Annotated in this window: 211 protein-coding genes, 1 tRNA gene and 1 pseudogene (1 of these 213 cut by a window edge); 106 read left to right on the forward strand and 107 right to left on the reverse strand. The window is 65.0% G+C overall.

Annotated features, from left to right (window positions below):
• A pseudogene (locus tag IQ24_RS11655) lies at positions 1-283 on the reverse strand (transposase); the annotation flags it as partial.
• A 20-nt stretch (positions 284-303) separates the two neighbouring features.
• Here IQ24_RS11655 and IQ24_RS11660 point away from each other — a divergent pair.
• The 3 genes from IQ24_RS11660 to IQ24_RS11670 all read left to right on the forward strand — a co-directional run bounded on the left by IQ24_RS11660 (position 304) and on the right by IQ24_RS11670 (position 2005).
• Positions 304-651: a DUF6634 family protein gene (locus IQ24_RS11660; RefSeq protein WP_338419477.1), complete on the forward strand. Its 348-nt coding sequence runs from the start codon at positions 304-306 to the stop codon at positions 649-651.
• A gap of 312 nt (positions 652-963) precedes the next feature.
• The gene (locus IQ24_RS11665) at positions 964-1179 is read left to right on the forward strand and encodes a hypothetical protein (protein ID WP_145398143.1); all 216 of its coding nucleotides are present in this window, start codon (positions 964-966) and stop codon (positions 1177-1179) included.
• 52 nt (positions 1180-1231) lie between these two features.
• Positions 1232-2005 carry a nucleotidyltransferase domain-containing protein gene (locus IQ24_RS11670; protein ID WP_145398144.1) on the forward strand — a complete coding sequence of 258 codons (774 nt, stop codon included), beginning with the start codon at positions 1232-1234 and terminating at the stop codon, positions 2003-2005.
• 17 nt (positions 2006-2022) lie between these two features.
• Here IQ24_RS11670 and IQ24_RS11675 read toward each other — a convergent pair whose 3' ends face one another.
• From IQ24_RS11675 to IQ24_RS11695, 5 genes are all read right to left on the reverse strand, one after another.
• On the reverse strand, positions 2023-3279 hold the full coding sequence (locus tag IQ24_RS11675) for an Hsp70 family protein (RefSeq protein ID WP_145398145.1): 1257 nt from the start codon (positions 3277-3279) through the stop codon (positions 2023-2025).
• A gap of 91 nt (positions 3280-3370) precedes the next feature.
• Positions 3371-4315 (reverse strand): mechanosensitive ion channel family protein, encoded by a 945-nt coding sequence (locus IQ24_RS11680; RefSeq protein WP_145398146.1) that lies wholly within the window; start codon positions 4313-4315, stop codon positions 3371-3373.
• 73 nt (positions 4316-4388) lie between these two features.
• Positions 4389-5156, reverse strand: a complete 768-nt coding sequence (locus tag IQ24_RS11685; protein WP_145398147.1) for a glycosyltransferase family 2 protein — start codon at positions 5154-5156, stop codon at positions 4389-4391.
• Positions 5153-6724, reverse strand: a complete 1572-nt coding sequence (locus IQ24_RS11690) for an ArnT family glycosyltransferase (protein ID WP_145398148.1) — start codon at positions 6722-6724, stop codon at positions 5153-5155. Before IQ24_RS11690 ends, IQ24_RS11685 begins: the two co-directional genes overlap by 4 nt.
• Positions 6721-7002: a lipid-A-disaccharide synthase N-terminal domain-containing protein gene (locus IQ24_RS11695; protein ID WP_145398149.1), complete on the reverse strand. Its 282-nt coding sequence runs from the start codon at positions 7000-7002 to the stop codon at positions 6721-6723. The genes IQ24_RS11690 and IQ24_RS11695 overlap by 4 nt, the downstream gene beginning before the upstream one ends.
• An 89-nt stretch (positions 7003-7091) precedes the next feature.
• Here IQ24_RS11695 and IQ24_RS11700 point away from each other — a divergent pair, with 89 nt between their 5' ends.
• The 8 genes from IQ24_RS11700 (at position 7092) to IQ24_RS11735 (ending at position 18793) form a co-directional block, all read left to right on the forward strand.
• Positions 7092-7751, forward strand: coding sequence for a response regulator (locus IQ24_RS11700; RefSeq protein ID WP_145398150.1), 660 nt, complete (start codon positions 7092-7094; stop codon positions 7749-7751).
• Positions 7751-9085 (forward strand): sensor histidine kinase, encoded by a 1335-nt coding sequence (locus IQ24_RS11705; protein ID WP_145398151.1) that lies wholly within the window; start codon positions 7751-7753, stop codon positions 9083-9085. The genes IQ24_RS11700 and IQ24_RS11705 overlap by 1 nt, the downstream gene beginning before the upstream one ends.
• Before the next feature lie 46 nt (positions 9086-9131).
• Positions 9132-10295 (forward strand): SLC13 family permease, encoded by a 1164-nt coding sequence (locus IQ24_RS11710; RefSeq protein ID WP_145398152.1) that lies wholly within the window; start codon positions 9132-9134, stop codon positions 10293-10295.
• 8 nt (positions 10296-10303) lie between these two features.
• On the forward strand, positions 10304-10798 hold the full coding sequence (locus IQ24_RS11715; RefSeq protein WP_145398153.1) for a hypothetical protein: 495 nt from the start codon (positions 10304-10306) through the stop codon (positions 10796-10798).
• 109 nt (positions 10799-10907) lie between these two features.
• Positions 10908-12068 (forward strand): glycerate kinase family protein, encoded by a 1161-nt coding sequence (locus IQ24_RS11720; protein WP_145398154.1) that lies wholly within the window; start codon positions 10908-10910, stop codon positions 12066-12068.
• Positions 12069-12521: 453 nt separating this feature from the next.
• Positions 12522-15845, forward strand: coding sequence for a M10 family metallopeptidase C-terminal domain-containing protein (locus tag IQ24_RS20505; protein WP_145398155.1), 3324 nt, complete (start codon positions 12522-12524; stop codon positions 15843-15845).
• 66 nt (positions 15846-15911) lie between these two features.
• The gene (locus IQ24_RS11730; protein WP_145398156.1) at positions 15912-16310 is read left to right on the forward strand and encodes a hypothetical protein; all 399 of its coding nucleotides are present in this window, start codon (positions 15912-15914) and stop codon (positions 16308-16310) included.
• Between the two features lie 194 nt (positions 16311-16504).
• Complete coding sequence (locus IQ24_RS11735; protein ID WP_145398157.1) at positions 16505-18793, forward strand: arginine/lysine/ornithine decarboxylase; 2289 nt, start codon at positions 16505-16507, stop codon at positions 18791-18793.
• Positions 18794-18854: 61 nt separating this feature from the next.
• Here the strand turns inward: IQ24_RS11735 and IQ24_RS11740 are convergent, their stop codons facing one another.
• Positions 18855-19556: an anti-sigma factor family protein gene (locus IQ24_RS11740; RefSeq protein WP_145398158.1), complete on the reverse strand. Its 702-nt coding sequence runs from the start codon at positions 19554-19556 to the stop codon at positions 18855-18857.
• Between the two features lie 52 nt (positions 19557-19608).
• The gene (locus tag IQ24_RS11745; RefSeq protein ID WP_145398159.1) at positions 19609-20106 is read right to left on the reverse strand and encodes an RNA polymerase sigma factor; all 498 of its coding nucleotides are present in this window, start codon (positions 20104-20106) and stop codon (positions 19609-19611) included.
• Positions 20107-20203: 97 nt separating this feature from the next.
• On the opposite strand from IQ24_RS11745, the gene IQ24_RS11750 reads away from it, so the two are divergent.
• Positions 20204-21442: a S8 family serine peptidase gene (locus IQ24_RS11750; RefSeq protein ID WP_145398160.1), complete on the forward strand. Its 1239-nt coding sequence runs from the start codon at positions 20204-20206 to the stop codon at positions 21440-21442.
• A 12-nt stretch (positions 21443-21454) separates the two neighbouring features.
• On the opposite strand, the gene copM is transcribed toward IQ24_RS11750, so the two are convergent.
• Positions 21455-21865, reverse strand: a complete 411-nt coding sequence (copM, locus tag IQ24_RS11755) for a CopM family metallochaperone (protein ID WP_145398161.1) — start codon at positions 21863-21865, stop codon at positions 21455-21457.
• 259 nt (positions 21866-22124) lie between these two features.
• On the opposite strand from copM, the gene IQ24_RS11760 reads away from it, so the two are divergent.
• Together IQ24_RS11760 and cueR are read left to right on the forward strand one after the other, a co-directional pair.
• Positions 22125-24809 (forward strand): heavy metal translocating P-type ATPase, encoded by a 2685-nt coding sequence (locus IQ24_RS11760; protein ID WP_242008116.1) that lies wholly within the window; start codon positions 22125-22127, stop codon positions 24807-24809.
• Positions 24810-24869: 60 nt separating this feature from the next.
• Positions 24870-25319 carry a Cu(I)-responsive transcriptional regulator gene (cueR, locus tag IQ24_RS11765; protein ID WP_145398162.1) on the forward strand — a complete coding sequence of 150 codons (450 nt, stop codon included), beginning with the start codon at positions 24870-24872 and terminating at the stop codon, positions 25317-25319.
• Here cueR and eutC read toward each other — a convergent pair.
• The 5 genes from eutC to IQ24_RS11790 all read right to left on the reverse strand — a co-directional run bounded on the left by eutC (position 25316) and on the right by IQ24_RS11790 (position 34987).
• Positions 25316-26095 (reverse strand): ethanolamine ammonia-lyase subunit EutC, encoded by a 780-nt coding sequence (gene eutC, locus IQ24_RS11770; protein ID WP_145398163.1) that lies wholly within the window; start codon positions 26093-26095, stop codon positions 25316-25318. The genes cueR and eutC overlap by 4 nt on opposite strands.
• The gene (locus IQ24_RS11775; RefSeq protein ID WP_145398164.1) at positions 26092-27477 is read right to left on the reverse strand and encodes an ethanolamine ammonia-lyase subunit EutB; all 1386 of its coding nucleotides are present in this window, start codon (positions 27475-27477) and stop codon (positions 26092-26094) included. Before IQ24_RS11775 ends, eutC begins: the two co-directional genes overlap by 4 nt.
• 102 nt (positions 27478-27579) lie before the next feature.
• Positions 27580-32082: a translocation/assembly module TamB domain-containing protein gene (locus IQ24_RS11780; protein ID WP_145398165.1), complete on the reverse strand. Its 4503-nt coding sequence runs from the start codon at positions 32080-32082 to the stop codon at positions 27580-27582.
• Positions 32082-33974, reverse strand: a complete 1893-nt coding sequence (locus tag IQ24_RS11785) for an autotransporter assembly complex protein TamA (protein WP_145398166.1) — start codon at positions 33972-33974, stop codon at positions 32082-32084. Before IQ24_RS11785 ends, IQ24_RS11780 begins: the two co-directional genes overlap by 1 nt.
• 89 nt (positions 33975-34063) lie before the next feature.
• The gene (locus tag IQ24_RS11790) at positions 34064-34987 is read right to left on the reverse strand and encodes a glucokinase (protein WP_145398167.1); all 924 of its coding nucleotides are present in this window, start codon (positions 34985-34987) and stop codon (positions 34064-34066) included.
• Positions 34988-35143: 156 nt separating this feature from the next.
• Here IQ24_RS11790 and IQ24_RS11795 point away from each other — a divergent pair, with 156 nt between their 5' ends.
• From IQ24_RS11795 to IQ24_RS11805, 3 genes are all read left to right on the forward strand, one after another.
• Positions 35144-35593, forward strand: a complete 450-nt coding sequence (locus tag IQ24_RS11795; protein ID WP_145398168.1) for a hypothetical protein — start codon at positions 35144-35146, stop codon at positions 35591-35593.
• Positions 35594-35657: 64 nt separating this feature from the next.
• Positions 35658-37049, forward strand: coding sequence for an adenosylhomocysteinase (gene ahcY, locus IQ24_RS11800; protein ID WP_145398169.1), 1392 nt, complete (start codon positions 35658-35660; stop codon positions 37047-37049).
• 82 nt (positions 37050-37131) lie between these two features.
• On the forward strand, positions 37132-37473 hold the full coding sequence (locus IQ24_RS11805; RefSeq protein ID WP_145398170.1) for a DUF2853 family protein: 342 nt from the start codon (positions 37132-37134) through the stop codon (positions 37471-37473).
• A 63-nt stretch (positions 37474-37536) separates the two neighbouring features.
• Here IQ24_RS11805 and IQ24_RS11810 read toward each other — a convergent pair whose 3' ends face one another.
• Positions 37537-38157 carry an enoyl-CoA hydratase/isomerase family protein gene (locus tag IQ24_RS11810; RefSeq protein WP_145398171.1) on the reverse strand — a complete coding sequence of 207 codons (621 nt, stop codon included), beginning with the start codon at positions 38155-38157 and terminating at the stop codon, positions 37537-37539.
• A gap of 84 nt (positions 38158-38241) precedes the next feature.
• Between IQ24_RS11810 and IQ24_RS11815 the strand changes: the two genes are divergently transcribed.
• From IQ24_RS11815 to IQ24_RS11825, 3 genes are all read left to right on the forward strand, one after another.
• The gene (locus IQ24_RS11815; RefSeq protein WP_145398172.1) at positions 38242-39765 is read left to right on the forward strand and encodes a DUF2125 domain-containing protein; all 1524 of its coding nucleotides are present in this window, start codon (positions 38242-38244) and stop codon (positions 39763-39765) included.
• 78 nt (positions 39766-39843) lie between these two features.
• Positions 39844-41196 (forward strand): TldD/PmbA family protein, encoded by a 1353-nt coding sequence (locus IQ24_RS11820; RefSeq protein ID WP_145398173.1) that lies wholly within the window; start codon positions 39844-39846, stop codon positions 41194-41196.
• The gene (locus tag IQ24_RS11825; RefSeq protein WP_145398174.1) at positions 41183-41968 is read left to right on the forward strand and encodes a 3'(2'),5'-bisphosphate nucleotidase CysQ; all 786 of its coding nucleotides are present in this window, start codon (positions 41183-41185) and stop codon (positions 41966-41968) included. Before IQ24_RS11820 ends, IQ24_RS11825 begins: the two co-directional genes overlap by 14 nt.
• Here IQ24_RS11825 and IQ24_RS11830 read toward each other — a convergent pair.
• From IQ24_RS11830 to IQ24_RS11845, 4 genes are read right to left on the reverse strand one after another with little or no spacing between them, the layout of a single operon-like run.
• Complete coding sequence (locus tag IQ24_RS11830) at positions 41965-42606, reverse strand: PqiC family protein (protein ID WP_145398175.1); 642 nt, start codon at positions 42604-42606, stop codon at positions 41965-41967. The genes IQ24_RS11825 and IQ24_RS11830 overlap by 4 nt on opposite strands.
• 1 nt (position 42607) lies before the next feature.
• Entirely contained in the window at positions 42608-44674 is a 2067-nt protein-coding gene (locus tag IQ24_RS11835) for a PqiB family protein (RefSeq protein ID WP_145398176.1), read from the reverse strand.
• Positions 44671-45357, reverse strand: a complete 687-nt coding sequence (locus IQ24_RS11840; protein WP_242008118.1) for a paraquat-inducible protein A — start codon at positions 45355-45357, stop codon at positions 44671-44673. Before IQ24_RS11840 ends, IQ24_RS11835 begins: the two co-directional genes overlap by 4 nt.
• Positions 45354-46040 carry a paraquat-inducible protein A gene (locus tag IQ24_RS11845; protein WP_242008120.1) on the reverse strand — a complete coding sequence of 229 codons (687 nt, stop codon included), beginning with the start codon at positions 46038-46040 and terminating at the stop codon, positions 45354-45356. The genes IQ24_RS11840 and IQ24_RS11845 overlap by 4 nt, the downstream gene beginning before the upstream one ends.
• A gap of 83 nt (positions 46041-46123) precedes the next feature.
• Between IQ24_RS11845 and IQ24_RS11850 the strand changes: the two genes are divergently transcribed.
• The 6 genes from IQ24_RS11850 to IQ24_RS11875 all read left to right on the forward strand — a co-directional run bounded on the left by IQ24_RS11850 (position 46124) and on the right by IQ24_RS11875 (position 53623).
• Positions 46124-47716, forward strand: coding sequence for a GMC family oxidoreductase (locus IQ24_RS11850; protein ID WP_145398177.1), 1593 nt, complete (start codon positions 46124-46126; stop codon positions 47714-47716).
• Positions 47717-47785: 69 nt separating this feature from the next.
• Positions 47786-48583, forward strand: a complete 798-nt coding sequence (locus IQ24_RS11855; protein WP_145398178.1) for a flagellar motor protein MotB — start codon at positions 47786-47788, stop codon at positions 48581-48583.
• An 81-nt stretch (positions 48584-48664) separates the two neighbouring features.
• Entirely contained in the window at positions 48665-50008 is a 1344-nt protein-coding gene (locus IQ24_RS11860; RefSeq protein ID WP_145398179.1) for a flagellar hook protein FlgE, read from the forward strand.
• A gap of 47 nt (positions 50009-50055) precedes the next feature.
• Positions 50056-51507: a flagellar hook-associated protein FlgK gene (flgK, locus tag IQ24_RS11865; RefSeq protein ID WP_145398180.1), complete on the forward strand. Its 1452-nt coding sequence runs from the start codon at positions 50056-50058 to the stop codon at positions 51505-51507.
• A complete protein-coding gene (locus IQ24_RS11870) occupies positions 51504-52523 on the forward strand; it encodes a flagellar hook protein (protein ID WP_145398181.1) in 1020 nt (339 codons plus the stop codon). The genes flgK and IQ24_RS11870 overlap by 4 nt, the downstream gene beginning before the upstream one ends.
• The gene (locus IQ24_RS11875) at positions 52520-53623 is read left to right on the forward strand and encodes a flagellar basal body P-ring protein FlgI (RefSeq protein WP_145398182.1); all 1104 of its coding nucleotides are present in this window, start codon (positions 52520-52522) and stop codon (positions 53621-53623) included. Before IQ24_RS11870 ends, IQ24_RS11875 begins: the two co-directional genes overlap by 4 nt.
• Positions 53624-53680: 57 nt before the next feature.
• Here the strand turns inward: IQ24_RS11875 and IQ24_RS11880 are convergent, their stop codons facing one another.
• Complete coding sequence (locus IQ24_RS11880; RefSeq protein ID WP_145398183.1) at positions 53681-54331, reverse strand: carbonic anhydrase; 651 nt, start codon at positions 54329-54331, stop codon at positions 53681-53683.
• A gap of 146 nt (positions 54332-54477) precedes the next feature.
• Between IQ24_RS11880 and IQ24_RS11885 the strand changes: the two genes are divergently transcribed.
• From IQ24_RS11885 to IQ24_RS11900, 4 genes are all read left to right on the forward strand, one after another.
• The gene (locus IQ24_RS11885) at positions 54478-54849 is read left to right on the forward strand and encodes a hypothetical protein (RefSeq protein WP_145398184.1); all 372 of its coding nucleotides are present in this window, start codon (positions 54478-54480) and stop codon (positions 54847-54849) included.
• 84 nt (positions 54850-54933) lie between these two features.
• A complete protein-coding gene (locus tag IQ24_RS11890) occupies positions 54934-56325 on the forward strand; it encodes a leucyl aminopeptidase family protein (protein ID WP_145398185.1) in 1392 nt (463 codons plus the stop codon).
• Complete coding sequence (locus tag IQ24_RS11895) at positions 56322-57164, forward strand: C40 family peptidase (RefSeq protein WP_145398186.1); 843 nt, start codon at positions 56322-56324, stop codon at positions 57162-57164. Before IQ24_RS11890 ends, IQ24_RS11895 begins: the two co-directional genes overlap by 4 nt.
• Before the next feature lie 111 nt (positions 57165-57275).
• The gene (locus IQ24_RS11900; RefSeq protein WP_199756554.1) at positions 57276-58472 is read left to right on the forward strand and encodes a PQQ-dependent sugar dehydrogenase; all 1197 of its coding nucleotides are present in this window, start codon (positions 57276-57278) and stop codon (positions 58470-58472) included.
• Positions 58473-58478: 6 nt separating this feature from the next.
• Here IQ24_RS11900 and IQ24_RS11905 read toward each other — a convergent pair whose 3' ends face one another.
• Together IQ24_RS11905 and mutL are read right to left on the reverse strand one after the other, a co-directional pair.
• Entirely contained in the window at positions 58479-58850 is a 372-nt protein-coding gene (locus IQ24_RS11905) for a DUF3775 domain-containing protein (protein WP_145398188.1), read from the reverse strand.
• A gap of 62 nt (positions 58851-58912) precedes the next feature.
• Positions 58913-60733, reverse strand: coding sequence for a DNA mismatch repair endonuclease MutL (mutL, locus tag IQ24_RS11910; protein ID WP_145398189.1), 1821 nt, complete (start codon positions 60731-60733; stop codon positions 58913-58915).
• 129 nt (positions 60734-60862) lie between these two features.
• Between mutL and IQ24_RS20245 the strand changes: the two genes are divergently transcribed.
• Positions 60863-61039 carry a hypothetical protein gene (locus IQ24_RS20245; protein WP_199756555.1) on the forward strand — a complete coding sequence of 59 codons (177 nt, stop codon included), beginning with the start codon at positions 60863-60865 and terminating at the stop codon, positions 61037-61039.
• 44 nt (positions 61040-61083) lie between these two features.
• On the opposite strand, the gene IQ24_RS11915 is transcribed toward IQ24_RS20245, so the two are convergent.
• The 7 genes from IQ24_RS11915 to IQ24_RS11945 all read right to left on the reverse strand — a co-directional run bounded on the left by IQ24_RS11915 (position 61084) and on the right by IQ24_RS11945 (position 69805).
• A complete protein-coding gene (locus IQ24_RS11915; RefSeq protein ID WP_145398190.1) occupies positions 61084-62403 on the reverse strand; it encodes a M16 family metallopeptidase in 1320 nt (439 codons plus the stop codon).
• Positions 62400-63836, reverse strand: a complete 1437-nt coding sequence (locus tag IQ24_RS11920; protein WP_145398191.1) for a M16 family metallopeptidase — start codon at positions 63834-63836, stop codon at positions 62400-62402. Before IQ24_RS11920 ends, IQ24_RS11915 begins: the two co-directional genes overlap by 4 nt.
• A 120-nt stretch (positions 63837-63956) precedes the next feature.
• Positions 63957-64520 carry a DUF3035 domain-containing protein gene (locus IQ24_RS11925; RefSeq protein ID WP_145398482.1) on the reverse strand — a complete coding sequence of 188 codons (564 nt, stop codon included), beginning with the start codon at positions 64518-64520 and terminating at the stop codon, positions 63957-63959.
• Between the two features lie 40 nt (positions 64521-64560).
• A complete protein-coding gene (gene lspA, locus IQ24_RS11930; RefSeq protein WP_145398192.1) occupies positions 64561-65217 on the reverse strand; it encodes a signal peptidase II in 657 nt (218 codons plus the stop codon).
• A gap of 13 nt (positions 65218-65230) precedes the next feature.
• Positions 65231-66820 (reverse strand): bifunctional phosphoribosylaminoimidazolecarboxamide formyltransferase/IMP cyclohydrolase, encoded by a 1590-nt coding sequence (gene purH / locus IQ24_RS11935; RefSeq protein WP_145398193.1) that lies wholly within the window; start codon positions 66818-66820, stop codon positions 65231-65233.
• Between the two features lie 26 nt (positions 66821-66846).
• A complete protein-coding gene (locus tag IQ24_RS11940) occupies positions 66847-68514 on the reverse strand; it encodes a heparinase II/III family protein (RefSeq protein ID WP_242008122.1) in 1668 nt (555 codons plus the stop codon).
• Between the two features lie 19 nt (positions 68515-68533).
• Positions 68534-69805: an RsmB/NOP family class I SAM-dependent RNA methyltransferase gene (locus IQ24_RS11945; protein WP_145398194.1), complete on the reverse strand. Its 1272-nt coding sequence runs from the start codon at positions 69803-69805 to the stop codon at positions 68534-68536.
• Between the two features lie 54 nt (positions 69806-69859).
• Here IQ24_RS11945 and IQ24_RS11950 point away from each other — a divergent pair, with 54 nt between their 5' ends.
• The 8 genes from IQ24_RS11950 (at position 69860) to IQ24_RS11985 (ending at position 79104) form a co-directional block, all read left to right on the forward strand.
• On the forward strand, positions 69860-70033 hold the full coding sequence (locus tag IQ24_RS11950; protein ID WP_145398195.1) for a DUF1674 domain-containing protein: 174 nt from the start codon (positions 69860-69862) through the stop codon (positions 70031-70033).
• Positions 70034-70290: 257 nt separating this feature from the next.
• Positions 70291-71388 (forward strand): efflux RND transporter periplasmic adaptor subunit, encoded by a 1098-nt coding sequence (locus IQ24_RS11955; protein WP_242008129.1) that lies wholly within the window; start codon positions 70291-70293, stop codon positions 71386-71388.
• Positions 71389-71394: 6 nt separating this feature from the next.
• Positions 71395-74505, forward strand: coding sequence for an efflux RND transporter permease subunit (locus IQ24_RS11960; RefSeq protein WP_145398197.1), 3111 nt, complete (start codon positions 71395-71397; stop codon positions 74503-74505).
• On the forward strand, positions 74502-75554 hold the full coding sequence (selD, locus tag IQ24_RS11965; protein ID WP_145398198.1) for a selenide, water dikinase SelD: 1053 nt from the start codon (positions 74502-74504) through the stop codon (positions 75552-75554). Before IQ24_RS11960 ends, selD begins: the two co-directional genes overlap by 4 nt.
• 22 nt (positions 75555-75576) lie before the next feature.
• Positions 75577-76002 carry a PaaI family thioesterase gene (locus IQ24_RS11970; RefSeq protein WP_145398199.1) on the forward strand — a complete coding sequence of 142 codons (426 nt, stop codon included), beginning with the start codon at positions 75577-75579 and terminating at the stop codon, positions 76000-76002.
• Positions 76003-76192: 190 nt separating this feature from the next.
• Entirely contained in the window at positions 76193-76846 is a 654-nt protein-coding gene (locus IQ24_RS11975) for a protein-L-isoaspartate O-methyltransferase family protein (RefSeq protein ID WP_145398200.1), read from the forward strand.
• Between the two features lie 21 nt (positions 76847-76867).
• Positions 76868-78259 (forward strand): TolC family outer membrane protein, encoded by a 1392-nt coding sequence (locus IQ24_RS11980; protein ID WP_145398201.1) that lies wholly within the window; start codon positions 76868-76870, stop codon positions 78257-78259.
• Between the two features lie 32 nt (positions 78260-78291).
• Positions 78292-79104, forward strand: a complete 813-nt coding sequence (locus IQ24_RS11985) for a hypothetical protein (protein WP_145398202.1) — start codon at positions 78292-78294, stop codon at positions 79102-79104.
• Positions 79105-79142: 38 nt separating this feature from the next.
• Here the strand turns inward: IQ24_RS11985 and IQ24_RS11990 are convergent, their stop codons facing one another.
• The 3 genes from IQ24_RS11990 to surE are packed head-to-tail and all read right to left on the reverse strand — an operon-like array spanning position 79143 to position 81808.
• Positions 79143-80321: a LysM peptidoglycan-binding domain-containing protein gene (locus tag IQ24_RS11990; RefSeq protein ID WP_145398203.1), complete on the reverse strand. Its 1179-nt coding sequence runs from the start codon at positions 80319-80321 to the stop codon at positions 79143-79145.
• A 31-nt stretch (positions 80322-80352) separates the two neighbouring features.
• Positions 80353-81003 carry a protein-L-isoaspartate(D-aspartate) O-methyltransferase gene (locus tag IQ24_RS11995; protein WP_145398204.1) on the reverse strand — a complete coding sequence of 217 codons (651 nt, stop codon included), beginning with the start codon at positions 81001-81003 and terminating at the stop codon, positions 80353-80355.
• Positions 81004-81013: 10 nt separating this feature from the next.
• Entirely contained in the window at positions 81014-81808 is a 795-nt protein-coding gene (gene surE / locus IQ24_RS12000; protein WP_145398205.1) for a 5'/3'-nucleotidase SurE, read from the reverse strand.
• Between the two features lie 135 nt (positions 81809-81943).
• On the opposite strand from surE, the gene IQ24_RS12005 reads away from it, so the two are divergent.
• Both IQ24_RS12005 and IQ24_RS12010 read left to right on the forward strand, forming a co-directional pair.
• Positions 81944-82867 carry a sulfite exporter TauE/SafE family protein gene (locus IQ24_RS12005; RefSeq protein ID WP_145398206.1) on the forward strand — a complete coding sequence of 308 codons (924 nt, stop codon included), beginning with the start codon at positions 81944-81946 and terminating at the stop codon, positions 82865-82867.
• Positions 82864-83703, forward strand: coding sequence for a TIGR02186 family protein (locus IQ24_RS12010; RefSeq protein ID WP_145398207.1), 840 nt, complete (start codon positions 82864-82866; stop codon positions 83701-83703). Before IQ24_RS12005 ends, IQ24_RS12010 begins: the two co-directional genes overlap by 4 nt.
• Here IQ24_RS12010 and IQ24_RS12015 read toward each other — a convergent pair.
• The 6 genes from IQ24_RS12015 to IQ24_RS12040 are packed head-to-tail and all read right to left on the reverse strand — an operon-like array spanning position 83700 to position 90799.
• A complete protein-coding gene (locus tag IQ24_RS12015) occupies positions 83700-84833 on the reverse strand; it encodes a GNAT family N-acetyltransferase (protein ID WP_145398208.1) in 1134 nt (377 codons plus the stop codon). The two genes, IQ24_RS12010 and IQ24_RS12015, sit on opposite strands and share 4 nt — an antisense overlap.
• A gap of 54 nt (positions 84834-84887) precedes the next feature.
• Positions 84888-85640, reverse strand: coding sequence for an SDR family oxidoreductase (locus tag IQ24_RS12020; protein ID WP_145398209.1), 753 nt, complete (start codon positions 85638-85640; stop codon positions 84888-84890).
• On the reverse strand, positions 85640-86395 hold the full coding sequence (locus tag IQ24_RS12025; protein ID WP_145398210.1) for a glycerophosphodiester phosphodiesterase family protein: 756 nt from the start codon (positions 86393-86395) through the stop codon (positions 85640-85642). The genes IQ24_RS12020 and IQ24_RS12025 overlap by 1 nt, the downstream gene beginning before the upstream one ends.
• A complete protein-coding gene (locus IQ24_RS12030; RefSeq protein WP_145398211.1) occupies positions 86395-86835 on the reverse strand; it encodes a RidA family protein in 441 nt (146 codons plus the stop codon). Before IQ24_RS12030 ends, IQ24_RS12025 begins: the two co-directional genes overlap by 1 nt.
• Positions 86836-86844: 9 nt before the next feature.
• Positions 86845-87300, reverse strand: coding sequence for a YbjN domain-containing protein (locus tag IQ24_RS12035; protein WP_145398212.1), 456 nt, complete (start codon positions 87298-87300; stop codon positions 86845-86847).
• 46 nt (positions 87301-87346) lie between these two features.
• Positions 87347-90799, reverse strand: coding sequence for a chromosome segregation SMC family protein (locus IQ24_RS12040; RefSeq protein ID WP_145398213.1), 3453 nt, complete (start codon positions 90797-90799; stop codon positions 87347-87349).
• Positions 90800-90956: 157 nt separating this feature from the next.
• On the opposite strand from IQ24_RS12040, the gene IQ24_RS12045 reads away from it, so the two are divergent.
• On the forward strand, positions 90957-91313 hold the full coding sequence (locus IQ24_RS12045) for a CidA/LrgA family protein (RefSeq protein ID WP_145398214.1): 357 nt from the start codon (positions 90957-90959) through the stop codon (positions 91311-91313).
• Positions 91306-92022, forward strand: coding sequence for an LrgB family protein (locus tag IQ24_RS12050; protein WP_145398215.1), 717 nt, complete (start codon positions 91306-91308; stop codon positions 92020-92022). The genes IQ24_RS12045 and IQ24_RS12050 overlap by 8 nt, the downstream gene beginning before the upstream one ends.
• A 62-nt stretch (positions 92023-92084) precedes the next feature.
• On the opposite strand, the gene IQ24_RS12055 is transcribed toward IQ24_RS12050, so the two are convergent.
• The gene (locus IQ24_RS12055) at positions 92085-92405 is read right to left on the reverse strand and encodes a DUF6280 family protein (RefSeq protein WP_145398216.1); all 321 of its coding nucleotides are present in this window, start codon (positions 92403-92405) and stop codon (positions 92085-92087) included.
• A gap of 340 nt (positions 92406-92745) precedes the next feature.
• On the opposite strand from IQ24_RS12055, the gene efp reads away from it, so the two are divergent.
• The 12 genes from efp (at position 92746) to ltnD (ending at position 104339) form a co-directional block, all read left to right on the forward strand.
• Positions 92746-93309, forward strand: coding sequence for an elongation factor P (gene efp / locus IQ24_RS12060; protein ID WP_145398217.1), 564 nt, complete (start codon positions 92746-92748; stop codon positions 93307-93309).
• A 98-nt stretch (positions 93310-93407) separates the two neighbouring features.
• The gene (locus IQ24_RS12065; RefSeq protein WP_206751556.1) at positions 93408-94487 is read left to right on the forward strand and encodes a hypothetical protein; all 1080 of its coding nucleotides are present in this window, start codon (positions 93408-93410) and stop codon (positions 94485-94487) included.
• 144 nt (positions 94488-94631) lie between these two features.
• Positions 94632-94937: a GNAT family N-acetyltransferase gene (locus IQ24_RS12070; RefSeq protein ID WP_145398219.1), complete on the forward strand. Its 306-nt coding sequence runs from the start codon at positions 94632-94634 to the stop codon at positions 94935-94937.
• Positions 94938-95236: 299 nt separating this feature from the next.
• Complete coding sequence (gene chvE / locus IQ24_RS12075) at positions 95237-96301, forward strand: multiple monosaccharide ABC transporter substrate-binding protein (RefSeq protein WP_145398220.1); 1065 nt, start codon at positions 95237-95239, stop codon at positions 96299-96301.
• An 82-nt stretch (positions 96302-96383) separates the two neighbouring features.
• Positions 96384-97958, forward strand: coding sequence for a multiple monosaccharide ABC transporter ATP-binding protein (mmsA, locus tag IQ24_RS12080; RefSeq protein WP_145398221.1), 1575 nt, complete (start codon positions 96384-96386; stop codon positions 97956-97958).
• Entirely contained in the window at positions 97951-99138 is a 1188-nt protein-coding gene (gene mmsB, locus IQ24_RS12085; RefSeq protein WP_145398222.1) for a multiple monosaccharide ABC transporter permease, read from the forward strand. Before mmsA ends, mmsB begins: the two co-directional genes overlap by 8 nt.
• Entirely contained in the window at positions 99138-100076 is a 939-nt protein-coding gene (locus IQ24_RS12090) for a Gfo/Idh/MocA family protein (RefSeq protein ID WP_145398223.1), read from the forward strand. Before mmsB ends, IQ24_RS12090 begins: the two co-directional genes overlap by 1 nt.
• Positions 100070-100972, forward strand: coding sequence for a 2-dehydro-3-deoxygalactonokinase (locus IQ24_RS12095; protein WP_145398224.1), 903 nt, complete (start codon positions 100070-100072; stop codon positions 100970-100972). Before IQ24_RS12090 ends, IQ24_RS12095 begins: the two co-directional genes overlap by 7 nt.
• On the forward strand, positions 100969-101571 hold the full coding sequence (locus tag IQ24_RS12100; RefSeq protein WP_145398225.1) for a 2-dehydro-3-deoxy-6-phosphogalactonate aldolase: 603 nt from the start codon (positions 100969-100971) through the stop codon (positions 101569-101571). Before IQ24_RS12095 ends, IQ24_RS12100 begins: the two co-directional genes overlap by 4 nt.
• Positions 101568-102413 carry an SMP-30/gluconolactonase/LRE family protein gene (locus IQ24_RS12105; protein WP_145398226.1) on the forward strand — a complete coding sequence of 282 codons (846 nt, stop codon included), beginning with the start codon at positions 101568-101570 and terminating at the stop codon, positions 102411-102413. The genes IQ24_RS12100 and IQ24_RS12105 overlap by 4 nt, the downstream gene beginning before the upstream one ends.
• Positions 102410-103420 carry an aldose epimerase family protein gene (locus IQ24_RS12110; protein ID WP_145398227.1) on the forward strand — a complete coding sequence of 337 codons (1011 nt, stop codon included), beginning with the start codon at positions 102410-102412 and terminating at the stop codon, positions 103418-103420. The genes IQ24_RS12105 and IQ24_RS12110 overlap by 4 nt, the downstream gene beginning before the upstream one ends.
• Positions 103421-103430: 10 nt before the next feature.
• On the forward strand, positions 103431-104339 hold the full coding sequence (gene ltnD, locus IQ24_RS12115) for an L-threonate dehydrogenase (protein WP_145398228.1): 909 nt from the start codon (positions 103431-103433) through the stop codon (positions 104337-104339).
• Positions 104340-104389: 50 nt separating this feature from the next.
• Here the strand turns inward: ltnD and IQ24_RS12120 are convergent, their stop codons facing one another.
• The 5 genes from IQ24_RS12120 to IQ24_RS12140 all read right to left on the reverse strand — a co-directional run bounded on the left by IQ24_RS12120 (position 104390) and on the right by IQ24_RS12140 (position 109504).
• Positions 104390-105232 carry an ureidoglycolate lyase gene (locus IQ24_RS12120; protein WP_145398229.1) on the reverse strand — a complete coding sequence of 281 codons (843 nt, stop codon included), beginning with the start codon at positions 105230-105232 and terminating at the stop codon, positions 104390-104392.
• A gap of 127 nt (positions 105233-105359) precedes the next feature.
• Entirely contained in the window at positions 105360-106025 is a 666-nt protein-coding gene (locus tag IQ24_RS12125; protein WP_145398230.1) for a GntR family transcriptional regulator, read from the reverse strand.
• Positions 106026-106958, reverse strand: coding sequence for a 2-hydroxyacid dehydrogenase (locus IQ24_RS12130; protein WP_145398231.1), 933 nt, complete (start codon positions 106956-106958; stop codon positions 106026-106028).
• A 5-nt stretch (positions 106959-106963) separates the two neighbouring features.
• Complete coding sequence (locus IQ24_RS12135) at positions 106964-107701, reverse strand: SDR family oxidoreductase (RefSeq protein WP_145398232.1); 738 nt, start codon at positions 107699-107701, stop codon at positions 106964-106966.
• A 21-nt stretch (positions 107702-107722) separates the two neighbouring features.
• Positions 107723-109504 (reverse strand): IlvD/Edd family dehydratase, encoded by a 1782-nt coding sequence (locus IQ24_RS12140; protein ID WP_145398233.1) that lies wholly within the window; start codon positions 109502-109504, stop codon positions 107723-107725.
• Between the two features lie 241 nt (positions 109505-109745).
• Here IQ24_RS12140 and IQ24_RS12145 point away from each other — a divergent pair, with 241 nt between their 5' ends.
• From IQ24_RS12145 to IQ24_RS12160, 4 genes are read left to right on the forward strand one after another with little or no spacing between them, the layout of a single operon-like run.
• Positions 109746-110888, forward strand: coding sequence for a fumarylacetoacetate hydrolase family protein (locus tag IQ24_RS12145; RefSeq protein ID WP_145398234.1), 1143 nt, complete (start codon positions 109746-109748; stop codon positions 110886-110888).
• 58 nt (positions 110889-110946) lie between these two features.
• Positions 110947-111924, forward strand: a complete 978-nt coding sequence (denD, locus tag IQ24_RS12150; protein WP_145398235.1) for a D-erythronate dehydrogenase — start codon at positions 110947-110949, stop codon at positions 111922-111924.
• The gene (locus IQ24_RS12155; protein WP_145398236.1) at positions 111911-112654 is read left to right on the forward strand and encodes a GntR family transcriptional regulator; all 744 of its coding nucleotides are present in this window, start codon (positions 111911-111913) and stop codon (positions 112652-112654) included. Before denD ends, IQ24_RS12155 begins: the two co-directional genes overlap by 14 nt.
• A gap of 24 nt (positions 112655-112678) precedes the next feature.
• Positions 112679-113413 carry an SDR family NAD(P)-dependent oxidoreductase gene (locus IQ24_RS12160; RefSeq protein ID WP_145398237.1) on the forward strand — a complete coding sequence of 245 codons (735 nt, stop codon included), beginning with the start codon at positions 112679-112681 and terminating at the stop codon, positions 113411-113413.
• A gap of 21 nt (positions 113414-113434) precedes the next feature.
• On the opposite strand, the gene IQ24_RS12165 is transcribed toward IQ24_RS12160, so the two are convergent.
• Complete coding sequence (locus IQ24_RS12165) at positions 113435-113644, reverse strand: TOBE domain-containing protein (RefSeq protein ID WP_145398238.1); 210 nt, start codon at positions 113642-113644, stop codon at positions 113435-113437.
• A gap of 252 nt (positions 113645-113896) precedes the next feature.
• Here IQ24_RS12165 and IQ24_RS12170 point away from each other — a divergent pair, with 252 nt between their 5' ends.
• From IQ24_RS12170 to IQ24_RS12180, 3 genes are read left to right on the forward strand one after another with little or no spacing between them, the layout of a single operon-like run.
• Positions 113897-115483: a flavin monoamine oxidase family protein gene (locus tag IQ24_RS12170; protein WP_145398239.1), complete on the forward strand. Its 1587-nt coding sequence runs from the start codon at positions 113897-113899 to the stop codon at positions 115481-115483.
• A gap of 22 nt (positions 115484-115505) precedes the next feature.
• Complete coding sequence (locus tag IQ24_RS12175; protein WP_145398240.1) at positions 115506-115901, forward strand: c-type cytochrome; 396 nt, start codon at positions 115506-115508, stop codon at positions 115899-115901.
• Between the two features lie 60 nt (positions 115902-115961).
• Positions 115962-116447, forward strand: coding sequence for a RidA family protein (locus IQ24_RS12180; protein WP_145398241.1), 486 nt, complete (start codon positions 115962-115964; stop codon positions 116445-116447).
• A gap of 75 nt (positions 116448-116522) precedes the next feature.
• On the opposite strand, the gene IQ24_RS12185 is transcribed toward IQ24_RS12180, so the two are convergent.
• The 9 genes from IQ24_RS12185 to IQ24_RS12225 all read right to left on the reverse strand — a co-directional run bounded on the left by IQ24_RS12185 (position 116523) and on the right by IQ24_RS12225 (position 126554).
• Positions 116523-116918: a YbaY family lipoprotein gene (locus IQ24_RS12185; RefSeq protein ID WP_145398242.1), complete on the reverse strand. Its 396-nt coding sequence runs from the start codon at positions 116916-116918 to the stop codon at positions 116523-116525.
• Positions 116919-117030: 112 nt separating this feature from the next.
• Entirely contained in the window at positions 117031-118452 is a 1422-nt protein-coding gene (locus IQ24_RS12190) for an amidase (protein ID WP_145398243.1), read from the reverse strand.
• Between the two features lie 72 nt (positions 118453-118524).
• Positions 118525-119496, reverse strand: coding sequence for a cation diffusion facilitator family transporter (locus IQ24_RS12195; RefSeq protein WP_145398244.1), 972 nt, complete (start codon positions 119494-119496; stop codon positions 118525-118527).
• Positions 119497-119577: 81 nt separating this feature from the next.
• Positions 119578-120456 (reverse strand): carbohydrate ABC transporter permease, encoded by an 879-nt coding sequence (locus IQ24_RS12200; protein WP_199756556.1) that lies wholly within the window; start codon positions 120454-120456, stop codon positions 119578-119580.
• Complete coding sequence (locus IQ24_RS12205) at positions 120456-121382, reverse strand: carbohydrate ABC transporter permease (protein ID WP_145398246.1); 927 nt, start codon at positions 121380-121382, stop codon at positions 120456-120458. Before IQ24_RS12205 ends, IQ24_RS12200 begins: the two co-directional genes overlap by 1 nt.
• Positions 121383-121458: 76 nt before the next feature.
• Positions 121459-122772, reverse strand: a complete 1314-nt coding sequence (locus IQ24_RS12210; RefSeq protein WP_145398247.1) for an ABC transporter substrate-binding protein — start codon at positions 122770-122772, stop codon at positions 121459-121461.
• A gap of 63 nt (positions 122773-122835) precedes the next feature.
• Positions 122836-123888 carry an ABC transporter ATP-binding protein gene (locus tag IQ24_RS12215; protein ID WP_145398248.1) on the reverse strand — a complete coding sequence of 351 codons (1053 nt, stop codon included), beginning with the start codon at positions 123886-123888 and terminating at the stop codon, positions 122836-122838.
• Positions 123889-124075: 187 nt separating this feature from the next.
• Positions 124076-124966: a sugar kinase gene (locus IQ24_RS12220; protein WP_145398249.1), complete on the reverse strand. Its 891-nt coding sequence runs from the start codon at positions 124964-124966 to the stop codon at positions 124076-124078.
• Between the two features lie 145 nt (positions 124967-125111).
• Positions 125112-126554: an aldehyde dehydrogenase family protein gene (locus IQ24_RS12225; protein WP_199756567.1), complete on the reverse strand. Its 1443-nt coding sequence runs from the start codon at positions 126552-126554 to the stop codon at positions 125112-125114.
• A 166-nt stretch (positions 126555-126720) separates the two neighbouring features.
• Here IQ24_RS12225 and IQ24_RS12230 point away from each other — a divergent pair, with 166 nt between their 5' ends.
• Entirely contained in the window at positions 126721-127377 is a 657-nt protein-coding gene (locus IQ24_RS12230; protein WP_145398251.1) for a peroxiredoxin, read from the forward strand.
• Between the two features lie 52 nt (positions 127378-127429).
• Here the strand turns inward: IQ24_RS12230 and IQ24_RS12235 are convergent, their stop codons facing one another.
• The 5 genes from IQ24_RS12235 to IQ24_RS12255 all read right to left on the reverse strand — a co-directional run bounded on the left by IQ24_RS12235 (position 127430) and on the right by IQ24_RS12255 (position 131844).
• Positions 127430-128107, reverse strand: coding sequence for a hypothetical protein (locus IQ24_RS12235; RefSeq protein ID WP_145398252.1), 678 nt, complete (start codon positions 128105-128107; stop codon positions 127430-127432).
• A 76-nt stretch (positions 128108-128183) separates the two neighbouring features.
• Positions 128184-128513, reverse strand: a complete 330-nt coding sequence (locus IQ24_RS12240) for a DMT family transporter (protein WP_199756557.1) — start codon at positions 128511-128513, stop codon at positions 128184-128186.
• 11 nt (positions 128514-128524) lie between these two features.
• Positions 128525-129085, reverse strand: coding sequence for a TetR/AcrR family transcriptional regulator (locus IQ24_RS12245; protein WP_145398254.1), 561 nt, complete (start codon positions 129083-129085; stop codon positions 128525-128527).
• A 99-nt stretch (positions 129086-129184) separates the two neighbouring features.
• The gene (gene pnp, locus IQ24_RS12250; RefSeq protein ID WP_145398255.1) at positions 129185-131332 is read right to left on the reverse strand and encodes a polyribonucleotide nucleotidyltransferase; all 2148 of its coding nucleotides are present in this window, start codon (positions 131330-131332) and stop codon (positions 129185-129187) included.
• A gap of 170 nt (positions 131333-131502) precedes the next feature.
• Entirely contained in the window at positions 131503-131844 is a 342-nt protein-coding gene (locus IQ24_RS12255) for a hypothetical protein (protein ID WP_145398256.1), read from the reverse strand.
• A gap of 393 nt (positions 131845-132237) precedes the next feature.
• Here IQ24_RS12255 and IQ24_RS12260 point away from each other — a divergent pair, with 393 nt between their 5' ends.
• Positions 132238-132810 carry a YdeI/OmpD-associated family protein gene (locus IQ24_RS12260; RefSeq protein ID WP_145398257.1) on the forward strand — a complete coding sequence of 191 codons (573 nt, stop codon included), beginning with the start codon at positions 132238-132240 and terminating at the stop codon, positions 132808-132810.
• A 56-nt stretch (positions 132811-132866) separates the two neighbouring features.
• On the opposite strand, the gene rpsO is transcribed toward IQ24_RS12260, so the two are convergent.
• The 5 genes from rpsO to IQ24_RS12285 form a co-directional block, all read right to left on the reverse strand.
• Positions 132867-133136 carry a 30S ribosomal protein S15 gene (gene rpsO / locus IQ24_RS12265; RefSeq protein WP_145398258.1) on the reverse strand — a complete coding sequence of 90 codons (270 nt, stop codon included), beginning with the start codon at positions 133134-133136 and terminating at the stop codon, positions 132867-132869.
• Positions 133137-133277: 141 nt separating this feature from the next.
• Positions 133278-134159 carry a calcium-binding protein gene (locus tag IQ24_RS12270; protein WP_242008132.1) on the reverse strand — a complete coding sequence of 294 codons (882 nt, stop codon included), beginning with the start codon at positions 134157-134159 and terminating at the stop codon, positions 133278-133280.
• Positions 134160-134241: 82 nt separating this feature from the next.
• Complete coding sequence (locus IQ24_RS12275) at positions 134242-134751, reverse strand: DUF1643 domain-containing protein (RefSeq protein WP_145398259.1); 510 nt, start codon at positions 134749-134751, stop codon at positions 134242-134244.
• A gap of 6 nt (positions 134752-134757) precedes the next feature.
• The gene (locus tag IQ24_RS12280; RefSeq protein ID WP_145398260.1) at positions 134758-135411 is read right to left on the reverse strand and encodes a YggS family pyridoxal phosphate-dependent enzyme; all 654 of its coding nucleotides are present in this window, start codon (positions 135409-135411) and stop codon (positions 134758-134760) included.
• Between the two features lie 72 nt (positions 135412-135483).
• Positions 135484-136455 (reverse strand): porin, encoded by a 972-nt coding sequence (locus IQ24_RS12285; protein ID WP_145398261.1) that lies wholly within the window; start codon positions 136453-136455, stop codon positions 135484-135486.
• Positions 136456-136753: 298 nt separating this feature from the next.
• On the opposite strand from IQ24_RS12285, the gene IQ24_RS12290 reads away from it, so the two are divergent.
• From IQ24_RS12290 to IQ24_RS20510, 13 genes are all read left to right on the forward strand, one after another.
• On the forward strand, positions 136754-137269 hold the full coding sequence (locus IQ24_RS12290) for a DUF3576 domain-containing protein (RefSeq protein ID WP_145398262.1): 516 nt from the start codon (positions 136754-136756) through the stop codon (positions 137267-137269).
• A 67-nt stretch (positions 137270-137336) separates the two neighbouring features.
• Entirely contained in the window at positions 137337-139874 is a 2538-nt protein-coding gene (gene leuS / locus IQ24_RS12295; RefSeq protein WP_145398263.1) for a leucine--tRNA ligase, read from the forward strand.
• Entirely contained in the window at positions 139861-140346 is a 486-nt protein-coding gene (lptE, locus tag IQ24_RS12300) for an LPS assembly lipoprotein LptE (RefSeq protein ID WP_145398264.1), read from the forward strand. Before leuS ends, lptE begins: the two co-directional genes overlap by 14 nt.
• Positions 140343-141371: a DNA polymerase III subunit delta gene (gene holA / locus IQ24_RS12305; RefSeq protein ID WP_145398265.1), complete on the forward strand. Its 1029-nt coding sequence runs from the start codon at positions 140343-140345 to the stop codon at positions 141369-141371. The genes lptE and holA overlap by 4 nt, the downstream gene beginning before the upstream one ends.
• A 1-nt stretch (position 141372) precedes the next feature.
• A complete protein-coding gene (locus tag IQ24_RS12310; protein WP_145398266.1) occupies positions 141373-142587 on the forward strand; it encodes a BaiN/RdsA family NAD(P)/FAD-dependent oxidoreductase in 1215 nt (404 codons plus the stop codon).
• A 50-nt stretch (positions 142588-142637) separates the two neighbouring features.
• The gene (locus IQ24_RS12315; RefSeq protein WP_145398267.1) at positions 142638-143894 is read left to right on the forward strand and encodes an MFS transporter; all 1257 of its coding nucleotides are present in this window, start codon (positions 142638-142640) and stop codon (positions 143892-143894) included.
• A gap of 252 nt (positions 143895-144146) precedes the next feature.
• Positions 144147-145640 (forward strand): glycosyltransferase family 25 protein, encoded by a 1494-nt coding sequence (locus IQ24_RS12320; RefSeq protein ID WP_145398268.1) that lies wholly within the window; start codon positions 144147-144149, stop codon positions 145638-145640.
• A 62-nt stretch (positions 145641-145702) separates the two neighbouring features.
• Complete coding sequence (locus tag IQ24_RS12325; protein ID WP_145398269.1) at positions 145703-146896, forward strand: MFS transporter; 1194 nt, start codon at positions 145703-145705, stop codon at positions 146894-146896.
• Positions 146889-147920 carry a glycosyltransferase family 4 protein gene (locus IQ24_RS12330; RefSeq protein WP_145398270.1) on the forward strand — a complete coding sequence of 344 codons (1032 nt, stop codon included), beginning with the start codon at positions 146889-146891 and terminating at the stop codon, positions 147918-147920. Before IQ24_RS12325 ends, IQ24_RS12330 begins: the two co-directional genes overlap by 8 nt.
• Positions 147917-148531, forward strand: a complete 615-nt coding sequence (locus IQ24_RS12335; protein WP_145398271.1) for a glycosyltransferase family 29 protein — start codon at positions 147917-147919, stop codon at positions 148529-148531. The genes IQ24_RS12330 and IQ24_RS12335 overlap by 4 nt, the downstream gene beginning before the upstream one ends.
• Before the next feature lie 103 nt (positions 148532-148634).
• Positions 148635-149657: an aspartate-semialdehyde dehydrogenase gene (locus IQ24_RS12340; RefSeq protein ID WP_145398272.1), complete on the forward strand. Its 1023-nt coding sequence runs from the start codon at positions 148635-148637 to the stop codon at positions 149655-149657.
• A 105-nt stretch (positions 149658-149762) separates the two neighbouring features.
• Positions 149763-151394, forward strand: coding sequence for a DUF4139 domain-containing protein (locus IQ24_RS12345; RefSeq protein WP_145398273.1), 1632 nt, complete (start codon positions 149763-149765; stop codon positions 151392-151394).
• Between the two features lie 106 nt (positions 151395-151500).
• Entirely contained in the window at positions 151501-152436 is a 936-nt protein-coding gene (locus IQ24_RS20510) for a calcium-binding protein (RefSeq protein ID WP_145398274.1), read from the forward strand.
• Between the two features lie 64 nt (positions 152437-152500).
• On the opposite strand, the gene IQ24_RS12355 is transcribed toward IQ24_RS20510, so the two are convergent.
• The 3 genes from IQ24_RS12355 to IQ24_RS12365 all read right to left on the reverse strand — a co-directional run bounded on the left by IQ24_RS12355 (position 152501) and on the right by IQ24_RS12365 (position 156252).
• A complete protein-coding gene (locus tag IQ24_RS12355; protein WP_145398275.1) occupies positions 152501-153175 on the reverse strand; it encodes a 5'-methylthioadenosine/S-adenosylhomocysteine nucleosidase in 675 nt (224 codons plus the stop codon).
• A 95-nt stretch (positions 153176-153270) separates the two neighbouring features.
• On the reverse strand, positions 153271-154842 hold the full coding sequence (locus IQ24_RS12360) for a PAS-domain containing protein (RefSeq protein WP_145398276.1): 1572 nt from the start codon (positions 154840-154842) through the stop codon (positions 153271-153273).
• A 69-nt stretch (positions 154843-154911) separates the two neighbouring features.
• On the reverse strand, positions 154912-156252 hold the full coding sequence (locus IQ24_RS12365; RefSeq protein WP_145398277.1) for an ActS/PrrB/RegB family redox-sensitive histidine kinase: 1341 nt from the start codon (positions 156250-156252) through the stop codon (positions 154912-154914).
• Positions 156253-156340: 88 nt separating this feature from the next.
• Here IQ24_RS12365 and IQ24_RS12370 point away from each other — a divergent pair, with 88 nt between their 5' ends.
• The 3 genes from IQ24_RS12370 (at position 156341) to IQ24_RS12380 (ending at position 157969) form a co-directional block, all read left to right on the forward strand.
• Positions 156341-156970: an SCO family protein gene (locus tag IQ24_RS12370; RefSeq protein ID WP_145398278.1), complete on the forward strand. Its 630-nt coding sequence runs from the start codon at positions 156341-156343 to the stop codon at positions 156968-156970.
• Positions 156971-157027: 57 nt separating this feature from the next.
• Positions 157028-157579, forward strand: a complete 552-nt coding sequence (locus IQ24_RS12375; RefSeq protein WP_145398279.1) for an ActR/PrrA/RegA family redox response regulator transcription factor — start codon at positions 157028-157030, stop codon at positions 157577-157579.
• Positions 157580-157660: 81 nt separating this feature from the next.
• Positions 157661-157969 carry an H-NS histone family protein gene (locus IQ24_RS12380; RefSeq protein WP_145398280.1) on the forward strand — a complete coding sequence of 103 codons (309 nt, stop codon included), beginning with the start codon at positions 157661-157663 and terminating at the stop codon, positions 157967-157969.
• A gap of 31 nt (positions 157970-158000) precedes the next feature.
• Here IQ24_RS12380 and IQ24_RS12385 read toward each other — a convergent pair whose 3' ends face one another.
• From IQ24_RS12385 to IQ24_RS12395, 3 genes are all read right to left on the reverse strand, one after another.
• Positions 158001-158612, reverse strand: coding sequence for an HD domain-containing protein (locus IQ24_RS12385; protein WP_145398281.1), 612 nt, complete (start codon positions 158610-158612; stop codon positions 158001-158003).
• 120 nt (positions 158613-158732) lie between these two features.
• Positions 158733-159257 carry a protein-export chaperone SecB gene (gene secB / locus IQ24_RS12390; RefSeq protein WP_145398282.1) on the reverse strand — a complete coding sequence of 175 codons (525 nt, stop codon included), beginning with the start codon at positions 159255-159257 and terminating at the stop codon, positions 158733-158735.
• Between the two features lie 50 nt (positions 159258-159307).
• Entirely contained in the window at positions 159308-159856 is a 549-nt protein-coding gene (locus tag IQ24_RS12395) for an FxsA family protein (protein ID WP_145398283.1), read from the reverse strand.
• A 110-nt stretch (positions 159857-159966) separates the two neighbouring features.
• Here IQ24_RS12395 and IQ24_RS12400 point away from each other — a divergent pair, with 110 nt between their 5' ends.
• Both IQ24_RS12400 and IQ24_RS12405 read left to right on the forward strand, forming a co-directional pair.
• Positions 159967-160623, forward strand: coding sequence for a Tim44/TimA family putative adaptor protein (locus IQ24_RS12400; RefSeq protein ID WP_145398284.1), 657 nt, complete (start codon positions 159967-159969; stop codon positions 160621-160623).
• A 3-nt stretch (positions 160624-160626) separates the two neighbouring features.
• Positions 160627-161223, forward strand: coding sequence for a Smr/MutS family protein (locus tag IQ24_RS12405; RefSeq protein ID WP_145398285.1), 597 nt, complete (start codon positions 160627-160629; stop codon positions 161221-161223).
• On the opposite strand, the gene IQ24_RS12410 is transcribed toward IQ24_RS12405, so the two are convergent.
• From IQ24_RS12410 to hslV, 5 genes are all read right to left on the reverse strand, one after another.
• Entirely contained in the window at positions 161208-162305 is a 1098-nt protein-coding gene (locus IQ24_RS12410; RefSeq protein WP_145398286.1) for an alpha/beta hydrolase, read from the reverse strand. The genes IQ24_RS12405 and IQ24_RS12410 overlap by 16 nt on opposite strands.
• A gap of 70 nt (positions 162306-162375) precedes the next feature.
• A complete protein-coding gene (locus IQ24_RS12415; RefSeq protein ID WP_145398287.1) occupies positions 162376-162552 on the reverse strand; it encodes a PLD nuclease N-terminal domain-containing protein in 177 nt (58 codons plus the stop codon).
• A 56-nt stretch (positions 162553-162608) separates the two neighbouring features.
• Positions 162609-163913 (reverse strand): ATP-dependent protease ATPase subunit HslU, encoded by a 1305-nt coding sequence (hslU, locus tag IQ24_RS12420; RefSeq protein WP_145398288.1) that lies wholly within the window; start codon positions 163911-163913, stop codon positions 162609-162611.
• Positions 163910-164986 (reverse strand): hypothetical protein, encoded by a 1077-nt coding sequence (locus IQ24_RS12425; RefSeq protein ID WP_145398289.1) that lies wholly within the window; start codon positions 164984-164986, stop codon positions 163910-163912. The genes hslU and IQ24_RS12425 overlap by 4 nt, the downstream gene beginning before the upstream one ends.
• Before the next feature lie 19 nt (positions 164987-165005).
• Positions 165006-165563, reverse strand: a complete 558-nt coding sequence (gene hslV / locus IQ24_RS12430; RefSeq protein ID WP_145398290.1) for an ATP-dependent protease subunit HslV — start codon at positions 165561-165563, stop codon at positions 165006-165008.
• Between the two features lie 86 nt (positions 165564-165649).
• Between hslV and IQ24_RS12435 the strand changes: the two genes are divergently transcribed.
• Positions 165650-166552, forward strand: a complete 903-nt coding sequence (locus IQ24_RS12435) for a hypothetical protein (RefSeq protein ID WP_145398291.1) — start codon at positions 165650-165652, stop codon at positions 166550-166552.
• Positions 166553-166591: 39 nt separating this feature from the next.
• Here IQ24_RS12435 and trxA read toward each other — a convergent pair whose 3' ends face one another.
• The 6 genes from trxA to dapB are packed head-to-tail and all read right to left on the reverse strand — an operon-like array spanning position 166592 to position 176249.
• The gene (trxA, locus tag IQ24_RS12440; RefSeq protein WP_145398292.1) at positions 166592-166912 is read right to left on the reverse strand and encodes a thioredoxin; all 321 of its coding nucleotides are present in this window, start codon (positions 166910-166912) and stop codon (positions 166592-166594) included.
• A 50-nt stretch (positions 166913-166962) separates the two neighbouring features.
• Positions 166963-170346, reverse strand: coding sequence for a double-strand break repair helicase AddA (addA, locus tag IQ24_RS12445; protein WP_145398293.1), 3384 nt, complete (start codon positions 170344-170346; stop codon positions 166963-166965).
• Complete coding sequence (gene addB, locus IQ24_RS12450; protein ID WP_145398294.1) at positions 170336-173281, reverse strand: double-strand break repair protein AddB; 2946 nt, start codon at positions 173279-173281, stop codon at positions 170336-170338. The genes addA and addB overlap by 11 nt, the downstream gene beginning before the upstream one ends.
• Positions 173274-173954: a nucleotidyltransferase family protein gene (locus IQ24_RS12455; protein ID WP_199756558.1), complete on the reverse strand. Its 681-nt coding sequence runs from the start codon at positions 173952-173954 to the stop codon at positions 173274-173276. The genes addB and IQ24_RS12455 overlap by 8 nt, the downstream gene beginning before the upstream one ends.
• Positions 173951-175369 (reverse strand): tRNA (adenosine(37)-N6)-threonylcarbamoyltransferase complex ATPase subunit type 1 TsaE, encoded by a 1419-nt coding sequence (gene tsaE / locus IQ24_RS12460; protein WP_145398296.1) that lies wholly within the window; start codon positions 175367-175369, stop codon positions 173951-173953. Before tsaE ends, IQ24_RS12455 begins: the two co-directional genes overlap by 4 nt.
• Before the next feature lie 52 nt (positions 175370-175421).
• The gene (dapB, locus tag IQ24_RS12465; protein ID WP_199756559.1) at positions 175422-176249 is read right to left on the reverse strand and encodes a 4-hydroxy-tetrahydrodipicolinate reductase; all 828 of its coding nucleotides are present in this window, start codon (positions 176247-176249) and stop codon (positions 175422-175424) included.
• Between the two features lie 57 nt (positions 176250-176306).
• On the opposite strand from dapB, the gene rbfA reads away from it, so the two are divergent.
• The 3 genes from rbfA to truB are packed head-to-tail and all read left to right on the forward strand — an operon-like array spanning position 176307 to position 178393.
• Positions 176307-176732 (forward strand): 30S ribosome-binding factor RbfA, encoded by a 426-nt coding sequence (gene rbfA / locus IQ24_RS12470; protein ID WP_145398300.1) that lies wholly within the window; start codon positions 176307-176309, stop codon positions 176730-176732.
• A complete protein-coding gene (locus tag IQ24_RS12475) occupies positions 176722-177477 on the forward strand; it encodes a phosphodiester glycosidase family protein (RefSeq protein ID WP_145398491.1) in 756 nt (251 codons plus the stop codon). Before rbfA ends, IQ24_RS12475 begins: the two co-directional genes overlap by 11 nt.
• 1 nt (position 177478) lies before the next feature.
• Positions 177479-178393, forward strand: coding sequence for a tRNA pseudouridine(55) synthase TruB (gene truB / locus IQ24_RS12480; RefSeq protein WP_145398302.1), 915 nt, complete (start codon positions 177479-177481; stop codon positions 178391-178393).
• On the opposite strand, the gene IQ24_RS12485 is transcribed toward truB, so the two are convergent.
• From IQ24_RS12485 to IQ24_RS12520, 8 genes are all read right to left on the reverse strand, one after another.
• Complete coding sequence (locus IQ24_RS12485; RefSeq protein ID WP_145398303.1) at positions 178378-179313, reverse strand: MBL fold metallo-hydrolase; 936 nt, start codon at positions 179311-179313, stop codon at positions 178378-178380. The two genes, truB and IQ24_RS12485, sit on opposite strands and share 16 nt — an antisense overlap.
• A gap of 108 nt (positions 179314-179421) precedes the next feature.
• A complete protein-coding gene (locus IQ24_RS12490) occupies positions 179422-180069 on the reverse strand; it encodes a pseudouridine synthase (protein WP_145398305.1) in 648 nt (215 codons plus the stop codon).
• On the reverse strand, positions 180066-180692 hold the full coding sequence (locus tag IQ24_RS12495) for a LysE family translocator (RefSeq protein WP_145398307.1): 627 nt from the start codon (positions 180690-180692) through the stop codon (positions 180066-180068). The genes IQ24_RS12490 and IQ24_RS12495 overlap by 4 nt, the downstream gene beginning before the upstream one ends.
• 109 nt (positions 180693-180801) lie before the next feature.
• Entirely contained in the window at positions 180802-181257 is a 456-nt protein-coding gene (locus tag IQ24_RS12500) for a GAF domain-containing protein (RefSeq protein ID WP_145398309.1), read from the reverse strand.
• Positions 181258-181299: 42 nt separating this feature from the next.
• Positions 181300-181779: an anthrone oxygenase family protein gene (locus IQ24_RS12505; protein WP_145398311.1), complete on the reverse strand. Its 480-nt coding sequence runs from the start codon at positions 181777-181779 to the stop codon at positions 181300-181302.
• 96 nt (positions 181780-181875) lie between these two features.
• Complete coding sequence (locus tag IQ24_RS12510) at positions 181876-182706, reverse strand: NAD-dependent epimerase/dehydratase family protein (protein WP_145398313.1); 831 nt, start codon at positions 182704-182706, stop codon at positions 181876-181878.
• Positions 182703-183548 carry a glycosyl transferase gene (locus IQ24_RS12515; RefSeq protein ID WP_145398315.1) on the reverse strand — a complete coding sequence of 282 codons (846 nt, stop codon included), beginning with the start codon at positions 183546-183548 and terminating at the stop codon, positions 182703-182705. Before IQ24_RS12515 ends, IQ24_RS12510 begins: the two co-directional genes overlap by 4 nt.
• Positions 183545-184762, reverse strand: a complete 1218-nt coding sequence (locus IQ24_RS12520) for an NAD-dependent epimerase/dehydratase family protein (protein ID WP_145398317.1) — start codon at positions 184760-184762, stop codon at positions 183545-183547. Before IQ24_RS12520 ends, IQ24_RS12515 begins: the two co-directional genes overlap by 4 nt.
• A gap of 149 nt (positions 184763-184911) precedes the next feature.
• On the opposite strand from IQ24_RS12520, the gene IQ24_RS12525 reads away from it, so the two are divergent.
• Positions 184912-185358, forward strand: coding sequence for an RrF2 family transcriptional regulator (locus IQ24_RS12525; RefSeq protein ID WP_145398319.1), 447 nt, complete (start codon positions 184912-184914; stop codon positions 185356-185358).
• A gap of 5 nt (positions 185359-185363) precedes the next feature.
• Here IQ24_RS12525 and IQ24_RS12530 read toward each other — a convergent pair whose 3' ends face one another.
• Positions 185364-186362 (reverse strand): FUSC family protein, encoded by a 999-nt coding sequence (locus tag IQ24_RS12530; protein WP_145398321.1) that lies wholly within the window; start codon positions 186360-186362, stop codon positions 185364-185366.
• A gap of 272 nt (positions 186363-186634) precedes the next feature.
• Between IQ24_RS12530 and IQ24_RS12535 the strand changes: the two genes are divergently transcribed.
• From IQ24_RS12535 to IQ24_RS12550, 4 genes are all read left to right on the forward strand, one after another.
• The gene (locus tag IQ24_RS12535; protein WP_145398323.1) at positions 186635-187486 is read left to right on the forward strand and encodes a shikimate dehydrogenase; all 852 of its coding nucleotides are present in this window, start codon (positions 186635-186637) and stop codon (positions 187484-187486) included.
• Complete coding sequence (gene coaE / locus IQ24_RS12540; RefSeq protein WP_145398325.1) at positions 187483-188079, forward strand: dephospho-CoA kinase; 597 nt, start codon at positions 187483-187485, stop codon at positions 188077-188079. Before IQ24_RS12535 ends, coaE begins: the two co-directional genes overlap by 4 nt.
• Positions 188072-188794 (forward strand): DNA polymerase III subunit epsilon, encoded by a 723-nt coding sequence (dnaQ, locus tag IQ24_RS12545; RefSeq protein WP_145398327.1) that lies wholly within the window; start codon positions 188072-188074, stop codon positions 188792-188794. The genes coaE and dnaQ overlap by 8 nt, the downstream gene beginning before the upstream one ends.
• Positions 188795-188867: 73 nt before the next feature.
• Positions 188868-189773 (forward strand): YihY/virulence factor BrkB family protein, encoded by a 906-nt coding sequence (locus IQ24_RS12550; protein WP_242008134.1) that lies wholly within the window; start codon positions 188868-188870, stop codon positions 189771-189773.
• A gap of 3 nt (positions 189774-189776) precedes the next feature.
• Here IQ24_RS12550 and IQ24_RS12555 read toward each other — a convergent pair whose 3' ends face one another.
• From IQ24_RS12555 to IQ24_RS12565, 3 genes are read right to left on the reverse strand one after another with little or no spacing between them, the layout of a single operon-like run.
• Entirely contained in the window at positions 189777-191564 is a 1788-nt protein-coding gene (locus IQ24_RS12555; RefSeq protein ID WP_242008136.1) for a sensor histidine kinase, read from the reverse strand.
• 6 nt (positions 191565-191570) lie between these two features.
• On the reverse strand, positions 191571-192158 hold the full coding sequence (locus tag IQ24_RS12560; RefSeq protein WP_145398329.1) for an RNA polymerase sigma factor: 588 nt from the start codon (positions 192156-192158) through the stop codon (positions 191571-191573).
• Complete coding sequence (locus IQ24_RS12565) at positions 192155-192307, reverse strand: NepR family anti-sigma factor (protein ID WP_145398331.1); 153 nt, start codon at positions 192305-192307, stop codon at positions 192155-192157. The genes IQ24_RS12560 and IQ24_RS12565 overlap by 4 nt, the downstream gene beginning before the upstream one ends.
• A gap of 92 nt (positions 192308-192399) precedes the next feature.
• Between IQ24_RS12565 and IQ24_RS12570 the strand changes: the two genes are divergently transcribed.
• The 4 genes from IQ24_RS12570 to glpK all read left to right on the forward strand — a co-directional run bounded on the left by IQ24_RS12570 (position 192400) and on the right by glpK (position 197533).
• Positions 192400-193203: a response regulator gene (locus tag IQ24_RS12570; protein WP_145398332.1), complete on the forward strand. Its 804-nt coding sequence runs from the start codon at positions 192400-192402 to the stop codon at positions 193201-193203.
• Between the two features lie 105 nt (positions 193204-193308).
• Entirely contained in the window at positions 193309-194412 is a 1104-nt protein-coding gene (locus IQ24_RS12575; protein ID WP_145398334.1) for an N-acetylglucosamine-6-phosphate deacetylase, read from the forward strand.
• 43 nt (positions 194413-194455) lie between these two features.
• On the forward strand, positions 194456-196030 hold the full coding sequence (gene glpD / locus IQ24_RS12580) for a glycerol-3-phosphate dehydrogenase (RefSeq protein WP_145398336.1): 1575 nt from the start codon (positions 194456-194458) through the stop codon (positions 196028-196030).
• Positions 196031-196045: 15 nt separating this feature from the next.
• Positions 196046-197533 carry a glycerol kinase GlpK gene (gene glpK / locus IQ24_RS12585; protein WP_145398338.1) on the forward strand — a complete coding sequence of 496 codons (1488 nt, stop codon included), beginning with the start codon at positions 196046-196048 and terminating at the stop codon, positions 197531-197533.
• Between the two features lie 9 nt (positions 197534-197542).
• Here glpK and IQ24_RS12590 read toward each other — a convergent pair whose 3' ends face one another.
• From IQ24_RS12590 to IQ24_RS12640, 12 genes are all read right to left on the reverse strand, one after another.
• The gene (locus IQ24_RS12590) at positions 197543-198508 is read right to left on the reverse strand and encodes an NAD(P)H-dependent flavin oxidoreductase (protein ID WP_145398339.1); all 966 of its coding nucleotides are present in this window, start codon (positions 198506-198508) and stop codon (positions 197543-197545) included.
• A gap of 75 nt (positions 198509-198583) precedes the next feature.
• Entirely contained in the window at positions 198584-199639 is a 1056-nt protein-coding gene (locus IQ24_RS12595; RefSeq protein WP_145398341.1) for an aldo/keto reductase, read from the reverse strand.
• Positions 199640-199657: 18 nt separating this feature from the next.
• A tRNA-Sec gene (locus tag IQ24_RS12600) sits at positions 199658-199753 on the reverse strand.
• 9 nt (positions 199754-199762) lie between these two features.
• Entirely contained in the window at positions 199763-201691 is a 1929-nt protein-coding gene (gene selB / locus IQ24_RS12605) for a selenocysteine-specific translation elongation factor (RefSeq protein WP_145398343.1), read from the reverse strand.
• A complete protein-coding gene (selA, locus tag IQ24_RS12610; RefSeq protein ID WP_145398345.1) occupies positions 201688-203028 on the reverse strand; it encodes an L-seryl-tRNA(Sec) selenium transferase in 1341 nt (446 codons plus the stop codon). The genes selB and selA overlap by 4 nt, the downstream gene beginning before the upstream one ends.
• Positions 203028-203936 carry a formate dehydrogenase accessory protein FdhE gene (gene fdhE, locus IQ24_RS12615; RefSeq protein ID WP_145398347.1) on the reverse strand — a complete coding sequence of 303 codons (909 nt, stop codon included), beginning with the start codon at positions 203934-203936 and terminating at the stop codon, positions 203028-203030. Before fdhE ends, selA begins: the two co-directional genes overlap by 1 nt.
• Positions 203937-203975: 39 nt before the next feature.
• A complete protein-coding gene (locus IQ24_RS12620; RefSeq protein ID WP_145398349.1) occupies positions 203976-204665 on the reverse strand; it encodes a formate dehydrogenase subunit gamma in 690 nt (229 codons plus the stop codon).
• Complete coding sequence (gene fdxH, locus IQ24_RS12625) at positions 204665-205660, reverse strand: formate dehydrogenase subunit beta (protein WP_145398351.1); 996 nt, start codon at positions 205658-205660, stop codon at positions 204665-204667. Before fdxH ends, IQ24_RS12620 begins: the two co-directional genes overlap by 1 nt.
• Entirely contained in the window at positions 205657-208128 is a 2472-nt protein-coding gene (gene fdnG, locus IQ24_RS12630) for a formate dehydrogenase-N subunit alpha (RefSeq protein ID WP_199756560.1), read from the reverse strand. Before fdnG ends, fdxH begins: the two co-directional genes overlap by 4 nt.
• Positions 208129-208140: 12 nt before the next feature.
• Positions 208141-208740 carry a twin-arginine translocation signal domain-containing protein gene (locus tag IQ24_RS20635; protein WP_199756561.1) on the reverse strand — a complete coding sequence of 200 codons (600 nt, stop codon included), beginning with the start codon at positions 208738-208740 and terminating at the stop codon, positions 208141-208143.
• 161 nt (positions 208741-208901) lie between these two features.
• Entirely contained in the window at positions 208902-209978 is a 1077-nt protein-coding gene (locus IQ24_RS12635; RefSeq protein ID WP_145398354.1) for an FAD-binding oxidoreductase, read from the reverse strand.
• The gene (locus IQ24_RS12640; RefSeq protein ID WP_145398356.1) at positions 209978-211216 is read right to left on the reverse strand and encodes an aromatic ring-hydroxylating oxygenase subunit alpha; all 1239 of its coding nucleotides are present in this window, start codon (positions 211214-211216) and stop codon (positions 209978-209980) included. Before IQ24_RS12640 ends, IQ24_RS12635 begins: the two co-directional genes overlap by 1 nt.
• 538 nt (positions 211217-211754) lie before the next feature.
• Here IQ24_RS12640 and IQ24_RS12645 point away from each other — a divergent pair.
• The 7 genes from IQ24_RS12645 (at position 211755) to IQ24_RS12675 (ending at position 218978) form a co-directional block, all read left to right on the forward strand.
• On the forward strand, positions 211755-212201 hold the full coding sequence (locus tag IQ24_RS12645; RefSeq protein WP_145398358.1) for a CopD family protein: 447 nt from the start codon (positions 211755-211757) through the stop codon (positions 212199-212201).
• A gap of 121 nt (positions 212202-212322) precedes the next feature.
• Positions 212323-213594, forward strand: a complete 1272-nt coding sequence (rho, locus tag IQ24_RS12650) for a transcription termination factor Rho (RefSeq protein WP_145398360.1) — start codon at positions 212323-212325, stop codon at positions 213592-213594.
• Positions 213595-213612: 18 nt separating this feature from the next.
• Positions 213613-214872: a tRNA uridine-5-carboxymethylaminomethyl(34) synthesis GTPase MnmE gene (mnmE, locus tag IQ24_RS12655; protein WP_145398361.1), complete on the forward strand. Its 1260-nt coding sequence runs from the start codon at positions 213613-213615 to the stop codon at positions 214870-214872.
• Between the two features lie 8 nt (positions 214873-214880).
• The gene (mnmG, locus tag IQ24_RS12660; protein ID WP_145398363.1) at positions 214881-216740 is read left to right on the forward strand and encodes a tRNA uridine-5-carboxymethylaminomethyl(34) synthesis enzyme MnmG; all 1860 of its coding nucleotides are present in this window, start codon (positions 214881-214883) and stop codon (positions 216738-216740) included.
• Positions 216737-217321, forward strand: a complete 585-nt coding sequence (rsmG, locus tag IQ24_RS12665; RefSeq protein ID WP_145398365.1) for a 16S rRNA (guanine(527)-N(7))-methyltransferase RsmG — start codon at positions 216737-216739, stop codon at positions 217319-217321. Before mnmG ends, rsmG begins: the two co-directional genes overlap by 4 nt.
• Complete coding sequence (locus IQ24_RS12670; RefSeq protein WP_145398367.1) at positions 217314-218090, forward strand: ParA family protein; 777 nt, start codon at positions 217314-217316, stop codon at positions 218088-218090. The genes rsmG and IQ24_RS12670 overlap by 8 nt, the downstream gene beginning before the upstream one ends.
• Before the next feature lie 12 nt (positions 218091-218102).
• A complete protein-coding gene (locus IQ24_RS12675) occupies positions 218103-218978 on the forward strand; it encodes a ParB/RepB/Spo0J family partition protein (protein WP_145398369.1) in 876 nt (291 codons plus the stop codon).
• Between the two features lie 132 nt (positions 218979-219110).
• On the opposite strand, the gene IQ24_RS12680 is transcribed toward IQ24_RS12675, so the two are convergent.
• Positions 219111-219659 (reverse strand): nucleotide exchange factor GrpE, encoded by a 549-nt coding sequence (locus tag IQ24_RS12680; RefSeq protein ID WP_199756562.1) that lies wholly within the window; start codon positions 219657-219659, stop codon positions 219111-219113.
• Between the two features lie 7 nt (positions 219660-219666).
• A complete protein-coding gene (gene hrcA / locus IQ24_RS12685) occupies positions 219667-220722 on the reverse strand; it encodes a heat-inducible transcriptional repressor HrcA (RefSeq protein WP_145398371.1) in 1056 nt (351 codons plus the stop codon).
• Between the two features lie 82 nt (positions 220723-220804).
• Between hrcA and rph the strand changes: the two genes are divergently transcribed.
• The 4 genes in view from rph to hemW are tightly spaced (each overlapping or abutting the next) and all read left to right on the forward strand, a layout consistent with a single transcriptional unit that may run on beyond the window.
• Complete coding sequence (gene rph / locus IQ24_RS12690; protein WP_145398373.1) at positions 220805-221518, forward strand: ribonuclease PH; 714 nt, start codon at positions 220805-220807, stop codon at positions 221516-221518.
• The gene (gene rdgB / locus IQ24_RS12695; protein ID WP_145398374.1) at positions 221515-222120 is read left to right on the forward strand and encodes an RdgB/HAM1 family non-canonical purine NTP pyrophosphatase; all 606 of its coding nucleotides are present in this window, start codon (positions 221515-221517) and stop codon (positions 222118-222120) included. The genes rph and rdgB overlap by 4 nt, the downstream gene beginning before the upstream one ends.
• Positions 222113-222487, forward strand: a complete 375-nt coding sequence (locus tag IQ24_RS12700) for a RidA family protein (RefSeq protein ID WP_145398376.1) — start codon at positions 222113-222115, stop codon at positions 222485-222487. Before rdgB ends, IQ24_RS12700 begins: the two co-directional genes overlap by 8 nt.
• Positions 222484-222751: the 5' end (the start) of a radical SAM family heme chaperone HemW gene (hemW, locus tag IQ24_RS12705; RefSeq protein ID WP_242008154.1), read on the forward strand. Its footprint extends 938 nt past the window's final position; the window shows 268 of its 1206 coding nt (coding positions 1-268); its start codon is at positions 222484-222486; its stop codon lies off the right edge, out of view. The genes IQ24_RS12700 and hemW overlap by 4 nt, the downstream gene beginning before the upstream one ends.

Here is a 222751-nt window from a genome sequence, read left to right on the forward strand (position 1 = left end):
ACGAACGCGTATCTCACTTTGCATCCCTGGCGAAATACGCGGTGGCCTTTTTTAGGATGTCGCGCTCCTCGGAGACCCGCGCCAGCTCCCGCTTCAGCCGCCGGATCTCGGCATCCTTCTCCGTGTCACCCGACACCGCCTTCGCGAACTTGCGCCTCCAGGCATAGAGCGAATGCGTGCTCACCCCGAGCCGCTCCGAAACCTCCTTGGCCGGGTAGCCCCGCTCCGTGATCTGCGCGACCGCATCGCGCTTGAACTCGTCAGTAAAATTGCCTGTGCCCATCATGGCCTCCTTGCCTCAAAATTAGCGAAGAAGGCGTCCACGAAACATGGGGCTATTCAAACCACCCGAAGCTCGGATCGACCGTCATGACCTCATCACGCCTGATCGCCATCGATCGCGCCGCAAAATGGGCAAGAACCGTGAGCCGCTGGTATCGACTCGGACGCCCGTTTCAAGTGGTCGAGCGCGATCTGATCGAAGCATCCAACCGATCCGGTCTCATCATTCATTCCGCCGCGTTCGATTTCGGTCCCTTCATCCCGATCAATGATCCTAAGAAACTCGACCGGCTCCTCGCAGATTATATCCGGCTCATCGGCAAGATTGGCCTAGACCAGCGCTCTCAAACAGGACGGATCGACATCTGAACAGTTGAGATTGCGTCTGAGCGCTCGACAATATCGACAGCAGTCAGCTCATGGCGCAATCTACATCCATCCATTTCGAACCGCATTTGGCGCACATATTTTCTTGCGCCAGTTGGGCATGTTCGCCGAAAGAGCTCTGGAGGGTACCGCATGGCAAAGTCGTCATTGACGGAGCGGCTCGCCCGGAAGGGACGCGTTCAGACTATCCCTCGCGTATCCTCCGGCAATCCTGAGGTGGTTGTATTGAAGGCGTCCAGTAGTTCCCCGGATGTCGTCGCCGCAACCCTCGCGCTAGTAAGGCGCGGCACTTCGATGCTCAAAGCGAAGCGCGCGGTCGAAATGGCACTGGCACTTGGCAGCGCAGTGATTGATTTGCCGATGGTCGAAGACAAGAACATCCTTTCAGACGAACTTGGAGCAGCAGGGATCGCCGACGGCTATGAAGCACTGACCTTTGAGGCCGCGCATCCAGGTCTGGCCACGCGACGATGTCGAGCGCTTCTCGGACCTGCTCGGCCGCTTTGTTGAGGGGTTGGAGGCAAGCACCCGCGCTGGCAGCGAGTGAACAGGGGCGGGTACGATGGGCGTTGACCGGCAAGGTCGGATTGGCGTGGTCGAACGCCGAGCCTTTCAGAGCAAATACCTCCCGGTGCTTGAGGATGTTCGGCTCAGTCTCAGACCCCAAACGCTTCCGTTGATCCACAGCGTCTATGTCTATGGCAGCGTTGCCGGCGGTCGTGCTGTCGTCGGGCGTTCCGATCTGGACCTCACGCTCGTTCTCAGCGGTCCGCCATCAGATCTGGACCGGAGCGCCATCGAAGGCATCAGGACGAAACTCGAGGCCGCGCATCCGATTGTCACCAAGGTCGATTTCGATATCGGCCTGTTGCAGGACGTGCTGTCCGACAAGGTCGGGCTGGCCTGGCGGTACTGGCTCAAACATCATTGCCGTTGCATTGCAGGCCAGGATCTGGCCGAGGACATCCCGCTGTTTCGCCCGTCCCGCGCGCTTGCTATGGCAGTGAATGGTGATTTTGCTGAGGTTCTCCAGCGCTACCATGACGCTCTCACGCGCCCGCAGACCGAAGCCGCCTCCCGCCGCCTCGTCAGGGAGGCGTCGCGCAAGCTGATCCGCTCCACCAATCTGCTGCGGACGGAAACAGACACAGATTGGCCGGAAACGCTTGAGGACTATCTCACTAGGTTCCAGCGCCTCTATCCCACGCAGGGAGGTGAGTTGCGGTATTTCTACGATCAGGCGCTTACGCCGGATGCATCCGCTGATAGCTTTGCCCTGCGATTGCAGCTGTTTTCCGGTTGGCTGGCCCGCGCCGCGCTGAAATGCGCCGGGTAGTTCGTCCCGCCAGCCGACTAGGCCCCCGTATCCCGCGCCGCGATCGCCAGCCCGTCCGCCACCGCCGTGAACACCTCGCTGAACGAGTGGACCGCGTGGGGAAACTGTTCCTTCATGGTCTGCGAGACCATCGACATCAGGCTGGAGCCTCCGACATAGACCACATTCTCGACGCGCGCGGCCTCCAGATTGGCAAGCTTCAGCGTCTCGCGCGCGCCCTCTGCCAGCGCGTCGGCGTGGCGGGCAAGACTGTCGGCGAGCGCCTCCGCTGACAGGGGAACGGCCAGCCCCCGCTCGATCTCGGCCAGCGAGATGGACGCCATCTCCTCGCCGCCATTGGCCGCGATCTTGCCGCGTTCGACGGCGAAGCTCAGATCGTGGCCAAGCTCATCCTCCAGCACTTTCGCGAGGCGCGCCAGCTTTTCCGGCTCATGGGCCAGCCGCGCCATCTCGGCCGCGAGCCTGCGGTTCTGCGGCGTATAGAGGAACGAAATCTTCTCCCATGTCGCCAGATCGTTGAAGATGGCATTCGGCGCGGGCGAACTGCCCGGCCCCATGGCTTTGCGCAACTCGGTTCCCTTGCCCAGATGCGGCATCACCCGGTCGATGCTGATCGAGCGGTCGAAATCCGTTCCGCCGATGCGGACACCGTGATTGGCAAGGATGGTGATCCCGTCGCGCCCCGACTGGAACAACGAAAAGTCGGACGTCCCGCCGCCCACATCGACAATGAGGCCGATTGAGCCCGGCTGCTCCAGCGCACCGCTGGCGATGGCGGCGGCCTGCGGTTCGGGCATGAACTCGACCTCGCGAAAGCCCGCCGCAAGGTAACAGGCGCGCAGATCCGCTTCGGCTGCGTCTTCGCGGGGATCGCCCGTGCCGTGAAACACCACCGGCCGCCCCGAGAGGACGCGGTCAAAGCTCACCCCCGCCTCGGCCTCGGCCCGCGCCTTCACCTCGGCCAGAAAGCGCGAGATGATGTCGACGAAGGTCACCCGCTCATTCAGGATCTGCCGGTGCTCATGCATGAGGCCGGTGCCCAGAACGCGCTTGAGCGCGCGCATGAAACGCCCCTCGACGCCGTCAAGCAGGGCCTGATTGGCAGGCTCGCCGATCAGCATCCGGCGCGCGTCATAGTCAAAGAAGAAGGTCGTCGGGATCGTGGTCTGCCCGGGCGCAAACGGGATAAGGCGCGGCCGGTCATCGCAAAGGTAGCCCGCCGCCGTGTTCGACGTGCCAAAGTCGACCCCAAGCCGAAGTGATCTTCGTGCCATGCTGATGTTCCTTCTGCGCCGCAAGGGCAGCGTCAGTAGAGGGCGGGGGGAAGGCTGTCAAGCGGGCGGCCTTCCTTGCGATGGCCAGCGATCACGCCGGTTCCCGCGCGCCCGGCACCTCTTCCACTTCCGGCTCGGGCATTGCGCCCACAGGCGGCATGGCGATGCGGATGCCACGCTCTCGCAGCGTGCGGTCGATGGCGCAGAAGACCTCGTTGCGGCAATCCGCCTCGCGGTCATGGCGGGGGACCCAGTACTTCACCCGATAGGTGATCCCCTGCGGGCTGTAGCGCAGCACGTGGATCTCGGACTTGCGATCCGCGATCAGCGAGCGGACGCCGCGCAGCGCCAGCTTCATCAGGTTGCGCGCATCAGTGACCGGGATCTCGGCCGGAAGGGTCATCTCGATCGAGTCGCGATATTCCGCACGCGGGGCGCTGAAATTGGTGATCTTCTGGCGAGAGATCTGGCTGTTGGGCAGGATCACATAGGTGCTGTCCTGCGTCACCAGCCGCGAGGTGCGCCAGCCGATCTCGACCACACGGCCACGGCCCAGGGTCTCGATCTGGATCCAGTCTGCGATGCGAAACGGCGCCTCGATGCTGAGCGCGAGGCCCGAGAAGACGTCGGCCACCACGTTGCGGATGGCAAAGCCCAGCACCGCCAGCACCAGCCCCGATCCGGTCAGAAGGCCCGACAGGTCATCGCGCAGAAACAGCGACAGGCTGACGATGGCGACCAGCGTGTAAACGACCGCGCTGATCACATCCAGCACCACCTTCGGCACCGGGCGGTGGCCCTTGTTGCGAAGCTGCAGCCGCTGCCGCAGGATCAGCATGGTCAGCCTTGCGCCCGCAAACAGCGCAAGCGAGCTTGCCACCTGCCGGATCAGGTCGACGGTCAGGACAGCCTGCAGCCGCTCTCCCATCAGCGCGTGCAGGGGCACGGCCAGTGCGGCGATCAGAAGGAAGGCCGTCAACGCCAGACTGGCCGGGATCAGCACGCGCCATCTGGTGCGGAATGCAGTGTTGGTCATGAATGCGCCTCCGACAGAGCGGCATATCATCCCTGCCGCTCTGGTATCAATGATGCGGAGGCGGGCGGCGACCTCAGCCGTGGCTTTCCTTGGTGACGGCAGCGATCTCGGGGCGCGGCTCGGCAACCTCGACCGGGCGGCCCGAGCGGCGGATCAGCCAGGCCGCGCCCAGCAGATCGGGAATGCCGACCAGCGCCCGGGCGAGGTTCGAGTATTTGGACCGACCTCCATGGCGCGCGCGATGGGTGACGGGCACGGTCTCGACCTGCCAGCCTTCGCGCAGCATCATCGCTGGCATGAACCGGTGGATGTGGTCGAAGAACGGCAGCTCCAGATAGGCGTCGCGGCGAAACGCCTTCAGCCCGCAGCCCGAGTCGCGCACGCCGTCGCGCAGCAACCAGCCGCGCAATCCGTTCGCGAAACGCGAGGCCCATTTCTTGGCCCGCGTGTCCTGCCGCCCGACGCGCTGCCCCTGCACCAGCCCCAGACGGCCGCTGACATCGGCCTCAAGCGGGGCCAGCAGAAGCGGGATCTGGTCGGGCGGGTTCTGGCCATCCCCGTCCAGCGTGGCGATCAGCGGCGCACGGGCCAGCCGGACCCCGGTGCGCACTGCCGTCGATTGCCCGCGCGATTGCAGCTGGCGGTGATGGCGCAGGCGGGGATTGCGCAGGCTCAGCGTGTGCAGCAGCCGGTCGGTCCCGTCCTGCGAGCCATCGTCGATCACGATGATCTCGTAATCCTTGCCGGTCAGGGCGGCGGCCACCTCATCGACAAGGGGGGCGATTGCGACAACCTCGTCGCGCGCGGGGATGACGACGGTGATGCTGGGTCGAGCGGTCATTGCGAGGTTCCTTCCGAAGTTGGGTCGTTGAGGTCGGCCGCCGACCAGATCCCGTAATCGCTGTTGCGAAACAGCACCGTGTCGCGCGGCGGCAGGGGCAGGTTGGCCTCGTCGGTGGGACCGACGATCAGGCCTTTGGGGTGCGATTTCGCCCAGTCGCGCACGGCCTCTGCGTCGGCCAGTTCGTCAACGGGCGCGGTCAGGCGGGCGGCGAAATTGAACTGGGCGTGATAGGGCTCGCCCGTGAAGGCGAGGCCGTCTTGCGGGTTCCGGCCCATGATCCCGGCGACGGGATGGGCGTTGTAGATCTGCGCCGTGTCGGTGGTGCCGATCAGCAGGTTCACGGCCAGCAACAGACCCAGAGACAGGATCGTCGCCGCCACCGCGCCGCTTTGGCGCAGGGCCAGCCAGCCCGTCGCCAGCAAAAGCAGGGCGAAGGCCACGAACATGCTTTTGGGCGTGACCAGCGTCGCTGCCCGGTGCAGCGGGACCAGACCCAGCACCACCGCGATGGCAAATGCGGCCAGCAGGGCCAGAAGGATCGCCGCAGGCCACAGCCGATCGCCCCGTTGCGGTGCGAGGCAGGCGGCCAGCAGCGCGAAGGCGGGAAGCTCGGGCACCAGATAATGCAGCTGTTTTCCGCTGGTCAGGCTGAAGAGAACAAAGGCCGAGGCCACCCAGATCAGGCACAGCCGCAGCCCGCGATCACCGCGCAGGCGCGGCAGATTGCGCCACAGCCCCACCGACCAGAACAGCGGGAATGCCAGCGCAGGCAGCAGCGCCAGATAGAACCACCATGGCCGCGCATGCGCGAAAGACCCTGCCAGCCGCCCCGCGCTTTGATGCCACAGGATCGCCTCGCGATATTCGGGGCCGCCCAGAATGCTGGCCGGAAGCAGCCACAGCGCAACGAACAGCAGCGCCACAGCCACGCCAAAGATCAGCCGCTTCGGCAGCGCCGACCACGGCATCGGCGTGGACGACCAGATCGGCAGCAGGATCGCGACGGGCAGAAGGTGGAACAGGATCACCGGCCCCTTGGTGATGACCCCCAGCGCGATGGCCGTGCCAAAGCCGACCCATGGCGCCAGCGAGGCCTCGGCCCGGCCCGCACGCTCCAGCGCGATCAGCCCCAGCAGGGTCGCGACGGCCAGCGGCACGTCAAACATCGTCAGGCTGGCCGACAGGGCAAAGACCACCAGCCCGACCAGCCCCAGCGCAGCCTTGCCGCCGATCTGCGGCTCCTCGGGCCACAGCCTGCGGGCCAGCACGGCAGTCAGCCAGATGGCCGCGCAGCCGAACAGCGGGCCCACCAGCCGGGCCGTGAACTCACTGACGCCGGTCAGTAGCCAGATCAGGTTGATCATCCAGAACAGCAGCGGCGGCTTGTCGCTGTAAAGCGCGAAATTCTTGGTCGGCACCAGCCAGTTGCCCGAGAGATGCATCTCCCACGCGACATCCAGATAGCGGGTCTCATCAATCGGAAACAGCGGCCTCAGCCAGAGGCCAAGAACCGCGAGGGCCAGAAAGCCGGCCATCGCAACCGCAACGGGATAACGCAGGCTCATGTGTGCTGGACCTGCTTTTCCTGCCGTCCGATCAGGGCCAGATTGCGCAGATAGATGATCAGCCCGGTCACCTGCCCGACCGCGAAAACCGGGTCATGGCGCTGGACGGCATAGATCAGAAGCGTGGCGCCTCCGGCCAGGCTCAGCCACCAGAAGGCGGTGGGAACGACGCTGCGCCGCGCCTTCTCGCTGGCGATCCATTGGACAAGAAAGCGCGAGGTGAACAGCAACTGCCCCGCAAAGCCGATGGCCAGCCATAAAGAATTAGGGATATGCATGTCTTGTCCTTGTGCCAAAGCTTCTGAGCCCGCCCGATGATTCAGACCTATCTGCCCCCAACCTTGCCGTTTGCTTACGAAGCCCCGCGATGAGACTGCTGGCCATCGAGGATGAGCCTGATCTTGCCGAGGTGATCGCGGATTACCTCGGCAGCGCCGGGCATGCCGTCGATCTGGCGCTGAACGCGGATGAGGCAGAGGCGGCGCTGGCCGCCGCCCAATACGACCTTGTTTTGCTGGATCTTCAGCTGCCCGACGGCGACGGGCTGCGCCTTCTGAAGCAGCTGCGTCAGGCGGGCGACCGCACGCCTGTGATGATCGTGACGGCCCGCGACCGCATCACCGAACGCATTGCGGGCTTTGAAGCGGGGGCCGACGACTATCTGGTCAAACCCTATGATCTGGATGAAATGCACGCCCGCATCCTGGCCATCCTGCGCCGCGCCTCGGGCGGGGCCGAGGTCGAGCGGACCTTCGGCCGCCTGACGATCTGGCCCGACCGGCGGCAGGTGCAGCTGGAGGGCAAGCCCGTGCATCTGACCCTGCGCGAATGGGCGCTGCTGGAACGCCTCAGCCGCAGGCCCGACGTCACCGTCAGCCGCGAGCAGATGGAGGAGGCGCTTTACGGCTTCAATGATGAGATCGAAAGCAACGCCATCGAGGCGCATATCAGCCGCCTGCGCAGCAAGCTGGGCCGCGGCACCATCGTGACCGAGCGCGGCTTCGGCTATCGCATGGGCAGCGCGTGATGGCCCGTCCGCTCAGCCTGTCGGGGCGGATTACGCTGTTTACCACGCTGGGGCTGGCGGCCTTTTGGCTGGCGGCGACGCTTTTGATGACGATTGTCCTCTGGTCCGAGCAGGAGGAGTTCTTCGACCAGCAACTGGCCGAGACCGCGCATGTCCTGCTGCCACTGCTGTCGCGCGCGGGGGCCGATGGGGCAGACGACTATCTCCCCGCCAAGCAACTGCCGCTGGATGAGGCGGTTCTTTATCGCCTGATCGACCGCGACGGCGGGGTGCTGCGCCAGTCCTCGCAAGTGGCCGAGGTCACCCTGCCACCGCCCTCTGCCTTGCCCGCCGAGGACTTCGCGACCGAGGGGGCCTATCGCTTCTACACCACCGGAGCGGATCAGAACGGGCGCGCCCTGCAACTGGCCGCCCCTCTGGCCGAGCGGCACGAGGCGATGCAGGAGGGGATGACCGCGCTGCTGCTGCCGATGCTGGCGCTGTTGCCGCTCAGCTGGCTGCTGGTCGGCTGGATCGCGCGGCGCTCGGTCGCGCCGATGCGCGAATTGCAGGCCGAGATCTCGGCGCGCGACGGCAGCCGCCTTGACATGATCGATGCCAGCAACTGGCCGACCGATCTGGCGCAGATCGCGGGCACGGTGAACGGCTTCATGGCCCGGCTGGGCACGGCGCTGGATGCCGAGCGCGCCTTCGCCACCAATGCCGCGCATGAGTTGCGCACACCCGTCGCCATCGCGCTGGCCCGGACGCAGCAGCTGCGCGAAAGCGCGTCGACGCCGCAGCAGATCACCCGCATCGACTCGCTTGAAACCGCGCTGCAGCGGATGAAGCGGCTGGTCGCACGGCTGTTGCAGCTGGCACGGGCGGATGCAGGGATCGGTGCCTCGTCCGAGGCGCATGATCTGGTGCCGCTGACCCGCTTTGCGCTGGACGATGTCGTGCCGCGCAAGGGGGGCCGCGAGGTCACCGTCGACCTGCCCGACCAGCCCGTCATGGGGCATATCGACCCGGACGGTTACGCCATCGTGCTGGGCAATCTGGTCGAGAATGCGTTGCAGCACAGCGAAACCGGAGGGGTCCGGGTGCGTCTGACGCCGGATGCGGTGCTGGAGGTGGAAAACGACCTTGCCACGCCCGGCCCCGTCGATCTCTCGCAGCTGACAGGCCGCTTCACCCGGCATGAGGGCGACGGCTTCGGCCTTGGCCTGCATATCTGCAATCAGATCATCGAGGGCGCAAAGGGCAGGCTGACCATCGAAACGCCGCAAGGACGACGCTTCCTGATCCGCGTTGCGCTGCCTCGGGCGGCCTCGGACACGCGCCTGAGGGAATAAACCTCTCCGACCGTCGTAAACCTGTCATTGCATTCCGGAGATTGCCATGACCGCGACGACCCTGCTTCGCCTTCCCACGCTCCAGCCGCGACCGCTGATCGTTGCCGCCATCGGCGCGATGATCCTTTACGCCGGACTGGCCGTGCCTGCGGATCTGTCGGGTCAGGCGCGGGCCTCGCTGGTGGCCGTCGCGCTGGCCATGCTGGGATGGATCGGCACGCGCCTGCCCGAATCTCTGGTCGCGCTGGCCGCCGTGCTGGGCCTTGTCCTCAGCGGCGTCCTGACCGAGCAGACCCTGTTCGAGGCGCTTGGCAGCGAGCTGATCTGGCTTCTGCTCTCGGCCTTCGTCATCGCGGCGGTCCTGAAGGACGCCCGGCTGACCGAGCGGCTGATCGCCCCGATCTTGCGCCGCCCGGTGCGGCTGGACCTGTTCTTCCTTCTGCTGACCTTCGCCATCGCGGCGACGGCTTTCGTGCTGCCCTCGACCTCGGGGCGGGCGGCGCTTCTGATGCCGATCTTCGTGGCGCTGATCCCTGCCCTGCCCGACCCGCGTCTGGTGCGGCCGCTGGCGCTGCTGTTTCCGACGGTGATCCTGCTGTCGGCGGGGGCCTCGCTGATCGGGGCCGGGGCGCATCTGCTGGCCGTCGAAAGCATCCGCGCCGCGACCGGGTTGCGCATCGGCTATCTGGATTGGGCATTGCTGGGCCTGCCCTTCGCGCTGCTGGCAAGCCTTGCGGGCTGCCTGCTGATCCTGTGGATCTTCGTCCCGGCCGGTCTGCGCAGCGTCCGCATTGTCGCGCCCGAGGCCGCCGAGATCCCCGACGATCTGCGGGCGCGCCAGCGCCGCATCGCCATCGTGTTGGCGCTGGTCGTCGGGCTGTGGCTGACGGCGGGGCTGCATGGGCTTGGCATCGCGCTGACCGCGCTGATCGGCGCGCTGGTCCTGCTGACCAAGCCCTTCACGCCCCGCAAGACCAAAGAGATGTTCCGCGCCGTCGATGTCGAGCTGCTGCTTTACATGGCCGCGACCGTGCTGCTGGCGCAGGCGATGACCCAGACCGGCGCGGATCGCTGGCTGGCGCAGGCGGCCATCGGCGTTCTGCCTGCCTCGCTGGCGCAAAGCCTGCCTGCCGTCGCGGTGCTTCTGTCGGTCATCGCGGTGGCGGCGCATCTGTTGTCACCTCACGCTCGGCCCGGGCGGCGGTGCTGATCCCGGCGGTGGCACTGCCGCTGGCGGGGCTGGGCCATGACGCGGCGCTGCTGATCCTGATCGCGGTGATGGGCACGGGATTTTGCCAGACCATGATGGCCTCAGCCAAACCTGTCGCGATCTTCGCCAATGCCGAGACCGAGACCTTTACCCAAGCCGACCTCTTCCGCCTTGCGCTGCCGTTGATGCCGGTGGTGACGACAATGCTGATCGCTTTCGCGCTGCTTGTCTGGCCGCCGCAGCTGCAAGGAATGCGCGGGGAACGTCCCAATTCAACCATGGCCGTCGCCGCCGCGACCCTGCCGACGGCCTTGCCGCCGCCCGCCGCGCATCCGCCCGCGCTGGTGGTCAGCGACCGACCCGCGCCGCGACCGAGCATGCGGAACCTTGCGCAGCAGCAGCCCGTGACGCGGCGAAAATCACCCCCCGGCACGCTGCGCCAGATCCAGCGAGACGTGAACCGCGCCCTGCGCCCGGCAGGTCTGCGAATTCGGATCAACTGACTGAATTTCAAAAATAAATTTTCTGATTTTTGTGAATTTTTCCGCAGTTTCAGGGAATAGATCACCCCCTCATTCGTAATCCTGACATGAACTTGGAAAGGATAGAGAAATGACTTTGACCGTTCTGATTGCACCCTCGGGCTTCAAGGAATCTCTTTCGGTGGACGACGTGTCGCAGGCGATTGCCGAAGGCGTTCGCAGCGCCATGCCGGACGCGACAATCCTGTCCGCGCCCATGGTCGACGGTGGCGAGGGCACGACCGCCGCGCTGATCCATGCGACCGGCGGGCAGATGCACAAGACCTCGGTCACCGGGCCGGTGGGCGATCCCGTCGCCAGCTTCTGGGGCGTGATGGGCGGCGATGGCCCCAAAACGGCGGTGATCGAGATGGCCGCAGCGGCGGGCCTGTCGCTGGTGCCGCGCGACCGCCGCGACCCCACCCTGACCACCAGCCGCGGCGTCGGAGAGCTGATCCTGCGCGCCCTTGATCACGGGGTTCAGCGCATCCTGATCGGCTGCGGCGACAGTGGCATCAATGATGGCGGCGCGGGCATGGCCCGGGCACTTGGTGCGCGTCTGCTGGACAAGCGCGGGCGCGAGCTGCCCGCAGGCGGCGGCGCGCTGGAGCATCTGGCGCGGATCGACATCAGCGGTCTCGATCCCCGGCTGGCCCGCGTCCAGATCGACGCGGCGGTGAACTGGCACAATATGCTGCTGGGGCCGAAGGGCGTGGCCCGCGTCTTTGGCCCGCAGAAGGGGGCAACACCCCGGCAGGTGCGCCAGCTTGAGCGCGGGCTTGAGACCTATGCCGCCGCCATTCTGGCCGCGACGGGGATCAATGTCGGGGCGGCGCAGGGCGCGGGTGCTTCGGGCGGTCTGGGCGCGGGGCTGATCGCCTTCGCCAATGCCACGCTGCATCCGCGCTTTGACATCATGCTGCAATATCTGGAGTTTGACCGCCTGCTGGCCCGCGCCGATCTGGTGATCACCGCCGAAGGCTCGCTGGACGGGCAAAGCCCCTATGGCAAGGTCCCCTGCGAGGTTGCCCGCCGCGCCGAAGCCCAGGGCATTCCCACCATCGCCTTGGCCGGAACCATCGGCAAGGGCGCGCGCGAGACCTTCGATCACGGGATTTCGGCCTTTGCCTCCATCGTGAAACGCCCCTGCTCGCTGGAAGAGGCGATCGCCAAGGGCGACAAGCTGCTGCGCCGCGCCGCCGAGGACGCGATGCGGATGATGCAGGTCGGCCAGCGGCTGGCGCTGCGCTGACGCCAGACTGACCGGACACGCCCAAAGACCGGGCCGCCGCATCCCCCTGCGGCGGCCCCTTTCGCGTGCAGAGGCGAAGGGTCAGAACCGGCGAGGTTGAGGAGATCGGGGCTGAGTCGCGCCGCGCGCATACCCATTTTTCCCAACCAGTCGAGCATTCCCCCACGGCATGAACTCGCGAAAGCGACCGTCCGCCTATACTTGGAAGTAGGTGAGCCAGTTTCCGCCAGAGCGCTTTCGGATCACGTTCCGAAAAACACAATCCATTGATTTATCAAAAAATAACTCGCGATCACGCGTTTGGGAAATTCGTGGACAGGTCCCGGATCGCGGCCCAGTATCATCTCAGGGTACCAGATCTTCTAGGCGAAATACGTGCTGCCGACGGTCTGTTGGCAGCATCGAGACCATGCAGTTTTAACCAACAACGGTTTTTGCAGGGAGCCCCCCAAAATGCCAACTCCAAACGATGATCAATGGTGGGTCAACGATCAGACCCCCGACAATCCATACGGCAAAAGCGAAGATTATGACGCGTTCCTGAACTACCTGGGCGCCTTGAACCGCAGCCTGACCCCGGCCATCGCGGCCGCGCCCCTGCGGATCAATGTGCAGGAGCTGAACAACCACCCGGAATACAAGGCCGCCGCCATCGGTGCCCTTCAGACCTGGGCCACGGTCACGCCGCTGCGCTTCGTCATCGTCGATGACACGCCCTTCAACCGCGCCACCGACTGGATGCAGGTTGTCAGCCCCGAGATCGGCGAAAATAGCGACGGCAGCGCCTTCTCCAGCAACCGTTATGTCAGCATCGGCCAGCGTTTCCACGACACCGAGCCGAACAAGACCGACATCGGCGGCTATGTCTTCGATTCCTTCATCCATGAGTTCGGGCATGAATTCGGCCTGAACCACCCGGGTCTTTACAACTACAGCGGCCCCGGCGGCGTGCAGATCAACTATCTGAACAACGCGACCTGGATCTATGACCGCCAGCAATACAGCGTCATGTCCTATTTCGACGGCATCGACGTGGGCGAGGACACCCGCTGGTCCGCCTCGACCCCGCTGATGGCCGATATCGAGGCCGTGATCCGCCGCTTCTTCTCGACCGTCGTCGATGGCGAGCGGGTTTATCAGACAATCAATCTGAACACCGAAAACGACACCTATGGCTTCAACGGGACGAAATACGGCTATCAGCTGACCGCCTCGGGGATGCAGCATGACATCGGCTTCGTGATCCACGACACCGGCGGCAATGACACGATCGACTTCTCCGGCTCGACCTCGGGGACGATTCTGGACCTGCGGGCCGGGTACTTCTCCAGCGTGAACGGCCATAGCAACAATGTCGCGATCTTTGCCGGCCATAACGCCGACTCGACCGAATACTATATCGAAACCGGCATCGGCAGCCGCTTCGCCGATACGCTGATCGGCAATGACGGCGACAACGTCCTGGACGGACGGGGTGGCGGCGACCACATGGCCGGGAACGGCGGCGACGACACCTATTTCGTCTATTCCGCCAAGGATATCGTGCGCGAGCTGGCGAACGGCGGCAATGACACGATCATCGTGATGACCAATGGCGTGCGTCTGGGCCGCGTCGCGAATGTCGAGAATATCATCTATGCCGGGGGCACGGCCCCTCCGGGTGGAACCACCACGCTGCCTCCGGACGACGGCAGGGTTCCGACCACCATCCTGATGGGTGACAACGGCAACAACACCATTGACGGCGGTGGCGGTGGCCAGACGATCATCGGCCTTGACGGTGACGACCTGCTGATCGGCGGGCGCGACTCGCTGGCCAGTCGGGACATCAACAACACCATCCCGATTGCCGATCTGGAGGATCAGACCGAAAGCGATGACGGCGACGACGCGCTGTTCGGCGGGCGCGGCAATGACACGCTGATGGGCGGTGCGGGCAATGACACGCTGGACGGCGGCGACGGCGATGACGTGCTGCGCGGTCAGGACGGCATCGACGTCTTCCGCGGCGGTGCAGGCACCGATACGGTCGATTACAGCATGGAAAGCCCGTTCCAGCTGCTGGTGAACCTTGAACTGAACATCGCCAGCGGCGGCACCGCCTCGGGCGACACCTTCGACAGCATCGAGAACCTGATCGGCTCGGACGACCGCATCGACCGCTTCATCGGTACGGCGGCGGCCAACCACTTCTGGGGCCGGGGCGGCGGCGACTATTTCAACGGTCGCGACGGCAATGACACGCTGGATGGCGGTGCTGATGGCGACATCATCTATGGCGAAGGCGGCAATGACGTCATCATCGGCGGCAGCGGTCAGGACTATCTGGATGGTGGCACCGGGATCGACACGGTCGTCTATTCGGGCAGCAATGCAGGCGTCAGGATCGACCTTGCGGCGGGCACCGCCCTGGGTGGTGACGGCGACGGCCCGGTCCAGATCGTGGGTCGCGGCGCGGTCATCCGCCATGACATCCTGCGCGGCTTCGAGAATGTCGTGGGCTCGACCCATGCCGATACCATCATCGGCACGGCAGTCGCGAACCTCTTGTCAGGTGGAGGCGGCAATGACGTCCTGACGGGCGGACTTGGCGCGGATACGCTGAATGGCGGCGCGGGCCGCGATACGGCGGATTACTCGACCTCGACCACGGGTGTCCGGCTGGACCTGAACGCAGCCAAATCGGCAGGCGACACCTATATCTCGATCGAGAACCTTGCCGGGTCGGGTCTGAATGACCGGATCGTCGGCGATGCCTCGGCCAACCAGCTGACGGGCTATGGCGGAGCCGACACCATTCAGGGCGGCAGCGGCGATGACACCATCTTGGGTGACTTCGACAGCCAGATCCCCCCTGTTCCGGTTCCCGGAATGGGCACGGGCTATGCCACGCTGGGCGCGGATGCGACCAACAACTCGATGGCGACGGCGTTCGATATCTCGAACAACTTCTCGCTGGCGGCGGACCCGCTGATCTTCGACTCGACCACGGTGCCGCACACGACCGTCAATGCGACGGGCAATGGCCAAGGCGGATATTACCGCGTCGAACTGGCGGCGGGCACGGTGCTGACCCTCGACATCGACGGCATCGCCGATCCGGACGTGCATGACAGCTGGCTGCGGCTCTTGGACGCCGACGGCAATGTGGTCGCCCAGAACGACGACGGCGGCGGAGACCCGGGCTCGACCACGACCCGCGATTCCAGCCTGGTGTTCGTCGTGCCTGAAACCGGCGTCTACTATATCCTGGAAGGCCAGTGGAACCCGGACCTGCCGGGCGATGGCTGGGATCCGGCGGTGCCCGTCGGCTCGACCTATCGGCTGAACGTCTCGGTCGAGGCACCGCCTCCGCCGACCCAGCCGGGTGCGGCCGGTGCCGACCGGCTTCTGGGCGATGCGGGCAGCGACCTGCTGGATGGCGGCCTTCTGGCCGACACGCTGACCGGCGGCGCGGGCGAAGACACCTTCCGCTTCTCGAGCGCTCTGGGTGCCACCAACATCGACCGCATCACCGACTTCAACGTGGCCGATGACGTGGTCCAGCTGGACAGCCGGGTCTTCATCGGGATCGGTGCAGCCGGGACCCTGGCCTTCGGCGCATTCCACCAGAGTGCGGCGGGCGTGGCGCAGGATGCCAATGACCGCATCATCTACGACACCGACAGCGGCGTCCTGTCCTATGACGCAGACGGTAATGGAGCGGGTGCCGCCGTGGCATTCGCGCGCCTCAGTGCACATCTTTCGCTTTCGGCGTCGGATTTCATTATCATCTGATGCAGCAATCGGAAGGGGGGCGGCCTCGTCCCCCTTCCTCTCGACCTCGACAGGAAGGAACATGTGATGACGCGCCTGACCGATCGCCGAGCCGTGCTGGTCGCCGTCGGAACTGCGGCAATGGCTGCAGCCAGCGGCTCGGTCACCGCCCAATCCTCTGACATCAGCGGCATCGTCGAATTTGAAAACGGCGAGGCCATTCCAAAGGGCCAGATCAGCGTCTATCTGGAGGATCCGGCCCAGCAGACCCAGGCCCGCAGCCTCAGCGCAGCCGAGGTCAAAAGCACCGGCGGCGCGAAGACGGTCGAATTCACGCTGGCGCCTGCCCCCAGCGGACGCAGTTCCGCCCCGATGCAGGTGGTGGCGCAGCTTCAGCGCGCCGATGGCTGGCTGCTGGCACGCGGCAGCGTCGATTATCAGGCGGGAACGCCCGTGCGGATCACGCTTTACACGGTCATGTATTAGCGCATCCCGCCACCCGGCATCTGAACGGCCCGGTCAACGCCGGGCCTTTCCGTTTGCAGGCGATTGCTGCGAAACTGTCGTGAATTGCGGCCATTCTCGCGATGAGTTGCCCCCGGAAGGGGCAGGCCGGTCTTGACGACCATGACCAGAGCCTAAAGAACAGGCCACCGAGGTGCCGATCAGAAGGAAGGCCGATGAAGTTCCGATTTCCCATTGTCATCATCGACGAGGATTTCCGGTCCGAGAATACCTCGGGCCTTGGCATCCGCGCCCTTGCCGAAGCCATCGAAAATGAAGGCTTCGAAGTCCTTGGCGTGACCAGCTATGGCGACCTGTCGCAATTCGCCCAGCAGCAAAGCCGCGCCTCGGCCTTCGTTCTGTCCATCGACGACGAGGAATTCGGCACCGGCCCCGATCTGGACCCGGCCGTCGTCGACCTGCGCAACTTCATCGAGGAAGTGCGCTGGAAGAACGAAGACGTCCCGATCTTCCTGCATGGCGAGACCAAGACCTCGCGCCATCTGCCCAACGACATCCTGCGCGAACTGCACGGCTTCATCCACATGTTCGAGGATACGCCGGAATTCGTCGCCAAGCACATCATCCGCGAGGCCAAGATCTATCTGGAAGGCATCCAGCCGCCCTTCTTCAAGGCGCTTCTGGATTACGCCGAGGACGGCTCTTATTCGTGGCACTGCCCCGGCCATTCGGGCGGCGTCGCCTTCCTGAAAAGCCCCATCGGCCAGATGTATCACCAGTTCTACGGTGAAAACATGCTGCGCGCCGATGTCTGCAACGCGGTCGAAGAGCTGGGCCAGCTTCTGGACCATAACGGCGCGATTGGCGCGTCCGAACGCAATGCGGCGCGCATCTTCAATGCGGACCATTGCTTCTTCGTGACGAACGGCACCTCGACCTCGAACAAGATGGTCTGGCACCACACGGTGGCGCCGGGCGATGTCGTGGTCGTGGACCGCAACTGCCACAAGTCGATCCTGCATTCGATCATCATGACCGGCGCGATCCCGGTTTTCCTGCGCCCGACCCGCAACCATTGGGGCATCATCGGCCCCATCGCGCATTCCGAATTCGAGCCCGAGGCGATCCGCGCCAAGATCCGCGCGAACCCGCTGCTGGCGGGCGTCGATGCCGACAGCGTCAAGCCGCGCGTGATGACGCTGACGCAATCGACCTATGACGGCGTGTTGTACAACACCGAGGAAATCAAAGGCATGCTCGACGGCTATGTCGAGAACCTGCATTTCGACGAAGCATGGCTGCCGCACGCGGCCTTCCACCCCTTCTACGGCACTTATCACGCGATGGGCCGCAAGCGCGGTCGTACCAAGCATTCGGTCACCTATGCCACGCAGTCGATCCACAAGCTGCTGGCGGGGATCTCTCAGGCCAGCCACGTTCTGGTGCAGGACAGCGAGGAGGTGAAGCTTGACCGCCACCTCTTCAACGAGGCGTACCTCATGCACACCTCGACCAGCCCGCAATATTCGATCATCGCCAGCTGCGACGTCGCCGCCGCGATGATGGAGCCGCCGGGCGGCACCGCGCTGGTCGAGGAATCCATCCTTGAAGCGCTGGATTTCCGCCGCGCCATGCGCAAGGTCGCCGACGATTTCGGCGAGGATGACTGGTGGTTCGCGGTCTGGGGCCCGGAAGAGCTTTCCGACGAAGGCATCGGCCGCACCAAGGACTGGGTCCTGCGCCGCACCGACAGCGAAGGCGTCCAGCGCGATGGCGAGGACAGCTGGCACGGCTTTGGCGACATGGCGCCGGGCTTCAACATGCTGGACCCGATCAAGGCCACGATCATCACCCCCGGTCTGGACATCGACGGGCGCTTTGACGACACCGGCATCCCGGCCTCGATCGTCTCGAAATACCTGACCGAGCATGGCGTCGTCGTGGAAAAGACGGGGCTCTACAGCTTCTTCATCATGTTCACCATCGGCATCACCAAGGGCCGCTGGAACACGCTGCTGGCCGCGCTTCAGCAGTTCAAGGATGACTACGACCGCAACCAACCCCTGTGGCGCGTCATGCCCGAGTTCTGCGCCAAGCACCCCCGCTATGAGCATATGGGCCTGCGCGACCTCAGCCAGCACGTCCATGCGCTTTACGCGAAATACGACGTCGCGCGGCTGTCGACCGAGATCTACCTGACCGAGCATCACCCGGCCATGACCCCCTCGGACGCCTATGCGCATATCGCGCGCCGCAAGACGCAGCGTGTCCCGATTGATGAGCTTGAGGGCCGGATCACCACCAGCCTTGTCACGCCCTATCCGCCGGGCATTCCGCTGCTGATCCCGGGCGAGACCTTCAATGGCAAGATCGTGGATTACCTGCGGTTCAACCGCGAATTCGCCCGCGAATGTCCGGGGTTCGAGACCGATATCCACGGGCTGGTGCAGGAAACCGGGCCGGACGGCGTGGTCCGCCATTACGCGGATTGCGTGGCGGACTGACGCCCGCGCAGGGATAGACATCAAAAGGCCCGGCAGATCTGCCGGGCCTTTTCAGATGCACTCAGCGCTTCAGGGCCGCAGCCTCATCCTCGGGCGACAGCGGCGCGCCCATGCCCGCCAGAGCATCGTCCAGCCCCGGAATATCGCCGCTGGCCGGAACGAAGCCCTCGGCATCCCCGGTCATGGTCGCGGCAAAGCGGTTTTCCCAGCCGTCCTGCGTCCGGCAGGCCAGCGAGACCGTGACCTGCGGCGTGCCGCGCGTTTCATATTCGCGGCAAAGCGTGCCGTCCGCATCGCGATAGGAGGCGATCACCGTCAGGTCACCGCCGCCCTCCAGCACCTGCACCTCGCCCGAGGGAAGGCTGTCCAGCGCGGCGATCTCGGCGGGCGCGATGCCGGTTTTGCGGTCCATGCCGAACCAGCCGACCGCCACCACCGCCAAGGCCACGGCGGCCGCAATGGCCTGCCACGGGCGACGGTTGAGGTTCGCGGGCGCGGGTGTCTCGATACGGGCCGGCTCGATGCGGGTCGGCTCGGCCGCAGAAGTCTGCGCCTTGCGGATCATCGCGATCAGCGGATCATCGGCGGGGGTCGCCTTGGCCGATCCCGCCGCCTCTTGCAGCAGCCGCCGCGTCTCGGAAAACCGGCGCAGCCGGGCCTGCAGGGCGGGATCGGCGTCGACCGCCTGCTGCACGGCCTGCGCCTCGTCGGCGGCAAGCTCTCCATCCGCCAGAGCCATGAGTGTTTCGTCACTGATCTGCATCGGGCTTCCTTACCGTCACGGAGAGATGATTCATATACGCGGGAGCAGCCATTTAATTCCCCGCCATGCCCAGTTTTTCCGAAAGCGCCAGACGGGCGCGGGCCAGTCGGCTCATCACCGTGCCCTTGGGAATGTCCAGCACATCGGCGGTTTCGGCGTAGCTGAGCTGTTCGATACAGACCAGATGCAGGACCTCGCGCTGTTCCTCGGGCAGATCCTGCATCGCCACCTCGACCGATTGCAGCATCAGCCGCGCCTCGATCCCGGCTGAGGGGTCTGTCGGCAGGCTTTCGGGCATCTCGAACACATCGACCTCGATCCCCGCCGTGCGCTTGCGCCTTGTCATGTCGATGAAGGCATTGCGCATGATGCGAAACAGCCATGGCTCCAGTTTCTGGGCCGGGTCATAGCTTCTGGCATTGGCAATCGCCCGCTCGACGGTGATCTGAACCAGATCGTCTGCGATATCATGCCGCCGTGACAGCGACAGGCCAAATCGGCGAAGATTGGGCAAAAGGCGAACCAGAGCATCACCGAAAGCCGGATCCATCAGATCTCTCCGCGTTGAGAAGAAAAATTAACCAATCCTTGGACTAATACTGATCCCGGGCCGTAGATGTCGAGAACGCTTGCAAAACGAGGTCGGAATGTCGCGCATTCTTTTGTTCATCATTGCCCTGTTGACCGTTCTGGCCATGGACCTGCGGACCGGACCCGATGGTCTGGGTGCCCTTTCGGCGGCCTATGCCGATGACGACGACGATGATGATGACGACGATGACGCTCCGGTCGTGCGCCGTCCGGCCCCGGCCCGAGCGCCCGCCCCGCCCCGCATCGTGCCGAATGAGCTGCTGACCCAGGGCCTGATCGAGCCCGACGTCGCCTTCCTGCAGGCGCGGGGGTTCGAGTTGTTGCAGACCCGCGTGCTGGTCGACGGGACCATGGCGCATCGGCTGCGCAAGCCCGCGTGGCTGACGATGGCTCAGGCACGCCGCGCGGTCAGGGACCGCGCCAACAAGCCCGTCGACTTCAACCACTATTACCGCCCCTCGCAACAAGCCGCCTGCACCGGCCCCGACTGCCCCGCGCGCAGCATGATCGACTGGCCGCAGGCGACGGCGGCCTGCGGCAAGCCGCCCCTGATCGGCATGGTCGACACCGGGCTGAACCCCGATCACCCGGTCTTCGCCTCTTCCAGGGTCGAGCTGCACCGCATCCAGCGCAATGCCAGCGCGTCAGAGCAGGTCCACGGCACGGCGGTCGCCTCGCTGCTGGTGGGGGACCCGCAAAGCCGCTCTCCGGGTCTGTTGCCGGGCGCGCAGCTGATCGCTGTTGACGGCTTCCACAATGCCCGGGGCGATGAGCGTATGGACGCGTTCGCGCTGATCGAGGCGCTGGACCTGCTGGCGCAGAAGGGCGTGCGGGTGGTGAACCTGTCCTTCGCGGGCCCCGCGAATGAGGCATTGGGGCAGCAGCTGAAGATGCTGGATCAGAAGGGGATCGTGCTGGTCGCGGCGGCGGGCAACTTCGGCCCCTCGGCCAAGCCCGCCTATCCCGCCGCCTATGAGCAGGTGATCGCGGTCACCGCCGTCGACCGGCGGGGCCAAATCTATCGCCGCGCGAACCGGGGCCAGTACATCGATCTGGCGGCACCCGGCGTCGATGTCTGGACGGCAGCCTCGGTCAGTGGCGCGCGCGTGCGCACCGGGACCTCCTATGCCGCGCCCTTCGTGACGGCGGCGGCAGGGCTTTTGCTGCAGCAGAACCCCGAGCTGACGCCGCAGCAGGTGAAAGAGCGGCTGCAGGCCTCAGCCCGCGATCTGGGCGAAAACGGCCGCGACCGGGTCTTCGGCCACGGCCTGCTGACGCCGCACAATCCCTGCTAGGGCCGGTGCGGCCTACTTGTCGTGCTGGGCCAGCCAGTCACGCATGGTGGCAATCTCGGTCTCCTGCGCGCTGATGATTTCCTCGGCCAGCGCGCGAACCTGCGGGTCTTTGCCGTGCTCCAGCACGATCTTGGCCATGTCGATCGCGCCCTGATGGTGCGGGATCATGCCGCGCATGAAATCGACATCCGCGTCGCCGGTATATTCGACGGCCATATCGGCATGCATGCGGTTGTTGGCCTCGATATAGGCCTTGGTCGAGGGGCTGTCGTCCGCACCCGCAGCGGGCATCGTGGACATGTCATGGCCCGACATATCATGGCCCTGCATGCCGCCCGCAGGTTCGGTCTGGCTTTGCGCAAAGGCAAGCCCGGCTGCGGCGGCCAGCGCGCCTGCGATAAAGATGGGGGTCAGCTTGTTCATCGTGAAATCTCCTTTGCCTGAGTGAGCCAATGCCGCGCCAGACCTGCCGGTGTGACGTCACAGGCGTCACCTTGGGTGCGCAGGACGGCTGCATCGGGACTTCATTGCCTTTCACCCTCTGCAACCCCATCTAAGGCTTCCAACGGTTGTAAGGTCAAGGGGGCGGAATAATCCGCACACCAACCTTGACCTTCCAATGGTTGGAACCTCTATCTGTATTGCTGACCTTGATTCGGATTTCAGAAAGAAGGAGGCAGCGATGAACGCCCCAAGCCCAATCTCCGACCCCGAAGTGACCACGATTTCCCTGCCGATCGAAGGCATGACCTGCGCCTCTTGCGTCGGGCGGGTCGAGCGTGCGTTGAAGGATGTGCCCGGCGTCACCGCCGCCTCGGTCAACCTCGCGACCGAGCGGGCCAGCGTCACCGCCCCTGCCTCGCTTGATCCGGCGCGGCTGGTCGCGGCGGTCGAGAAATCCGGCTATTCCGTGCCCAGCACCACCATCGAGCTTCCGGTGCTGGGGATGACTTGCGCCTCTTGCGTAGGTCGGGTCGAACGCGCGCTGAAGAAGGTGCCGGGCGTGACCGATGCCGCCGTGAACCTTGCGACCGAACGCGCGACCATTCACGCCACCAGCGGCGTTTCGCAAGAGGATCTGGTTCAGGCTATCCAGAAATCGGGCTATGAGGTGCCCGCCTCGGCGATCGAGTTTCAGGTCGAGGGCATGACCTGCGCCTCTTGCGTGGGGCGGGTGGAACGTGCGCTGAAGGCCGTGCCCGGCACCACCGGCGCGACCGTCAATCTGGCGACCGAGCGTGCGACCGTTCAGGGCAGCGCCGACCCCTCCGATCTGATCGCCGCCATCGCCAAGGCCGGATATTCCGCGCAGCGCATCGGCGCGCCCGTGGTCCAGACCGACCAGCCCGAGGACACGCCCGACCGCAAAGAGGCCGAGCGGCTTCAGCTGAAGCGCGACTTCACGCTGGCCGCCGTGCTGGCCCTGCCGGTTTTCCTGCTGGAGATGGGCGCGCACCTGATCCCCGGCGTGCACGGGCTGATCGAGCGGACCATCGGCATGCAGGCCAACTGGTACATCCAGTTCGCGCTGACGACGCTGGTGCTTTTCGTTCCCGGCATCCGCTTTTACGAAAAGGGCCTGCCCGCGCTGTGGCGGCTGGCACCCGACATGAACTCTCTGGTCGCGGTCGGAACGCTGGCGGCCTACGGCTATTCGATGGTCGCGACCTTCGCACCCTCGTTCCTGCCCGCGGGCACGGTCAACGTCTATTATGAGGCCGCCGCCGTCATCGTCGCCCTGATCCTGCTGGGCCGCCTTCTGGAGGCCCGCGCCAAGGGCCGCACCTCCGAGGCGATCAAGCGTCTGGTCAAGCTGCAGGCCAAGACCGCGCGGGTGCGCCGCGATGGCGCGGTTCAGGACCTGCCCATCGCCGCCGTCCTTCTGGGCGACATCATCGAGATCCGCCCGGGTGAGCGCATCCCCGTCGACGGCGAAGTGACCGAGGGCGACAGCTTCATCGACGAATCGATGATCACCGGAGAGCCGATCCCGGTCGCGAAAGCCATCGGCGCTCAGGTCGTCGGCGGCACCGTGAACCAGCAGGGCGCCTTTGCCTTCCGCGCCACGGCAGTGGGCGGCAAGACCGTCCTGTCCCAGATCATCCGCATGGTGGAAGAGGCGCAGGGCTCGAAACTGCCGATCCAGGCGCTGGTCGACAAGGTGACGATGTATTTCGTCCCGGCGGTCTTTGCCGTCGCCGCGCTGACCTTCGCGGCCTGGCTGTGGTTCGGCCCCTCGCCCGCGCTCAGCTTCGCGCTGGTCAATGCGGTTGCGGTGCTGATCATCGCCTGCCCCTGTGCCATGGGTCTGGCAACGCCCACCGCCATCATGGTCGGCACCGGACGCGGGGCCGAACTGGGCGTGCTGTTCCGCAAGGGCGAGGCGCTGCAACTGCTGAAGGACGCCCGCGTCGTGGCCGTCGACAAGACCGGCACGCTGACCGAAGGCCGTCCCGCGCTGACCGATCTCGAACTGGCCCCGGGCTTTGACCGCGCCGATGTGCTGGCCCGCGTCGCGGCGGTCGAGGCGAAATCCGAACACCCCATCGCCCGCGCCATTGTCGAGGCGGCAGCGGATGAGGGCCTGACCCTGCCCGCGATCACCGAATTCGCCTCGGTCACCGGCTTTGGCGTCAAGGCCATGGCGGGCGGTGAGCGGGTCGAGATCGGCGCCGACCGCTACATGGCCCAGCTTGGGCTGGATGTCGCGCCCTTTGCCGCCATCGCCGAACGGCTGGGAGGTGAGGGGAAATCGCCGCTTTACGCCGCCATCGGGGGCAAGCTGGCCGCGATCATCGCCGTGGCCGATCCGATCAAGGCCAGCACGCCCGGCGCGATCAAGGCGCTGCATGACCTTGGTCTGAAGGTCGCCATGATCACCGGCGACAACGCCCGCACCGCGCGCGCCATCGCCCAGCGGCTCGGCATCGATGAGGTGGTGGCCGAGGTGCTGCCCGACGGCAAGGTTGCCGCGATCCAGCGGCTGCGCGCCGAACATGGCAAGGTCGCCTTCGTGGGCGACGGCATCAACGACGCCCCGGCGCTGGCCTCGGCCGATGTCGGTCTGGCCATTGGCACCGGCACCGATGTCGCCATCGAGGCAGCGGATGTGGTGCTGATGTCGGGCAGCCTGCAGGGCGTGCCGAACGCCATCGCGCTGTCGAAGGCCACCATCGGCAACATCCGGCAGAACCTGTTCTGGGCCTTCGCCTATAACACCGCGCTGATCCCGGTCGCGGCGGGGGTTCTGTACCCGGCCTATGGTATCCTGCTGTCACCGGTCTTCGCGGCAGGCGCGATGGCGCTGTCGAGCGTCTTCGTGCTGGGCAATGCCCTGCGGCTGAAGGCCTTCAAGGCACCCGAGTAAACAGCAACAACCGCCGGTGCGGGGCCGTCCCGCACCGGCCTGATCTGAAGGAGAGGCAAGATGAACATCGGTCAGGCCGCCAAGGCCTCGGGCGTTTCGGCCAAGATGATCCGCTATTACGAACAAAGCGGGCTGATCCCTCCGGCCGACCGGCGCGCTTCGGGCTATCGCGATTATTCGGACACGGATGTCCACAACCTCAGCTTCATCCGCCGCGCCCGCGATCTGGGCTTTTCCGTGGCCGAGATCGGCGATCTGCTGGGCCTCTGGCGCGATCAGGACCGCCAGAGCGTCGAGGTGCGCAAGCTCGCGCTCTCGCATATCGAGACGCTGGAGAAAAAGATCGTGGCGCTGCAGGAAATGTCGCGCACGCTGGGCGCGCTGGTGGCCTGCTGCAACGGCGATGAGCGGCCTGATTGCCCGATCATCGACAGCCTGCAATCGGGCAGGGAGGGTGAGGATGTTGAGATCCGCGCCCGTGTCGGCGCGGTCGAGAAGCTGGCCCGCTAACCTCCCAGCAGGAAATTCGGGCGGATGGCGGGACCGGCCAGCGCCTCGGCCTCGTCCTTCAGATCGACGCCCGAAAGCCCGCGCCTGCGGGCCTCGGTCATCAGGAAGACCAGCTTATGCGCGGCCTCGGGATAGCCAAGCCCCGCAGGCCGCACGTTCGAGATGCAGTTCCTCGCCTCATCCGTCAGACCGGGGCGCGGGCCATGGGTCAGGTAAAGCCCAAGGCTGTCGGGGCTGCTGAGGCCCGGGCGCTCTCCGATCAGGACGGCCACGATCTGCGCGCTAAGCATCGCCCCGATCTCATCGCCGATGGCCACGCGGCCCTGCGTCACGATGGTCAGGGGTGCGAGTTTCCACCCCTCCAGCGCGGGCAGCAGCACCTGCAGGAACGGCAGCGCGTTCTGGGCAATCGCGGTCGCCGACAGCCCGTCGGCAATGACGATGGCCAGATCATGCCCCTTGGGCGCCCCGGCCAGCGCCTCGCGTGAGGCGTGGCCAAGCTGGCGCCCCAGATCGGGGCGTTGCAGATAGGCGGCGCGGCTTTCAGCGGCGCTTTGCAGCACCATCGCCCGCTGCCCCAGATCCGCCAGCCCCTGTTGCAGGGCACCGGTGTCCAGCGCCAGCCCGACCGCCTTGCGGGCGCGGGCATGGGCCATCTGAAACTCCAGATGCGGGACGGTGGGCTGGCTGACGCCTGCCCGGCCAAGCGCGATGCGCGCCGGGGTCAGCGCCCGCAGCGCGCCCCACGGATTCGCGGTCACCGGATCGCGCGTCATGCCACGCCCTCGATCGCGCGGCGGAAGGCGGGGGGCAGCGTCTCGCTCAGCCCACCGCCGGGGCGGGTGATGTCCTGCCGCAGCAGCCAGTCCTCGAACTCGGGCGCGGGACGCAGGCCCAGCACCTGCCGCAGATAGAGGGCGTCATGAAACGAGGTCGTCTGATAATTCAGCATCACATCATCCGAGCCGGGAATGCCCATGATGAAGGTGATCCCCGCGACGCCCAGCAGGGTCAGCAGGTTGTCCATGTCGTTCTGGTCGGCCTCGGCGTGGTTGGTATAGCAGATGTCGCATCCCATCGGCAGGCCCAGCAGCTTGCCGCAGAAGTGATCCTCCAGCCCCGCGCGGATGATCTGCTTGCCGTCGTAAAGATATTCGGGGCCGATGAAGCCCACGACCGTATTGACCAGCAGGGGCTTGACCATCCGCGCCACGGCATAGGCCCGCGCCTCCAGCGTCTGCTGGTCGATGCCGTGGTGGGCATTGGCCGACAGGGCCGAGCCCTGACCGGTTTCCAGATACATCACATTCTCACCGACCGTGCCGCGCTGAAGCGACAGCGCCGCCTCGCGCCCTTCGCGCAACAGGGCCAGATCGATGCCGAAACTGCGGTTCGCGGCCTCGGTCCCTGCGACGGATTGAAACACAAGATCGACGGGCGCGCCGCGCCGGATCAACTCGATCGCGCTGGTCACATGGGTCAGCACGCAGGATTGCGTCGGGATCTCGTAACGGCGGATGACCTCATCCAGCATCCGCAGCAGCGTGTCGACCGCAGGCAGCGAATCCGAGGCCGGGTTGATGCCGATGACCGCATCACCATTACCATACATCAGCCCGTCCAGGATCGAGGCGGCGATCCCCGCCGGGTCATCCGTCGGGTGATTGGGCTGAAGCCGGGTCGAGAGCCGCCCGGGCAGGCCGATGGTGTTGCGAAACCGCGTCTCGACCCGGACTTTGCGGGCAATCAGGATCAGGTCCTGATTGCGGCAGATCTTGCTGACGGCGGCGACCATCTCGGGCGTCAGCCCCGGCGCAAGGGCTGTCAGCGCCGCCGCATCGGCCTGATCGGACAGCAGCCAGTCGCGAAACCCGCCGACGGTCAGCGCCGCCACTGGCTGAAAGGCGCGGGCGTCATGGCTGTCGACGATCAGCCGCGTGACCTCATCAGCCTCATAGGGGATCAGGTGATCGTGTAGAAAGGTCGTCAGCGGCAGATCGGCCAGCGCCATCTGGGCGGCGGCACGCTCTTCCTCATCCAAGGCGGCGATGCCCGCCAGATGATCGCCCGAGCGTTCGGGGCTGGCCTTCGCCATCAGCTGCGCCAGATCGTCAAAGCGCCAGACCTGGCGGCCAAGCGTATGGGCAAAACTGGGCATGCGGGATTTCCTGAGCTTGGAACTTCCGGCCCAAGGTGATCGATTTTCCGCCAGCCGCAAAGGGGAAAGCTCTGCCGGGGTCAGCCCCCGGCAGAGGCGGGATCAGTAATCGCGCTCATAGAACAGGCCCAGCGTGCTGTCGCCTTCGCTGTTGACCGAGCCGCGCGCCGTCAGGTTCGTGTTGATGTCGAGGTTCAGGTTCAGCCGTGTCTTGCCGTCGCCGCCCACCTGCACGTCGGTGTAGAGATTGCGCGACAGGTACTTGCCCGCACGAACCGAGACATTGCCCTCATCATCCGTTGCCAGATCCAGATCATCGAGCCCGGTCGAGGCCCGCAGGCGTCCGACGATGCCTTCGCCGCCGCGCCCGGCCAGCGTCGCAACCGCATTGGCCAGCTGAGCGGCCTGCAGCGCGCTGATCTTGTCCAGCCCGCGCCCGAACAGAAGCTGCGAAAGCACCTCTTCCTCGGGCATGTCGGGCGAGGATTCGAACTTGATCTCGGGGTCCTGCGCCTCACCGTCGATGATGATCCGGGTGGTGATGCCATCCTGCACGGTTTCGGCCACCAGTCGGATCACCGGGATCAGGCTGCCCTGCAGCTCGATCAGGCCCTCGGTCAGGTCGAACCGCTTGCCCAGCAGATCGACGCGGCCCCGGATCAGCTCCAACTGGCCGACCGGGATCGGCTGGCGGGCGTTGCCGGTGACGCGCAGCTCTCCGCCCAGTTCGGCGTCGACGCCGCGACCACGCACGAAGACCTGATCGGGCGCGTTGATCGTCAGGTCGAAGCGCGCCGGATTGGCGGGCGGCGTAGCGGGCGGCGTGTTCATGCCGGCGGCGCGCGAATCCTCGCTGGGGAATTCCAGCAGCCCCGCCTTGGCGCGGGTCTGGCGCTGCGGCGGGCGTTCGCCCAAATGGCGGATATCGGGAATGGCCGAGGCCCCACCAAGCCCGGTCGAGGGGATGCGCAACTCGGCCTCGCGCACGTCGATGCGCCCGGCCACCAGCGGCCCCTGCACGGCCGAGCCGGTCACGGTGATGTCGCCGAAGACCTGCACCTGATAGAGGTTCGGGTCGCGCAGGATCACCCGGTTCAGGTTGACCGCCAGATCCATCGAGCGGTCGCCGGTCAGATTGACCGGCCCGTTCACGGTGATATGGCCCCCGGCCTCGACCTCGCCATTCACGTCAACCACCACGCGGCCACCGTTGAAATCGGCATTGGCGTTCAGCGTGCCGATGCTGAGGCCCAGCTTCGGCTCGGCCAGACGCCCGCCATTCAGCGACACCCGGCCCGAGAGCGATTCCAGCGCAGGCGCGCCGTTCACCCGCAGATCGAAGGTCACCGGACCGTCAACGCTGCGCGTGCGCAGGAAGGGGTTCGCGGCGGCGGCCTCGGTATTGCCCGCAACCCGCAGGTCCATGGTGGCAAAGCTATGCGCGATGCCGCCGGTCACCTGTGCCCGCGTGCCACCCGGCCCCGAGGCCGTCAGGTTCACGTCATAGTTCTGCGGCGTCTGGCGAATGGTGCCCCGCACCTCGGCAGGCCCCGGGAAGCCATCAACCAGCAGCGCCAGATCGTTCAGCCGCGCGTCAAGGTTCAGCCCCGTCGTCGGATCGCCGTCGCCGGTCAGGCGGAACTGGCCGTTCTGCGCGCGCAGACTGTTCACCGTGATGCGGTTGTCGGCCGAGAGCCGCGCGTCAACCTCGAAGGTCGAATGCCCGGCCAGCACGCCATCCGCCTGCGGATTTCCGACGGCCAAACCGTCTGCCGTGCCGCTGGCGGTGATGTGGCGCGCGCCCTGATCGTCGCGCAACTGGGCATTGGCGTTGACCGCGCCGCGGAAGCCGCGACCCAGGAACCGCAGGTCATCGGCGCGAACCGTCGCTTTCACGTCGGTCGCATTGATGCCCACCTGCCCCTCGGCCCCGACATGCAGGCGCGGGTTTTCGATCTGGGCGGTGTCGATGGCGAAGATGCCGTTACGCTCGGTCCCCTGCACAGTCAGGCGGGTTTCGCCCGCCAGCGCACCGTCGACCTGCGCCTGCCCGAAAGACAGATCCGTGCCGGTGCCCGTCACATCCAGACGCCGCGCGCCGGTGCCGTCATCGACGAAACTACCCTGTGCCTTCAGCGCGCCGCGCCAGCCCTGCCCGAAGGCCGCCAGCGACTTCAGATCGACATTGCCGGTCAGGTCGGTCTTCGACTTGCCGAGCGAGCCGCGCACATCTGCCACCGCCTGCGCATTGTCCAGCTTCAGGTCGTTGATGGTGATCTCGCCATTGCGCTCCTCGGCAGTCAGCTTCAGCAGCGTGACGCCGGTCAGCCCCGGATCGCCGTCCTGACTGCCCAGCCGCAGATCGGTGCCGCGCCCGGTCAGATCCAGCATGCGCGCGCCGCCCTGTTCCGTCGCCGTCGCCGTCGCCGTCAGCCCGCCCGAGAAGCCACGCCCCAGCACCGCCAGATCGGGGAAGGCAAAGTCCATTTTCGCATTCAGCGCGCCGGGCGCGAAGCTGCCCTGACCGCGCCCGGACAGCTGCGGGTTGACCAGCTCCAGCTTCTCGACCTCGAATTCACCGCCTCGCTGGGTGGCCTCGACCGTCAGATCGGTTTCGCCGTCCAGCGCGCCGTCGAGTTCAGGGATGCCGGTCACCAGTCCCTGCGCCTTGCCGGTCACCCGCAACTTGCGGCCATCCTGCGGCCCGGTCAGATTGGCGTCCAGACGCATGGCTCCCGCCATTTTCGGGTCCGCCACGGTCAGGCTGGGCATGTCGATGGTCGCCGTCACATCCGCGCTGGTGCTGCTGAGGAAGCCCTTGGCATCGGCGGTCAGGTTCTGCGCCTTGACCGTCAGCCCGCGCAGCTCGATCCCCGAGGTGTCGCGGCGCGCGTCCAACGCGATGCGCGATTCCCCGGCCAGAATCCGGTCGGCATGCTCTTGCCCGACCTGAATGTCCTGCCCCAGGATCTCGACATTGGCGTCGAAGGATTTGCCCAGCAGCGCATAGCTGCCGACGACATGCGCCTTGGCACCGCCGCCGACCTGACGCCCGGCCAGTTGCGACAGCCGGCCCAGATTGTCATAGGTCGAGGTGATGTCGCCCGAGAGCGTGATCCCCGAGGAGAGCCCCGAGACCGTCATATCGCCGGTCAGCCCGTATTCGGTGCCGTTGATGTTCATGCCCGTCAGCGCCAGCGCCTCGCCCGGTTTCAGGGCAAAGTTCAGGCCGCCGTTCAGGTTGTTGCCGATGGCCGTGGCCAGCCCTTCATCGGCAGGCTCGATGCCATCCATGCCGAAGGCCACCCAGCCCCGCACCTCTTCCAGCCCCTGCGCCGAGGTCAGGTTCAGCCGCCCGCGCCCGTCCAGACGCAGCTCACTGAGTTGCCCCTCATCGCGCGAGACATCGTTCAGCCGCCCGCGCAGCACCCAGCCCGAGCCGCGCGCCGCATCGAATTGCAGCGTCAGATTGCCCGAACGCACGGTCGTCGGCTTGTCGGCCCAGGGCAGCAGCACCGGCAGCGTGGTCGCGCCCGCATCCTCGCCCAGAAGCATCTTCACATCGATGCTTTGCGGCGCGCCATTGCCCGTCGTCGTGGCCGAGCCGGTCATGTTCAGCGCGTCGGTCGTCACGTTCAGCACCGGGATCAGGATGCGCCCATCCTCGCCGCGCCAGCCCTCGGCCGTCAGTTGCGAGGTGCCACCGAAGAACGCCTTGTGCTGCGGCGGCATGATCGCCGCGACATCACCGTTGACGTTCAGCCGGAACGCCGTCCCGGCCACGCCTGCGCGTTCCTCGGCGTCGATGGTGACATTGCCGCTGATGCGCGGCTGGCCATCGGTCGCCATGGTGATATCGGCGGTGTAATCGCTCAGCGGGCCATTGCCCTTGATCTCGGCCTTGACCGCCGGGCGGTCGTGCAGCTGGATCAGGTTGGCAAAGAGCCCGTTCTTGTCCTCGTCCAGCGACAGATCCAGCGCCAGCACCCGCGTCTCGTTCGAGAAGCTGGTGTCCAGCGCGAATTGGCCGCGCGGCCCGTCGACGCGGTTGATCGCCAGCTTCGCCTGTCCCTCGCCATCGGCCAGCTGCATCGAGCCGTCGATGCCGATGACCGCTTCCGCGCCGATGACCGGCTGGCCCAGCTCGACCCGGTCGACCTTGATGCGGTCGATATTGACCGAGACCGGCAGCGTCGGCAGGGCGAACTCGGTCGCCTCGGCCTTGGGCGCATCCCCGCCGCCACCCGGCAGACGGGGCAGGATGATGGTTTCGGCCGACAATTCGTTGATCTGGATGCGACGCCCCAAGAGCGCCGAGCGGTTCCACTGGATCGCGCCATTGCGCAGCGTGATCCAGGTGCCGTCGTCATCGGCGATGGTCAGCTGGGTGAAAGTGGCGCGGGACGACAGCGCGCCCTCAAACCCGGTCAGCACGACCTGACGGCCAGCACCCGACAGTTTTTCTTCCAGAAAGCGGGTGATGAAGCCCTTGTCGTCCTCGACCTCCTCGGAAATCTCGGCGGCGCTGTCCTGCGCGATGGCGCCCAGCGGCAGTTGCAGGGCGACCCAGAAGGCCAGCAGAATGCGAAGAAGAAACCGGTGCATCAGAACGCCTGCCCAAGACCTAGGTAAAGTTGCATCCCCTCGCCCGTGTCGCCGCCGACGGGACCGGCCACGTCAAAGCGCAACGGGCCGATGGGCGTCTTGTAGCGGATGCCCGCGCCCGCGCCGGCCTGCCAGCCGCTTTCGCCCTGCCAGCCACCCTCGGACCAGACGCGCCCGGCGTCGGCAAAGATCGCAAGGCCGATCTTTTCGCGGACCTGAATGCGGGTCTCGGCGGTCAGGGTGGCGATGCTCATGCCGCCGGTCTTGACCGGGCCGTCGGGGCCCTGAATGACCTCGACCCCCAGCGATTCATAGGGCTGGCCGCGAACGGTGCCGCCGCCACCCGAATAGAACAGATAGTCGCGCGGCACTTCCTGAATGTCGGGGCCAAGCACGGTGCCCAGCCGCGCGCGACCGGCCAGGGTGAAGCGGTCGTCGGTGCCGAAGCTGTAGAAAGCGCGGCCCTCGGCGGTCAGCTGCGCGCCGCTGCCGGTTTCGTCCTGCAGACCGATGAAGGGCGTCGCCGTGCCCGACAGCCAATAGCCGCGCTTGGCGTCGGTCGGCTCATCGCGCTTGTCCCAGATCACGCTGGCAGGCAGCGCGATCAGCCGGAAATTGGTCGTGCCCGCGTCATCCGTCGACTTCAGCGCGCGGTATTGCAGCCCGATATCGGCTGTCAGGCGATCGTTCGGGATATAGGTGAAGCCCAGACCGATGGTCGCGGAATCAAGGTCGTAATCTTCCTCGCGCAGACGCTCGACCTTGGTTTCCAGATAGCCGGTGGTGTCCGCGTTCAGCGTCGCGGGGCGGTCCAGACGCACGCCCATCGCATAATCCATGCCGGTGGTGCCCGAGCCGATGTCGCTGACGCTGGCGTCGACGCGCAGCCGCTCGCCCCCGCGCAACAGGTTGCGGTGCATCCAGTAGCCGGTCAGCGCCAGCCCCTCCGAGGTCGAATATTCGAAACCGCCGCCGATCCGGCGGGGCTTCTGTTCGACCACCAGCAGGTCGACATCCAGCGTATTGCCGGGGCTGACATAATCGGCCTCGGTCAAGGTGATGGCGGAAAAGACACCGCTGCGGCGCAGGCGCTTGCGGACATCCTCGATCTTTTCGGGGTCGAAGCGCTGCCCCTCGGGGAAGCCCGCGATCTTGCGCAGACGGCGCGGGTCCAGCCGGTCATAGCCGCGAATCGTCAGCTTGCCGAAGCGAAGCTGCGGGCCGGGTTGCAGCGCGATGCGGCTGTCGATGGTCGAGCTGTTGTGGTCGGCGATGATGTCCGAGGCCGCGACCTCGGCCTTGGCATAGCCCTGATCGCGCCAGCCGCTGACGCCCGCATTGGCCGCGCGCTTGATGTCGCCGGTGCGCGCCACCTCGCCCCGCCGGTATTCCGAGGGCAGGTCGCTTCCCGGCGCAACCGGCGCGATATCGGCGCGGCTGAACTTGTATTGCGGCCCGGGCTGAACCGCCACGACGACCTTGTTCACCGAATGCGGCGCGTCCAGAGGCGCGATCTGCGCCGCCTCGACCCCGTCCAGCGTGATGTTGATGACGACCGAGTAATAGCCCTGATCGTAAAGATTCCCCAGAATCCGGGCGTAATCGCCCCGCGCCGCGGCCAGAATATCCTGCCCGGTCACGCGGCCCTCATCCTGCGCGCTGACCAGAAGCGAGCCGCTGCGCAGCGACTTGGCCAGCGAGCCGTCATCGCCCTGCACGACGAAATCAAGCTGAACCGGGGAGCCCTCGTTGCCCTTGGCCCCGCCGAAAAGCCCCGAAAACGGTGACGAGGAGGAGGAAGAAGATGATCCAGAAGACTGCGCCAGAACAGCGCCAGCACCGAAACCCAAAACTACCGCGGCAGCGGTGCCTGCCTGGATCAACCTTTTCATCGACTGCCTGTCCTGCCAAGGGATTCTTTGATTTGTTGCCACCGGCTTAACAGAATTCACCCCCGATTCCAAACATCAGGGCATTTTTTTCAGCTGACTGCGGCAAGACAGCCATGAAGCGCGGCCATATCGTCACGGATGACATGGATCGGCACCGATTGCGGAATGCGGACCATCAGCGGGTCCGACAGGAAGGCGTCCAGAAAGATCTGCTGCCGATGCGCGGCCGAGCGTGCGACGCTGCCCGCCAGATAGATCCCCTCCATCGGCATGAAACGCAGCGCAAGCTCGCGGCAAAGCAGACCGAACAGCCGGGCATAGATGTCACAGGTTGCGCAGGCCTCGGCATCGGTCGCGGCGGCCTGCGTCACCTCTTCGGCGCGGATGGCGGGCTGGCCGGTCCGCGCGGCATGCAGCCGCGACAGGCCGCGACCGGCAAACAGTTCCTCGACCGAGTCAAAGCCCGGAAGCGTCGAGGCCGGAACCTCGGCCGCCAGCGCCTCGGCAATGGTCAGCGGCATGCGTGTGTGGCCCTCTTCGGCCTCAAGGCAGGCGATCCCGCCCTGCGGAAGGACCTTGACGGCGCAGACGTTGAAGCCGGTCCCGGCGTTCACCACCAGCCGCTGGCCGTTGCGCGAACGCCCCTCGGGCGCGGCCCGAACCTCGCCCAATGCCTCGCCGGAAAGGCCCGGCGTCGCATAGCCAAGCGCCACCATATCATTGATCAGCCGCGCCTGCTTGGCACCGGTCAGCACGCGCAAACCTGCCTCGGAAAATGACCAGTCACGATTGGTCAGCTTCGCCTCTCCGTTCCCGACCGGCCCCGCCACGTCGACGCAGACAGCCTCGACCGATGCGAGGTTCATTTCTTCCAAATAAAGCCGCACGACCTCATCGAAGCTGGCGTGATCGTCGCCCCGGAACCGCCGGATCGAGGCCGGGTCCAGCCCCTGATCACCCGCCAGCGCAAGGCGCGCATTGGTTCCACCGACATCCGCAAGCAAGATCGACATTCGCAATTCCCTTCAGCCCTTGCCCCGTTCTAGCCGGATGTGCCGACCCGTGCGAGGGGTCGTATCGAAACGCGCCTCGATTGAAACCACAACGGGGGTCCGCGCGTTTTCCCTGCACGACCCGCCAATAAAGGAGCATTCGCGAAGGGGACCGCCATGACGAACCGAAACCTGACCCGCCTGATACCCACCGCCACGCTGGCCGTGCTGATGACCGCCCTTTCGGCCGCGCCGACGCTGGCGAAAATCACCACGCGTGACGAGAATCTCGCCAATCCGCGCGGCTGGCCCGCCGTGGCCGGGATGGATGTGAACTCGGTTCTGGAGATGGCGAAAACCGCGCCGGTGGCCGATCAGGCCGGTCCCGCGCAGCCCTATTGCGATCAGGACGCCAAGGTTCACCAGACCCTGCAGCAGGATTTCGGCGAGGAACTGGTCTCGGGCGGGGCGAATGACACGCAGCTTTGGGGCTCGACGGTGATGGGCACGTGGACGGTCGTCCTGAAGCGCGCGGATGCGACCAGTTGCGTGATCGCCTCGGGCGTGGGCTATGCCGACGGCGCAAACCCGCGCGTCTTTTTCGTCAGCGCCGGGCTGAACGGCTAGGCTTCATTGAACGTAAACCCTTTCGATGCTAAGGCCCGCCAAACTGAACGCGGGGCTAAAGCCAATGACCGACTACATCGTCCGTGATATTTCTCTTGCCGAGTTCGGCCGCAAAGAGCTGGATATCGCCGAAACCGAAATGCCGGGCCTGATGTCCCTGCGGGCCGAATACGGCCAATCGAAGCCGCTGGCCGGTGCGCGCATCGCCGGTTCGCTGCATATGACCATCCAGACCGCTGTGCTGATCGAAACGCTGGTGGCCCTGGGCGCCGAGGTCCGCTGGGCCTCGTGCAACATCTTCTCGACCCAGGATCACGCGGCTGCGGCGATCGCCAAGGCAGGCATCCCGGTCTTTGCCATCAAGGGCGAGACGCTGCCGGAATACTGGTCCTATACCGACCAGATCTTCCAGTTCGCCGAGGGCACGGCGAACATGATCCTCGACGATGGTGGCGACGCGACCATGTACATCCTGATGGGTGCGCGCGTCGAAGCCGGTGAGACCGGGCTGATCGAGACGCCGACCAGCGAAGAGGAAGAGGCGCTGTTTGCGCAGATCAAGAAGCGTCTGGCGCAATCGCCGGGCTGGTTCACCAAGCAGCGTGAGGCGATCCAGGGCGTTTCCGAGGAAACCACCACCGGCGTCCACCGCCTTTACGATCTGCACAAGAAGGGCCTGCTGCCCTTCCCGGCGATCAACGTGAACGACAGCGTCACCAAGTCGAAATTCGACAACAAATACGGCTGCAAGGAATCGCTGGTCGACGGCATCCGCCGCGCCACCGATGTGATGATGGCGGGCAAGGTCGCCGTCGTCTGCGGCTATGGCGACGTGGGCAAGGGTTCGGCCGCCTCGCTTCAGGGCGCGGGTGCCCGCGTGAAGGTGACCGAGGTCGATCCGATCTGCGCGCTGCAGGCCGCCATGGACGGGTTCGAGGTCGTGGTGCTGGAAGATGTGGTCGGCAGTGCCGACATCTTCATCACCACCACCGGCAACAAGGACGTGATCCGCATCGAGCATATGCGCGAGATGAAGGACATGGCCATCGTCGGCAACATCGGCCATTTCGACAATGAAATTCAGGTCGCCAGCCTGAAGAACCACAAATGGACCAACATCAAGGACCAGGTGGACATGATCGAGATGCCCTCGGGCGCGCGGATCATCCTGCTGTCCGAAGGGCGCCTTCTGAACCTCGGCAACGCCACCGGCCACCCCAGCTTCGTGATGTCGGCCAGCTTCACCAACCAGACGCTGGCGCAGATCGAGCTGTGGACCAAGGGCGACGAATACCAGCCCGGCGTTTACATCCTGCCGAAAGCACTGGATGAAAAGGTCGCGCGCCTGCATCTGGACAAGATCGGCGTCAAGCTGACGAAGCTTTCGAACGAGCAGGCCGACTATATCGGCGTGACGCCCGAAGGTCCGTTCAAGTCGGATCACTACCGCTACTAAGGACGCAACGGTTTCGTTTGCACTTTCGAATCAGTCGGATAGTCTTCTCCCGGATATGCAACAGCTCTGGGAGAAGATGCCGATGAGCAAGCGTGACGATCTGATTGCGAAATATGCCGCCGATCTGAAGGACAAGATCGGCGTCGCCGTCGATATGGACCTGCTGACCAAGGTCACCATCGGCTGCGGCCCCTCGATCTACAATGCCGACAGCGAAACCGTCGCCGGTTCGGACAAGGAAGAGGTTGAGCGCGTCAAGACCAACTATCTGGTCAAGAAGCTGGGCCTCAGCAATGGCCCCGAACTGGACAGCGCCATCGCCAAGGTCATGGACCAGTACGGCAGCGCGAACCGCAACAAATACCGCGCGGTCGTCTATTACCTGCTGTGCCAGCACTTCAACAAGCAGTCGGTCTACGCCTGACCGCATTCAGGCTGCCGGGCCCCGCACATCCTGTCGCCGGGCCCGGATGCCATTCCTGCCGCGCTATTCCTGCATCGTCATCCGCTTGATCGCGGCGACATGTTCGGGGCTGGCCTCGCGGACATCTGCGGTCAGGGCCTGGGCATCCTGCATCAGCGTCTCGGCCGGGCTGATGCGGTCGATGAGGCCCCAGGCCAGCGCCTCCTCAGCCGGGATCTTCTGACCGGCCATCAGGATCATGCGCGCCCGCGACGGCCCGACCAGCGCCGAAAGCCGGGGCGGGTCGCTGGGCTGCGGCAGAAAGCCCAAGCGCATGACAGGATAGAAGAATTTCGCATCAGTCACGGCGATGCGCAGGTCGCAGGCCAGCACCATGCCCATCGCGCCCCCGGCGACCGTGCCGTTCAAAGCGGCAATCGTCAGGCAGGGCATCGTCGCCATCCGGCTCGACAATTGCTCCCACAGGGGGGATCGCGCCAGCCCGGCCCGCGCCTCATCCAGATCCGCGCCCGCCGAGAAGACCTTGCCCTCACCCGTCAGGATCATCGAGCGCACATTGCTTTCGGCAATCTTTTCAAGCGCCTCGGTCAGTTCCTCCAGCATCCGCGCGGTCAGCGAGTTCGCCTTTTCCGGGCGTGAGAGACGGCAGATCGCCTGATCCTCACGGATTTGGCTCACAATCACGATATCCTCCTTGGACTGTCCCGTCCGTTATGGCAAAAAACCGCAAGTTAAAGTTAGCGGCATGCGTTTTTGAAAGGTAAAGACATGACCCTCAGACTGACAAGCTCGGCCATCGCACTGGCAGCGATGACGATGCCGGCTTTTGCAGACGTGACGGCGGAACAGGTCTGGCAGGCTTGGGTAGAGTACTATCAGTCGACCGGCTATACCGTGACCGAAGGCAGCCGCGATCTGGCGGGCGAGACCCTGACCGTGCGCGATGTCGTGTTTGCGTTCAGCGAACCGCAGTCGGGTGAGCTGAAGTTCACCGTGCCGACCATCGAGCTGCACAACACCGGGGACGGCAAGGTCCGCACGGTCTATGCCGACACGCTGAGCGGCACCTATGTCGGCCCCGATGCCCCGGAAACCGACCCGGCCACCCCGGCTGACAAGGTCGAGGCCGATTTCAGCGCCAGCATGCCCAACAACGAGATCGTCACCTCGGGCAGTGTCGAGGCGATGACGCATGAATTCACCTACCCGACCCTCGTTCTGAATCTGGATCGCCTGAAAACCGGCGATGCCGAGATGACGAAGCCCATGGAAGTCACGCTGACGAACAGCACCGGCTCGATGGAGACCGTGGCGGGCGATCTGAAGAAATACACCTATGCGATGAAGACGGAAAAAGCCGACTTCAAAGGTGATTTCAAAGGCAATGCCGACGAATCCGTCACCTTCGACGGCTCGGTCGAGGGTCTTGAGACCACCGGCGACATCGCGGCCAAGCCCGGCATGTTCGGCACCGAAGCCGACATGAACGCTGCGCTGAAAGAAGGCATGTCCGTTCAGGGCACCCTGAAGGCGGGCGCTGCGGTGACGAACTTCGCCTCGAGCATGAAGGACGAAAACGGCGCTGCCCAGCAGATGTCGGGCAAATCGGACGGCAAGGGCTTCGAGCTGAGCTTCGGCATGTCGCAGGACGGTCTGGTCTATCAGGGCGGCTCGGACGCCGTCACCGCCGAGATCCAGGTCCCGCAATTCCCGTTCCCGCTGTCCTATGGCGTCGAAAGCGGCACCTTCGACATTCAGATCCCGGTCATGAAGTCGGACGATGCGCAGCCCTTCAAGATCGCCTATTCGCTGGTCAACCTGACCCTCTCGGATGAGATCTGGAACCTCTTCGACGCGCAGAAGGCCCTGCCGCGCGATCCCGCAACGCTGGAGCTGGACGTGACCGGCAAGGCCGACGTTCAGGCGGATCTGCTGGACCCGGCCGCGCAGAGCGCCGAAGCCTCGCCCTTCATGCCCAGCCAGGTGACGCTGAACCGTCTGGCGCTGAGCCTGCTGGGTGCGAAAGCCGAAGCCACGGGTGATCTGGCCGCGCCGGAAGGTGGCGACATCTCGACCCCGGTCGGCACGATCAAGGCTCGTTACGAGAACCTGAACGGTCTTCTGGACAATCTGGGCAAGACCGGCTTCATCCCTGCCGAACAGCTGTCCGGCGTGCGCATGATGCTGGCGATGTTCGCCAAGCCCGACGCCAGCGACCCGAACATCCAGACCACCGATCTGGAGTTCAAGGAAGGTGGCTCGATCTTTGCGAATGGACAACAGATCCAGTAAGCAGGCAAATCAGGAATGGGGGCCGGGCATTGTCCCGGCCCTTTTCCTATCGCGGCGCGATTCTTTTGGGGGAATGACATGAACGGATTTGACAAGCTGGAGGGCCTGACCCGGCAGTTGCTGGACGCAGCCCGCAAGGCCGGTGCCGATCAGGTCGACGCGATCGCGCTTGAGGCGACCGCCGTCTCGATCGACGTGCGCGCGGGCCAGCTCGAGCATGCCGAGCGCGCCGAGGGGGTCGAGATCGGCTTGCGGGTGCTGCTGGGCGGACGTCAGGCCACCGTGTCAGCCTCGGACCATTCAGAGCGCACCATTCAGGAAATCGCCGAACGTGCCGCCGCCATGGCGCGCGAAGCTCCGGTCGATGACACGCTGGGTCTGGCCGAGCCGGATGAGCTGGCGAAGTCCACCGACACCGCGGCGCTGGACCTTTACGACCACGAGACGCCCCCCACCCCCGAAGCCTTGCAGGAACTGGCCCTGCGCGCCGAGGCTGCGGCCCTGGCCGTTGACGGCATCAGCACGGTCGAAAGCGCTGGTGCCGTCCAATCGCAGCGGCGCATGTGGCTCGCCACCAGCAACGGGTTTTCCGCCGGGCTGGGCCGCACGGGGCATTCGCTCTCGACCATCGCGATCACCGGCAGCGGCACCGCGATGGAGCGCGACTGGGCCGGGGAATCCCGCGTCCATTTCAGCGACATGCCCTCACCCGAAGAGATCGGCCAACTGGCCGCAGAGCGCACCGTCAGCCGTCGCGGCGCGCGCAAGCCGCCGACCGGCACCTTCCCGATCCTTTATGATGAACGCGTGGCCTCGGGGCTGATCGGGCATCTTCTGTCGGCGGTGAATGGCGCGGCCGTTGCGCGCGGCGCAAGCTGGCTGCGCGATGCCATGGGCGAACAGGTCCTGCCTGCCGGGATCGACCTGCGCGAGGACCCGCATATTCCGCGCTTCGGCAGCTCGCGCATCTTCGATGCCGAGGGGCTGCCGACCGCCCCCCGCAGCTTCGTTCAGGACGGCGTGCTGACCAGCTGGACGCTGGACCTGTCCACCGGACGCAAGCTGGGCCTGCCCTCGACCGCGAATGCGATGCGCGGCACCAGCAGCCCGCCCAGCCCCGGCCTGACCAATGTGCTGATGACGCCCGGCACGCATACGCCTGCGGAACTGGCAGCGCAGATGGGGCGTGGCCTTCTGGTCACCTCGATGCTGGGGGCCTCGATCAACTCCACGACGGGCGATTACTCGCGCGGGGCCGCCGGGTTCTGGATCGAGAATGGAGAGATCGCCTATCCGGTCAATGAATGCACCATCGCGGGCAATCTGCGCGATATGCTGATGCGTCTGACCCCCGCCAATGACCTGATCGCATGGCGCGGCATGTCTGTGCCCAGCCTGCTGGTGGAAGGAATGACCGTTGCGGGTGACTGACCTGACCCTGCTGGAGCATGCCGCCGTCGAGGCCGGCAAGATCGCCATGCGCTATTGGCGCAAGGACCCGCAGGCCTGGGAAAAAGACGATGACGCCGGGCCGGTGACCGAGGCCGATCTGGCGGTGAACGATTATCTTGAGGACGTGTTGCGCTCGGCCCGGCCCGATTATGGCTGGCTCAGCGAGGAAAGCGTCGACGACCCGTCGCGGCTGGATGCGCGGCATTGCTTCATCATCGACCCGATTGATGGAACGCGGGCCTTCATCGCCGGGCAAGAGGGGTTCTCGCATTCCCTGGCCATTGCGACCGAGGACCGGATCACCGCAGGCGTCGTGCATCTGCCCGCCCGCGCCATGACCTACAGCGCCGAGGCCGACAGCCCCGCGCGGCTAAACGGCAAGCCCATCGCCCCGGTCGAACATGCGCTGCAAGGGGCCACCGTCCTGACCGGCAAGCCCAGCCTCGACCCGGTCTTCTGGCGCGGCCAGGTGCCGCCGGTGACGCGGGAATTCCGCCCCTCGCTGGCCTGGCGGCTGTGTCTGGTGGCCGAGGGGCGCTTCAACGCGGCGCTGTCCACGCGCGCCGCATGGGAATGGGACATCGCGGCGGGCAGCCTGATCGCCGAACGCGCCGGATGCCGCGTCACCGCCCTGGGCGGTCGCCCAATGCGCTTCAACACGCAGCGGATGATGCTGGACGGGCTGGTCATTGCCGCGCCGGGCCTGCACGGCGCGATGATCGAGGCGATGTCGCCGCCGCAACCGGCCTAGAAATTCTCCAAAGGCGGCAGCGGCTGCGAGAAGATGTCGACGACCGGCGCAGACGACGTCCGGACCGAGCTTCCCGGCCCGCCCAGCGTCGCGATTTGCCGTGCCAGCTGCGAGATTGCCTGCGACTGCACCTGCGCGACCGTGCCGGGCTTCTGATCGGGCATCGGCACCTGAATGTCGAAGCTGCGCGACTGGTTCGCGCCACCCGAGGCCTCATCGGCGACGAAATAGCGCCCGCTGAGGCGATAGATGCCGTCGGCCTGCGCCAGCGCCTTCTCAACCCGCACCTCGACCCGGCGACGCGGCGGCTCGGCCAAGGGCCAGGGCTCGGCGATCACTGTCGCGCCCGAGATGTCAGAGATCGTCCGCGCCAGCGTCAGGGTGAAGGCCCGCTGCGGGTTGTCCGCCCAAAGCTGCTTGGTGTTCGAGCGCACCGCGCCGTCGCTGGTCTGCCAGGCGACCTCTCCGGCAGCGGCATATTCGGGCAGGGACACGTCCTTCAGCTCGGCTGTGCCCAGCCGGTTCGCCACACGCTCGGCCGGGACGGGCGGGTCGATCAGGAAGCGCGCGGTCTTTTCGCCGTTCGAGCAACCGGCGATCAGGCCAAGCATGCAGGCAGAGATCAGGATTTTTCGCATCTTATCGTCCCAGAATGAAGGCTTGCGGGTTGCGTTCGATGGTGCGCGCCAGCGTGCCGAAGGCATTCGCCGCCCGGCGCGCCTCACGCAGAAGGCTGACCGCCTCGTTGTTGAAGGCCGAGCGGTCGCCATAGGCGGCAATCACCGCCTCGGCGCGTCCGGCCAGACGTTCCAGCCGTGCGGCCAGTTCCGGCATGCGCTTGGCGGCCTCGGCCACCTCATCCGACGCCGTCTTGGCCGAGGCCAGCGCCTCGTTCAGGCTGCCCGCGGCATTGCCGTCGCGCAGCTCGTTCAGAAGGCCCGAGGCCGCCTTCAGCGTATCCGACAGGTTCCGGGGCAGCTGCTCGGCATCTTCCGAACCCAGCATGGCGCGCAGATCGGCCAGAATGCCCTCGGCCTCGGTGCCGAGAGATGCGAAATCGACCTCGCCCACCTTGGCGGCGGCGGCGTCGATCTGTTCGACCATGGCGGGCACATCGGCGGCGGCAAGACGCACCGCCTCGGCAGCCGCCGAGGCCTCATCGACCATGCCGCGCAGCTGCGTCAGCACACCCGATTCCCGCAGTTCGGCGGTGGCCGATTTGACCTCGCCCACAGCGGCCTGCGTCTCTTCGATGGTCTGGCGCAGCGCGCCCGGAATGGCGCGGGTGTCCTCGTTGCTGGCGATGGCGGTGATCGAGTTCATCATGTCGGTCGCCGATTTCAGCGCCTCCTCGATGGGCAGATCGCCGACGCGCGCCAGGAAACCCTGCGCCGAGCCGGTGAAATCCGCGATATCCGACGGGCCTGCCGGGATCTGCGGATAGGGCTGGGCCGCCAGGTCCAGCGTCGCTTCAGGCTGGTCGGGCAGGTCGATCAGCTCGATCTCCAGCGAGGTGCCGAAGAAACCGGCGCTGGAAACGCGGGCCCGCAGGCCGTCGACGACCTGTTCGGCCATGAAGTCCAGAAATTGCTCATGCGTGCTGTCGCCCGACAGGCCCAGACGGCTGGGCGTCAGCGCCAGCGTGATCTGCTGGCGCACGCGGGCCGGGCCCTGCCCCTCGACCGGGTCGATCCGCGCGGCAATATCGGTCACGCGGCCCACGGTCAGGCCCATGAACTGCACATTCGCGCCCGTCGCCAGCCCCTTGACCGACCCGTCGATCATCACGATCAACCGCTCGGCCTGGCTTTCGTCCGACGACAGGTTCGCGCGGGCGGCAGTCTCATCGGGGTAAAGCTGATAGACATGGCCGCCCTCGACCGGCTCTCCGCCGCTGGTCAGGGTGGCAAACTCCGCCCCGCCCTGCAGCAGCGACGCGAGCGAGGTCACATTCAGCGACACCCCCTGCGAGCCCAGCGAGACCGAGAAGCCCGAGGTGTCCCAGAACACCGTCGATGAGGTCAGCCGCCTGTCATGGGGCGCTGGCACGAACACATCGGCCAGCACGGTTTCGTCGCTGTCGGACAGGCGCAGGTTCTGCATCCGCCCGATGGGCAGGCCACGGAACATGATCGGGGCGCCCTCGCTCATCCCGGTCGAGTTTTCGCTGGAAAGGACGATCCATGTCCCCTGCTCGCCCAGACTGGTCAGCGGCGGGCGGTCCAGCCCGGCGAACTCGACCTGCGGCTCACCCACCTTGTCGTCCCAATGCCCCTCGATGAAGGCCCCGGTCAGCACCGTATCCAGACGCGAGATCCCCTGCGCCGAGACCTGCGGCCGCACGATCCAGAATTCCGCGTCATTGTCGATATACTGCGCCACATCCTTGTCGACGCGGACATTGACGACGACGCGCGACAGATCCTCGGTGAAGCGGACGGATTCGACCTTGCCCACGGTGATTTCGCGGAACTTCAACGCCGTCTCGCCCGGCGTCACGCCGGTGGCATCGCGGAAATTGACGCTGATCAGCGTGCCCCGCCCGGCATAGGCGTTCCAGGCAACGCCCAGCGTAACGACCAGCGCCAGAATCGGCACCAGCCACACCAGCGAGATCCCCGCCTGCGCCGCCCGCGCAGCCGTCTTGCGCACGGCCGTCGCCGGTTTCGGAGTGGTGGGGCGTTCGGGAGGAGGCGTGTCGGTCATGACTGCTTTCGGTTCCTGCGGTTGTAGATGGGCAACCCGCGCCAGATCAGCCTGGGGTCGAAACTTTGGGCCGACAGCATGGTGAACGCCACGGAAAGGGCGAAGCTGACCGCTGCGGGTCCGGGATGGATCGAGGCGACGAAGCCAAGCTGCACCAGCGCCGACAGGATCGCCACGATGAACACGTCGATCATCGACCAGCGCCCGATGAACTCGACGACCTCAAGGATGTAAAGGCGGCGATGCGCGTCCTCGGGCGAGGCGGGACGCCCGGCGACCATCGCAAGCCAGGCGATGGCCAGGAATTTCGAGATCGGCACGACGATTGACGCCAGAAACACCACCGCCGCGACGCCGTAACTGCCGTAATTGGCCAGCTCGATGACGCCTTCGACAATCGTCGCCTCGCTGTTGCCACGCAAGCCGCCGAAAGTGGCGGTCTTCAGCATCGGGAACAGGTTCGCCGGGATATAGAAGATCAGCCCCGCCAGCCACCACGCCCAGACCGCCTGCAGGCAGCGCCGGTCCGGCGGCACAAGGCGGGTGCCGCAGCGCTGGCACAGGGTCTCGGTCTGCGGCCAGACGCGGCCACAGGCCCGACAGCCGATCAGGTTCGCCCGATGCGCGGTCAGCACCAGCGCATGGCCATCGTCAACGGTTGCACGGCGCTTGAATGGCTTCACGTGTACCGCCCGTCCATCATCTCGCGCCCGTCGGTGGCGACGCCGGCGTCCTCGATCGCGTCCCAGATGGTCGTGGCGCTAGTGAAGGCATTGCTGGCGGCGTTGACAAAGATCAGCCCGCAGAACGCCCAGAAGGCAGGCCCGAAGCTGACGGTCGCCAGACCGCCCACCTTGACCAGCGCAATGGCGGTGCCGATCACAAAGATCTCGGCCATGGACCAGGGGCGCAGCTGCTCGGATGAGCGGAAGGCCCAGACGGCATAGCGCCAGGGGCGCTTGCCCCGCGTCAGCGGCAGCAGCGTATAGACCAGCAGGATCGCGCGAAACGCCGGAAGCCCCACGATGGTCAGCAAAAGCGCCACCGTCAGCGGCATCAGCGGCCCGTGCGAAAACGCCATCGCGACCCCGAAAAGCGAGGTCTGGTTGCCAAACCCCATGCGCGAGATCTCGAGAAAGGGAAAGAACACCGCGCCCACCAGCAGCACCAGCGAGGCGAAGGAGAGCGCGATGATGCGGGTGAACGCGCCAAGGCGCGGCCGGGCCAGCACCGAATTGCAGCGAATGCAGCGCGCGGTCTCGCCGGGCTCAAGCTCTTCTTCGACGTGCAGGGCATCGCAGCGCGGACAGGCCACCAGCCCCGCGCCCGTCGTCATGTCGAATTCGCCCTCATGCATCATGGGCATAACGTAACCTACGCCCTGCCGCTCGCAAGAGGGCGCTTGTCCCTGCCCGCGATGCTGCCTAGCATTTGTTGCCGGGGGGACGCATGATCTATGACTTCATCATTGCCGGGGCGGGAACGGCGGGTTGCGTGCTGGCCAACCGCCTTTCGGCCAATCCGCAGCACAAGGTCCTGCTGATCGAGGCAGGCGGGCGCGACAATTACCCGTGGATTCACATCCCCATCGGCTATCTTTACTGCATCGGCAACCCCCGCACCGACTGGGGCTTTCGCACCGCAGCCGAGCCAAACCTCGATGGCCGTTCGCTGCTTTATCCGCGCGGGCGCGTGCTGGGCGGCTGTTCCTCGATCAACGGGATGCTCTATCTGCGCGGGCAGGCGGCCGATTACGACCACTGGCGCCAGCTTGGCTGCACCGGCTGGGGCTGGGAGGACGTCAAGCCGCTGTTCCTGAAGTCCGAGGATTACGCCGACGGCCCCTCCGAGGACCACGGTGCAGGCGGCGAATGGCGGGTCGAGCGGCAAAGGCTTCGCTGGGACATCCTGGACGATTTCGCCCGCGCCGCACAGGCCGCCGGCATTCCCGCCAGCGACGATTTCAACACCGGCAACAATGAAGGCGCCGGCTATTTCAAGGTGAACCAGCGCAAGGGTTGGCGGGTGTCCTCTGCCAAGGCCTTCCTGCGCCCGGCCATCAAGCGCCCGAACCTCACCGTGCTGACAGACCAGCATGTCCATCGCGTCGTGTTCGAAGGACGGCGCGCGACGGGGCTGGAGCTGCTTCAGGACGGCGCGTCGCAGATCGTGAATGGTCGCACGGTGATCCTCTCGGCAGGGGCCATCGGGACGCCGCAGATCCTGCAGCTTTCGGGGATCGGGCCTGCCGATCTGCTGCAATCCCACGGGATCAAGGTCCGGCGCGACGCCGCCGTGGGCGAGAACCTGCAGGACCACCTGCAAATCCGCTGCGCCTATCGGGTCGAGGGGGCAAAGACCCTCAATCAGATGGCCGGGACATGGTGGGGCAAGGGCCTGATCGGCGCGGATTATCTGCTGCGCCGCCGTGGCCCGATGAGCATGGCCCCCAGCCAGCTTGGCGCTTTCGCCAAATCTTCCTCCGACATCGAGACGCCGGATCTGGAGTATCACGTCCAGCCTCTCAGCCTTGATGCCTTCGGCGACGATCTGCACGATTTTCCGGCCATCACCGCCAGTGTCTGCCATCTGCGGCCCGAAAGCCGGGGCAGCGTGCAGATCACCTCGGCCGATCCGCTGGCCCATCCCCGCATCGCGCCGAACTATCTGTCGACTCCGGGCGACCGAATCGTCGCGGCCCGGGCCATTCGCCTGACCCGCCGGATCATGGCGCAAGAGCCGATGGCCCGCTATCGTCCACAGGAATTCAAGCCCGGCCCGGGCGGTGACAGCGATGAGGAACTGGCGCAGGCGGCGGGCCGGATCGCCTCGACCATCTTCCATCCCGTTGGCACCGCGCGCATGGGCGCTGATCCTCAGGCGGTCGTCGACACCCGTCTGAAAGTCAATGGATTCGAAGGACTTATGGTCGCGGATGCGTCGATCATGCCGACCATCACCTCGGGCAATACGAACAGCCCGACGATCATGATCGCCGAAAAAGCCGCCCAGCTTCTGCTGGAGGAAATGCAGCGCATTTGAGCCGTTAACTGGATTTTCAGCATCCCCGGCTTAGTCCTTTCCCAATGTAGCGGAAAGGACACGCGCTCAATGGCCGGAAATCGGGATGGCGCCCCCATCATCATCAAGCGGATCACCAAGGTGGAAGGCGGCCATCATGGCGGCGCCTGGAAGGTCGCCTATGCCGATTTCGTAACGGCAATGATGGCCTTCTTCCTGCTGATGTGGCTGCTGAACGCGACCACGGAAAAGCAGCGCAAGGGGCTGGCCGATTACTTCAACCCGACCATCACCCAAAGCCCGAATGAAGGGGCCAACGGCGTCTATGGCGGCGAGATTAGGGATGCCGACACCAACTCCGGCAAGGGCGCGGGCGCGTCAAAGGACGAATACCTGGCTCAGGCGCGTCAGGGGCAAGAGTCGGGCTTTGACGCCATGGCCCGGCATATTCAGGACCAGCTGACCGGCAGTGGCGCCGAATCGATGCAGATGACCAATATTCTGCGCCACGTCGTGACACGAATGACCGATGAAGGGTTGGTCATCGAATTGACCGATCTTCAAGACGCACCGCTGTTTGACGGCGACACCGCGCAACCCACCCCGGCGATGCGAGAGCTTGCGGGCATCCTCAGCCGCGTTCTGGGACGCGTGAAGAATGAAATCGCGATCTCGGGTCACGTCCGTGGCTACCCCGAGATGTTGGTCCATTCGCCTGTCTGGGCGCTGTCGGATGCGCGGGCGCATACCGTTCGCAATCTGCTGGAAACCGCAGGTTTCAACGAAAAACGCATTCAGCGCGTCACCGGCTATGCCGACCGGCGCAACCGCTCCAGCAATCCGATGGATCCCGGCAACAACCGTGTCGAGGTCATTCTGCTTCGATGAATTAAGACCGCGCGGATTAGCAGCATTTTAACCCGCCGCGCGCAGATTGCATGAACCTGATTCACGAAAGGTGTGAAAAGAATGTCGATCTCCTCTGCACTCAATGCCGGTGTTGCCGGACTTGCAGCCAACTCGACGCGACTTGCGAGCATTTCGGACAACATCGCGAACTCCGGCACTTATGGCTACAAGCGGGTGAATACGGATTTCGAAAGCATGGTCATCAACCAGGCACGCGGCGCGGGCGTCTATTCCGCAGGCGGTGTGCGCGCGCTGACCAGCCGCATCATCGACCAGCGGGGGGCGCTGGTGTCCTCCTCGCATCCACTGGACATCGCAATCTCGGGTCGTGGTATGCTGCCTGTCATCCCCTCGGTCGCGCTGGCATCGCTTGGCTCCGGTGACCGTCCGCTGATGATGACGACGACCGGCTCATTCCGCACCGACGCTCAGGGGGTGCTGCGCACCGAATCCGGTCTGGTGCTGATGGGCTGGCCCGCAAACGCGGATGGCTCCATCCCGATCATGCCGCGCGACACGGCCTCGGGGCTGCAGCCGGTGGTGATCAACGCCAACCAGACCTCGGCCGACCCGACGACCAGCATGAACCTCGGCATCAACCTGCCCGCAACGGACACCGCAGGTGGCGGCACGGGTGAGCCTTGGAACATGAAAGTCGAATATTTTGGCAACCTCGGCACCTCGGAATCGCTTGCGCTGACCTTTACCCCGACCATCAACGGTCCGACCGGCAGCGGCATGTCGAACACCTGGACGCTCGAAATCCGCGACTCGGCCACCATCGACGACCCAGCCACGGCCAATGACGAATCCCTTATCGGCTCCTATGAACTGGTCTTCAGTGACAGCCAGACCTCTGGCGGCACTCTGGCCTCGGTGACCACCCTCTCTGGCGGCGCCTATGATCCCGCAACCGGGATGCTGGCGCTGAACGTTGACGGTGGCCCGATGAGCGTGGCCATCGGGCGCCCGGGCGACACCAACGGCCTGACGCAGCTCAGCGACGACTTCGCGCCTACGAACATCTTCAAGAACGGCTCCCCCGTCGGCAACCTGACCGCAGTTGAGATTGACGAAAACGGCTATATCCGGGCCACCTATGACACCGGCTTTATCCGCACCATCTATCAGATCCCGCTGGTGGACGTCCCGAACCCCAACGGTCTCATCGCACTTAACAACCAGACCTATCAGGTCTCACCGAACTCCGGTGCCTTCTTCCTGTGGGACGCCGGTGATGGTCCGACCGGCGCAGTCGTAGGCTACGCACGCGAAGGCTCGGCCACCGATGTCGCAGCGGAGCTCACTAACCTTATCCAGACCCAGCGGGCCTATTCGTCGAACGCCAAGGTGATCCAGACCGTCGACGAGATGCTGCAGGAAACCACCAACATCAAGCGGTGATGACCCGCTAGCGCGAGCGTTCGATCGCAACACCAAGGAGCATTTGCATGAGCTTGTCCGCCGCAATTTCCAACGCGCTTACCGGCCTGACCGCCGCGTCCCGCGGCACCGAGGTCGTGGCATCGAACCTCGCCAACAACCTCACGCCCGGTTATGCGCGGCGTGAGGTTTCCCTATCGCCACGTACCTACGGCGGCGGGGTCCAGATCGACGGCGTCCAGCGTACCGTCACCGCAAGCCTGCTGGCCGACAACAGGCTTTCGCAAGGCCGTGTCGCCAATAGCACGGCCCTCGCGGGCTTCTATAACTCGATGGAAAAGTCGATCGGGACCGTGAACGACGGGAACTCTCTAAACTCCCTGATCGCGGGTCTGGACGCCAAACTGATCGCTGCATCTAGTCAGCCCAACAGCGAAATCCGCCTCGCCGAAGTCCTCTCAAGCGCGAAAGACTTGGCGGGCAAGATCAACGACGTCGCCCGTGACATCCAATCGGCTCGGACGAATGCCGATCACGGCATTGCAGCCGATGTGGACCACCTGAACACGACGTTGGAACAGATCGCCAAGCTCAATCGGCAGGTGGTGACAACGCTCGCGAACGGTCACGACGCCTCGTCCTTGATGGATGCGCGTCAAAAAGCCGTCGACAGTATCGCGGACATTGTCGCGATTCAGGAGGTTCCACGAGAAAACGGCCGTATCTCGCTTTTCACCAAAGGCGGCGCGGTACTGCTTGACGGCATGACCCCCAGCAAGATCGGCTTCGTAAGCAGCGGTCAGGTTTCGCCTCAGGACGCCATCTCCGACGGTACGCTTTCGACGCTCAGCATCGACGGCGAGCCTCTCTCGATCCTGCAACTCAACATGTTTGCGGGTGGCTCGATTGCTGCACAATTCGAGATCAGGGACCGACTTGCACCGGAGCTGCAAACGCAGATCGATGCGGTCGCGCGTGATCTCTATGATCGGTTTTCCGATCCTAGCGTGGATCCTTCCATTTCGCCCGGTGGCCATGGCCTGTTCACGGACAACCAGCAGACCTTTACCGGAACTTCAGAGCTTGGCCTTGCGAACCGTCTGGCGGTCGCCAATTCCGTAGATCCGGCGAACGGGGGGGAATTGTGGCGACTGCGCGCCGGAATCGACGCCGCAGCAACTGGCAACCTTGGGGACAGCAGCCTTCTGATCCGAATGTCAGAAGCGCTCAATCAGTCAAGAACTTCTTCCTCGACGGGCGTCAGTCAATCGCCTCGCACGCTCTCCGTGTTCGCTTCAGAACTGTCCTCCTTCTCCGCAACCGCGCGTCTTCGGGCGGAGTCCGCTCTGTCACAGGACAATGCCCAGTTCAGCGCGCTGAAATCGACCCTACTGTCCGAGGGCGTGGACACTGACAGAGAGATGGAAAACCTGCTTGCGCTCGAGCGCGCCTATGCAGCGAACGCAAAGGTTTTTCAGGCGGCGAATGATATGCTGGACAACATCCTGAGAATGACATGACAATTTTTTCCTCCATCGGCGACCTGTCACGCTCCTTCCAGCTTCGGCTGGCCAATGCGACGATGAAATCCCGTCTCGACGTCCTGACGCAGGAGGTCAGCAGTGGAATCAAGTCCGATATTCCGAAAGCCGTGGGCGGTGACCTGCGATATCTGCAACAGATCGAAGGCAGGTTGCAGACATTGACCGCCTACAAGCAAAGCATCAACGAAGCCTCAGCACGATTTTCGGGCATGCAGGACGCACTCGAAACAATGCAGTCGTTAACCGGCAGCCTCGGCACTTCGTTGCTTTCCGAAGCAGCGACTGGCACGGCCGATCAACTTAGAATCCGGGCTGCCTCTGGGGCTGAGAATTTCAGTTCAATGATTGGCGCGCTGAACACGGAAGTTGCCGGACAGTACCTGTTTTCAGGATCACGCATTGATACAGCGCCGATCCCCTCGGCCGCAGACATGCTTTCCAGCATCAAGGCATTGGTTCAGGGTCTTGCGACCCCAGGCGACATGATTGCAGCCATCGACGGGTGGTTTGACGCCCCTAACGGTGCCGGAGGTTTCCGCGATGTGATCTATGCTGGCAACGACGACGCGCAGCCCAAGGTCGCGCTGGCAGCAAAAAGTTTGGTTTCAAGTGATCTGACTGCGAGTTCTCAACAATTCCGCTCAGCTTTGAAAGGGATGGCGATCATGGCGGTGGCCTCCGATCCATCTTTCGGCTTTGACACCGGCGCGTTGCGCAATCTTTTCAAAAGCGCGGGCGAGCGGCTGGTGGAAGGAAATACTGAAGTGATTCTCGCACGGTCAGGCGTTGGAATGATCGAGGCGGCGATTGCGCAGGCGCAGACGCGAAATTCGGCCGAAACATCCGGGCTTCAGATTGCGCGGCTCGATCTGATTTCAGCCGACCCATACGAAACAGCATCGGCGCTCAAGGAAGCCGAGGCCGGGCTACAGAACCTCTATGCCTTGACGGCGCGGCTGTCGAAACTCACCTTGACGGATTATTTGAGATGAGGTCGCTGCTTCTGCTGCTTTTGCTCACCTTGAGTTGGGCACTTTCGGCGCAAGCCGCTCCGGTCCGTATTAAGGATCTTGCGAATGTCGATGGCGTGCGCGGCAACGATCTGGTCGGATACGGGCTGGTAGTAGGCCTGAACGGCTCGGGCGATAGCCTGCGCAATACGCCATTCACAGAGGAGATCATGGCCGGGCTGCTGGAGCGGCTGGGTGTCAATGTAACCGACGAGGCGTTCCGCCCCAAGAACGTCGCGGCGGTTATTGTGACGGCAACACTTCCGCCCTTCGCGCGATCGGGCTCTCAGATCGACGTGAACGTGGCGGCCATCGGGGACGCGAAAAGCCTACTGGGCGGCACGTTAGTTATGACTCCCCTCAATGCCGCTGACGGAGAGATTTACGCTGTCGCGCAAGGTTCTGTTTTGTCCAGCGGGGTGGCGGCGTCGGGCGATGCAGCGTCAGTAGTCCAGGGCGTTCCGACAACAGCGAACATTCCCTTGGGCGCGCGTGTCGAGCGCGAGGTGAACTTCGACTTCTCCACGATGACCCAGATGCGTCTGGCACTTCGCACGCCGGATTTCACGACCGCCGCTCGCGTTGAAGCGGCGATCAATCGCGAATTCGGCAAGAATCTGGCCACCCTTCTGGATTCGGGGACGGTATCGCTTGATGCGTCCGTTCTTGGCAACGTGAACCCGGCGCGTCTGATCGGGCGCATTGAAAACCTGATGATCGAGCCGGAAAGTGCGGCGAAAGTGGTGATCGATCACAAATCGGGCACCATCGTCATGGGCGAAGATGTGCGGATTTCTCGTGTCGCCGTCTCGCAGGGCAATCTGACCTTGCGAGTTCGGGAAACGCCGATGGTCTCTCAACCGAACCCGTTTTCACCGGGGAAAACCGTAGTCGTGCCTCGCACGCTGGCGGAAATCACTCAAGAACCCGGGATTGGCTTCGCGCAGGTTTCAGGGGAGTCTTCACTGTCGGATGTCGTCGCGGGGCTGAATGCACTGGGTGTCCGACCGCGCGATATGATCGATATTCTCAAGGCGATACATGCTGCGGGCGCGCTGCATGCCGACTTCATTGTCAACTGAGGCGCAATCGCCTTTTGGCGTCAGCATGGGCTACGAAATAGCCCATGCCACTCCAGTTCAAAGCACCTGAACGAAGGCGCCTGCAGCGCTGTCGTACTGTTCGAGCCCGCCTGCCGCGATGTCATGCATCACGCCGTGCAGGGCAAGCTCCTCGGCTTCGACCTTTTCCCGGATGAAGGGGAAGGTCATCAGGTTCTCAAGAGAGACCAGAACCGCCTGCCGCTCAAGCTCGGGGATCTGCTCTTCCAGCGGAAAGTCCACGACGCGGTCATAGCCGGGGCGCAGAATATCCATCCAGCGACCGACGAAGCTGGTCTTCTCTTCCAGTTCGGGCGCGTGACCCGAGCACATTGCGTGGCAACCCTGCACGCCACCGCAGTTCGTGTGGCCCATCACCACCAGATGCGCCACCTTCAGGGCGTTCACCGCATATTCGATGGCCGCCGAGGTGCCGTGCTGCTCTCCGTCTGGGGCGTAGGGCGGAACCAGATTGGCAATGTTGCGGTGGATGAAGAACTCACCTGATTCGGCACCGAAAATCGCCGTCGCATGCACGCGGGAATCGCAGCAGGTGATGACCATGGCGCGCGGGCGCTGCCCATCTTCGGCCAGTCGGCGGAACCAATTGCGGTTTTCTGCAAAGGTGGTTGCCTTCCAGCCATGATAGCGCTGGACGAGGTAGTGCGGTAGCGGACGAGCTAGTTTCATCGCTTCCTCTTTTTTATGTTCCCCGCCCTGATAATCCCCCTATCGCTAAAGTTCGAGGTGATTCCCGCTTCTTCTATTACCTTTTCTTGAGGTCTTGCTGCCAGTTTGCCCCTTGGTGCTGATGTGCCGGATTGAGGTGGAGACAGATGAAGATCGCAATTCTGGCGGTGGAGGAAGAGATTTTGGTCGATATGCAGCGGCTCGAACAGCTTGTGACGGAACTTGGCCAGGACACGGCGAACTACGTTCTGGGCGCCGCCTTGGAACAGTTGGCGCAGGCACTGACGAAGACCGTGACGGCCGCCGACCGGCAGGAGCTTTCGACCGTCGTCAGCCAAGCCGACCGGCTGTCGCGGCTGGCGTGGCAGGTCGGGCTGGTGTCCCTGGCGGGCGTGGCCGTCGACGTGGGCCGCTGCGCCGAGACCCGCGATCTGCCGGGACTGGCCGCGACCGCCGCGCGGCTCCGGCGGATAGGCAATCGCTCTTTGACCGAGGTTTGGGAGCCTCCTGCCGCTTAGACCACCGCAGCTGAACTCGTCCCTTGCGGCTGGTTCCCACCGCGTTACCCTTGCAGCCGATTGTGCCGATCCGAGTCTTGCACCATGCGCCCAGAATTCGCCAACCCCTCTGCCATCCCCCTGCCGCTCTGGCTGATCCGCTCTGATACCGATGGCGCGCAGATCCCGCCCGAGGCAGGAGCTTTGGCCGCGACCTGGGCCAGATCGCAGAATTTCACCGGCAAACCCGGTCAGATCTGCCTGATCCCGGATGCGACCGGCGGGCTTGCGGGAGCGCTTTACGGAATCGGCGCTACCAACGCCCCAGGCCGCGAGCGTTACGCGCTGGCCCACGCGGCGGAAAACCTTCCTGTAGGGAACTGGAAGCTGGCCAACAGCCCTGAGGGTTTCGACGTTGCGGCAGGGGCTCTCGGCTGGCTTTTCGCGCAATACCGCTTCACCCGCTACAACAGCGCCGAGCCGCCCAAGGCAAGGCTGGTCTGTCCCGATGGCGTCGACGGCGAGCGGCTGCTGGCGCTTGCGGCGGGTGAGTATCTGGCGCGCGACCTGATCAACACACCGACCTCGGACATGGGGCCGGAGGATCTGGAAAAGGCTGCGCGTGACCTTGCCGCCCGCCACGGCGCCTCCATCGAAGTCACCGTCGGGGATGACCTGCTGGACAAGAATTTCCCCATGATCCACGCGGTTGGGCGGGCGTCGGATCAGGCTCCCCGGCTGATCGACATCCGCTTTCCGGGCACCGGTCCACGCCTGACGCTGGTCGGCAAAGGGGTCTGTTTCGATACGGGTGGGCTCGATATCAAGCCACCGGCCTCGATGCTGCTGATGAAGAAGGACATGGGCGGCGCGGCCAATGTGCTGGGCCTTGCCGAGACTCTGGCGCTGCTGAAACTGACCGAAAGCATGTCGCTGCGGGTGCTGATTCCGGCGGTCGAGAACTCGATTTCGGCCAATGCGTTCCGGCCGGGCGACATTCTGACCAGCCGCAAGGGCCTGACGGTCGAGGTCAACAATACCGACGCCGAGGGCCGGTTGGTGCTGGCCGACGCGCTGGCACTGGGCGATGAGGAAGCGCCCGAGCTGATGATCTCGATGGCGACGCTAACGGGCGCGGCGCGTGTGGCGCTTGGCCCCGAGCTTCCACCCTTCTTCTGCGACGAAGACGGCATCGCCGATGCGCTTTACCGCGCGGGCCGCGACGCCGCCGATCCGGTCTGGCGCCTGCCCTTCTGGGATCCCTATGAGGCGATGATCGAGCCGGGGATCGCGGATCTGGACAATGCCCCCTCGGGCGGGTTCGCGGGCGCGATCACGGCGGCACTGTTCCTGCGCCGGTTCACCGGCAAGGCGCGGGCCTATGCGCATTTCGACATCTACGGCTGGCAACCCTCAGCCGCGCCCGGACGCAGCAAGGGCGGCACCGGGCAAGGCATGCGCGCCATCCTGAACGCTCTACCCGAGGTGCTGAAGTGACCGACCGCCGCCTGACCCCCGCCACCGACCGTATCGCATTGGAATCCCTGCGAGGCGTGGTCGAACGCCCGGCCTATACGCCCGGTCGGCCCGCCCGGTTGTCAGCTCCGCTGGCAGACCTTTGCCGCGCACCGGATGGGGCTCGCGACCGGCAGACGAATTTCGGCGCTGATCTGACCGTGCTGGAAGAGCGTAACAGCTGGGCCTTCGTTCAGGCCGTCGCCGACGGCTATTGCGGCTGGGTGCGCTCTGACGCGATCACGCAGAACCTGCCGCCCGTCACCCATCGCGTCAGCGCGCCCGCGACCCATGTCTATGCCGAGGCCGATATCAAATCGCCCGACCTCATGCTGCTGTCGATGGGCGCGCGCCTGTCGGTCGTGGCGACGCAGGGTCGGCTTGCGCGGCTGGCGCAGGGCGGCTTCGTGCCGCTGGAGCATATAAGCCAGACCCCGGAAACCGACCCCGCCGAAGTGGCCGAGCGCATGCTGGGCACGCCCTATCTTTGGGGCGGGAACAGCCGCTCGGGCATCGATTGCTCGGGTCTGGTGCAGGGCGCGCTGCTGGCCTGCGCGATCCCCTGCCCCGGCGACAGCGACATGCAGGAAAACGCCTTCCCGGTCAGCGATGCTCCGATCCGGCGCGGTGATCTGTTGTTCTGGAAAGGCCATGTCGCGATGGCGCTGGACGATCAGCGCATGATCCACGCCAACGGCAACTCCATGTCGGTGCTGATCGAGCCGATTGCGGTGGCGCGAGAGCGGATCGAGGCCGAGTATCCGGGCACCTTCCGGGGCGTGCGCCGCCCCGACCTGATCCCGACCGGGCAGTTCCCCTAGGCCCAGACCTGCGACATCATGCCCACCGCCTGACGAAGTTGTCAGCGGCGAAACCGGCCTCGGGATGTTAGCCTGACGCGGCCCGTTTTCGCAGCTTTCAAGGACATGCGCATGACCTATCTGACCCGGTTCCTCATTCTGGCGTCGCTGGCGGCCAGCCCTGCCCTGGCCGAGATGAACGACGCAGCCCCCAATGCCACCGGGCAGCAACCGGCCTTCGAAGGCCAGACCCGCGCGCCCGCGCTGACCGACGACATCACCCTGACCCAGACCACGCTGGCTGAAAAGCTGGAGCATCCTTGGGGCATGGCCCTGCTGCCCGATGGCGCCATGCTGATCACCGAGCGTCCCGGCCGCCTGCGGCTGCTCTCGGCCGAGGGCGTGCTGTCCGAGCCGCTGAAAGGCGTGCCCGAGGTCGACAATCGCCAGCAGGGCGGGCTTCTGGACGTCGCCATCGCGCCCGATTTTGTCGACACGCGCCGCGTCTGGCTGAGCTTTTCCGAACCGCGCGGCTGGCGGAAGAACAAGAATTCGACCTCGGTCGCGACAGGCATCCTGTCGGCGGATGGCAGCGGGCTTGAGGATGTGAAGGTCATCTTCCGGCAGGACCCGGCCTGGGGCTCGCTGATGCATTTCGGCTCGCGGCTGGTCTTCAGCCCCGAGGGTGCACTTTACGTCACCACAGGCGAGCGCTCCTATGATGAGCCGCGCGTGCTGGCGCAGGACGTCAACACCCATCTGGGCAAGGTCCTGCGGATCGATCCGCTGACCGGCAAGGGTGTCGAGGGCAATCCTTTCGCCGATGGCCGCTCGGGCAAGCCGGAAATCTGGTCCTACGGCCATCGCAACATTCAGGCGGCGGCGCTGAACCCCGCGACGGGTGAGCTTTGGACCGTCGAACATGGCCCTGCGGGGGGCGACGAACTGAACAAGCCCGAAGCTGGCAAGAACTACGGCTGGCCCGTCATCACCTATGGTCAGGATTACAGCGGCGGCCCGATTGGTGAGGGCAAAACCCAGCAAGAGGGGATGGAGCAGCCGGTCTATTACTGGGATCCGGTGATCGCCCCCAGCGGCATGACCTTCTATCAGGGCGAGATGTTCCCCGAGTTGCAGGGCGATGCGCTGATCGGCGGGCTGGGCGCGCAGGCCGTCGTGCGGCTGAAGCTGCAGGGCGACCGCGTCATTGGCGAGCAGCGTCTGGCCGAGGGCATCGGCCGGGTCCGTGACGTCGAGATCGCCCCGGATGGCGCGATTCTGGTGCTGATCGATGACCCCGAGGGCTCGCTGATCCGTCTGGCGCGCTAGGGGCGGTCAGACCGGGCGCTGCACCTCATCCTCGGCATCTTCGGGCGAGATGCCGAGCGCCTCCATCCCCGATTCCAGCAGATCGGCCAGACGCGGCTCGGACATGAGGTAATCCTCGGTACGCTCGCCGCGTTCGACCTTGGCGGTCTCCAGCGCTTCGGCCAGTTCCTCGGCGTCAAATGTGTCGCGCCCGATCCACATCAGCGCGACCAGCGAGGCGCGCTCATCCTCATTCATCGCGGCGATGAACTCGTGCAGTTCGGACCGGGCCCCGTGACCGGTGCGATGGCCGCTGTGCGCCCAGGCGTTGACCCCGCTGTCGACCTCGCGGGCACGGATGATCACATAGGCGATTTTATCTGGACTGATAGGCAGCATCGTCCACCTCCCCAATGGGAAAGTGTTGCGCGGCGCGCACGATCCGTCAACTGCGGCCTGAATCAGCGGCCAAACAGACGTTCGATGTCGGTCAGCTTCAGCTCGACCCAGGTCGGGCGGCCATGGTTGCACTGGCCGGATTTCGGAGTCCGCTCCATTTCGCGCAGCAGGGCGTTCATCTCGTCGGCGCTCATCCGACGCCCGGACCGGACCGAGCCGTGGCAGGCCATCGACGACAGGACCGCATCCACCCGCGCCTTCAGCCGATCGGAACTGCCCTGATCGGCCAGATCGTCCAGAATGTCGCGCAGCAGCGCCTTGGCATCCAGCCGCCCCAGCAGCGCGGGCACTTCGCGCACGGCAACCGCACCGCCGCCGAAGGCCTCGATCACCATGCCAAGGCCTGCCAGTTCGTCGGCGATGGCTAGGATGCGGTCGGCGTCGTCCTGCGACAACTCGACAATCTCGGGGATCAGCAGCGCTTGCGAGGGGATGCCGTTCGCCTCGGCCAGCGCCTTCAGACGCTCATAGACCAGCCGCTCGTGCGCGGCGTGCTGATCGACGATGACGATGCCGGTGGCGGTCTGCGCGATGATCCAGTTTTCATGGAGCTGTGCCCGCGCGGCCCCCAGTGGGGCGGCCTCGGGCGCGGGAAGGGCGTCGGGTTCAGGCTCAACCCGGGCCGAGGGCGCCTCGGCAAACCCCGGCGCCTGAAAGGCGAAGGACGCCGCAATCGCCGGGGCCGAGGGGCGATAATCGGCCTGATAGCTGCGATAGGTGGCCGCCTGCATCGGCTGCGGTTCGATCAGGGCCGCGCCAAGCGCCGCCGTCCCGACCGTCGTCGATGAGCGGTGACCCGCCCCCGCCAGCGTATGGCGCAGTGCGCTGACGACCAGCCCGCGCGCGATGCCAGGGTCGCGAAACCGGACCTCGGCCTTGGCGGGGTGGACGTTCACGTCGACCTGATGCGGGTCGCAGGTGATGAACAGCACCGCCGCCGGGTGCCGCCCCGAAGGCAGCACGTCCATATAGCCCGCCCGCAGGGCCCCGGTCAGCAGCTTGTCGCGGACCGGGCGACCGTTCACGTAAAGATGCTGGGCCACCGCCGCGCCGCGCGAATAGGTGGGCAGGGCCGCAAATCCGGTCAGCGTCAGCCCGTCCCGCTCGGCATCGATGGTCAGGGCGTTTTCGGTGAATTCCGCCCCCATGACGCGGGTCAGCCGGGTTTGCAGCGCGCCGAACAGCTCGCCCTGCTCGGCGTCGGCGCGAAACAGGATGCGCGCCTCCTCCTCATCGGTCAGGGTGAAGCCGACATAGGGCTCGGCCATGGCCAGACGGCGGATGGTCTCAGTGATGGCCTGAGTCTCGGCCCGGTCGCTGCGCAGGAATTTCAGCCGCGCGGGGGTGGCAAAGAACAGGTCGCGCAGCTCGACCACCGTGCCGCGATTGGCGGCGGCAGGCCGGACTGGGCCGAAGCGCCCGCCCGCGACCGAGATCTGCGCGCCGTCATGCCCCTCGGCCCGGCTGGTGATCGTCAGACGCCCGACCGCGCCAAGGCTGGGCAGCGCCTCGCCCCGGAAGCCGAAGCTGCGGATGTCCAGAAGATCGCTGCCGTCGATCTTCGAGGTCGCATGCCGGGCCAGCGCCATCGGCAGATCCTCGGGCGTCATGCCGCAGCCGTCATCGCTGACGCGGATCAGCCCCTTGCCGCCGCGCGCAATGGCGATCTCGATCCGGGTCGCGCCTGCGTCCAGCGCGGTTTCGACCAGTTCCTTGACGGCCGAGGCCGGACGCTCGACCACCTCGCCCGCCGCGATGCGGTTGGCGGCGGCCTCATCAAGCTGGCGAATGACCGGGCGTATGTTGGGGGCATGGGAATTCATGCCCCCAGATATAGCAGGACCGGAATTCCCCGAAAAGCATTTCATCGGCATTTGCCGCATCAGGCGGAACCATTCGCCCCGTCAAAACGATAGTTTTCCATGCAACATGAACAGCATGGGAGAAGAGCGATGACGAAAGCCTTGCCTATTCTGATGTCTGGACTGGTGCTGGCTTTGGCCTCTTGCGGCCCCAACACCGCGACGCGCGCCACGACGGGCGCAGCCACCGGCGCGGTGGTCGCAGGACCGGTCGGCGCGGTGGCGGGCGCGGCCGTTGGCGGCAGCGGCATGGTTCAGGTGAAATAGCAGGGGTTGCCAGCGACGCGGGAGACGCGCCGCTGGCAGTCCGATTATTCCGCGGGGTCCGAAGTAATGCCCTCGGGTCGACCGACCAGCACGAAGCGCAGCTTGTCCGAGCTTAGCAGCCTTGCGGCCACGCGCTTCACATCCTCGGCCGTGACGGCCTCGACCTTGGCGTTGCGGGTGTTCACATAGTCGCGCGGGAAGCCCACCAGCTGCATGCCCGCCAGAATGCCCGAGATCCGGCCATTGCCATCAAAGCGCAGCGGATATTCCCCGGTCAGATAGGTCTTGGCGTCGGTCAGTTCCTTTTCCGTCACGCCATCCTTCGCCATCCGGTCCCATTCGGCGCGGATCAGCGGGATCGCCTCGGCCACCTTGGCATTGGCGCTGGCCAACCCACCCTGCCAGGTGTTGCCGTAAGCACCGTTCGACAGCGTCGTGCCGACGCCATAGGTCAGGCCGCGCTTCTCTCGGATCTCCTCCATCAGGCGCGAGGAGAAACCGCCGCCGCCCAGAATATGATCGGCCACGAAGGCGGCGAAATAGTCCGGATCGTCGATGGGCAGGCTTTCCTGCGCGAAGGCCACGACCGTCTGCGGGCTGTCCCAGTCGATCACGGTGACACCGCCGGTCAGCGCAAGCTGCGCCTTTTCGGGCAGGGGGGCCGAGCCCTCGGCGGGCAGACCGCCCAGCACCTTGTCGATCAGCGGGCCAAGCTCTTCCGCCGTGATGTCGCCGGTGGCCGAGACGATGACGCGGTCGCGCGCCATCAGCCGGGCCTTGGCGTCCAGCAGATCGTCGCGCGTCAGCGCCGCCACCGATTCGCGCGTCCCGTTGATCGAGGTCGCATAGGGGTGATCGCCCCAGGCCTGCCGCGCCAGTTCCTTCGCGGCAATGGACTGCGGATCGGTCGCTTCCGAGCGGATGACGGCCTGCAACTGGCCGCGCACCCGCTCGATGGCGTCGGCGTCAAAGCGCGGCTCGGTCAGCGCCAGCCGCCACAGTTCTGCCGCCTCATCGCGGTTTTCGCTGAGTGCACGCGCGCTCAGCACCATGGCGTCATCGCTGGCATCGAAGCTGGCGCGCGCGCCCAGCGTCTCGACAGCTTCGGCATATTGGGTCGCGTTCATCTCGCCCGCGCCCTCTTCCAGAAGCGAGGTCATCAGGATCACCGCGCCGCGTTTGTCGGGGGCGTCCATGCTGGCGCCGCCCCGGAACATGAAGGTGAAGGCGGTGAAGGGGATCGAGTGATCCTCGACCAGCCAGGCCTTGATCCCGCCGGGCGAGGTGACCTCCTGAATGTCGGTCGCGCGCGCGGGCAGCGTGGCCAGCGCCAGAAAGACGAATGTGGCAATGGCGCGGATCATTCCGAGGCCTCCGGATTGTCGACGGGATCGGCGGTCGAAGTGGCAGGGCCGGGTGCGGAAACCGCGGCTTCGGGATCAGCGGGCGGCGCATCCGGTGGCGGCACCAGCCAGGCGGTGACCGTGGCCGGGTTCTCCAGCACCAGTTTCGCGGCGGTGCGGATATCGTCGGGCGTCACCTCGGCCAGGATCGAGGACCAGTCGTTCACATCCTCGATCCCCAGCCCGATGGCCAGCCCCTGACCATAGTCATAGGCGCGACCATGGGCCGAGTCCTGCTTGTAGACCTCGGCCGCGCGGATCTGCGTCTTCACGCGCTCAAGCTGCGCCTCATCGGGGCCGTCGCGCAGGAAATCCTGCAGCGCGGCGTCCAGCGCCTTTTCGGCATCCTCGTTCGAGATGTCGGGGGTCGGTGCCAGCGACAGGGCAAAGGTGGTCTGATCGACCGTCAGCCCGTCATACCAGGCGTCAACGAACAGCGCCTTGCCGCCCAGCACCAGCTTCTGCCCCAGAACCGAGGTCTGCGGCGATCCGCCCAGCAGCGCCGCCAGAACGGTCAGGGCGGCGGCGGATTTCTGATCGCCAGGGTTGCGTTCGGGGGCTAGCACGCTGCGGATCATCGTCGGCTGCGGCACGCGCGGGTCCTCGCGGCTCATGCGGCGGGCCGCGACCTGCTGCGGCTCTTGCGGGCGGGGCTGGCGCAGGGCGTCGTCCTTGGGGGCGACGGGGCCATAATACTGCTCGGCCAGCTTGCGGACCTCATCGGCCGAGACATCGCCCGCCACCACCAGCACCGCATTGTTCGGCGCGTAATGGCTTTGGTACCAGTCGATCGCATCCTCGCGGGTCAGCTGCTCCATCTCGGCGCGCCAGCCGATGACCGGGCGGCGATAGGGGTGGTTGTAATACTGGACCGCATTGCGTTCCTCGCCAAACAGCGCCGAGGGGTCGCTGTCGGTGCGCTGCGCGCGTTCCTCCAGCACCACCTCGCGTTCGGCCTGCCAGTCATCCTCACCGATCTTCAGATTGGCCATCCGGTCGGATTCCATGTCGAAGATCAGCGGCAGCCGGTCCGATGCGATGCGCTGGAAATAGGTGGTGAAATCATAGCTGGTGAAGGCGTTGTCCATACCGCCATTGGCGGTCACGGTCTTCGACAGCTCACCCGGCCCCAGCTTGTCGGTGCCCTTGAACATCAGGTGTTCAAGGTAATGGGCGATGCCGGATTTGCCCGGCGCCTCATCGGCCGAGCCGATCTTGTACCACAGCATCTGCACGACGACGGGCGCGCGATGGTCCTCGATGACGACGGCCTCAAGCCCGTTGTTCAGTTTGAAATGGCTGATCCCCGCGGGCATCTCGGCCAGTGCAGGAAGCCCCGAAACGGCCAGCGACAGCGCCGCGAGGCCAGGGGTACGGAAAGGGATAAATCGCATGGACAGGCTCCGCTTGCGGCTTGGCGAAGAACCTGCCCGCTTGAACGGGGCTGTGCAAGGCCGCGTCAGGTCCGGCCCGGTGAACTTCGCGCGAGCAAGCGCGGGCAGGCCCGCCGGGGATCAGTCCCCGGCCAGCACAGGTGCGGCGTTCTGCACCGGCGCGACATTGCCCTGCTCGCGGTAGCGCGGCGGCGAGGCGGGCATCTGAACACCGGTCGGACGCCAGCGCTCGGCCTCGGCCCAGCTGTCCAGCGTCATCGGCTTGTAGGCGCGGTAATAGACGTTCGTGCGCGCCAGCACCTCAAGCAGGCGACGCGAGTGGCGGCTGCGCCATTCCACATCCTCTTGCGCGGTACGCTGGCGGATGCCCGCATCGCGGCCAAGGCGCGAGGCATAGGCGATCAGCGCGCCGTCAGCCGCACCCACGCCCTGAGCCGAAAGCTGCGCGGGGTTGCCGCCAAGGGCCGCCACCGCATCGCCCATGGGCGTCGGGTCGGTGATGTTCGCCCCGCCCGGGGTGGGGGTCGGCAGCATATTCAGATCGGGCGGCATCTGCAGGGGCTTCGTCGGGACGATGGCGAATTCGTCCGGGCCACGCTTGCCCGCGCCGGGGTTCATCAGTTGCGGGTCGCTGCTGCAGGCAGCCAGCATCAGCGTCGTCAAAGTCAGCGCGATCACCCGCATCATTCGGCCTTTCTCGTCCCGGTTCGGGCCCGTTCTAGCGTCATTTCCCGGCCTCGTCACGGGTCTTGTCAACCGGCGTCGCATTGACCTCGGCCTTGGGCTTGGGCGCGGCGCGGGGTTTGCGCGGCTTGGCGGGCGCGGCCTCAGGCTTCGACTTCGCCTCGGGCGGTTGCAAAACCAGTCCGATTGCGCCCAGGAAAATGGCGATATCGGCCACGTTGAAGCTGTAGGGGTTGCGCCAGTTCGGCAGCGACATGTTCAGGAAGTCAGCGACCGCGCCATAGGCGATCCGGTCGATCACATTGCCCAGAGCGCCCCCGATCAGCAGGCCGGCGGAAACCTGCGCAAAGCGCGAGGGTCGCGTGCGCCCCAGCCAGACCCCGATCCAGACACAGACGCACAGCGCCACGACGATCAGCAGCCAGCGCGTCAGGTCGACATCGCTGGAGAAGAGGCCGAAGTTCATCCCCTGATTCCACGCCATGCGCAGGTTCAGCCAAGGGTCGATCAGGTCGATCTCGCGCACCACGTCCAGCCGCAGGACATGGACGACCACGTATTTCAGCACCTGATCCAGCAGGATGATCAACGCCGCGATCAGCCCGACATTGCGCATCACCGGCGGCCGGGGTTCGGGCGCCGGAGGCTGCTTGCGGGTGCGCGGCTTGCGCGCGGGTTTGGGCGCGTCCTCGGTCATCAGTCCTCGGCCATCAGTGGCGGAAATGCCGCTGCCCGGTAAAGACCATGGCAAGGCCCAGCCGGTCGGCGGTCTCGATCACCTCGGCGTCGCGCATCGAGCCGCCGGGCTGGATCACCGCCTTGGCTCCGGCCTCGGCCAGCGCCTCGATGCCGTCGGCGAAGGGGAAGAACGCGTCCGAGGCCACGGCCGAGCCGATGGTCAGCGCCTGCGAAAGCCCCAGAACCTCGGCCATATCCTCGGATTTGCGCTTGCCGATGCGGGTGGAATCGACGCGGCTCATCTGGCCTGCGCCGATGCCCACGGTCGCCAGATCGCGCGCATAGACGATGGCGTTCGACTTGACGTGCTTGGCGACGGTCCAGGCGAACAGCAGATCGTTCAGCTCGTCCTCGGACGGCTGGCGCTTGGTCACCACCTTCAGATCGGGGCGCAGAATGCGGCCATTGTCGCGGCCCTGCACCAGGAACCCGCCCGCCACCTGACGGAAGGAAAGGCCCGGTGCCGCCGGATCGGGCAGGCCGCCAGTGGTCAGCAGGCGCAGGTTCTTCTTGGCCGCGAAGATCTCTTTCGCCTCATCGGTCGCGTCGGGCGCGATGACGACTTCGGTGAAGATTTCGGTGATAGCATGGGCGGTTTCGCCGTCGAGCACCGTGTTCAGCGCGATAATGCCGCCAAAGGCCGAGGTCCGGTCGCAGTCGAAGGCGCGCTTGTAGGCCTCGACCGCCGAGGTGCCGCGCGCCACGCCGCAAGGGTTTGCGTGCTTGATGATGGCGACGGCCGGGCCTTCCGAGGGGTCGAATTCGGCCACCAGCTCGAAAGCGGCGTCGGTGTCGTTGATGTTGTTGTAGGACAGTTCCTTGCCCTGCCACTGGCGCGCGGTCGCGACGCCCGGACGGGCCGAGCCGTCGGTGTAGAAGGCTGCCGCCTGATGCGGGTTTTCGCCATAGCGCAGACCCTGCGCCAGCTTGCCCGCGAAGGTGCGGCGGCGCGGCGTTTCCTCGCCGATCGCATTCGCCATCCAGGTCGAGACCGCCGCGTCATAGGCCGCCGTGCGGGCATAGGCGATCTGCGCCTGACGCTGGCGGAAGGGATAGCTGATCCTGTCGTCGTTGCGATCCAGTTCGGCCAGAACAGCGGAATAATCCTCGACATCGACCACGACGGTGACAAAGGCGTGGTTCTTGGCGGCAGCCCGGATCATCGCGGGACCGCCGATGTCGATGTTCTCGATGCAGTCGTCATAGGCCGCGCCCTTGGCGACGGTTTCCTCGAACGGGTAGAGGTTCACCACCAGCAGATCGATCATGTCGATGTCATGCGTCTTGGCGGCGGCCATATGTTCCTGATTGTCGCGCAGCGCCAGCAGGCCACCATGCACGACCGGGTGCAGCGTCTTGACGCGACCGTCCATCATTTCCGGAAAACCCGTGACATCAGCCACGTCGACGACGGTCAGCCCGGCCTGACGCAGCGTGCGGGCAGTTCCACCGGTCGACAGAAGCTCGACCCCGCGGGCAGCAAGCGCTCGGGCAAATTCGACCAGCCCTGTCTTGTCGGATACAGAGATCAGCGCGCGTTTCAGCGGAATGCGGTCGTTCATCGAAAGTCCCCGGTTTTGCCTGCCTGTCACCTAGCGCCACAGCGCGCCAAGGTCCAGCCAATCTGGATCGCGCGCCCGTGCAAATGCCCGGAAAGGACGATCTGTCGCGACGGGCGCGGCTCGGGCATGGCGCGGTCCAGAAGGCAGGAGGGATCCAGCCGCAGGCTGCAAAGCCCGTCATGGCCGAACTGCCATTCCTCGCCCGAAGGCAGCGTCAGCCGCACGCCGCCTGGCACGGTCCGCGTGCGGATGTCAGGGTGCAGGTGGAAGCGGATCTCGAACCCAAGGCCCGATTGCGGGCGCATGGTCTCAAGCTGCTCCTGCGCCGCCTCATCCAGCGCGGCCAGCGAATCCTCGCCCCGCAGGGTGGTGCCGTCAGGGTCCAGCCACAATTCGCGCACATGGGTCAGGCCGTGGCTGTCCAGCCAGCCGTCATGCCCGGCCAGCAGATGCGCCTCTTCATGGGAATGGGCCTGACCGAAATCGGCGGGCAGCAGATTGCCCAGCGAATCGCAATCGCCCGCCCAGACGCGGGTCGGGCGCTCGGCCAGAATGTCGGGCTCACCCTCCAGCCGGGCGCGGTTCAGCCGGGCCGAGGAGAGGCCCGCCAGACACAGCGCCGAATGGCAGGGCGTGGCCCGGCTGGCGCGCGCCCAAAGCGGGCCGAACCCGTCGCCCGGACCGCAGTTCACGATCAGCGGCTGGCGATGCACCGTCAGCTCGAACCCCAGCGTCGAGGCATGCGCCCGGACCGAGGCCAGCCCGCCGGGCGGCGATGCCGCGTCCAAAATCAGCGTCGTGCGTCCGCGCGCCATATGCGCAAAGCCCATCGCCAGCCCCACCTGTGGCAGCGCCGGGCCATCGGCGGCCCGCAGGCAATGGTCCAGCCGGCCCGCCGCGCCGCGCCCGCCGCCATGGAAGCTGGGCAGTGCGCCATCGGCATGGCGCAGCGCCCGCAGGACCGGGGCGATCGTCGCGATCATCTGGCGTAGGTCGTCGGGCGGGGTGATCCCGGCCTGATCGGCGACCTCCTGCGTCCAGACCAGCAGCGCCATCGCCTCCAGCAGCGACTCGGGCGAGCGCATCTCGGCCAGCGTGGCCAGCCCCATGGCGTCGACTTCCTCGGCCAGAGTGATCAGCACGGGCTGCACCAGATCGGCCTGTCCCTCCAGCGACATGACCGCGATGGCAAGTCCCACAAGGGTCTCCAGCCGTGGCAGCCCATCGGGGCTCGCGAACCAGCATTCCTGCAGATGCCCGATCTGCATGGCCAGCGAGGTGAAGAACGGCGCCGAGGCCTCACGATCCAGCCCCGGCAGAATCATCCCCGCGTGAAACACCCAGCGCAGCAGGCGGCGGCCGGTGATGTCGGGGGCCCATTGCGGCGTCTCGGGTCGGGGCTGGCGGTTGCGGCGGCACCAGTCCAGCACGCGATCCTGCGCCACGGCGCGCGCACGCGGCGTCGCCACCGCCGCCAGATCGTCCAGCCAGCCGAAGCCATGCAGCTCGGCCTGAACCGAGGGCGGCGTGTCGGCGGCGAAAGGATCGCCCTGCAGCAGGGTGCCGCCCAGACGCAGGTCTCCCTCGATGATCTGATGCCCACGCCCGGCATGGCCGATCGCCTTCGGCTCGGGCCGGTGCAGGAAACGTCCTGTCTGGGTGGAGGGCTGGTCGGTCATGGGGTGATCGGACATGAAAAGCGTCTTCAAAAGCTTAGGTCGGTGACAGCGGCTTTCGCAAGCGGACGATGAAGAACCCGTCCATTCCGCCGCGATCCGGCCACAGGTCGGGACGCAGGCGCAGCGCGCCTTCGGGCGTGATCCATTCTGGCGCAATGCCGGGAAGGTCCGGCCGCTCGACCGTCAGGTCGGGGTGGCGGGACAGGGTGGCGGCCAGCTGATCCTCTCCCTCGGCCTGCAGAAGCGAGCAGGTCGCGAAGACCAGCCGCCCGCCGGGGGCCAGCAGGTCCAGCGCATGGTCGATCAGCTTCGATTGCAGCTCGATCAGCCCGGGCAGGGCCGAGCCGTCGCGGATCAGCGGCAGTTCGGGGTGACGGCGGATGGTGCCGGTCGCCGAACAGGGCGCGTCCAGCAGCACCGCATCCAGCGGCGCGGCAGGCCGCCATTCCAGCGCATCCGTCTCGATCAGGGTGGCGGCCAGTTCGCAGCGCTCAAGGTTCTGGGCCACCCGCTCAAGCCGCGCGCCCGAGATGTCGATGGCGGTCACCCGCGCGCCAGCCGCCGCCAGTTGCAGCGTCTTGCCGCCGGGGGCGGCGCAGAGATCGGCGATCTGTTCGCCCGGTTGCGGGTCCAGCACGCGCACGGCCATGGCCGCAGCCGCGTCCTGCACCCACCAGTCGCCCGCCTCGAACCCTGCAAGCGCGCTGACCTGCGTGCCTGATGGCAAGCGATGCGAGCCGGTGGGCAGCGCTTCACCCGGGGCCTCGCGATCCGGTCGCGGCGTCAGGTCCAAGGGGGCGCCAGCCTCATGCGCGGCCTCGATGGCCAGCGCGGCGGCATTGCCCCAGGCGCGGCCCACGGGCTTGCGCAGCCAGACGGGCATCTGCTGGGCGGGCAGCGCCGCCCATGCCTCACCCGCTTCCGAGGCGCGACGCAGCACGGCGTTCACCATGCCTGCCGCCGCCTGCCCCTTCTTGCCCATCTGCCGCGCCAGCGCGACGGCGGTGCTGACGACGCCATGCGGTGCCTCGCCCAAGGCGTGCATCTCGACCACGGCAAGGCGCAGAAGCCATTGGATTTCGGGGCGCGGGCGGCGGTTCACGAAGGGCGCCAGCAGCGCATCCGCGCGGTCGACGCGGCGCAGCACCTCGCGGGCCAGACGGCGCGCGCGGGCACGCCCGGCGGGCGGCAGATCTTCCAGCACGCCCTCGGCCTCATCCAGCGTCGCACCGGAGGCGACCGCCTGCAGCAGTTGCAGCGCCCCGGCCCTTGCGCCGTCGCCCCTTGGCTTCTCCGACTTGTTCAATGCATGCCCCTTGCCTAGATTACCGACAATTAGCGCCAACCGGGAGAAACCGCCATGACCGACCGCAAGGAGCTGCCGCCCGAGGCCGTTCGCGCCCTGGCCGAGGCCGAAGAGCGCCGCAAGAATGCCAAGCCCATCGTCCTGCCGGTCGAGCTGGGCGGCCGCGACGGGCCCGAACCCGTGCGCTTCGGCGATTACGAGAAAAAGGGCATCGCCGTCGATTTCTAGACTACGGCGCGCCCTCGACCTCGCTCATGAAAGCGTGAGCGGGTTTGCGCGCTTCATTTACTTGCCATTGGGTTTCACTGGCTAAAAAGTGCCGAAACAGAAACTCCAGCACGCAGGCAAGTAACGGCATGGCCTCAGCAAGGGCTCTTTTCATTTTCGTGGCAGCGGCTTTGCTGGCGTCCCATCAGGCATTCGCCCAAAGCGGCCCGCGGGGCGGAGGCGCACGTGGTGGCGGCGGTCCGACCGAGGTCGGCGTGATGACCACCGCCGAAGAAGACGTGCCATATACCGTCACCCTGCCCGGTCGTGCCATCGCGTTTCAGGAAACCAGCATCCGCCCGCAGGTCGGCGGCGAGGTGCTGGAAATCGTCTATGAGCCGGGCCATCCGGTCAAAACCGGCGACGTGCTGTTCCGCCTTGACCCCGAAACGCTGGCCGCCGCACTGGCGGCTGCGGATGCGGCGGTGGCGGGCGCGCAGGCCAGCCTGACCTCGGCCCAGAACACCGTCACGCGCTATCGGCGGCTGGAGGGTTCGGGGGTCTCATCGGTCGATCTTTCCAATGCCGAGGTGGCGCTTTTGCAGGCCGAGGCGAACCTGAAATCGGCCGAGGCCGCGCGCGATGCCGCCAAGCTGTCGCTGGACCGGACCGAGATCACCAGCCCCATCGACGGCATGTCCGACGTGGCCTCGGTCTCGGTCGGGGATATCGTCACCGCCAGCCAGTCCGAGGCCCTGACCACCGTCACCCAGCTGGACCCGATCTATGTCGACGTGTCGGAATCCAGCGCCCGGATGCTGCGCAACCGCGAGCGCATCGACTCGGGCAAGCTGGTCACCAATGGCCATGTCGAGACGCAGCTGATCCTTGAAACGGGCGAGCAATATGGCGAAACCGGGCGCATCGTCAGCCCGGGCATCACCGTCTCGCCGACGACCGGCACCGTGCCGATCCGCCTGCAGTTCCAGAACGCGCAAAGCATGATCCTGCCCGGCCAGTTCCTGCGCGTGCAGATGACGCTGGGCACGACGCGGGCCATTCTGGTGCCGCAACGTGCGACCAACCGGGCCTCGGACGGGACGCTGACGGCCTTCGTCGCGCGCGAGGGCAAGGCGCAGCAGGTCACGCTTAGCGAGGCGGGGACCTACAAGAACAGCTGGATCGTCACCCAAGGCATCCTGCCGGGCGAGGCGCTGATCCTTGACGGGTTGCAGGACCTGCGTGTGGGCACCGATGTGACCACTGTGCCCGTCACCATCGACAGTCAGGGCGTGGTGCAGAATGCCGAAGCGGTGCAGGCCCCTGCCGATGCGGCGGGCGAGACGCCCGCCCCGGCCGCGCGAACGGCGGATTGACGGGCCATGGCACAGTTCTTCATTCACCGCCCCGTCTTCGCCTGGGTGCTGGCCATCGTGACGATGCTGGTCGGGGGCTTTTCCCTGCTTTCGCTGCCGGTGTCGCAATATCCCGATATCGCGCCGACGACGGTGCGCATTTCCGCCAGCTATTCAGGCGCGACGGCCCGCGCCGTCCAGAACTCGGTCACTACACCCATCGAGGACGCGCTGACAGGGCTGGACGGGCTGTTGTATTCAGTCTCGTCTTCTTCGACGGGACGGTCGTCGATCACCCTGACCTTCGATGACAGCGTCGATCCGGTCGATGCGCTGAACGAGGTGCAATCGAAGGTCCGTTCGGTCGAAGGACGCCTGCCCGGTCCGGTGCAGAATGACGGCGTCAGCGTCAGCCGGTCGTCCTCCTCGATTCTGATGGTCGGCTCGCTGGTTTCGACCGGCAGCAAGCACAGCACCATCGAGCTGGGGAACCTGCTGGAGCAGGTCGTCGAAGGCCCGGTCAAGCGGACCGAGGGCGTGGGCGGGATCAACGTCTTCGGCTCGGGCTATGCCATGCGGATCTGGATGGATCCGATGCGGCTGGCGCAGTTCCAGCTGACGCCCACCGACATCACGCAGGCCGTCGCGGCGCAGAACAGCACCGTATCGGTGGGCAGTCTGGGCAGCCAGCCCGTCGTTCAGGGCCAGCAGTTCACCGCCAATATCACCGCGCAAAGCCAGCTGACCTCGATTGACGACTTCCTGAACATCCTGCTGAAGACCGGCGCGGACGGCGCCTCGGTCCGGCTGGGCGATGTCGCAGATGTCGAGATCGGGCAGGCCAGCTATGGCCGCGATTCGCGCTTCAACGGCATGAATTCCTCGGGCTTCGGGGTGAACCTTGCAACCGGCGCGAATGCGGTCGAAACCGCCGCCGCCGTGCGTGCGACGCTGGACGGGCTGAAGAACGCCCTGCCCGAAGGGGTCGAGATCCGCATCGCCTATGACACCGCGCCCTTCGTCGAGCTGTCGATCGAGAAGGTCTATCACACCCTGCTGGAAGCGATTGCGCTGGTCTTTCTGGTTATCCTGATCTTCCTGCAGAACTGGCGCGCCACGCTGATCCCGATCATCGCGATCCCGGTGGTGCTGCTGGGTACGTTCGGCATGCTGGCGGCGCTTGGCTATTCGGTGAACACGCTGACCATGTTCGCCATGGTGCTGGCCATCGGCCTTCTGGTCGATGACGCCATCGTCGTCGTCGAAAACGTCGAGCGTGTCATGGCCGAGGACAAGCTGGACCCCGTTGCCGCGACCGAGAAAAGCATGGGCCAGATCAGCGGCGCGCTGATCGGGATCGCACTGGTCCTGTCGGCGGTGTTCCTGCCCATGGGGTTCATGCCCGGCTCGACCGGGGTGATCTATCGGCAATTCTCGGTCACGATCATCACCGCGATGGTGCTGTCGTTGCTGGTGGCGCTGATCCTGACGCCCGCCATGTGCGCAAGCCTGCTGAAGGCCAATCACCAGCCGGTCCGTTTCGGCCCGGCACGCTGGTTCAATCGCAATTTCGACCGGGTGACGCGGGGCTATGGCGCGACGGTGCGCAGCACCCTGCGCCGTCCGTTTCTGGTCATGCTGGTGCTGGCAGGCGTCGCCTATGGCGCGTCCGATCTGTTCGGACGCATGACCACAACCTTCATCCCCTCCGAGGATCAGGGCGTGCTGCAGGCCCGCATCTCGCTGAGCGAGGGGGCGACGGCGCAGCAGACGGCCTCGGTCGTGCGCGAGATCGAGGATTATCTGCTTAACGACGAAAAGGCGGCGGTCGAGTCGGCCTTCGTCAGCATGGGCTTCGGCTTCTCGGGCACCTCGCAAAGTCAGGCGATGATGTTCATCAAGCTGCGCGACTTCGACCAGCGCAAATCGGCGGATCTGGCAGCCTCGGCCGTGGCGCAGCGGGCGAACATGAAGTTCAACAAGCACCGCGCCGGACGGATCATGTTCATGCAGCCGCCTGCGATCCCGCGTCTGGGCAACTCGGCAGGCTTCAGCATGTATCTGCTGGACCAGTCGGGCAGCGGCATCGACGCCCTGCTGGCCGCCGCCGACCAGCTTGAAACGATTGCCGAGACCGATCCGCGGCTGCAGAACGTGCAAAGCAGCGGCTCGGATGATGAGGCGGCGCTGCGCATCGACATCGACCAGCAGAAGGCCGAAAGCCTGGGGGTCAGCGTCACGGCGGTGAACTCGATGCTGTCGACGATCTTCGCGGGGACCGAGGTCAACGATTTCGCCCTTGGCGCGCAGTTGCGTCCGGTGATCGTGCAGGCCGCCGCCAAGAACCGCATGCAGCCCGAGGATGTCGACAGCTGGTACGCCCGCAACACCAATGGCGAGATGGTGCCCTTCACCTCGTTCATGTCCATGCGGTGGGAGCCGGTCGAGCCCAGCCTGTCGCGCATGGACGGCATCGACGCGGTCGAGATCACCGGTCAAGAGGCCGAGGGCTACAGCTCGGGCGTCGCCATGTCGGCGATGGAGGAGCTGGTCGCCGACCTGCCCGGCGGCTACGGCACCGCCTGGACGGGGCTGAGCTTTCAGGAACGCCAGTCGGGCAATCAGGCGCCCTATCTGTTCGCGCTGTCGGCGCTGGTCGTCTTCCTGTCGCTGGCCGCACTTTACGAAAGCTGGTCGATCCCGTTTTCGGTCATGCTGTCGGTTCCGGTCGGCATTCTGGGCGCGGTGATCGCCGCGCTGACCTTCGGGCAGGCGAATGACGTCTATTTCAAGGTGGGGATCCTGACGACCATCGGCCTTGCCGCCAAGAACGCCATCCTGATCGTCGAATTCGCCAAGGAATTGCAGGAGAAAGGCAAAAGCCTGATCGAGGCCGCGACCGAGGCCGCCGAGCTGCGGCTGCGGCCGATCCTGATGACCTCGCTGGCCTTCATCCTGGGCGTGCTGCCGCTGGCGATTGCGACCGGCGCGGGGGCGGCGGCGCAGAATTCGATCGGCGTCGGCGTCATGGGCGGAATGATCGCCGCGACCTTCCTTGGCATCTTCATGGTTCCCGCATTGTACGTTACGGTCCGCAAATTGACTGACCGTCGTCGCAAGGAGGAGACCGCGCCATGACCACGGACACAAGCGCACCACGTCTGACATCGCTGGCCCATGGCGGAGGCTGCGGCTGCAAGCTTGCGCCCTCGGTCCTGCGTGAACTCCTGGCGGATCAGCCGCTGGCGCAGGCCTTCCCGCAGCTTCTGGTCGGCACCGAGACCGGCGATGACGCCGCCGTCTGGCAGGTCGACAAGAACACCTGCGTGATCGCCACGACCGACTTTTTCATGCCGATGGTCGATGATCCGCGCGATTTCGGCCGCATCGCCGCCGCGAACGCGATCTCTGACATCTATGCCATGGGCGGCAAGCCGATCATGGCGCTGGCCATTCTGGGCATGCCCATCGACAAGATGGCCCCCGAAACCATCCGCGAGATCCTGCAGGGTGGTCGCGACATCTGTGCCAAGGCGGGAATTCCGGTGGCGGGCGGCCATTCCATCGACGCGCCCGAGCCGATCTATGGCCTGGCCGTCATCGGCATCTGTCACCCCGACCAGCTGCGCCGCAACGCCGATGCGCAGCCGGGTGACGTGCTGATCCTGACCAAGGGGCTGGGCGTCGGCGTCTATTCCGCCGCGATCAAGAAAGAGGCGCTGGACGCCGCTGGTCTGACCGAAATGGTGGCTTCGACCACCACGCTCAACAAGGTTGGCACCGATCTGGCCGCCTGGCCCGATGTTCATGCGATCACCGATGTGACGGGCTTCGGCATTCTGGGCCACGGGCTTGAAGTGGCGCGGGGCGCAGGCGTGCATCTGCACATCCGCTTTGACGATCTGCCGCTGCTGTCGCAGGCGTCGGCACTGGCACAGGCGGGGTTTGCGACCGGCGCCTCGCCCCGGAACTGGGCCGCCTATGGCGCCGAAGTCTCGTTGCCCGACAGCATGTCCGGCTGGCAACGGGCGCTGCTGACGGATCCGCAGACCTCGGGCGGGCTGCTGGTCGCCTGCAACCCCGAAGCGGTCGAGGATCTGCTGGCGATGATCCGCGAGGCGGGCTTCCCGCTGGCCTCGATCATCGGCCGGGTCGAGGCGGGCAAGCCCGGCATCACCGTCGAATGACGCATTCTCAGGGGGAACGATCATGACCGAGGATGAGCTGGTCCAGCTGGTCGCCGACAACCAACCCGCCTTCGCGCTGCATGTGGGCCTGCGGATCATCCGCGCCACCATGGACGAGGTGCTGGCCGAAATGCCGGTGACCGAGGCGCTCTCGAATCGCAATGGCGTCCTGCATGGCGGGGCGATCATGGGCTTTGCCGACAATGTCGGCGGCACGGCGGCGCAGATCAACCTGCGCCCGGGCGAGGCGACGACGACCATCGAAAGCAAGACGAACTTCCTGCGCCCCATCCGCATCGGCGATGTTGCCTATGGCCGTGCCATCGCGCTGCACAAGGGCCGCACGACGATGGTCTGGCAAACCACGATCACCCGGGGCGACGGCAAGGTGGCGGCCATCGTGACCCAGACCCAGATGGTGATGGAGTGGAAGGACCCCGCGCCGTGACCCAAGGTCTGGGGCATCCATGCCGCAGGTCGCGGGCTCAAAGCGCCGCCCACGCCGGAATGGGGTTTCCGTTCGCGGTGAGTGCTGGCAAACTGGCGCTGTCCCGGGGCGTTACGGATCGCGTGCCGTTGCCCGTGCCGCTTTTTCGTGCCAATAGGGCGCGAAGGCAACCCAGAGCAGGTTTCGCAGAATGACCGATTTCGCGCAGCGTCGCACCATGATGGTTGACACTCAGGTTCGTCCGAACGAAGTCACCTCCTATCCCGTAATCGAGGCCATGCTGAATGTCCCGCGCGAACAATTCGTGCCGGACGCGCGCCGCGACGTCGCCTATGCCGGCGAAAACATCGACCTGCGCCCGGGTCGCGTGCTGCTTGAGCCGCGCACGCTGGGTCGCATGATCGAAGTGCTGGATCTGCAGAACAGCGATCTGGTGCTGCATGTCGGCTGCGGGCTTGGATATAGCGCCGCCGTCATGGCCCGCATCGTCGAGGCCGTTGTCGCGGTCGAGGAAGACGCCGACATGGCCGCCGACGCGCAAGAGCGTCTGTCCGCGCAAGAGGTCTATAACGTCGCCGTCGTGCACGGGCCTCTGAACGAAGGCTATGCCAAGCAGGGTCCCTATGACGTGATCCTGATCGAAGGCGCGATCGAAGAACTGCCCGCTGCCCTTTCCGACCAGCTGCGCGATGGCGGCCGGATCGTCGCGCTGTTTCTGGAAGGCAACCTAGGCGTCGTCCGCATCGGTCAGAAGATCGACGGACGGGTCAACTGGCGTTTCGCCTTCAACGCCGCCGCCCCGCTGCTGCCGGGATTTGCCCGCAAAATGGGCTTTGTACTGTAACTCCAGACGGAAGGGCCGCGAATGCTTCTTGGGACACTTCAAAAACTGCGCCGCCCTCTGATCGCCGCGCTTTTTGCGACCGGGCTTGCGGTTCCGGCCAACGCAGAATCGCTGGCGGATGCGATGGTCTCGGCCTATCGGACCTCGGCGCTGCTGGATCAGAACCGCGCCGTCCTGCGCGCGGCCGACGAAGACACCGCTGCGGCCATCGCCGCGCTGCGGCCCGTGCTGCAATGGGTCGCGCAGTACTCGTACCAGAACATCGAGGGCGTCGACCTTCAGTCCAGCAGCATCGCGCTTCAGGCGCAGGTCACGCTTTATGACTGGGGCCGGAACGCCATCGCCATCGACATCGCCAAGGAATCGGTTCTGGCGACACGTCAGGCGCTGGTTGGGGTCGAGCAGGACGTGCTGCTGGGTGCCGTTCAGGCCTATCTGGACGTGCGCCGCGCCACCGAACAGGTCGAGCTGCAGCAGAACTCGGTCCGCGTGATCGGGCAGGAACAGCGCGCCGCGACCGACCGTTTCGAGGTGGGTGAGATCACCCAGACCGACGTGGCGCAGGCCGATGCAGCGCTGGCCGCCGCCCGCGCCAGCCTTGCTTCGGCCGAGGGTGACCTTGCCATCGCGCGTGAGGCCTACCGTGCCTCGACCGGCCATATGCCGAACCGGCTGGATCAGCCGCCACCCACGCCGACGCTTCCCGCCTCGCTGGAGACGGCGCGCAGCATCGGGCAGCGCACCCACCCCTCGATCCGGCAGGCGCAGCGCCAGACCGCCGCAGCCGAGCTGGGCGTTCAGGCCGCCGTGGCCGAGCGCAATCCGACGCTGACCGGCACCGCCTCGATCAGCTCGCAGCGCAGCAAGTCGCAGATTACCCTGGATTCTTCGACGACCGATGTCGGCCAGGTTCAGCTGCAGATGTCGCAGACGATCTATTCGGGCGGGCGTCTGCCCTCGGCCCATCGCAAGGCGATGGCGAATCGCGATCAGGCGCGGGCCGCGCTGGTGAACACCGCGCGTCTGGTCGATCAGGCCGTGGGTCAGGCATGGGCGCAGATCGACGTCGCGCGGGCGCTGATCCGCTCGATCGACGAACAGATCGCCGCCGCGCAGCAGGCCTATGAAGGCGTGCGCGAGGAAGCCACGCTGGGCGCCCGCACCACGCTCGATGTGCTGGACGCCGAACAGGCCCTGCTGTCGGCACGGGCGGACAAGATCTCTGCAGAGGCCAATCTGCAGTTAGCACATTATCAACTTCTGGCTGCTATGGGTTTGTTGACGGTTGAAAACCTGAAACTGGGGATCCCCACCTATGACCCATCGGCCTATTACAATGCGGTGCAGGATGCGCCGTTCACCAGTCGGCAAGGCCAAAGCCTTGACCGGGTGCTGCGCGCCATCGGCCAGTAAGACTGCCCTGACGCATAAACCGGCGGCCCGCCATGCAGAATGATGTGATGCATGCGGGCCAGACGGCCATGGTTTCGGAAAATGTGGGCGACGTTCTGGCCTCGATCCGGCGCCTGATCGCGCAGGACGGCGGCGCGGGACGCCTGATGGCCTCGCCGGACGTCGCCGCAGCCTTCCGCCATGCGGACCTGCTGAACGCCCGCGTCGCGGAAAGCGCGACACCCGATCTGCGACAGGTCGCCGCCCCGCCACCCGAAGAAATGACGGCCCCCCTGACGCTTGAGCGGGACAATCTGGTCGCGCCGGAGGCCCCCTCTCAGCCGGTGCTGCGCCTGCACCTGACCCCCAGCTTCGCTGACCTGCCCGAGCCTGAGGCAAGCCATCCGGTTGCTGCCGCCACGCAGGTCGACACGGCTCCGGCCGCCAGCCCAAAGCTCGAAGCGCCTGCGCCGGTCTGGCCCGCGGCTGCGGCTGCGGCTCTATCCACGCAAAACGCTGAACCTGCGCCAGTGGTCGTGGAAGCAGCCATGCCGCAACTCAGCCAAGCTGTCGACCCGCCCGTCACACCCATCGCAGCTGCGCTGACCGAAGACTTGGCCCCACCTGTCGGGCTCGCGTCACCGGATGCGCCGCCCCCCGAGGAAGTAGCCGACCTTCACCTCTTCGCCCCCGAAGACGAGGAACTGGCCTATAGCTCGGTGCTGCGCAGCCTGATCCGCGATGCCATCCGGCAGGAGCTGCAGGGAGAGATGGGGGGCCGCTTCAGCCGCAATCTGCGGCAGGTCATCCGGCATGAGGTCGACCTGGCCCTGCGTCAGGCACGCCGCGCACGGCCAAGCATCTGACCTGCTGGCCCCCATTCACGGGGGCCGGTCGTCAGATCTCAGTTCAGGTATTTCTCGGGATCGGTGCTTTCAAAGCCGTTGCGCACCTCGAAATGGACGACGCCCTGATTGCGGGCCTTGCCCAACGCCGCGCCCGCGCTGACCTGCTGGCCCTTGCTGACCGTCACGTCATCAAGTCCGGCATAGACCGTCATCAGGTTGCCGTCATGGCGCACCACGATGATCGGGACGCCATCGACGTCGCGGGTGATCGCCGCGACGGTGCCGGACCCGGCTGCCGAAACCGTGCTGCCCGGGGCTGCCGAAATGTCGATGCCCTCGTTCTTGCCCTTCTCATAGGTGCGCACGATCGAGCCATTGGCCGGCATCCGGAAACGCCCGTTGCCCGAGGCCGCCGTGCGGGTCTTGCCCAGATCCGGGCTCGCGGGCGTCGCGACGGGGGTTGAGGTTGGCGCGGTCTTCTCATTCGGCAGCGGCCCGGTTGCCGAGGGCGGCAGCGGGGTCGGGCTGCCTGCGCCGGGCGTGGTCGTCGCCGTGGTCGCGGTCTGCGGGCGGGCCGCACCTGCGACAGGGATCAGCAGGCGCTGGCCAACGCGCAGGCTCATGTCGCTGGGCAAGCCGTTCCACTGCGCCAGATCGCTGATCGAGACGTTGTATTTCCGCGCCACCGACCAGGCGGTCTCGCCGCTGGCGACCACATGCTGGCGCGGCTGGCTGGCAGCAGGCTGGGTCGCCCCAACCGGAGGAATGGTTTTCGAGGTGACGGCGGCTTCGGCATTCGGCTGGCGCACGCCCTGTCCGGCGAAGGGATCGGTGACCTGCCCGGTGCCGGTGACCGGGGCCGCCGTCGGCGCGCCTGCGGCGATCCGCCGGGGCAAGGCCACGACCGAGCCCGCATTCAGCGGCGAGCCCGCATCGATCGCGTTATATTGCGCCAGCTCGGCCGCGTTCAGCCCCAGACGCGCCGCGACGGTCGAGATCGTATCGCCCTGCCGCGCAATCGCGACCTGATAGCCGGGATAGGAGATCACGCCGCGCTGGTCGGGCGCGGGACGCGGTGCAGCCGCCGCTGCGGCCCCCGCGGTATCCAGCCCGCTGCGCCCGAAGCCGCGCAGGTCCGGGTCAAGGTTGCTAAGGTCCAGCTGACCATTCGGCCCGCAGGACACCAGCGCAACCGTTGCGCCTGCCGCCAGGACCCATCCTTTGAAATTCGCCATTCTGCCCGTCCTCATCCTTCGGTGGCGGGGGTCATGTCTGTCCCAACCCCTCGACCAGCGGCACGAAGCGCACCTGCCGCAACTCATCATATTCGAAGCCATGTTCTTCCCGGCGCACCCGGATCAGGGTCTGGACCGCGTCCGATTGGCCCACTGGCACGACCATGATACCGCCGATCTTCAACTGCGCCAAGAGCGGGCCGGGCGGATCCTCGGCCGCCGCTGTCACCATGATGCGATCAAAGGGGGCCTGCTCGGGCAGCCCGTGCGAGCCGTCGGCCACCAGCGTGGTGATGTTCGTCAGGTCGAAATGGCGAAACAGCGCCTCGGCCTCCGAGACCAGACGGCGGTGCCGGTCGATGGTATAGACGCGACGGCAAAGCAGCGCGAGGATCGCGGCCTGATAGCCCGATCCGGTCCCGATCTCGAGCACCTTGTCCCGCGGCCCGACCTGCAGCGCCTGCGTCATCAGCCCCACGACCGAGGGCTGGCTGATCGTCTGGCCGCAGGGAATGGGCAGGGGGGTGTCCTCATAGGCGCGGTCCTCGAAATGGCCGCGCACGAATTCACCCCGGTCGATGCGCTCCATCGCCTCCAGCACGCGCGGATCGGTCACGCCGCGCTGCCTGAGCGCGAACAGGAAGCGCATCTTGCGTTCGGCGAAATCCGGTTCGTCGGTCATGAGAGGCGCCTCATCCTTGCTGGAACGCTCCGCGCAGTTTCGTCATGCTGTCGTGGCAGGTCAGGTCAGGCCGCATCGGCGTGATCGAGACATAGCCCTTCATATTGGCGTCGACATCGCTGTCGGGCGTCGCGGGGCCGGTCTGCGGCCCGCCCAGAACCCAAAGGAAACGACGACCGTTCGGGGCGTCATAGGCCTCGACCTCGAAGCGCACATCCTGCCGCCGCCCCTGTGGGGCCACTTGCACGCCAAGGACCGAGGCCGCGTCGCAGGGCGGGAAGTTCACGTTGTAGAACAGGCGGAAATCGTCGCCATGGCCCCAGACGTCATGGGCCAGAAGCTTGCGGATCACCTCGGGCCCGTGCTTGCGCGAGCCCTCGAACGGGTCGGCCAGCTGCGCGGTGCCGATGCCCATGTATTGCGAGAGCGCAATGGCCGGAATGCCCTGCAGCGCAGCCTCCATAGCACCGCCGATGGTGCCCGAATACATGGCGTTCTCGCCCGAGTTGTTGCCCCGGTTCACGCCCGACAACACGAGATCCGGCAGCGCATCTGCCATCACATGCCCAAGCGCCGCCAGCACGCAATCGGCGGGCGAGCCTTCGGCCGCAAAACGGCGCGGGCCCAGCTCGGCGATCATGGTGGGATGGACGAAACTGATGCAATGCGCGACGCCCGATTGCTCGAAAGCGGGGGCCACGGTCCAGACCTCACCCCCGGGTCCGGCAACCTCGGTCGCGATGTCGTAAAGCGCCTCGAGACCCGGTGCGTTGATGCCATCGTCATTGGTGATCAGGATCCGCATCAGACACTCCGAATATCGCGCTTTCCGATATGCTTACCTGCGCGGAAAGGCTGCGGCAACCCGCGGCGGTGGCAGATGGTTTGACCTTGCGGCAAGTCGCAGGCAGGATCGGGTTGAAGCAGGGGCCGTGCAAACATGCAGATCTACCTTCCGATTGCCGAAGTGGTCGTCAACAGCCTGACATTGATCAGCCTTGGCGGCATCGTCGGGCTGATGTCGGGGCTGTTTGGCGTGGGCGGCGGCTTCCTGATCACGCCTTTGCTGTTCTTCATCGGCATTCCGCCTCCGATTGCGGTGGCGACCGGGGCGAACCAGGTGGTCGCCTCGTCCTTTTCGGGCGTGTTGGCGCATGTGAAGCGCAAGACGGTCGATTTCCGCATGGGATGGGTGCTGCTGGCAGGGGGGCTTGTCGGCTCATCCATCGGGGTCGGGATCTTCAACATCCTGCAGCGCATTGGTCAGGTCGATCTGGTCGTGCAGCTTTGTTACGTCGTGTTCCTGGGGCTGATCGGCGCCAGCATGCTGAAGGAGAGCCTCGGCGCGCTGCGCCGGGCGCGGCAGTCGGGGCCGGTCAAGCCGATGCGGCGCAACCAGCATGGCTGGGTGCATCGCTGGCCGATGAAGATGAAGTTCCGCGCCTCGGGCCTATATATCAGCGCCATCCCGGTGTTGCTGGTGGGGGCTGCGGTGGGGGTGCTGGGCGCGATCATGGGCGTCGGCGGCGGCTTCATCATGGTGCCCGCGATGATCTATCTGCTGGGCATGCCGACCAAGGTCGTCATCGGCACATCACTGTTCCAGATCACCTTCCTGTCCGCCTATACGACCCTGATGCATGCGGTGATGTCGAACACCGTCGACGTCATGCTGGCAGTCCTGCTGATCGTCGGCGGCGTCGTGGGCGCGCAGATCGGCACCAATCTGGGCGCGCGGCTGCGGGCCGAACAGCTGCGCATCCTGCTGGCGCTGCTGGTGCTGGCGGTCTGCGGCAAGCTGGCCTTGGACCTGTTCCTGCGGCCCGAAGATCTCTACTCGATCGCGCCGGGGATCCTGCAATGAGGGCGCGTGCGATCCTTCTGACACTGGCCCTGCTGCTGCCCTTTGGCGGCCATGCGCAGAACGCCATCCCGGGCTACCCCGAGCGGATCACCAACCCGCCGAATGTCACCGCCAAGCCCGAACCGGCCGAGACAGTCGTCGCCGGGCTTTCGCGCGAAGATGTTGAGATCACGACGAATTTCGACGGATCCGAGATCATCATCTATGGCGCGGTCAAGCGTGAGACACCGATCCCCAAAGGTTCGGCGCTGGATGTGATCGTTACTGTCGAGGGACCGCAGCAATCGGTCACCGTGCGCCACAAGGAACGCAAGCTGGGCATCTGGATCAACACCGGCCATGTCAGCATCGGGGCCGCGCCGAACTTCTATGTGGTCGCGACGACACGGCCGATGGAGACCATCCTCGACCCGGCCGAGGACCAGCGCTACCGCGTCTCGGTCCCGCTGGCGCTGCGCGCTTTCGCAGGTCCCGTGACGGTCGAGGACGCCGTTCCCTATACCGAGGCGCTCGTGCGCCTGCGCGAGGAGTCCGGGCTTTACCGGCTGGACGAGGGGGTCGTGCGGCTGGCCCAGCAGACGCTGTTTCGCGCCGATGTGCGCCTGCCCGCGAACCTGATCGAGGGCTATTACAGCACCCGCATCTTCCTGCTGCGGGACGGCAAGGTCATCGACACCTTCCGCGCACCCATCGACGTGCGCAAGGTGGGGCTGGAGCGGTGGCTCTATCGCCTCGCACTGAACCAGCCCTTCCTTTACGGCATCATGTCGCTGGCCATCGCCATGGCGGCGGGCTGGGGGGCCTCGGCGGCATTCCGGGCGTTTCGGCGGACCTAACCGCCGCGCCGGAACGGGCCCATCTCGGTCAGAATGGCGATGTCTTCGTCGACGGCGGCGCGTTCGCGCACCAGATAATCCGCGATGGCCTTGCGGAAACCCGGGTCGGCGACCCAGTGCAGCGAATGCGTCATGCTGGGCAGATAGCCGCGCGCCAGCTTGTGTTCGCCCTGCGCACCGGCCTCGACCCGTTTCAGCCCATGCGCAATCGCCCAGTCGATCGCCTGATGATAGCAGATCTCGAAATGCAGATAGGCGTGATCCTCAATGCAGCCCCAATAGCGGCCGTAAAGCGCGTCCTTGCCGATCAGGTTCAGCGCGCCCGCGATGGGGCGACCCTCGCGTTCGGCCAGCACCAGCAGGCAGTCGTCGCGCATGGTCTGATGCAGGCGCTGGAAGAAGTCGCGCGTCAGATAGGGGCGGCCCCATTTCCGGCTGCCGGTGTCCTGATAGAACTGCCAGAACGCGTCCCAATGCGCGGGTTGGATCTGGTCGCCGGTCAGGCTGACAATGGTGCCGCCGAACGCCAGCGCCCGCTCTCGCTCTTTGCGGATGGCCTTGCGCTTGCGCGATGAAAGCTGCGCCAGAAACTCGTCAAAGCTGGCATATCCGGCGTTCGGCCAATGGAACTGCTGGCTGCTGCGGGTCATGAAGCCCAAAGCGCCGCCGATTTCGGCCTCGGCCTCGGTGCAGAAGGTGACATGCGCGCCCGAGAGGCCGGAATCGGCCGCGACCTGCGCCATGGCTTCCAGCAGCGCGCCCTGCACCGCCGGATGGGCCGAAATGAGGCGCGGCCCGGTCACCGGCGTGAAGGGCACCGCGCATTGCAGCTTGGGATAATACTGTCCGCCCGCGCGCTGATAGGCCTCGGCCCAGCCATGGTCGAAGATGTATTCGCCCTGTGAATTGGTCTTGAGATAGCAGGGCGCGACGCCGACCACCTTGCCCTCGACCCGCGCGACCAGATGGCTGGGATGCCAGCCCGTGCGCTCTCCGACCGAGCCGGACTGCTCCAGCGCGGCCAGAAAACGATGCGTGGTGAACGGGTTGTCGCCCGCGCCGGTGCCGTCCCAATCCTCGGCGGGGATATCCAGAATATGGGCGTGGACGGAAATGCTAAGCTCGGTCATCTGGCTCAGATATGCCTGCGCAGCGGAAATGAAAGGGGGCGATGGCGCCCCCGATCAGCGGCCACCCGTGACGTCAAGGATCGCGCCGGTGACATAGCTGGCCGCATCGCTGCAAAGCCACAGGATCGTTTCGGCCACCTCATCGGCCGAGCCGGGCCGCAGCATCGGCACGCCCGAGGCCAGCTTGCGCGGCCGGTCGGCATCGCCGATGACGGCGTGGATCTCGGTCTCGATCAGGCCGGGGCGGATGGTGTTCACCCGGATGTTGTCGGGCGCGAGTTCCTTCGACAGCCCGTTCGTCAGCGCATCGACCGCGCCTTTCGATACCGCGTAATCGACGTATTGAAACGCCCCGCCCAACCGCGACGCCGCCGAGCCGAGCATCACCAGCGAGGCCGAGGGCTCATCCATGGGCCGCTTCATCCGCCGCGCAACCTCGCGCGCGGTGTAGAACATGCCCAGCACATTGACCTGCATCATCCGCTCAATCCGCTCAGCCGTCATGTCCGCGAGGGACAGCGTGGGCGCGGCAATGCCCGCATTCGCGACCACGGCGTCCAGCCTGCCGCCTAAGCCCCGCTCGGCCTCGTCGAAAATGCGGATCACATCGGCCTCAAGCGCGACATCGCCCTGAATGGTGACGGCCTTGCCCCCGGCAGCGCGGACCGCTTCCGCGACCTCAAGCGCCGCGTCCTCGTCATTGCGCCAGTTCACCGCGACGTCCCAGCCGCGCGCGCCCGCCATCAGCGCCGCCGCGCGGCCAATGCCCCGGGACCCGCCCGTCACCAATATGCGTCTGTTCGTCATCATGGCTTCTCCGGAAAATAGTCCTCAAAGGTGATGTTCTGGGCGATGCGGCGCGCCCGCGCCTCGGCCTCGGGCGAGCGGATGGTCCAGCAGAGCACCGGCACCTCGCGCGCGGCCAGCGCCAGAACGGCCGGATTGCCCAGATCGTCATGGTCATGCGAGATGAACTCGGCCCCCACGCTGTCGAAATCGGCGATCTGGGCCAGATGGTCGCACATCTCGTCGTCGAGCATGGGCCATTCCTCGGGCAGATAGCCGCAGGTGGTCAGCCCCGCCGTGATCTCGGGCGCAGCCTCATGGAAGGCGCCGACGGTATAGGGGTTGAAGGACATCACCGCGACAGGGCCCTGATAGCCCTGCAATTCGCGGGCCACCTTGTCCTGCAGCGTGCCGATGTTCGGCCCCAGCCGCCCGTCCTGATCCTTGATCTCGATCAGCAGGGGCACGCGGCCCGCGACCTCCTCCAGAAGCTGGCGCAGGGTCGGGATCTGCTCGTCCGAACCCAGCAGCCGAAACTCCTGCAGTCGCGACAGGTGCAGATCCGCGACAAAACCTGCGTCATCGGCCAGGCGGCTCAGGTCATAGTCGTGGAACACCACCGCCTGCCCGTCCGCCGTCGCCTGAATGTCGCATTCGATGCCATAGCCCGCGTCGATGGCCGCACGAAAGGCGGCCATGCTGTTTTCCGGCACACCGGGGCTGTGCAGCCCCCGATGTGTGATCGGCAGGCGCAGGAAATCGGGATGCAATGCCATCACTCGACCTCGAAAATGGCCTCAACCTCAACGGCGACGCCGCGCGGCAGCGCGGGGGCCGAGACTGCGGCGCGCGCATGGCGGCCCTTGTCGCCAAAGACCTGCACCATCAGGTCCGAGCAGCCGTTGATCACTTCGGGCTGGTCGGTGAATTCGGGGGTCGAGTTCACGAAGCCGGTCAGTTTCACCACGCGCTTGACCTTGTCGAGCGAGCCAAGCGCCGCCCGCGCCTGTGCCAGCAGCGCCAGACCACAGCCCCGCGCAGCCTCGGCCCCGGCTTCGGCGGCCATGTCGGCCCCCAGCCGGCCCTTGATCGGGCTGATCTGGCCCGAGACGAACAGCAGGTTTCCGCTGCGCACATAAGGCACGTAATTCGCCGCCGGAGCGGGCGCGTCAGGCAGGGTGATCCCCAGTTCGGCAAGTTTGCTTTCGATGCTCATGATGGACTCCTACCAGTTGATGAAGCTGCGAAAATCGCTGAGTACGACGCGCCAGGTGTCCAGCACGCCGTCAAAATTCTTCCGTCCGATGCCGTCTGGCCCAAGCTCGACATCCATGACGACAAAAGGGTCGCTTTCATCGTCCAGATATACCTTGCCAAACCGCGTTCCGCGATTCCAGTCGTTGACCCGCTCGGCCGAGAGCGGCTGATCCATGTCGAATCCCGCCGAGAACTGGATCGCGCCGCAGGTCGCCTTGTCGCAATCATAGAAGTAAACGGTGAAATGCGTCCCGTCGATACGGCTTTCCAGCTTCGGATCGCCCGTGCTGTCCTTGTCCGGCGTCACCGGCAGGCCGAATTCCGTCATCATCAGGCGAATGGCCTCGGGGTCGCCGACGACCTGGGCCATGGCCGGGGTCACACCCCAGAAAACCAGCGCACACAGAAGTTGTGCCAGCCGCATTCACGTCTCCGTTTACCAAGTTTTCTTGACGCTATCGGGGATCGGCTCAGGCCACCAGAGCTTCGGCGCGTTTCAGATCCACGCTGACCAGCTGGCTGACGCCCTGCTCCACCATGGTCACGCCGAACAGCCGGTCCATGCGCGCCATGGTGACGGCGTGGTGGGTGATGACCAGAAAGCGCGTCTCGGTGCGGCGGGTCATTTCGTCCATCAGGTCGCAAAAGCGCGTGACGTTCGCGTCGTCCAGCGGCGCGTCGACCTCGTCCAGCACGCAGATCGGCGCGGGATTGGCGAGGAACACGGCAAAAATCAGCGCCAGCGCCGTCAGGGTCTGCTCGCCCCCGCTGAGCAGGCTCAGCGTCGACAGCTTCTTGCCGGGCGGCTGGCACATGATTTCCAGCCCGGCCTCCAGCGGGTCGTCGGATTCGACCAGCACCAGCCGCGCCTCACCGCCACCGAAAAGATGGGTGAACAGCGTGGTGAAGTTCTGGTTCACCGTGTCGAAGGCCGCCAGCAGACGCTCGCGCCCCTCGCGGTTCAGGCTGCCGATGCCCTGACGCAGCTTGCGGATGGCCTCGGTCAGGTCCTCTTTCTCGCCGCCCAGACGGTCGCGTTCAACCTCAAGCTCTCGCTTGTCGTCATCGGCGCGCAGGTTGACCGCGCCCAGCGAGTCGCGGGCCTGACGCAACCGGCCAATCTGGTCCTCCAGCACATTGGCCGGGGTTTCGACATCCGCCCCCTCCAGCGAGGCCAGCAGGTCCTGTGGATTGGTCTGCATTTCCTCATCGATGCGGGCGCGGGCGGCCAGCTCGGCCTCGGCGGCGGCCTCGGCGCGGGCCTCGCGGGCCGCGCGGTTTTCCCGCGCGTCCGAGGCGGCGCGTTCGGCGTCACGTTCGGCTTCGGTGGCGGCGCGCAGGACGGCATCGGCCTCTGACAGCGCCAGACGCGCGCGCTCCAGCCGGTCACGCGCGATCACCTCGGCCTCGGCGATTTCGGCGCGGCGTTCGGCCAGCAGGGCGGGCTGCTCCTGCGCCTCGTTCAGGTCGTCGGCGGTCTCGTCCCGACGGGCGGCCAGCTCGCGCGCCCGGCCTCCGGCCTGTTCCAGCCGCAGCCGCCAGCCCGATTCCTCTTTCGAGATTTCCTGCAAACGGCGAGTGCGGGCATTGCCGTCGCGGCGCAACTCATCCAGCGCCGAGCGGCGGGTCATGGTGGCGATGCGCGCGGCCTCGACCCCGGTGCGGGCATATTCGACGGCATCGGCGGCAAGGCCACGGTCGGGCAGTTCGGCCAGCGCCCGCTCGGCCTCGGCCAGACGGGCACGCGCGTCACCGGCATCGGCCTGATGGCGGGACAGTTCGATCCGCGCCGATTCCGCGCGGCTTTGCGCCAGCGACAAGTCGGATTCGGCCCGCGTCACCGCACGGGCGGTCTCGGACAGGCCGCGCTCGGCCTCGCGGCGTTCGTCGCGGGCGCGCTTTTCCGCCTCGGTGGCGACGGCCAGACGCTCGCGCAGGTCCTGATGCGTGTCGGCGGCGGCTTCGGCGCGCGCCTGCGCGGCCTCGGCCTGCACCGTCACCTCGGCCAGCTGGTTGACCTTCTGCAGATGCAGCGCGGCCGAGGAGGACGCGTCGCCCGCATTCACCCGCATCCCGTCCCAGCGGAACAGATCGCCCTCGCGCGTGACCAGCCGCTGACCGGGCGCAAGACCCGGCTGCAGCGCCGCCCCCGTCGCCGCATCCGCAACCAGCCCGACCTGAGACAGGCGGCGCGCCAAAGCCTCGGGGCCGGTGACATGGGGGGCCAGCGGCTCGACGCCCGCAGGCAGCGGCTGTGCGGCACCATAGCCCGGCAGTTCCAGCCAGCCGGAGGCACCGTCTTCGGCCAGCCCCGAGCTGAGATCATCGCCCAGTGCCGCACCAAAGGCGGTTTCCAGCCCCCTCGCCACGCGCACGAGGTCAAGAATGGACTTCCCGCCCGAATCCCCACGTTCGACCAGACGGCGCAGCGCGGCCATTTCGGCATTCAGCGCCGAGACCTCGCCTTCAGCCTCGGAACGGGCGGCGCGGGCGGCGGATTCCTCGCCCTCGGTTTCGGCGCGCATATGTTCGGCGGTGGCCAGCGCCTCTTCGGCGATCTCGACCCGCTCGCGCGCCAAGTCCTGCGCTTCTTCTGCGGCGCTGCGGGCGGCTTCGGCCTCGGTCCCGGCGGCTTCGGCGCGCAGGGCGGCCTCATCAGCATCTTGTGCGGCCTTCTCGGCGCGCAACTGCATCTGGCGCAGATCGCCGGTCAGACGCTCGGCCGATTGGTGGCGGGCGGCCAGCCGGGCGGCCTCATCCGTCAGCTCACCCAGGCGTGCCTCGACCTCGCGCAGGGCCTCGGCGGCTTCTTCGGCGGCCTGCGTGGCCGCCTCGACGCGCTCGTCATGACCAAGGCCGGTCTTTTCCAGCTCGGTCCGCTCCCAGACCAGCCGGTCGATCACCTCGCCCGCGTCGCGGTTCAGCGCGCTTTCGCGGTCGATGTCGCGGTCCAGCTGGGCGATGCGGGCCAGCAGGGTCTGGATGGCCTGCGCCGCGCGGGCCTCGGCCTCGGTCAGCGCCTCGGCCTCGACGGTGGCGCGCGACAGGACGGCGGCGGCAATCTGTTCCTCTTCGCGCAGGGGCGGCAGCTTGCCCTCGGCCTCGACGCGCGCGGCCATGGCCTTGCGAGCGGCGGATTCCGCCTCGCCCGCCGTGCGGATGGCCTGGCTCAGCGCCTCGGCGGCGGCCTCGCGGGCGCCATCGGCCTCGGCCCAGCGGCGATAGAGCAACAGCCCCTCGGCCAGCCGCAGCGCCGCGCCGATTTCACGGTATTTCGCCGCAGCCCGCGCCTGACGCGCCAACGAGGCCGCCTGCGTCGACAGCTGATCCAGCGTGTCATCGACGCGCGTCAGGTTCGCCTCGGCCGCGTTCAGCTTCAGCTCGGCCTCATGCCGGCGCTGGTAGAGACCCGAGATTCCCGCCGCCTCCTCAAGAATCCGGCGGCGCGCCTTGGGCTTGGCGTTGATCAGCTCGGAAATCTGGCCCTGCCGCACCAGCGCGGGCGAATGCGCCCCGGTCGAGGCGTCCGCGAACAGCATCTGCACATCGCGCGCCCGTACCTCTTTGCCGTTGATGCGGTAAGCCGAGCCCGCATCGCGGGTGATCCGGCGGGTGATGTCCAGCGCGTCGGAATCGTTCATCCCGGCGGGGGCCAGACGGTCCGAGTTGTCGATGGTCAGCGTCACCTCGGCATGCGCCCGCGCGCCGCGCCGAGAGGTGCCCGCGAAGATCACATCCTCCATCCCCTCGCCGCGCATGGCGGTGGGGCGGTTTTCGCCCATGACCCAGCGCAGCGCCTCCAGCAGGTTCGACTTGCCGCAGCCATTCGGGCCGACCACGCCGGTCAGCCCCTCGTGGATGACCAAATCGGTCGGGTCCACGAAGCTTTTGAAGCCGTTGAGGCGCAGGCGGTCGAAACGCACTATCTTATCCACAGAATCACGGGGCCGGATCTGGTGGATTTTCCGGCACTGCGGGCCTCAGGTCAACTGTAACCGCTAAATCTGGGGCTGGACCTTTAAGATATCCACAATATTTAAGGGATGAACACAACAAGATGCTGCAATCGGTGTGCCAACCATGATACCCGCACTTGCCCTTATCCTCTGCTTCCAGCTGTTCGGCGAGATGGTGTCGCGCGGGCTGGGCCTGCCCCTGCCCGGCCCGGTGATCGGGCTGGTGGTACTGATCGTCGCGGGCATGCTGCGCCCCGGCATCATCGACTTCCTGCGCCCGGCGGCGCGTGGGCTTCTGAGCCATCTGTCGCTGTTCTTCGTGCCTGCGGGCGTCGGCATCGTCGCGCACCTGCGGCTTTTCAGCCATAACGCACTTGGCATCACGGCGGCGCTGACGCTGTCGACCATCCTTGCGATCGCGGTGGGCGCGGTGACTTTTTCGGTGGTCGCGAACCTTCTGGGGAACAAGGCCGATGACTAGTCCCGCCCAGATCTGGAGCTATCTGTCGCAAGAGCCGCTGCTGTGGCTGACGATGACGCTGATCGCCTATGCCATCGGGGATTGGTGCTTCCGCATCTCGGACCGGCAAAGCTGGGTGAACCCGGTGCTGATCGCGATGATCCTGCTGGGTCTGCTGCTGGAGGTGACCGGCACCGACTACGCCACCTATTTCGAGGGCGCGCAATTCGTCCACTTCATGCTGGGCCCGGCGACCGTCTGCCTTGGACTGCCGCTGTACGAGAACCTCGACCGGGTGCGAAAAGCGGCCGCGCCGCTGGCCGCGGCCCTGGTCGCGGGCTCGGTCACGGCCATTGTCTCGGTGCTGATGATCGCGAAATTCTTCGATCTGGGGCCGGTGATGATGGCTTCGCTGGCGCCGAAATCGACGACGGCGCCGGTGGCCATCGGCATCTCGGAAAGCCTGGGCGGAGAGCCCACGATCACCGCAGCACTGGTCATCCTGACCGGCATCTTCGGCGCGATCATCGTGACGCCGCTGCTGAACCTGCTGGGCGTGCGCGACTGGCGGGCGCGCGGCTTTTCGGTGGGCGTCGCGGCGCATGGCATCGGTACCGCCCGCGCATTCCAGGTCAATGAGACGGCGGGCGCCTTTGCCAGCATGGGTATGGGCATGAATGCCGTGCTGACCGCGATCATCGCGCCCTTGATCCTGTCGCTTTTCAGCTAACGCCAGCGCAATAAAAAAGGCCGCCCGAAACGGCGGCCTGAAAGTCCTTTGCCGTCAGCGCGTTATGCGGCGTCAGCCTCTTCTGCAGCAAGGCGACGCTCGCTTTCTTCGCGCGACAGCGCGACCGAGGTGCGCACGCCCTTGGCCACGAATTCCATCAGGCCCTTCACCACCCGCTCGTTCGGGTCGATGCCGGCGCAGGACAGCACTTCGCGCCCGTCGCGCGAACGTGCCCAGCGGGCAATCTGGTCGGGGCCGTTGCCATATTTCTTGTCATCCGCGATTGCGTCGTCCAACGCGGCCAGAACGACCGCAGCAAAAAGCTTCCGGGCCCGTTGGCCTTGTTCGAAATTGAAAGCTGAACCGTCAACGAAATCGCGCATTTTCTTTTCCTGTTATTTCCGGCGGTTGAAACCGCTTTGGGTCCATTGCAGACCATTGTCATTCGACCGTCATGGACGGCATGAGGACTTAGCCGACAGTTGCCTTGATTCGGTATGCCCTAACCCGCATGCCCGCCATGCATATAACGCAAACCCCTGCAAGATCGCCAATTAGCCAAGCATGGTGATGCTTTCATGACAGAGTTTGCGCGGGGGTGTGCCCTTGACAACGCAGAATTGTTGATCCGGTTGCCTATTAATACGCCCACAGATATAGGCTCGGAGAAACTGGCTTCAACCTTTGCCAGCAATTATCCCGATTTCCGCAAGGTAACACGCAATGCCCAAGATCAACGGCAATGAAATTCGGCCGGGCTACATTATCGAACACGATGGTGGCCTTTGGGCCGCAGTCAAGGTCAACCACGTCAAGCCCGGCAAGGGCGGCGCCTTCGCTCAGGTCGAGCTGAAGAACCTGCGCGACGGCCGCAAGCTGAACGAGCGCTTCCGGTCCGAGGACAAGGTCGAACAGGTACGGCTGGACACCAAGGATCAGCAGTTCCTCTATGAATCCGACGGCAAGCTGATCTTCATGGACAACATCACCTTCGAGCAGACCGAGCTTGACGCCGACCTGCTGGGTGACCGCCGCCCCTTCCTGCAGGACGGCATGGTCGCCACGATGGAATATTACGGCGATGAGGCGCTGTCGGTGCGTCTGCCGCAGAAGGTGATCTGCCGCATCGTCGAGACCGAACCGGTGGTGAAAGGCCAGACCGCTGCGAACAGTTTCAAGCCCGCGATCCTCGACAATGGCGTGCGCATCATGATCCCGCCTTTCATCGGCGCGGGCGAAGATATCGTCGTGAATACAGAACTGTTCGAGTATTCCGAGCGGGCGTGATTCCGCCGATCAGCATCGAATCCCTCGGCAAGCGATGGCATGCGTTCCGCATGTCAGCCTAAATTGCATTGACCTCGCGTCACCAGAGGGAGAGCTTGATGACAGGTGCAGACGGCATCTCGGGCGGCGGCCGTTCCGGCGGCCCCAGCGGTGGAGGGTCAGGCCCTCCACTGGAGCCCGAAGATATCGAGCGCATTCGACAAACCATCCGCGAATCGATTGAAGAACTGACCCGTTTCGAGGACCTGATGCGGGGGTTTCTGGCGTCTGGCATCGCACAAAACCTGTCGAATGACATCGGCGGCAAGGATGCGGACGACCGAAAGCCGCCCATCGACATATCGGACGGGCTTCCGCCCCCCAATCCTTATGCGCAGGCAGAATCCGTCCGGTCTTTTCTGGCCGGAACGAACAAGCTGCCCGACCTGCATCCGGTTGGCGTAGGCGAGGCCCTGGCCTCGGCGGCGGCGGCATTGACGGCCCAGCCCGGCTTCATTTCACGCCAGGGGATTGATGAATTGCTGCGCCGTTACGGCCCGCAGCAAGCGGCGGCCGCGCCCACGGTCGAGGTGTCGATGCCGAACCTCAGCGTCGTCGGCGGGCGTCTGGCCAGTTCGACGGTTGCTGCGAACACGATGCCGGTGCTGATTTCCGACGATCTGCGGCTGATGCTCAGCAGCGTGTCGAAATGGGTCGGGATCGAGCGGCGCGTGGGCGATGAATGGCTGCCGACCCAGGTCATGGCCATGAAGGACGGCAAGGGCGGCGTCGAAATCGACGTCGAGGGGCTTGAGCAAGAGATCGGCGCGCTGCCGCAGGATCTGCGGATCGCCCTGAACCTTGAAGCGAAGCCCGAGGTGCCCCCTCCCAGGGGGCATAAGCCCGATCAGGATTTATTGGGAATCCTGTCCGGGCCATTGCGACCTGACCCCAAAGGCAAAGCTGATTTTATTGATGCATTCGGACAGCCCTGGCTTGTCATCTCATTCGAAGAAGCTGCCAATCACGGGACAAGCGATTTTGACCTTGATCGGATCATCGACAATTTTTCGAAAAAGCTCCGCTCGGGGCTGAAACTGATCATCGACACGCGCACTCTGGCCGAGGGATATGACGAAGCCCTCCGTACGGCAGTCAGCTCAATGGGCTGGCACGAGATGCTGCGTTTCTGGATGTGATCGCGCCGGGTCCGGTCACGCGGATTTTGGCGTATTCAGCAAGAAAGCTTGGAAACATCGATTGCGGATGGGATCGATTGACCGCTCGTCGCGTTCAATTCGATGTACTGGCCTATTGATCCTATTGATAAGGACATTCGTTTGATGACCCAGGCACATATTCGCGTCCGCCATGAAGACTATGGCAATTCGGGACGTTACCTCGGCACCGTGGAAGGCCAACCCGGCGAGGCCGAGCTGACGTGGCACACAGGTCAGCCCGGCGTCATCGTGGCCGATCACACCTATGCGCCCACGAACCTTCGGGGGACCGGCGTCGGGATGGCGCTGGTGCAGCAGTTGATCGCGGACGCCCGCAAACGCGAGGTGCTGATCGTCCCGGCCTGCAGCTATGTCCGCGCCCAGTTCGACCGCCACCCCGACTGGGCGGACCTGCGCGCCGAGATCTAAGCCCCGCCATGACGCAGCGTCAGCGCCCTGCCCGGCCTTGGGGCGATGGCCCGAGGAATCTGGTGGGGCGCATTTTTTCCCGCAACTCCCGCGGTCTGCATATCAGATTTGCCATGTCAGACGGCAGAAACCGCAATTGACGTGAATATGCCGTCGAGACTAGCGTCTTCAGCAGGCGGCAATGGCGCCGGCGCAGGAATGTCGCGGCATTTCTGGGTGAGGGGGGCATCAGTCAAGATCGCAAGACGCATATCCGCTGCTTTCAAAGACTGTGGCCGGACAAAAATCAGGGAGAAATCATGTCTAAACTCAAGAATCTGGCCCTCGCGCTGACCTCTGTGGTAGCGCTATCAGTGCCAGGACTGGCTATGGCCGAAGGCATGGTCGGGATCTCGATGCCGACCAAATCCTCGGCACGCTGGATCGATGACGGCAACAACATGGTCAAGCAGTTCCAGGAAGCTGGCTATGAGACCGATCTGCAATATGCCGATGACGACATCCCGAACCAGCTGGCCCAGATCGAGAACATGATCACCAAGGGCGTGAACGTGCTGGTCATCGCTGCCATCGACGGCACCACGCTGTCGAACGCGCTGGCGAATGCCAAAGCCGCCGATATCAAGGTGATCGCCTATGACCGCCTGATCCGTGACACGCCGGACATTGACTATTACGCGACCTTCGACAACTTCAAGGTGGGCGTCGAGCAGGCGACCACGCTGGTCGACGGGCTGAAAGCCAACTTCCCCGACGTGAAACCGTGGAACGTCGAACTGTTCGGCGGCTCGCCCGACGATAACAACGCCTTCTTCTTCTATGATGGCGCGATGTCGGTGATCCAGCCGCTGATCGACGACGGCTCGGTCGTGATCCCCTCGGGTCAGATGGGCATGGACAAGGTCGGCACGCTCCGTTGGGACCCGGCGGTCGCACAGGCGCGCATGGATAACCTGCTGTCTGCGAATTACACCGACAAGCAGGTGAACGGCGTGCTGTCGCCCTATGACGGGCTGTCGATCGGGATTCTGTCCTCGCTGAAAGGCGTGGGCTATGGCTCGGGCGATCTGAAAATGCCGGTCGTCAGCGGTCAGGACGCCGAAGTGCAGTCGGTGAAGTCGATCATCGCAGGCGAACAGTATTCGACCATCTTCAAGGACACCCGCGAGCTGGCGAAAGTCACGGTCGAGATGGTGAACGCCATGATGAAGGGCGAAGAGCCCAAGGTGAACGACACCGAAACCTACAACAACGGCGTGAAGGTCGTCCCGTCCTTCCTGCTGGAGCCGGTTCCGGTCACCGCCGCCAACTGGAAAGAAGTTCTGGTCGACTCGGGCTATTACACCGAAGATCAGCTGAAGTGATCCTGCAATGACGACAGGCCGGGCCGGATCACTCCGCGCCCGGCCTTGTCCAACAAGAACAGAACCCGTCGGGGAGGATTCGATGGACGCAATTCTGGAAATGCGGGGCATCACCAAGGAATTCCCCGGCGTCAAGGCGCTCAACAATGTCAACATGACCGTCCGGCGCGGAGAGATCCGCGCGCTGGTCGGCGAAAACGGCGCGGGCAAATCCACGCTGATGAAGGTGCTGTCGGGGGTCTATCCGCACGGCTCTTATGACGGCGAGATCCTGTACAACGGCAAGCCGGTGGCCTTCCGGGGCATTCCCGACAGTGAGGAACTGGGCATCGTCATCATCCACCAGGAGCTGGCTCTGGTGCCGCAGATGACCATTGCCGAGAACATTTTTCTGGGCAACGAACTGGCCACGCGCGGGGTCATCGACTGGAATGAGACGAACCGGCGCACCGCCGAACTGCTGGCCAAGGTGGGCTTGCGCGAAAGCCCGCAGACCAAGGTCGGCTCGCTGGGCATGGGCAAGCAGCAGCTGGTCGAAATCGCCAAGGCCCTGTCGAAAAAGGTCGATCTGCTGATCCTGGATGAGCCGACCTCTTCGCTGAACGAACATGACAGCGATGCGCTGTTGCAGCTTCTGGCCAGCTTCCGCGATCAGGGGATGACCGCCATCCTGATCTCGCACAAGCTGAACGAACTGTCGCAGGTGGCCGACAGCGTCACCGTGCTGCGCGATGGCGCGACGGTCGCCCAGCATGACGGCATGCTGCCCGAGGATCAGATCATCAAGGAAATGGTCGGTCGCTCGATGGATGACCGCTATCCGCCGCGCGATCCGCAGATCGGCGAGGTGGTGATGCAGGTCCGCGACTGGACCGTCGAGGACCCCGACCGCGATGGCCGCCTGATGGTCAAGAACGCGAAATTCGACCTGCACCGGGGCGAGGTGCTGGGCATCGCCGGCCTGATGGGCGCGGGCCGCACCGAACTGGCGATGAGCATTTTCGGCCGCTCGGTCGGCAAGCTGCGCAGCGGCGAGGTGACGATCAACGGCAGCAAGGTCGATGTCTCGACCGTGCCGAAGGCGATCAAGGGGGGGCTGGCCTATGTGACCGAGGATCGCAAGTCGCTGGGACTTGTGCTGATCGACACGATCCGCCGCAACATCCCGCTGGCCCATCTGGGCGGCATCGCCGCGAAAGGCGTCGTCGACAGCCAGCGCGAGGCCGAGATCGCCCGCGATTTCCGCAAGCGGCTGAACATCCGCTCTTCCTCGATCGAGCAAGAGACGCTGAACCTCTCGGGCGGCAACCAGCAGAAGGTGGTGCTGGCCAAATGGCTGTTCACCAACCCCGAGATCCTGATCCTCGACGAGCCCACGCGCGGCATCGACGTGGGCGCGAAATATGAAATCTACACGATGATCCGCGATCTGGCGGAACAGGGCAAATCCATCATCGTCATCTCGTCCGAGATGCCCGAACTGCTGGGCATCACCGACCGCATCCTTGTCATGAACGAAGGTCGGCTGGTGGCCGAATTGCCCACCGCCGAGGCCACGCAGGAAAAGATCATGTCGATCATCATCCGCTCGGGCCACAACCTGACCGATGACCAGATCACCCCCGAGCAAATCGAGGCAGAGACACCCCATGTCTGACAGCACCCAATCGCGCCCGACTGGCGACACCTTCGGCTTCATCCGGCGCAACATCCGCGAATATGGCATCCTGTTCGCGCTGATCGTCATCATGATCTTTTTCCAGATCGCGACGGGCGGCATCCTGTTCCGGCCGGTGAACCTGACCAACCTGTTCCTGCAAAACAGCCATATCGTCATCATGGCGGTGGGCATGCTGCTGGTGATCGTGGCGGGGCATATCGACCTGTCGGTGGGCTCGGTCGCGGCCTTCGTGGGGGCGCTCGCCGCCCTGATGGTAGTCAAGATGGGCTTGCCGATCCCGCTGGTCGTGGTGCTTAGCCTGATGGCGGGCGCGGTGATCGGCGGCATTCAGGGCTATTGGATCGCCTATTGGAAGATCCCCAGCTTCATCGTCACGCTGGCGGGCATGCTGGTCTTTCGCGGCCTGACCATGTGGATCCTGCAGGGCCAGAACATCGGCCCCTTCCCGCGTGAATTCCAGATGATCGCCTCGGGCTTCATTCCGGATCTGTTCGGCCCGGACAAGCCCAACACCCTGTCGCTGATCCTGGGCTGGGGTGCGGCGCTGGCCATCCTGTGGCTGGCCATCCGCAACCGCCGCCGGGCCGAGGCCAATGGCGTCGCGGACGAGCCCTTCGCCTTCTTCGCCGCCAAGAACGCGCTGATCTTTCTGGCACTGGTCTGGATGACCTGGGCGCTGGCGAATTTCCGCGGCCTGCCCAACGTCTTCATCGTCATGGCCGTGCTGGTCGCGCTTTACGCCTTCGTCTCTGAACGCATGACCGTCGGGCGGCGTATCTATGCGATCGGCGGCAACTCGAAGGCCGCGAAGCTTTCCGGCATCAACTCGGAGCGCGTGGTCTTCCTGACCTTCGTCAACATGGGCATGCTGGCCGCGCTGGCCGGGATCGTCGTCGCGGCGCGCCTGAACTCGGCCACGCCCAAGGCGGGCGTCGGGTTCGAGCTTGACGTGATCGCGGCCGTCTTCATCGGCGGGGCCTCGATGGCGGGCGGCGTCGGCACGGTGATCGGCGCGGTCGTCGGGGCCTTCATCATGGGCGTGATGAACAACGGCATGTCGATTCTGGGCATCGGCATCGACTATCAGCAGGTCATCAAGGGTCTGGTGCTGATGGCTGCGGTCATCTTCGACGTCTCGAACAAGAGCAAATCCTGATGCCTCCGGTCGAACCCGGTCTTGCCATCATCGGCTATGGCAAGATCGCCCGCGAACAGCACAAGCCCGCGCTGGATGCCAGCCCGAACTGGCATCTGGCGGCCACCGTTGATCCGGTGAACCGGGCCGAGGGCGTGCCTGCCTTCACCGACCTTGCGACCTTCCTGCGCGAGATGCCGCAGGTCGGCGCGGTCGCCCTTTGCACGCCGCCACAGGTCCGCTTTGCCGTCGCGCGCGAGGCGCTGCTGGCCGGAAAGCACGTGCTGCTGGAAAAGCCGCCCGGCACCACCGTGTCCGAAGTGATGACGCTCCGCCGCATCGCCGCCGACCGGGGCCTCAGCCTGTTTGCCGCCTGGCACAGCCAGTTTGCACCCGGCATTCCCGGCGCGCGCGACTGGCTGGCGGGTCGCCATGTGACCGGAATCACAGTGACCTGGCGCGAGGATGTGCGCCGCTGGCACCCCGGTCAGGACTGGATCTTCGCCCCCGGCGGCACCGGCGTCTTCGACCCCGGCATCAACGCCTATTCGATCCTGACCCATATCCTGCCCGTCGCGCTTTACACCACCGAGGCCGAGCTGGATTTCCCCGCGAACCGCGACACCCCCCTCGCCGCGCGGCTGAAAATGCTCAGCGAAGATGGCGCGCCCGTCGATCTGGACTTCGATTTTCGCGAAACCGGCGTCCAGACCTGGGACATGCAGATCACCACCGATGATGGCGTGATGCAGCTGTCGCAGGGCGGCGCGACGATCATCGCGGGCGGTCGGACGATTGCGGCGGAAAGCTCACTTTCCGGGGAATATGACCGCATCTATACCCGTTTCGCGCAGCTGATCGCGCGCGGCGAAAGCGACGTGGACCTTGCGCCGTTCCGGCATGTGGCAGATGCGATGATGCTGGGGCGGCGCAAGCAGACGGATGCGTTCGAATGGTGACCCCCCTCTGGATCGCCGTGGACTGGGGCACGACCCGCCTGCGCGTCTGGGCCATGGGACCGGATGGCCCGCTGGAGGCGCGCAGTTCCGACAAGGGCATGGGCGGGCTTGACCGCGACCAGTTCGAGGACGCTCTGACCGAGCTGGTGGGCGACTGGCTGCCCGCAACGGGCCGCCTGCCGGTCATCGCCTGCGGCATGGTCGGCGCCCGCACCGGCTGGGTCGAGGCAGAGTATCGCCAGACCCCCTGCCCGCCTTTGGACCCGCAGCACGCAACCCGCCCCAAGGTCCGCGATCCGCGCATGGATGTGATGATCCTGCCGGGCCTGTCGCAGGCCGCACCGCCCGACGTGATGCGCGGCGAGGAGACGCAGATCGCGGGCTTTCTGGCCGAGAACCCCGGCTTTGACGGCATGCTCTGCCTGCCCGGGACGCATTGCAAATGGGTCCGCCTCAGCGGCGGCAAGGTCATCGCCTTCCGCACCTTCATGACGGGAGAGGTGTTTTCGCTGCTGTCCCGGCAATCGGTTTTGCGCCTGTCGATGACCGACGCCCAGCCCGATGCCGCGAGCTTTGCGAAGGCCGCAGCCGAGGCGCTGGCCAACCCCAACCTCGCGCAGACCGGCCTTTTCGCGATCCGCGCCGGATCGCTGCTGACTCAGACCAGCCCCGAGGCGAATGCCGGACGCCTCTCGGGCCTGCTGATCGGGGCCGAACTCGCCGCCTGCCGCGATTTCTGGCAGGATCGTCCCACCGTCATCATCGGCGCGCCCCAGCTTTCCGGCCTTTACGAGCGCGCCTTGCGTGACGCGGGCGCCGACGCGCGCTCTGCAGACGGCGGCATGCTGGCCCTGTCGGGCCTGACCGCTGCATTCCATGAATTGGAGACCACATGAGCCTGCCCATCATCGCCATCCTGCGCGGCATCACCCCCTCGGAAGCCCTGCCCGTCGCCAAGGCCCTGATCGACGCGGGGATCGACCAGATCGAGGTGCCGCTGAACTCTCCGCAACCTCTGGACAGCATCAAGGCCATGCTGGACGCCTATGGCCATAGCGCCACCATCGGCGCGGGCACGGTGCTGACCGTGGCCGATGTGCAGGCCGTGGCCGAGGTCGGTGCGGCCATGATCGTCTCGCCCAATGCCGACCCCGATGTCATTCGCCAGACCCACAAGCTGGGCCTTCTGTCCTATCCCGGCGTCTATACGGCGACCGAGTGCTTTGCCGCGATTGCCGCCGGTGCGTCGGGGCTGAAGCTGTTTCCCGCAGATCAGGCCGGGATCGGCACCTTGAAGGCGCTGCGCGCCGTGCTGCCGCCGGAGATGCCGGTCTTCGCGGTCGGCGGCGTCGGCCCTGCCGATTTCGCGACCTGGCTTCAAGCGGGCGCGAACGGGTTCGGCATCGGTGGTGCGCTCTATCGCCCCGGTGACGTGCCGGATGTCGTGGCCAAACGCGCCGCCGAAATCGTGACGGCGATGAAGGCTGTCGCATGAGCATTTCGGTTTTCGACCCCCGGCCCTGCCAGCTGGGCGAGGGCGCGATGTGGCATCCCGGCCGCCAGCAGGCCTTCTGGTTCGACATCCTTGGCAAGCGCCTTCTCAGCCGCAAAGGTGATGAGGCGCTGGAATGGCAGTTCGACGAACATGTCTCGGCGGCGGGATGGCTGGACGACGACCACCTGCTGATCGCCTCGGAAACGGCGCTGTTCCGCTTTGACCTGCGCGACGGCACCCGCCAGCACATCGCGGCGCTGGAGGCCGAGATGACCGGCAACCGCTCGAACGACGGGCGGGCCGACCCCTGGGGCGGGTTCTGGATCGGCACCATGGCCAAGGATGAGCGCCGGGGCGCGGGCGCGATCTATCGCTGGTTTCGGGGCGAGCTGCGGCAATTGCGCGCCGAGGTCAGCATCCCGAACGCCATCTGCTTCAGCCCCGACGCCACGCAGGCCTATTTCGCCGATACCGCCGAAAAGACCGTCTGGCGGCAGGATCTGGACGCCGAGGGCTGGCCCGTGGGCGCGCCCCGCGTCTTTCTGGACCTGCGGTCCGAAGGGTTGAACCCCGATGGCGCAATCACCGATGCGCAGGGGCGGTTCTGGAACGCGCAATGGGGGGCGGGCCGGCTGGCCTGCTATGGTCCGGACGGGCAGTTTCAGCAGGCGATCGACCTGCCCTCGGCCCAGACCAGCTGCCCCGCCTTCATCGGGCCCGCGCTGGATGTCCTTTTGGTCACCAGCGCCGCTGTCGGCTTGTCCGGCGCGCAGGAAGGGCTTAGCTGGAAAATCAAGGTGCCGGGCGTCACCGGATCACCCGTTCCGGGAGTGGTGTTGTGAAAGAAGAACGGTTCGGAACGCATCCCGAAAAGGGCGACGTCACCAGGGTCACGATCTCGGCCCATGGGCTGACGCTATCGGCGATCACGCTGGGCGCCTCGGTGCAGGATCTGCGGCTTGAGGGCGTCGCGCAGCCGCTGGTGCTGGGCTACCCCGAGCTTTCGCCCTATCTGACCGTCGGGCGGCATTTCGGCGCGATTGCCGGGCGCTACGCCAATCGCATCGGAAATGCGCAGGCCAGCATCGACGGCAAGCTGCATCACTTCGACAAGAACTATCTGGGCCGCCATCTGCTGCATGGCGGCAGCGACGGCACCAGCCACCGCAACTGGCAGATCGCCGATCTGACCGACAATCTGGTCACCTTCTCGGACTATCTGCCGGACGGCCATATGGGCTTTCCTGGCAATATGCTGCTGCGCGTGACCTATGAGATCCTGCCGGGGCCCGAGCTTTCGATCTCGGTTCTGGCGACCTCGGATCAGGGGACCTTGTGCAATTTCGCCCAGCACAGCTATTTCAATCTGGACGGCCAGCCGACCATCGCGGCGCACCGCCTGACCATCCCGGCCGAGACTTGGCTGCCGGTCGATGAGGACCTGATCCCCGAAGGCCCGCCCGCTTCGGTCGCAGGCACGCATCTGGATTTCCGCCAGCCCACGCTGCTGGGGTCGCGCCTTGACGGCCCGCTGATCGACCATAACCTCTGCCTGCGCCCCGAGCGGGCGAACCTGCCGCAACTGGCGGCCGAACTTGAGGCGGGCGGCCTGCGCATGCAGATCCTGACGACCGAGCCCGGCCTTCAGGTCTATGCGGGTTCGGGGATCAAGACCGGCCCTGCGGGCATCGGCGGCCGCCCCTACCAGCCCTTCGCCGGGATCGCGCTTGAGCCGCAGATCTGGCCCGACGCGCCGAACCGCCCCGATTTTCCGCTGGCCTTGCTGGAGCCGGGGCAGATCTATCGCCAGACGACGCAGCTTCGCTTTGCGCGAACCGAGGCGGAATAGGGAGAGGGACATGGTGGAATTGACGGCAGCCGTGATCGGGCTGGGTTCGATGGGCCTTGGCGCGGCGCTGTCGCTGGCGCGGGCGGGCATTCCCACCCATGGCTTCGACCTGCGCCCGCAGCCGCTGGCCGAACTGACCGCAGCGGGCGGGCATGCGGCTGCCTCGGCTGCCGAGGCAGCGGCGGGCGCGCAGGCGATCTTCGTCTTCGTGGTGAATGCCGCGCAGGCCGAGGCCGTGCTGTTCGGCCCCGAAGGCGCAGTCTCGACCGCCAGGCCGGGCAGCGTTTTCGTGCTGTGCCCGACCCTGCGGCCCGATCAGATGGTCGTGCTGTGTGATCGGCTGGTTGAGGCCGGGATGCTGGCCATCGACGCCCCGGTCTCGGGCGGCGCGCAAAAGGCGCGGGACGGGCAGATCAGCATCATGGCCTCGGGGCCGGATGAGGCCTTCACGCGCATCGCCCCAGCGTTGCAGGCGATTGCGGCGAAGGTATTCCGGCTGGGCGATGCGCCCGGCGCGGGCAGCCGGATGAAGGTCATCAACCAGCTTCTGGCCGGGGTTCATATCGCCAGCATGGCCGAGGCGATGGTGCTGGCCGCCAAATCCGGCATGGATCTGGGCACCGTTCAGGATGTGATCACAGAATGCGCGGGCAGCTCGTGGATGTTTGAAAACCGGGGCCCGCAGGTGGTCTCGGGCGACTACACGCCGTTTTCGGCGGTCGATATCTTCGTCAAGGATCTGGGAATTGTGGCCGAGACCGCCGAGGCGCTGAAAACTCCGGTTCCGCAGGTCGATGCCGCGCTGAAGCTGTTCAATCAGGCCAGCGCCGAGGGGCTGGGCGGGTTGGCCGATGCCGCCGTGGCGAAAGTACTGGCGGCTCAGGCGAAAGTGCGGCTTCCGGGTGACGACAGCGCCTGATTTCGCCGCATCGCAAAGGGGCGCCGGACGCCCCTTTGCCTTCACGATCCTCAGGCGCGGCGGACCTTCTGGGTCTGCTGACCCAGACCGTCGATGCCCAGAGTCATCGTCTCGCCGCCTTTCAGGAAGACCTGCGGCTTCTGCCCCATGCCCACGCCCGGAGGCGTGCCGGTTGTGATCACATCGCCCGGCATCAGCGTCATCAGCTGCGAGCAATAGGCCACCAGCGTCGCCACATCAAAGATCATCGTGCCGGTCGAACCAGTCTGGAAGCGTTTGCCGTCTACATCCAGCCACATCTTCAGGTTCTGGACATCGGCAATCTCGTCCCGGGTCACGACCCAGGGACCGATGGGGCCGAAGGTGTCGAAACCCTTGCCCTTGTCCCAGGTACCGCCGCGCTCGGCCTGCCATTCGCGTTCCGAGACGTCGTTGACCACGCAATAGCCCGCCACATGCTCCAGCGCCTGTTCTTTCGAGACATTGCTGGTGCGCTGGCCGATGACGATGCCCAGCTCGACCTCCCAATCGGTCTTGCTGGAGCCTTTGGGGATGACCACGTCATCATTCGGGCCGACGATGCAGCTGGTCCATTTGTTGAACACAACCGGCTCGGACGGCACGGCCAGACCGCTTTCGGCGGCGTGATCGGCGTAGTTGAGGCCAATGGCGACGAATTTGCGCACATGGCCGACGCAGGCGCCCAGACGGGGCGAACCCTCGACCAAGGGCAGGCTGGTCGGGTCGATCGCCGCCAGCCGTGCCAGCCCCTCGGGCGACAGCGCCTCATCGGCAATATCGGCCACATGGCCCGACAGGTCGCGGATATTGCCGTCGGCATCCAGCATGCCCGGCTTTTCCTGCCCCTCGGGGCCATAGCGCAGCAGTTTCATCGTTTTCCTCCTTGGATGTGGCGTAAATCTTTCGACAGACGGCCCGCGATGCATCCGCTGAACGGTCGCAACGGCCTCCTCCTTGCCCGCGCGTCATGAAGACGGGCGACAGGCCCTGTGGCAATGTTTAATTGCCCCCGCTGTCCTCCGAAGTTTTAAAATGACTTTCAATGTTTTTGTACATCGGGGCGAAATGGGCGTCGATTTCGGCCTTGGTCCGGCGCGGATTGCGCGCCGCCAGCGCCCGATGGATGGCCCCGTGCTGGCGCAGCACCCGCCGCCGGGTCCTGCGGATCCGCGCCGAGAGGTAACGCGCCCGCCATAGCCGGGCCATATAGGCGCGATGCGTCTCGATCAGCGCCTGATTGTGGCTGGCCGCGACGATGGCGGCATGAAACTGCATGTCCAGTTCGAACAGATCGACGGAATCGATGATGTCGCACAGCCGGTCGATTTCATCCTTGAGATGGCCGATGCGGGCAATCTCGGCCTCGGTCGCGGTGGCGCAGGCCAGTTCGCCCGACAAAAGCTCCAGCGCGTGCAGCACCCGGACCTGATCGATGATTTCCTTCAGCGAGGGGTTCGCCACGACCGGGCTGCGCAACGGGCGCAGCTGAACCAGCCCCTCTTGCGCCAGAATGCGGATCGCCTCGCGCATGGGGGTGCGCGAGACGCCGCGCTTCTCGGCATTCTCGCGTTCCTTGATCGTCTCACCCGGCACCAGCGTGCCGCGCAGGATTTCCCGGCGCAGGTCATAGGCGATCGCCTCGGCCATGCTGTCCTCAGTGGCCATTCAGTTGACCGGCGTCAGCAGCGGCTGCCCCGCCAGCAGGGCCGCCAGATTCTGCCGCTGGAGCGCGCCCATCCGCGCCCGCGTCTCGACCGTGGCCGAGCCGATATGCGGCAACAGCAGCACATTCGGCAGCGTCAGAAAGCGCGGGTCAATCTTCGGCTCATTGCGGAAGACGTCCAGCGCCGCGCCACGGATCTGCCCGTTCTGAAGGGCCGCGATCAGCGCCTCTTCGTCGATCACCGACCCGCGCGAGATGTTGACGATGACCCCATCCGCCCCCAGTGCAGCGATCACTTCCGCCGAAACGAAACCCAGCGTCTCGGCCCCGCCGACGACCGAGACGACCAGATCATCGACCGCCGCCGCCAGCGCAACCGGATCGGCGTGATAGGTCCAGCCTGCAGGCGTCTCCTTGCGGCTGCGCGACTGGTAATGGATCTGGCATTTGAAAGCGGCAAGTCGGTCCGCGATCTCACGCCCGATACGGCCCATGCCCAGAATGCCGACCTTGCGCCCCGACATCTTGCGCGCCAGAGGATAGGCCCCTTCGGCGGGCCAGTTGCCGTCCCGCAGCCAGCGCTCGGCCGGGGCCATCTCGCGCTGCCGGGAAATCAGCATGGCCACGGCCAGATCGGCCACATCGTCGTTCAGGACATCAGGCGTATTGGTGACCTTGATGCCCCGCGCATCCGCATCGGCAATGCTGATCGCGTCATAGCCCACGCCGAAATTCGCGATCAGGCGCAGGTTCGGCAGAAGGTCCATCGCCGCACCGCCCAAAGGCTCACCGCCCTTGAACGCCAAAGCGACGCAATCGTCGCGCGCGGCCTCTGCAAGCTGCGTCAGCGAGGCCAGAGGCGTCACGCCGAACTCATCCCGAAACGCGGCCACATCCGTCGGCGCGTAGTTTCCGACCACCAGAATCTTGCTCATCCGGCTTACCCGCGCCCGATATAGGGCATGTTGGTCGCCATGACGGTCAGCCACTGGATATTCGCGCCCTCGGGCATCGAGGCCATATGCATCACCGCATCGGCCACGTTCTGAACGTCCATCACCGCCTCGACCTTGACCGAACCATCGGCCTGCGGCACGCCCTTGGTCATCGCCTCGGCCATATTGGTCAGGGCATTGCCGACGTCGACCTGCCCGCAGGCGATGTTGAAGGGCCGCCCGTCCAGCGACAGACAGCGCGTCAGCCCCGTCACTGCGTGTTTCGACATGGTGTAGGGGGTCGAGCCCGGACGCGGCACATCCGCCGAAACCGAGCCATTGTTGATGATCCGCCCGCCCATCGGGCTTTGCGTGCGCATCTGCCGGAACGCCGCGCGGGCGCAAAGGAACATGCCCGAGATGTTCACATTCGCGACGTTGTGCCATTCCTCGACGCTGATCTCATCAATCAGCTTTGACAGCAGAACCGCGCCTGCGTTGTTGAAAAGCACGTCCAGCCGCCCCCAGGCCGCGACGGCGTCCGCAAAGGCGCGGTCGACCTGCGCCGGGTCGGTCACGTCGCAGGGCAGGATCAGCGCATTGGCATGGCCGTTCGCGGTCTCTTCAAGCGGTTCGGTGCGGCGGCCGATCAGGCCGACGTTCCAGCCTGCGTCCAGAAAGCGCCGCGCGGTGGCGCGGCCGATGCCGCTGCCGGCGCCGGTGATCAGGATGTTCTGTGCCATGGATGTCCCCTTTTCTCCGGCCTAGTGATTGTCGCGCGGCAAGGTCTCGCGGACCTTCTGATAGGCCGTCGCCAGTTCCAGACAGCCGCCCTGCGCCAGTTGCCCGACGTTCTGGCGATAGATTTCCTCCCAAGGCGTCTGGTTTTCCAGCACCGGAGGCACCCATGCCTCCTTCCGGGCCTGCCATTCGGCGGGCTCGACCAGCGCGTCCATGCGGCCCGCGTTCAGGTCCAGCCGCACTCGGTCGCCGGTCTGCAGATAGGCCAGACCGCCACCCACCACCGATTCCGGGCTGGCGTTCAGGATCGACGGGCTTTCCGAGGTGCCCGACTGCCGACCGTCACCCACCGTGGGCAGGTGGTCGATGCCCTGCCTCAGGACCGCATCCGGGGGCTGCATGTTCACCACCTCGGCGCTGCCCGGATAGCCCACGCAACCCACGTTGCGGATGAAGAGGATGCAGTTTTCGTCGATGCCCAATGCGGCGTCATTGATCCGGTCGTGATAATCCTCGGGGCCCTCGAAGACGATGGCGCGGGCCTCATGCACACCCTCTTGCCCGGGACGCGACAGGAAGCGCTGATAGAAATCCTTCGAGATCACGCTGGTCTTCATCAGCGCCGAATCGAACAGATTGCCGCTTAGCACGATGAACCCGGCCTTTTCGCGCAGCGGGTCGTCATAGGGGCGGATGACCTGATGGTCCTGACTGGCCTGCCCCTCAAGGTTTTCGCCCATGGTCCGCCCGGTCACGGTCATCGCGCCCTCATGCAGACGCCCGGCCTTTTTCAACTCGGCCATGATGGCGGGGACGCCGCCCGCGCGGAAGAAGCTTTCGCCCAGAAATTCGCCCGCAGGCTGCATGTTCAGAAGCAGCGGAACGTCATAGCCGACCTTCTGCCAGTCGGTCACGTCCAGCTCGACCCCGGCATGGCGGGCGATGGCCTGCAGATGCGGCGGCGCATTCGTCGACCCGCCAATGGCCGAGTTCACGATGATCGCATTCTCGAAGGCCTCGCGCGTCAGGATGTCCGAGGGCTTCAGATCGTCCAGCACCATCTGCACGATGCGCTTGCCGGTCTCATAGGCCATGTTCATCCGCTCGCGGAAGGGCGCGGGAATGGCCGAGCAGCCGGTCAGCGACATGCCCAGCGCCTCGGCCATGGCGTTCATCGTGCTGGCGGTGCCCATGGTGTTGCAATGGCCCAGGCTGGGGGCGCTGGCGCAGACGCGCGACATGAACTCCTCATAGTCGATCTTGCCTTCGGACAGCAGCCTGCGGCTTTCCCAGACCACCGTGCCCGAGCCCGCGCGCTTGCCCTGCCACCAGCCGTCCAGCATCGGGCCGCCGTTCAGCGTGATCGCCGGAATGTCCATCGTCGCCGCGCCCATCAGCATCGCGGGCGTGGTCTTGTCGCAGCCGGTCGTCAGCACGACCCCGTCCAGAGGATAGCCGTGCAGCACCTCGACCAGCCCCAGATAGGCCAGGTTCCGGTCCAGCGCCGCCGTCGGCCGCTTGCCGGTTTCCTGAATGGGATGCACCGGGAATTCCATCGGAATGCCGCCGCCATCGCGAATGCCCGCCTTGATCCGGTCCATCAGGAATACGTGGATCTTGTTGCAAGGCGCCAGATCGCTGCCGGTCTGGGCGATGCCGATGATCGGACGCTCGGACTGCAATTCCTCGCGGGTGAACTGCTGGTTCAGGTAGCGCTCGATATAAAGCGCGGTCATGCCCGGATTGTTGGGGTTGTCGAACCACTCTTGCGAGCGGAAACGCCTGTTCGCGCGGGTATTGCCCATCTGGCACTCCATGCTGGCGACACCGGGAAGGGTGCGGCTGGTTTGGTATACCAGATTGGACCCAGCCTGCGCAGGGTTGCAAGCGAAAATGCCGTTGTGGCTTGCCATCGAGGGTGAAAATAATGGTATACCGTTTTTTGCCGGAATCTTTGCAGGCGTTGCCGAATGATGCAGCCATATTCGCGAATACGAGCGGTTTCTAAAGCATGCTTCGGGCAATTCTGCTGACAGGGGACGCTCCATGACCACCACCTTCCTGCTGCCCAAGGACGGGATTTTTCTGGGCCGGATCTGGCGTCCCGGCATCGGCCCCGCCGTCGTCACCCTGCGCGGGGGCGAGGTCTATGACATCACCTGCCTTGAGGCGCCGACCGTCAGCGCGCTTTTGGAACATGACGACCCCGCCGGGCTGATCGCCGCGCAACCCGGCGTGCCGCTGGGCCCGCTTGACGCGTTTCTGACGGCCACGGATGACGCCGATGCGCTGCGCCTGCTGGCCCCTTGCGATCTGCAGGCCGTCAAGGCCAGCGGCGTGACCTTCGCCGCCTCGATGGTCGAGCGGGTGATCGAGGAACAGGCCGCAGGCGACCCCGACAAGGCCGAAGCGATCCGCGCCCGCATCGGCAGCACCATCGGCGCCAGCCTGCGCGGCATCATTCCCGGCTCAGATCAGGCGGCGACGGTCAAGGACCTGCTGCTGGCCGAGGGGCTGTGGTCGCAATACCTTGAAGTCGGGATCGGCCCGGACGCCGAAATCTTCACCAAATGCCAGCCGATGGCGGCGGTGGGCTGGGGCGCGCGCGTCGGGCTGCACCCGATCAGCCGCTGGAACAACCCCGAGCCGGAAATCGTGCTGGCCGTCGACAGCCAGGGCCGGATCCGGGGCGCGACGCTGGGCAATGACGTGAACCTGCGCGATGTCGAGGGACGCTCGGCCCTGCTGCTGGGCAAGGCCAAGGACAACAATGCCTCCTGCGCGATCGGGCCGTTCATCCGGCTGTTCGATCAGAATTACAGTCTTGATGACGTGCGCCGCGCCGAGTTGACGCTGCATGTTCAGGGGCCCGAGGGGTTTGAGATGAACGGCGCGTCCTCGATGGCGCAGATCAGCCGCGACCCGGCCGATCTGGTGGCGCAGCTGATGGGGCCGCATCACCAATACCCCGACGGGGCCATGCTGTTTCTGGGCACGCTGTTCGCGCCGACGCAGGATCGCGGCGCGCCGGGTCAGGGCTTCACCCATGTCCTCGGCGATATGGTCACCATTGCCGAGCCGATGCTGGGCAGCCTGAGCAATCAGGTGGCGCTTTCGACCGAATGCCCCGCATGGCGCTTTGGCGCGGGCGCGTTGATGCGCAATCTGGCGGGCCGGGGATTGCTGTAATCTCTGGACCCGCCTTCCAGACAATGCATACATTGATTCAACAGTCTTGGAGGAGACAATGAAGGTTCTGGTTATCGGCGCCGCCGGCATGGTCGGTCGCATCCTGTCCGAACATCTGCTGCACACGGCCGAACTGGGCGGCAAGCCGGTCACGCAACTGACGGCCTTCGACGTTGTCCCGGCGGAACTCACGTCGGAAAACGGCGTCGCGCTGCAGATCAAGGCAGGTGATATCGCTGACCGTGACACGGTGGACGGCCTGATTGCCGACAAGCCGGACCTGATTTTCCATCTGGCCGCCATCGTCTCGGGCGAGGCCGAGGCGGATTTCGACAAGGGCTACCGCATCAATCTGGACGGCACGCGCCACCTGTTCGAAGCGATCCGTGCGCAGGGCAGCGGCTATCACCCGCGCGTAGTGTATACGTCATCCGTCGCCGTCTTCGGCGCCCCCTTCGAGGACAAGATCACCGATACTTTCATCACCGCGCCGATGACCAGCTATGGTACGCAGAAGATGATCGGAGAGCTTCTGCTGAACGATTACAGCCGCAAGGGCATCTTCGACGGCATCGGCATCCGCCTGCCAACGATCACCGTGCGGCCGGGCAAGCCCAACAAGGCGGCGTCGGGCTTCTTCTCGGGGATCATCCGTGAGCCGCTGGCCGGGCAAGAGGCGATCCTGCCGGTCGAGGATGACGTGCGCCACTGGTTCGCCAGCCCCGCAGCAGCGCTTGGCTTCCTGCTGCATGCGGCGACGATGGACACCGCCCCTCTGGGCGCGCGGCGCTGCCTGAACATGCCGGGCCTGTCGCTGACCATTGCCGAGGTGCTGGAAACGCTGCGCAAGGTCGCGGGCGATGAGGTGGTGGCCCGCGTCAAACGCGTGCCCGACCCGACCATTCGCCAGATCGTGGCGGGCTGGCCGCGCGATTTCGCGCCGGATCGCGCGATCTCGGTGGGTTTCACGGCGGACACTGATTTCGAAAGCATCATCCGGGCGCATATTCGCGACAGCGAAGATGTCAAAGGCTGACGACAGCCTGCATCGACGCCCGGATCTGCGCGCGGCGCGGCCGGTGCCCAGCTTGCAGGGCATCACCGAGATGGCCGCGCGCGACCGAGCGTATCACGACCTGCGCTATCGCATCCTGATGGGGCGGCTTGCCCCCGGCACGACGCTGCTGGAGACCGAGCTTGCGGGCCTTCTGAACCTCTCGCGCACCCCCGTGCGCGAGGCGGTCATCAAGCTGGCCGAGGAAGGGCTGGTCGAGGTCCGCCCCCGTCACGGCGTCACGGTAAAGCCGCTGACGGTCAAGGATGTGGCTGATATTCTTGACATCTTCTCGGCGCTGGAAGTGCGCGCGGTCGAGCTGGTCGCGCGCATCGGCCTGCCCGCGACCGAGTGGCGCCAGCTGGAACGTCTGGCCTCTGACATGGAGCGTGAAACGGCTCGCGGCGATATCGCCGCATGGTCCGAACTCGACGACGAATTCCACGCCCATATCGTCGCGCTATGCGGCAATGACCGCCTGCAAGAGGCGCTTGGTGCCTGCTGGGGACAGCAATATCGCGCGCGGCTGTGCATCGTGCCGCTGCGGCCTTCCCCGGTGCAGTCGGATCTGGAACATCGCGGCATTCTTGAGGCGCTGAAGCTGGGCGACAGCGCACTGGCGCGTCTGCGCCACCAGCAGCATCGCGACCGCGCCGATGCCCAGCAGCTTCACCTGCTGAAATCGCATCTGGGAACGAACGGAATGGCCTGAACCAAAGCCGCAAAGGGGGGACGCATGAACCAGATCGACCTGAACGGACGCCGCGCCGTCATCACCGGGGGCGCGCAGGGCATTGGGCTTGCCATCGCCCGCCGCTTTCTGGCCAGCGGGGCCAGCGTGATCCTGTGGGACCGCAACGCCGCCCTGCTGCATGAAGCGCTGGCCGAACTGGGTGAGGGTGCTATCGGCGAGGTCATCGAACTGGGCGATGATGAGGCGATTGCGGCCGCCGCCCGGAACGCGAGTCAGGTCGATATTCTGGTCAACAATGCCGGGATCACCGGCGGCAACGCCAAGACATGGGAACTGGACCCCGAAACATGGCGCGAGGTCATGGCGGTGAACCTGAACGCGCCTTTCGTGATCTGCCGCGCGCTGATCCCCGGCATGCTGGAGCGCGGCTATGGGCGCATCGTGAATGTCGCCTCGATTGCCGGGAAAGAGGGCAATCCGAATGCGGCGCATTACTCGGCCTCGAAAGCGGGGCTAATCGCGCTGACGAAATCGCTGGGGAAAGAGCTGGCGGGCACCGGCGTCATCGTGAACGCCATCACCCCGGCCGCCGCCCGCACGCCGATCTTTGACCAGATGAGCCAGCAGCACATCGACTATATGCTGTCGAAAATCCCGCTGAACCGCTTTCTGGAAACCGATGAGGTCGCGTCGCTGGTGGCGTGGCTGGCCTCGGCGGAATGTTCATTCTCGACCGGGGCGGTGTTTGACATCTCGGGTGGCCGCGCGACCTATTAAGGGGCCGCGCGGAAGCCGGGATCAGTCGTTGACGCCGACCATGACGTCGGAGGCCTTGATGACCGCATAGGCGTCCTTGCCAACGGCCAGGCCCAGTTCCTCGGCAGCGGCATTGGTGATCGACGAGGTGACCGTGTTGCCGCCGATGTCGATGCGGACATGGGTGGTGACGGCGCCCTTGGTCAGTTCGACCACTTTACCGGCCAGGACGTTGCGTGCGCTGAGTTTCATGGGGCGATCTCCTTGTTCCAGGACCCGGTTTTCCGGCATTTGCCCGCGTTTGCCAAGGCAGCGCCGGATCGCTGGGCACATACCAACGTCGGAACCCAGCCATTCGATCCGCGTTGATCTGCGGGTCCCTGCCGCCTCCTCAGGGTCTTGAATGTCAAGCAGATATTCGGGCTTGCCATCAGCCCTTCAGCGGGTCCAGAGAGGAGTTGCGACAATTTGTCTTAGACTTTTGTCCTATATGGAGAAACGCCAATGTCAGAAAACGTGCAAGGAATGACGCGGCGCAACCTGCTTGCAATGGTGGGTTTTGCAGCGGGTGCCTCAGCTATGTATTCCGCGATGGCCGGCATGGGTTACGCCGGCACGTCCGATTATACCGGTCCGATCAAACTTGAGGGTGACCCCAAGGGGACGACCGTTCTTGTTCTGGGTGCCGGTCTGGCAGGAATGACCGCCGCCTATGAACTTACCAAGGCGGGCTACAAAGTCCAGATTCTGGAATATCGCGAAAAGGCAGGCGGCCGTTGCTGGACCCTGCGTGGCGGCGATGTGTACACCGAACTGGGCGACTTCAAGCAGGAAGTGAAATTCGCCGAGGGCAACTATCTGAACCCCGGCCCCTGGCGCATTCCGTCGGACCACTATGCAGTGCTGGATTACTGCAAGCGCTTTGGCGTCAAGCTGGAGCCGTTCATCCAGATCAACTACAACGCCTATGTCCACAACACCGAGGCGTTTGGCGGCAAGCCGCAGCGCTTCAAGGAAATCCAGTCGGATTACCGTGGCCAGATTGCCGAGCTGCTGGCGAAGGCCGTCGACCAGAAGAAACTGGACGAGCTGGTTACCGAAGAGGACGCAGCGCTGCTGATCGAGTCGCTGAAGAAATACGGCGTGCTGGACGACAAGCTTGAATATGTGAAATCGGGCGCCACCTCGCTTTATCGCGGCTGGGCCGTGGATCCGGGTGGCGGCACGCAAAGCGCGGGCGAGCCTTCGGAAATCATCTCGCTGGCAGACATCCTGAAGGGCCGTCTGTGGAACGACCTGATCACCGGTGAATCGATCGACCACCAGGCGGCCATCTTCCAGCCCGTCGGCGGCATGGACATGATCGCCCAGGCGTTCGAGAAAGAGGTCAAGGACCTGATCACCTACAACGCCAAGGTCACCAAGATCGAAGGCGGCGAAGATGGTGTGACGGCGACCTGGGTCGATTCGAACGGTGGCACCGAGGAAAAGACCGCCAAGGCGGATTACTGCATCTGCACGATCCCCTTCTCGGTTCTGGGCCAGATCGAGCACAACTTCGGCTCGGAAATGAGCGCGGCGATCGACGACGTCTATTACGCCAGCTCGATCAAAGTCGGGCTCGAGTTCAAGCGTCGGTTCTGGGAACAGGACGAGCATATCTATGGCGGTATCTCGTACACCAACACCCCGATCACGCTGATCTCCTACCCGTCGACGAACTTCTTCAGCGACGGTCCGGGCGTTCTGCTGTCGGGCTATTCCTGGGGTGCGGCCTCGTATCAGTTCAACGCCATCCCGGCGGAACAGCGGATCGAGAAAGCGCTGGAATACGGCTCGCAGATCCACCCGCAGATGCGCGACGAGTTCTCGAACGGCGTCGCAGTGGCGTGGCACCGGGTTCCGTGGACGCTGGGCTGCTATGGCGAGTGGCGCGATATGGACGCCAACTATGCCAACGCCTGCAAGATGGACCAGCGCACGCTGATGGCGGGCGAACACATCTCGCACCTGCCGGCATGGCAGGAAGGCGCGATCCTGTCCGCACTGGACGCGATCAAGCGTCTGCATCAGCACGTCATCGGCGCGTAAGCCAGAGTTGAGGGAAAAAGCCATGAAACGTCAAATCTCACTGGCCGTTTTCGCAGCAGCCCTTGCCGCATCGGCCTCTGGCGCGTTCGCACAGGACTTCGTTGTCAGCGGCTCGACCAAGAACCTGCCGCAGACTGAGGGCGATGCGATCTATCACGCCGTCTGCTCGGGCTGTCACATGCCCGAGGGCGAGGGCGCGGTGGGCGCAGGCCATTATCCGGCGCTGGCAGGGGATGCGTTCCTTGAATCGCCCGATGCGGTCATCGCCTGGGTCTTGCACGGCTATAAAGCCATGCCCCCGCTGGGTGGCATCATGGATGATGCGCAAGTTGCCGCAGTTGTGAATTACGTTCGCCACAATCTTGGCAATAACTTTGAAGGCGAGACCACTGCGGAAGACGTGGCGGCTGCTCGCTGACATTCGGGACGGGCCCTGCGGGGCCCGTTCCATTTCCAGACATTGCAAGGATTTCAGAACATGAAAAAAGCTTTCGCGCTCGCTCTTGCCCTTGGTGCCCTGCCGATGGTGGCCCAGGCCGAAGACGTCATTCGCCACAAGACGCCCGGTTCGGATTTCCCGATCGCCCGCGCCGTCGAGATCCCTGCGGGAAAAACCACCGTCTATCTGAGCGGCATGGTCCCTTCGGTCGCCGATGAAAGCGCCGATCCCAAGACCCCGGCTGCATGGGGCGACACCAAGACGCAGACCGTCAGCGTTCTGAACACCATCGACGCCACCCTGAAGGACCTGGGCCTGACCATGGGCGACGTCGTCAAGATGCAGGTCTTCCTGGTCGCGCCGGAAGGCGCTCCGGCCGATTTCTCGGGCTTCATGGAAGGCTATACGCAGTTCTTCGGCACCGAGGCGCAGCCGAACCTGCCCTCGCGCTCGGCGATGATCGTCGACGCGCTGGTCAACCCGAACTGGCTGGTCGAGATCGAAGTCACCGCCGTCCGTCCCTGAGGGACCCCGCGACTGGTGAAACCAAAAATCCCCGGCAGTGCCGGGGATTTTCATTTCAGACCGCGTTGCAGCGGATCAGTTCACGCGCTGCAGCATCAGGTCGGTCATGTTCTGACCACCTTGCAGCACGCGGTACTGCGTGGTCGTGGTGAACATCAGTTCCCCCTGATCGGTGATCCGCGCCTGCAGGGCATAGGTGTGATTGTCGATGATCTTCGACGGGTCATAGGTCAGCTCGAACGGGACCGGCACCTGCCCTTCCGGCTTGAAGCGGGTCTCGGCGATCATGGTCGAGGGCGCATCGGCCAGCGAGACGTCCACAAGCTTGACCTCGACCTCGGCCTCGGGCGGTAGCGCCATCCGCTCGCGATAGCCGACGGTGCCGGTCAGGGTCTCGGCCGCGGGGACTTTTTCTTCGCAGGCAGCCACGGTCAGGGCGATGACACTGGCGGCGATCAGACGGTAAAACATCAGCAATTCCAATTCGGTTCAAAGTCTTGGCGGGTCCGCCCTGCATCGCAGGCGGGCATCCTCAAGGCAACGCCATGAGGCGCCGATTGTTGCCCCCGGCACGGCATTGTGTTCAGCCGGGCATCGCGGGCCGCTTCTGCGGCCACAGCGTCGCGCGGTGATAGGCCTCGGCAATCTGCAGGATGCCCGCATCGCCGCCATGCCGCCCGATGATCTGCATGCCCATCGGCAGGCCGCTTGGCCCGAAGCCCACCGGCACGTTCATCGAACACAGCCCGATCAGCGAGACCGGCACGACCACCTCCATCCAGCGGTGATAGGTGTCCATCGCGCGCCCGTTGATCGATTTCGGCCAGCGCCAATCGGACGGGAAGGGCCAGACCTGCGCGGTGGGCATCACCCAGGCGTCATATTGGTCGAACAGCCGATGCGCCTTGGCGTACCATTTCGAGCGTGTCAGCGACGCCTGATAGACCTCGGCAGCCGCCAGATTCTCGCCCTGCGCGATCTCCCATTGGGTCTCGGGCTTCAACTGCTCGCGCCGCGCGGGGTCGTCCCAGATCGCCTTCTTGCTGCCATGGTTCATCATGGCGCGCAGGGTGATCCAGGAATCCCACAGCTTTTCAGCGGGATAGGGGGCCGAGACCGCCTCGACCTCGGCGCCCAGATCGGACAGGACCTTCAGCCCGCCCTCGCAGGCCTCCAGAATGCCCGGCTCACAGGGATAGACCCCGTCCCAATTCCCAAGCCAGGCGATCCGCTTGCCCTTCAGAGTGTCCGGCGCGGCGGTGGTCGAGGCCAGATAGTCCTGCCCCGGCATGCCGAAGGGCGTTTCCGGATTCGGCCCCACCATCGCGGTCAGCAGCCGTGCGACATCCTGCACGGTGCGCGCCATCGGACCATCGGTCGCCATGGTGGACATGAAGGTCTCGAAGCCCGCATCGACCGGCACCAGACCCCAGCTGGGACGATAGCCATAGACGTTGCAATAGGCGGCAGGATTGCGCAGCGACCCCATCATGTCCGAGCCATCGGCCACCGGCATCATATGCGCGGCTAGCGCCGCTGCCGCCCCTCCGGATGAGCCACCTGCCCCACGCGTCAGGTCATAGGGGTTCAGGGTCGTGCCATGCACCGGGTTGAAGCTGTGGCTGCCATGACCCCATTCGGGGGTGTTGGTCTTGCCGATGACGATGACGCCCGCCTGCTTCAGCCGCCGGACCAGCAGGTCATCCTGCGCCGGAATGTGATCGGCAAAAAGCGGAGAGCCCCAGGTCGTCCGAATTCCCTTGGTCTGTTGCAGATCCTTGATCGCCAGCGGCAGGCCGAACAGCAGCCCCTCGGCCGGTTGTTCATCCAGCGCCTTCGCCTGCGCCATCAGCGCATCGCGATCCTGCAGGGCGACGATGGCGTTGATCTGGCCATTCACCGCGTCGATGCGGTCAAGGCAATCCGACATGATCTCGGACGGTTTGATCTGGCGGCTTTGCAGCAGGTCGGCCAGCTCACCGGCAGATTTGTCGTTCAGGCCCATCGTCATCCCCCTTGTCGCGACCGGTTTCGGCGCAGTTTTCTGGATCGGGCGGGCAAAGACCAGCCCTTGCGTTCACTCTGCCGCCTCGCGGGTCGACAGGCTGCAGACCATCATCTCATCGCTCCAGTCCAGCGCGACGGTGCTGTGCTCGATCTGGAAACGCTGCTGCAGCGAGGCCGAGATGCGCAGGCCCAGATCCTCGATCCGGGCGCTGGCCGAGGGGCCGACATGCAGCGTCGCCAGCACGCGCCGGTCGGTGATCTGCCAGACATGGATATGGCCGACGCGCCGGACCTCATCCGCGAATTCCTCGCGCACATGCTGGCCGATCTGGTCGGGGCGGACATGTTCGGGCGCGCCCTCCAGCAGGATGTTCAGCGAGCGTTTGGCCAGAAACCACGCGCTGCGCAGGATCAGGATGGCGACCAGCAGCGACAGGATCGGGTCGACCAGCGTCCAGCCGGTCAGCCAGATGATCAGCGCAGCGACAATCGCCCCCACCGAGCCCAGCAGGTCGCCCAGCACATGCAGCGTTGCGCCCTGAATATTGACGTGATCGGTGTCGCCGCGGTTCAGGATCCACAGGACCAGCAGGTTGACCAGAAGCCCCGTCACGGCAATCACCAGCATCGGCCCGGCCAGGATCTGCGGCGGCTGGGTCAGGCGATGCCAGGCCTCATAGGCGATCCACAAGACGATGGCGAACAGCGTCAGCGCATTGACGAAGGCCGCGACGACCTCCAGCCGCAGATAGCCGAATGAGCGGCGCTGGTCGGCCGCGCGCCTGCCGAAGCGAAAGGCCAGATAGGACAGCGCCAGCGCCCCGGCATCGGTCAGCATATGCCCCGCATCCGCCAGAAGCGCCAAGGAGCCCGACAGATAGCCGCCAATCGCCTCGACCAGCATGAAGGAAAAGGTGATGGCGAAGGCCAGCAGCACCTTGCGCTCATTCCGGGTCGTCACCTGCGGCACATGCGAGTGGTCGTGCCCCTCATCATGGTCATGCCCGTGCGAATGACCCTGCGAATGGTCGTGATCGTGCATTCTTCGTCCCCGCTGGCGGCGATGCGTGACCCCATAAGAATCCCGCATCGCGCCCGGTGCAAGGCCCCGCAGCCGGGTTTCCTATTCCTTGACCGCCCCGGTCATCGAGGACACGTAATAGTCCACGAAGAAGGAATAGAGGATCACCACCGGCAGAGATCCCAGCAAGGCCCCGCTCATCAATGCGCCCCATTCATAGACGTCGCCGCGCACAAGCTCGGTCAGGACGCCGACCGGGATGGTCTTGTTTTCGGACGAGGAAATGAAGGTCAGCGCATAGATGAATTCGTTCCAGCTGAGCGTGAAGGCAAAGATCCCCGCCGAGATCAGCCCCGGCACCGCCAGCGGCAGCACAACCTTGGTCAGGATCTGCCAGCGCGAGGCCCCGTCGACCAGCGCGGATTCCTCGAGCTCGTAGGGGATCGAGCGGAAATAGCCCATCAGCAGCCAGGTGCAGAACGGGATCAGGAAGGTCGGATAGGTCAGGATCAACGCCAGTTTGCTGTCGAAAATCCCTACCTGAAACACGATGAAGGCAAGGGGGATGAACAGGATTGAGGGCGGCACCAGATAGGCCAGAAAGATCAGAAGCCCGGTGACGCGCGCGCCGCGAAAGCGCAGCCGCTCGATCGCATAGGCCGCGAAGACCGAGGCAAACAGCGATATGAAGGTCGAACAGACGGCGACCACCATCGTGTTCCACAGCCAGCCGGGATAGCTGGTCTCGAACAAAAGGTACTTCATATGCGCCAGCGTCGGCCCCACGACCCAGAAGGGGCTGTGGTTGGCGTAATCGGTCAGCTGGTTGTTGGGCTTCACCGCCGTGATCGCCATCCAGTAGAACGGGAACAGCAGCACGAAGACAAAGCAGGCCAGCGGCAGCCAGACGACAAAGAAGCGCCGGGTGCGGCTTTCGAATTGCTCAAGCCCCTGCAGGTCGTCGGTGGTGGTCTTGGCCATCAGTCTGCCCCCTGCTGCCATTTGCGGCGCTGCAGGCCGAAGAAGCTGAAAAGGATCGCCGCCAGAAGGAAGGGGATCATGGCGACCGCGATGGCCGCCCCCTCGCCCAGCTGGCCGCCCGGGATGGCGCGCTGGAAGCTGAGCGTCGCCATCAGATGCGTCGCGTTCACCGGACCGCCGCGCGTCAGCACATAGATCAGCTGGAAATCGGTGAAGGTGAACAGGACCGAGAAGGTCATCACCACCGCGATGATCGGCGTCAGCAGCGGCAGCGTGACCTTGGTGAAGCGCTGCCAGGGCGTCGCGCCGTCGATGGCCGCGGCCTCGTTCAGCGATTGCGGGATGGTCTGCAGCCCCGCCAGAAGCGAGATCGCGACAAAGGGAATGCCTCGCCAGACGTTCGCCGCGATCACCGACCAGCGTGCGGTCCAGGGATCGCCCAGAAAGTTGATCGGCTGGCTGATGAGGCCCCATTTCATCAACAGCCAGCTGATGATCGAGAACTGGCTGTCAAAGATCCACCAGAAGGCCAGCGCCGACAACACCGTCGGGACGACCCAAGGAAGCAGGATGATGGCGCGGAAGAAGTTCTTGGCGGGCAGGTGCCGGTTCAGCAGCAGCGCCAGCCACAACCCCAGCCCGAATTTCAGGACCGAGGCGATGGTCGTGTAAAACAGCGTGTTGAACACCGACAGCCAGAAGACGGGGTCGTCATTCAGCCACTGATAATTCTCCAGCCCGATGAATTCGCCCGGACGACCGATGCGCGTGTCGGTGAAGCCCAGCCAGACCCCCAGACCCAACGGATAGGTCAGGAAACACAGCAGAAAGACGGCTGCGGGCAGCATGAACAGAAAGCCAAGTCCGTTCCGGCTTTCCGCGATGCGGCGCCACAGACTGGGGCGAGAGGCGGGCTGGTCGGGCATGGGTCCTCGTCTCGTCGTCGGTTCCGTCAGAGGTGAGGGGCGCGGGCTTCGCCAAAGGAAACCCGCGCCCTTCGGATCAGCGGTAATAGCGGGCGATGCGCCGCTCGGCATTGGCGATGGCCTCATCGGGCGAGCGCTGGCCAGTCACGGCTTCGGCGAACATGTCGACCAGCACGTAATCCGCCATCACCCCGGCAGACGCCGGCCCCAGGGGCCCGGCATAGCCGTTTTCCCGCAGCGAGGCCGAGGCCTTCGAATAGGGCGTGTGGATCGGGTTCGAGGTCCAGACCGGGTTGTTCTCGAAACCCTTCAGCGCCTGACAGCAATAGGCGCTGGCGCCTTGCAACCAGGCGTTCATGTGATCGGCCTGATACATCCACTCCAGATAGGCCTTGGCGGCATTCGGGAATTTGCAGTGGTTGAAGATCGAGATGGTCGAGGTCTGGTGCAGCTCGACCGACTTGCCGATCGGGCCGATGGGCAGGTTCTGGGTGCGGATATCCTCGCCCAGCGCCTTGGTCGCCTCATCCTTCATCGCCGAGTAATACAGCGACACGCCGTTTGCGGTCAGCGAGATGTCACCGGCCAGAAAGGCGCGGTTGTTGTTGATGTCCAGCCAGCTTTCCGTGCCGGGAATAAAGACCGCGTAAAGGGCGCGGGCATATTCGATGGCGGCGCGGGTCTCAGGACTGTTGATCGCGGGCTCTCCGGCCTCGTTCACGGTCATGCCGCCGTGGCTCCACAGCAGCCAGTGCACGAAGTTGTTGCCATCGCCCACGGCCTTGCCGAAGGGGAAACCGGCAGGCGTGCCCTTTTCCTTCAACGCGGTGCAAAGCTTCAGGAAACCGTCGGTGTCGGTCGGGAATTCCTCGAACCCTGCGGCCTTCATATGGCTGTCGCGATAGCAGATGGCGTTGCCGATGGCGCAAAGCGGGGTCGAGATGAACTTGCCGTCCTGTTCCCCGTAAGCCCGCAGACCGTCGTACCAGCCACCGTTCTTTTCACCCAGCATGGTGCAAAGATCGGTCACGTCGACCAGCTTGTCGGGATATTGGAAGGGGTCGTCGAACCAGCTCATCACCATATCGGGGCCCGAGCCCACATTGGCGGCGACCGCCGCTTTCGGGCGCACGTCCTCCCAGCTTTCCTGGTCGATCTTGACGTCGACGCCGGTCGCATCGGTGAAGGCCTTGGTGTTGGCGTTCCAGGCCTCTTCCTCACCCTGAACGAAGGGCACCCAGCGCAGCAGGCGCAGGCTGGCGCCCTCCTCGGGGGTGAAAGTCATGCCTGCGGCCTGCGCCGAGGCGCGACGCGCAAAGGCAGGCATCAACATCGTGCCCGCCGCCAGCGCGGCCGATCCCTGCAACAATTTCCTGCGGTCGATGGTCATTGCATTCTCCTCCCAGAGCAATGTGGCCTTTCCCGGCCTTCAGCCCCGCATTGAGGTGCGGGGTCAGTTCGACAGACGCACGCCGCTTTCGGCGTCGAAAAGATGCACAGCCGCCGCGTCGATGGCGACATTGACGATTTCGCCGGGCCCGGCGGTCAGACGTTCGCGGAAGACGCAGGTGACCTGCGTGCCGCCCAGCTGGCCCACGACATGGGTTTCCGCGCCCGTGGGCTCGGTCACGAGGATGGTCAGGGGAATGTCGCCGCCCAGCGTGATCGCCTCGGGGCGGGCACCATAGATCAGCTTGCCCGAACCTGCATGCGCGCCCGGCGGTAGCGGCAGGCGCTGCCCGCCCTCGCTGACGAAGGCACCGCCCTCGATCCGGCCCGCGATCATGTTCATCGCCGGGCTGCCGATGAAGCCTGCGACGAACAGGTTGGCCGGGCGGTCGTAAAGCTCCAGCGGAGCGCCGATCTGCTCGACCCGACCGTCATGCATCACGACGATCTTGTCGGCCATGGTCATCGCCTCGATCTGGTCATGGGTGACATAGACGGTCGTCGTCTGCAGCCGGTGGTGCAGGTTCTTGATCTCGGTCCGCATGGTGACGCGCAGCTTGGCGTCAAGGTTCGACAGCGGCTCGTCGAACAGGAACACCTGCGGGTCACGCACGATGGCCCGGCCCATGGCGACGCGCTGGCGCTGGCCGCCCGACAGCTGGCGCGGATAGCGGTCCAGCAGATGCGCCAGCCCCAGAATCTCCGCCGCCGGGGTCACCTTCTGCTCGATCTCGTGACGCGAGACGCCCTTGAGCTTCAGCGAGAAGCCCATGTTCTCGGCCACGGTCAGATGCGGGTAAAGCGCGTAGTTCTGGAACACCATCGCAATGTCGCGTTCCTTGGGCGGCAGGTCGTTGACCACCTTGTCGCCGATCAGGATCTGCCCTGCGGTGATGTGCTCAAGCCCCGCCAGCATCCGCAGAAGCGTCGACTTGCCACAGCCCGACGGTCCAACCAGAACGACGAACTCCCCCTCGTCGATGTCGACCGAAACGCCGTGCATGACCTCGACCGCGCCGTAGGATTTCCGGACGTCCCGGATGGTCACCGAGGCCATGCATTCCCTCCTCCCAAAGGTATCCATTACATGCAAGGCTGGCAAAATTGGACTGTTGGATCAAGTGTTTTGTTCGCAATAGCTAAATCAGGCCAGATCCGAAGGCCGCTTCACAATGTATACACAGATTTTTGGACGCAGTTTGGCAGGCGTCGAAAGGCCGGAATGTCGGGGAAATCCGCGCCGGTCAGAGCTGCTGAAGCGGGATCAGCGCGCCCTGATGCATGATGACGCGAGAGGCCATGCGATGCCCCGCCTGCGCAGCCTCGGGCACGTCCAGCCCCTGCATCCGCGCGGCCAGATAGGCGCCGTTGAAACTGTCCCCGGCGCCGGTCGTATCGACGGGCTGAAGGCGCGCGCCGAAGGTCAGCTCCTGCTCATCCCCCTTCGCGTCCAGCGCCAGCATCGCCTCGCCGCCGTTCTTCACCAGCACCTCGGCCACGCCCGCCTCGTGATAGCGCCGCGCGGTGTCCTGGACCGAGGCGTCGTCGAAATACTGCGCCTCGTCATCGAAGCTGGGCAGCGCGATATCGGCCACCGCCGCGCCGCGCTGGATCCATTCGCACATCTCGGCCTGCGAGGACCAGAGCCGCGGGCGCATGTTCGAATCGAAGGCCACCAGGCCGGGCGCATTCGCCAGCGCCTCCAGCAACACGGCGCGGCGGTTCGGCGTCAGGATCGCGAGCGTAATGCCCGAGAAATAGATCAGATCCGCCTCAGCAAAGCTGGCCTCCAGATGCTCGGGGTCGGCGGCCAAGGCGCGTGCGGCGGACCGCTCGCGCCAATAGGTGAAGCTGCGTTCGCCGTTCTGCAGGTTGATCATGTAAAGCCCCGGCACGCGGGTCGGATGGCGGGTGATGGCCTTAGTGCCGATGCCCGCGCCCTGCATGAAGCGCAGCATATCCTCGGACACCGGGTCGCGGCCCAGACAGGTCAGATAGTCGATCTGGCCCTTGGGCAGGCTGGCGCGCAGATACCAGGCGGTGTTGAACGTGTCCCCGGCAAACGCCTCGCGCCACAGCCCTTCGCTGGCACGCGACAGTTCGACCATGCATTCCCCGACTGATACGATCCGCATGGGCCACCTCTTGTGAGTTTGCGGAACCCGTCACCGTCTGGCCACCGATCCGGGAATCAGCCTGACGCCTCTCCTGCCGGTTGTGAAGGCGCGCATGAAAAAGCCGCCGAATTTCTCCGGCGGCCTGAGGCTTTTCGGCAGTGGATCAGCTGTCGACGGACCAGCCGCTGATCGCCTTGCTGTCCATGAACTCTTCGATGCCCATGATGCCGCCTTCGCGCGCACGACCCGAGGCCTTGACGCCCCCGAATGCCGCGCCACGGCCACGGCCTTCGCCGTTCATCTCGACCATGCCTGCGCGCAGCTGGCGGGCCAGACGGTTGCGACGCGCGCCGTCCTGCGTCTGGACATAGTTGGTCAGGCCATAGATCGTGTCATTGGCGATCTCGACGGCCTCTTCCTCGCTATCGAAGGGGATGATCGACAGGACCGGGCCAAAGATTTCCTGCTTGGCGATGGTCATGTCATTGTTCACATCGGCAAAGACGGTCGGGCGGACGAAATAGCCGCGATTGACGCCCTCGGGCAGGCCGGTGCCGCCTGCGACCAGACGCGCGCCCTCGTCGATGCCCTTCTGGATCAGCTCCTGGATCTTGTCCCACTGCAGCTTGCTGACCACCGGACCGATGTGACGGCCCGACTGCTCGGCAAGACCGACCTGAGTCGATTCCGCGACGCGCTTGGCGGTCTCGACCGCCTGATCATAGAACGAGCGTTCGACCAGCATCCGGGTCGGGGCGTTGCAGGACTGGCCCGTGTTGTGGAAGACGTGGCGCGTGCCACGCTCGACCGCTTTCGGATCGGCATCGGCGAAGACAAGGTTCGCGCCCTTGCCGCCCAGCTCCAGCACGACCTTCTTGACCGTGTCGGCCGCTGCCTTGGTGATCGCAATGCCCGCCCGGGTCGATCCGGTGAAGCTGATCATGTCGACATCGGGATGCACGGAAAGCTGCGTGCCGACGCCCACACCATCGCCGTTCACCATGTTGTAGACGCCTGCGGGCAGACCGGCTTCGTCGATGATCTCGGTCCAGACGATCGAGGACAGCGGCGCGATCTCGGACGGTTTCAGCACGACCGTATCACCGGCCAGCAGCGCCGGGATCACCTTCAGCGTCACCTGGTTCATCGGCCAGTTCCAGGGCGTGATCAGGCCGACGACACCCACCGGCTCCCACGAGATCATCGTGGTCGGGGCGTGCGGGCCCAGCGGCCGAACAAATTCGAAATCGCGGAAGTTGTCGATGAAGGTCTTGATATGGCTGGCACCAACGCCGGTCTGATCCGACAGCGCCATATCCGAAGGCGCGCCCATTTCGCTGGAGATGGCCTTCGCCATATCCGGTGCGCGGCGCTGATAGACCTCAAGGATTTTCTCGACATGTTTCAGCCGCTCTTCCGGCGGGGTCGCGGCCCAGGCCGGGAAGGCGGCCTTGGCAGCAGCAACCGCCGCATCGGTATCGGCCTGATCGCCAATCGAGATCACCGCAATCACTTCCTCGGTCGAGGGGTCGATCACGTCGAAATCGTTCGGCTTCTTCGGGTCCACCCATTTACCATTGATGTAGAATTTACGCTTATCTGCCAGTTCGGTCATCGCAGGCCTCCAAACCCATTTGTGGCCATAACCTGACATCGCAGGCCCTGCCATTCAAGAGCAGCACTAATCACCCAAATAACGATAGATCAAATCGAGTTGGCAAATCCGAATTGCTGCACTATCTTCTTGGCGACAGCAACTGAAAGGACGCGGCATGTCCCTGCGTATCAACGATATCGCCCCCGATTTCACCGCCAATTCCACCGAAGGTGAGATCCGGTTCCACGATTGGATCGGCGACAATTATGCGATCATCTTTTCGCATCCCCGGGACTTCACGCCCGTCTGCACCACGGAATTCGGCGTTGTGGCGCAGCTTGTGCCCGAGTTCGAGAAGCGCAACACCAAGGTGCTGGGCGTCTCGGTCGACAGCGTCGAGGACCACGGCAAGTGGAAGCATGACATCGAATCAGTTGCTGGTGTTCCCGCCAATTTCGCCATCATCGACGACACCGAGCTGAACGTCGCGAAGGCCTATGACATGCTTCCGGCCGAATTCTATCTGCCGACTGAGGGCCGCACGCCTGCGCATTCGGCCACCGTGCGGACCGTGTTCATCATCGGCCCGGACAAGAAGGTCCGGCTGACCATGACCTATCCGATGTCAGTCGGCCGCAACTTCGCCGAGATCCTGCGCGCGCTGGACGCGGTGCAAAAGACCGACGGCGTGCCGCTGGCGACCCCCGCAAACTGGGTCCCCGGTCAGGACGTGATCGTCGCGCTGGCACTGGACGACGCGGCAGCCGAGGCGAAATACGGCACGCTGAACAAGAAGCTGCCCTACCTGCGCTTCGCCAAAGACCCGAAGTAAGATCGATCCCACGGGCACCGTGCAATCGGTGCCCGTTTTCATTCCGGTGCGTTCAGAAATCCTCGGCCAGCGTGCTGCGGATGACCTTGGCCAGCGCCTCGCTGTCGCGGTGGTTCAAGTCAAAGACGACCACGGACATCGTGCCCTCGTCATCCTCGGTGACGCTCAGCGTGATGAAGCGCTTGCCAGAGGGCAGGCTGTTGCCGAACTCCAGCATATTCGCATGGGCTGACAGCTTTTCCGCCTCGGCCTCATAGAAATAATAGGTCAGCTCGGTTTCGGTCAGGCCCACTTGCTCGATTTCTGTGAACCGGGCGATGGCGGCTTCATAGCCATTGGCCTTCAGCATGCTGACGAAATCAAACATTCCGGCCTTGGTCTCGATCCCGACCAGAGCGTAGCTGCCGTCCGAGAATGTCGTCACCGCATTGTTGAAAAGGTTCAGGCCCTCGGACGCGAACACGACGCGGGACGAAAATCCCTTGTCGAAGATAACCGCAACCTCTCCCGCACTGTCTTGAAAGGTCTGATCGGGAAGGCAGAGCGCCTGAATGCCGTTCTCGGTGCAGTCGTAATACCCTTCGCGCGCGGCCATGCGTTTGTAGGTGTCACCGGCGGGAATATCCTTGAACAGCCGGATCTCGGCCGCAGCAGGCGCAAGCTGCAAGGCGATCAGCAGGCCCGCACAGGCCAAAAGCCTGCAGGCGGAATGGTAAATATTTGATCTCATGCCGGATTTCGTCAGATGTCCAAGCCTGACGATGGCCAGACGCGGCCATCAAGGCAAGCGCAAACCCCAATCGTGCTTAATGCCCGACGCTTTTCGAGAAAATGTTGATGATCGCCACGCCCGCGATGATCAGCCCCAGCCCCAGCAGCGCAGGCGTATCCAGCCGCTGCCCCAGCAAGAAATAACCCACGGCCGAGATCAGCACGATGCCCAGCCCGCTCCAGATGGCATAGGCGATGCCCATGGGCAGGTAGCGCAGCGCATGGGACAGGAAATAGAAGGCGAGCAGATAGAACAGCGCCATCAGCGCCGTCGGCACCAGCCGGGTGAACTGCTCGGACCTTTGCAGATAGGTCGTGCCGATGACTTCGGCCACAATCGCGACCACCAGGGTGACATAGGTCATGACCATGCCATTCATCGCGATGTCTCCCTTCGTGTTGCGTCGATCAGGTGATTGAAAAGCGCCAGGCGTTCCGCGCCGACCAGCTCGAGCGGCTTGCCGTTCCACAGGTCCCACAGCCAGACGCCATCCGCGGCCAGCCGCACGACCGTCAGATCCGAGCCCGCGTCCGTCAGCCGGTGCTGCTCCAACCGGGCCGAGATCCAGTCGCCCCATTGCTGACCCGCCCCCTGCTCGGCCATCAAGGTAATCGAGACCGGGGCCGTCGCCTCGCTGAGCGCAAAGATCGCGGCGACATAGGCGCGGGTGAAGCAGCCACGGTCGCTGTCCGTCAGCAGGGCGGTGTCGATGATCTCATCAAAGGCGGACAGCTGATGCGCGATCACCGCCTGAATCAGGTCATCCTTGCTGGCGAAATGGTGAAACAGCCCGCCCTTCGTCACGCCAGCGGCCTGCGCCACGGCCTGAATGGTCACCGCCTGAATCCCCTGCTCGACCGCAATCGCGGCGGCCGCCTGCAACAGCCGCTCTCGCAGGGCTTCGGGGTTACGTTTGCGGACCGCATCACTTGTCATGATTTTACATACCGGACGGTTGGTATTGTGTCGAGAGGTAATGAAAAACCGGCCCCTGCATGGCAAGGGCCGGTTCCGGAGCTTAGAAAAGAAAGCGGATTACTCCGACTTCTCTTCCTCTTTTTTCTCGACGGCGATCTCTTCGCCGGTCTCCTGATCGACCATCTTCATGCCAAGGCGAACCTTGCCGCGATCGTCGAAGCCCAGAAGTTTCACTTTCACTTCCTGGCCTTCTTTCAGGATCTCATTCGGGTGCTGCAGGCGCTTGTTGGCGATCTGCGACACGTGAACCAGACCGTCACGCTTGCCGAAGAAGTTCACGAAAGCGCCGAAATCGACCAGCTTCACGACTTTCCCGGTATAGACCTTGCCCTCCTCCGGCTCGGCCACGATCGAATAGATCATGTCGTAAGCCTTCTTGATCGAATCGGCATTGGCCGAAGCGATCTTGATGACGCCGTCGTCGTTGATGTCGACTTTGGCGCCCGAGGTTTCCACGATCTCGCGGATGACCTTGCCGCCCGAGCCGATCACTTCACGGATCTTGTCGGTCGGGATGGTCATGGTTTCGATGCGCGGGGCGTGGGCGCTGAACTCATTGCGGCCTGCCGACAGCGCCTTGTTCATCTCGCCCAGAATGTGCATCCGACCGTCCTTGGCTTGCGCCAGGGCCTGCTCCATGATCTCGGGCGTGATGCCCTGAACCTTGATGTCCATCTGCAGCGAGGTGATGCCGTTAGCGGTGCCCGCAACCTTGAAGTCCATGTCGCCGAGGTGATCCTCGTCGCCGAGGATGTCGGTCAGAACGGCCCAGTGGTCCTTGTCGTCAAGGATCAGACCCATCGCAACGCCCGCGACCGGAGCTTTCAGCGGAACGCCCGCATCCATCATCGACAGCGAGCCGCCGCAGACCGAAGCCATCGAGGACGAGCCGTTCGATTCGGTGATCTCGGAGACCACACGGATGGTGTAGGGGAAGTCGGTCGCAGCCGGCAGAACCGCCTGCAGCGCACGCCAAGCCAGCTTGCCGTGGCCGATTTCGCGACGACCCGGCGAGCCCACGCGGCCAACCTCACCGACCGAATAGGGCGGGAAGTTATAGTGCAGCAGGAAGTTCGAGCGCGAGTTGCCGTGCAGCGCGTCGATGATCTGCTCGTCATCGCCGGTGCCCAGCGTGGTCACGACCAGCGCCTGCGTTTCACCACGGGTGAACAGCGACGAACCATGCGTGCGCGGCAGGATGCCGACTTCGCTGTCGATGGCGCGGACGGTCTTGTTGTCGCGGCCGTCGATACGAGCGCCACCATTGATGATGTCGCCACGCAAAATGCCCGATTCCAGCTTCTTCAGCGCCGAACCCAGGTTCGCATCGGCCAGATCTTCTTCCGAGAGACCGACTTTGATCGCGGCTTTCGCAGCTTCGATCGCGTCATGACGCTCGGCCTTGTCGCGGATCGCGTAAGCGGCACGCATCTGCGCCTCGCCCAGCGATTGCACCTTGCCATACAGCGCCGAGTAGTCGGGCGACTGGAAGTCGAAGGGCTCTTTCGCGGTTTCTTCGGCGAAGTTGATGATCAGGTCGATCACCGGCTGCATCTGCTCATGGCCGAATTTCACGGCGCCCAGCATTTCTTCCTCGGTCAGCTCATAAGCTTCCGATTCCACCATCATCACGGCGTCTTTGGTGCCCGCGACAACCAGATCGAGCCGCTGCTCGGGGTTGTTGCGCAGGTGGTCCATGTCCGCCACTTCGGGGTTCAGGACATATTCACCATCGACGAAACCGACGCGCGCGGCGCCGATCGGACCCATGAAGGGCACGCCCGAGATGGTCAGCGCCGCCGAAGCCGCGATCATCGCCACGATATCGGGATCGTTGACGAGGTCGTGCGACAGCACGGTGCACATCACCAGAACTTCGTTCTTGAAGCCCGCAGCGAACAGCGGACGGCACGGACGGTCGATCAGACGCGCGGTCAGCGTCTCTTTCTCGGACGGGCGCGCCTCGCGCTTGAAGAAGCCGCCCGGGATCTTGCCGGCGGCGTAGTATTTTTCCTGGTAGTGAACGGTCAGCGGGAAGAAGTCCTGGCCGGGCTTCGGTTCCTTGGCGAACGTCACGTTCGCCATGACGCTGGTTTCGCCCAGCGTGGCGATCACCGATCCGTCAGCCTGGCGGGCCACTTTGCCCGTTTGCAGCGTGAGGGTTTCCTGGCCCCACTGGATCGACTTGGTCACTTCATCAAACATCTATGTTCCTCAGGGGCGCGCCGGACCCTCCGGCCGCCCGTGTCATATGGCGGCCCCATTGCCGCCTTCCCCCAATCCTTCGCATGTGCCCCGGGGGAAGGGCCTCACGTCACAGATTGGGCGCGTTTACAGGAAAACAAGGGGTTTGGGAAGTGGGAAGGGGGTGGGGATCAGTAGGTGCCATCTCTTACACGGTCGATAATATCGGACAAGCTATCAAACCAAAGCGCAAGAGAATCGCTCGAAAAGTACAGCCTACTAACGCTCCAGCTTTCAGGTGAAATATGTAAAGAACAGCCGTTGTGATCATCCGCATAGCGAAAACTGATTGCGCGAGGATCAACGCTACTAATTTCTCTAATATTACTTATTACAGCATCATTCATGATGTCTTCTTTCGGGTAAATTCTTTCCAACTCATTTTGCAGTACTTCTGCCAGTACAGCCAAATTGTGCCCGACACGCTTCGGAATCGACTGATCAAGATATGCGATGCGCCACTTCAAAGCCACTTCAACAGCATGCCGAGAGATTGAAAAATGCCGGGAAAATTAAGCTATTAGCACGATTGCACTCTTTCAAAATTGCCCGCAGCAGAATCCCCGATGCGTCAAAATACCCCTCCCATATCCTGCATGTTCTCCAATCCCCGTCAGTTTTGAAAGAAGCTGCAACCTCCAATCCGGAAGGGGCCACTTTAAAATCAGGCACCTCTCAGTCTTGGATGTGTTTCTCATACAGAAAATTGATTTCATCATCTCTGCTCAACTCAGTTCCTTTCATTTTCGATTTTTACAGAAGATCCAATCTGGTTCCTTGCGTCGAGCAATGTACCTTTATTTTACACGAATAGTCGGGCTATAGTGCATGCACTATGCACTGGGCGCACTTTCTGTGGAGCGATAGTGACCAAAGACCTCGACACCCACTTCGCAAACCTCACCCAATGGCGCGACGAGCTGCTCGCCCTGCGTGAGATCTTGGTCGCCTCCGGCCTGACCGAGGAATGGAAGTGGCGCTCGCCCGTCTATACTCATGGTGGCCATAACGTCGCGATCATCTGGGGGTTCAAGGATCGGGCGACGCTGGGGTTTTTCAAGGGCGTGCTGCTCGACGATCCGGCCACCGTCCTGCGAGCGCAGAGCGAGAATTCGCGGACCTCGCGCATCGTCGATTTCACCAGCACCGATCAGATCAAGGCGCTTGAACCTGCGCTGAAGCAGCTGATCGCGGATGCGATCACGAAGGCCGACGACAAGATCGACCTGCCGAAGGACGATCTGGCCTATCCCGATGAACTCACCGAGCGTCTGGCGGCCGATCCCGAACTCGCCACGGCGTTCGATGCGCTGACGCCGGGGCGGCGGCGCAGTTGGGTACTGCATATCTCGCAGGCGAAGCAATCCCAGACGCGGCACGACCGCATCGACCGGGCCAGACCGAAGATCATGGCGAGCAAGGGGATGAACGACCGCTGAAATGAATAACGCCCGCAGCTTTCACCACGGGCGCATCGTCCTGACGTCTGAAAGCCTTAGCGGCGCAGACCCAGTTGGCCGATCAGGGTCGTGTAACGAGCCTCATCCTTGCCTTTCAGATAGTCCAACAGCTTGCGGCGCTTCGCGACCATTTTCAGAAGACCACGACGCGAGTGGTTGTCTTTCTTGTGGGTCTTGAAGTGCTCGGTCAGCGTGGCGATGCGCGACGAAAGAATCGCGACCTGAACCTCGGGCGAACCGGTGTCGCCTTTTTTGGTGGCGTATTCGCCCATCAGGCGGTTCTTTTCATCAACAGTAATCGACATCGGGGTCTCCTTTCAGAGTCAAAGGGTTATGGCGCAGGCCGGGATGTCGTCCAGCTCAGGCCCATGGAGATACCCGGCGGAATCACCCGGCCGGATGCGCGCGTATAGGAAATTTCCCAGCAAAAGGAAAGGGTTTTCTGGTCAGCGGGCCTGCGGGCGGGCGGTCAACAGGATATCCTCGACCCTCAGCCCTTGCGGGGTCATGACGCGGCCGATGATGGCTCCGTCGAGCCGGATCAGGGCGCTGCCGTCGCTGTCACGCTCAATCAGCAGTTCGGGGGTCGGGCCATCGGGGCGGGCGTCATACCGGATCTCGATCCGGTCCTCGCGCGCGTCGAAATCGCCCAGCACCGGGACAGCGCGCGGCGCGTCGTTCAGGACCAGCAGGTCCTCACCCTCACCGCCTTCGGCATAGTCATCACCGCCGGGATGCAGGGTGTCGTTCCCCGCTCCACCATGCAGCCAGATGGTGCCGGGGCCGTCGTGCCCATGAAGCACGTCATCGCCGTCGTCGCCCGACAGATCCCCCCCGCCAGACCCTGCATATAGCGTGTCGTTCCCCGCATTCCCCGAGATCCAGTCCGTCCCCGGCCCGCCGGTCAACAGATCGTCGCCCTCTCCGCCGAAGATCGTGTCATCGCCCGGGCCGCTATGAATGGTGTCATTGCCGCCCTGCCCCGCAAGATGATCGTTGCCTGGGCCGCCCGAGAGGGAATCGTTGCCACCGGGCCCGTATCCGCCGTCGCCAAACAGCCAATCGTCACCTGCGCCACCATCCAGAGTATCGTCGCCCAGACCGCCATGCAGCTCGTCATCGCCATCAAACGCGGTCAGAACGTCGTCGCCCTTGGCCCCTTCCAGCCAGTCGGGGCCGTCGGTGCCTTCCAGCGTGATGCCCGCGTCTTCCTCGGGCTCTTCCGGCGGATCGGCGTCCTTCTCGGCATCGGGCACTCGCGTCATTGCGGTCGTGTCGACGGCCAGACCGACGAACAGCAATCCGATCAAGCTGCTCAGAAACAACATGACAAACCCAGAAAACAACCAGTGCCTGTATTCTGACTAGCCTGAGGCGCGCCGGAGAGTCAGCAGGAATGTTAACGAATGGTTAATGCCAGGGTTCGCAGAGCTGCGCGCGCGGCAGATAAAGCGGATGACGTGGCGCGCCGCCCTTGGTCAGCCCCAGCGTGTAGAGCGGCCGACCGGTCCGCCGCAGCAGATTCACGACCTCCTCGGCCCGGCCCCGATGATCGCCATGCGTTCCCCAAGCGCAGATGGTCATGTCGGCCCAGCGGGCAGCCGCGCGCAAAGTCGCGTCATTACCCTCGCCCACCGGATGATCGGCGCGGCGCAGATCGCGGGGATCAGTGGCGCGGAAGGCAAACAGGTTGACGACGCGGAACGCCCCGGCCCCCATGTCACGGGCACGCGTCTCGCAGCGCGCGACGGTCGGATCGTTGCGGAAATGATCGGCGGTCGAGGGGTTCAGCATGACAAAGGCCAGCCGCTTCCCCTGCCCCCATTCGCGCGTCAGCGCAAAGCGGTATTCGCCGCAATCCGAGAAAACCGCGCTTGATCTGGTCTCGCCGGATTGATGGCGGCGCGTCAGCCTGCGCATCGGACGCTAGCCGTAGTCGCGCGCGCCAAAGATCGCGCTGCCGACGCGGATATGGGTGGCCCCGGCGGCAATGGCGGCCTCGAAATCCGAGCTCATGCCCATCGACAGCCCCTCAAGACCGTTGCGCGCGGCGATTCCAGCCAGAGAACGGAAATGCGGCGCCGGGTCCTGATCTTCTGGCGGGATGCACATCAGGCCCGTGATTGTCAGATCCAGCGCCTGACAATCTGCGATGAAGGCGTCGGCGTCGGTGGGCAAAATTCCGGCCTTCTGCGGCTCCTCCCCCGTGTTGACCTGCACGAAAAGCTGCGGACAGGCCCCCGTTTTCTGGACGTGACGCGCCAGCTTTTGCGCCAGCGACGGGCGGTCGAGCGTGTGGATCGCGTCGAACAGATCAAGTGCAAGCTTCAGCTTGTTGGTCTGCAACGGGCCGATCATGTGCAGCTCGATCCCCGGAAACCGCTGCCGCCATTCGGGCCATTTGCCAGCCGCTTCCTGAACGTAATTCTCGCCAAAGATGGTCTGGCCGGATTGCAGCACGGCCTCGACCCGCTCGGCGGGCTGAACCTTGCTGACAGCGATCAGCTTGACCGCGCCGGGCTGACGTCCGGCAGCACTTTCGGCGGCCGCGATGCGGGTTTTGATATCGGTGAGTCCCATGACCCCTTGGTCCCAAAAGAAAAGAGCGGGCGCAAGGCCCGCTCTCTCTAGATCAACTCAAATCCGGATGGATCAGAATTTGAACTTCACACCGAGGTCAGCAACGGTGTCGTCCAGGTAGTCGGTGTCGATGATGCCACCGGCCAGAACGGCGCCGCCGCCCAGGTCGTAGTCAGCACCGATGCCGAACGAGTCGTACTTCTCGTTGCCAGCGCCTGCGCCCAGGTCGTACTTGTCCTGGCGCCAGAAGCCTTTCACGGTCAGAGCGTCAGCCTGGTAAGCAGCGGCCAGACCAGCGGTGTACTCCCACTCAGCTGCACCGTTGAAGCGGTCGCTGTAGTCGACGTAGATACCTTTGACCGAGAACTGGTTGAACTGAGCTTCTGCACCCAGCGACAGTTCGCTTGCGTCGCCGTGCTTGGCATAGCCCAGAGCGGCCCAGAAGTTGCCGCCGTCGTATTTCGCGGCCAGCGAGTAGGCCACGTCGTCCGAGGAAGCGTTCAGAGCGTCATCAACGTCGGCACCCGGGGTGGTGAACCACGAGGTGTCCTGACCGTCCGAAGCCGAAGCGTAGAACGAGATGTTGTTGACGGTGTATTCGTACAGGATGTTCGGGCCCTGGTCGAGGTTTTCACCGTCGCCGGTCAGGTACGAGATTTCCTCGACGTCGCCAGCGAAGGTACCTTCGGTGTAGCCGATTTCATACAGGTCGCCGATTGCAGCTTCCGAAGCCGAAACGACGTCGCCCATCGACAGTTTGCCGTAGGTGCCCGAAATCCAGACAGCGCCTGCGGTGCCGCGAGCGGCCGAACGGTAAGCGTTGGCGTTGTAGTTTTCCTGGTCAACGCGGAAAGCAGCGCCGAACGACAGGCCAGCATCCGACTCACCGGTCAGGGTGAACTTGACGCGGGCGCGGCTCGAGAACTGAACGTCGTTGCCATCATAGACCATACCCATACGGCCGTCGCCCGAAACTGCGACTTCTGCGGCGGCGACGCCAGCAGTCATAACCAGGGCGCTGGTGGCGAAAAGAACCTTTTTCATGGTTTTCCCTCTTGTCTCTCTCGTGTGCCCCACCCGGCGCGCCGGCCTGGGGTATGGGTGAGAGATCGCCCTTTCGACGGCTCATTGCAATGTATTCACCTCGACTTAACCTGTTTCTGGGTTTCTGTGATGCACATGCGCCACACCCATGTGCAACGCCCGGTTCCCGGACGGCCCCCGCTTCGGCAAGCCCTGGCGCAAGCCTTACGCGCGCGTGCGATAACAAGAGTGTCCAGACTTGTCCCATGATGGGAAATTGCGCTATGCGTCGGGCAACCAAGATCCGGGGGACCACCAGATGACGAAACGCGCCGCAAGGCTGACAGCCGCCCTGTTCCTATCCGCAGGGCTTGCCGCCTGTTCCGGTGGCGGGTCGGGATCGGCGGGCTCTGCAGGGTCGGCCGGATCGGGATTCGGCTCGGGCGGCGGCGGGAATCGCCAGCAGGCGGCAGCCCAGCCCAAACGCGAATCGACCCTTTGGGATCTGTTCGGCAACCGCAGCGACCCCAACGACACCGTGGCCGTGAACCGCTATCTGTGGAACGCCAGCCTTGAGGTGCTGAACTTCCTGCCGGTCCAGACCGTCGACCCGTTCACCGGGATGATCGTCACCGGCTATGGCACGCCGCCCGGCGGTGGCCGCGCGTATCGCGCCTCGATCAAGATCAGCGACCCGTCGCTGGATGCGCGCTCGCTGAAGGTCTCGCTGCAGGGGGCAGGTGGCAGCGCGGTCGCGCCCGACACCGTTCGCGCGGTCGAGGATGCGATTCTGACCCGCGCCCGCCAGATGCGCGTTCGCGACGGCAAGCTTTAAACCCCCGCTGGACCTGTCAGGCGGCAACCGCTAAACCCTGCGGGTGATTTGACGCCCGGAGGCCCGCATGTCCTATGATCCCTCGCAAAGCGAACCGCACTGGCAGCAGGCCTGGCAGGACGCAGGGACATTCCGCGCGATCCGGGACGAGCGGCCGAAGTATTACGTGCTTGAGATGTTCCCCTATCCGTCGGGGCGCATCCACATGGGCCATGTGCGCAACTATACGATGGGCGATGTCGTGGCGCGCTTCAAACGTGCGCAGGGCTTCTCGGTCTTGCATCCGATGGGCTGGGACGCTTTCGGCATGCCCGCCGAAAACGCCGCGATGGAGCAGGGCGGTCATCCCCGCGAATGGACCTATAATAATATCGCCACCATGCGGGACCAGCTGCGCCCGCTGGGCCTCTCGATCGACTGGAGTCGCGAATTTGCGACCTGCGACGACGATTATGTCGCCCAGCAGCAGTCGCTGTTTCTGGATTTCCTCAGCGCGGGCCTAATCTATCGCAAGAATGCGGTGGTGAACTGGGACCCGGTCGACATGACCGTTCTGGCGAATGAGCAGGTGATCGACGGCAAGGGCTGGCGCTCGAACGCGCCGGTCGAGCGGCGCGAGCTGACGCAGTGGTTCTTCAGAATCTCGGACTATTCCGAAGAGCTGCTGGAGGCGCTGGACGGGCTGAATGGCTGGCCCGAAAAGGTTCGCCTGATGCAGCAGAACTGGATCGGCCGTTCGCGCGGGTTGCAGTTCCGCTTCCAGACGGTGAACGCGCCCGAGGGCTTTGACCAGATCGAGGTCTACACCACCCGCCCCGACACGCTGCTGGGCGCAAGCTTCGTGGCGATTGCCGCGGATCACCCGCTGGCCAAGGCCGTCGAGGCGGCAAATCCCGCCGCCGCCGCCTTCGCGAGTGAGGCCCGCAAGCTGGGCACCTCCGAGGAAGAGCTTGAAAAGGCCGATAAAGTCGGCTTCGACACCGGCGTTCGCGTCCGCCATCCGCTGGACCCCTCGGTCGAGTTGCCGGTCTGGATCGCGAATTTCGTGCTGATGGATTACGGCACCGGCGCGATCTTCGGCTCGCCCGCGCATGATGAGCGTGACCACGAATTCGCCACCAAATACGGTCTGCCGATTCGCGCCACCTTCGGCCCGAAAGGCGCGACCCTGGCCGAGGCTGACGCGCTGGTCGCGGGCGCCCCCTATGTGCCGCTGAAAACCGAACTCGTGACCTTCGTGCGTGGCTTCTCGGGTCAGACTGACCAGACGGGCGAGGATGCGGTGGCCGCCGCCATCGCCCATGCCGAGGCGGCGGGCTTTGGCGAAGGCGTGACGAAATTCCGCCTGCGCGACTGGGGCATTTCGCGCCAGCGCTATTGGGGCTGCCCGATTCCCGTGGTCCATTGCGCCGATTGCGGCACGGTCCCCGAGAAGAAGGAAAACCTTCCGGTGCTGCTGCCGCAGGACGTCACCTTCGACGTGCCGGGCAATCCGCTGGACCGTCACCCGACTTGGCGCAACGTCGCCTGCCCGAATTGCGGCAAGCCTGCGCGGCGCGAAACGGACACGATGGACACCTTTGTCGATTCGTCCTGGTATTACGCCCGCTTCACCTCGCCCCATGCAGCGACGCCGACCGACCGGACCGACGCCGACTATTGGATGAACGTCGACCAGTATATCGGCGGCATCGAGCATGCGATTCTGCACCTGCTCTATTCGCGCTTCTTTGCCCGCGCGATGGCCAAGACCGGCCACCTGCCCGAGACCGCGAAAGAGCCCTTCGACGCGCTGTTCACCCAGGGCATGGTCACGCATGAGATCTATCTGACCGAGGATGAGCGTGGCCGCCCCGTCTATCACCTTCCCGAGGATGTGGTGGACGGCAAGCTGAAGGACGGCACTCCGGTGCGGATCATCCCTTCGGCCAAGATGTCGAAATCCAAGAAAAACGTGGTCGATCCGGTCAATATCGTCTCGAATTTCGGGGCCGATACCGCGCGCTGGTTCATGCTGTCCGACAGCCCGCCCGAGCGTGACATCGAATGGACCGCCTCGGGTGCCGAGGCCGCGCATCGCTTCCTGTCACGCGTCTGGCGTCTGGCCGATGACATCCCCGAGGGCGACGAAGATCCCGAATTGCTGCGCGCGACCCATCGCGCCATCGATGAGATCACCCGCTCGATCGAGGGCTTCTCATTCAACAAATCGGTGGCCAAGCTTTACGAGCTGGCCAATGCCATCGGCAAATCCGGCGCGGGGGGCGAACATCGCCGCGCGGCGCTGCGGGCGCTGGCGCAGTTGATGGCGCCGATGGTGCCGCATCTGGCCGAAGAGCTTTGGTCGAAGGCAGGCGGGCAGGGGCTGGTCGTCGATCAACCCTGGCCCAAGGCCGATCCGGCGCTGCTGGTCTCGGATGCGGTGGTGCTGCCGATCCAGATTAACGGCAAGCGCCGGGCCGAGATCGCGGTGCCGAAGGACATGCCCAAGGATGAAATCGAGGCCATGGTCATGGCCGATGAAACCGTTCTGCGCTTCCTGGAAGGGGCCGCACCCAAGAAACTGATCGTGGTGCCGGGGCGGATCGTCAATGTCGTTGTCTAGGCGCGCGTTCATCCTGTCGGCCCTCGCGGTCGCGGCCTGCGGCTTCACCCCGGTCTATGGACCGGGCGGGGTGGGGCAGAAGCTTTTCGGCAAGGTGCGCGCCGCCGATCCGCGCAATCCGGACGAATATTTCTTCTCGGGCTTCATCGAGCAGCGGATCGGGCGGCCAACCGCGCCGGTCTATGATCTGGCCTATAATCTGCGCGTGGCCGTCGTGCCGCAGGCGATCACCTCGGATGAGGTGACGACGCGCTATGCGCTGAACGGCACGGCCAGCTTTACCCTGACCGAGATCGCGACCTCGCGCGTGGTCACCCGCGGGCAGGTCAGCAGCTTCACCTCGTATTCGGCGACCGGCACCTCGATTGCCACCATGACCGCCGAGCAGGACGCGCATGAGCGGCTGGCCGAAATGCTGGCCGATCAGGTGGTGACGCGGCTGCTGGCCACCACGCCGGACAGCCTGCCGTGATCCTGAAAGGGGCCGAGATCGCGCGGTATCTGGCGCGTCCCGACCCGACGCGCCCGGCCCTGCTGATCTATGGCCAGGACGCCATGCGCGTGGCGCTGAAGCGCGCCGAGGCGGTCGCCGCCCTGACCGGCCCCGGCGCGGAAGAGGAAATGCGCCTGACCCGCATTCCCGGCAGCGATCTGCGCAAGGACCCCGCCGCCCTGCTGGACGCGGTGAAAGCCGTGGGGTTTTTCCCCGGCCCGCGCGTGGTGCTGGTCGATGACGCGCCCGATGCCTCGGCCCCCGCGATTTCGGCAGCGCTTGGCGAATGGAAGATCGGCGATGCGGTGATCGTCGCGGCGGCGGGTGGCCTTGGCAAGACCTCGGCGCTGCGCAAGCTGTTCGAGCCACATCCGGCCGCCGTCACCGCCCCCATCTATGACGATCCGCCCGGCGAGGAAGAGATTGGTCGCTGGCTGAAGGATGCGGGCCTGACCGATGTGCCCCGGGACGCGATGAAGGATCTGATGGCGCTGTCGCGCGCGCTCGACCCCGGCGATTTTCGCCAGACGGTCGAGAAGATCGCGCTTTACAAGCTGGGCGACCCCGCGCCGCTGGCGCCAGCCGAGATCGCGGCGCTGGCCCCCGCCACCATCGAGGCCGAGGTCGATGAGCTGATCGATTGCGTGGCCGATGGGCGCGCGCGCGAATTCGGCGCGCTGATGCGCCGGATCGAGGGGCAGGGCATCCTGCCCGTGACGCTGTGCATCGCAGCGCTTCGCCATTTTCGCACGCTCCACGCGGCGACGGCTGATCCCGGCGGGGCGGCGGCTGGGATGGGGCGCGTGCGGCCTCCGGTCTTCGGGCCGCGGAGGGACCGGATGATCCGGCAGGCGCAGGGCTGGGGCATGCGCGCGCTGGAAGATGCGATCCACCAGCTGATCGAGACCGACCTGACGCTGCGCTCATCCTCGCGCGCGCCGGCGATGGCGCTGATGGAGCGGGTGCTGATTCGCCTGACCATGATGCCCCGGGGCAATCGTTAAAATGTCCCTGTTGGGCGAGCCATGCGAGGCGCTGGTCATCGGCGCGGGTCCCGCCGGGCTGATGGCCGCCGAAGAACTGGCGCGGGCCGGACATCGGGTCATTCTGGCCGAGGCCATGCCCACGCCTGCGCGCAAATTCCTGATGGCCGGGAAGTCCGGGTTGAACCTGACCAAATCCGAGGCGCGCGAGGCGTTTATGGCGCGGTTTTCCGGGGCTCTGCCCCGGACCCCGGGATATTTGGGCATGAAAGAAATGGGGCCCGAGGAGGTCATGGCCTGGGCGCGAGGGCTGGGAATTGAGCTGTTTACTGGCTCGACCGGGCGGGTGTTTCCGCTGGGGATGAAGGCCTCGCCCCTGTTGCGGGGCTGGCTGGCGCGGTTGCGGGGGTTCGGGGTTGAGTTGCGGACGCGCTGGCGTTGGGCGGGGTTTCAGGGCGGCGGGCTGGTTTTCGAGACGCCTGAAGGTGCGAGGGTTTTGCGGCCGCGCGTTACGGTTCTGGCATTGGGCGGGGCAAGCTGGGGGCGGCTCGGCTCGGACGCGGCCTGGGTGCCGTGGCTGCGCGAGAAGGGGGTTGAGATTGCTGCTTTTCAGCCCGCGAACATGGGGTTTCGGGTCAGCTGGAGCGAGCCGATGCGGCGCTTTCAGGGGCAGCCGGTCAAGGGGACGGCGATCCATGTGGGCGGTGTGGTCGGGCGCGGCGAATGGGTGCTGACGCAGGAGGGCATCGAGGGCGGCGGGATTTATGAGCTGTCGGCACCGATGCGCGATGGCGCGCCTGCCTTTGTCGATCTGATGCCCGATGTGGCGGAAGGCGAGGTTGCCTTGAGGCTGGCCCGCGTGCCTGCGCGGCAATCAAGCGCCAATCGGCTGCGCCGGGTTCTGGGCGATCCGCTGAAGGTGGCTTTGCTGCGGGAATGGGGCGGGCCTTTGCCTGCGACCCATGCCGAGATGGCCGGACTCATCAAGGCTCTGCCGCTGCGGCATGAGGGACCGCTGGGGATCGAGCGTGCGATCTCGGTCGCAGGAGGGATCATGGCCGAGGCGCTGACCGAAGGGCTTGAGTTGCGCGCCTTGCCCGGCTTCTTTGCGGCGGGCGAGATGCTGGATTGGGAGGCCCCGACCGGAGGCTATCTGCTGACCGGCTGTCTAAGCTCGGGCCGATGCGCCGGGCGCAGCGCGGCGCGGCGGCTGGGCCCTGCGCCCGAGGGGCATTGACCCCGCCAAGGGAGAGGCGCAGTTATGGCGCATCATCCGATGAGGCGCGCATGACCAGCCAGACATCCCGAGCCAACCTGTTCACCCCGGTCCTGATCGGCGGATCGCTGATCCTGCTGATCAACTTTGCGCTGCGTGCCAGCTTCGGCGTGTTCCAGATCCCGATCGGTGAGGATTTCGGCTGGCCGCGGGCCGAGTTCTCGTTGGCCATCGCCATCCAGAACCTGGCCTGGGGGATCGGGCAGCCGATCTTCGGCGCGCTCGCCGAACGCTGGGGCGACCGCTGGTCGATCATCATTGGCGCCATGCTCTATTCGCTGGGACTGGTGCTGACCGCCTTCGCGACCACACCCGCCAGCATGCAACTGCTTGAAGTCATGGTCGGTTTCGGCATCGCGGGCACCGGTTTCGGGGTCATCCTTGCCATCGTCGGACGCGCCAGCAGCGACAAGAACCGCAGCCTTGCGCTTGGCATCGCCACCGCCGCCGGATCGGCGGGTCAAGTCTTCGGCGCGCCCTTGGCCGAGATCCTGCTGAGCTATTACACTTGGCCTACCGTCTTCATCATTTTCGGCGGGATCATCCTGCTGTGCCTTGCCTTCCTGCCGATGCTGGGCGACGGCAAGCCCGCCTCGCGCGCGCAGCTTGAGGAGAGCATGGGCTCGGTCCTGAAGCGCGCTTTCCGCGATCCGTCCTATCTGATGATCTTTGTGGGCTTCTTTTCCTGCGGCTATCAGCTGGCCTTCATCACCGCGCATTTCCCCGCCATGATCGCCGAGATGTGCGGCCCGATCGCGCCCTCAAGCCCGCTGGCCTCGCTGGGGATCACCACGACCTCGGCGCTCGGGGCCATCGCCATCTCATTGATCGGGCTTGCGAATATCGGCGGGTCGATCTTTGCGGGCTGGCTGGGCAATCGCTATACCAAGAAATACCTGCTGGCGATTATCTATACCCTGCGGACGCTGGCCTCGGCGGCCTTCATCCTGATGCCGATCACGCCCACCAGCGTCATCGTCTTTTCGCTGGTCATGGGTGCGCTGTGGCTGGCCACCGTGCCGCTGACCTCGGGGCTGGTCGCCTATATGTACGGGCTGCGCTATATGGGCACGCTTTACGGCTTCGTCTTCCTCAGCCACCAGCTGGGCTCGTTCCTGGGTGTCTGGTTGGGTGGCAAGATGTATGACATCTATGGCAACTACACGCTGGTCTGGTGGGTTGGCGTGGGTGTCGGCGCGTTCTCGGCCCTGATCCACCTGCCGATCCGCGAGGAACCGGCCCAGATCGCGGTCCCCGCCCGGGCCTGAGACAGGAGAAGCGTCCTGCCCATCATCCACCAGATCCGCCGCGCGGGGCAAAGCTTCCTGCGCGCGGCGCGCAGCAAGGGGCTGGGCTCCAGCGCCGCCAAGGCGGGGGCGATTCTGCTGAAGGAAGGGCCGCAGGGCATCCTGCGCAGGCTGAAGGCGCAGGGGCGCGCGCCGCTGGCGCTGTCGGACCCCAGCGGAGACCCGCGCGCCGTCGCGATCCTGACCACGCCGCATGCCGAAAGCATCGCGCAGATGATGGCCGACATCCTGCGCACGCATGGCTACCGCGCGCAGATCGCGCAGGATGCCGCGGGTGCAGCGGGATTCGCGCATTGTCTGGTGATCTCGCCCCAGAACTTCCGGCGATTGCCGCCGAATTACATCGCCTTTCAGCTGGAACAAAGCGTCAGCCAGCGTTGGTTCACACCGGACTATGTCGGAAAGCTTGAGGCGGCGCGGGCGGTGCTGGATTACTCGTGCGAGAATCTGGGCTTTCTGCAAGAGAAGGGCCTGCCGTTTGAGCGGCTGTTCTGGCTGCCCATCGACACCGATCCGACGGTGGCGCGCGGCAAGAAATCCGCCGCGCGGAAGGGAGCGCTGTTTTATGGCGACGCCTTCTCGCCCCGGCGGAAAGAGATCCTGACCCAGCTGAAAGCCGCCATCCCCGAATTGCAGATCGCGACGAACCTGTTCGGGGCCGATCTGTCGACGGCGCTGCGCAACACCGCCGTGGTGGTGAACGTCCATTTCTATGACGGCGCGCTGCTTGAGACGACCCGCATCAATCAGGCCCTGTCGCATGGCGCGATGGTCGTCAGCGAGGTGGGGGCCGACGCCGCCAATCATGGCGCGCTGCGGGATGTCGTGGATTTCGCCCCGGTCGGCGATGTCGAGGCGCTGATCCGGCTGACCCGTCGCGCGCTCGACGATGCCGAGCACCGGCAGGCGCGGCTGGGCACCATCGCCTCTTTCGCGACGCGCACCGACAACCGCTTTCGCGCGGGTTTCCGGCGCTTCCTGCTGGCGCAGGACATGATCTCATTCGACGAATTCAACCAGGCCGAGCCCAACTGGCCCGCGCCCCTTGAGGCCGAGGTCACGCGCCGCATCTGCCTGACCCTGCCCGAAACCTCGGCGCGCCGGACGCAGTTCCTGTCGCAGGCGCCGGCGGCGGATTTCATGCTGTGGGACGGGTTGCGCGGCCAGCCCGGCTGGCGCGGCGCGGCCTTCAGCCACAGCCAGATCTGCCGCCGCCTGATCGCCGAGGGTGAGGAGCTGGCCATCATCTGCGAAGATGACGTGCTGTTCCCGGCGGATTTCGAAGAACGTCTGGACCTCGTGCAGCGCTATCTGGCGCGCACCGAATGGGAGATGTTTTCGGGCTTCATCGCCGATCTGCACCCCGAGGCGAAGATCCTCGCGATCGAGGAGTTCGAGGGCGTCACCTTCGTCCATATCGACCGCGCGGTCAGCATGGTCTTCAACATCCTGCGCCGTCCGGTGATGCAGCATCTGGCGGAATGGAACGCGGAAAACGACAACCCCTATACCAACACCATCGACCGCTGGCTGGAAAACCGGCCGACGCGCGTTGTGGTGGCACTGCCGTTTCTGGTCGGGCACCGCAGCGATGCGAAATCGACGCTGCGTGAAGACCAGATCACCCGCTATGACGAACTGTCGCAACGCTCGCTGGAGCTGCTTGACCGCAAGATCCGGGCGTTTCGCGCGGGCCGGGCAGGGTGATGCACTTGCACTTTTCCCCGGCGTGGCGCAGCTTCGCTCGGGTCTGAAGGAGAGCCGGAAATATGCAAGCGCTGTGGTCTGCGGGCATGGTCAGCCTGATCCTCGGGTATGTTCTCAGCCAGTTCTATCGCGCCTTTCTGGCGGTCCTGACGCCGACCCTGCAGACCGAGTTGGGGGCAGGGCCCGCCGATCTCGCGCTGTCGTCGGGGCTTTGGTACATCGCCTTCGCCGCCATGCAGATCCCGGTCGGCTGGGCGCTGGATCGCTTCGGCCCGCGCGAAACGGTCTCGGTGCTGCTGGCCGTTGGCGGGGCAGGTGGGGCGGCAGTTTTTGGGCTGGCGCAGGCGCCCTGGCATCTTCATGTCGCGATGGCGCTGCTCGGGATCGGCTGCGCGCCGGTCATGATGGGCAGCTATTTCATCTTTGCCCGCACGCTGCCGCCCGCGTCGCTGAGCGCGGCAGGCGGGGCGGTCGTGGGCTTCGGCTCGCTGGGGAATATGCTGGGCGCAGCGCCGCTAGTCTGGGTGATCGACCAGATCAGCTGGCGTCCGACGCTGGCGTGCCTCGCCATCGTGACGCTGGCCGTCTCGACGACGATCTGGGTGTTCGTGACCAATCCGCCGAAGCTGACCGGAACCCAGCCCAAGGCCTCGCTGAGGGGGCTTTTGCAGATCCGCGAATGGCGGCTGATCCTGCCCTTGCTGGGTGTGACCTATGCGGCTTCGGCCTGTATTCGCGGGCTCTGGGCCGGACCCTATCTGGCCGAGGTTTACGGCGTCAGCGACTATCTGATCGGCTGGGTTACGCTGGGGATGGGCCTTGCCATGGTCACGGCGAACCTCTCGGTCGGGCGGATCGTGCGGCTTCTGGGGTCGGACAAGCGCGTCTCGCTGGTCAATACGGTGCTGCTGTGCTGCGTGCTGGCGCTGCTGGCCATCGCGCCGGGGGCCAGCCTGACGCTTTCGGCGGTGCTGCTGGTGATGGTCTGCGTCTCGGACAGTTCCTATTCGCTCATCATGTCGCATGGCCGGGCGTTCCTGCCGCAACATCTGGTCGGGCGAGGGATCACATTCATGAACATGATCTCGATTGCCGGGGTCGGGGTGATGCAATTCCTGTCGCGCCCGGTGTATCTTTCGGTCTCGGGCAACCATCCCCCGGCGCAGGCCTATGGCTATATCTTCCTGTTTTTCCTGATTCCGCTGCTGATCGGATTGGGGTTCTACATCTTCAGCGCAGAGGACCGTCATGGCTGAGATCGACGTCGTCGCCCCCAATCTGAAGAAGCGCCTGTCGGGGGTGACGGCAACCGTGGTGCGCCTGATCCCGATCCAGTCCCGGCTGATCGGCATCACCACCACCGGCCCGGGCCTGCCGTCCGAGCTGCCGCATATCTCGCTGGGTCAGGCGGCCACCCTGCCGCGCAACCGCTGGCGGGTCTGGCATGCGCGCCGAAATACCGAGATGGCGCTTGGCCTCATCTATCGCTATATCCTGCAGCGTAAATACAAAATGTTGTTTACCTCCGCCGCGCAAAGACAACATACGGGGTTCACCCGCTGGCTGATCCGGCGTCAGGATGCGCTGATTGCAACCTCGCCCCAGGCGGCCAGCTATCTTGAGCGCCCAGCGACGGTGATCCTGCACGGGGTCGACACCCAGATCTTCCACCCCGTCCCCGATCGCGCCGCGCTTCGCGCCGAACTGGGCTTTGCCCCCGATGACATCGTGATCGGCTGCTTTGGCCGCGTGCGGGCGCAAAAAGGCGTGGACCTGCTGGTCGAGGCGGCGCTGCGGCTGTTCCCTTCGCGCCCCCGCGCCCGGCTGGTCTTCACCGGTCGCGTCACCTCGGACAATGAAAGCTTCGTGGCGGATCTGAAAGCGCGGCTGCAGGCTGCAGGCATTGCCGACCGCGTCTCATTCCTGGGCGAGTTGCCGTGGCAAGACGTCGTGCGCCATTATCAGGCTATCGACCTTTTCGCCGCCCCCGCCCGGTGGGAGGGCTTCGGCCTGACGCCCCTCGAGGCAATGGCCTGCGGCGTGCCCGTCGTCGCCAGCCGCGTCGGCGCGTTCGAGACGCTGATCCGCGACGGCATCACCGGCAGCCTTGTCGCCCGCGACAATGCCGATGAGCTGACCGAGGCGCTGGCCTATTGGCTGGATGACGACGCCGGGCGGCTGGTCGCGGGCCAGACCGCGCGGGCGCATGTGGTCGACAACCACTCGATCGAGGACGAGGCCCGCGCCATCGTCGACGTCTATCGGAAACTGCTGGCATGAACCGGCTGGCATTTCTGGCTGCGCGGGTTCTGAGGAACGAAACCGCCTTGCAAAGCCTGTCGACGCCGCAACCCCAAGTGCTTTCGGCGCTGAAGGGCAAGCGTGTGGCGCTGATCGGCAACGCCCGTGCGCTGGCCGAGACGCGCGATGGGCCGGAAATCGACGCCGCCGATCTGGTGATCCGCATCAACCGCGCGCCCATGCCCGACCCCGCCAGCCACGGCACCCGCTGCGACTGGCTGGCGCTGGCCGTGCGACTGGGCGAGGAAGACCGCGCCCGTCTGAACCCGGATCGCATCCTGTGGATGTCGCCCAAGCGCAAACGGCTAGACTGGCGGACCGCGCATAGCCCCGGCTTCTATCTGCACCCGCTGGGCGACTATCACGCGCTGGCGCAGAAGCTGGGCGCACCACCCACGACGGGCGCGATGATGATCGACCTGATCGCGCGGTCAGACATGGCGCAGCTTGACCTTTACGGCTTTGATTTCTTTGCCTCCCTGTCGCTGTCCGGGCGCCGCACGGCCGATCAGGTGCCGCATGATTTCAGCAGCGAGGCGGATTGGGTCAACCAGCTGATCCTGGCAGATCGCCGGATTTCGCTTCATTAAGACAAGATTTGCCAGCACTTCTGGCGATTTGACGAAATCTCACTTCCCCTTTCCTTCGATTCGCCCTATATCGCGGCGTCTTTAATGAAAGGGACCCCTGCAAATGGGCTACAAGGTCGTTGTCGCCGGCGCCACGGGGAACGTGGGTCGCGAAATGCTGAATATTCTGGCCGAGCGCCAGTTTCCTGCTGATGAGGTTGTCGCTCTGGCTTCGCGCCGGAGCCTTGGCACTGAGGTCAGCTATGGCGACAAGACCCTGAAGACCAAGGACATCGAGGGGTTCGACTTCACCGGCTATGACATCGCACTGTTCGCGATCGGCTCGGATGCGACCAAGATCTATGCGCCGATTGCCGCCTCGCAGGGCTGCGTCGTCATCGATAACTCGTCGCTGTATCGCTATGACCCGGAAATCCCGCTGATCGTGCCCGAGGTGAACCCGGACGCGATCGAGGATTATCGCAACAAGATGATCATCGCGAACCCCAACTGCTCGACCGCGCAGATGGTTGTGGCGCTGAAGCCGCTGCATGACCGCGCGCGCATCAAGCGCGTCGTCGTCTCGACCTATCAGTCGGTTTCGGGCGCAGGCAAAGAGGGCATTGATGAGCTTTGGGACCAGACCAAGGGCATGTATGTGCCGGGTCAGGAGGTCGCACCGAAGAAGTTCCAGAAGCAGATCGCCTTCAACGTGATCCCGCAGATCGACGTCTTCCTTGATAGTGGCGACACCAAGGAAGAATGGAAAATGGCGGCGGAAACGAAGAAGATCATGGACACGTCGATCAAGGTCACCGCGACCTGCGTCCGCGTGCCGGTCTTTGTCGGCCACTCCGAGTCGATCAACGTCGAGTTCGAGGATTTCCTGGACGAGGACGAGGCTCGCGACATCCTGCGCGAAGCGCCGGGCGTGCTGGTCGTCGACAAGCGTGAGCCGGGCGGCTACGTCACCCCGGTCGAATGCGTCGGCGATTTCGCCACCTTCGTGTCGCGCATCCGTCAGGACGTGACGGTCGAAAACGGCCTGAACCTGTGGTGCGTCAGCGACAACCTGCGCAAGGGCGCGGCGCTGAACACCGTCCAGATCGCCGAATTGCTGGGCAACCGGGTTCTGAAAAAGGGCTGATCGCCCGGCAGACCCCTACGGATAAGTGAGGACGCCCCAGCGGGCGTCCTCTTGCTTTTCGGCCCTGCCTCTTTGACTCTGCGCGCAGTTCATGAGGAGGCCCCGATGCGCCACGTTCTGCTGTCCACCGCTCTGACGCTGGTCGCCATGCCCGCAATCGCCGATCAGATCGACACCACCGCGCCCGTTCGCAAGGTGACGCTGTACCCCTGGGGCGCCAGCGTGACGCGCGTGGCCGATCTGTCCGCACCCGCAGGCGTGCATGAGATCGTCATTCCCGGCCTGCCCGCTGACCTCGATGCCTCATCGCTGCGCCTCTCGGCCAAGGGCGCGAGCATTGGCGCGGTCTCGTTGCAGACCGGGCGGGCTTTGCCGAAAAACCCGCAGAAATCGGAAGAGATCACCGCCGCCGAGGCCGAGGTTCGCAGGCTGGAAAATGCTCTGGCCGCGCGCGACCAGAAGGCCGCGCTGATCGAGGCCCGCGCCAAGGCGGCGCAGGACACGATCACCTTCCTGCTGGGCCTTGCCGAAAACGACGGCGCCAATCTGGGCGACATCGCGGGATTGGCCGGTTCGGTCAGCCAGCAGGCCCTGCAGGCGCATGAGACCGTCGTGAACGCCGAGGCCGAGGCCCGTCTGGCGCAGCAGGGGCGCGAGGATGAAGTGGCGGTTCTGGAGGCCGCGCGCGCCAGGCTCGAGGCGCTGCAAACGCCCGATGAGGACGCCCAGACCTTGGTGATGAGCGTCGAGACCGGCGCCCAGCCCGCCCAGATCGAGATCACCGGCTTCACCCAGAACGCCAGCTGGCAGCCGGTCTATGACCTGCGCCTTACGACCGAGGAAAAGCAGCTGGAACTGGATCGCGGCCTTCTGGTCTCACAACACAGCGGCGAGGATTGGCGCGGAGTCGAGTTGACGCTGTCAACGGCGCGGCCCTCGGACCGCTCGGCCCCGAGTGAGCTGGAGCCCTGGTTCCCGCGCGCCGAAAACCCGCCCCCGCCGCAACCGGCGGCGGCCCCGATGGCAAGGATGAAGGCCGAATCCGCCTATGACGATGCCATGGTGAACGTCGAGGCGGTGGTGGTAGAGACGGCGCAGGCGCGGATGATGGGCGCGACGGTGGTCTATGACTATCCCGCGCCGGTCGATATCCGCACCGGGGTCGATGCACTGCGGCTAAAGCTCGACAGCCAGCAGCTGACGCCCGAGATCGTGGCCGAGGCTGTGCCCCGTCGCGATTCCAGCGCCTATCTGGTTGCCGATACGACCAACTCAACCCAGCAGGTCATCCTGCCCGGAGAGGCGACGCTGTATCTGGACGGCGCGATGGTCGGGCGGCGCGGCCTGGATTTGACGGCGGCAGGCGACGATCTGAAGATCGGCTTCGGCCCCATCGACGGCATCCAGCTTGAACGCACCGTGCCCGAAGAGGCCGAGGGCGGGCGCGGCTTCATCTCGAAATCGAACACCCGCAAGGAGACCTCGGTCCTGAAGATCCGCAACCTGACCGCGCAGGAATGGCCGCTGCGGGTGATCGATCAGGTTCCGGTCTCGACCCAGGACGATCTGCAGGTCGACTGGTCGGCCTCGCCCAGCCCGGATGAAACCGACCCCGACGGCAAGCGCGGCCTGCTGGTCTGGAACGCCCCCATCGCGGCCGAGGAAGAGCGCGAGATCACCCTGACCGTCGATATGAACTGGCCCGAGGGCAAGGATCTGCTGAACGGCACGAACTGACGGTGCCGGAAACGTGAGGGAACGCGGCGCGGTGCGTCACGTTTCCTGACCGTAGTGCCGGGCGGACGTCCGGCACCCCAAGCTTAGATATACCGAGGTCAGAACAATGACTGTCAGCAGACTCAATACCGGCTTCACGACCACCGGCGCCATTTCCTACCTGGGCGAATCCGACACCTACAACACCACCTTCATTCAGGGATTGACCTATTCGGTCAGGGTCAGCGGCGCGTCCTCGGGCGGCGGATCGCTGGCGGACCCGAACCTCGGGCTTTACAACACCGCGGGCCAGCGGCTGCTGTTCAATGATGACATCAATCCGGGCGTGAACCGCGACTCGGCGCTGACCTTCACGGTCAACCAGACCAGCGATTACCGCATGCTGGTGGGCGAGCAGGGCAATAACGCGACCGGCAGCTATACGATCGCGATCTCAGCCGGCTATGCCAACAATAACAACAACACCGTCTACGGCACCTATAACGCCGATGCGGTCAACGGCATGGGCGGCAACGACATCCTGAACGGCGGGGCTGGCAATGACCGGCTTTGGGGCGGCACCGGCAACGACCAGTTGCTGGGCGGCCTGCACAATGACACTCTGTGGGGTGAGCAGGGCAATGACGTCCTGCGTGGCGGAGAGGGCAATGACGCTCTGGTCGGCGGCGCGGGCGCGGACCGGCTGATCGGCGGCAATGGCGCGGATCGCTTCGTCTTCAACTTCGCCTCTGATTCCGCGCGCGGCGCGCCCGATACCATCGCCATGGGCGACGGCGCCATTGCGATGCAGGGCGTTGGCGTGGCCGGGGGCGATGTCATCGACCTGTCGGGCATCGACGCGAACGTGAACTATGCGGGCAATCAGGCCTTCACTTGGAGCACCTCGCATGCCGCCGGCACCCTGTCCCTGAGCGAGCAGAACGGCTCGACCGTGGTGCAGGGCCATGTCAACAACGACGGCATCGCCGATTTCGTGCTGGTGATTGCGGATGGCGCGGGCATCAACGCCTTCAGCTATACGAGCAACGAATTCGTCCTGTGATCCAGCCCATTACGGACGATGGAAAGACCCGCTTTTCGCGGGTCTTTTCTTTTGCGGCCCGGCCTCAGCCCTGCCGCACGGGCAGCTGAATGCCGCCCGACACCAGCGCCGCTTCCAGCAGATCCAGCGCCTCGGCCAGACGCTCATCGACGATGTGAAGATATTGCGTCCAGTCCTGAAGCTGCGACAGCTCGGCCACCCCATCCGAGATACCCCGCAACCCGATCAGCGGAACATCGAACATCTGGCAAGCGCGCAACGTGGCAAAGGTCTCCATATCGACCATCTGCGCGTCGACCGCGTCATAGCCGCTGCCGCTGACGATGCTGGCGCCTGTCGCAAGGCTGGCCGCCGCGATCCCGGGGATGTGCAGCGGCAGCTCGATCCGGGCAGGCAGGTCCAGAAGCGGCGTCACGCCCTTCGGAAAGCCAAGCGCCGAGGCATCCATGTCGCGGTAGCTGATCGAGGCGACCTGATAGACATGGGCCTGCTGCAATTCCCGTGACCCTGACGACCCCAGCGAGACGACCAGCTGCGGCAACCGGCCCTGCGCCGCCAGCAGGGAAAGCGCGCGGGTGGTCGCGACGGCAGCCTCAACCGGGCCGATGCCGGTCTGCAGCGGCAGGATGCGTGACCGCAGATGGGGGCCATATTCGGCCTCGGCCGCCATGAGGAACAGCACATCCTTGCCCGCGAACCGATCCGTGCGGACCCCGCTGTCATCCGAAAGCTGCTGCATCGCCATTCCCCGCCTGTCTGCCCCGACCGCCACCGCATAAGCTGAGGACAGGGCGCGAATTGATGGCCAAGTCCTTGCCCTTCACGCGGCGGGGGTCAAGCCAGAACGCCCTTCTCGCGGTCCCGCCGCTCAACATCCAGCGCAAATTTGCTGGGCGGCGCGGCAGGGATGCCATGAACCGGGATGGCGTGCTCCATCTCCAGCACCTGGCTACCGCCGGTCAGGTTGCGCAGGGTCCAGGACAGAAGTCCGCCATGCGGACCGGCCAGCGCGCCCCGGTGCACGATATCCGTGGCGGGCTGGTTCAGCGCATCGCGCAGCGAATGCAGCCCCGGCCCGTCATTGCATTGCGACCAGCGGGCCAGACAATCATCCAGCTTCATCTCGGGCTGGATGTCCCAGAGCGCGTCGAAACTGCGGTTCGACATCAGCAACTGCCCATGCGCCGAGAAAACCGCAACGGCACTGCCAAGCGCATCCAGCACCTCGGACCCCAGCGACAGGTCGGCGCGGAACTGCCGGGTCAGCAGGATCTCGGCGGTGATGTCCTCGAACAGGAAGGCCAGCGCGCCATCATGATGCGGGCGGCCCGTCACGCGATAGGTCTGCCCGCCCGGCAGCGACCAGGTCTGGACATGGTGACCCGAGGCCGCCGCCGCCTCAAGCGAGTTCATCTCATTGCGCCAGCTGCGGTAATCCTTGGGCTCGGGCACCATCCGTGCCTCGCGCAGGCGGTCAAGGAAGGCGTGCAGCGTCGGGCGGCCGGTCAGGAAGCCCGCCGCCAGCCCGGTAAGGTCGATCAGTGCCGGATTGAACAGTTGCAGATTGCGGTCGCGGTCAAAGATCGCGAGCCCGATGGGCAGGTCGGCGAAGGTCTTGGTCAGCGTCTGGACGAATTCGCGCAGGCTGCGTTCGGCGCGGACCGCCGCATCGGCAGGCAGGGCAACGGCGATGTTCTGGTCTTCATGCGCATGCACATGGCATTCGTACCAGCGGATATGGCCGTCATGCTCGATCTGAACGCGCCGGGCCGAGGTCAGCGAGGCGGGCGGAATCTCGATCAGCCGCCGCAGCGGCCAGACGGTCTCACCGTCCGACATCTCATCGGCCATATCCAGATAGGCCGAGTTCGCCCAGGTCACCTGCCCGTCCCGATCCTCGCGCCAGGCCAGCATCGGCGAATTGTCCATCGTGCTGCGCAAAAGCTCCAACTCATGCTCCATCGCGGCCAAGGACAGCGAGTTCACCGCAATCCCCGCCCCTTCGGCCAGCGGATCGGACAGGGTGATGCGGAGGGTCAGGTCACCCAAATCCTCGGCCACCAGATGCAGGCGGGTGTTCCTATTCGCAGCCTCGGTCAATTCGACGCGGGCACCGTCGCCCATATCCAGAATGGCGGGCCCGGCATCGGGCAGGCGCATGGAAAGCCAGGCCGTCAGCCTTTGCCAGTCGCCATCACCCGGCAATGTGGCCAGCAGCGCCCGCGCGGGTTCGGACGCATCCAGCAGCACCCTTTCCCGAAACAGGAAGACCAGCGCGTCAATATCGCGGTAGAGCCCTTTCGGAACTGCGCCCAATTGCCTGCGATCCAGAAAGCGGATCGCGAATAGTCCAAGCGCGACGGCAATCAGGGCCGAAATAAACCCGACAAGCAACAGATTGGCCATGGCATGGCTCCGGAACAGCATTTCACGATCAATAGGACAGATCTGCTTAAAGAATGGTTAACGGCAGCTTCACATCTCGATCCGGGGGTTTTCACCCAAGGCGCTGCGGTCATCGGCCAGAATAAGGTCCAGCGGCCAGGTAATCGTCACCAGCGCGCCCTTCTCGCCATTGCCGAAATCCAGCCGCGCGCCCGAGCGTTCAAGCAGGGTTTTCGCAATGAAAACGCCCAGGCCCATGCCGTCATAACCGCGCCCATCCTCGGACTTAGGGCGCGTGGTCAGGAACGGCTGGCCGATCCGCGACAGAAGCTGCATGGGAAAGCCCGGCCCGTCATCAGCGACCGAGACGCTGAGCGCGCGCCGGTCCCAGGTGCCGCTGACGATCACCCGCGACTGGGCAAAATCGACGGCGTTCTGAATGACATTGCGCAGCCCGTGAATGATCGCCGCATCGCGCCGGATGATCGGCGCGCCCTCGGCCACGTGGATATCGACGGTGATGCCACGCTCGGCATGCGGGTCGGCGGCTTCGGCCAGCACCTGCTCCAACGGGGCTTGCTGGATCAGCAGGTCATCCTTGCCGATGCTGCCCATGGACCGCAGGATATCGCGGCAACGGTCGGCGGACTGGCGCAGGATCGCCAGATCCTCGGCCAGATCCGAGCGGTCAGGCAAGGCCTCCTGAATCTCATCCGCCAGCTCCGAGGAGACCAGTTTGATCGTCGCGAGCGGCGTCCCCATCTCATGCGCGGCGGCGGCGACAACGCCGCCCAGATGCTGCAGCTTCTGTTCCCGCTCCAGCGCCATGCGGGTCGCGAAGATCGCATCGGTCGAAGCGGTGATCTCGGCCGTGACCCGGCGCGCGTAAAGCGAAAAGAAAACCGCGCCGATGACGATGGCGACCCAATGGCCGACCAGATCCGGCCGTTCGATGGCCAGCGCACGGTCCTGATGAAAGGTCAGCGGCTGGGCAAACAGCGCCGCCAGCGTCAGCATGATCAGCGTCGCGAGCCCAAGGGCCAGAAGCTGCCGGCCGGGCAGGGTGGTCGCAGCAATGGTGACCGGAACCAGCAGCAAAAGCGCGAAAGGATTGGTCATTCCGCCCGTCAGCGCCAGCAGCGTGGCGATTTGCCACAGGTCGAAGCCCAGCTGCCAGGCGGCCTCATAGGCGGTGATCCGGCGCGATTTCCAGATGCTCAGCCAGACGTTCAGCGCGATCGCCAGCCCGATGACGGCAAGCACCTGAAAAACAGGAAATTCTGCACCAATCACCAATGCCGCAACCACGGCCGCCAACTGCCCGACGATGGCCACCCACCGCAGGTGAATGAGGGTCTGCAGGCGGATCGGCTCGGGTCCCGGCTGGCCGGGCAGCAGGTCAATGCGGTTCACAACTAGGCCAAAAGGCATGGCACGCTCGCGGTTTGTCAGGGCCATGGCATTGATAACGCGCGCCGGATGAGCGATCAATGCGGCGCATTTTTACAGGAAACGCGCCATGAAACTTGATAAACGCATCCTTGCCCTTGGATGTCTTGCTGCGGTTCTCGTGTTGGTTTCCGGCTGGTTGTGGATGTCGCGCACGCAGGGCGAAGACTTCGCGCAATGCCGCAAAAGCGTGATGGCCGGTGGGCTGGAAAATCTGGGCGGCCCGTTCACCCTGACCAATCAGGACGGCCAGCGCGTGACCGATGCGCAGGTTCTGGACCAGCCGTCGCTGATCTATTTCGGCTATACTTATTGCCCGGATGTCTGCCCGCTGGACACCGCCCGCAATGCCGAGGCCGTCAGCCTGCTGGCCGAGCGCAACATCAAGACCAAGCCTGTCTTCATCAGCGTCGACCCGACGCGCGACACGCCCGAGGTGCTGAAAGAGTTTGCGCAAAGCATCTCGCCGGATCTGGTCGGGCTGACCGGCTCGACCGAGGAAATCGACGCCGTGTCGAAATCCTGGCGCAACTATTACAAGCTGAACAACCAGGACAATCCCGAGGATTATCTGGTCGATCATATGACGAACACGTTTCTTTACTTGCCGGGCAGGGGCACGGTCGAGTTTTATGGGCGTGACGTGCAGCCCGAACAGATGGCCGACAGCGTGGCCTGTTTCGTGAACGCTGCCAGCTGAACGATGGCGGACGGGGACGCCCCGTCCGCGCCCAGCAAACCATAGAGGATCATGCTGATGTCGGACGCGGAATTGCCAATCGGCCCGGACCCGAGCTTGCTGCTGGTCGATGATGACGAGGTTTTCCTGAACCGGCTGGCCCGCGCCATGGAAAAGCGCGGCTTTGTTCCGACGCGCGCCCTTTCCGTCGCCGAGGCGCGGGTGGCGCTGGCGCAGCGGGCTCCGGCCTATGCGGTGGTCGATCTGCGGCTTGAAGATGGCAATGGGCTGGATATTGTCGAAGCCTTGCGCGAGGCCCGTACGGATGCACGTATTGTCGTGCTGACCGGATATGGCGCGATTGCGACCGCCGTTGCGGCGGTCAAAATGGGCGCCACCGATTATCTTTCAAAGCCCGCCGACGCCGAGGAAATCACTCGGGCATTACTGTCGCGCGGTGAAACATTACCGCCGCCGCCTGAAATGCCAATGTCGGCTGATCGCGTGCGATGGGAGCATATCCAGCGCGTATATGAGCAATGCGACCGCAATGTCAGTGAAACGGCCCGGCGTTTGCATATGCACCGTCGGACCCTTCAGCGGATTTTAGCCAAAAGAAGCCCCAGATAAACTTCCGTTACGTATTAACTTGAATCCTATTTCAGCAAATGATTACAGCTATGACAGATAAATACAAAACAAGGGTAGGTCATGAATATCGATATCGACGCCATGTCGTTGCGCGAGCTGCGTGATATGCGCAACAAACTGGACAAGGCGATTTCGACCTATGAAGAGCGCCGCCGCCGTGAAGCGCTGGCAGCCGCCGAGCATGCGGTGCGCGAATTCGGGTTCAACCTTTCGGAATTGACCGGTGGCAAAGCAGGCCGCAGCAAGGTCGCGCCGAAATATGCGCATCCCGAAGATGCCTCGCTGACCTGGACCGGGCGTGGCCGCAAGCCGCGCTGGATCCAGGAGCATCTGGATGCCGGCAAATCTCTGGACGATCTGGAAATCTGATATAGGGCCCTGCAGCAATGCAGGGCCTTTCTTAAATCTGATTGATTGCAGAGATATCCATCTCTGCAATCAGTGTCGTATATCTGCTTAAGAATTCGGCACGGGTTTCACTGGGCGGGCGCAATCGGATCTGCAGCCCGTCCAATATATCCGGCTTGGGGATCGGGAACAGCCGGTCGGCCTCGCTTTGCGAAAAGCCCGCGATCCTGACCGCCTCCATCCAGGCCGAGACCCGGTCAGCGCGCTTGATCAGCCGCTTCACCTGCAAGGGCAGCTGCGCAGGCAGGCCGAATTTGCGGTGAATGGCGGCCGTCAGGCGGCGGTCCATTTCGCCATATTCGCTGCCCAATGCCGATTTCACCGGCGAGATCATGTCGCCGATCACATATTCCGGCGCGTCATGCAAAAGCGCGGCCAGCCGCCAGCGCGGCTCGGCCCCTGGCTCCAGCCGCGTAAAGATCTGCTCGACCAGCAGCGAATGCTCGGCCACGGAATAGGCCCAGTCGCCATGCGTCTGCCCATTCCAGCGCGCCACGAACGCCAGCCCATGGGCGATATCGGCAATCTCGATATCCATGGGCGTCGGGTCCAGCAGGTCCAGCCTGCGGCCCGAAAGCATCCTTTGCCACGCGCGCTTCACCATCGCACCCTCCTGCCTGGGAACGGTCACGCTAGCGCAGGCAAAAAGGCCGCACCAGCGATGCCGAAAAGGAAAGGCCGCACCCCGGGAAGGGCGCGGCCATGTTTCAGGTCCGATCCGCGATCAGGACAGCGGCGCGTCGGCCGGGCGCTCGCTTTGCGCGCGGCGGGCGATTTCCTGGCGATAGAGCGCGACGAAATCGACCGGGTCCATGTTGAAGGGCGGGAAGCCGCCATCGCGGGTCATGTCCGAGATGATGCGCCGCACGAAGGGGAACATCATGCGCGGGCATTCAATCATCAGAAACGGGTGCAACTGATCTTCAGGCACGCCCTCGACGTGGAAGATCCCGGCGTAATCCAGTTCACACAGGAACAGCGGCGCCTTGTCGGCATTGTTCGTCGACTGCACCCGGAACTTGCTGACGACCTCATACTGATGCTCGGTCGGACGCTTGCGGGCGTCCAGGCTGACCTGCACGCTGATTTCCGGCTGAACCTCGCCCGCGGGCAGGCCCTTCTGCGCCACCGCGTTTTCAAAGGACAGGTCGCGGATGTACTGGGTCAGCACCTGCATGCGCACGGCTTGCTGGGGGTTCTGGCCGGCCTGCGCCTGCGCCTCAGCGCCATTCGTGTTCTCGTCGCTCATCTGGCTCTCCTAGGGTTCGCAGAGGGTTCTAGCACCCGGCTTTCCCACGCTCAATGCCGAGTCCACCCGGAATTGCCGCGACGAGGGGGCGTGCCCGCATCATCATCGGGGCTTTCGCCCGCATCATTCGGCGCATCGTCGGTGACGGTGTATTCGGCGTCGATGACCCCATCGTTCCACTCGGACCCCCGGCGGGGGCGCACGTAATCCGCGCCGGGACCCTGCTGGCTATAGCCGAAACCCGTCCGCGTCACCTTCACCCGCGCGGCCATGCGTCGCATCAGCAGGTCCTGAAGCGGCGGGATCAGCAGCAGAAGGCCCAGGAAACTGGTGAAGAAGCCCGGCAGGAACAGCATCATCCCCGCCGTCATGTTCATCGCGCCCCGCGCCATCGGCGCGCTTGGGTCGCCCATGTCCTGCAAGGAGCGTTGTAGCCTTCCCATGGCATTGGCCCCCTGTGTCCGCATGACCCAGAGGCCCGCGAAAGACGACAGAACGATCAGTGCCAAGGTCGGCAAAACGCCGATCAAACCACCGATCTGAATGAAAAGTGCGATCTCGACAAAAAGCAGGATCACGAACAACCACAACAGACGCATTCTCTTCCTCTGATATTCCCGTGACAGTTCGGGCAAAATCTGGACTTGGACCAGCCTAATCCCTACATAAGATGACGAAGAGCCGATACAAAGCTTGCCAAGGACGTTTGATGTCGAATTCGATGCTACAACTGCTCGTTCTGGGTGCCATTGCGGTGTTCCTGATCCTGCGTCTTCGCGGGGTTCTTGGCACGCGCGATGGGTATGAACCCCCCCGCCCCCAGCCTGAGCCGATTGAGCGCAAACGGTTCGACACCATCGACGGCACCGCCGAACAGGGCGACAGCGACATCTCGGATCATGCCGAAAAGGGCAGCCCCGCCGCCAGCGCGCTGGCCGAGATGAAGCGGGCCGAGCCCAGCTTTGCCGTGGGCCCGTTCCTCAGCGGCGCGAAATCGGCCTATGAGATGATCCTCATGGCCTTTGAGCGTGGCGAGCTGGACGAGGTTCGCGGCTTCCTGTCGCCAGAAGTGGCGCAGGCTTTCGACAGCGTGATCGCCGACCGCAAGGCGCGCGGCCTGACCACCACGGCGCAGTATCTGGGCACGCGGGAAACCGCGCTGGCCGGGGCCGAGTTCAACCGCGACACGCGCACGGCAGAAATCTCGGTCCGCTTCGTGGGCGAGATGATCGTGGCCACCCGCGATGCGGAGGGCAATGTCGTTGACGGCGATGCGAAAAGCCCGCGCAAACAGCGTGACACATGGACCTTCGCGCGCCAGATGGGTCAGAACGATCCGAACTGGCAGCTGGTCGCCACGGCCTGACCCATGGCGCGTCACAGGGGCTTGTCGCCCGAGGACAAGGCCCTGTGGTCCCGTGTCGCCAAGACCGCGACACCGATGCACCCGGCGCGCAAGGATTTGCCGCCAGAGGTCCCTCACCCCCGCATCAAGACGCCGCCCGCCGCCCGGATCACCCTTCCGGCGGCCCTGCTGCGTCCCGAGGCCGTGAAGGCCCCGCCCGGCAAGCGGTTCTCGCTGGATCTGGCGACCTCACCGCGCGAGGCTTTGGCCGAGGCGCCGCTGCGGATGGACCACAAGAAGCACCAGCAGATGAAGCGCGGCAAGCTCAGCCCCGAGGCGCGCATCGACCTGCATGGGATGACGCTGAACGTCGCCCAGCCCGCGCTCATCAGCTTTCTGCTGCGCGCCCATAGCGATGGCTGTCGGCTGGCGCTGGTCATCACCGGCAAAGGCCGGGCAGGTGGCCCGGATGCGCCACTGCCGGTACGGCCCGGCGCGCTGCGCTACAACGTGCCGCAATGGCTGCATATGGCGCCGCTGAACGCCATCGTGCTGCAGGTCACCGCCGCGCATCAGCGCCACGGCGGCGACGGGGCCTATTACGTCTATTTGCGCCGCTGAAACAGCGTGCCGTCCGGCACCAGCACGACCTGCGCCGCATTCTGCACCGTCAGCGCCGCGCCCGAGAACAGGTCCAGCTTGCCGCCCACATCGCCCTCGAACGCCTGCCCCAGATCGCCGACATTGGACAGGATGTTCAGCAGCGCCGGCGATTCCGCCGCGTTGAAATGGCCCGAGCCGGTGCTGAACGCCCCCACATCGACCAGCGTGACCTGAAGATCGGCCACCCGCGCCGGATCGCTGAGGCTGCCCAGACGTGCGGGTGCCGCCGACAGCCGCGCCGACAGGTTCAGCGCCTTGTCGCGGGTCGAGGTGAAGATCAGGAAGGGCTGCGGCAGATCGCCAATGACCTTCGCCTGCATGCGGAAGACATCGACATCGATGTCAGGCGACATCAGCACCACGCCGTCGATGCGGCTCAGCACATCCTTGCGCCCGCCGATCGCCATCTGCCGCAGGCTTTCCATCACCAGCGAGGACCCCATCGAATGGCCGATGATGACCACCTGCCGCGCGCCTGATTGGGTCAGCAGCGAAATCGTCTCTTCCAGCCCGTCGCGGGAAAACAGCACCGAGTCGCGGTCCGCCGCATAGGCCAGCGGTTGCCCCAGCGAGGGCCAGGAATAGTGCACCGCCACCCCCGGCAGATCGGTGTCATGGGCGATCTGGGCGAAGCGATACAGGCCTTCGGCATAGGTGTTGTTATAACCATGCACGAACAACACAACATCTCGGTTATTCGGGGCCTGCTTGGCCAGCGCCTCGGCAATGCCCTGTTTGAACGCGGTTGAGTTCGCATAGCGCAGGTCTCGCGTCAGCACGAAATCGGTGCGCGGATTGGGGCGCTTGTCCTTCTCCGGGTAGGTGATCGTGCCGGATTTGCGATCCGGCGGCACCGAGACATCGGCGCGGCCGAAATGCACGGTCTCGCTGCGCTGGCTTTCGTTGATCCGGTTGGTGGCGACAAAGATGCTGCGCTCATCGCCGACGCCCTGCGCCGCTGGGTCAAGGACAATGGCGCCACGTGGGGCACAGGCCCCGGTCAGGCCGACGACCAGACACAGAATAAGACCGAAACGCATTCCCCGCCCCGCTTTCTAGCACGACCGCTAGATGCCATGCCCGAAAGCGAAAGGAAATGCTGCCCCGAGGTCAGCCGTAATTGGCCTTGGGCCCGGCGAACCACCAGATGATCAGGCCCAGCACGGGCAGAACGGCCACCAGCAGGATCCAGATGATCTTGGTTCCGGTGCTTTCATTGGTGTTGATGATCGAAGCGATCGCCCAGACATCCAGCGCAAAGATGATAATGCCGAGAATATAGTTCATTGCGTCCCCGCCATAAGGTCTCGCAGACCAAACGGCGAAGACGGCTGCAAGTTCCGTTACAACACGTAACGCGACAGATCGGTCGAGCGTGACAGATCGCCCAGATGCTTCTCGACGAAGGCCGCATCGACCAGCACCTTGTCGCCACTGCGGTCGGGGGCGGTGAAGGACAGTTCCTCGAACACCCGCTCGATCACGGTGTAAAGGCGGCGCGCGCCGATGTTCTCGACCGAGGTGTTCACCTCGGCGGCGATCTTGGCCAGCGCGCTGATACCGTCTTCGGTGAAGCCGACCTCGACGCCTTCGGTCGCCATCAGGGCGGTGTACTGGCGGGTCAGGGCGTTGTCGGTCTCGGTCAGGATGCGGACGAAATCCTCTTCGGTCAGCGCGCGCAGCTCGACCCGGATCGGCAGGCGGCCCTGCAATTCGGGCAGCAGATCCGAGGGTTTCGAGATGTGGAACGCACCGCTCGCGATGAACAGGATATGGTCGGTCTTCACCGGCCCGTATTTCGTCGAAACGGTCGTGCCCTCGATCAGCGGCAGCAAGTCGCGCTGCACGCCTTCGCGCGAGACGTCACCGCCGCGCGCCTCTTGCCGGGCGGCGACCTTGTCGATCTCGTCAATGAAAACGATGCCGTTCTGCTGGACCGAGTCCAGCGCCGTGGCCTTCACGACCTCATCGTCCAGCAGCTTGTCAGCCTCTTCCGCGATCAGCAGGTCATAGCTTTCCGAGACGGTCACCTTGCGGCGCACACGACGGCCCCCGAAGGCCTTCATCAGCCCGCCGAAATCCATCATCCCGCCCATGGCGCCGGGCTGGCCCGGCACGTCCATCATGCCGAAAGGGTTCGAGTTGTCCTGCACCTCAAGCTCGATCACCGTGTCGTCCAGCTCTCCGCGCTTCAGCTTGTCGCGGAACATCTGCTGGGTCTGCTCACGCGCGTTTTCGCCCGCAAGGGCCGCGACGACGCGATCCTCGGCGGATTTATGGGCGCGGGCCTTCACCTCTTCACGCATCCGTTCGCGCGTTTCGATGATCGCGGCATCGGCCAGATCGCGGATGATCTGTTCCACATCGCGGCCGACATAGCCGACTTCGGTGAATTTCGTGGCCTCGACCTTCAGGAAGGGCGCGCGGGCGAGTTTCGCCAGACGGCGGCTGATCTCGGTCTTGCCGACGCCGGTCGGGCCGATCATCAGGATGTTCTTGGGATAGACCTCGTCGCGCAGATCATCACCCAGCTGCTTGCGCCGCCAACGGTTGCGCAGCGCCACGGCGACGGCGCGCTTGGCGTCCTTCTGGCCGATGATGAAGCGGTCCAGCTCACTGACGATTTCGCGGGGGGTCAGGTCGGTCATAGGTCACCTTTTGCATAAGGGGGCAGGCGGTTCTTGCCCGGGAACTGGGGCAGGGTGCGCATCAGCGCCGCGCGCAGCGGCACCCACCACGCCCCAAGCGCCGTCACCGCGCCGCCAATCAGGATCAGGATCACGGGCCAGTCCAGACCCCGGCCATCCTGGTTGCCAAGCATCCAGATCAGCCAGGCCAGATAGCCAAGACCCGCAGTCAGAAAGCTGCGCCGGTCAATGACCAGCGCGTAAAGGGCCATCACCAGCAGCGCCAGCGCCATGGTCAGCAGGCGCGCGCCGCCCTCCATCGCCATGGCGGTCTGGCCCAGCGTGTTCACGATGGCGGGCGCCGCCACAAGGTCCAGCCAGAAGGCCGAGGCCGAGGCGCGGCCCAGCCGATGCGGGTCGCGCATGTCGAAGCGCAGCGCCACCGCCGCCGCGACCAGCCCCGCGCCCAGCGTCGCGAAGGGCACGCCCGAGCCGCTGGTCAGGCTCATGATGCTGGTCATGTTGACCCCGCTCATGAAGGCGTAGACGTCCGAGGGCGCGATCAGCGCGACGGCCAGCAGGACGCCCGCTAGTCCGATCAGCAGCATGGTGAAGGGCAGGCGGAAGATGCGGTACCAGACCAGCAGCGCAGCCATGATCAGCGCCAGCGCGATGGCGGTGATCGTCTGCGGCTCTGCCACGTCCAGTAGGTTCGCGAAGGCATACCAGGTGATCAGCGCGCTTACCGCCGCCCCATAGGTGCAGACCAGCACGATCGAGGGCAGGACCATCCGCCGCCGGATTGTGAAATATTGCGCCAGAACGGCCGACAGCACGACGCAGAAGGCGGGCACCAGCAGGGGCGAGGTCATCAGCGCCGAAACGCCCACCAGCCCGGTCATCAGAATGATCAGCCCGACCGAGATGAAGATTTCCGAAAATCCCCGGAACATCTCGAAGGGTTCGTCATCGGGTTCGGGCCGGTTGGCGATGCGGTTTGCGGCCAGAGCCTGCAGGTTCGCGGCCTGCGCCTCGGTCAGGTATCCGGCCTGCACGGCGGCGCGCAGATCGGCGCTGGTCAGGTCAACGCTCACGCGGGGTCTCCTTGCGGGATCAGCCTGCGACCGTTTCGACGGTCAGGTTGCCGTTGGTATAGACGCAGATATCGGCAGCAATCGCCATCGCCTTGCGGGCGATATCCTCGGCATCCGCATCGGTCGACATCAGCCCCCGGGCCGCCGCTAGCGCGAAATTCCCGCCCGAGCCGATGGCCGCGACGTCATGTTCCGGCTCCAGCACGTCGCCCGCGCCGGTGACCACGAACAACTCGCGCCCGTCGGTGACGATCAGCATGGCCTCCAGATTGCGCAGGTATTTGTCGGTGCGCCAGTCCTTGGCCAGTTCGACACAGGCGCGCGCCAGCTGTCCGGGCGCGCCTTCCAGCTTCTTCTCCAGCCGTTCCAGCAGGGTGAAGGCATCGGCGGTCGATCCGGCAAAGCCCACGACGACATCCTTACCGCCGGGCGTCAGCCGCCGCACCTTGCGGGCGGTGCCCTTCATCACGGTCTGGCCCACGCTGACCTGCCCGTCTCCGGCCACGACAACCTTGCCACCGCGACGGACCGCCAGAATGGTGGTGCCGTGCCAGCCGGGGAATTTGTCCTCAGACATGCGTCACTCTCCGCTTCGTTCTGCGCCTTCAGATATGACCCGCCCGGACCTTTCGCAAGCGCCAGCCGCCCGCTAGCCTCTGTTCCATGCAGCACGCCCCGATTCTTCGCGCCTATCTGGAAACGCCGATGCTGGAGAACGCGCGGGCCGGAAGCTTCAACTTTCTCAACATCCTGCGCGAGGCGGTCGAGGACGCGGGCTGGCGCGTCGAATGGCGTAAGACGGGCGAGGCCGCGCGTCTGGCCGCCCCCGCGCGCCGGGGCTATGCGCTTTACCATATGGAGGCCCCGACGCATGAGCGCGCGCTGACTTTCCGCCGCGCCTATCACTATCCGTTCTGGAGCATCGAGCCCGTGGCGCAGCGCTGGCGCTTCCACGTCGCCGAAACGGAGTTCGCGCCCGATGCCGTCGACCCCGAGGAGGCGCGCGCCTTCGCCGCCAAGCTGCGCGGTCGCGTCCTGCCCGGCCCCCCGCCGACGCAGGGCGATCGGGTGCTGGTGCCGCTGCAGGGCCATATTCGCCGCTGCCGCTCATTCCAAAGCGAAAGCCCGGTCGAGATGGTCCGCGCCGTCGCCCGCACCGGACGCCCGACGCTGGTGACCCTGCACCCGAATGAGCGCTATGACGATGCCGACCACGCCGCGCTGGCCCGCATTACCGCCGAGCATCCCAATGTGACCATCGGCGGCGACACCATGGCCGCGCTGCGCGACTGCGCCTTCGTGGTGACGCAAAACAGCGCCGTGGCCTTCGACGGCTTCCTGCTGGGCAAGCCCGCGGTGCTGTTTGCGCAGTCCGATTTCCACCATATCGCGCTGAACGTGGCCCAGATCGGCACCGAGGAGGCGCTGGCCCGTGCCGCCGCCCACCGCCCCGCGTTCGAGCGCTACCTGTTCTGGTTCCTGCGCGTCATGGCGGTCAACGCCACCGCTCCCGACGCCCGCCAGCAGGTGCTCGCCGCAATGCGAAGGGGCGGCTGGCCCATCTGACCAACCGCCCCCTCATGTTCTGCCGCTCGGCTTGCCGGATCAGACGGCTTCGTCGATCCAGGCCTTCAGGGCCGCTTTCGGCGCTGCGCCGACCTTGTTCGAGACGACCTGGCCGTCCTTGAACAGGAACAGCGCCGGGATGCCGCGCACGCCCAGCGAGGCCGGGCTTTCCGGGTTCTGGTCGACGTTGACCTTCACGATCTTGACCTTGCCGTCATATTCCTCGGACAGCTCTTCCAGCGAAGGGCCGATCATGCGGCAAGGGCCGCACCATTCCGCCCAGAAATCCACCACGACGGGGATCGGGGACTGCCGGACTTCGGCGTCAAACTCGGAATCGGAAACATGTTGGGTCGCCATCGGCTATCTCCTGCTAGTCGCCGGACCGAACCGGCGGGTTCCTGAAACAGCTAGGGAGAGCCGCGCGCAGGGTCAAGCCCCGCCAAGGATTGATCAAGCAGCGGGCCCGGCAAAAACATCAGGCTGCGCGCTCGCGTCCACAACACCGCGCATTCGACCGCGCGACCGGGCCAGATGCCCGACAGCGCCGCGCGATAGGCGGCCATCTGGCGCAGAATGCCCAAAGGTGTGGCCTCGGGCACATCCGGAACCGTGGTGTTCGACTTGTAGTCGACGGCAAGGATGCGGTCGGGCAGCACGATCAGCCGGTCAATCGCGCCGGTCACCGTGCCCAAGCCCGGGATCGGCGCGGCCAGCGCCACCTCGCGCAGCAGTTTCGCGCCTTCGGGCAGGTCAAAGACCTCGGAGAGCGCCGGGGCTTCGATCACGGCCCGCGCCTCGTCCAGCAGGCTGGCGGCGATCTCGGGGGCGGGCAGGCCGCCTTCGGCATCGGCCAGAACATCGCGCAGGACCTGATCCCATTCAGCGCGCGGGTGCTGTGGCAGATGCTCAAGCAGCAGATGGAGGCGCGTGCCGAACAGCATCGCGGCCTGCGGATCGGCATCCTCGACCGGCGCGCCGATGACCTTCGCGCCGCCCAGACCGGTCGCCGCAATCGGGCGCAGGGTCACCGGCGCGGGGCCGGGACGGCGCAGCGTCCAATCGGGCAGGGCAATCTGGTGACGCAGGGCACGCGGCGCGTCGGGGGCCTCGGCGGGCCAGTCACCATGCGACAGGCGGCGCATCTGACCGCCGCCCGGCGCGGGCAGAAGTTCCGACCGAAGCTCGCCCGCCCGGGCAAAACCGGCCTCGACCATGGCGTGCCAGCTGTCCTCGCCGTCGCCCGTCTCGCCTGCGGCGGCGACGATCAGCCAGCTTTCCGCCCGCGTCAGCCCGACGTAAAGCAGGCGTTTGCGTTCCTGAAGCTGCCGCTCGGTCTGCTCCTCGGCTTCCTCGGCGATATGCGGGGGCCGCTCGGCGCGCACGCCGCGCCAGACCTGCTGGCCGTCGCGCCGCTGCAACACGCGCCCTTCGCGCGGGGGCCGCCGCTTGGCGCTGTCGGGCATGATGACGATGGGGCTTTCCAGACCCTTCGAGCCATGGACCGTCATCACCCGGATCAGCCCTTCGCCCTCATCCGCCGCGCTGCCGGGCTGCCGCCGGACCTCGACATCATCGCCCGCCAGCCAGACCAGAAACCCGGTCAGCGACGGCGTTTCCGAGCTTTCATAGGTCAGCGACTGCGATAGTAGCTCATTGATGCCATCCTCGGCCTCGGTCCCCAGTCGGGCGACCAGCCGCTCGCGCCCGCCATGCCGCGTCAGCAGGCGCGAGATCAGGTCATAGGGCCGCAGATAGCCGGTCAGGCCCATCAGATCCGACAGGATCTCGACCGCCTCGCGGTGCTGGCTGTCGCGCAGACGCCGCCACAGATGCTCGCCCTTCTTGCGCCCGACGGCCAGCCGGTAAAGATCCGCCTCGCTGAGCCCGAACAGCGGCGAACGCAGGGCCGCCGCCAGCGACAGATCATCCTCGGGGGTCGAGATCACCGACAGCGTGGCGCGGATGTCGCGCACGGCCAGCTCGCCCGCCAGTTTCAGCCGGTCGGCACCGGCGACGGGCAGGGCCGAGGCCTTCAGCGCCGCAATGATCTCCTGAAACAGGTCCGAGCGGCGCTGCACCAGAATCAGGATATCCCCCGCCCGGATGCGGCGGGTCTGGCCGGTCTTGGCGTCAAAGATCGGCTGGCCCAGCATTCCGGCAATACTCTGCGCGACGGCGCGCGCCAGCAGCGTGGTTTCCGAATTTTCGGCCGGAAGGTCGACGGGGTCGGTCCAGTCGCGCGGCTCGGGCTTCTCCGGCTTGGGGATCGCGGGCCACAGATCGACGCGGCCCGGCATCGCGGTGCGGAAGGCCACATGCTCGGGCGGGACGCCCAGCCCCCGCGCGGCCTCGCCCTGAAACACCGCATCGACCAGCGTGAGGATGGCGGTGGACGAGCGGAAGGAGTGCCGCAACTCCAACACCTGCATCGGATTCGAGACGGCAGCGAAAGCCGCGTCGAAACCTTCGCGCCGCGCCTCGAACACGGCGATATCGGCACCCTGAAAGGAATAGATCGACTGTTTCGGGTCGCCCACGACGAACAGACTGCGGGTATCGCCCCGCGCGCCGTGTCCCGAGGTAAATTCATCCGTCAGCCGCTCGATCACCTGCCATTGCGCGGGGCTGGTGTCCTGCGCCTCATCGACAAGGATGTGGTCAATGCCGCCATCCAGCCGGAACAGCACCCATTGCGCCATGCTGTTTTCCGACAGAAGGCGGGCGGTGCGGTCGATCAGATCGTCGAAATCCAGCCAGCCGTGCAGCCGCTTCGCCGCCTCATAGCGCGAGGTGAAGGCATGGCCGAAGCGATGCAGCGCCAGCGTCTTTTGTGCATGCTGAATGGCCAGACGACGGGGGCGCGAGGCCTCGACCCGCTCCATCAGGATGTGCAGATCCTCCAGCAGCTCGGCGCAGGGGCCCGTGCGCAGGGCCTTGGTCGGAAAGGCGTCATACTTGGCCGAGAACGGGGCCTTGGCGCTGGCCCCGGTCAGCAGGACGCCTTCCAGCACCAGAAGCTCATCCAGACCGGGCTGGGTCCATTGACCGTGCTGGAAACGCGCCGCCGCCTTCTGATCGGTGCTGCCGCCCTTCAGCAGATGTGGGACCAGCGCCGGGATCACCAGCGCGCCATCGGCAAACACATCTGCCAGCAGATCGGCGGTGCCATAGCCCGGGGCCAGCCCCGCCTCATCCCAGATCGCATCCGCTTCAGCGGGGTTTTCAAAGCCCTTGAGACCCGAGAGAAACTGATCCAGCTGATCGCCGGAATGCAGCGCCAGCAGGTCCTGCAACTCGGGCGCATCCTCGCGCGCCATCTCTTCGATGATCTCGGAGCGGATCAGCGCGGCCGAGCGGTCGTCAAGTTCCGAGAAACCATGCGGCACGCCCGCCTCGATGGGGAAGCGGCGCAGCACGCCCGCACAGAAGCTGTGGATGGTCTGGACCTTCAGCCCGCCCGGCGTCTCGATGGCGCGGGCGAACAGGCGGCGCGCGGCGGGCAGGTCCGGCGTGCCGGTTTCGCCAAGGCGCGCGAGTTCGGCCAGCAGTTTCTCCTGCGGCAGCATCGCCCATTGGCCCAGCCGCGCCAGCAGGCGGTTCTGCATCTCGGTCGCGGCGGCCTTGGTATAGGTCAGGCACAGGATCTTTTCGGGCGCGGTCCCGGCCAGCAGCAACCGCGCCACCCGGTCGGTCAGCACACGCGTCTTGCCCGAACCGGCATTGGCCGTCAGCCAGGTCGAGCGGACCGGGTCCGCCGCCGTGACCTGCGCGCGGGTGGCATCATCCATCATCGCCCACCCCCTCAGGTTCGGCTGGCACGGTCGGGTCCCATTCGCCCAGACGCGCCAGATGGTCATAGGTGCCGCCGTCGCCCGCATGCTCCATCGCGAGGCGCGAGGTGAAGCCGCGCTCTCCGCTAAGGTAAAGGCCGACCAGCGTCACAAAGCCCTGCCAGGTCTCTTCGGCGAAACCGGGGGGCAGGTCACGCGGCTCGGTCGCGCCTTCGCCGCCCAACTGGATATAGCTGATGCCCTGCACATCGGCGCGGCCAAGCGCGTCAAAGGCACCGTGCTGGACCATCGCGGCCTCCAGCGGAAGCTGCTTGTCGAAATGCTGGATCTGCTTGTCCGTGGGCGGCTTGCCGGACTTGTAGTCATAGACATGCACGGTCCCGTCATTCTGCAGGTCCATGCGATCCGGCTGCGCGGTCAGCAGAAAATCCGAGCCCGGCACGCCCAGACCGCCGCGCTTTTCGATCACCACCGGGCGACCCTGCTTCAGCCGGGCGATTTCATCGGCGACCAGCCGGTCGGCAATACCTGCGATGCGCGCGCGCCAGAAGAGCCGGGCCGAGGGCCAGGGCACGTCCTCCTCCAGCACTTCGTCGGTGATCGCCAGCAGCCGCGCCTTGATCACCTCGGGCGCCTCGATGGGCGAGGGGGGCGGGGTCAGCAGGCGCTGGACGATCTTGTGCAGGACCGTGCCACGCTCGGCCGCGTCGGGTTCGGGACGCAAGGGGTCCAGCGCGTTCAGCCCCAGCACGCGGCGCGCATAGATGGCATAGGGGTCGCGGATCAGCGTGCGCACCTCGGTCACCGACATCTGCGCCAGCGCCGGAGCGGGCGGCACCGGAGAGGGACGCCGCGCCGGTGCCAGCCGGATGCGCGGCACCGCCAGCGCATCGGCCATGTCCAGCCATGCCTGCCCACGCGCGCGCATCTCGGCCAGCGCCTCGGGGCCGCCCTGCCCGGGCAGGCCGCCCAGCAGATTCATCAGCCGGTTCAGCCAGCGCGAGGGGATCGTCTCGGCCTCGGCATCGCGGCGGGCGCGGCACAGGATGACGCGCGGGGCGGCGGCGGCCTGCTGGAAGTCATGCGCCGCCAGCCCGATCAGCCGTTCGGGCAGCGTCAGCCCCGCCGCAAGCCGCATCGGGCGCGAGAGCCACGGATCGGGCTCCAGCGCCTGCGGCCAGCCGCCCTCGTTCAGCCCGGCCAGGATCACCAGACCCGAGCCTTCGGCCACCGCCTCGGTCCGCGCCTCTCGCGGGCCCCGGAAGCGGACCAGAGGATGCGCGGCGACGTCCTGCCGCACGGCCTGCGCCTGCAGCTGCGCCCGCAGAAGGTCCGAGAATTCGGAAGGCCGCATCGCATGGCCGTGCGCGGCATGGGTGGCGATATGGTCGATCACCCCGCGCGCCAGACCGCCCGCCGCCCGGTCCCACAGGACCGAAACCGCCGCGTCCCCGCCCGGTCCCGCCGCCAGCAACCCTGCCAACCGGTCCAGATCATTCAGCCGGTCAGCCAGCGGGCGCGGCTGGCGATCCTCGGCCAAGGGTGTGATCACATCAAGCACATCCGCAAGCCACAGGGCCCAGCTTTTGCGCAGCTCATCGCCCCGATGCGCCCATTCGCGCAGCGCCTCTCCGTCCGGAAAGGCCGGTCCGTTCTTGCGCAGCTGAAGCTCCAGATCGCGCGTCTGGCGGTTGTGATCACGCCTAACCTCATCGCCCGCGCCGGTGGCGGTCACCGGGTGTTTCAGCAGGATCAGCAGCATGTCGATGGTCAGCGCCTGTCCGAACAGATCCGCGACATGGCGCAGGAACAGGCCCGGCGCGGTCAGCGGCAAGGGCTGGCCCGCACTGTCGTCGGGGATGATCTGCCAGCGGTCCAGCGCCGCCTGCACCCGCCGCGTCAGCATCCGGTCGGCGGCGATCAGCGTGACGGGCTGGCCCTCTTCCAGCGCGGCGCGGATCGCCAGCGCGATGGCCTCGGCCTCTTGCCCCGGCTGCTCGGCCTCGATCAGCGACAGGCCCGAGGTCGCGGCGACCAGATCGCCCAGCTGCGGGCCTTCCTGAATCCATTGGTCGGTGACGGGCGCGGGGCGCAAAGCCAGCGACATCAAGCGGTTGCGCTCTGGCGCGGGGGCCGGATGGGCCGATGACCACAGGCCCGGCAGGCCGAATTCCGCGACCAGAGGGGCATAGCGGGCCTGCGGGTGATCCTCGGCCCTTGCGTCCAGCCCCTGCCAGACATCGGCGGGCATATCGGGGTCGAAACCGGGCAGGACGACCGCGCCCATGGGCAGACGGGCGACCGCGCGCATGAAATCCCGCGTCGCCCCGTGCGACCCGGTCGAGCCTGCGACGACCACCGGACCTTCGGGCAGGTTGCGCCCCTCGGCCCAGTCGGCGGTCAGTTGCTCGGCCATGGCACGCTGGCGCGCCTCGCGGTCCTGCGGCGGGTCCGAGAGGTAATAGCCCGCAGCGATCCGCAGAAACTCCAGCGCGCGCTGCCAATGCTGGGCGTGATCGCCCGCGTCGATCTGTTCCAGCGCGGTGGCGTCCAGCCCCTCAAGCTGCATCTCGGCCATCAGCGCGGCCAGCGAGGAGGCGAGTTCCGGCACCGATTGCCCCTGCGCCAGCCCCGGCTGGGCGCGGAGCGCGGCGTCGATCAGCCGCCCCAGCTCCAGCTTGCGCGCCAGCGACGGCGTCGCCGCCCCGCCGCCCAGATCGGCGATCAGGCGCAGGCGCGGCAACAGCAGCGGCCCGCGCCGGACGAAGGCGTCACGCAGAGAGCGCATGGTGCGCCCGGCGTTGGCATAGACCGTGACCGAGGCCATCGCCTCGGGCGGCTGGCCGCGCATCCGTTCGATCAGCCCGGCCGCCAGCCCATCGGCGAAATCCGTCCCGCAGGGCAGCGCGAACAGCCCGCCCTGCCAGTCAGCCATTCAGCATCTCCTCGGCCAGCGGGATGCAATCGGGACGCCCGACATCGCACCAAAGGCCCGGATGCACGAGGCCGTAAGCCCGGCCTGAGGCGATCAGCAGATCCCACAGCAGGTTCAGCGAAAACGCCTCGCCTTCGATCTCGGAGAGGCGGTCGGGGCGGATGATCTGCGCGCCGCCATAGACCAGATCGCCGCCCCGGATCAGCCGGTTGTCGGGGTCCAGCGTGAAATCTCCGCCGCCCAGACGACCCCGCGTGGCCTGCAGCGGGACCAGCATCAAAAGCGCATCCATCCGCGCAGGGTCCCAAGCCGCACGCAGGTCCGCGACCGGGTTCCCGCCGGTCCAGACGACATCGGGGTTCAATGTGATCACAGGCCCCGGCCCCAGCAGAGGCAGCGCCTTCCGCAGCCCCCCGCCGGTTTCCAGAAGCGCATCGGCTTCGTCCGAGATCGCGACCTCGGTCCCTGCCAGATGATCGTGGATCTGCTGCCCCAGATGATGCGTGTTCACCACGATGCGCCGTGCGCCGCCCTGTCGCCCCAGATCCAGCGCGCGGTCCAGCAGCGTCTGCCCGCCAACGCGGATCAGCGGTTTCGGCGTGACATCGGTCAGCGGAGCCATGCGCGTGCCGCGCCCGGCCGCAAAGACCATCAGCGCATCGGGCGATGTCATTGGGCGGTGATCCTTTCGATGACCTCGGGCGTGGGGGCGGGGATGCCCTCCAACGCGCGGGCCAGAGGCGCAAGCGCGGGATGGGCCAGATCGCGCTGGATCAGCGCCCAGACGCGCGGCATGAAGGCCAGATAGCGGCGTTTGTGATCACGCCGTGCCAGCCGGGTAAAGATGCCCATGATCCGCAGGCTGCGCTGCGCCCCCAGCAGGGCATAGGCCGCGCGGAATTCATCGCCGTCGACGCCGGTCGCGGCGATGTAGCGCGCGATCTCATGCGCCTCGACCTCGGGGTCGACGTCGCGGCGCGCGTCCTGCAGGGCCGAGACGAGGTCATAGGCCGGATGCACCGCCACCGCGTCCTGAAAATCCAGAAGCCCCAGCGGCTGGTCGCCGCGCCAGATCACATTCTCGGCGTGGAAATCGCGCAGGCCCAGCACCGGCGGCGTGCTGGCACACAGCCTGGCGTGGAGGCGTGCGACGGCCTCGGCCACCTCGGTGCCCGCGCCGGGAACGCCCGCCGCTTCGGGATACCATTCGGCAAACATGCCCACCTGCCGCGCCAGCTCCGGCCCATCCAGACGCAGGACGAAATCCGGCGGCTCATAGCCATGCAGCGCGACCAGCAGGTCGGTCAGACGGCCATAGACGCGGGGGGCCAGGCGCGGCTGATCCTCCAGCACGCGGGCGACCAGATCGTCGCCCAGATCCTCCAGCAGCAGAAGGCCGTCGACCTGATCCGAGGCCAGGATCTCGGGCGCGTCAAACTGACGGTTGCGCAGCCATTGCGTCATCGCGACATAGGGCCCGGTCGTCCCCGGAGAGGCGTCCATCACCACCGCGCGCCGGTCACCATCCTGCAGGCGGAAATAGCGCCGAGAGGAGGCATCGCCCGCCAGCGGCAGCATGCGCGCGCCGCCAAATCCGGCGCGATGGACCAGCCGGGCAATCTCGGCCATGCGGGCGATCTGGCCCCAGCGGGCAGGCGCGCCCGACAGGGTGATGCGGCGCAGGTCGGGGAAATCTGGGACCGGCTCAAGATGCACGGTCAGGGGCTGGGGCAGCGCACCGCCACGATCGGGCCATTCGATCAGGACGATCGCGTCCTGCATCGCGTCCTCAAGCCCCAGCTCGGCCAGCTCATCGGGATGGGTCAGGCGGTAAAGATCGGCGTGCCAGATCTCGGTCCCCAGCGGGTCGTCATAGGTCTGGACCAGCGTGAAGGTGGGGCTGGGCACATCCTCGGCCGCGTCGCCCTGACGGGCGCGGATCAGGGCGCGGGCGAAATGCGTCTTTCCGGCGCCGACCGCACCTTCAAGCGCCAACACATCGCCCGGCCGCAGGATGGCGGCCATGGCGCGGGCCAGCGCCTCGGTCATTTCGGCGTCGGCATGGTCGATGGTGGCAAGCAAGCTCATCGCTCTGTTCTACCGGGGGATGGCCAGATCGGGCAAGAGCCTCGCGCCGGGGTCAGAGACCCAGCACATCGGCCATATCGTATTCGCCCGGACCCTTGTCCTGACCCCAGATCGCAGCCCGCAGCGCGCCGCGGGCAAAGATTGCGCGGTCGCTGGCCAGATGGCGCAGGACCACACGCTCGCCATCGGCGGCGAAGATCACGTCATGCTCGCCCACGACATCGCCGCCGCGAATGGCTGAAAAGCCGATGCTGCCGCGTTCGCGCGCGCCGGTGATGCCCTCGCGCGCCGGGGTGCGCAGGGCGTCCAGCGTCTGGCCACGGCCCTCGGCCGCCGCCTCGCCCAGCATCAGCGCGGTGCCCGAGGGCGCGTCGACCTTCATGCGGTGATGGGCCTCGACGACCTCGACGTCCCAATCCTCGCCCAAAGCGGCGGCCACGCGGCGGGTCAGGCCGACCAGCAAGTTGACCCCAAGGCTCATGTTTCCGGCGCGGACGATGGGCGCATGGCGCGCGGCGGCGCGGATCTTCAGCAGATCATCCTCGGTCAGCCCGGTCGTGCCGATCACATGGACGGCGCGGGCCTGCGCGGCCAGTTCGGCGAAAGCCACGGTCGCGGCGGGAGAGGTGAAATCGATGACCGCCTGCGCCTTGGCGATGGTCTCGACCGCGTCGTCGCTGACCTGAATGCCCAGGGGCGCGCCCCCCATGGCCTCGCCCAGATCGCGGCCGATCCAGTCGCTGCCCGGACGCTCCAGCGCGCCGACCAGACGCACCTGATCCGAGGCGTTGACCACCTTGACCAGCATCTGCCCCATGCGACCCGACACACCCGTTACGACAATTCCCGGCTTTTCCACGTCCTGCCCCGTTTTCCACATCCTCGGGCCACGTCTATCCCGTTGCGGCGCGGCGCGCGACCCCCTACATCTGCGGCTATGGCACAGAACCGCTTTCAATCCGGGCACGGCCCCTCGCAGCGTCAGCTTCGCGTCGGCGAACTGATCCGGCGCACCCTTTCCGACGTGCTTCTGCGCGGGGACGTCCACGACCCCGAGCTGAACCGTCACTCGATCACCGTGGGCGAGGTCCGCACCTCGCCCGACCTGAAGGTCGCCACGGCCTTCGTGCTGCCCCTGGGCGGGCACGGCGCGGATGAGGCGCTGGCCGCGCTGCGCCGCAACTCGGCCGAGCTGCGCCATCTGGTCGCCAAGGCGATGACGCTGAAATACGCGCCGCAGCTGCGCTTCGTGCTGGACGAGACCTTCGACCGCATGGACGACACCCGCCGCCTGCTGAACGAAGACCGCGTGCGCCGCGATGTGGAGCATGACGACACCGATGACGGCGCGGATGACGAGTAGGCTGAAGCGCCGCCTTGGGCTTGCCATCGGCGCGCTGATCGCCATGACCCTGCCCGCGATGGCGGGGGTCTGCGAAAAGCGTCAGTTCGACGGCAAGGGCTATGTGATCTGCACGGTCGAGGCCGCGCAGGAGCCGAACCTGCAGCTGTGGCTGAACGACCCCGATGGCAAGGTCATGGGCGATTTCACCGCCGTACGCCGCAGCCTTGCGCCGGATGAGGTGCTGGGCTTTGCGATGAACGCGGGCATGTATCACCCCGATTACCGCCCCGTCGGCCTTTACATCAGCAAGGGTCGACAAGAGGGCGATCTGGTCACCGCAGGCGGCGGCGGCAATTTCGGCTTGCTGCCGAATGGCGTCTTCTGCACCGGCGGCGCGCGCCCGTTCCAGGTGATCGAATCCCGCGCCTTCCAGAAGGCCCAGCCCGAATGTCGGCTGGCCACGCAATCGGGTCCGATGCTGGTCATCGACGGAGAGCTGCACCCCCGCTTCCTGCCCGACAGCGACAGCCGCTATATCCGCAACGGCGTCGGCGTCTCGCCCGACGGGCAGACGGCATGGTTCGCGATCTCGGACCGTTCGGTCACGTTTCACGAGTTCGGGCGGCTTTTCCGCGACGAACTTGGCGCGCGCGATGCACTTTACTTTGACGGCTCGATCTCGCGCCTCTATGCACCCGACCTCAACCGCGCCGATTTCGGGCGTAGGCTTGGGCCGATCATAGGACTGACAGGACAGAACTGACATGGCGCGAAAAAAGGGACGCGATATCCACGGCTGGCTGATCGTGGATAAACCCGCAGGCATTGGCTCGACCGATGTCGTCAGCAAGGTCCGCTGGGCACTGGACGCAAAGAAGGCGGGCCACGCAGGGACGCTTGACCCCGATGCGACGGGCGTGCTGGCCGTGGCGCTGGGCGAGGCCACGAAAACCGTGCCGATCCTGACCGATGCGCTGAAGGCCTATGACTTCACGGTGAACTGGGGGGCCGAGACCTCGACCGACGATGCCTCGGGTCAGGTGCTGCGCCAATCGGACGCCCGCGCGGAAGCCGATGCGATCCGCGCGGCGCTGTCGGGCTTCATCGGCGACATCATGCAGGTCCCGCCCACCGTCTCGGCCGTCAAGGTCGACGGAGAGCGCGCCTATGACCTCGCCCGCGAAGGCGAAGAGGTGCAGCTGGCCGCCCGCCCGCTTTGGGTCGAATCGCTGGACCTGCTGGGCAGCACGTCCGACACCGCCGATCTGCGCATGGTCTGCGGCAAGGGCGGCTATGTCCGCGCCATCGCCCGCGACCTGGGCCGCACGCTGGGCTGCCTTGGCCATGTGGCCCATCTGCGCCGCATCTGGTCGGGCCCCTTCGACGCCGAACAAGGCATCGCCTTCGACCGCATCGACCGCGCCAATCAGGCCGAGATCGAGGCCGCGCTCCTGCCCCTCGACGCCGCGCTCGCCGACCTGCCGCAGATGCAGGCGACCGAGCTTGGCGCCACCCGCATCCTGAACGGCAATCCCGGGCAGGTGTTGGGCCACGCCGATTTCGGCACCGAGGTCTGGGTCAGCCGCGCCGGACGCGCGCTCTGCATCGGCCGCTACATGGGCGGCGAGGTCCAGCCCTCACGCGTCTTCAACCTGCCCGGCAATCACCAGCCGAACTGATAGGTCGCCGGGAAAAAGCGATAGCCCGCCTCCGCGTCTCCGCCGATATAGCCAAGCGCGGGGAAGGGGAAGTGATAGGAAATCAGCGGGATCCCCTCTGTCGCCAGCCGCGCCAGCAGCCGCTTGCGGTTCTCGACGCCCATGTCCTTGTCCACATCGAAGCGGACATGCCAGCCGGGACGCTGCACGGTATAGACATAGTGGTTGAAGCTGTCGCCCGAGATCAGCAGCTTCTCCCCCTCACTCTCCAGCAGAAAGACCATATGCCCCGGCGTATGGCCAAAGGCCGCCTCGGCGCGAATGCCGGGCAGAACCTCATCGCCATCCTCGATCAGTCGCGCCTTCGCGATCAAAGGCAGCACATTCGCGCTATAGGCATCGCTGGGATTGGCCGCCCAATATTCATTCTCCAGCCGCCCCGCCACCAGCAGGGCCTTCGGAAAATTCGGCTTCCCGCCCGAGATCAGCCCGCTGATGTGATCGGGATGCATATGGGTCAGCACGACATGCGTCACCTCCTCGGGCGCATGCCCCGCCGCAGCCAAGGCCGCTGCATTGATCTCGGGCATCATGCCCGTGTCAAACAGCACCAGCGCCTCCGGCGTCTTGACCAGAGTCAGCGCGAATGACGCGCCCGAACGATCCGCCGGAATGAAATTCGCCTTGCTGAGCGCGTTGAACTCCTCCGGATTGGCGCCCAGCCCAAAGGTCTCGATGGGGTTTTGCGACATGCTGGCCCCGCCCAGCAGGGTCACGACCTCGAAACCACCCAATGAGATGCGATGGACGCGCGGCCCCGGCTCGGCCGGGCTCTCGGCCTCAGCGGCCTGCGCCTCTACGCGCCCCGCCAAAACCGGCGCGGCGCAGGCGGCAACCCCCAAGGTCATGGCGGCCCTGCGACTGATATCCAGATCCTGCATCTTCGCTGCTCCTCTGACGATTGACCCGTCCAGAGTAACCACCCGCAAGCCGATCCGGATCCCCGCATCTTCTTCGTTGTCCAAATACCCATTCTTCGACCCAAGGCCTCAGAAGGGCGCCGGTTCCTGAAAGCTCATCATCACGCCGCTGTCGGGATGACGGATGCGCAGGCTCTCGGCATGCAGCATCAGGCGCGGGAAATCCGCAGCCTCCCCCTCGGCATAAAGCGGATCGCCCAGGATCGGATGGCCCAGCGACAGCATATGCACGCGCAGCTGATGGCTGCGCCCGGTCACCGGCATCAGCCGCACCCGCGTCTCATTGCCGGTGTGGCGGACGACGCGCCAATCGGTCTGCGCGGACCTGCCGTTTTCATGATCGACCATCTGCCGGGGACGGTTCGGCCAGTCGACGATCAAGGGCAGATCGACGCGGCCCTCTTTCGGCTCCAGCCGCCCGTAGAGGCGCGCCACATAGGTCTTCTTGACCAGCCGCTCTTCGAACTGCCGCGCCAGATGGCGCTGGGCATGCGGCGTCAGGCCAAAGATCATCACGCCCGAGGTGTCCAGATCCAGTCGATGCACCAGCAGCACGGTCGGAAACGCCCCGCGCAGACGCGCGATCAGGCAATCCGCCCGATCCTCACCCCGACCCGGCACCGACAAAAGCCCGCTGGGCTTGTTGACCACCAGAATCTCGTGATCGGCATGGAGGATCCCCGGCGCCTCATCCGGAGGGGCATAGACAAAGCTCATTTCACCACAAGCCGAATGGCCAGCCCGGCAAACATCACGGCGGCGATCTTGTTCAGAATGCCCATGCGCTTGCCCATCACGCTGCCCGCCAGCCCGGCCACGATGCCATAGCCCATGGTGACCAGCGTTCCGCTGATGACAAACATCAGCCCAAGGCCAAAGATCTGCTGCCAGATCGGGCCGTATTCGGGGCGGGTGAACTGCGGCAGGAAGGCCAGAAGGAACAGCACGGGCTTCGGGTTCAAGAGGTTCAACATCATCCCCCGCCGGATGATGTTCCACGTCCGGACCGAACCGCGCGCCGTCGGATCAACCTCGCCCGCCGTCCAGCTTTTCCACGCCAGAAACAAAAGATAGCCCGCGCCCGCATATTTGATCACCGTCAGCGCCTCGGGGTGGGCGGCGACAAGCGCGCCCAGCCCGACAGTCGCCAGCACCAGATGCACGATCACGCCCATCCCGACGCCAAACCCGGCCAATGCGCCCGCGCGTGGCCCGCCCTGCAGGCCGCAAGCGCTGGCAAAGAACACATCCTGCCCCGGCGCGAAATTCAGCACCAGCGCGCCCCCCATGAAGGTCAGGATCGCCTGCAGCGGGATGTTCATCATCGTGTCCCAGATCATCGCGGTCCTGTCCCCGGTCGCGCCTGGCGCGAGTTGCGAAATTCGACTCGGGCTCTTTTAATCCGCCGCGCCGGTCATGAAAACAGCGCAGCGCATCCGTATGCCGGGCTCACAACTGGCCGAAGGTCTCGGCGAGGATGGCCTGCAGTGCCTCGGAATCCGCTTCCGTGAAGGCGTCAGGCTGGTCGCTGTCGATGTCGAGAACACCGATCAACCGCCCACCAGAGGCATAGACAGGGATCACCAGTTCCGACCGGGTGCTGCTGGCGCAGGCGATATGGCCGGGGAAGGCATCGACATCGGGGACCAGCTGCACCTGACCCGTGCGGGCCGCCGCGCCGCAGACCCCGCGCGAGAACGGGATCACCAGACAGCCGTGACCGCCCTGATAGGGGCCGATCTTCAGCATCTCGGGTCCGGTGACGCGGTAAAAGCCCGTCCAGTCAAACCGGTCGTCGGCGTGGTGGATCTCGCACGCCAGGGTCGCCATCAGCGCGACCTCATCGGTCTCGCCATGGGTCAGGCTGCGAAGGGTGCGGGCAAGGGTGGGATAATCGACGATCATGCGCGCCAGTCTAGGCCCAAGCCCAAGGCCACGCCACGCAAATCAGCGGAAACGGCGCGAGCGCTGCAGCGCGCCAAGCGTCAGGGCTGTGGCAACAAGACAGCCCAGCGTGCGCAGGTGGTTCAGCATGGTCCAGCGCTGCTGATACTGCCCCCACATCGCCAGCCCCTCGGCCGAGGTCGGGTCAATCACCGCCAGCGCCCGGTTCAGTGGCACATTCCCCCAGGCCGTCAGCGCGAACCCCGCCAGCAGATAGACCACGCTGCCCGACAGCAGCCACGGCCAGCCGGTGCCGCGCGACAAGATCGCGCCAAGCGCCCCCAGAACCGCTGCCACCAGCGCGCCCCAGAAACCGATGGCGAACCAGGGATTGATGACCGCGATATTGATCTGCTGCATCGCCAGCATGCCGCTGTCGGCGGGCATCCGGTTCAGCCCCGGCATCACCACGACGGAAAAGGCAAAGAAGAACCCGGCCATCAGGCCGAAAAAGACCACACAGACGGCGGCGAGCAAACGCATGAAAACCTCGGGCACTGATGACTGGCCGCCAGATTGCGCCAGCCTTGAAGTCCGGGCAACGCGGCGAAGCGAGGGGCAGCGGTTTCTTGCCCCGGCTCAACCCTCGCGCGACTCCGCGATGATCTGCGGCAGGTCGCGGTGCAGCCGCTCCAGCCCCTGCGGGGCCCAGCCCAAAGCATGCAGCCGCGCGCAATCCAGCACCCGCAACATCCGCGCATCCTCGCGCATGGGGGGCTGGTGGTGGCTGCCGGTGATCGCGGCAACGCCGGACAGGAGGTCGTGGTGGTCCAGCGTCAGGTCGCTGACGTTATAGGCCTTGCTCATCCCGGGATCGCCCAGCACCAGCAGCGCAGCCTCGGCCAGATCGGCGCCATGCACCTCGGTCGCCGCACGCGAGGGCACGGCACGCCCGGCCAGAAAATCGCGGATCAGGGGGGCCCATTTCTGCGGCAGACCGGGGCCAAAAACGCCGGTCGGGCGCAGGCTGGCGGTCAGGAAATCCGGCGTGGCCATGTCGGCCAGCGCGACCTCGGCCTGCGCCTTCACCTCGCCGTAAAGGCTGGTCGGAAGCACGGGCATGTCGTCGGTCAGCAGGGTGCCGTCCGGGTGGCCGTCATGGACCGCGCGCGACGACAGGAACAGCACGCGCGCAACCCCGCTGTCCCGCGCCGCCGCGAACAGCCGCAGCGAGCCGTCGAGGTTGTCGCGGATGAAGCCTTGCGGGTCGTCGCCCTCTCCCCCGCGATAGCGGCCCGGCGCGTGGCGGAAGGCGGCGTGGATCAGGGCGTCATGGCCGGTCAGATCGGGCGCATCGCCAAGGGTGTAGGCCGGGCGCGACAGGGCGGTGACCTCATGCCCGGCGTCGCGGGCGGCCGCCGCGATCCAGCGGCCCACCAACCCCGTCGTCCCGGTGATGGCGATCTTCATGCGCGACCCGGTGGGGGCGGAAGATCGGACAGATCGGGCACCGGCCCGTCAGAGGCATGCGCTTTCCACAGATCGATCAGCACGCGCAGGCTGTCGGCCTTGGCGTGATCCTGCCACGGCTTTTCATATTGGTAATGCAGGATGCGGATGTCTTCCCATTTCCACAATTCCGGCAGGTTCAGCCAGACATATTGCAGCATGTTGTCGAAGACCGGCAGGCCGTGCCAGTTCGGGAAATAGCTTTCCAGAAAGGTCTGGTCGGTGCGCCGCCAGAAAATACCCGGCTGATCCAGCCGCGCCAGCATATCCTCGAACCGCGCTTGCGAGGGGCACGCGGTGAAGACGCCCGAGTTCAGGCGGTGAAAATCGGCAAGGCTTTCATAGACATTCGGGGCCGCGCTGAATTCGGGATAGTCGAACAGCCGGTCGATGTTCTGCAGCACGATGGCATCGGCGTCGATGAAGACCACCTGCCGGTAATCCAGCAACTGCCACAGCCGCAGCTTCGCGAAGTTGTAAAGCGGAGAGTGAAAGCCCGGCTTCTCGCCCTTGGTGAAGGGCGCCGCCGCGTGCAGGCGGTCGCGCGCATGGGCGGCGTTGAACGCCTCCGAGGTCGGCAGCAGCCCGATATAGGGCGTCCGCGCGCCCAAGGCGGCCAGCCCCGCCACGCCCGCACCGTCGCGGTCGGTGTGCATGACGACAATATCGGCATCGGTGCGCGTGCGCTTCAGCGAGCGCACCAGTGCCTCGGCCCCCGGCACATAATCGGAATTGGCGACCAAGGTGACAAAGGCGCGGTAGGACCGCGCCTTGTCATCACCGTGAAAGACCGGCCCGTTCACGAGACGGAACGCAGCCTTTTGCCCTCGGGGTCATGCTCGACCCGCTTGGCGATATCCTTGGTCCAGGCAGAGACGGCAGGCACGCGCGAGCGGTCGATGCGGTGGGCGTATTTCTTCGCGACCTCGACCACCTCGGTCAGCAGACCATCGGCCAGCGTGATCGGCTGCAGGCCCAGCGCAAGGAACTGGTCATTCTTGACGATCAGGTCGTTTTCCTCGGCCTCTTTGCGCGGGTTCGGCAGATAGGCAACCTCGGCCCCGGTCAGCTTGCCGATCAGCTCGGCCAGATCGCGGACGCGGTGGGTCTCGGTCATCTGGTTGAAGATGCGCACGCGCTCACCCGCCTCGGGGGCGTCGTTCAGCGCGAGCTCGATGCAGCGGACCGAGTCCTGAATATGGATGAAGGCGCGGGTCTGGCCGCCGGTGCCATGCACGGTCAGCGGATAGCCGATGGCCGCCTGAATGAGGAAGCGGTTCAGCACCGTGCCGTAATCGCCGTCATAGTCGAAGCGGTTGATCAGCTGCTCGTGCCGACGGGTCTGGTCGGTATGGGTACCCCAGACGATGCCCTGATGCAGGTCGGTGATCCGAAGCCCGTCATTCTGCGCGTAGAACTGGAACAGGATCTGATCCAGCGATTTCGTCATGTGATAGACCGAGCCGGGCTTGGTCGGATACAGGATCTGCTGGCCCTTCTTGCCGCTGGGCGTGTCGATTTCTATATCCAGATAGCCTTCCGGGATCGGCGCGCCGACACTGGAATAGCCATAGACGCCCATGGTCCCCAGATGGACCAGATGCGCGTCGATGCCGGTTTCGACCAACGCGGCCAGCAGGTTATGCGTCGCGTTGGTGTTGTTGTTGACGGTATAGACCTTGTGACGGTCGGTCTTCATCGAATAGGGCGCGGCGCGCTGTTCGGCGAAATGGATCACCGCGTCGGGGCGCAGATCGGCCAGCCACTGCTTCAACCGCTCGTATTCGGTGGCAAGGTTCAGCAGGTGGAAATGGATCTTGCGGCCCGTTTCTTGCTGCCAGATGCGGCACCGCTCTTGAATGGAGTCCATGGGGGTCAACGACTGCACGCCAAGCTCGGTATCGATCCAGCGTCGCGACAGGTTGTCGACGATGTGGATCTCGTGGCCAAGGTTGGAAAGATGCAGAGCGGTTGGCCAGCCGACGAACCCGTCTCCGCCAAGAACAGCGATGCGCATCGAATACTCCTTACTTCTCCGCGGCAGGTGTGCGCCGTGGGTGTGTCACTTAAACGACAGTTTTACGATTGTCCCGTGAAACTGCTGCAAAACTCTTCAGGAACTCCGAATTCATTGCATGTGTTCCTTTCGAAAGTTATGGCTGCGATATGATCTCACAGAAGACGAAATACGCCATAAAGGCGCTGATGGAACTGGCCGACGAAACCGCCGCCGGCGGAATTGCGCTGACCATCGAGGAGATTGCCCTGCGTTCGGGCGCGCCCAAGCGTTTTCTGGAGCATATCATGCTTGAGCTGCGCAACGCGGGCTATGTCGGCTCTCGTCGCGGGCGTTCGGGCGGATATGTGCTGATCAAGAAGCCCAATGAGATCTCGATCGGCGAATTGCTGCGCCAGGTTGACGGCCCGATTGCGCCGCTGCCCTGCCTGTCGCGCCGATCCTATCAGCGCTGCGAAGACTGCACCGATGAGGCCAGCTGCCGTTTGCGCAAGATGTTCGGTCAGGTGTTCTGGTCCTATCTGCTGCTGATCGAATCGCTGACGCTGGCCGATCTGGTGGAAGAGGGCGGCCTGCCCGAGCCTGCGGCGCTTTAGCCCGCTTAGCTCTGGGGTTTTGCGCCGATCCGGGTAAAGACGGCGGCGAACAGGAAGGCCGAGATCACCAGCGCCACGCCCCCCTGCACATGCGCGGAAAGCCCGTGCCCGGCCGTGCCAGCCTCGGCTGACAGCAGGAAGCACATGTTCGCATCCAGGCCGAAGGGCGCAAGGCGGGGATGCGCGCGCACCAGCGCGCCCGCCGCGATGAAGGCCAGGGCCAGCAGCAGCGCCATCCCCTCGGGGTCGGGCAGGGCCATGTCCAGCGCCCGATAGGCAATGGCCGCAGCCACGCCGATGGCCCCGCCCAAAGGCATGTATTTCAGGATCGGCGTCGGATTGCGGCTGGTCCCGATGATCAGGCTGAAGATCGTCAGCGCCATTGCCGTCGCGATGCCCGCAGGCCCGCCGATTGCCAGCAAAGCCAGCGCGCCCAGCAGCGTCGTGACCCCGATGATCACCCCATGGCGCAGCGTGACGCCTGCCGGAGGATGCAGCCGCAAGGGATGGCTGTCCGTCCGCGTCGGCGTGAAAAGGAAGGTGATGACGGTGACCGAGACCGTGCCGATCAGCGTGCACCACACCCGGTCCGCCGCCAGCGCCGTCGCATCAATCGGATGATCCAGTGCCGGGATCAGCACCACCGCCAGCGTGATCGCCGCCAGCAGGACGCCATAGCTGTAGATCGTCCCGATCCAATAGGCCGCAGCGCCCGCCAGGCCCGCGCCCAGCACCAGAACCGCGATCCAGACGGCATGCGAGGGCACATGAACCAGCACCAGCCAGCCGATGAGCGCCCCCAGAAGGGTGCCCGCAATCCTCAGGATCGCGCGCAAAAGCAGATCCTGACGATAGGGCTGCGCCACCACCCAGACCGGCATCGCGGCCCAGAAGGCATTGTGCAGCCCCAGTTGCACCGCGACCGTCAGCGCGATCCCTGCCGCCGCGAAAAGCTGCAATGCGCGGAACAACCACGCGCGGTCCTGACCTGTCACCGAAGCCATCCCCGTCTGATAAGCGTCTTGCGAGAAAGCCGGGCCGCAAGGCTCGGCCCGCCATCTATAACCCGATGGCAATGCTCAACCGCAAGGCCCAGTGATTGGTTTCGCGCGGGCGTGATCTGGCGCGCGGCAGACACAGTGCGGCCACTTTCAGCCCCCGGTTCGGGAATGAGCTTGACCGTTTGGCCCACTGGCGGCAGGTCTTGGGAAAGCCTGCCCATATCCATGGTGTGCGGGGTCAGACCTGTCGCGCCGGTTCTTATTGAAAAACGACTATGCAACCCTCTTCTGAGCCCGAAGTTCGCAACATACCGCTGGCCGGGGTCATCGGCTGGCCGATTGCCCATTCCCGCTCTCCGGCCCTGCATGGCCATTGGCTGAAACGCTATGGGATCAGCGGCCATTACGTCCCCGTCCCTGTCATGCCCGAACATCTGGCCGAGGTGCTGCGCGCGCTGCCGCGCATGGGCTTCGTGGGGGCGAATGTCACCATTCCGCATAAGGAAGCGGTGCTGACGCTGGCCGATGTGGTCACCGATCGCGCGGCCCTGATCGGGGCAGCGAATACGCTGATCTTTCGCCCGGATGGCAAGATCCACGCCGACAACACCGACGGCTATGGCTTCATCGCCAATATCCGCCAGCATGCACCCGGCTGGATCCCCGATCTCAGCCCGGCGGCGGTGATCGGCGCAGGCGGCGCGGCGCGCGCGGTCGTCGCCTCGCTGCTGGAAAGCGGCGTGCCGGAATTGCGCATCACCAACCGCACCCGCATCCGGGCCGAGCAGATCCGCTCGGAATTCGGGGCCAAGGTCGTCGTCTATGACTGGGCCGAGGCGGGCAATATGCTGGAAGGCGCGATGACGGTGGTAAACGCCACCTCGATGGGCATGGTCGGCAAGCCGCCCTTGCGTGTGCCGCTGGACGCGCTGGCTCCGGGCACGCTGGTCACCGATCTGGTCTATACGCCGCTGATGACCCCCTTCCTACAAGAGGCCGAGGCGCGCGGCTGCGACGTGGTCGACGGCCTTGGCATGCTGCTGCATCAGGCCGCCCCGGGGTTCGAGCGCTGGTTCGGCCAGCGCCCCGAGGTCGATGATGACCTGCGCCGCGCGGTTCTGGGATGAGCTTTCTGCTGGGGCTGACCGGCGGCATCGGGATGGGCAAATCCACCGCCTCGGCGATGTTTCGCGAGCTGGGCCACCCCGTCTGGGACGCGGATGAGGCCGTGCATCGCCTTTATGCGCCGGGCGGGGCGGCGGTCGCGCCAGTCGCGGCGGCCTTTCCGACCGCGCTGGTCGATGGCGGCATCGACCGGGGCGCGCTGAAAGCGGTGCTGGCCGTCGAACCCGAGGCCCTGACCCGGTTGGAGGCGCTGGTTCATCCGCTGGTCGCCGCCGACCGCGCGGCCTTCATCGCCCGCCACCCCGATGCGCCGATCATCGTGCTGGACATTCCGCTGCTTTACGAAGGCGGCTCGGAACGGAGCATGGACGGCGTTGCGGTAGTCTCGGCCCCCGCCGAGGTCCAGCGCGCCCGCGTGATGGCGCGCCCCGGCATGACGCAAGAGACGCTGGATCTGATCCTCTCGCGGCAGATGCCCGACGCCGAAAAGCGCAAGCGCGCCGACTGGATCATACCTTCGGACAGTCTGGAGGGCGCGCGGGCCGCCATCGTGGACATCTGCAACGAAATCATGGCAAGACCGCCCCATGCGTGAGATCGTTCTGGATACCGAAACCACGGGCTTCGACCCGACGACGGGCGACCGGATCGTCGAGATCGGCGCCATCGAGCTTCTGAACCACCTGCCGACCGGGCGGACCTTTCACGTCTACATCAACCCCGAACGCGCCATGCCCGAGGACGCCTTCAAGGTGCACGGCCTGGGCGATGAATTCCTGAAGGACAAACCGAAATTCGCCGAGATTGCCGGCGATTTCGTGACCTTCATCGGCGAAGATGCGCGGCTGGTGATCCATAACGCCAGCTTCGACATGAAATTCCTGAATGCCGAGCTGACCAAGGTCGGCATCCCCGCGATGCCCAACAACCGGGCCATCGACACGCTGGAAATCGCCCGGCGCAAGTTTCCGGGCGCGCAGAACTCGCTGGATGCGCTTTGCCGCCGCTTCCGCATCGACAACTCGAACCGGACGCTGCACGGCGCGCTTCTGGACAGCGAATTGCTGGCCGAGGTCTATCTGGCGCTGAAGGGCGGCCGCCAACCGGGTCTGGTGCTGGAAGACGCGGGCACGACCGGCGCCGATGGCAGCGCGCAGACTGGCCCCGGCGCGACCGCCGCGCCGCGCGGGCCAAGGCCGCGCGCGCTTGCACCGCGATTGACACAGGATGAAACCGCCGCGCATGAGGCCTTTGTCGTCAAGATGGGCGACAAGGCCCTGTGGCTTAGATACAAGGCAGCCGCGAACTGAAGCGGCCCTGCCGGGGTTGCGCTTATGGGCTGCGGGACGGGAAAGTGATCGGAATGGTAACGAGGAACGGCCTTTGATCCGCGAGTGGTGGAACTTCATCATGGCGATCTTCGAGCGTATGGACAAAATCCATATGAGCCTGATCGCTGCGGGCGTGGCCTTCTACGCCATGTTTGCCGTCTTCCCCGGATTGGCGGCGTTCTTTGCCATCTGGGGCCTGTGGTATGATCCGCAGCTGATCGAGCAAACGATCCACACCACCGACGAATTCATCCCCACCGGTGCAGCCGACATCCTTTACGGCCAGATCAAATCGCTGGTCGCCGCGGGGCCCACGCAACTGGGCTGGACCACGGCAATCTCCTTCCTGATCGCCACGATTTCCGCCCGCGCGGGCGTCGATTCCTTGATCCGAGGGTTGAACGCGGCGCATGGCGTGCGCTCTCATTCGACGATCATGGGCTTTTTGCTGGCCTATTTCCTGACGCTGGTCATCGTGGGCGTCGTTCTGCTGGGGCTGGCCACCATCATTCTGGTGCCGCTGGCCTTCAACTTCCTGCCCGCGACGCCGATGCGCAGTTGGCTGGTCAGTTCGATTCCCTGGGCCTCGATCTTCCTGATCGTGCTGGTGGTGATCGGGATTCTGTATCGCTATGGCCCGAACGTGAAGACGCCACGCACAGCGCTGTTCACCTGGGGCTCGCTGTTCGCGGCGCTGTCATGGGCGGCGGTCTCCTATGGATTTTCGGCCTATCTGGGCAGCTTCAACAGCTACAACCGGATCTATGGCTCCATCGGGGCGGTGATCGCACTGCTGATGTGGTTCTATCTGGGCGGGTTTACGGTGATGCTGGGCGCGCTCATCAACCTAGAGCTGGCCCGCCGCCGCCGCTTCGTCGCCGCCAAGGCCCTGCGCCAAAGCACGCAGGCCCAGCGAGACGAACGTGACCGCGAGAAAGCCGACCAAACGCCCGGCTAGGGCCTAGTGGCGTGAGCCGGGGCGCGCAGCCGAGGTCAGTACCACCTGCTGCTGGGGCAGGGCATGGCTTGGCAGATCCTCGACCTTGAAGCGCAGGCTCAGCCGATAGCTGTCGGCGGTCGAAACCGCGCTCGCCTCTCCGTCCAGCTGGGTCGAGAACGCCTCGATCAGCTGGCTGCCGAGCCCCGTCCCCTCGGCATCCGTCGCCGCACCGACCGAGTTTTCGACCTCCAGCACCACCTCTTTCGGGCCGTCGATGCGCAGGGTCACGCGCACCCATGGCTGACCGCCGCCAACCGGGGCGCTGGCATATTTCAGCGCATTGGTGAAGGCCTCGGTCGTCAGCAGTGACAGCGGCACGGCCTGATCGGGCATCAGGATCAGCGGCTCAAGATGGGTCTCGATGCGCAGATTCGCACCGGGATCAAGGCTGGCGTTGGTCATCTGGTTGATGATGTCATGGATCAGCCGGTCCGCCTCGACCGCGTCCAGCTGTTCGGCCTGATAGAGGTTGCGATAGATGGTCGCCAGCGACGCCACCCGGTCCTGCACCGAGCGCAGCACGCGCTTGGCGTCATCATGTTCGATCATGCGGATCTGCATGTTGATGATCGAGGCGATCAGTTGCAGGTTGTTCTTGACCCGGTGGTGAACCTCTTTCAGCAGGATGGTCTTTTCCTGCACCGCCTCCTCCATCGCCGCCTCATCGCGGATCAGGATGCGGGCCATATTGTGGAAGGTCTGGCTCATGTCGACGATCTCGGCCGGGGCGTCGGTCAGGACCGGCGGTGGCGCGCTACGCTCACCAATGGCGAAGCGGCGCATCTGGCCGCGCAATTCGCGGATGTTGCGCAAAACCAACCGATAGACGGCAAAATAGGCCACGATCAGCGAGGCCGCCCACAGGAACAGCGTCAGCAGCGGCGCCGTGCGCCGGGTCACGTCGATGCCGCCGATCCCCGCCTCGATGCGGTTCCAGCTGCCCAGCGCATAGACGAGGCCGGGGACGACCGGGATGACGCTGAAAACGCGCTGCTCATCCTCGTTCGAGAGGTCGTTGAACGTCGTCTCGCTGCGCGACAGAAGCGAGGAGAGCGCCTTCCCCTTGGGCAGGATGCGGCGATAATCCTCGATGTCGCGGTCGGTCGACAGGACCTCTCCGGCGGTGTTGAAGGTCAGGATGCGCGCTTCCTCGGTGCCGGGATTCGACATATGCGAGGACCGCAGCAGGTCGCGCGAAATGGCGATGGCGACGTAACCCTGCAGCTCAGCCTCGCGGTAAAGCGGCTGCGCGACGATGACATAATCCATCGAGCGATCCGCCCCCGGTTCGCTGGAGGTCACGATGGTCGTCTGGTTTTTCTGGAACAGCTTGAAGGTCTTGCGGTTCGAGACGTCAATCGGCTCGGGCAACGACAGGCAGTCGGTCTTGCCGTCCATCCGGGTGAAGCCTGCATAGGCATAGTTGACCGAACGCTCGACAAAGCTGCGCATGATGTCCGAACAGGCCTCGGGGCGGTCCATCGTCTCCAGCACGGCCGGGCCCAGCGCATCGGCTGTGCCCAGCGCACCCAGAAGCAACGCGCGCTCACCCGCAGCGGCGGTGGCGGTCCGGCCCAGCAGGGCAATCTCGGCCGAACGCTCGTATTCGCGCGACAGGTGCAGCGTCTGGATCAGCGAGATCAGCCCGATGGGCAGAATGGCCAGCGACAGCAGGCTGCCCAGCCGGAAACCCAGCCTTTTGGTGAACTCAAGCCTTTCGCGTATCCGCCGCAGCATCCAGTCGGACACGGCAGGTCAACGCATCAACGGGTTGTTCTGGTTCATCACCGCCAGCGTCGCACTGTCGGTCATGTCCAGCGATTCACCGTCCATCAACTGCAGCAGTTCGGCCAGACGCTTACGCCCCCGGTTGGCGCGCGATTTGACCGTGCCAACGGCCACACCGGTCATCTCGGCCGCCTCCTCATAGGAAAAGCCCGAGGCCCCGACCAGAATCAGCGCCTCTCGCTGTTCGTCGGGCAGCTTCTCGAAGGCCGCGCGGAAGTCGTTCATCGCCAGCCGCCCGTCATGTTCGGGCTTGGTCGCGCGCCGCGCGGCATGGATGCCGTCGGTGTCGCTGACCTCGCGCCGGGTCTTGCGATGGGCCGAATAGAAGGTGTTGCGCAGGATGGTAAACAGCCACGCACGAAGATTTGTCCCGGGCTGAAACTTGTCGATATGGGTCCACGCCTTGACGATGGTGTCCTGCACCAGATCGTCGGCGGATGCCCCTTCGCGGGTCAGCGACAGCGCGAAAGCGCGCAGCGCGGGCAGGTGTTCGACAAGTTCGTCACGCGGGTCGCCGCATTGCGCAGCGGGTTTTTTCTGGCCGGATTGGGTCATTTACCGTCCTGTCCACGCAATTGCTCAAGCAGATCCAGGAACCGGTCGGGTATCTTTTCGGTCGTATCTTCTTCGTAAACACGCTTCAGGTTTTCATCGATCTGCTTTTCGATCGCTGCCTTTCTGCGTTCATCCCGCTTGGTCGTCATTCCTGCCATCTTCCCGAGAAACTTGTGTGCACGCGGCTCAACAGTTAGGTAACTTGAAGAGTTCCAAGCACAACAGAGAATTCGAGGAGACTATGGCTGTAGCTGACCTGGCGCAAGCAATCCGGCGTGAACTGCCCTTCCTGCGCCGCTATGCGCGCGCACTGACGGGCAATCAGACCGCCGGCGACAATTATGCGGCGGCGACTTTGGAGGCCATTCTCAGCGACCGCTCGTTGATGAATGACGATGACACGCGGATCGGTCTTTACCGGACGTTCCATGCCATCTGGACCAGCTCCGGCCAACCGGTCGAGCAGGACAGCCTGCCCACGCGCGAAGCCCGCGCCCAGCAGCACCTGACCGCGCTGACCCCGAACTCGCGCGAGGCCCTGCTGCTGCGCACGATCGAGGAAATGCGCTACGACCAGATCGCCCGCGTCATGCAATGCGAACAGGCCGAGGCCGAAGAGCTGGTGCAGATCGCCCTGACCGAGATGAGCCGGGCGATCAAGGGCCGCGTGATGATCATCGAGGATGAGACGATCATCGCCATGGACCTCAAGGGCATCGTTCAGGCCATGGGCCATGAGGTGACCGGCATCGCCCGCACCCATAGCGCCGCGATCCAGCTGGCGGGCAACAGCACGCCGGACCTGATCCTGGCCGATATCCAGCTGGCCGATGGCTCATCGGGTATCGATGCGGTCAACGAGTTGATGGGCACGCTGGGCGAGATCCCGGTGATCTTCATCACCGCCTTCCCCGAGCGTCTGCTGACCGGCGACCGGCCCGAACCGGCCTTCCTGATCCCGAAGCCCTTCTCGGAAGAGCAGGTGCGTTCGGCCGTCAGCCAGGCAATGTTCTTCGCCTCGACCGAGGGGCTGAACGCCGCCTGAGGCCTCTGCCAAAAGATCCCGTAGCGACCCCTGTGCCGCTGCGGGAATGGCCCTCGCGGCCCCGAAGATGCTTGACCACAGGACTGCCTCGCGCAATCTGGCATCATGTTGATCGCTGCTGATAAAACCTATCTCGACGGGTCGCTTTGCCCCGGCCTCGCCCTTGAAATTCAAGGCGGGCAGGTGCGCGCGCTGCGCCCCCTTGGCCGCGACCGCCCCGATCTGAGCGTCTCGGTTCTGGCCCCCGGCCTGACCGATCTGCAGGTGAACGGCGGCGGCGGCGTTCTGGTCAACACCTCGCCCACGCCCGAAGGTCTGCGCGCCATCCGCGCCGCGCATCTGGGCCTTGGCACCGCCGCCCTTCTGCCCACCGTCATCACCGACGCCCCCGAGGTGCTGGAGGCCGCCGCCGATGCCGCCATCGCCTGCAGGGGCGAGCCTGGGCTGGAGGGGCTACATATCGAGGGTCCGCATATCTCGGCCCGGAAGAAGGGCACGCATGAGGCGCGCCACATCCGCCCGCTGGATCAGCGCGGCATGGCGGTTCTGCGACGCCTGCGCGCGGCTGGGGTGCCCGTTCTGCTGACCCTCGCGCCCGAAGAGACCGACCCCGCCCTGCTGCGCGAAGCGGTGGCCATGGGCGTGACCGTCTCGGCCGGGCACAGCATGGCCAGCGCCGATCAGGCCCGTCAGGCGATGGCCGATGGCGTGACCATGTTCACCCATCTTTTCAATGCGATGCCGCAGATGGAATCGCGCGCGCCCGGCATCATCGCCGCCGCGATCCTCTCGGATGCCTATGTGGGCCTGATCGCCGACGGCATCCATGTCGATTGGGACGCGCTGCGCGTCGCCATGGCCGCGCGGCCGCGGGTGGATCGCAGCTTTCTGGTTTCGGACGCGATGCCGACGGTCGGCGGCCCGGACAGCTTCATCCTTTACGGCCAGCCCATCCATGTCGACAACGGGCGGCTGGTGAACGCGCAGGGCGCGCTGGCGGGCGCGCATGTCAGCCTGTTGGATTGCGTCCGCAGGCTGGTCGCGCATACGCCCGTGCCGCTGGAAACGGCGCTGCAAATGGCCTCGGATATCCCGCGCCGCGCCATGGGCCTTGCCCCCCTGCGGCTTGAGGCGGGGCTGCCCGTGGATCAGGTGCTGGCGCTGGACGGGCCGGAACTGGCGCGCGTCAGCCTGCCTCTGGCCCCATGATGCCCCATTCGACCCGAACCCACCCGGAAGGACCGGCCCCACGATGACCAACCAGATCAGTGACCTTTTCATCATCGGCGGCGGCATCAACGGCTGCGGCATCGCACGGGACGCGGCGGGGCGGGGGCTCAGCGTCTCACTGGCGGAAATGGGCGATCTGGCGCATGCGACCTCCTCGGCCTCGACCAAGCTCTTTCACGGCGGGCTGCGCTATCTTGAGTATTTCGAGTTTCGGCTGGTCCGCGAATCCCTGCATGAGCGCGAGGTGCTGCTGCGCGCCATGCCGCATATCAGCTGGCCGATGCGCTTCGTGCTGCCCTATTCGCCGAAGATGCGGTTCCGCTCGGACACGCCGACGTCGCGGCTGATGAACAAGGTGATGCCCTGGACGCGGCACCGGCGGCCCGCCTGGCTGATCCGGCTGGGCCTGTTCATCTATGACAGCCTTGGCGGACGCAAGCTGCTGCCCGGCACCCGCAAGCTGGACCTGACCACGGACGAGGCCGGAAAGCCGCTGAAACCCGGCTATGACATCGGCTGGGAATACAGCGATTGCTGCGTTCAGGACGCAAGGCTGGTGGTGCTGAACGCCCGCGACGCCAAGGCCCGTGGCGCGCAGATCATGACCCGCACGCGCGTGACGCAGGCCCGGCGCGAGAGCGATCTGTGGCTTGTCGAGACCGAAGGCCCCGACGGCCCGCAGACCCACCGTGCCCGCGCGCTGATCAACGCCGGTGGCCCCTGGGTCGGCGACGTCATCCACGACACGATCCATGTCGAGTCGCGCGAACATATCCGTCTGGTGCGCGGCAGCCATATCGTCGTGCCGCGCCTTTACGATCATGAGCGCAGCTATTTCTTCCAGGGTTCGGACGGGCGCATCATCTTCGCCATCCCGTTCGAGCAGGATTTCACCCTGATCGGCACCACCGACATCGACCACCAGAGCGACCCGGACAACCCGCGCTGCTCGGACACCGAGGCGCAATATCTGTGCGAATTCGCCTCGCAATATTTCAAGGCTCCGGTGACGCGCGAGCAGATCGTCTGGACCTATTCCGGCGTCCGGCCGCTTTACGACGACGGCGCAAGCTCGGCCACGGCGGCGACGCGGGATTATGTGCTGCGCACCGATGAAAACGGGCCGGTGCTGCTGAACGTCTTTGGCGGCAAGATCACCACCTATCGCCGTCTGGCCGAGGCCGCGCTGAAAAAGCTCGCCCCGCATTTCCCCGAGGCCGGGCAGGCATGGACGGCGGGCGTGCCGCTTCCGGGCGGGGATTTCCCGGTCGATGCGGTGAAAGACCTGATCGTGCGGCTGCTGGCCGATTATCCCTTCCTCAACCACGCCTGGGCAGTGCGGCTGGTGCGCGCCTATGGCACCGATGCGCAGCTGATCCTGGGCGGCGCGCGCACGCGTGAGGATCTGGGCCATGACTTCGGCGCCGACCTGACCGAGGCCGAGCTGCTCTGGATGATGCAGAAGGAATTCGCCCAGACGGCCGAGGATGTGGTCTGGCGCCGCTCAAAACAGGGGTTGCGGCTGAATGCTGACCAGATCGCGGCGATTGACGACTGGATGGAGGGGCTGAAGACTGGGGATGGCGCGCAGGGCTGAACGGAAGGGGCAGGGATGACGGACCATATTCTGGCGATCGATCAGGGCACGACCTCGTCCCGCACCATCATCTTTGACGCCGACTTGCGGGTAAAAGCCGTCGCGCAAGAGGAATTCCGCCAGATCTTTCCCGCCCCCGGCTGGGTCGAACATGACGGCAAGGACCTGTGGTCCACGACCGCAGGCACCGCCCGCGCCGCCATCGAGCGCGCGGGCCTGCGCCCCGCCAGCATCGCCGCCATCGGCATCACCAACCAGCGCGAAACCACGCTGATCTGGGACCGCGACACCGGCGTGCCCATCCACAACGCCATCGTCTGGCAGGACCGCCGCACCGCTGACATCTGCGAGGCGCTGCGCGCCGCCGGGCATGAGCCGATGATCACCCATCGCACCGGGCTGCTGCTGGACCCCTATTTCTCGGCCACCAAGGTGAAATGGATCCTCGATCACGTCGAGGGCGCGCGAGAGAAGGCGCAGGCGGGGCGGCTCGCGTTCGGGACGGTCGACAGCTATCTGATCTGGCAACTGACGGGCGGGCGCGCGCATGTGACCGACGCCACCAACGCCGCGCGCACCATGCTTTACAACATCCGCGAGGGTCGCTGGGACGACGATATCTGCAAGCTGCTGGAGATCCCGACCGCGCTTCTGCCCGAGGTTCGCGATTGCGCGGCGGAATTCGGCATGACCCGTGCCGATCTGTTCGGGCGCGAGATCCCCATTCTGGGCGTCGCGGGCGATCAGCAGGCGGCCACTGTCGGGCAGGCCTGCTTTCAGCCGGGCATGGTGAAATCGACCTATGGAACCGGCTGCTTTGCCCTGATGAACACCGGGGGTGAGCTGGTCGAAAGCCAAAGCCGCCTGCTGGGCACCATCGCCTATCAGCTGGGCGGCAAGCCGACCTATGCGCTGGAAGGCTCGATCTTCATTGCGGGCGCTGCGGTGCAATGGCTGCGGGATGGGTTGAAGCTGATCCGGGCCTCTGGTGAGACACAACAATTAGCGATGAATTCAGACCAACAACAAAATGTTGTATTGGTTCCCGCCTTCACCGGCCTTGGCGCGCCCTATTGGAAGCCCGATTGCCGGGGCGCGATCTTTGGCCTGACGCGCAACACCGGTCCAGCGGAATTCGCCCGCGCGGCGCTGGAAAGCGTGGGCTACCAGACCCGCGACCTGCTGGAGGCGATGCAGAAGGACCGCACGGCGTCAGAGGACGCGGTTCTGCGGGTCGATGGCGGCATGTCGTCCTCGGACTGGACGATGCAGTTTCTGGCCGACATCATCGGCGCGCCGGTCGACCGGCCGAAGGTCACGGAGACCACCGCGCTTGGCGCGGCCTGGCTCGCGGGCATGCAGGCGGGCATCTACCCCGGACCCGAGGAATTCGCCCGGAACTGGATGCTGGAGCGCAGGTTCGAGCCCGCCATGCCCGAGGAAGAGCGTACGCGGCGCTTCGCAGGCTGGAGCCGCGCCGTTCAGGCCACGATCATGGCGTAAGCCGCGCGCCTAGCCGCAGATCTCGGCGCGCGCCAAGGCATATTCCGCTGCCAGCTGGTCGATATAACCGCCTGCGGGCTGAATCTTCTTGATCGCACCGATCCCCTGACCCGAGCCCCAGATCTGGCTCCACGCCTTGGCCTTTCCAGCCGCTGCGCCGAAATCCATCTTGGTGGGATCGGCCGTTTCCAGCGCCTCCGGATCCATCCCGGCGTTGCGGATCGAGGGGGCCAGATAGTTGCCATGCACCCCGGTGAACAGATTGGTGTAAACGACGTCGGCAGCCTTGCTGTCGACGATCATCTGTTTGTAGTCGGGCACGGCATTCGCCTCGGTCGTGGCGATGAAGGGACTGCCGATATAGGCCAGATCCGCGCCCATGGCCTGCGCGGCCAGAACCGCCCGGCCGGTCGCGATCGCGCCCGACAGCAGCAGGGGGCCGTTGAACCACTGGCGAATTTCCTGAACCAGCGCAAAGGGCGATTCCTGCCCCGCATGGCCGCCCGCGCCTGCCGCCACCGCGATCAGCCCGTCCGCGCCCTTCTGGATCGCCTTCTGGGCAAAGGTGTTGTTGATGACGTCATGCAGGGTGATTCCGCCGCAATCATGCGCGGCCTCGTTCACCTCGACCCGGGCGCCAAGGCTGGTGATCCAGATCGGCACGCGGTGGCGGTGGCAGATCTCGATATCACGCTCCAGCCGGGCGTTGCTGCGGTGGACGATCTGGTTGACCGCAAAGGGCGCGGCGGGACGGTCGGGGTTCGCCTGATTGTGGCGGTCCAGCTCTTCCTGAATGCGGGTCAGCCAGAGGTCCAGTAGCGGCGGCTCACCGTCCTTTTCGCGCGCGTTCAGCGCCGGGAAGCTGCCCACGATGCCCGCCTTGCATTGCGCGATCACCAGGTCCGGCACCGAGACGATGAACATCGGCGAGGCGACGACGGGAATGCGCAGATTGGCAAGAATGGGGGGCAGCATGGATCTCTCCTCGGGTGTTGTCGCGGGGCAGATTGGGCATCTTCGCGCCCCGCGCCAAGCTTTTCGTCACGTCGCCTAGAAGGGCATCGGGTGTTCCCGGTGCAGCTTCTCGATCCGGCCCAGTTGCTGCTCGTTCAGCCGCAGGTCGAGGCCGGAGAGCAGATGGACAAGCTGCGTCACATTCGTCGCGCCGATGATCGGGATGACGGGGAAGGGGCGCTGACGGGTCCAGGCGATGGCCATGTGGATCGGATCGACGCGCAGCTCATTGGCCAGCTTCTGATAGGCCGCGACAGCCTGCTCGGCCCGCACGGTGCGCCGCCCGCCCAGATCGGCGGCCCCGCCGGTGGCGCGGTCGACGGCGGCACGGCTGCCCTGAGGCTCGGCCCCGTTGCGGTATTTGCCGGTCAGAAGCCCCGCTGCCAGCGGTGAATAGGCCAGCAGGGTGACGCCTTCGTTCACCGCGACCTCGGCCAGATCGGTGTCGTAAAGGCGGTTCAGCATCGAGTATTCGTTCTGGATCGCGACGACGCGCGGACCTTTCGTGCGCTCGGCCTGATCGATCCAGCGCAGCGTGCCCCAAGCGCTTTCGTTCGACAGACCAAAGGCGCGGACCTTGCCCGCCTTCACCGCCTCATCCATGGCGTCCAGCACATCGGCCATATGGTCCAGCGTGCGGGTCTTGTCCTGATGCGAGGGGTTGTAATCCCAGTTCTGGCGGAAGGCATAGCTGCCGCGCACCGGCCAGTGCAGCTGATAAAGATCAATGTAATCAGTCTTCAGCCGCGCCAGCGACTCGTCCAGCACCCGGCGCAGGATCGCGCCACTATAGCCCTCACGCCGCACGCGGTCGCTGGGGCCGCTGATCTTGGTCGCGATCTGGACCGCGCTGCGGTCGCCGCGCCCGGCCAGCCAGTCGCCGATGATCTCTTCGCTGCGGCCGATGGTCTCGCTGCGGACCGGATTGACCGGATACATCTCGGCGGTGTCCAGAAAGGTCACGCCAGCCTCGACCGCGCGGTCCATCTGGTGATGCGCGTCGCTGGCGTCCGTCTGATTGCCGTAGGTCATCGTTCCCAGACAGACATCGCTGACCACGACATCGCTGGTCCCAAGCCTTAGTGTTTGCATGGATACCCTTTCCATCCTTGGCGGAAGAGAATGGGAGTCGAACCCACCCGGGACAGGCTCGCTGCCCCAACCGGATTTGAAGTCCGGCCGCCCCACCGGGGACGCTTCTCTTCCTTCACCCACTCATCCCACTGTCCCGTCCTTGGCGAACAGGTCGATTCGATGAGGGTTGATGCGCCGAAGATCGCCGCGTCGCAAGGTTAGACCATTGCGATCGAAGAAATCCAGAATCTCGATGGCCACCTTGCGACCATTTTGCACCCTGTCGCGGAAGGCGGGGGCGGTAAACCAGCCGTCCGGAGACCCGGCGGCCACGTCAATGACGATGTCCGCCATCTCGGCGGTGGTGGCCCGGTCGAAGAAATGGTCATGCGCGATCTGGTCGACGCGGCCTTGACGGGCGGCCATGCGCAGGATGCGGCGGACCTCGACCTCATCAACGCCCAGCGCTTGGGCGAAATCGCGCACGCGCGGCGGGCGGAAGCGGCCCTCGCCCAGAAGCTGCGGGGCGATCTGCGCATAGATCGCCTCATCCTGCGGCGAGAGGCGCGGCTGGTGACCGGGCAGGCGCAGAAACGCCCCGTCGAGCGCCAGACGACCCGCCGTCACCTCATCGCGCAGCAGCGCCAGAAAGGCGTCCTTCGGCAGGCGGGGCTGCAGTTGCAGGCGCATGCGTTCGCGTCCGATGCCCTGCAGATCGGGGTTTTCTTGATGGAAGGCTTCGAGCTGCGCCAGAAGCTCATCCCGCAGGGCACGGTTTCGCCTGGGCGAAAGCCCGTGGCGCGCGTCAAGGACGACCAGTCCTGCTGCGGCCACGGCCTGCTGAAGTGCCTCCGCCGTCAGGGCGCGGTCGATGGTGAATTGCTGCAGATCGACGACGCCCAGCGGGCTTTCCGCCAATGCCGCCAGCGCGCGGGCCGGGTCGGGCAGCTGCAGCGCCGCCAGCACCTCCAAACGCTCGGGTCGCGCGCGCTTTCGCGCGGGCGGGTGCAAGTCCAGCACCCGGCCACCGCCGATGGTGCGGCGGGCCGAGACATCGCGGAGGATGAAACGATCACTATATCTTGTTTCAATTTGACGATCCAAAACAAGTTGTGCGATTGATTGGCCGCCCGGTTGTAGATCGCCTTGTAAGGGAACGATGCGCGCGCCGACCTCGACCGCGCCCAGATGAAGGCGGGCGGGGAACCATGTGCCCAGCGCCCGCGGCTCGGAGGGAAGGGCGCTCAGCTCGACATCCAGCCGGTCAGTCGGCGCATGTAGTTGCGGCTCCAGCGCAACATCCCCGCGAGAGATCGCCTCGCGCGTCACCCCGTCGCCGCTGAGGTTCAGGGCACAGCGCTGCCCGGCCACGCCCTGCTGGCTTTTGTGGTTCTGCGCATGGATGCCGCGCACGCGGGCTGAAAGTCCGCCGGGGCTGACCAGAACCTGATCACCCACGGCGACCGCGCCGGAAACGACCGTGCCGGTCACCACCGTTCCGGCCCCCGCAAGCGTGAATGAGCGGTCGATCACCATGCGGAACCGCCCCGAGGCGGCGCAGGCCTGCATGTTCCGCTCGGCCTCGGCCAGCATCTGGCGCAGATCGGGCACACCCGCCCCGGTCAGGGTCGAGACCGTGACAACCGGTGACCCAGCCAGCCCTGTCGGGGCCAGAAGATCGGCGATCTGAAGGCGCAGATCCTCGATGCGCGCCTCATCCGCCAGATCGCATTTCGTCAGCGCGACAATGCCGTTTTTGATGCCCAGAAGGTCCAGAATGGCCAGATGCTCGCGCGTTTGCGGCATGATCCCGTCATCGGCGGCGATGACCAGCAGGGCCAGATCGATCCCACCCGCGCCCGCCAGCATGGTGTGGACGAATTTCTCATGCCCCGGCACATCGACAAAGCCGGTCGTCGCACCCGCGCCCAGATCGGCATAGGCAAAGCCCAGTTCGATGGTGATGCCGCGCGCCTTTTCCTCGGCCAGACGGTCGCCATCCGTGCCGGTCAGCGCCTTCACCAGCGTCGTCTTGCCGTGGTCGATATGACCCGCCGTGCCGACGATCATGCGGAAAGGGCGGCGATCAGCGCCGCGTCATCGGGCAGGCAGCGCAGGTCCAGCACCAGCGCGCCGTCATGGATGCGGCCAATGATGGGGGTGCTGAGCGCGCGCAGCCGGGCGGCCAGCGCCTCGGGCTGGGGCGAGAGTGCAAGCCCCGCGCTGGCCAAGGTATGGCCGGGCAGGGCACCCGATCCCGGCTGGCTGGTACAGGGGACCACCCGCACCTCACAGCCCAGAAGCCGGGCCACCTGCGGGGCCAGACGCTGGGCCTGAAGCGCGATCTCGTCCTGCGGGCGGGCCAGCAGGCGCAGCGTCGGCAGGCGTTCGGCCAGCCGCTGGGGGTCGCGGTAAAGGCGCAGCACGACCTCGGCCGCAGCAAGGCGGATCTTGTCCAGCCGCAGCGCGCGTTTCAGCGGATTGCGGTTGATCTGGGCGATCAGGTCGCGCCGACCGACGATGAACCCCGCCTGCGGCCCGCCCAGCAGCTTGTCGCCCGAGAAGGTCACAAGGTCCGCGCCATCGGCCACGGCCCGCGCCACCGTCGGCTCATCCCCCAGCCCGTAGGGGGCAAGGTCGATCAGCGAGCCCGAGCCCAGATCGTTGACCAGCGCCACGCCTGCCTGCCGCGCGACCTGCGCCAGTTCCTGCGCGGGCACCTCGGCTGTGAAGCCCTCAATTCGGTAGTTCGAGGGGTGGACTTTCATCAGAAGCGCGGTGTTTTCGCCAATCGCCTGCGTGTAGTCGCGCAGATGCGTACGGTTGGTCGTCCCCACCTCGCGCAGGTGGACGCCGGCCTGCTGCATGATGTCGGGGATGCGGAAGGCACCGCCAATCTCGATCAGCTCCCCGCGAGAAACCACGGCCTCGCGCCCCTGACCCAGCGTATTCAGCGCAATCAGGACGGCGGCGGCGTTGTTGTTGACGATCGTGGCGTCCTCGGCCCCGGTCAGTTCGCAGAGAAGGCCGCGCAGATGGTCGTCGCGCTGGCCGCGACCGCCGCTGGCCAGATCATATTCCAGCGCCGCCGGGGCTCGCATGGCGTCCACGGCCGCCGCGATGGCCTGTTCGGGCAGGATCGCGCGGCCAAGGTTGGTGTGCAGGATCGTGCCCGTCAGGTTCAGGATCGGCCGGAGACCCGAGCGACCGGCCCGCGCCAGATCCTGCGCGACCGCCTCCAGAATGGCGTCGGCCTGCGGCAGAGGGTCGGGGGGTGCGGCGCGCAACTGGGCCAGATGCGCCCGAATGGCCGTCGCCACGACCGGATGCCCATGCTCCGCAATCAGACCGCCCGCCTGCTGAAGCAGCCGGTCGACGCCGGGCAGATTGCGCAGGTCAGCCGCCATCAGAACCCCATCAGGAACGGATTGAAGCCCCCACGCGTCCATTCGGTTTCGCGCATCTTCAGGTCAAGGCCAAGGCTGGCGACGTCATCGGCCACCGGTTCGATGGTGGCATTGCGGTTCTGATACATCAGCTTGACCCAATGGCCGCAGTCGCCGCAAAGCTCGGCCTTGATGATCGCGTCCTCGGCCTCGACCGAGCGATGGCTGATCTTGCCGTTCTTGCCGCAGCAAAGGCATTTGACACGCACCTCGTTCCACAGCGTCTGGCAACAGGCGCAAGAGGCGTAGCGCGCGCCCTCGGCCCCGATGTTTTCGGTGACCATCGAGGCGACGGGGCGTCCGCCGCAGGCCGGGCAGACACCGGTGCGGATGGGGACCAGCTTTTCGGGGTCCAGCGTGGCGGCCAGCAGCGCGGCATGGACCTGCACCGCCGCCGCGACGAACATGTGCGGGGCGACGCTGTCCTCGGGGATCTGATCGGCCAGCACATTGCCCAGCAGCCAGTCGCGGTCGGAGGCGTTCGCCGCCACCACAGCCTCCAACGCCGCGCGAGAGGGCGCGGGCATGTCGATGTCGGCCACCTGCTTCAGGAGCAGGTCCAGCGCGCGGCCCAGATCGGGCTTCAGCCGGGCGCGGTCGATGGGGGGCATGCGGCTGGCGCGCGCAGTCTCGATCCAGGCGGGTTCCAACGGGGAGGGGGGGCCCAGATCCTGCGCCACCCGCGCCTGAGCGTCGCAGATCGCGGCCAGAAAATGCAGATAGGGGGCCAGATTGGCGCTGTGCCCGGCCAGAAAGCGGAACCGTTCGGCGCGGGTCCGGAACAGCGCCACCGGATCGGGCAGGCGGACCAGCGGCACCTTGGCAATGCCGCCGATCATCGAGGGGTCGGGCTTCAGTTCGATCGTCATCTTTCCTCTCGGGCCGACCGGCCACAAGTCAGGCCGATGTTACTCTGCAGGGTCGGTGGGTTTGCGCTCGGCCAGCTCTCGCAGCCATTTGCGGTGGTGCTTGTAGGCCCAGCCGCCGGTGACGCTTCCCCGTGTCATCGCCCTGATCGTTCCTCGGGTCCAGATTGCCGCATAAACATGCAGGATGAACAGCAGGATTATCAGCACCGCCGCGATCGAGTGGATCAGCAGCGCCACCCTGCGCACCGGGATCGATACCAGATCGGGGAAATACTGTTCCCAGATCATGATGCCGCTGCCAATCAGCACGACGATCAGCCCGGCCATGCCCCAGAAGATCAGCTTCTGCCCGGCATTGTACTTGCCAAGCTCGGGCAGCTTTTCTTCCTCGCCCCGGATCAGCTCTCCGATGTTGCCGACCCAAGTCGCGTCCTCGGGGCGGGGCAGGTTCAGCCGCCAAAGCTGCACGAACAGCAGCAGGAAGCTGAAGAACAGCACCACGCCGATGATCGGATGCAGCCAGCGCGCGGTCTGGCCACCGCCGAACAGCCCCGTCAGGAAGTAAAGCGAGGGGCTGAAGAAGGCGAGGCCCGAGAGCAGCAGCAGGATCAGGCTGATCGCGGTCACCCAGTGATTGGCGCGGGTGAAGCCGCGATAGCGGCTGACGACGACCGGATCGATGGTCTCGATATGGTCGCCGCTTTCGGAAAACTGCGTTCGACGGGTCATCACACGTCCTCCCGCGGCTGGGGTTGGGCCTGTTCGGTCTCGACCAGTTCTTCGGCCAGCACCTCATCCTCGGCCGAGACGCGGTTGGCGCGACCCAGAAGGCCGTGCAGCAGCGTGCCCACCGCCGCCAGACCGATTGCCGCCAGACCTACGGTCTTGGTCGGGCCCTTCCAGCCCTGCACGACGCCCGAAATCTTCGGATCCTCGGGCAGGTTGGAATAGAGGTTCGGCTGATCGGCGTGCTGCAGCACATAGAAGACATGCGTGCCGCCCACACCCGCAGGGTCATAGATGCCGGCGTTTTCGTAACCGCGCGACTTCAGATCCTCGACCCGGGCATTGGCGTGGGTGATCATGTCCTCTTTGGTGCCGAAGACGATGGCTTGCGTGGGGCAGGCCTTGGCGCAGGCCGGACCCTGACCCACCGCCACACGATCCGAGCAAAGCGTGCATTTGTAGGACTTGTGATCGACCTTCGAGACGCGCGGAATGTCGAACGGACAGCCCGAGATGCAATAGCCGCAGCCGATGCAGTTTTCGTGGATGAAATCGACGATGCCGTTCGAATATTGCACGATGGCGCCGGGGGCCGGGCAGGCCTTCAGACAGCCCGGGTCCTCGCAATGCATGCAGCCGTCCTTGCGGATCAGCCATTCGAAATTGCCCGTTTCCGGGTTTTCGTATTCGGCAAAGCGCATCAGGGTGAACATCTCGGGCCCAAGGTCCGAGGGGTTCTCATAGACGCCGACGTTATGTTCGATGGGCGGCGTCGTGTCGTTCCATTCGGCGCAGGCCGATTGGCAGGCCTTGCAGCCGATGCATTTGCTGACGTCGATCAGTTTGGCGACCTTGGTCAGCTGCCGTTCGGGCGCGGGCAGATCCGGCATGGCCGAGGCGCGGACGACATCGCCTGCGCCAAGGTTTGCAGGCATCGGCTGGACCGGCGGGTTCGAGACCGCCGTCCGCGGGCTGTCGAGGTTCGGGTCTGTGGTCATGACACGGCCTCTCCTGTCGAGGGTTCGATATTGACGAGGAACGCCTTGAATTCCGGCGTTTCCACGTTCGCATCACCGACAAAGGGCGTCATGCTGTTCGGCCCCCAGCCCTTGCGCGCGGCCCCCATGAAGCCCCAGTGCAGGGGCACGCCGATGACATGGACCAGCTGGTCGCCGCATTGCATCGGCTTCAGCCGCTTGGTCACCAGCGCCTTGGCATAGACCGCGCCGCGCTTGGACCAGACCCGCACCCAGCCGCCCTTCTTGATCCCGCGCTCGGCGGCCAGCTGTTCGCTGATCTCGACGAAGAATTCGGGCTGAAGCGAGGCGTTGATCTTGTTGTGCTTGGTCCAGAAGTGGAAATGCTCGGTCAACCTGTAGGAGGTGGCGACGATCGGGAATTCCTCGGACGTGCCAAATTGCTCGAAATCGTCCTTGAACACCCGCGCCACGGGGTTGCCGCGCAGTTCGGCGTTGAAGACGTTGGCGATGGGGCTTTCGAACGGCTCCATATGGGTCGGGAAGGGCCCGTCCCGCATGAGACCGCGCGAGAACAGCCGCGACACGCCTTCACCGTTCATGATGAAGGGCATCACCTCCTCGGGCTTCGCGGTCGGAGAGATGTCGGGCACGTCATAGCCCGTCCATTTCTCGCCGTTCCATTCCAGCAGCTTGCGCGACGGGTCCCAGGGCTTGCCATGCAGGTCGGCAGAGGCCCGGTTATAGAGGATCCGCCGGTTCAGCGGCCAGGAGAACGCCCAGTTCGAGAAGGCCCCGGTCTCATCGGGGTCGTTGTTGTCCCGACGGGCCATGTTGTTGCCGTCTTCGTTCCAGCAGCCGCCATAGATCCAGCAGGCGGACATGGTCGAGCCGTCGCCCTGAACCTGACTGAAGTTCAGAAGCTGCTTGCCCTTGGCGACGATCAGCTTGGTCGGATCTTTCGGATCATAGACGTCCTCCAGCGCACGACCGTTCAACTCCATCGCCAGCTCTGCGGGCGTCGGCTCGTTTTCGTCGGCATAGTCCCAGCTCAGGTTCAGGATCGGGTCGGCATAGGCCCCGCCTTCGGTGCGATAAAGCTCTCGTACCTTCAGGAAGATCTGCGCCATGATCCAGGTGTCATGCATCGCCTCACCCGGAGGCGCGCCCGCTGCCCAGTGCCATTGCAGCCACCGGCCCGAGTTGACCAGCGCACCCTCATCCTCAGCAAAGCAGGACGACGGCAGCTCCAGCACCTCGGTCTGGATGGCGGCCGAGTCGACCGGGTTGTGGATCCCGTGATTTTGCCAGAAATGCGCGGTCTCGGTCTCCAGCGGGTCCATGACGACCAGCATCTTCAGCTTCGAAAGCGCCGCCGTGACCTTCGCCCGGTTGGGGAAGGACAGTAGCGGGTTGAAGCCCTGACAGAAGTAGAGGTTCACCTGCCCGTTGTTCATCATCTCGAACATGCGCAGGATGTCATAGTTCGCGACATCGAGCTTGGGCAGATAGTCATAGGCCCAGTCGTTGTCTGCCGTGGCGCTGTCGCCCCACATGGCTTTCATGAACGAGACCATGAACTTCGGATAGTTCTGCCAATAGCTGGTCTGGCCCGGCCGCAGGGGCTTGTTCCCGCGCGAGGACATGTAGGTCGTGAAATCGACCTCTTTCTCGCTGGGGATGGCCAGATAGCCGGGGATCAGGTTCGACATCAGCCCGATATCGGTCAGGCCCTGAATGTTGGAATGGCCGCGCAAGGCGTTCATCCCGCCACCCCGGACGCCTATATTGCCCAGGATCAGCTGCAGCATGGCCATGCCACGGATGTTCTGCGAGCCTTTCGAGTGCTGGGTCCAGCCAAGCGCATACATCGAGGTCATGGTCTTGGTCGGCGAGGAACATTCGCCGATCATCTCGGCGATGTGCAGGAACCGGTCCCTGGGCGTGCCGCAGACCTGCTCGACCAGCTCGGGCGTATAGCGCGAGACATGCTCTTTCAGCAGGTTCCAGACGCAGCGCGGGTGCTGCAGCGTCATGTCGACCTCGGCAAAGCCGTCCGGGCCGATGACGTAATCCCAGCTGGACTTGTCATAGTCCCGCTTTTCCTCGTCATAGCCGGTGAACAGGCCGTCGGACCAACCGAACTCATCCTTCACGATATAGGCGGCGTTGGTGTAGTTCTTGACATAGTCCCACTGGACTTTGTCGTTCTCGATCATCCAGCGGATCATCGCCATCAGGAAGACAATGTCCGAACCCGGACGGATCGGGGCGTAGTAATCCGAGACCGCCGCCGTGCGGGTAAAGCGCGGGTCGACCACGATCAGCTTGGCGCCACGATGCGCCTTCGCCTCGGTCACCCATTTGAAGCCGCAAGGATGGGCTTCAGCGGCGTTGCCGCCCATGACGATCACCAGATCGGTGTTCTTGATATCGGTCCAGGAGTTGGTCATCGCTCCACGGCCAAATGTCGGGCCCAAACTGGACACCGTGGGGCCGTGTCAGACGCGCGCCTGGTTATCGAATCCCAGAATTCCCATGCTGCGAACGACCTTGTAGGTCAGCCACGCGGTCTCGTTCGTCGTTGCGGAGGCAGCAAGGAAGCCCGTCGTCAGCCAGCGGTTGACGGTGGTCCCGGCCTCGTTCTGCGCGACGAAATTGGCGTCGCGGTCATCCTTGAGCGCGCGCGCGATCTTGGTCAGCGCGTCGTCCCAGGAGATGTCCTGCCATTCGGTTCCGCCAGCGGCGCGGTAGCGCGGCCGGGTCAGGCGCGTCTCGGCATTGACGAAATCCTTCAGCGCCGCGCCCTTCGGGCACAGCGTGCCGCGGTTCGTCGGGTGATCGGCGTCGCCCTCGATATGCAGGATCTGCGCCTTGTCGCCGGCTTTCGCATCGCCGCGCGAATACATGATCACGCCGCAGGCAACAGAGCAGTAGGGGCAGGTGTTTCGTGTCTCGGTCGTGGTGGCCAGCTTGAAGGGTCGGACATGCGCCTCTTCTGCTGCCTGTGCATCGCCGAAGCCCATGGCCCCCAGCGATGTTGCCGCGACACCCGCACCCGCAAGTCTAAGGAACCCGCGCCGTGAGAGGTCGATGTTCATCGTGGCCTCCTGTTGCCTGTCAAAGAGATAGGTACGACTCAAGCATGAGGCGGGCCCTTCCCCCCTGTCAAGCCGCAGCGCAGAAAAACCGATATGTTTCAGATTGCTAATCGGCTCGCGCCAGCAGTCGATCCCGGCAGCCGAAGCCGCCGGGAGAGGAGTCAGACCTCGACCGTGACCTGTCCGATCGGATGCGAACAGCACGCCAGAATATAGCCGTCCTCGATATCCTCGTCCGAGATGCCGCCGTTATGGACCATATGCACCTCGCCCGAGGTCTTCTTGATCCGGCAGGTGCCGCACAGGCCAAAGGTGCAACCCGAGGGGATATTCAGCCCGTTCGAGCGCGCCACCGACAGCACCGTGTCGGTCTGGGTGCATTTCGCCGTCACGCCCGAGCTTTCGAAGGTGATCTGCGCGCTGGTGCTTTCATCGGGGATGACATCGTCCAGAACCGGGGCATCGGCCTCGGTCCGTACGGGTGCACCGAAGCTTTCCTGATGATAGCGGTCCATGTCATAGCCAAGCGCCACCAGCATGTCGCGCACGGCCTGCATGAAGGGCTCGGGGCCGCAGCAATAGACCTCGCGCTCCAGATAGTCCGAGGCCATCAGGCCCAGCATGATCTGGTTCAGACGCCCGCGATAGCCGTGCCAGGCCTTGAAGGGATCAACCTCTTCGACCGTGAAATGCAGCTTGAGACCGGGGACGCGGTCCGCCATCCCCTCAAGATTGCGGCGGAAGATGATGTCGCTGGGCGTGCGGGCGGCATGGACAAAGGCGATGTCGGGCATTTCGCCCGAATCCCAGGCCCAGGTGGTCATCGACATGACCGGCGTGATGCCCGACCCGGCCGAGATGAACAGGTATTTCTTGTCGGGCGTGCATTGCGTCGTGAAAATCCCCGAAGGCCCATAGGCCTTCAGCGACATCCCCGGCCGCAGGTGATCAATCATCCAGCGCCCGCCCGCGCTGCCCGGCTGGGCCTTGACCGTCACCGAGATCGACAGCGGTCGCGAGGGGCTGGAGGAAATCGTATAGGTGCGCTGCACGTTTCCGCCCGGAACCGGCAGGTCCAGCGTGATGAACTGACCCGGTTGGAAGTTGAACCAGGCCCCCGAAGGTGCGCGGAAGGTGAAGGTGGCGGTGTCCTCGGTCTCGGGCACCACCATTGCACATTCCAAGGGCTCACTGTCTTTCCACGGCGCTTCGCCGAATGCCTTGGCCGGAGACCCCATTATTCAGCCGCCATTGCCGGACGTGGCGACAGACGGTCGGCCATCAGGTTGCAGTACCAGTCGACGAAATGGATCACGCCCTCTTCCTGGCTGGGCGAATAGGGGCCCGGCTCATAGGCGGGCGACAGGATGCCCTTCTGGTTTTCCTCGACCACGCGGCGGTCTTCGTCATTGGTGTTCAGCCAGACCTCGGTCAGCGCCTTCAGGTCGTAATCCTGACCTTCAACCGCGTCCTTGTGGACCAGCCATTTCGACGTCACCTCAGTTTCCGTGGGCGAGATCGGCAGCAGGCGGAAGACGATGGCGTGATCGGGCAGGAAGTGGTTCCAGGTCGAGGGGAAGTGATACAGCATCAGGCTGCCCGCGTCGTTCCACGGGATCGTGCCCATGCGCCGATTGACGGCGACCTTGGTCGACATGGTGAAGCTTTCGGCGTTGTTGAGCAGCGGCACGCGGGCAAAACGCCACTGCATGCCGGGCTCATTCACGAAGCGCGCGGGCAGGTTCGCGGCATCGCAACGGTTCCAATGCGCCAGAATCTCGGGCGAGGCGGCATTCGGCCCTTCCATCACCGTCATCAGCGGGTTGTCCGAATAGCTGCGGCACAGCGACGGGTGTGAGCCACCACAGTGATAGCATTCGCGGTTGTTTTCGATCACCAGCTTCCAGTTGCCGTTCTCGACGATGGTCGAACTGAAGGCGACCTTCGAGTTCGAGAGGTCCGAAGCCCCGACGTAATCGTCAAGGAACCCGCCAAAGCTGTCGAATTCCGGCGGCGTGTCGGCCAGACAGACATAGACCAGACCGCCATTGGTGCGCACATGCACGGGCTTCAGGCTGTATTTCGACGGGTCGAAATCCGGTCCCATGTCGCGGGCGAACAGCAATTTGCCGTCAAGATCATAGGTCCACTGGTGATAGGGGCAGACCAGTTTTGGCGACGAGCCGTTCTGCTTGGGGCACAGCCGCTGGCCGCGGTGGCGGCAGACGTTGTGGAAGGCTCGGATCTGGCCGTCGCCGCCCCGCACGATCACGATCGGGTATTCGCCGATCTGCAGCGTCGCGTGATTGCCCGTCTTCGGGATGTCGCAGGTGGGAATGGCAAAGACCCATTCCTTGTACCAGATGTTCTCAAGATCGGCCTGAAACACCCCCGGATCGCAGTAAAGATCCTGGCTGAGCGAGAAATTCTTGGCGCGGTTAGAGATTTGGGTGAAGATCTCGGCTGAGTTCAACATGGCGCGACTCCATTGACGCGATGGCTTGGCTTTCCTCAAGCATTGCACCTGATCGGCCTGTCGCGATCCGCCAAATGCGACATACCCATGCCGGAATTCGACCTGCCCGCCGCTTCCACCCGAAATCCTTGCCGGTTCAGTCAGGGGCTGCGGGTAACCCTGTGGAAAACTTGTCAGGGAATCATGGGAGGAATCACCTTGAAAACCGACCCCGCTTGGGGCGCGTGGATAAGCGGGCTGAACATAAGACGAACATGAACAGCTCATCCACATGTCCAAAACTCGTGCGGTTTCATGCACAGCCTGTGGGCCGAAAATCTTATCCACATGACTGTGCACAGCCAGATTTACCGGCAGTAATTTGTTTTTCATCGGAAAAAGAAATGTGCCCACGGGATCTGCGGCGGTTTGTCCCATGTGGCACCTCTGTGGAGAAATACCGCTGAGCCCGCTCTTTCCCCTTACCCACAGGCCCTATAACAACATCATCCTTTATCTTTCTTTCTTTTATTAAGAAGGAAGATCAGCGGAGGTGCCCATGAGCGATATCCTGATCCAAGCCTATCCTTGGGTGAAATCACTGCATGTTATGGCGGTCATCGCCTGGATGGCGGGGCTGTTCTATCTGCCGAGACTCTACGTCTATCACGTCGAACGCCAGCGACAGGGGCAAGAGCCGCAGCAGTCCTTCGAGATCATGGAAGACAAGCTTCTGCGGATGATCATGAACCCCGCCATGATCACCGCCTGGGTCGCGGGCCTTCTGCTGGTGATGACGCCCGGTATCGTCAGTTGGGACATGGTCTGGCCATGGACCAAGGCCGCAGGGGTGCTGGCCATGACCTGGTTCCACATGTGGCTGGCAGGGCAGCGAAAGCTGCTCTTGCAGGGCAAGGGGGCCACCGGCCGACGCTACCGCATGATGAATGAGCTGCCGACGCTGCTGATGGCGCTGATCGTGCTCTCGGTGATCGTGAAGTTCTAAGAATTGACATCCAGGGGGTTTGACCCTATCTGAGGCGCACCCGCCGTCCGGCGGAGTCTTTCCAGTTACAGTTTTCCGCATTTCCCGCTTTTGCCGGGACGTGCCCCGTATGGACCCGACCATGAGTGAAGAACGTTTGAACCTGGCCGACCTGAAGGCGAAGACGCCTTCGGACCTTCTGTCGATGGCAGAGGAGTGGGAAGTCGAGAATGCCTCGACCATGCGCAAGGGCGAGATGATGTTCTCGCTTCTGAAAGAGCATGCCGAGGAAGGGTTCGAAATTGGCGGCGATGGTGTGCTTGAGGTCGTTCAGGACGGCTTCGGCTTCCTGCGCTCGACCGAAGCTAACTATCTGCCCGGCCCCGATGACATCTATGTCAGCCCCGATATGATCCGCCAGCACTCGCTGCGGACCGGCGACACCGTCGAAGGCGTGATCCGCGCCCCGGGCGAGAATGAGCGCTATTTCGCGCTGACCAAGGTCGAGAAGATCAACTTCGAGAGCCCCGAGAAGGCCCGGCACAAGGTTGCTTTCGACAACCTGACGCCGCTTTACCCGGAAGAGCGCCTGAAGATGGAGATCGAGGATCCGACCATCAAGGACCGCTCAGCCCGCATCATCGACCTGGTCGCGCCGATCGGGAAGGGGCAGCGTTCGCTGATCGTGGCACCGCCGCGGACTGGTAAAACGGTCCTGCTGCAGAACATCGCCCATTCGATCGAGCGCAACCACCCGGAATGCTATCTGATCGTCCTGCTGATCGACGAACGCCCGGAAGAGGTTACCGACATGCAGCGCTCGGTGAAGGGTGAGGTTGTCTCCTCGACCTTCGACGAACCGGCCAGCCGCCACGTTGCTGTGTCAGAAATGGTGATCGAAAAGGCAAAACGTCTGGTCGAACACAAACGAGATGTAGTTATCCTTTTGGACTCGATCACCAGACTTGGTAGGGCCTTCAACACTGTGGTGCCAAGCTCGGGTAAGGTGCTAACGGGTGGTGTCGATGCGAACGCCCTGCAGCGTCCGAAGCGCTTCTTCGGCGCAGCGCGCAACATTGAAGGCGGCGGATCGCTGACCATCATCGCGACGGCGCTGATCGACACCGGTTCGCGCATGGACGAGGTGATCTTCGAAGAGTTCAAGGGCACCGGCAACAGCGAGATTGTTCTGGATCGCAAGGTCGCCGACAAGCGCGTCTTCCCGGCCATGGACATCCTCAAGTCGGGCACGCGGAAGGAAGAGCTGCTGGTCGATGCGAAGGATCTGCAGAAGACCTATCTGCTGCGCCGCATTCTGAACCCGATGGGGACGACGGACGCGATCGAGTTCCTGATCTCGAAGCTGAAACAGACGAAAACCAACGGCGAATTCTTCGATTCCATGAATGCCTGATGGCGACCGGAGGATGAATTGGACACGATCTTTGCCGAGGCGACGCCTCCCGGTCGTGGGGGCGTATCCGTTGTCCGCGTAAGCGGGCCGGAGGCTCGTGCCATTCTGGAATCTCTGGCCGGTGTCGTTTCCGCCCCTCGCGTGGCGCATGTTCGTGCGCTGCGCGACGGGGACGACCTGATTGACCGCGCTTTGGTGATCCGCTTTGACGAAAATCACAGCTTCACCGGCGAAGATGTCGCTGAATTTCACCTTCACGGTGCCCCTGTCATTGCCAATCGGCTGTCCCAGGCGCTTCTGACGCGTGGTGCCCGGCGCGCCGAAGCCGGAGAGTTCACGCGTCGGGCGTTCCTGAACGGCCGCATCAATCTGGCCGAGGCCGAAGGTTTCGCCGACCTGCTGTCAGCCGAGACCGAAGCACAGCGCAAACTGGCCATCCGCAACGCTGAAGGGGAGCTGGGCCAGGTTGTTGATGCCTTGCGTGCCCGGTTGATCCGCGCAGGGGCATTGATCGAAGCCAGCATCGATTTCGCAGATGAAGAGGTTCCGGAAGAGGTTCCGCAAGAAGTCTTTGAGATTGCGCAGGAGATCTCGGCTGAAATTTCCCAGCTTCTGGCCAGTTTTCCGGCTACGGAACGCCTGCGTGAAGGCTATGAAGTGGCGATTATCGGTAAGCCCAATGCCGGAAAATCGACGCTTCTGAACCAAATCGCCAAGCGGGAGGTCGCTTTGGTCTCCGATATTGCAGGCACCACTCGGGACGTGCTGGAGCTGCGCACTGATCTGCGCGGGCTGCCGGTGACGTTCCTTGATACGGCAGGCCTGCGGGAAAGCAATGACAAGGTCGAGATGATGGGGGTCGAGCGCGCCCGCCAGCGAGCTGAGAACGCCGATCTGCGGATCCATCTGACCGAATCCGGAGTCAGTGAGGAAGTTAAGCGCCCAGGTGATCTGATCGTGCGGTCCAAGGCCGATCTGGGGCAAGGGACCGGCCTTTCGATCTCGGCAAAAACCGGAGAAGGTGTCGCGGATCTGCTCGATATGGTCTATGATGTCCTGCGTCAGCGCGCTGCTGATTCCGGATTGGTTGCGCATAAACGTCAGGCTGAAGCGCTGGAACGCGCCAGACAGGCGCTGCAGCTTGAAGAGGGAATGGCTCCTGAGTTCCTGGCCGAGCGGATCAGGCAGGCAAATCAGGCGCTGGAAGTGATGATCGGTCGGATCGAAGCCGAGAACTATCTGGACGAGATTTTTCTGTCGTTCTGCATCGGAAAGTAGGGTTTCACGTGAAACAATTTGATGTCGTCGTGATCGGGGGAGGCCATGCTGGCGTCGAGGCCGCAATGGCCTCCGCACGGATGGGCGCCAACACCGCTCTGGTGACGCTGAGCGTTGATGATCTTGGAACGATGTCCTGTAATCCGGCAATCGGGGGGCTGGGTAAGGGTCATCTGGTGCGAGAGATCGACGCGCTGGACGGAGTCATGGGTCGATTGGCGGACGCTGCGGGCATCCAATTCCGCCTTCTCAATCGGCGCAAGGGACCTGCAGTACAAGGTCCGCGGGCACAGTCAGATCGCGCGCTCTATCGGGCTGCGGCAGGTAAGGCGGTGAACGAACAGCAGAATCTGACGGTTGTGCTGGGCGAAGCCGCTGAACTGATGTTTGACGGAAGTCAGGTACGTGGCGTCGTTCTGGCCGATGGTCAGCAGCTGATCTCCCGTCAGGTCGTTCTGACCACCGGCACGTTCCTGAATGGCGTGATTCATATCGGAGACGTGTCCCGCCAAGCAGGCCGTTGGGGCAATCCCGCGTCCGAGCGTCTTGCAGTTTCGCTGCGTCAACTCGACCTTCCATTGGGCCGGCTGAAGACGGGAACGCCCCCGCGTCTGAGCCGAGATTCGATTGATTGGGATATGCTGGAGCAGCAGCCGGGGGACGAGCACCCCGTGTTGTTTTCCTATTTGAATCAAACACCTGCTGTTGAACAAATCAGCTGCGGGATCACGTATACGAATGGGCAGACGCACGACATCATCCGCGAAAATCTTTCGCGATCAGCGATGTATGGCGGCCATATCAGCGGGGTCGGACCGAGGTATTGCCCGTCCATTGAGGATAAAGTTGTTCGCTTCGCCGACAAAGACTCGCACCAGATTTTCCTTGAGCCGGAAGGCCTGAGCAGCAACGTCGTCTATCCGAACGGGATCTCGACGTCGCTGCCTGAGGAGATTCAGCAGGCTTATGTGCGCTCGATCAAAGGGCTCGAGTCGGCTGAGATTCTTCAGCCCGGATACGCGGTGGAGTACGATTATGTAGACCCGAGCGCGCTTAGCCCATCATTGGAGGTTAAGTCGACCGAGGGGCTTTTCTTCGCGGGACAGATCAACGGCACGACCGGTTATGAAGAAGCGGCGGCGCAAGGGCTGGTAGCAGGGCTGAATGCCGCGCTGAAGGCGCAGGGCAGGGCACCGCTCCATTTCAGCCGGTCGCAAAGCTATATCGGCGTGATGATCGATGATCTCGTGACGCGCGGTGTCAGCGAGCCCTATCGCATGTTCACCTCGCGCGCAGAATTCCGTTTGTCTCTTCGGGCGGACAACGCCGACCAGCGGCTGACTCAGCTTGGCATTGATATCGGCTGCGTGGGGGAGGAGCGAGAGAAGTTCTATTCGGAGAAGATGCGGCGATATTTGGCGGCCCGTGCTCTCGCTGAGAAAACGGCGTTCACGCCGAATGAACTTGCCAAGCTCAATGTGATTGTCCGCCAAGACGGTTCACGCCGGTCGCTGTTTTCACTGTTGGGACAGCAGGATATCCCTCGTGCGCAAGTTCTCGCGCTGGACATGGAATTTGCCTCTTCCGATCCGGCCGCCATCGAGCAAGTGGCGATTGATGCGCTCTATTATCAGTACACCGACCGGCAGGCGAGGGACGCCGAGCAACTTCGGAAAGAAGAATTGCTGCTGATCCCGGTTGATTTTGATTTCCAGGCGCTTGCTGGGCTCTCTGGTGAGCTCAAATCAAAGCTTTCGGCGTTCAAGCCAGCCAATGTGGCGGCGGCCGCGCAAATCGAAGGGATGACTCCAGCTGCGCTGACATTGCTGATTGCGGTTCTGCGTTCGAACCAGCGGCGCTCGGCATGAGCCTTGTTTCACGTGAAACAGACGCGTTGGCGCAATATGCGGCGCTGGTTCGGAAATGGAATCCGGCGATCAACCTGGTTGCACCCTCGACGCTGACGGATTTTGAGCATCGTCATGTCGAAGATTGCCTTCAGGTCGTCGAACTATCCGCTGAACGCACCGGATCATGGCTGGATATTGGTTCAGGTGGAGGGCTTCCGGGGCTGATCATCGCGATTGAACGGCCCGATCTGGATGTCACATTGATCGAAAGTGATCGACGGAAGGCCAGCTTTTTGCGCAATGCAGTGCGCGAACTTGGCCTGCAAAACACCCGGATTCTTGCCGATAGAATCGAGGATGTCGCTCGGCTTGATGTCGCCAATGTCAGCGCGCGTGCGCTTGCCCCCTTGGGGTTGCTTATGGCATATGTGAGCCAGCATCTGGAACCATCGGGTCGGGCGTGGCTTATGAAGGGGCGAAGCTGGCAGGCCGAGGTGGAAGAGGCGAAGAAGGTCTGGGCATTCGATCTTACATCGCACCCCAGCAGAACCGATCCTGACGCGGCAATCTTGGAAATATCGGGAATCCATCATGTCTGACACCCGCATCGTTGCCATCGCCAACCAGAAGGGTGGGGTGGGGAAAACCACCACCGCAATCAACCTGGGCGCCGCGATTGCAGAGGCTGGCCACAAGGTTGCCATCGTTGATCTGGACCCGCAGGGCAACGCTTCGACCGGGTTGGGCATTCCGCCCGAGTTGCGCAAGCTGACCGCATATGACCTGCTCTCAGGTGAATATGATCTGACTGAGGCGCTGCAAGAGACGCCGGTGAAGAATCTGTCCATTGTGCCGTCGACACCAGATCTGGCGTCCGCTGACCTTGAACTATCTAGCCGTGCTAATCGTACGCAGTTGTTGCGGAAGAAGCTCCATTCGAAACCCGATTTGGACTTCATTCTGATCGACTGCCCGCCTGCGCTTGGGCTGCTGACGCTGAATGCGATGGTGGCGGCGAACAGCATTCTCGTGCCCTTGCAGGCCGAGTTTTATGCGCTTGAGGGACTTTCCCAGCTGCTGATGACGGTCCGCGAAGTGCGGCAGGCTGCAAACCCGGATCTGCGGATCGAGGGCGTGTTGCTGACCATGTCGGACAGCCGCAACAACCTGTCGCAGCAGGTCGAGGCTGACGCTCGCAATACACTCGCCGGGCTGGTCTATCGCACGGTCATTCCGCGCAACGTCCGCCTGTCCGAGGCACCGTCGCACGCAATGCCCGTGCTGCAATACGACCCGCATTCCAAAGGCAGCGCCGCCTATCGCGAATTGGCGCAAGAGTTTCTGGCGCGGCAACTCGCCACTGCTTGAGAAGGACAGAACATGGCAGAGAACAAAGCTGAGAAACGTGGTCTGGGACGCGGGCTGTCCGCTCTGATGGCGGATGTAGACCTGGTTCCGTCCGATCGTCCGGCCCCCCGCCAGGTTCTGCCGGTCGAGCAGATTACCCCGAACCCAGACCAGCCGCGCCGCAGTTTTGCGCCCGAAGCGTTGCAAGAGCTGGCGGATTCGCTGCGCGGGAAGGGCATGCTTCAGCCGCTGATCGTGCGCCCGCATCCGACCGACCGCGGTCTCTATCAGATCGTCGCCGGAGAGCGACGTTGGCGCGCAGCCCAGATCGCGCAGCTGCACGAGGTTCCGGTCATCGTCCGCGACCTCAGCGACACTGAAGTTCTTGAGGTCGCGATTGTCGAAAACATCCAGCGCTCGGATCTTAATGCGATTGAGGAGGCGTCGTCCTATCGCCAACTCATGGACCGCTTTGGCCACACGCAGGAACGCCTGGCCGACGCTCTGAACAAAAGCCGCAGCCATATCGCGAACCTTCTGCGCCTGCTGAACCTGCCCGAACAGGTGCAGGCCTGGCTGAAAGAGGGCAAGCTGACGGCGGGGCACGCGCGTGCTCTGGTGACCGCGCCGAACGCCGTTGAGTTGGCGCGCAAGGTGATCGAAAAGAATCTGTCGGTGCGTGAGACCGAGGAGCTGGTGCGCCGTCAGAACGCGGGCGAAACCAAGCCGAAAGCCGAGAAAAGCCGCGATAAGGATGCCGATACCCGCGCTCTTGAGGGCGATCTGGCAGCCCATTTGCGCATGCCGGTGGCCATCAACCATGCGGGCAAGGACGGCGGCAAAATGGTGATTACTTACCGCGATCTGGACCAACTGGATCGCCTGTGTCAAATCCTCGCGGCGCAATAGTGATCCATATCTGGTAGGCGATGCCCCTTGAACCGCCACTAGATGTAGACCAACACAGAGGTTTGTAAGTCAGACATGAAAAAGCCCCGGGCCAGATGGCACCGGGGCTTTTCAATGGGGCAGATGCAGCGATCAGTTCGCGGGCATCGAGCTGACGCCGACCTTGGCCGGGCGCAGCAGGCGGTCATGCAGCATGAAGCCATTGTCCATCACCTGAATGATGTGGCCGGCGACGGTGCCGGGGACGGGGGCTTCGAACATCGCTTCGTGAATCTTTGGGTCGAATTTCTCACCCACGGCGGGGGAGATGACCGTGATGCCGTGCTTGGAAAAGATGTTGTTCAACTCGCGCAGGGTCAGTTCGACCCCTTCGATCAGGGCGGCGGCGCTGGCGCGCTGCTCATCGCCTGCGGCGTCAAGCGCGCGGGTCAGGGCGTCATGCACCGGCAGCAGGTCACGGGCCAGACGGCTGCCGCCATATTGCTCGGCCTCGCGGCGGTCGCGGTCGGCGCGTTTGCGCGAGTTCTCGGCATCGGCCAACGCGCGCATGAAGCGGTCGCGATACTCGTCCCGCTCGGCGACGATCGCGTCCACATCCGGGCCCAGATCCTGATCGGCCAGGGGGTCGGCGAGGTCGTTCTCATCAAGCGGCATTTCGCCGTTCGGGTTTTCCTTCGTCATCTTTTCATCATCCTTTCCGGCCGGACAGAACCCGCCCGACAAGCTGTGCCGTATAGTCGACGATCGGGACGATGCGGCCATAATTCAGCCGCGTCGGTCCGATCACGCCCACAGCGCCTACAATCTTTCGGTCCGCATTCATATAGGGTGAAACCACGACAGAAGAACCCGAAAGTGAAAAAAGCGTGTTTTCTGAACCGATAAAAATCCGCACACCTTCACCATGCTCGGCCAGCTCCAGAAACTCGGCAATGTCGCGCTTGCGCTCAAGGTCATCGAAGAGTGTGCGGATGCGGTCAAGGTCGGCTTCTTCATTGGCCAGCAGGTTCGCGCGCCCACGCACGATCAGCCGGGGATCAAACTCACCGCCGTCCCACAGCGCGAGCCCGGATGAGACCAGCTCGGCCGCAACCTGATCCAGCTGCTGGCGCGCGTTCGAGATGTCGCGGGCGATGCCCGCGCGCAGGTCGCTCAGCGTCCGCCCCTCGGCGATGGCGTTCAGGAAGTTCGCGGCCTCGCGCATGGCGCTGGCGGTGTGGCCGATAGGGGGCGTGAAGACGCGGTTCTCGACGCGGCCATCGGCAAAGACCAGCACGACCAGTGCGCGGTCGGGGCCAAGGCTGACGAATTCGATATGGCGCAGCGGCGCCTCTTGCTTGGGCATCAGCACCAGCGAGGCGCTGCGCGTCAGCGAGGATAGCGCCGTACTGACCCGGTCCAGCATGGTCCCGGTGTCGCCGCTTTCCTCGCCCAGCGTTTCGTCGATCAGCTCTCGGTCAGCGTTCGACAGCGGCCCGGCCTCCATCAGCCCGTCGACGAACAGCCGCAGGCCCAGCTGCGTCGGCACCCGCCCGGCCGAGACATGCGGGCTGCCCAGCAGGCCCAGCATCTCAAGGTCCTTCATCACGTTGCGGATCGTGGCCGGGCTGACCTTTTGCGTCATGTCCCGCGTCAGGTTCAGCGAGCCGACCGGCTCTCCCGTCGCCAGATAGGATTCCACCACCCGGCGAAACACCTCGCGCGAGCGGTCGTTGAGTTCGGAAAGAAGCGGTTGGTCTGTCATGGCGATGATACGGGCGTTCACGGGTTGCGGTCAGGGGGTCGCGACCTGTATTTGACAGCAAAACCCCGGAAAGGAATTCATTATGCGGCCCTCTGGCAGAAATTTAAGTGATATGCGCCCGATTTCAATTGAAACCGGGGTAATGCGCCACGCCGAGGGCTCGTGCCTGATCCGCTGCGGCGAAACCCATGTGCTGTGCACTGCCACCATCGAGGACAAGGCACCGCCCTTCCTGAAGGGCTCGGGGCAGGGCTGGGTGACGGCGGAATACGGCATGCTGCCGCGCGCCACCAACAGCCGCAACCGGCGCGAGGCCGCTGCGGGCAAGCAGACCGGTCGCACGCAAGAAATCCAGCGCCTCATCGGCCGCTCGCTGCGTGCGGGTGTGGATCGGCGGGCTTTGGGTGAGCGGCAGATTGTTGTCGACTGCGACGTCATTCAGGCCGATGGCGGCACGCGCTGCGCCTCGATCACCGGGGGCTGGGTCGCGCTGCGTCTGGCGGTCAACAAGCTGATCCAGGCCGGTCTGGTCAGCAGCGATCCGATCATCGACCATGTCGCTGCCGTTTCCTGTGGCGTCTATGCAGGCCAGCCGCTTCTGGATCTCGACTATGCCGAGGACAGCGAGGCGGGCACCGACGGCAATTTCGTGATGACCGGCGGCGGTCGCCTGATCGAGGTGCAGATGTCGGCCGAGGGCTCGACCTTCTCGCGCGAGGAAATGACGCAGCTGATGGATCTGGCCGACAGCGGGATCGCTGCGCTGGTGGCGGCGCAGAAGGCCGCTCTGGCATGAGGAAACTCAGCGAGAAGAAGCTGCTGATCGCGACGCATAACAAGGGCAAGCTCGAGGAGATGCGCGCCCTGTTTGCCCCGCACGGCATCGAGGTCACCAGCGCGGGTGAGCTTGGCCTGGCCGAGCCGCCCGAGACCGAGGACAGCTTCATCGGCAACGCCCGCATCAAGGCGCGGGCGGCGGTCGAGGCGACCGGCCTGCCGGTGCTGGCCGATGACAGCGGCATCACCGTTGACGGGCTGGATGGCGCGCCGGGCGTCTATACCGCCGACTGGGCCGAGACGCCCAATGGCCGCGACTTCCTGCAGGCCATGACCCGCACCTGGGACGAGCTGGAGGCCAAGGGCGTCCCGCACCCCCGCACCGCCCAATTCCGCGCCACGCTGGTCATGCTGTGGCCGGACGGGCATGAAGAGATCTTCGAGGGCGTCGCCCCCGGCCATCTGGTCTGGCCGCCGCGCGGCGTTCAGGGCCACGGCTATGACCCGATCTTCGTCCCCGATGGCCATGACCGCACCTATGCCGAAATGACGCCGGAGCAGAAGAACGACATCAGCCATCGCGCCGATGCGTTCCGCAAGTTGCAGGTGCTGTTTGCGTAGGATCTCGACCGGATCGCCCTTCGAGACCGCGCTTGGCTACAGCCGGGCGGTGGTCAAGGGACCGTGGTGTTTCGTCTCGGGCACGACGGGCTATGACTACACCACCATGTCCATGCCCGAATCCGCGGCTGAACAGGCCCGGAACTGCTTCACGACCATCTTTGCCACGCTGGCCGAGGCGGGCTTTGCGCCCGCCGATATCGTGCGCGTCCAGTACACGATCACCGACCCCGCCTTGGTCGATGAGATCGCGCCCGTGCTGGGTGACGCAATGAAAGATGCGCTTCCTGCGGCCACGATGGTTGTCGCGGGGCTGATCAGACCCGAAATGAAGGTCGAGATCGAAGTCACTGCGTTGAAGGAATGACCACCACACAGCCAGCCATGACCGCCAGCCCGACCGCGCCAGACCCTCAGCAGGACTGGCGCGGCGGTGGCTTTGGGCTTTACGTCCACTGGCCGTTCTGCGCGGCGAAATGCCCGTATTGCGATTTCAACAGCCATGTCTCGGCCACGATTGACCAGAACCGCTGGCTGCGCGCCTATCGCACCGAGATCGCGCGGCTGGGGGCCGAGACCGGGGGCAGGGTGCTCAACAGCATCTTCTTCGGCGGCGGCACGCCCAGCCTGA

The sequence above is a fragment of the Paracoccus sulfuroxidans genome, assembly GCF_007830335.1.
GTDB lineage: Bacteria > Pseudomonadota > Alphaproteobacteria > Rhodobacterales > Rhodobacteraceae > Paracoccus > Paracoccus sulfuroxidans.

What these genes read in the sequence shown, in the direction of transcription:
- lspA (WP_145398192.1), bottom strand. Translation starts at nt 65,217, where the DNA reads ATGACCGAGGACGCGCCCAAACCCGCGCGCAAGCCGCGCACCCGCAAG.
- IQ24_RS12365 (WP_145398277.1), bottom strand. Translation starts at nt 156,252, where the DNA reads ATGCCTTTTGGCCTAGTTGTGAACCGCATTGACCTGCTGCCCGGCCAG.
- glpD (WP_145398336.1), top strand. Translation starts at nt 194,456, where the DNA reads ATGACCAACCAGATCAGTGACCTTTTCATCATCGGCGGCGGCATCAAC.
- IQ24_RS12620 (WP_145398349.1), bottom strand. Translation starts at nt 204,665, where the DNA reads ATGACCCGTCGAACGCAGTTTTCCGAAAGCGGCGACCATATCGAGACC.
- IQ24_RS12220 (WP_145398249.1), bottom strand. Translation starts at nt 124,966, where the DNA reads ATGCGGATCGTATCAGTCGGGGAATGCATGGTCGAACTGTCGCGTGCC.
- IQ24_RS20505 (WP_145398155.1), top strand. Translation starts at nt 12,522, where the DNA reads ATGCCAACTCCAAACGATGATCAATGGTGGGTCAACGATCAGACCCCC.
- IQ24_RS12415 (WP_145398287.1), bottom strand. Translation starts at nt 162,552, where the DNA reads ATGAACTATATTCTCGGCATTATCATCTTTGCGCTGGATGTCTGGGCG.
- IQ24_RS11675 (WP_145398145.1), bottom strand. Translation starts at nt 3,279, where the DNA reads ATGGCACGAAGATCACTTCGGCTTGGGGTCGACTTTGGCACGTCGAAC.
- IQ24_RS11775 (WP_145398164.1), bottom strand. Translation starts at nt 27,477, where the DNA reads ATGCCCAGTTTTGCCCATACGCTTGGCCGCCAGGTCTGGCGCTTTGAC.
- IQ24_RS11680 (WP_145398146.1), bottom strand. Translation starts at nt 4,315, where the DNA reads ATGACCAACACTGCATTCCGCACCAGATGGCGCGTGCTGATCCCGGCC.
- IQ24_RS12345 (WP_145398273.1), top strand. Translation starts at nt 149,763, where the DNA reads ATGCGCCACGTTCTGCTGTCCACCGCTCTGACGCTGGTCGCCATGCCC.
- mmsB (WP_145398222.1), top strand. Translation starts at nt 97,951, where the DNA reads ATGTCTGACAGCACCCAATCGCGCCCGACTGGCGACACCTTCGGCTTC.
- IQ24_RS11940 (WP_242008122.1), bottom strand. Translation starts at nt 68,514, where the DNA reads ATGTCCGATCACCCCATGACCGACCAGCCCTCCACCCAGACAGGACGT.
- IQ24_RS12510 (WP_145398313.1), bottom strand. Translation starts at nt 182,706, where the DNA reads ATGAAGATCGCCATCACCGGGACGACGGGGTTGGTGGGCCGCTGGATC.
- IQ24_RS12105 (WP_145398226.1), top strand. Translation starts at nt 101,568, where the DNA reads ATGAGCATTTCGGTTTTCGACCCCCGGCCCTGCCAGCTGGGCGAGGGC.
- IQ24_RS11990 (WP_145398203.1), bottom strand. Translation starts at nt 80,321, where the DNA reads ATGGCGAATTTCAAAGGATGGGTCCTGGCGGCAGGCGCAACGGTTGCG.
- IQ24_RS12635 (WP_145398354.1), bottom strand. Translation starts at nt 209,978, where the DNA reads ATGGGGTCTCCGGCCAAGGCATTCGGCGAAGCGCCGTGGAAAGACAGT.
- hslU (WP_145398288.1), bottom strand. Translation starts at nt 163,913, where the DNA reads ATGACCGACCTGACCCCCCGCGAAATCGTCAGTGAGCTGGACCGCTTC.
- IQ24_RS12275 (WP_145398259.1), bottom strand. Translation starts at nt 134,751, where the DNA reads ATGCGCAGGCTGACGCGCCGCCATCAATCCGGCGAGACCAGATCAAGC.
- IQ24_RS11845 (WP_242008120.1), bottom strand. Translation starts at nt 46,040, where the DNA reads ATGCCCATGATGCATGAGGGCGAATTCGACATGACGACGGGCGCGGGG.
- IQ24_RS20510 (WP_145398274.1), top strand. Translation starts at nt 151,501, where the DNA reads ATGACTGTCAGCAGACTCAATACCGGCTTCACGACCACCGGCGCCATT.
- IQ24_RS11690 (WP_145398148.1), bottom strand. Translation starts at nt 6,724, where the DNA reads ATGAGCCTGCGTTATCCCGTTGCGGTTGCGATGGCCGGCTTTCTGGCC.
- surE (WP_145398205.1), bottom strand. Translation starts at nt 81,808, where the DNA reads ATGCGGATCCTGATCACCAATGACGATGGCATCAACGCACCGGGTCTC.
- addB (WP_145398294.1), bottom strand. Translation starts at nt 173,281, where the DNA reads ATGGCTGACTGGCAGGGCGGGCTGTTCGCGCTGCCCTGCGGGACGGAT.
- IQ24_RS11835 (WP_145398176.1), bottom strand. Translation starts at nt 44,674, where the DNA reads ATGACCGACACGCCTCCTCCCGAACGCCCCACCACTCCGAAACCGGCG.
- eutC (WP_145398163.1), bottom strand. Translation starts at nt 26,095, where the DNA reads ATGACGCGCGATCCGGTGACCGCGAATCCGTGGGGCGCGCTGCGGGCG.
- dnaQ (WP_145398327.1), top strand. Translation starts at nt 188,072, where the DNA reads ATGCGTGAGATCGTTCTGGATACCGAAACCACGGGCTTCGACCCGACG.
- glpK (WP_145398338.1), top strand. Translation starts at nt 196,046, where the DNA reads ATGACGGACCATATTCTGGCGATCGATCAGGGCACGACCTCGTCCCGC.
- IQ24_RS12290 (WP_145398262.1), top strand. Translation starts at nt 136,754, where the DNA reads ATGACGAAACGCGCCGCAAGGCTGACAGCCGCCCTGTTCCTATCCGCA.
- IQ24_RS12310 (WP_145398266.1), top strand. Translation starts at nt 141,373, where the DNA reads ATGTCCCTGTTGGGCGAGCCATGCGAGGCGCTGGTCATCGGCGCGGGT.
- IQ24_RS12155 (WP_145398236.1), top strand. Translation starts at nt 111,911, where the DNA reads ATGTCAAAGGCTGACGACAGCCTGCATCGACGCCCGGATCTGCGCGCG.
- IQ24_RS20635 (WP_199756561.1), bottom strand. Translation starts at nt 208,740, where the DNA reads ATGAACATCGACCTCTCACGGCGCGGGTTCCTTAGACTTGCGGGTGCG.
- IQ24_RS11870 (WP_145398181.1), top strand. Translation starts at nt 51,504, where the DNA reads ATGACAATTTTTTCCTCCATCGGCGACCTGTCACGCTCCTTCCAGCTT.
- IQ24_RS11985 (WP_145398202.1), top strand. Translation starts at nt 78,292, where the DNA reads ATGCAGAATGATGTGATGCATGCGGGCCAGACGGCCATGGTTTCGGAA.
- IQ24_RS12005 (WP_145398206.1), top strand. Translation starts at nt 81,944, where the DNA reads ATGCAGATCTACCTTCCGATTGCCGAAGTGGTCGTCAACAGCCTGACA.
- IQ24_RS12055 (WP_145398216.1), bottom strand. Translation starts at nt 92,405, where the DNA reads ATGCGCGATTTCGTTGACGGTTCAGCTTTCAATTTCGAACAAGGCCAA.
- IQ24_RS12015 (WP_145398208.1), bottom strand. Translation starts at nt 84,833, where the DNA reads ATGACCGAGCTTAGCATTTCCGTCCACGCCCATATTCTGGATATCCCC.
- IQ24_RS12335 (WP_145398271.1), top strand. Translation starts at nt 147,917, where the DNA reads ATGAACCGGCTGGCATTTCTGGCTGCGCGGGTTCTGAGGAACGAAACC.
- selB (WP_145398343.1), bottom strand. Translation starts at nt 201,691, where the DNA reads ATGATCGTCGGCACGGCGGGTCATATCGACCACGGCAAGACGACGCTG.
- IQ24_RS11785 (WP_145398166.1), bottom strand. Translation starts at nt 33,974, where the DNA reads ATGAAAAGGTTGATCCAGGCAGGCACCGCTGCCGCGGTAGTTTTGGGT.
- IQ24_RS12130 (WP_145398231.1), bottom strand. Translation starts at nt 106,958, where the DNA reads ATGAGCAAGATTCTGGTGGTCGGAAACTACGCGCCGACGGATGTGGCC.
- IQ24_RS12435 (WP_145398291.1), top strand. Translation starts at nt 165,650, where the DNA reads ATGCAGCACGCCCCGATTCTTCGCGCCTATCTGGAAACGCCGATGCTG.
- purH (WP_145398193.1), bottom strand. Translation starts at nt 66,820, where the DNA reads ATGAACGACCGCATTCCGCTGAAACGCGCGCTGATCTCTGTATCCGAC.
- IQ24_RS12455 (WP_199756558.1), bottom strand. Translation starts at nt 173,954, where the DNA reads ATGACATCGCCCGATGCGCTGATGGTCTTTGCGGCCGGGCGCGGCACG.
- IQ24_RS12180 (WP_145398241.1), top strand. Translation starts at nt 115,962, where the DNA reads ATGAAAAAAGCTTTCGCGCTCGCTCTTGCCCTTGGTGCCCTGCCGATG.
- IQ24_RS12475 (WP_145398491.1), top strand. Translation starts at nt 176,722, where the DNA reads ATGACGAGTAGGCTGAAGCGCCGCCTTGGGCTTGCCATCGGCGCGCTG.
- IQ24_RS11975 (WP_145398200.1), top strand. Translation starts at nt 76,193, where the DNA reads ATGACCGATTTCGCGCAGCGTCGCACCATGATGGTTGACACTCAGGTT.
- IQ24_RS12020 (WP_145398209.1), bottom strand. Translation starts at nt 85,640, where the DNA reads ATGACGAACAGACGCATATTGGTGACGGGCGGGTCCCGGGGCATTGGC.
- IQ24_RS12570 (WP_145398332.1), top strand. Translation starts at nt 192,400, where the DNA reads ATGGCTGTAGCTGACCTGGCGCAAGCAATCCGGCGTGAACTGCCCTTC.
- IQ24_RS20245 (WP_199756555.1), top strand. Translation starts at nt 60,863, where the DNA reads ATGACGAAAGCCTTGCCTATTCTGATGTCTGGACTGGTGCTGGCTTTG.
- chvE (WP_145398220.1), top strand. Translation starts at nt 95,237, where the DNA reads ATGTCTAAACTCAAGAATCTGGCCCTCGCGCTGACCTCTGTGGTAGCG.
- IQ24_RS12050 (WP_145398215.1), top strand. Translation starts at nt 91,306, where the DNA reads ATGACTAGTCCCGCCCAGATCTGGAGCTATCTGTCGCAAGAGCCGCTG.
- IQ24_RS11980 (WP_145398201.1), top strand. Translation starts at nt 76,868, where the DNA reads ATGCTTCTTGGGACACTTCAAAAACTGCGCCGCCCTCTGATCGCCGCG.
- IQ24_RS12190 (WP_145398243.1), bottom strand. Translation starts at nt 118,452, where the DNA reads ATGGGCCTGAACGACAAATCTGCCGGTGAGCTGGCCGACCTGCTGCAA.
- IQ24_RS12385 (WP_145398281.1), bottom strand. Translation starts at nt 158,612, where the DNA reads ATGGTGAAGCGCGCGTGGCAAAGGATGCTTTCGGGCCGCAGGCTGGAC.
- IQ24_RS12535 (WP_145398323.1), top strand. Translation starts at nt 186,635, where the DNA reads ATGCAACCCTCTTCTGAGCCCGAAGTTCGCAACATACCGCTGGCCGGG.
- rsmG (WP_145398365.1), top strand. Translation starts at nt 216,737, where the DNA reads ATGAGCCTTGTTTCACGTGAAACAGACGCGTTGGCGCAATATGCGGCG.
- IQ24_RS12405 (WP_145398285.1), top strand. Translation starts at nt 160,627, where the DNA reads ATGGCGCGTCACAGGGGCTTGTCGCCCGAGGACAAGGCCCTGTGGTCC.
- addA (WP_145398293.1), bottom strand. Translation starts at nt 170,346, where the DNA reads ATGATGGATGATGCCACCCGCGCGCAGGTCACGGCGGCGGACCCGGTC.
- IQ24_RS12135 (WP_145398232.1), bottom strand. Translation starts at nt 107,701, where the DNA reads ATGGCACAGAACATCCTGATCACCGGCGCCGGCAGCGGCATCGGCCGC.
- IQ24_RS12640 (WP_145398356.1), bottom strand. Translation starts at nt 211,216, where the DNA reads ATGTTGAACTCAGCCGAGATCTTCACCCAAATCTCTAACCGCGCCAAG.
- IQ24_RS11885 (WP_145398184.1), top strand. Translation starts at nt 54,478, where the DNA reads ATGAAGATCGCAATTCTGGCGGTGGAGGAAGAGATTTTGGTCGATATG.
- IQ24_RS11735 (WP_145398157.1), top strand. Translation starts at nt 16,505, where the DNA reads ATGAAGTTCCGATTTCCCATTGTCATCATCGACGAGGATTTCCGGTCC.
- IQ24_RS12320 (WP_145398268.1), top strand. Translation starts at nt 144,147, where the DNA reads ATGATGGCCGACATCCTGCGCACGCATGGCTACCGCGCGCAGATCGCG.
- IQ24_RS12035 (WP_145398212.1), bottom strand. Translation starts at nt 87,300, where the DNA reads ATGCGGCTGGCACAACTTCTGTGTGCGCTGGTTTTCTGGGGTGTGACC.
- coaE (WP_145398325.1), top strand. Translation starts at nt 187,483, where the DNA reads ATGAGCTTTCTGCTGGGGCTGACCGGCGGCATCGGGATGGGCAAATCC.
- copM (WP_145398161.1), bottom strand. Translation starts at nt 21,865, where the DNA reads ATGAACAAGCTGACCCCCATCTTTATCGCAGGCGCGCTGGCCGCCGCA.
- rbfA (WP_145398300.1), top strand. Translation starts at nt 176,307, where the DNA reads ATGGCACAGAACCGCTTTCAATCCGGGCACGGCCCCTCGCAGCGTCAG.
- hrcA (WP_145398371.1), bottom strand. Translation starts at nt 220,722, where the DNA reads ATGACAGACCAACCGCTTCTTTCCGAACTCAACGACCGCTCGCGCGAG.
- IQ24_RS11795 (WP_145398168.1), top strand. Translation starts at nt 35,144, where the DNA reads ATGACGAACCGAAACCTGACCCGCCTGATACCCACCGCCACGCTGGCC.
- IQ24_RS12070 (WP_145398219.1), top strand. Translation starts at nt 94,632, where the DNA reads ATGACCCAGGCACATATTCGCGTCCGCCATGAAGACTATGGCAATTCG.
- IQ24_RS11960 (WP_145398197.1), top strand. Translation starts at nt 71,395, where the DNA reads ATGGCACAGTTCTTCATTCACCGCCCCGTCTTCGCCTGGGTGCTGGCC.
- IQ24_RS11950 (WP_145398195.1), top strand. Translation starts at nt 69,860, where the DNA reads ATGACCGACCGCAAGGAGCTGCCGCCCGAGGCCGTTCGCGCCCTGGCC.
- IQ24_RS12520 (WP_145398317.1), bottom strand. Translation starts at nt 184,762, where the DNA reads ATGCGCATCGCTGTTCTTGGCGGAGACGGGTTCGTCGGCTGGCCAACC.
- lptE (WP_145398264.1), top strand. Translation starts at nt 139,861, where the DNA reads ATGTCGTTGTCTAGGCGCGCGTTCATCCTGTCGGCCCTCGCGGTCGCG.
- IQ24_RS12095 (WP_145398224.1), top strand. Translation starts at nt 100,070, where the DNA reads ATGGTGACCCCCCTCTGGATCGCCGTGGACTGGGGCACGACCCGCCTG.
- IQ24_RS11790 (WP_145398167.1), bottom strand. Translation starts at nt 34,987, where the DNA reads ATGTCGATCTTGCTTGCGGATGTCGGTGGAACCAATGCGCGCCTTGCG.
- IQ24_RS12045 (WP_145398214.1), top strand. Translation starts at nt 90,957, where the DNA reads ATGATACCCGCACTTGCCCTTATCCTCTGCTTCCAGCTGTTCGGCGAG.
- IQ24_RS12360 (WP_145398276.1), bottom strand. Translation starts at nt 154,842, where the DNA reads ATGGCCAATCTGTTGCTTGTCGGGTTTATTTCGGCCCTGATTGCCGTC.
- IQ24_RS11670 (WP_145398144.1), top strand. Translation starts at nt 1,232, where the DNA reads ATGGGCGTTGACCGGCAAGGTCGGATTGGCGTGGTCGAACGCCGAGCC.
- IQ24_RS11745 (WP_145398159.1), bottom strand. Translation starts at nt 20,106, where the DNA reads ATGGATCCGGCTTTCGGTGATGCTCTGGTTCGCCTTTTGCCCAATCTT.
- IQ24_RS12160 (WP_145398237.1), top strand. Translation starts at nt 112,679, where the DNA reads ATGAACCAGATCGACCTGAACGGACGCCGCGCCGTCATCACCGGGGGC.
- IQ24_RS12210 (WP_145398247.1), bottom strand. Translation starts at nt 122,772, where the DNA reads ATGACCATCGACCGCAGGAAATTGTTGCAGGGATCGGCCGCGCTGGCG.
- IQ24_RS12490 (WP_145398305.1), bottom strand. Translation starts at nt 180,069, where the DNA reads ATGAGCTTTGTCTATGCCCCTCCGGATGAGGCGCCGGGGATCCTCCAT.
- rph (WP_145398373.1), top strand. Translation starts at nt 220,805, where the DNA reads ATGCGGCCCTCTGGCAGAAATTTAAGTGATATGCGCCCGATTTCAATT.
- IQ24_RS11700 (WP_145398150.1), top strand. Translation starts at nt 7,092, where the DNA reads ATGAGACTGCTGGCCATCGAGGATGAGCCTGATCTTGCCGAGGTGATC.
- IQ24_RS11955 (WP_242008129.1), top strand. Translation starts at nt 70,291, where the DNA reads ATGACCACCGCCGAAGAAGACGTGCCATATACCGTCACCCTGCCCGGT.
- IQ24_RS12675 (WP_145398369.1), top strand. Translation starts at nt 218,103, where the DNA reads ATGGCAGAGAACAAAGCTGAGAAACGTGGTCTGGGACGCGGGCTGTCC.
- IQ24_RS12395 (WP_145398283.1), bottom strand. Translation starts at nt 159,856, where the DNA reads ATGCGTCTGTTGTGGTTGTTCGTGATCCTGCTTTTTGTCGAGATCGCA.
- IQ24_RS12485 (WP_145398303.1), bottom strand. Translation starts at nt 179,313, where the DNA reads ATGCAGGATCTGGATATCAGTCGCAGGGCCGCCATGACCTTGGGGGTT.
- cueR (WP_145398162.1), top strand. Translation starts at nt 24,870, where the DNA reads ATGAACATCGGTCAGGCCGCCAAGGCCTCGGGCGTTTCGGCCAAGATG.
- IQ24_RS11720 (WP_145398154.1), top strand. Translation starts at nt 10,908, where the DNA reads ATGACTTTGACCGTTCTGATTGCACCCTCGGGCTTCAAGGAATCTCTT.
- secB (WP_145398282.1), bottom strand. Translation starts at nt 159,257, where the DNA reads ATGAGCGACGAGAACACGAATGGCGCTGAGGCGCAGGCGCAGGCCGGC.
- IQ24_RS12370 (WP_145398278.1), top strand. Translation starts at nt 156,341, where the DNA reads ATGAAACTTGATAAACGCATCCTTGCCCTTGGATGTCTTGCTGCGGTT.
- IQ24_RS11875 (WP_145398182.1), top strand. Translation starts at nt 52,520, where the DNA reads ATGAGGTCGCTGCTTCTGCTGCTTTTGCTCACCTTGAGTTGGGCACTT.
- IQ24_RS12280 (WP_145398260.1), bottom strand. Translation starts at nt 135,411, where the DNA reads ATGGGACTCACCGATATCAAAACCCGCATCGCGGCCGCCGAAAGTGCT.
- rho (WP_145398360.1), top strand. Translation starts at nt 212,323, where the DNA reads ATGAGTGAAGAACGTTTGAACCTGGCCGACCTGAAGGCGAAGACGCCT.
- IQ24_RS12165 (WP_145398238.1), bottom strand. Translation starts at nt 113,644, where the DNA reads ATGAAACTCAGCGCACGCAACGTCCTGGCCGGTAAAGTGGTCGAACTG.
- IQ24_RS12670 (WP_145398367.1), top strand. Translation starts at nt 217,314, where the DNA reads ATGTCTGACACCCGCATCGTTGCCATCGCCAACCAGAAGGGTGGGGTG.
- IQ24_RS12565 (WP_145398331.1), bottom strand. Translation starts at nt 192,307, where the DNA reads ATGACGACCAAGCGGGATGAACGCAGAAAGGCAGCGATCGAAAAGCAG.
- IQ24_RS12205 (WP_145398246.1), bottom strand. Translation starts at nt 121,382, where the DNA reads ATGCCCGACCAGCCCGCCTCTCGCCCCAGTCTGTGGCGCCGCATCGCG.
- IQ24_RS12560 (WP_145398329.1), bottom strand. Translation starts at nt 192,158, where the DNA reads ATGACCCAATCCGGCCAGAAAAAACCCGCTGCGCAATGCGGCGACCCG.
- fdxH (WP_145398351.1), bottom strand. Translation starts at nt 205,660, where the DNA reads ATGACCACAGACCCGAACCTCGACAGCCCGCGGACGGCGGTCTCGAAC.
- IQ24_RS11850 (WP_145398177.1), top strand. Translation starts at nt 46,124, where the DNA reads ATGATCTATGACTTCATCATTGCCGGGGCGGGAACGGCGGGTTGCGTG.
- IQ24_RS12195 (WP_145398244.1), bottom strand. Translation starts at nt 119,496, where the DNA reads ATGCACGATCACGACCATTCGCAGGGTCATTCGCACGGGCATGACCAT.
- IQ24_RS12175 (WP_145398240.1), top strand. Translation starts at nt 115,506, where the DNA reads ATGAAACGTCAAATCTCACTGGCCGTTTTCGCAGCAGCCCTTGCCGCA.
- IQ24_RS12325 (WP_145398269.1), top strand. Translation starts at nt 145,703, where the DNA reads ATGCAAGCGCTGTGGTCTGCGGGCATGGTCAGCCTGATCCTCGGGTAT.
- flgK (WP_145398180.1), top strand. Translation starts at nt 50,056, where the DNA reads ATGAGCTTGTCCGCCGCAATTTCCAACGCGCTTACCGGCCTGACCGCC.
- selD (WP_145398198.1), top strand. Translation starts at nt 74,502, where the DNA reads ATGACCACGGACACAAGCGCACCACGTCTGACATCGCTGGCCCATGGC.
- rpsO (WP_145398258.1), bottom strand. Translation starts at nt 133,136, where the DNA reads ATGTCGATTACTGTTGATGAAAAGAACCGCCTGATGGGCGAATACGCC.
- denD (WP_145398235.1), top strand. Translation starts at nt 110,947, where the DNA reads ATGAAGGTTCTGGTTATCGGCGCCGCCGGCATGGTCGGTCGCATCCTG.
- IQ24_RS12100 (WP_145398225.1), top strand. Translation starts at nt 100,969, where the DNA reads ATGAGCCTGCCCATCATCGCCATCCTGCGCGGCATCACCCCCTCGGAA.
- ahcY (WP_145398169.1), top strand. Translation starts at nt 35,658, where the DNA reads ATGACCGACTACATCGTCCGTGATATTTCTCTTGCCGAGTTCGGCCGC.
- IQ24_RS12495 (WP_145398307.1), bottom strand. Translation starts at nt 180,692, where the DNA reads ATGATCTGGGACACGATGATGAACATCCCGCTGCAGGCGATCCTGACC.
- IQ24_RS11695 (WP_145398149.1), bottom strand. Translation starts at nt 7,002, where the DNA reads ATGCATATCCCTAATTCTTTATGGCTGGCCATCGGCTTTGCGGGGCAG.
- IQ24_RS12595 (WP_145398341.1), bottom strand. Translation starts at nt 199,639, where the DNA reads ATGCAAACACTAAGGCTTGGGACCAGCGATGTCGTGGTCAGCGATGTC.
- IQ24_RS12380 (WP_145398280.1), top strand. Translation starts at nt 157,661, where the DNA reads ATGAATATCGATATCGACGCCATGTCGTTGCGCGAGCTGCGTGATATG.
- dapB (WP_199756559.1), bottom strand. Translation starts at nt 176,249, where the DNA reads ATGTGGAAAACGGGGCAGGACGTGGAAAAGCCGGGAATTGTCGTAACG.
- IQ24_RS11780 (WP_145398165.1), bottom strand. Translation starts at nt 32,082, where the DNA reads ATGCACCGGTTTCTTCTTCGCATTCTGCTGGCCTTCTGGGTCGCCCTG.
- ltnD (WP_145398228.1), top strand. Translation starts at nt 103,431, where the DNA reads ATGGTGGAATTGACGGCAGCCGTGATCGGGCTGGGTTCGATGGGCCTT.
- IQ24_RS12375 (WP_145398279.1), top strand. Translation starts at nt 157,028, where the DNA reads ATGTCGGACGCGGAATTGCCAATCGGCCCGGACCCGAGCTTGCTGCTG.
- IQ24_RS12410 (WP_145398286.1), bottom strand. Translation starts at nt 162,305, where the DNA reads ATGCGTTTCGGTCTTATTCTGTGTCTGGTCGTCGGCCTGACCGGGGCC.
- IQ24_RS12500 (WP_145398309.1), bottom strand. Translation starts at nt 181,257, where the DNA reads ATGATCGTCGATTATCCCACCCTTGCCCGCACCCTTCGCAGCCTGACC.
- IQ24_RS11860 (WP_145398179.1), top strand. Translation starts at nt 48,665, where the DNA reads ATGTCGATCTCCTCTGCACTCAATGCCGGTGTTGCCGGACTTGCAGCC.
- IQ24_RS11665 (WP_145398143.1), top strand. Translation starts at nt 964, where the DNA reads ATGCTCAAAGCGAAGCGCGCGGTCGAAATGGCACTGGCACTTGGCAGC.
- IQ24_RS12215 (WP_145398248.1), bottom strand. Translation starts at nt 123,888, where the DNA reads ATGGCCTCGGTGACCATCCGGGACGTCCGGAAATCCTACGGCGCGGTC.
- IQ24_RS11855 (WP_145398178.1), top strand. Translation starts at nt 47,786, where the DNA reads ATGGCCGGAAATCGGGATGGCGCCCCCATCATCATCAAGCGGATCACC.
- IQ24_RS11740 (WP_145398158.1), bottom strand. Translation starts at nt 19,556, where the DNA reads ATGCAGATCAGTGACGAAACACTCATGGCTCTGGCGGATGGAGAGCTT.
- IQ24_RS12030 (WP_145398211.1), bottom strand. Translation starts at nt 86,835, where the DNA reads ATGAGCATCGAAAGCAAACTTGCCGAACTGGGGATCACCCTGCCTGAC.
- hslV (WP_145398290.1), bottom strand. Translation starts at nt 165,563, where the DNA reads ATGTCTGAGGACAAATTCCCCGGCTGGCACGGCACCACCATTCTGGCG.
- IQ24_RS12575 (WP_145398334.1), top strand. Translation starts at nt 193,309, where the DNA reads ATGTTGATCGCTGCTGATAAAACCTATCTCGACGGGTCGCTTTGCCCC.
- IQ24_RS11925 (WP_145398482.1), bottom strand. Translation starts at nt 64,520, where the DNA reads ATGCGGGTGATCGCGCTGACTTTGACGACGCTGATGCTGGCTGCCTGC.
- IQ24_RS12240 (WP_199756557.1), bottom strand. Translation starts at nt 128,513, where the DNA reads ATGACCTATGTCACCCTGGTGGTCGCGATTGTGGCCGAAGTCATCGGC.
- IQ24_RS11760 (WP_242008116.1), top strand. Translation starts at nt 22,125, where the DNA reads ATGAACGCCCCAAGCCCAATCTCCGACCCCGAAGTGACCACGATTTCC.
- IQ24_RS12140 (WP_145398233.1), bottom strand. Translation starts at nt 109,504, where the DNA reads ATGGGCAATACCCGCGCGAACAGGCGTTTCCGCTCGCAAGAGTGGTTC.
- IQ24_RS11830 (WP_145398175.1), bottom strand. Translation starts at nt 42,606, where the DNA reads ATGCGAAAAATCCTGATCTCTGCCTGCATGCTTGGCCTGATCGCCGGT.
- IQ24_RS12505 (WP_145398311.1), bottom strand. Translation starts at nt 181,779, where the DNA reads ATGCGTTTGCTCGCCGCCGTCTGTGTGGTCTTTTTCGGCCTGATGGCC.
- truB (WP_145398302.1), top strand. Translation starts at nt 177,479, where the DNA reads ATGGCGCGAAAAAAGGGACGCGATATCCACGGCTGGCTGATCGTGGAT.
- IQ24_RS12285 (WP_145398261.1), bottom strand. Translation starts at nt 136,455, where the DNA reads ATGAAAAAGGTTCTTTTCGCCACCAGCGCCCTGGTTATGACTGCTGGC.
- IQ24_RS12185 (WP_145398242.1), bottom strand. Translation starts at nt 116,918, where the DNA reads ATGTTTTACCGTCTGATCGCCGCCAGTGTCATCGCCCTGACCGTGGCT.
- IQ24_RS11750 (WP_145398160.1), top strand. Translation starts at nt 20,204, where the DNA reads ATGTCGCGCATTCTTTTGTTCATCATTGCCCTGTTGACCGTTCTGGCC.
- leuS (WP_145398263.1), top strand. Translation starts at nt 137,337, where the DNA reads ATGTCCTATGATCCCTCGCAAAGCGAACCGCACTGGCAGCAGGCCTGG.
- IQ24_RS11995 (WP_145398204.1), bottom strand. Translation starts at nt 81,003, where the DNA reads ATGACCGACGAACCGGATTTCGCCGAACGCAAGATGCGCTTCCTGTTC.
- IQ24_RS11815 (WP_145398172.1), top strand. Translation starts at nt 38,242, where the DNA reads ATGACCCTCAGACTGACAAGCTCGGCCATCGCACTGGCAGCGATGACG.
- IQ24_RS12525 (WP_145398319.1), top strand. Translation starts at nt 184,912, where the DNA reads ATGATCTCACAGAAGACGAAATACGCCATAAAGGCGCTGATGGAACTG.
- IQ24_RS12270 (WP_242008132.1), bottom strand. Translation starts at nt 134,159, where the DNA reads ATGTTGTTTCTGAGCAGCTTGATCGGATTGCTGTTCGTCGGTCTGGCC.
- trxA (WP_145398292.1), bottom strand. Translation starts at nt 166,912, where the DNA reads ATGGCGACCCAACATGTTTCCGATTCCGAGTTTGACGCCGAAGTCCGG.
- IQ24_RS11705 (WP_145398151.1), top strand. Translation starts at nt 7,751, where the DNA reads ATGGCCCGTCCGCTCAGCCTGTCGGGGCGGATTACGCTGTTTACCACG.
- selA (WP_145398345.1), bottom strand. Translation starts at nt 203,028, where the DNA reads ATGGCGGCTGACCTGCGCAATCTGCCCGGCGTCGACCGGCTGCTTCAG.
- IQ24_RS11920 (WP_145398191.1), bottom strand. Translation starts at nt 63,836, where the DNA reads ATGCGATTTATCCCTTTCCGTACCCCTGGCCTCGCGGCGCTGTCGCTG.
- IQ24_RS12355 (WP_145398275.1), bottom strand. Translation starts at nt 153,175, where the DNA reads ATGCAGCAGCTTTCGGATGACAGCGGGGTCCGCACGGATCGGTTCGCG.
- IQ24_RS11685 (WP_145398147.1), bottom strand. Translation starts at nt 5,156, where the DNA reads ATGACCGCTCGACCCAGCATCACCGTCGTCATCCCCGCGCGCGACGAG.
- IQ24_RS12340 (WP_145398272.1), top strand. Translation starts at nt 148,635, where the DNA reads ATGGGCTACAAGGTCGTTGTCGCCGGCGCCACGGGGAACGTGGGTCGC.
- IQ24_RS11890 (WP_145398185.1), top strand. Translation starts at nt 54,934, where the DNA reads ATGCGCCCAGAATTCGCCAACCCCTCTGCCATCCCCCTGCCGCTCTGG.
- IQ24_RS11710 (WP_145398152.1), top strand. Translation starts at nt 9,132, where the DNA reads ATGACCGCGACGACCCTGCTTCGCCTTCCCACGCTCCAGCCGCGACCG.
- IQ24_RS11905 (WP_145398188.1), bottom strand. Translation starts at nt 58,850, where the DNA reads ATGCTGCCTATCAGTCCAGATAAAATCGCCTATGTGATCATCCGTGCC.
- IQ24_RS12315 (WP_145398267.1), top strand. Translation starts at nt 142,638, where the DNA reads ATGACCAGCCAGACATCCCGAGCCAACCTGTTCACCCCGGTCCTGATC.
- IQ24_RS12200 (WP_199756556.1), bottom strand. Translation starts at nt 120,456, where the DNA reads ATGGCCAAGACCACCACCGACGACCTGCAGGGGCTTGAGCAATTCGAA.
- IQ24_RS12245 (WP_145398254.1), bottom strand. Translation starts at nt 129,085, where the DNA reads ATGACAAGTGATGCGGTCCGCAAACGTAACCCCGAAGCCCTGCGAGAG.
- mmsA (WP_145398221.1), top strand. Translation starts at nt 96,384, where the DNA reads ATGGACGCAATTCTGGAAATGCGGGGCATCACCAAGGAATTCCCCGGC.
- IQ24_RS11880 (WP_145398183.1), bottom strand. Translation starts at nt 54,331, where the DNA reads ATGAAACTAGCTCGTCCGCTACCGCACTACCTCGTCCAGCGCTATCAT.
- IQ24_RS12010 (WP_145398207.1), top strand. Translation starts at nt 82,864, where the DNA reads ATGAGGGCGCGTGCGATCCTTCTGACACTGGCCCTGCTGCTGCCCTTT.
- IQ24_RS12330 (WP_145398270.1), top strand. Translation starts at nt 146,889, where the DNA reads ATGGCTGAGATCGACGTCGTCGCCCCCAATCTGAAGAAGCGCCTGTCG.
- IQ24_RS12400 (WP_145398284.1), top strand. Translation starts at nt 159,967, where the DNA reads ATGTCGAATTCGATGCTACAACTGCTCGTTCTGGGTGCCATTGCGGTG.
- IQ24_RS12645 (WP_145398358.1), top strand. Translation starts at nt 211,755, where the DNA reads ATGAGCGATATCCTGATCCAAGCCTATCCTTGGGTGAAATCACTGCAT.
- IQ24_RS11820 (WP_145398173.1), top strand. Translation starts at nt 39,844, where the DNA reads ATGAACGGATTTGACAAGCTGGAGGGCCTGACCCGGCAGTTGCTGGAC.
- IQ24_RS12235 (WP_145398252.1), bottom strand. Translation starts at nt 128,107, where the DNA reads ATGAGATCAAATATTTACCATTCCGCCTGCAGGCTTTTGGCCTGTGCG.
- fdhE (WP_145398347.1), bottom strand. Translation starts at nt 203,936, where the DNA reads ATGACGATCGAACTGAAGCCCGACCCCTCGATGATCGGCGGCATTGCC.
- tsaE (WP_145398296.1), bottom strand. Translation starts at nt 175,369, where the DNA reads ATGAGCTTGCTTGCCACCATCGACCATGCCGACGCCGAAATGACCGAG.
- IQ24_RS12125 (WP_145398230.1), bottom strand. Translation starts at nt 106,025, where the DNA reads ATGGCCACTGAGGACAGCATGGCCGAGGCGATCGCCTATGACCTGCGC.
- efp (WP_145398217.1), top strand. Translation starts at nt 92,746, where the DNA reads ATGCCCAAGATCAACGGCAATGAAATTCGGCCGGGCTACATTATCGAA.
- IQ24_RS12590 (WP_145398339.1), bottom strand. Translation starts at nt 198,508, where the DNA reads ATGCTGCCCCCCATTCTTGCCAATCTGCGCATTCCCGTCGTCGCCTCG.
- IQ24_RS12680 (WP_199756562.1), bottom strand. Translation starts at nt 219,659, where the DNA reads ATGACGAAGGAAAACCCGAACGGCGAAATGCCGCTTGATGAGAACGAC.
- IQ24_RS12025 (WP_145398210.1), bottom strand. Translation starts at nt 86,395, where the DNA reads ATGGCATTGCATCCCGATTTCCTGCGCCTGCCGATCACACATCGGGGG.
- IQ24_RS12530 (WP_145398321.1), bottom strand. Translation starts at nt 186,362, where the DNA reads ATGGCTTCGGTGACAGGTCAGGACCGCGCGTGGTTGTTCCGCGCATTG.
- IQ24_RS11805 (WP_145398170.1), top strand. Translation starts at nt 37,132, where the DNA reads ATGAGCAAGCGTGACGATCTGATTGCGAAATATGCCGCCGATCTGAAG.
- pnp (WP_145398255.1), bottom strand. Translation starts at nt 131,332, where the DNA reads ATGTTTGATGAAGTGACCAAGTCGATCCAGTGGGGCCAGGAAACCCTC.
- IQ24_RS12065 (WP_206751556.1), top strand. Translation starts at nt 93,408, where the DNA reads ATGACAGGTGCAGACGGCATCTCGGGCGGCGGCCGTTCCGGCGGCCCC.
- IQ24_RS11915 (WP_145398190.1), bottom strand. Translation starts at nt 62,403, where the DNA reads ATGATCCGCGCCATTGCCACATTCGTCTTTCTGGCGCTGGCCACGCTG.
- IQ24_RS12120 (WP_145398229.1), bottom strand. Translation starts at nt 105,232, where the DNA reads ATGAAACTGCTGCGCTATGGCCCCGAGGGGCAGGAAAAGCCGGGCATG.
- IQ24_RS12230 (WP_145398251.1), top strand. Translation starts at nt 126,721, where the DNA reads ATGTCCCTGCGTATCAACGATATCGCCCCCGATTTCACCGCCAATTCC.
- IQ24_RS12090 (WP_145398223.1), top strand. Translation starts at nt 99,138, where the DNA reads ATGCCTCCGGTCGAACCCGGTCTTGCCATCATCGGCTATGGCAAGATC.
- mutL (WP_145398189.1), bottom strand. Translation starts at nt 60,733, where the DNA reads ATGAATTCCCATGCCCCCAACATACGCCCGGTCATTCGCCAGCTTGAT.
- IQ24_RS12170 (WP_145398239.1), top strand. Translation starts at nt 113,897, where the DNA reads ATGTCAGAAAACGTGCAAGGAATGACGCGGCGCAACCTGCTTGCAATG.
- IQ24_RS12145 (WP_145398234.1), top strand. Translation starts at nt 109,746, where the DNA reads ATGACCACCACCTTCCTGCTGCCCAAGGACGGGATTTTTCTGGGCCGG.
- IQ24_RS11970 (WP_145398199.1), top strand. Translation starts at nt 75,577, where the DNA reads ATGACCGAGGATGAGCTGGTCCAGCTGGTCGCCGACAACCAACCCGCC.
- IQ24_RS11900 (WP_199756554.1), top strand. Translation starts at nt 57,276, where the DNA reads ATGACCTATCTGACCCGGTTCCTCATTCTGGCGTCGCTGGCGGCCAGC.
- rdgB (WP_145398374.1), top strand. Translation starts at nt 221,515, where the DNA reads ATGAGGAAACTCAGCGAGAAGAAGCTGCTGATCGCGACGCATAACAAG.
- IQ24_RS11730 (WP_145398156.1), top strand. Translation starts at nt 15,912, where the DNA reads ATGACGCGCCTGACCGATCGCCGAGCCGTGCTGGTCGCCGTCGGAACT.